This window comes from Pantoea sp. ICBG 985 (assembly GCF_002928365.1).
In the GTDB taxonomy this organism is placed as follows: Bacteria; Pseudomonadota; Gammaproteobacteria; order Enterobacterales; family Enterobacteriaceae; genus Pantoea; species Pantoea dispersa.
On the sequence record NZ_POWM01000003.1, the window covers coordinates 57672 to 285331 of the forward strand.

At 57.3% G+C, this 227660-nt stretch carries 219 protein-coding genes and 7 pseudogenes (2 of these 226 cut by a window edge); 94 read left to right on the forward strand and 132 right to left on the reverse strand.

All coding sequences use genetic code 11. The features are described from left to right. A protein-coding gene (locus tag C1Y42_RS09620; protein WP_058781498.1) for a TIM barrel protein crosses the window boundary here: on the reverse strand, positions 1-582 show its 5' portion. 240 nt of this gene lie to the left of the window's left edge; the window shows 582 of its 822 coding nt (coding positions 1-582); its start codon is at positions 580-582; the stop codon falls past the left edge of the window. A 136-nt stretch (positions 583-718) separates the two neighbouring features. Continuing rightward, on the reverse strand, positions 719-2164 hold the full coding sequence (locus C1Y42_RS09625; protein ID WP_104093295.1) for a sugar porter family MFS transporter: 1446 nt from the start codon (positions 2162-2164) through the stop codon (positions 719-721). 317 nt (positions 2165-2481) lie between these two features. Between C1Y42_RS09625 and C1Y42_RS09630 the strand changes: the two genes are divergently transcribed. Continuing rightward, the gene (locus C1Y42_RS09630; protein WP_104093296.1) at positions 2482-3825 is read left to right on the forward strand and encodes an MFS transporter; all 1344 of its coding nucleotides are present in this window, start codon (positions 2482-2484) and stop codon (positions 3823-3825) included. A gap of 3 nt (positions 3826-3828) precedes the next feature. On the opposite strand, the gene arnF is transcribed toward C1Y42_RS09630, so the two are convergent. The 7 genes from arnF to arnB are packed head-to-tail and all read right to left on the reverse strand — an operon-like array spanning position 3829 to position 11173. Continuing rightward, positions 3829-4191, reverse strand: coding sequence for a 4-amino-4-deoxy-L-arabinose-phosphoundecaprenol flippase subunit ArnF (gene arnF, locus C1Y42_RS09635; protein WP_104093297.1), 363 nt, complete (start codon positions 4189-4191; stop codon positions 3829-3831). Beyond that, positions 4188-4508 carry a 4-amino-4-deoxy-L-arabinose-phosphoundecaprenol flippase subunit ArnE gene (gene arnE, locus C1Y42_RS09640; RefSeq protein WP_088517260.1) on the reverse strand — a complete coding sequence of 107 codons (321 nt, stop codon included), beginning with the start codon at positions 4506-4508 and terminating at the stop codon, positions 4188-4190. The genes arnF and arnE overlap by 4 nt, the downstream gene beginning before the upstream one ends. Continuing rightward, positions 4505-6160 carry a lipid IV(A) 4-amino-4-deoxy-L-arabinosyltransferase gene (gene arnT, locus C1Y42_RS09645; RefSeq protein ID WP_058776390.1) on the reverse strand — a complete coding sequence of 552 codons (1656 nt, stop codon included), beginning with the start codon at positions 6158-6160 and terminating at the stop codon, positions 4505-4507. Before arnT ends, arnE begins: the two co-directional genes overlap by 4 nt. A 31-nt stretch (positions 6161-6191) precedes the next feature. Continuing rightward, positions 6192-7076 carry a 4-deoxy-4-formamido-L-arabinose-phosphoundecaprenol deformylase gene (gene arnD, locus C1Y42_RS09650; RefSeq protein ID WP_058781503.1) on the reverse strand — a complete coding sequence of 295 codons (885 nt, stop codon included), beginning with the start codon at positions 7074-7076 and terminating at the stop codon, positions 6192-6194. After that, positions 7073-9052: a bifunctional UDP-4-amino-4-deoxy-L-arabinose formyltransferase/UDP-glucuronic acid oxidase ArnA gene (gene arnA, locus C1Y42_RS09655; protein WP_104093298.1), complete on the reverse strand. Its 1980-nt coding sequence runs from the start codon at positions 9050-9052 to the stop codon at positions 7073-7075. Before arnA ends, arnD begins: the two co-directional genes overlap by 4 nt. After that, complete coding sequence (gene arnC, locus C1Y42_RS09660; RefSeq protein WP_104093299.1) at positions 9049-10035, reverse strand: undecaprenyl-phosphate 4-deoxy-4-formamido-L-arabinose transferase; 987 nt, start codon at positions 10033-10035, stop codon at positions 9049-9051. Before arnC ends, arnA begins: the two co-directional genes overlap by 4 nt. A 1-nt stretch (position 10036) precedes the next feature. Further along, the gene (gene arnB, locus C1Y42_RS09665; RefSeq protein ID WP_104093300.1) at positions 10037-11173 is read right to left on the reverse strand and encodes a UDP-4-amino-4-deoxy-L-arabinose aminotransferase; all 1137 of its coding nucleotides are present in this window, start codon (positions 11171-11173) and stop codon (positions 10037-10039) included. Positions 11174-11630: 457 nt separating this feature from the next. Between arnB and C1Y42_RS09670 the strand changes: the two genes are divergently transcribed. The 4 genes from C1Y42_RS09670 to C1Y42_RS09685 all read left to right on the forward strand — a co-directional run bounded on the left by C1Y42_RS09670 (position 11631) and on the right by C1Y42_RS09685 (position 16313). Continuing rightward, positions 11631-11846: a hypothetical protein gene (locus C1Y42_RS09670; protein WP_227746467.1), complete on the forward strand. Its 216-nt coding sequence runs from the start codon at positions 11631-11633 to the stop codon at positions 11844-11846. A gap of 625 nt (positions 11847-12471) precedes the next feature. After that, positions 12472-13236, forward strand: a complete 765-nt coding sequence (locus tag C1Y42_RS09675; RefSeq protein ID WP_104093301.1) for an A24 family peptidase — start codon at positions 12472-12474, stop codon at positions 13234-13236. Between the two features lie 215 nt (positions 13237-13451). Continuing rightward, positions 13452-14834 (forward strand): diaminobutyrate--2-oxoglutarate transaminase, encoded by a 1383-nt coding sequence (locus C1Y42_RS09680; RefSeq protein WP_021509096.1) that lies wholly within the window; start codon positions 13452-13454, stop codon positions 14832-14834. 12 nt (positions 14835-14846) lie between these two features. Next, positions 14847-16313 (forward strand): aspartate aminotransferase family protein, encoded by a 1467-nt coding sequence (locus tag C1Y42_RS09685; protein ID WP_058770207.1) that lies wholly within the window; start codon positions 14847-14849, stop codon positions 16311-16313. A gap of 83 nt (positions 16314-16396) precedes the next feature. Here C1Y42_RS09685 and C1Y42_RS09690 read toward each other — a convergent pair whose 3' ends face one another. Continuing rightward, positions 16397-16747 (reverse strand): RidA family protein, encoded by a 351-nt coding sequence (locus tag C1Y42_RS09690; protein ID WP_233210697.1) that lies wholly within the window; start codon positions 16745-16747, stop codon positions 16397-16399. A 171-nt stretch (positions 16748-16918) separates the two neighbouring features. Between C1Y42_RS09690 and C1Y42_RS09695 the strand changes: the two genes are divergently transcribed. Further along, positions 16919-17521, forward strand: a complete 603-nt coding sequence (locus tag C1Y42_RS09695; protein ID WP_021509093.1) for a TetR/AcrR family transcriptional regulator — start codon at positions 16919-16921, stop codon at positions 17519-17521. On the opposite strand, the gene C1Y42_RS09700 is transcribed toward C1Y42_RS09695, so the two are convergent. After that, positions 17502-18413, reverse strand: a complete 912-nt coding sequence (locus tag C1Y42_RS09700; RefSeq protein ID WP_104093302.1) for a LysR substrate-binding domain-containing protein — start codon at positions 18411-18413, stop codon at positions 17502-17504. The two genes, C1Y42_RS09695 and C1Y42_RS09700, sit on opposite strands and share 20 nt — an antisense overlap. Positions 18414-18510: 97 nt before the next feature. On the opposite strand from C1Y42_RS09700, the gene C1Y42_RS09705 reads away from it, so the two are divergent. Then, positions 18511-19374 carry an aldo/keto reductase family oxidoreductase gene (locus C1Y42_RS09705; RefSeq protein ID WP_058759127.1) on the forward strand — a complete coding sequence of 288 codons (864 nt, stop codon included), beginning with the start codon at positions 18511-18513 and terminating at the stop codon, positions 19372-19374. Positions 19375-19388: 14 nt separating this feature from the next. Here the strand turns inward: C1Y42_RS09705 and C1Y42_RS09710 are convergent, their stop codons facing one another. After that, entirely contained in the window at positions 19389-20882 is a 1494-nt protein-coding gene (locus C1Y42_RS09710; protein WP_193751880.1) for a PLP-dependent aminotransferase family protein, read from the reverse strand. A gap of 109 nt (positions 20883-20991) precedes the next feature. Here C1Y42_RS09710 and gabT point away from each other — a divergent pair, with 109 nt between their 5' ends. Together gabT and gabP are read left to right on the forward strand one after the other, a co-directional pair. Continuing rightward, entirely contained in the window at positions 20992-22245 is a 1254-nt protein-coding gene (gabT, locus tag C1Y42_RS09715) for a 4-aminobutyrate--2-oxoglutarate transaminase (protein WP_104093303.1), read from the forward strand. Between the two features lie 104 nt (positions 22246-22349). Further along, complete coding sequence (gabP, locus tag C1Y42_RS09720; RefSeq protein WP_104093304.1) at positions 22350-23747, forward strand: GABA permease; 1398 nt, start codon at positions 22350-22352, stop codon at positions 23745-23747. A 31-nt stretch (positions 23748-23778) separates the two neighbouring features. On the opposite strand, the gene C1Y42_RS09725 is transcribed toward gabP, so the two are convergent. Next, entirely contained in the window at positions 23779-24099 is a 321-nt protein-coding gene (locus tag C1Y42_RS09725) for a hypothetical protein (RefSeq protein WP_058759124.1), read from the reverse strand. A gap of 172 nt (positions 24100-24271) precedes the next feature. Here C1Y42_RS09725 and C1Y42_RS09730 point away from each other — a divergent pair, with 172 nt between their 5' ends. Continuing rightward, positions 24272-25564: a glycoside hydrolase family 10 protein gene (locus C1Y42_RS09730; protein ID WP_058770213.1), complete on the forward strand. Its 1293-nt coding sequence runs from the start codon at positions 24272-24274 to the stop codon at positions 25562-25564. Between the two features lie 40 nt (positions 25565-25604). Here C1Y42_RS09730 and C1Y42_RS09735 read toward each other — a convergent pair whose 3' ends face one another. The 5 genes from C1Y42_RS09735 to C1Y42_RS23720 all read right to left on the reverse strand — a co-directional run bounded on the left by C1Y42_RS09735 (position 25605) and on the right by C1Y42_RS23720 (position 31719). Next, entirely contained in the window at positions 25605-27464 is a 1860-nt protein-coding gene (locus C1Y42_RS09735; RefSeq protein WP_104093305.1) for a hypothetical protein, read from the reverse strand. Positions 27465-27805: 341 nt separating this feature from the next. Next, positions 27806-29788, reverse strand: coding sequence for an autotransporter outer membrane beta-barrel domain-containing protein (locus tag C1Y42_RS09740; protein ID WP_370445686.1), 1983 nt, complete (start codon positions 29786-29788; stop codon positions 27806-27808). A 752-nt stretch (positions 29789-30540) separates the two neighbouring features. Then, positions 30541-30789, reverse strand: coding sequence for a hypothetical protein (locus C1Y42_RS09745; protein ID WP_104093306.1), 249 nt, complete (start codon positions 30787-30789; stop codon positions 30541-30543). A 78-nt stretch (positions 30790-30867) separates the two neighbouring features. Further along, positions 30868-31128, reverse strand: coding sequence for a hypothetical protein (locus C1Y42_RS09750; protein ID WP_072208598.1), 261 nt, complete (start codon positions 31126-31128; stop codon positions 30868-30870). Positions 31129-31209: 81 nt separating this feature from the next. Continuing rightward, the gene (locus tag C1Y42_RS23720) at positions 31210-31719 is read right to left on the reverse strand and encodes an adhesin (protein WP_233210698.1); all 510 of its coding nucleotides are present in this window, start codon (positions 31717-31719) and stop codon (positions 31210-31212) included. Between the two features lie 428 nt (positions 31720-32147). Here C1Y42_RS23720 and C1Y42_RS09760 point away from each other — a divergent pair, with 428 nt between their 5' ends. The 3 genes from C1Y42_RS09760 to C1Y42_RS09770 all read left to right on the forward strand — a co-directional run bounded on the left by C1Y42_RS09760 (position 32148) and on the right by C1Y42_RS09770 (position 33555). Then, positions 32148-32537: a helix-turn-helix domain-containing protein gene (locus tag C1Y42_RS09760; RefSeq protein WP_104093307.1), complete on the forward strand. Its 390-nt coding sequence runs from the start codon at positions 32148-32150 to the stop codon at positions 32535-32537. Between the two features lie 79 nt (positions 32538-32616). After that, positions 32617-32955, forward strand: a complete 339-nt coding sequence (locus tag C1Y42_RS09765; protein WP_058776373.1) for a SymE family type I addiction module toxin — start codon at positions 32617-32619, stop codon at positions 32953-32955. Positions 32956-33012: 57 nt separating this feature from the next. After that, positions 33013-33555, forward strand: coding sequence for an RNA 2'-phosphotransferase (locus C1Y42_RS09770; protein ID WP_104093308.1), 543 nt, complete (start codon positions 33013-33015; stop codon positions 33553-33555). A gap of 4 nt (positions 33556-33559) precedes the next feature. On the opposite strand, the gene C1Y42_RS09775 is transcribed toward C1Y42_RS09770, so the two are convergent. From C1Y42_RS09775 to C1Y42_RS09780, 3 genes are read right to left on the reverse strand one after another with little or no spacing between them, the layout of a single operon-like run. Continuing rightward, positions 33560-33955 (reverse strand): hypothetical protein, encoded by a 396-nt coding sequence (locus C1Y42_RS09775; RefSeq protein ID WP_104093309.1) that lies wholly within the window; start codon positions 33953-33955, stop codon positions 33560-33562. A gap of 3 nt (positions 33956-33958) precedes the next feature. Next, positions 33959-34204 carry a hypothetical protein gene (locus tag C1Y42_RS23415; protein ID WP_146068793.1) on the reverse strand — a complete coding sequence of 82 codons (246 nt, stop codon included), beginning with the start codon at positions 34202-34204 and terminating at the stop codon, positions 33959-33961. A 59-nt stretch (positions 34205-34263) separates the two neighbouring features. Beyond that, the gene (locus tag C1Y42_RS09780; protein WP_104093310.1) at positions 34264-35145 is read right to left on the reverse strand and encodes a VENN motif pre-toxin domain-containing protein; all 882 of its coding nucleotides are present in this window, start codon (positions 35143-35145) and stop codon (positions 34264-34266) included. 190 nt (positions 35146-35335) lie between these two features. Here C1Y42_RS09780 and C1Y42_RS09785 point away from each other — a divergent pair, with 190 nt between their 5' ends. Then, the gene (locus tag C1Y42_RS09785) at positions 35336-35575 is read left to right on the forward strand and encodes a SymE family type I addiction module toxin (protein WP_058776377.1); all 240 of its coding nucleotides are present in this window, start codon (positions 35336-35338) and stop codon (positions 35573-35575) included. A 39-nt stretch (positions 35576-35614) separates the two neighbouring features. Here the strand turns inward: C1Y42_RS09785 and imm45 are convergent, their stop codons facing one another. Beyond that, on the reverse strand, positions 35615-35926 hold the full coding sequence (gene imm45, locus C1Y42_RS09790) for an Imm45 family immunity protein (protein WP_072208605.1): 312 nt from the start codon (positions 35924-35926) through the stop codon (positions 35615-35617). Positions 35927-36179: 253 nt separating this feature from the next. On the opposite strand from imm45, the gene C1Y42_RS09795 reads away from it, so the two are divergent. Together C1Y42_RS09795 and C1Y42_RS24040 are read left to right on the forward strand one after the other, a co-directional pair. Next, positions 36180-36479, forward strand: a complete 300-nt coding sequence (locus C1Y42_RS09795; RefSeq protein ID WP_058776378.1) for a helix-turn-helix transcriptional regulator — start codon at positions 36180-36182, stop codon at positions 36477-36479. A gap of 185 nt (positions 36480-36664) precedes the next feature. Beyond that, positions 36665-36715: pseudogene (locus tag C1Y42_RS24040) on the forward strand (hypothetical protein); the annotation flags it as partial. Between the two features lie 257 nt (positions 36716-36972). Here C1Y42_RS24040 and C1Y42_RS09805 read toward each other — a convergent pair. The 3 genes from C1Y42_RS09805 to C1Y42_RS23845 form a co-directional block, all read right to left on the reverse strand. Next, a complete protein-coding gene (locus tag C1Y42_RS09805) occupies positions 36973-37245 on the reverse strand; it encodes a hypothetical protein (RefSeq protein WP_058776379.1) in 273 nt (90 codons plus the stop codon). 200 nt (positions 37246-37445) lie between these two features. Continuing rightward, positions 37446-37886, reverse strand: a complete 441-nt coding sequence (locus tag C1Y42_RS23840; RefSeq protein WP_255418422.1) for a VENN motif pre-toxin domain-containing protein — start codon at positions 37884-37886, stop codon at positions 37446-37448. Further along, entirely contained in the window at positions 37838-38029 is a 192-nt protein-coding gene (locus tag C1Y42_RS23845) for a VENN motif pre-toxin domain-containing protein (protein WP_233210701.1), read from the reverse strand. The genes C1Y42_RS23840 and C1Y42_RS23845 overlap by 49 nt, the downstream gene beginning before the upstream one ends. Between C1Y42_RS23845 and C1Y42_RS23850 the strand changes: the two genes are divergently transcribed. Together C1Y42_RS23850 and C1Y42_RS09820 are read left to right on the forward strand one after the other, a co-directional pair. Next, on the forward strand, positions 38009-38221 hold the full coding sequence (locus C1Y42_RS23850; RefSeq protein ID WP_170264732.1) for a hypothetical protein: 213 nt from the start codon (positions 38009-38011) through the stop codon (positions 38219-38221). The genes C1Y42_RS23845 and C1Y42_RS23850 overlap by 21 nt on opposite strands. A gap of 68 nt (positions 38222-38289) precedes the next feature. Continuing rightward, positions 38290-38514: a SymE family type I addiction module toxin gene (locus C1Y42_RS09820; RefSeq protein ID WP_310736059.1), complete on the forward strand. Its 225-nt coding sequence runs from the start codon at positions 38290-38292 to the stop codon at positions 38512-38514. A 32-nt stretch (positions 38515-38546) separates the two neighbouring features. On the opposite strand, the gene C1Y42_RS09825 is transcribed toward C1Y42_RS09820, so the two are convergent. The 5 genes and pseudogenes from C1Y42_RS09825 to C1Y42_RS09840 all read right to left on the reverse strand — a co-directional run bounded on the left by C1Y42_RS09825 (position 38547) and on the right by C1Y42_RS09840 (position 41016). Then, positions 38547-38825 carry a hypothetical protein gene (locus C1Y42_RS09825; protein ID WP_233210702.1) on the reverse strand — a complete coding sequence of 93 codons (279 nt, stop codon included), beginning with the start codon at positions 38823-38825 and terminating at the stop codon, positions 38547-38549. 14 nt (positions 38826-38839) lie between these two features. Then, positions 38840-39630 (reverse strand): annotated as a pseudogene (locus C1Y42_RS23855) (hypothetical protein); the annotation flags it as partial. A gap of 84 nt (positions 39631-39714) precedes the next feature. Further along, positions 39715-40071: an immunity 8 family protein gene (locus C1Y42_RS09835; protein ID WP_104093311.1), complete on the reverse strand. Its 357-nt coding sequence runs from the start codon at positions 40069-40071 to the stop codon at positions 39715-39717. Continuing rightward, entirely contained in the window at positions 40068-40361 is a 294-nt protein-coding gene (locus C1Y42_RS23420; protein WP_146068794.1) for a filamentous hemagglutinin, read from the reverse strand. The genes C1Y42_RS09835 and C1Y42_RS23420 overlap by 4 nt, the downstream gene beginning before the upstream one ends. Further along, positions 40348-41016, reverse strand: a complete 669-nt coding sequence (locus C1Y42_RS09840; RefSeq protein WP_081317499.1) for a VENN motif pre-toxin domain-containing protein — start codon at positions 41014-41016, stop codon at positions 40348-40350. The genes C1Y42_RS23420 and C1Y42_RS09840 overlap by 14 nt, the downstream gene beginning before the upstream one ends. 405 nt (positions 41017-41421) lie before the next feature. On the opposite strand from C1Y42_RS09840, the pseudogene C1Y42_RS09845 reads away from it, so the two are divergent. Continuing rightward, a pseudogene (locus tag C1Y42_RS09845) lies at positions 41422-41631 on the forward strand (SymE family type I addiction module toxin); the annotation flags it as partial. A gap of 2 nt (positions 41632-41633) precedes the next feature. Here the strand turns inward: C1Y42_RS09845 and C1Y42_RS09850 are convergent. Together C1Y42_RS09850 and C1Y42_RS09855 are read right to left on the reverse strand one after the other, a co-directional pair. Then, the gene (locus tag C1Y42_RS09850) at positions 41634-41891 is read right to left on the reverse strand and encodes a hypothetical protein (RefSeq protein ID WP_072208602.1); all 258 of its coding nucleotides are present in this window, start codon (positions 41889-41891) and stop codon (positions 41634-41636) included. Beyond that, positions 41878-42948 (reverse strand): annotated as a pseudogene (locus C1Y42_RS09855) (VENN motif pre-toxin domain-containing protein); the annotation flags it as partial. The pseudogene C1Y42_RS09855 and the gene C1Y42_RS09850, both read right to left, overlap by 14 nt. A 264-nt stretch (positions 42949-43212) precedes the next feature. On the opposite strand from C1Y42_RS09855, the gene C1Y42_RS09860 reads away from it, so the two are divergent. Next, positions 43213-43365 carry a SymE family type I addiction module toxin gene (locus C1Y42_RS09860; RefSeq protein ID WP_072208603.1) on the forward strand — a complete coding sequence of 51 codons (153 nt, stop codon included), beginning with the start codon at positions 43213-43215 and terminating at the stop codon, positions 43363-43365. Between the two features lie 41 nt (positions 43366-43406). On the opposite strand, the gene C1Y42_RS09865 is transcribed toward C1Y42_RS09860, so the two are convergent. After that, on the reverse strand, positions 43407-43646 hold the full coding sequence (locus tag C1Y42_RS09865; RefSeq protein ID WP_058776382.1) for a hypothetical protein: 240 nt from the start codon (positions 43644-43646) through the stop codon (positions 43407-43409). A 4-nt stretch (positions 43647-43650) separates the two neighbouring features. After that, positions 43651-44568 (reverse strand): annotated as a pseudogene (locus tag C1Y42_RS23860) (VENN motif pre-toxin domain-containing protein); the annotation flags it as partial. Positions 44569-44936: 368 nt separating this feature from the next. Here C1Y42_RS23860 and C1Y42_RS09880 point away from each other — a divergent pair. After that, positions 44937-45170, forward strand: coding sequence for a SymE family type I addiction module toxin (locus C1Y42_RS09880; protein WP_058776385.1), 234 nt, complete (start codon positions 44937-44939; stop codon positions 45168-45170). Positions 45171-45227: 57 nt separating this feature from the next. Here C1Y42_RS09880 and C1Y42_RS09885 read toward each other — a convergent pair whose 3' ends face one another. The 3 genes and pseudogenes from C1Y42_RS09885 to C1Y42_RS09895 form a co-directional block, all read right to left on the reverse strand. Further along, complete coding sequence (locus C1Y42_RS09885; RefSeq protein ID WP_072208604.1) at positions 45228-45644, reverse strand: Imm63 family immunity protein; 417 nt, start codon at positions 45642-45644, stop codon at positions 45228-45230. A gap of 1 nt (position 45645) precedes the next feature. After that, a pseudogene (locus C1Y42_RS24045) lies at positions 45646-45912 on the reverse strand (TNT domain-containing protein); the annotation flags it as partial. Positions 45913-45950: 38 nt separating this feature from the next. Further along, positions 45951-46745 (reverse strand): VENN motif pre-toxin domain-containing protein, encoded by a 795-nt coding sequence (locus C1Y42_RS09895; protein WP_104093313.1) that lies wholly within the window; start codon positions 46743-46745, stop codon positions 45951-45953. Here C1Y42_RS09895 and C1Y42_RS23735 point away from each other — a divergent pair. Both C1Y42_RS23735 and C1Y42_RS09905 read left to right on the forward strand, forming a co-directional pair. Next, positions 46740-46952: a hypothetical protein gene (locus C1Y42_RS23735; RefSeq protein ID WP_058776387.1), complete on the forward strand. Its 213-nt coding sequence runs from the start codon at positions 46740-46742 to the stop codon at positions 46950-46952. The two genes, C1Y42_RS09895 and C1Y42_RS23735, sit on opposite strands and share 6 nt — an antisense overlap. An 81-nt stretch (positions 46953-47033) precedes the next feature. Beyond that, positions 47034-47252 (forward strand): SymE family type I addiction module toxin, encoded by a 219-nt coding sequence (locus C1Y42_RS09905; RefSeq protein ID WP_058776388.1) that lies wholly within the window; start codon positions 47034-47036, stop codon positions 47250-47252. 39 nt (positions 47253-47291) lie between these two features. On the opposite strand, the gene C1Y42_RS09910 is transcribed toward C1Y42_RS09905, so the two are convergent. The 5 genes and pseudogenes from C1Y42_RS09910 to C1Y42_RS24050 all read right to left on the reverse strand — a co-directional run. Then, positions 47292-47492, reverse strand: coding sequence for a hypothetical protein (locus C1Y42_RS09910; protein ID WP_058777973.1), 201 nt, complete (start codon positions 47490-47492; stop codon positions 47292-47294). Positions 47493-47794: 302 nt separating this feature from the next. Next, complete coding sequence (locus C1Y42_RS23865; protein WP_233210703.1) at positions 47795-48085, reverse strand: hypothetical protein; 291 nt, start codon at positions 48083-48085, stop codon at positions 47795-47797. Between the two features lie 276 nt (positions 48086-48361). Continuing rightward, a complete protein-coding gene (locus C1Y42_RS09920; RefSeq protein WP_104093314.1) occupies positions 48362-48613 on the reverse strand; it encodes a MafI family immunity protein in 252 nt (83 codons plus the stop codon). A 10-nt stretch (positions 48614-48623) separates the two neighbouring features. Next, complete coding sequence (locus C1Y42_RS09925; RefSeq protein WP_338131965.1) at positions 48624-48842, reverse strand: hypothetical protein; 219 nt, start codon at positions 48840-48842, stop codon at positions 48624-48626. Between the two features lie 506 nt (positions 48843-49348). Beyond that, positions 49349-49609, reverse strand: a pseudogene (locus C1Y42_RS24050) (VENN motif pre-toxin domain-containing protein); the annotation flags it as partial. A gap of 182 nt (positions 49610-49791) precedes the next feature. Between C1Y42_RS24050 and C1Y42_RS09940 the strand changes: the two are divergent. Next, positions 49792-50004 carry a SymE family type I addiction module toxin gene (locus C1Y42_RS09940; RefSeq protein ID WP_058775899.1) on the forward strand — a complete coding sequence of 71 codons (213 nt, stop codon included), beginning with the start codon at positions 49792-49794 and terminating at the stop codon, positions 50002-50004. Between the two features lie 303 nt (positions 50005-50307). Here C1Y42_RS09940 and C1Y42_RS09950 read toward each other — a convergent pair whose 3' ends face one another. Continuing rightward, positions 50308-51141 (reverse strand): VENN motif pre-toxin domain-containing protein, encoded by an 834-nt coding sequence (locus tag C1Y42_RS09950; protein WP_104093315.1) that lies wholly within the window; start codon positions 51139-51141, stop codon positions 50308-50310. Positions 51142-51278: 137 nt separating this feature from the next. Between C1Y42_RS09950 and C1Y42_RS09960 the strand changes: the two genes are divergently transcribed. Then, entirely contained in the window at positions 51279-51497 is a 219-nt protein-coding gene (locus C1Y42_RS09960; RefSeq protein WP_058775900.1) for a SymE family type I addiction module toxin, read from the forward strand. 38 nt (positions 51498-51535) lie between these two features. On the opposite strand, the gene C1Y42_RS09965 is transcribed toward C1Y42_RS09960, so the two are convergent. The 5 genes from C1Y42_RS09965 to C1Y42_RS09985 form a co-directional block, all read right to left on the reverse strand. Beyond that, on the reverse strand, positions 51536-51838 hold the full coding sequence (locus C1Y42_RS09965) for a colicin immunity domain-containing protein (RefSeq protein ID WP_310736060.1): 303 nt from the start codon (positions 51836-51838) through the stop codon (positions 51536-51538). Between the two features lie 325 nt (positions 51839-52163). After that, positions 52164-52496: a hypothetical protein gene (locus C1Y42_RS09970; RefSeq protein WP_058775901.1), complete on the reverse strand. Its 333-nt coding sequence runs from the start codon at positions 52494-52496 to the stop codon at positions 52164-52166. After that, positions 52496-63205, reverse strand: a complete 10710-nt coding sequence (locus C1Y42_RS09975; protein WP_158251400.1) for a hemagglutinin repeat-containing protein — start codon at positions 63203-63205, stop codon at positions 52496-52498. The genes C1Y42_RS09970 and C1Y42_RS09975 overlap by 1 nt, the downstream gene beginning before the upstream one ends. Before the next feature lie 12 nt (positions 63206-63217). Then, positions 63218-64882, reverse strand: coding sequence for a ShlB/FhaC/HecB family hemolysin secretion/activation protein (locus C1Y42_RS09980; RefSeq protein WP_104093317.1), 1665 nt, complete (start codon positions 64880-64882; stop codon positions 63218-63220). Positions 64883-65313: 431 nt separating this feature from the next. Beyond that, the gene (locus tag C1Y42_RS09985) at positions 65314-66522 is read right to left on the reverse strand and encodes a pyridoxal phosphate-dependent aminotransferase (RefSeq protein WP_104093318.1); all 1209 of its coding nucleotides are present in this window, start codon (positions 66520-66522) and stop codon (positions 65314-65316) included. A gap of 68 nt (positions 66523-66590) precedes the next feature. Between C1Y42_RS09985 and C1Y42_RS09990 the strand changes: the two genes are divergently transcribed. After that, positions 66591-67652, forward strand: a complete 1062-nt coding sequence (locus C1Y42_RS09990; protein WP_104093319.1) for a gamma-glutamyl-gamma-aminobutyrate hydrolase family protein — start codon at positions 66591-66593, stop codon at positions 67650-67652. Here the strand turns inward: C1Y42_RS09990 and C1Y42_RS09995 are convergent. From C1Y42_RS09995 to C1Y42_RS10025, 7 genes are read right to left on the reverse strand one after another with little or no spacing between them, the layout of a single operon-like run. Beyond that, on the reverse strand, positions 67615-68559 hold the full coding sequence (locus C1Y42_RS09995; protein ID WP_104093320.1) for a dihydrodipicolinate synthase family protein: 945 nt from the start codon (positions 68557-68559) through the stop codon (positions 67615-67617). The two genes, C1Y42_RS09990 and C1Y42_RS09995, sit on opposite strands and share 38 nt — an antisense overlap. A 9-nt stretch (positions 68560-68568) precedes the next feature. Continuing rightward, on the reverse strand, positions 68569-69738 hold the full coding sequence (locus C1Y42_RS10000) for a Xaa-Pro peptidase family protein (protein WP_058775907.1): 1170 nt from the start codon (positions 69736-69738) through the stop codon (positions 68569-68571). Beyond that, positions 69722-70825: a mandelate racemase/muconate lactonizing enzyme family protein gene (locus C1Y42_RS10005; RefSeq protein WP_058775908.1), complete on the reverse strand. Its 1104-nt coding sequence runs from the start codon at positions 70823-70825 to the stop codon at positions 69722-69724. The genes C1Y42_RS10000 and C1Y42_RS10005 overlap by 17 nt, the downstream gene beginning before the upstream one ends. Beyond that, on the reverse strand, positions 70822-71997 hold the full coding sequence (locus C1Y42_RS10010; protein WP_104093321.1) for a M20 family metallopeptidase: 1176 nt from the start codon (positions 71995-71997) through the stop codon (positions 70822-70824). Before C1Y42_RS10010 ends, C1Y42_RS10005 begins: the two co-directional genes overlap by 4 nt. A 13-nt stretch (positions 71998-72010) precedes the next feature. Further along, positions 72011-72757 carry an amino acid ABC transporter ATP-binding protein gene (locus tag C1Y42_RS10015; RefSeq protein WP_058775910.1) on the reverse strand — a complete coding sequence of 249 codons (747 nt, stop codon included), beginning with the start codon at positions 72755-72757 and terminating at the stop codon, positions 72011-72013. After that, on the reverse strand, positions 72754-73488 hold the full coding sequence (locus tag C1Y42_RS10020) for an amino acid ABC transporter permease (RefSeq protein WP_058775911.1): 735 nt from the start codon (positions 73486-73488) through the stop codon (positions 72754-72756). The genes C1Y42_RS10015 and C1Y42_RS10020 overlap by 4 nt, the downstream gene beginning before the upstream one ends. A gap of 20 nt (positions 73489-73508) precedes the next feature. Next, entirely contained in the window at positions 73509-74261 is a 753-nt protein-coding gene (locus tag C1Y42_RS10025; protein ID WP_369974301.1) for an ABC transporter substrate-binding protein, read from the reverse strand. Between the two features lie 250 nt (positions 74262-74511). On the opposite strand from C1Y42_RS10025, the gene C1Y42_RS10030 reads away from it, so the two are divergent. From C1Y42_RS10030 to C1Y42_RS10065, 8 genes are all read left to right on the forward strand, one after another. Continuing rightward, complete coding sequence (locus C1Y42_RS10030) at positions 74512-75408, forward strand: GntR family transcriptional regulator (protein WP_058775913.1); 897 nt, start codon at positions 74512-74514, stop codon at positions 75406-75408. 52 nt (positions 75409-75460) lie between these two features. After that, a complete protein-coding gene (locus C1Y42_RS10035) occupies positions 75461-76246 on the forward strand; it encodes an SDR family oxidoreductase (protein ID WP_058775914.1) in 786 nt (261 codons plus the stop codon). Positions 76247-76580: 334 nt separating this feature from the next. Then, on the forward strand, positions 76581-77291 hold the full coding sequence (locus tag C1Y42_RS10040; RefSeq protein ID WP_021509083.1) for a FadR/GntR family transcriptional regulator: 711 nt from the start codon (positions 76581-76583) through the stop codon (positions 77289-77291). Continuing rightward, on the forward strand, positions 77278-78444 hold the full coding sequence (locus C1Y42_RS10045) for a PLP-dependent transferase (protein WP_104093322.1): 1167 nt from the start codon (positions 77278-77280) through the stop codon (positions 78442-78444). Before C1Y42_RS10040 ends, C1Y42_RS10045 begins: the two co-directional genes overlap by 14 nt. Before the next feature lie 21 nt (positions 78445-78465). Next, entirely contained in the window at positions 78466-79737 is a 1272-nt protein-coding gene (locus C1Y42_RS10050; RefSeq protein WP_104093323.1) for a sugar ABC transporter substrate-binding protein, read from the forward strand. Positions 79738-79761: 24 nt separating this feature from the next. Next, entirely contained in the window at positions 79762-80682 is a 921-nt protein-coding gene (locus C1Y42_RS10055) for a carbohydrate ABC transporter permease (protein WP_104093324.1), read from the forward strand. A 9-nt stretch (positions 80683-80691) separates the two neighbouring features. After that, positions 80692-81516 (forward strand): carbohydrate ABC transporter permease, encoded by an 825-nt coding sequence (locus tag C1Y42_RS10060; protein WP_021509079.1) that lies wholly within the window; start codon positions 80692-80694, stop codon positions 81514-81516. A gap of 3 nt (positions 81517-81519) precedes the next feature. Continuing rightward, positions 81520-82587 carry an ABC transporter ATP-binding protein gene (locus tag C1Y42_RS10065; RefSeq protein WP_104093325.1) on the forward strand — a complete coding sequence of 356 codons (1068 nt, stop codon included), beginning with the start codon at positions 81520-81522 and terminating at the stop codon, positions 82585-82587. Positions 82588-82603: 16 nt separating this feature from the next. Here C1Y42_RS10065 and C1Y42_RS10070 read toward each other — a convergent pair whose 3' ends face one another. Next, complete coding sequence (locus tag C1Y42_RS10070) at positions 82604-88582, reverse strand: autotransporter outer membrane beta-barrel domain-containing protein (RefSeq protein ID WP_104093326.1); 5979 nt, start codon at positions 88580-88582, stop codon at positions 82604-82606. Between the two features lie 301 nt (positions 88583-88883). Then, entirely contained in the window at positions 88884-90011 is a 1128-nt protein-coding gene (locus C1Y42_RS10075; RefSeq protein ID WP_104093327.1) for an acyltransferase family protein, read from the reverse strand. A gap of 569 nt (positions 90012-90580) precedes the next feature. Here C1Y42_RS10075 and C1Y42_RS10080 point away from each other — a divergent pair. Beyond that, positions 90581-91381: an SGNH/GDSL hydrolase family protein gene (locus C1Y42_RS10080; protein ID WP_104093328.1), complete on the forward strand. Its 801-nt coding sequence runs from the start codon at positions 90581-90583 to the stop codon at positions 91379-91381. Between the two features lie 357 nt (positions 91382-91738). Here the strand turns inward: C1Y42_RS10080 and C1Y42_RS10085 are convergent, their stop codons facing one another. After that, entirely contained in the window at positions 91739-92683 is a 945-nt protein-coding gene (locus C1Y42_RS10085) for an AraC family transcriptional regulator (protein WP_104093329.1), read from the reverse strand. Positions 92684-92782: 99 nt separating this feature from the next. Between C1Y42_RS10085 and C1Y42_RS10090 the strand changes: the two genes are divergently transcribed. Next, positions 92783-93529 carry an SDR family oxidoreductase gene (locus C1Y42_RS10090; RefSeq protein WP_021509071.1) on the forward strand — a complete coding sequence of 249 codons (747 nt, stop codon included), beginning with the start codon at positions 92783-92785 and terminating at the stop codon, positions 93527-93529. Here the strand turns inward: C1Y42_RS10090 and C1Y42_RS10095 are convergent. Further along, positions 93526-93954, reverse strand: a complete 429-nt coding sequence (locus C1Y42_RS10095) for an NUDIX hydrolase (RefSeq protein ID WP_199188985.1) — start codon at positions 93952-93954, stop codon at positions 93526-93528. The genes C1Y42_RS10090 and C1Y42_RS10095 overlap by 4 nt on opposite strands. A gap of 80 nt (positions 93955-94034) precedes the next feature. After that, positions 94035-95183 carry a CynX/NimT family MFS transporter gene (locus C1Y42_RS10100; RefSeq protein WP_233210705.1) on the reverse strand — a complete coding sequence of 383 codons (1149 nt, stop codon included), beginning with the start codon at positions 95181-95183 and terminating at the stop codon, positions 94035-94037. 110 nt (positions 95184-95293) lie between these two features. On the opposite strand from C1Y42_RS10100, the gene C1Y42_RS10105 reads away from it, so the two are divergent. Both C1Y42_RS10105 and cybB read left to right on the forward strand, forming a co-directional pair. Continuing rightward, on the forward strand, positions 95294-95782 hold the full coding sequence (locus C1Y42_RS10105) for a MarR family winged helix-turn-helix transcriptional regulator (RefSeq protein WP_104093331.1): 489 nt from the start codon (positions 95294-95296) through the stop codon (positions 95780-95782). A gap of 87 nt (positions 95783-95869) precedes the next feature. After that, positions 95870-96409, forward strand: a complete 540-nt coding sequence (cybB, locus tag C1Y42_RS10110) for a cytochrome b561 (RefSeq protein WP_031280003.1) — start codon at positions 95870-95872, stop codon at positions 96407-96409. Positions 96410-96481: 72 nt separating this feature from the next. On the opposite strand, the gene C1Y42_RS10115 is transcribed toward cybB, so the two are convergent. The 4 genes from C1Y42_RS10115 to C1Y42_RS10130 form a co-directional block, all read right to left on the reverse strand. Continuing rightward, on the reverse strand, positions 96482-98422 hold the full coding sequence (locus C1Y42_RS10115) for a methyl-accepting chemotaxis protein (RefSeq protein WP_021509066.1): 1941 nt from the start codon (positions 98420-98422) through the stop codon (positions 96482-96484). Between the two features lie 463 nt (positions 98423-98885). Next, positions 98886-99215, reverse strand: coding sequence for a YebG family protein (locus tag C1Y42_RS10120; protein WP_021509064.1), 330 nt, complete (start codon positions 99213-99215; stop codon positions 98886-98888). Between the two features lie 76 nt (positions 99216-99291). After that, positions 99292-100086 carry an SIR2 family protein gene (locus C1Y42_RS10125; RefSeq protein WP_010618046.1) on the reverse strand — a complete coding sequence of 265 codons (795 nt, stop codon included), beginning with the start codon at positions 100084-100086 and terminating at the stop codon, positions 99292-99294. Beyond that, a complete protein-coding gene (locus C1Y42_RS10130) occupies positions 100083-100643 on the reverse strand; it encodes a non-canonical purine NTP pyrophosphatase (protein WP_010618047.1) in 561 nt (186 codons plus the stop codon). Before C1Y42_RS10130 ends, C1Y42_RS10125 begins: the two co-directional genes overlap by 4 nt. Positions 100644-101015: 372 nt before the next feature. Here C1Y42_RS10130 and C1Y42_RS10135 point away from each other — a divergent pair, with 372 nt between their 5' ends. Then, complete coding sequence (locus C1Y42_RS10135) at positions 101016-102374, forward strand: bifunctional diguanylate cyclase/phosphodiesterase (protein WP_104093332.1); 1359 nt, start codon at positions 101016-101018, stop codon at positions 102372-102374. A 117-nt stretch (positions 102375-102491) separates the two neighbouring features. On the opposite strand, the gene C1Y42_RS10140 is transcribed toward C1Y42_RS10135, so the two are convergent. The 8 genes from C1Y42_RS10140 to C1Y42_RS10175 form a co-directional block, all read right to left on the reverse strand. Continuing rightward, complete coding sequence (locus C1Y42_RS10140) at positions 102492-103403, reverse strand: ABC transporter substrate-binding protein (protein WP_058770230.1); 912 nt, start codon at positions 103401-103403, stop codon at positions 102492-102494. After that, positions 103403-104197 carry an amino acid ABC transporter ATP-binding protein gene (locus C1Y42_RS10145; RefSeq protein ID WP_058770231.1) on the reverse strand — a complete coding sequence of 265 codons (795 nt, stop codon included), beginning with the start codon at positions 104195-104197 and terminating at the stop codon, positions 103403-103405. Before C1Y42_RS10145 ends, C1Y42_RS10140 begins: the two co-directional genes overlap by 1 nt. Then, positions 104181-105107, reverse strand: a complete 927-nt coding sequence (locus C1Y42_RS10150; RefSeq protein WP_104093333.1) for an amino acid ABC transporter permease — start codon at positions 105105-105107, stop codon at positions 104181-104183. The genes C1Y42_RS10145 and C1Y42_RS10150 overlap by 17 nt, the downstream gene beginning before the upstream one ends. A gap of 11 nt (positions 105108-105118) precedes the next feature. Continuing rightward, on the reverse strand, positions 105119-105631 hold the full coding sequence (locus C1Y42_RS10155) for a GNAT family N-acetyltransferase (RefSeq protein WP_021509059.1): 513 nt from the start codon (positions 105629-105631) through the stop codon (positions 105119-105121). Positions 105632-105640: 9 nt separating this feature from the next. Beyond that, on the reverse strand, positions 105641-106573 hold the full coding sequence (locus tag C1Y42_RS10160; RefSeq protein ID WP_021509058.1) for an ABC transporter substrate-binding protein: 933 nt from the start codon (positions 106571-106573) through the stop codon (positions 105641-105643). A 17-nt stretch (positions 106574-106590) separates the two neighbouring features. Continuing rightward, complete coding sequence (locus C1Y42_RS10165) at positions 106591-107904, reverse strand: LLM class flavin-dependent oxidoreductase (RefSeq protein WP_058770232.1); 1314 nt, start codon at positions 107902-107904, stop codon at positions 106591-106593. A gap of 79 nt (positions 107905-107983) precedes the next feature. Further along, the gene (locus C1Y42_RS10170) at positions 107984-109114 is read right to left on the reverse strand and encodes an amidohydrolase (RefSeq protein ID WP_370445695.1); all 1131 of its coding nucleotides are present in this window, start codon (positions 109112-109114) and stop codon (positions 107984-107986) included. A gap of 18 nt (positions 109115-109132) precedes the next feature. Beyond that, the gene (locus tag C1Y42_RS10175; protein WP_058781525.1) at positions 109133-110128 is read right to left on the reverse strand and encodes an MsnO8 family LLM class oxidoreductase; all 996 of its coding nucleotides are present in this window, start codon (positions 110126-110128) and stop codon (positions 109133-109135) included. Between the two features lie 417 nt (positions 110129-110545). On the opposite strand from C1Y42_RS10175, the gene C1Y42_RS10180 reads away from it, so the two are divergent. Genes C1Y42_RS10180 through C1Y42_RS10215 form a run of 8 tightly spaced genes read left to right on the forward strand, consistent with a single transcriptional unit; the run spans position 110546 to position 118952 of the window. Further along, a complete protein-coding gene (locus tag C1Y42_RS10180; RefSeq protein ID WP_104093335.1) occupies positions 110546-112168 on the forward strand; it encodes a TIGR04028 family ABC transporter substrate-binding protein in 1623 nt (540 codons plus the stop codon). Between the two features lie 10 nt (positions 112169-112178). After that, complete coding sequence (locus tag C1Y42_RS10185; RefSeq protein ID WP_199188986.1) at positions 112179-113123, forward strand: ABC transporter permease; 945 nt, start codon at positions 112179-112181, stop codon at positions 113121-113123. Continuing rightward, on the forward strand, positions 113120-113977 hold the full coding sequence (locus tag C1Y42_RS10190) for an ABC transporter permease (RefSeq protein ID WP_058770236.1): 858 nt from the start codon (positions 113120-113122) through the stop codon (positions 113975-113977). The genes C1Y42_RS10185 and C1Y42_RS10190 overlap by 4 nt, the downstream gene beginning before the upstream one ends. Then, complete coding sequence (locus C1Y42_RS10195; protein WP_104093336.1) at positions 113974-115566, forward strand: ABC transporter ATP-binding protein; 1593 nt, start codon at positions 113974-113976, stop codon at positions 115564-115566. Before C1Y42_RS10190 ends, C1Y42_RS10195 begins: the two co-directional genes overlap by 4 nt. A gap of 13 nt (positions 115567-115579) precedes the next feature. Further along, the gene (locus C1Y42_RS10200) at positions 115580-116584 is read left to right on the forward strand and encodes a putative FMN-dependent luciferase-like monooxygenase (RefSeq protein WP_104093337.1); all 1005 of its coding nucleotides are present in this window, start codon (positions 115580-115582) and stop codon (positions 116582-116584) included. 12 nt (positions 116585-116596) lie between these two features. Continuing rightward, the gene (locus tag C1Y42_RS10205; RefSeq protein ID WP_104093338.1) at positions 116597-117700 is read left to right on the forward strand and encodes an alkylhydroperoxidase domain protein; all 1104 of its coding nucleotides are present in this window, start codon (positions 116597-116599) and stop codon (positions 117698-117700) included. Between the two features lie 2 nt (positions 117701-117702). After that, the gene (locus tag C1Y42_RS10210; RefSeq protein WP_158251401.1) at positions 117703-118080 is read left to right on the forward strand and encodes a peptidase dimerization domain-containing protein; all 378 of its coding nucleotides are present in this window, start codon (positions 117703-117705) and stop codon (positions 118078-118080) included. A 23-nt stretch (positions 118081-118103) separates the two neighbouring features. Next, entirely contained in the window at positions 118104-118952 is an 849-nt protein-coding gene (locus tag C1Y42_RS10215; RefSeq protein ID WP_104093340.1) for a VOC family protein, read from the forward strand. Between the two features lies 1 nt (position 118953). On the opposite strand, the gene fetB is transcribed toward C1Y42_RS10215, so the two are convergent. Both fetB and fetA read right to left on the reverse strand, forming a co-directional pair. Continuing rightward, the gene (gene fetB, locus C1Y42_RS10220; protein WP_104093341.1) at positions 118954-119715 is read right to left on the reverse strand and encodes an iron export ABC transporter permease subunit FetB; all 762 of its coding nucleotides are present in this window, start codon (positions 119713-119715) and stop codon (positions 118954-118956) included. Continuing rightward, on the reverse strand, positions 119702-120370 hold the full coding sequence (gene fetA, locus C1Y42_RS10225) for an iron ABC transporter ATP-binding protein FetA (RefSeq protein WP_104093342.1): 669 nt from the start codon (positions 120368-120370) through the stop codon (positions 119702-119704). Before fetA ends, fetB begins: the two co-directional genes overlap by 14 nt. A 124-nt stretch (positions 120371-120494) precedes the next feature. On the opposite strand from fetA, the gene C1Y42_RS10230 reads away from it, so the two are divergent. Beyond that, positions 120495-121433, forward strand: coding sequence for a nickel/cobalt transporter (locus C1Y42_RS10230; RefSeq protein WP_104093343.1), 939 nt, complete (start codon positions 120495-120497; stop codon positions 121431-121433). 134 nt (positions 121434-121567) lie between these two features. On the opposite strand, the gene fhuE is transcribed toward C1Y42_RS10230, so the two are convergent. After that, the gene (fhuE, locus tag C1Y42_RS10235) at positions 121568-123766 is read right to left on the reverse strand and encodes a ferric-rhodotorulic acid/ferric-coprogen receptor FhuE (RefSeq protein ID WP_104093344.1); all 2199 of its coding nucleotides are present in this window, start codon (positions 123764-123766) and stop codon (positions 121568-121570) included. A gap of 693 nt (positions 123767-124459) precedes the next feature. Between fhuE and C1Y42_RS10240 the strand changes: the two genes are divergently transcribed. Beyond that, positions 124460-124861, forward strand: coding sequence for an H-NS family nucleoid-associated regulatory protein (locus C1Y42_RS10240; protein ID WP_021509031.1), 402 nt, complete (start codon positions 124460-124462; stop codon positions 124859-124861). Positions 124862-125017: 156 nt separating this feature from the next. On the opposite strand, the gene C1Y42_RS10245 is transcribed toward C1Y42_RS10240, so the two are convergent. Genes C1Y42_RS10245 through C1Y42_RS10255 form a run of 3 tightly spaced genes read right to left on the reverse strand, consistent with a single transcriptional unit; the run spans position 125018 to position 128641 of the window. Then, the gene (locus C1Y42_RS10245; RefSeq protein WP_104093345.1) at positions 125018-126217 is read right to left on the reverse strand and encodes an aminotransferase class I/II-fold pyridoxal phosphate-dependent enzyme; all 1200 of its coding nucleotides are present in this window, start codon (positions 126215-126217) and stop codon (positions 125018-125020) included. Positions 126218-126237: 20 nt separating this feature from the next. Then, on the reverse strand, positions 126238-127536 hold the full coding sequence (locus tag C1Y42_RS10250; protein ID WP_058770255.1) for an LLM class flavin-dependent oxidoreductase: 1299 nt from the start codon (positions 127534-127536) through the stop codon (positions 126238-126240). 34 nt (positions 127537-127570) lie between these two features. Further along, positions 127571-128641 (reverse strand): iron-containing alcohol dehydrogenase family protein, encoded by a 1071-nt coding sequence (locus C1Y42_RS10255; RefSeq protein WP_058759090.1) that lies wholly within the window; start codon positions 128639-128641, stop codon positions 127571-127573. Positions 128642-128893: 252 nt separating this feature from the next. On the opposite strand from C1Y42_RS10255, the gene C1Y42_RS10260 reads away from it, so the two are divergent. From C1Y42_RS10260 to C1Y42_RS10290, 7 genes are all read left to right on the forward strand, one after another. After that, the gene (locus tag C1Y42_RS10260; protein ID WP_104093346.1) at positions 128894-129439 is read left to right on the forward strand and encodes a GNAT family N-acetyltransferase; all 546 of its coding nucleotides are present in this window, start codon (positions 128894-128896) and stop codon (positions 129437-129439) included. Beyond that, positions 129436-130587: an amidohydrolase gene (locus C1Y42_RS10265; RefSeq protein WP_104093347.1), complete on the forward strand. Its 1152-nt coding sequence runs from the start codon at positions 129436-129438 to the stop codon at positions 130585-130587. The genes C1Y42_RS10260 and C1Y42_RS10265 overlap by 4 nt, the downstream gene beginning before the upstream one ends. After that, on the forward strand, positions 130584-131900 hold the full coding sequence (locus C1Y42_RS10270) for an MmgE/PrpD family protein (RefSeq protein ID WP_104093348.1): 1317 nt from the start codon (positions 130584-130586) through the stop codon (positions 131898-131900). Before C1Y42_RS10265 ends, C1Y42_RS10270 begins: the two co-directional genes overlap by 4 nt. A gap of 40 nt (positions 131901-131940) precedes the next feature. Beyond that, positions 131941-132636, forward strand: a complete 696-nt coding sequence (locus C1Y42_RS10275; protein ID WP_104093349.1) for a YafY family protein — start codon at positions 131941-131943, stop codon at positions 132634-132636. 57 nt (positions 132637-132693) lie between these two features. After that, entirely contained in the window at positions 132694-133077 is a 384-nt protein-coding gene (locus C1Y42_RS10280) for a VOC family protein (RefSeq protein ID WP_104093350.1), read from the forward strand. Positions 133078-133576: 499 nt separating this feature from the next. Then, positions 133577-134731, forward strand: a complete 1155-nt coding sequence (locus C1Y42_RS10285; RefSeq protein WP_104093351.1) for an MFS transporter — start codon at positions 133577-133579, stop codon at positions 134729-134731. Between the two features lie 34 nt (positions 134732-134765). Further along, on the forward strand, positions 134766-135560 hold the full coding sequence (locus C1Y42_RS10290) for a hypothetical protein (RefSeq protein WP_104093352.1): 795 nt from the start codon (positions 134766-134768) through the stop codon (positions 135558-135560). 125 nt (positions 135561-135685) lie between these two features. On the opposite strand, the gene C1Y42_RS10295 is transcribed toward C1Y42_RS10290, so the two are convergent. The 4 genes from C1Y42_RS10295 to leuE all read right to left on the reverse strand — a co-directional run bounded on the left by C1Y42_RS10295 (position 135686) and on the right by leuE (position 140029). Continuing rightward, positions 135686-136393: a cysteine hydrolase family protein gene (locus C1Y42_RS10295; RefSeq protein WP_104093353.1), complete on the reverse strand. Its 708-nt coding sequence runs from the start codon at positions 136391-136393 to the stop codon at positions 135686-135688. Beyond that, positions 136386-137696: a cytosine permease gene (locus C1Y42_RS10300; RefSeq protein WP_104093354.1), complete on the reverse strand. Its 1311-nt coding sequence runs from the start codon at positions 137694-137696 to the stop codon at positions 136386-136388. The genes C1Y42_RS10295 and C1Y42_RS10300 overlap by 8 nt, the downstream gene beginning before the upstream one ends. Further along, positions 137689-139137 (reverse strand): amidase, encoded by a 1449-nt coding sequence (locus C1Y42_RS10305; protein WP_021509018.1) that lies wholly within the window; start codon positions 139135-139137, stop codon positions 137689-137691. Before C1Y42_RS10305 ends, C1Y42_RS10300 begins: the two co-directional genes overlap by 8 nt. A gap of 253 nt (positions 139138-139390) precedes the next feature. Beyond that, entirely contained in the window at positions 139391-140029 is a 639-nt protein-coding gene (leuE, locus tag C1Y42_RS10310; RefSeq protein ID WP_021509017.1) for a leucine efflux protein LeuE, read from the reverse strand. A gap of 38 nt (positions 140030-140067) precedes the next feature. Between leuE and C1Y42_RS23985 the strand changes: the two genes are divergently transcribed. Next, on the forward strand, positions 140068-140199 hold the full coding sequence (locus C1Y42_RS23985; RefSeq protein ID WP_255418419.1) for a hypothetical protein: 132 nt from the start codon (positions 140068-140070) through the stop codon (positions 140197-140199). Positions 140200-140230: 31 nt separating this feature from the next. Here the strand turns inward: C1Y42_RS23985 and C1Y42_RS10315 are convergent, their stop codons facing one another. Next, positions 140231-141112 (reverse strand): LysR family transcriptional regulator, encoded by an 882-nt coding sequence (locus C1Y42_RS10315; protein ID WP_104093355.1) that lies wholly within the window; start codon positions 141110-141112, stop codon positions 140231-140233. 123 nt (positions 141113-141235) lie between these two features. Here C1Y42_RS10315 and C1Y42_RS10320 point away from each other — a divergent pair, with 123 nt between their 5' ends. Then, on the forward strand, positions 141236-142090 hold the full coding sequence (locus tag C1Y42_RS10320) for a Vmh family MBL fold metallo-hydrolase (RefSeq protein WP_104093356.1): 855 nt from the start codon (positions 141236-141238) through the stop codon (positions 142088-142090). Positions 142091-142138: 48 nt separating this feature from the next. On the opposite strand, the gene C1Y42_RS10325 is transcribed toward C1Y42_RS10320, so the two are convergent. Further along, positions 142139-143119: an alpha/beta hydrolase gene (locus C1Y42_RS10325; protein ID WP_369974302.1), complete on the reverse strand. Its 981-nt coding sequence runs from the start codon at positions 143117-143119 to the stop codon at positions 142139-142141. Positions 143120-143462: 343 nt separating this feature from the next. Here C1Y42_RS10325 and yddG point away from each other — a divergent pair, with 343 nt between their 5' ends. After that, the gene (yddG, locus tag C1Y42_RS10330; protein WP_058781547.1) at positions 143463-144377 is read left to right on the forward strand and encodes an aromatic amino acid DMT transporter YddG; all 915 of its coding nucleotides are present in this window, start codon (positions 143463-143465) and stop codon (positions 144375-144377) included. Between the two features lie 47 nt (positions 144378-144424). Here the strand turns inward: yddG and C1Y42_RS10335 are convergent, their stop codons facing one another. Continuing rightward, positions 144425-145393 carry a GlxA family transcriptional regulator gene (locus C1Y42_RS10335; RefSeq protein ID WP_104093357.1) on the reverse strand — a complete coding sequence of 323 codons (969 nt, stop codon included), beginning with the start codon at positions 145391-145393 and terminating at the stop codon, positions 144425-144427. A 112-nt stretch (positions 145394-145505) separates the two neighbouring features. On the opposite strand from C1Y42_RS10335, the gene C1Y42_RS10340 reads away from it, so the two are divergent. Together C1Y42_RS10340 and C1Y42_RS10345 are read left to right on the forward strand one after the other, a co-directional pair. Next, on the forward strand, positions 145506-146147 hold the full coding sequence (locus C1Y42_RS10340; protein ID WP_104093358.1) for an HD domain-containing protein: 642 nt from the start codon (positions 145506-145508) through the stop codon (positions 146145-146147). A 556-nt stretch (positions 146148-146703) separates the two neighbouring features. After that, positions 146704-148380: a DUF4041 domain-containing protein gene (locus C1Y42_RS10345; protein ID WP_104093359.1), complete on the forward strand. Its 1677-nt coding sequence runs from the start codon at positions 146704-146706 to the stop codon at positions 148378-148380. A gap of 307 nt (positions 148381-148687) precedes the next feature. Here the strand turns inward: C1Y42_RS10345 and C1Y42_RS10355 are convergent, their stop codons facing one another. The 3 genes from C1Y42_RS10355 to C1Y42_RS10365 all read right to left on the reverse strand — a co-directional run bounded on the left by C1Y42_RS10355 (position 148688) and on the right by C1Y42_RS10365 (position 151410). Next, positions 148688-149755, reverse strand: a complete 1068-nt coding sequence (locus C1Y42_RS10355; RefSeq protein ID WP_104093360.1) for a mechanosensitive ion channel family protein — start codon at positions 149753-149755, stop codon at positions 148688-148690. Between the two features lie 417 nt (positions 149756-150172). Further along, positions 150173-150751 (reverse strand): YceI family protein, encoded by a 579-nt coding sequence (locus C1Y42_RS10360; protein ID WP_104093361.1) that lies wholly within the window; start codon positions 150749-150751, stop codon positions 150173-150175. Between the two features lie 281 nt (positions 150752-151032). Next, positions 151033-151410: a helix-turn-helix domain-containing protein gene (locus tag C1Y42_RS10365; protein ID WP_104093362.1), complete on the reverse strand. Its 378-nt coding sequence runs from the start codon at positions 151408-151410 to the stop codon at positions 151033-151035. Between the two features lie 101 nt (positions 151411-151511). Here C1Y42_RS10365 and C1Y42_RS10370 point away from each other — a divergent pair, with 101 nt between their 5' ends. Further along, positions 151512-152240, forward strand: coding sequence for an SDR family NAD(P)-dependent oxidoreductase (locus C1Y42_RS10370; protein WP_104093627.1), 729 nt, complete (start codon positions 151512-151514; stop codon positions 152238-152240). Positions 152241-152298: 58 nt separating this feature from the next. Here C1Y42_RS10370 and C1Y42_RS10375 read toward each other — a convergent pair whose 3' ends face one another. Beyond that, on the reverse strand, positions 152299-153078 hold the full coding sequence (locus tag C1Y42_RS10375) for a MipA/OmpV family protein (RefSeq protein WP_104093363.1): 780 nt from the start codon (positions 153076-153078) through the stop codon (positions 152299-152301). 125 nt (positions 153079-153203) lie between these two features. Here C1Y42_RS10375 and C1Y42_RS10380 point away from each other — a divergent pair, with 125 nt between their 5' ends. The 4 genes from C1Y42_RS10380 to C1Y42_RS10395 all read left to right on the forward strand — a co-directional run bounded on the left by C1Y42_RS10380 (position 153204) and on the right by C1Y42_RS10395 (position 159399). Further along, positions 153204-153899 (forward strand): response regulator transcription factor, encoded by a 696-nt coding sequence (locus C1Y42_RS10380; protein ID WP_104093364.1) that lies wholly within the window; start codon positions 153204-153206, stop codon positions 153897-153899. Further along, positions 153896-155068: an ATP-binding protein gene (locus tag C1Y42_RS10385; RefSeq protein ID WP_104093365.1), complete on the forward strand. Its 1173-nt coding sequence runs from the start codon at positions 153896-153898 to the stop codon at positions 155066-155068. Before C1Y42_RS10380 ends, C1Y42_RS10385 begins: the two co-directional genes overlap by 4 nt. 97 nt (positions 155069-155165) lie before the next feature. Continuing rightward, the gene (locus C1Y42_RS10390) at positions 155166-156335 is read left to right on the forward strand and encodes an efflux RND transporter periplasmic adaptor subunit (protein ID WP_104093366.1); all 1170 of its coding nucleotides are present in this window, start codon (positions 155166-155168) and stop codon (positions 156333-156335) included. Beyond that, complete coding sequence (locus C1Y42_RS10395; RefSeq protein WP_058775960.1) at positions 156319-159399, forward strand: efflux RND transporter permease subunit; 3081 nt, start codon at positions 156319-156321, stop codon at positions 159397-159399. Before C1Y42_RS10390 ends, C1Y42_RS10395 begins: the two co-directional genes overlap by 17 nt. 131 nt (positions 159400-159530) lie before the next feature. On the opposite strand, the gene C1Y42_RS10400 is transcribed toward C1Y42_RS10395, so the two are convergent. From C1Y42_RS10400 to C1Y42_RS10410, 3 genes are all read right to left on the reverse strand, one after another. Next, entirely contained in the window at positions 159531-160727 is a 1197-nt protein-coding gene (locus tag C1Y42_RS10400) for a cupin domain-containing protein (protein ID WP_058775975.1), read from the reverse strand. A 344-nt stretch (positions 160728-161071) separates the two neighbouring features. Continuing rightward, complete coding sequence (locus C1Y42_RS10405; RefSeq protein ID WP_104093367.1) at positions 161072-162271, reverse strand: FAD-dependent oxidoreductase; 1200 nt, start codon at positions 162269-162271, stop codon at positions 161072-161074. Positions 162272-162361: 90 nt separating this feature from the next. Then, complete coding sequence (locus C1Y42_RS10410) at positions 162362-163396, reverse strand: aldehyde reductase (RefSeq protein WP_021508996.1); 1035 nt, start codon at positions 163394-163396, stop codon at positions 162362-162364. A 108-nt stretch (positions 163397-163504) separates the two neighbouring features. On the opposite strand from C1Y42_RS10410, the gene C1Y42_RS10415 reads away from it, so the two are divergent. Then, on the forward strand, positions 163505-164437 hold the full coding sequence (locus tag C1Y42_RS10415) for an AraC family transcriptional regulator (protein WP_233210706.1): 933 nt from the start codon (positions 163505-163507) through the stop codon (positions 164435-164437). Between the two features lie 28 nt (positions 164438-164465). On the opposite strand, the gene mgrA is transcribed toward C1Y42_RS10415, so the two are convergent. Beyond that, positions 164466-165500 carry an L-glyceraldehyde 3-phosphate reductase gene (gene mgrA / locus C1Y42_RS10420; RefSeq protein WP_104093369.1) on the reverse strand — a complete coding sequence of 345 codons (1035 nt, stop codon included), beginning with the start codon at positions 165498-165500 and terminating at the stop codon, positions 164466-164468. 168 nt (positions 165501-165668) lie between these two features. Here mgrA and C1Y42_RS10425 point away from each other — a divergent pair, with 168 nt between their 5' ends. Beyond that, the gene (locus tag C1Y42_RS10425) at positions 165669-166568 is read left to right on the forward strand and encodes a LysR family transcriptional regulator (protein WP_104093370.1); all 900 of its coding nucleotides are present in this window, start codon (positions 165669-165671) and stop codon (positions 166566-166568) included. Between the two features lie 164 nt (positions 166569-166732). Here the strand turns inward: C1Y42_RS10425 and C1Y42_RS10430 are convergent, their stop codons facing one another. After that, positions 166733-167059, reverse strand: a complete 327-nt coding sequence (locus C1Y42_RS10430) for a DNA-binding transcriptional regulator (RefSeq protein ID WP_021508992.1) — start codon at positions 167057-167059, stop codon at positions 166733-166735. Continuing rightward, entirely contained in the window at positions 167052-167435 is a 384-nt protein-coding gene (locus tag C1Y42_RS10435; protein ID WP_021508991.1) for a type II toxin-antitoxin system RelE/ParE family toxin, read from the reverse strand. Before C1Y42_RS10435 ends, C1Y42_RS10430 begins: the two co-directional genes overlap by 8 nt. A gap of 305 nt (positions 167436-167740) precedes the next feature. Between C1Y42_RS10435 and C1Y42_RS10440 the strand changes: the two genes are divergently transcribed. Then, on the forward strand, positions 167741-168031 hold the full coding sequence (locus C1Y42_RS10440) for a hypothetical protein (protein WP_021508990.1): 291 nt from the start codon (positions 167741-167743) through the stop codon (positions 168029-168031). 24 nt (positions 168032-168055) lie between these two features. Here C1Y42_RS10440 and C1Y42_RS10445 read toward each other — a convergent pair whose 3' ends face one another. Together C1Y42_RS10445 and C1Y42_RS10450 are read right to left on the reverse strand one after the other, a co-directional pair. Further along, positions 168056-169483, reverse strand: a complete 1428-nt coding sequence (locus C1Y42_RS10445; protein WP_104093628.1) for a trehalose-6-phosphate synthase — start codon at positions 169481-169483, stop codon at positions 168056-168058. Positions 169484-169655: 172 nt separating this feature from the next. Beyond that, positions 169656-170519 carry a substrate-binding domain-containing protein gene (locus C1Y42_RS10450; RefSeq protein WP_104093371.1) on the reverse strand — a complete coding sequence of 288 codons (864 nt, stop codon included), beginning with the start codon at positions 170517-170519 and terminating at the stop codon, positions 169656-169658. 234 nt (positions 170520-170753) lie between these two features. Here C1Y42_RS10450 and C1Y42_RS10455 point away from each other — a divergent pair, with 234 nt between their 5' ends. From C1Y42_RS10455 to C1Y42_RS10465, 3 genes are all read left to right on the forward strand, one after another. After that, positions 170754-171449 carry a hypothetical protein gene (locus C1Y42_RS10455; protein WP_104093372.1) on the forward strand — a complete coding sequence of 232 codons (696 nt, stop codon included), beginning with the start codon at positions 170754-170756 and terminating at the stop codon, positions 171447-171449. A gap of 97 nt (positions 171450-171546) precedes the next feature. Further along, a complete protein-coding gene (gene blc, locus C1Y42_RS10460) occupies positions 171547-172077 on the forward strand; it encodes an outer membrane lipoprotein Blc (protein WP_021508986.1) in 531 nt (176 codons plus the stop codon). A gap of 231 nt (positions 172078-172308) precedes the next feature. Beyond that, on the forward strand, positions 172309-172605 hold the full coding sequence (locus C1Y42_RS10465) for a hypothetical protein (protein ID WP_104093373.1): 297 nt from the start codon (positions 172309-172311) through the stop codon (positions 172603-172605). 303 nt (positions 172606-172908) lie between these two features. Here the strand turns inward: C1Y42_RS10465 and C1Y42_RS10470 are convergent, their stop codons facing one another. Then, positions 172909-173529 (reverse strand): LysE family translocator, encoded by a 621-nt coding sequence (locus C1Y42_RS10470; protein WP_104093374.1) that lies wholly within the window; start codon positions 173527-173529, stop codon positions 172909-172911. A gap of 157 nt (positions 173530-173686) precedes the next feature. Continuing rightward, the gene (locus tag C1Y42_RS10475; RefSeq protein ID WP_104093375.1) at positions 173687-173905 is read right to left on the reverse strand and encodes a hypothetical protein; all 219 of its coding nucleotides are present in this window, start codon (positions 173903-173905) and stop codon (positions 173687-173689) included. A gap of 331 nt (positions 173906-174236) precedes the next feature. On the opposite strand from C1Y42_RS10475, the gene C1Y42_RS10480 reads away from it, so the two are divergent. From C1Y42_RS10480 to C1Y42_RS10495, 4 genes are all read left to right on the forward strand, one after another. After that, positions 174237-175949, forward strand: coding sequence for an ABC-F family ATP-binding cassette domain-containing protein (locus tag C1Y42_RS10480; protein WP_104093376.1), 1713 nt, complete (start codon positions 174237-174239; stop codon positions 175947-175949). Positions 175950-176092: 143 nt separating this feature from the next. Beyond that, positions 176093-177268, forward strand: coding sequence for an efflux RND transporter periplasmic adaptor subunit (locus C1Y42_RS10485; RefSeq protein ID WP_104093377.1), 1176 nt, complete (start codon positions 176093-176095; stop codon positions 177266-177268). Further along, a complete protein-coding gene (locus C1Y42_RS10490; protein ID WP_104093378.1) occupies positions 177265-179202 on the forward strand; it encodes a MacB family efflux pump subunit in 1938 nt (645 codons plus the stop codon). Before C1Y42_RS10485 ends, C1Y42_RS10490 begins: the two co-directional genes overlap by 4 nt. A gap of 176 nt (positions 179203-179378) precedes the next feature. Next, positions 179379-179657: a hypothetical protein gene (locus tag C1Y42_RS10495; RefSeq protein ID WP_104093379.1), complete on the forward strand. Its 279-nt coding sequence runs from the start codon at positions 179379-179381 to the stop codon at positions 179655-179657. Positions 179658-180008: 351 nt separating this feature from the next. Here C1Y42_RS10495 and C1Y42_RS10500 read toward each other — a convergent pair whose 3' ends face one another. From C1Y42_RS10500 to C1Y42_RS10515, 5 genes are all read right to left on the reverse strand, one after another. Continuing rightward, positions 180009-180224, reverse strand: coding sequence for a YdgH/BhsA/McbA-like domain containing protein (locus tag C1Y42_RS10500; RefSeq protein ID WP_058770290.1), 216 nt, complete (start codon positions 180222-180224; stop codon positions 180009-180011). A gap of 114 nt (positions 180225-180338) precedes the next feature. Then, positions 180339-180497 carry a hypothetical protein gene (locus C1Y42_RS23740; protein WP_193752260.1) on the reverse strand — a complete coding sequence of 53 codons (159 nt, stop codon included), beginning with the start codon at positions 180495-180497 and terminating at the stop codon, positions 180339-180341. A 141-nt stretch (positions 180498-180638) separates the two neighbouring features. Then, the gene (locus C1Y42_RS10505; RefSeq protein WP_059009207.1) at positions 180639-180854 is read right to left on the reverse strand and encodes a YdgH/BhsA/McbA-like domain containing protein; all 216 of its coding nucleotides are present in this window, start codon (positions 180852-180854) and stop codon (positions 180639-180641) included. Positions 180855-181174: 320 nt separating this feature from the next. Next, positions 181175-181726 carry a C40 family peptidase gene (locus tag C1Y42_RS10510; RefSeq protein WP_021508972.1) on the reverse strand — a complete coding sequence of 184 codons (552 nt, stop codon included), beginning with the start codon at positions 181724-181726 and terminating at the stop codon, positions 181175-181177. A gap of 259 nt (positions 181727-181985) precedes the next feature. Continuing rightward, positions 181986-183503: an MDR family MFS transporter gene (locus C1Y42_RS10515; protein ID WP_104093380.1), complete on the reverse strand. Its 1518-nt coding sequence runs from the start codon at positions 183501-183503 to the stop codon at positions 181986-181988. A gap of 78 nt (positions 183504-183581) precedes the next feature. Between C1Y42_RS10515 and C1Y42_RS10520 the strand changes: the two genes are divergently transcribed. Then, positions 183582-184244 carry a TetR/AcrR family transcriptional regulator gene (locus tag C1Y42_RS10520; RefSeq protein ID WP_104093381.1) on the forward strand — a complete coding sequence of 221 codons (663 nt, stop codon included), beginning with the start codon at positions 183582-183584 and terminating at the stop codon, positions 184242-184244. A gap of 1 nt (position 184245) precedes the next feature. Here C1Y42_RS10520 and C1Y42_RS23570 read toward each other — a convergent pair whose 3' ends face one another. After that, complete coding sequence (locus C1Y42_RS23570; RefSeq protein WP_021508969.1) at positions 184246-184401, reverse strand: hypothetical protein; 156 nt, start codon at positions 184399-184401, stop codon at positions 184246-184248. 182 nt (positions 184402-184583) lie between these two features. Between C1Y42_RS23570 and C1Y42_RS10525 the strand changes: the two genes are divergently transcribed. The 4 genes from C1Y42_RS10525 to C1Y42_RS10540 are packed head-to-tail and all read left to right on the forward strand — an operon-like array spanning position 184584 to position 187585. After that, complete coding sequence (locus C1Y42_RS10525) at positions 184584-185150, forward strand: peroxiredoxin (protein WP_104093382.1); 567 nt, start codon at positions 184584-184586, stop codon at positions 185148-185150. A gap of 14 nt (positions 185151-185164) precedes the next feature. Further along, entirely contained in the window at positions 185165-186394 is a 1230-nt protein-coding gene (locus C1Y42_RS10530) for a protein-disulfide reductase DsbD (RefSeq protein WP_104093383.1), read from the forward strand. A 17-nt stretch (positions 186395-186411) separates the two neighbouring features. Beyond that, positions 186412-186963, forward strand: coding sequence for a sigma-70 family RNA polymerase sigma factor (locus C1Y42_RS10535; RefSeq protein WP_104093384.1), 552 nt, complete (start codon positions 186412-186414; stop codon positions 186961-186963). Next, entirely contained in the window at positions 186956-187585 is a 630-nt protein-coding gene (locus C1Y42_RS10540) for an NrsF family protein (RefSeq protein WP_104093385.1), read from the forward strand. Before C1Y42_RS10535 ends, C1Y42_RS10540 begins: the two co-directional genes overlap by 8 nt. Positions 187586-187606: 21 nt before the next feature. Here the strand turns inward: C1Y42_RS10540 and C1Y42_RS10545 are convergent, their stop codons facing one another. Further along, positions 187607-188671 carry an SDR family oxidoreductase gene (locus C1Y42_RS10545; RefSeq protein WP_104093386.1) on the reverse strand — a complete coding sequence of 355 codons (1065 nt, stop codon included), beginning with the start codon at positions 188669-188671 and terminating at the stop codon, positions 187607-187609. 100 nt (positions 188672-188771) lie between these two features. Between C1Y42_RS10545 and C1Y42_RS10550 the strand changes: the two genes are divergently transcribed. Next, entirely contained in the window at positions 188772-189674 is a 903-nt protein-coding gene (locus C1Y42_RS10550) for a LysR family transcriptional regulator (RefSeq protein ID WP_104093387.1), read from the forward strand. Positions 189675-189681: 7 nt separating this feature from the next. On the opposite strand, the gene C1Y42_RS10555 is transcribed toward C1Y42_RS10550, so the two are convergent. The 7 genes from C1Y42_RS10555 to C1Y42_RS10585 form a co-directional block, all read right to left on the reverse strand. Continuing rightward, positions 189682-190332 carry a methionine ABC transporter permease gene (locus tag C1Y42_RS10555; protein WP_021508962.1) on the reverse strand — a complete coding sequence of 217 codons (651 nt, stop codon included), beginning with the start codon at positions 190330-190332 and terminating at the stop codon, positions 189682-189684. Beyond that, the gene (locus C1Y42_RS10560) at positions 190316-191413 is read right to left on the reverse strand and encodes a methionine ABC transporter ATP-binding protein (RefSeq protein WP_104093388.1); all 1098 of its coding nucleotides are present in this window, start codon (positions 191411-191413) and stop codon (positions 190316-190318) included. The genes C1Y42_RS10555 and C1Y42_RS10560 overlap by 17 nt, the downstream gene beginning before the upstream one ends. A gap of 2 nt (positions 191414-191415) precedes the next feature. Then, on the reverse strand, positions 191416-192216 hold the full coding sequence (locus tag C1Y42_RS10565) for a MetQ/NlpA family ABC transporter substrate-binding protein (protein WP_104093389.1): 801 nt from the start codon (positions 192214-192216) through the stop codon (positions 191416-191418). Positions 192217-192236: 20 nt separating this feature from the next. Beyond that, entirely contained in the window at positions 192237-193598 is a 1362-nt protein-coding gene (locus C1Y42_RS10570; protein ID WP_104093390.1) for an LLM class flavin-dependent oxidoreductase, read from the reverse strand. Further along, positions 193595-194797 (reverse strand): SfnB family sulfur acquisition oxidoreductase, encoded by a 1203-nt coding sequence (locus C1Y42_RS10575; protein WP_104093391.1) that lies wholly within the window; start codon positions 194795-194797, stop codon positions 193595-193597. The genes C1Y42_RS10570 and C1Y42_RS10575 overlap by 4 nt, the downstream gene beginning before the upstream one ends. A gap of 9 nt (positions 194798-194806) precedes the next feature. Next, positions 194807-196000 (reverse strand): SfnB family sulfur acquisition oxidoreductase, encoded by a 1194-nt coding sequence (locus C1Y42_RS10580; protein WP_370445687.1) that lies wholly within the window; start codon positions 195998-196000, stop codon positions 194807-194809. Between the two features lie 352 nt (positions 196001-196352). Further along, positions 196353-197777 carry a hypothetical protein gene (locus C1Y42_RS10585; protein WP_104093393.1) on the reverse strand — a complete coding sequence of 475 codons (1425 nt, stop codon included), beginning with the start codon at positions 197775-197777 and terminating at the stop codon, positions 196353-196355. Between the two features lie 184 nt (positions 197778-197961). Between C1Y42_RS10585 and C1Y42_RS10590 the strand changes: the two genes are divergently transcribed. Further along, positions 197962-198849: an alpha/beta hydrolase gene (locus C1Y42_RS10590; RefSeq protein ID WP_199188976.1), complete on the forward strand. Its 888-nt coding sequence runs from the start codon at positions 197962-197964 to the stop codon at positions 198847-198849. 8 nt (positions 198850-198857) lie between these two features. Here the strand turns inward: C1Y42_RS10590 and C1Y42_RS10595 are convergent, their stop codons facing one another. Then, positions 198858-199967, reverse strand: a complete 1110-nt coding sequence (locus C1Y42_RS10595; protein WP_104093394.1) for a lactonase family protein — start codon at positions 199965-199967, stop codon at positions 198858-198860. Positions 199968-200340: 373 nt separating this feature from the next. Here C1Y42_RS10595 and C1Y42_RS10600 point away from each other — a divergent pair, with 373 nt between their 5' ends. Then, positions 200341-200979 carry a LysE family translocator gene (locus C1Y42_RS10600; protein ID WP_058770305.1) on the forward strand — a complete coding sequence of 213 codons (639 nt, stop codon included), beginning with the start codon at positions 200341-200343 and terminating at the stop codon, positions 200977-200979. A 114-nt stretch (positions 200980-201093) separates the two neighbouring features. Here C1Y42_RS10600 and C1Y42_RS10605 read toward each other — a convergent pair whose 3' ends face one another. The 4 genes from C1Y42_RS10605 to C1Y42_RS10620 all read right to left on the reverse strand — a co-directional run bounded on the left by C1Y42_RS10605 (position 201094) and on the right by C1Y42_RS10620 (position 206307). Continuing rightward, positions 201094-201894, reverse strand: coding sequence for an inositol monophosphatase (locus C1Y42_RS10605; RefSeq protein ID WP_021508951.1), 801 nt, complete (start codon positions 201892-201894; stop codon positions 201094-201096). Positions 201895-201908: 14 nt separating this feature from the next. After that, positions 201909-202970, reverse strand: coding sequence for an ABC transporter ATP-binding protein (locus tag C1Y42_RS10610; protein WP_021508950.1), 1062 nt, complete (start codon positions 202968-202970; stop codon positions 201909-201911). Next, a complete protein-coding gene (locus C1Y42_RS10615; protein ID WP_058770306.1) occupies positions 202967-205189 on the reverse strand; it encodes an iron ABC transporter permease in 2223 nt (740 codons plus the stop codon). The genes C1Y42_RS10610 and C1Y42_RS10615 overlap by 4 nt, the downstream gene beginning before the upstream one ends. Before the next feature lie 89 nt (positions 205190-205278). Next, on the reverse strand, positions 205279-206307 hold the full coding sequence (locus C1Y42_RS10620; RefSeq protein WP_058759035.1) for an ABC transporter substrate-binding protein: 1029 nt from the start codon (positions 206305-206307) through the stop codon (positions 205279-205281). A gap of 216 nt (positions 206308-206523) precedes the next feature. Between C1Y42_RS10620 and C1Y42_RS10625 the strand changes: the two genes are divergently transcribed. Further along, the gene (locus tag C1Y42_RS10625; protein WP_058759034.1) at positions 206524-207558 is read left to right on the forward strand and encodes a LacI family DNA-binding transcriptional regulator; all 1035 of its coding nucleotides are present in this window, start codon (positions 206524-206526) and stop codon (positions 207556-207558) included. 1 nt (position 207559) lies between these two features. On the opposite strand, the gene C1Y42_RS10630 is transcribed toward C1Y42_RS10625, so the two are convergent. Then, complete coding sequence (locus C1Y42_RS10630) at positions 207560-208450, reverse strand: LysR family transcriptional regulator (RefSeq protein ID WP_104093395.1); 891 nt, start codon at positions 208448-208450, stop codon at positions 207560-207562. 131 nt (positions 208451-208581) lie between these two features. Between C1Y42_RS10630 and C1Y42_RS10635 the strand changes: the two genes are divergently transcribed. After that, positions 208582-209274: an SDR family NAD(P)-dependent oxidoreductase gene (locus tag C1Y42_RS10635; RefSeq protein ID WP_058770308.1), complete on the forward strand. Its 693-nt coding sequence runs from the start codon at positions 208582-208584 to the stop codon at positions 209272-209274. Between the two features lie 5 nt (positions 209275-209279). Here the strand turns inward: C1Y42_RS10635 and C1Y42_RS10640 are convergent, their stop codons facing one another. Next, a complete protein-coding gene (locus C1Y42_RS10640; RefSeq protein WP_104093396.1) occupies positions 209280-210209 on the reverse strand; it encodes a LysR family transcriptional regulator in 930 nt (309 codons plus the stop codon). A 79-nt stretch (positions 210210-210288) separates the two neighbouring features. Here C1Y42_RS10640 and C1Y42_RS10645 point away from each other — a divergent pair, with 79 nt between their 5' ends. Further along, entirely contained in the window at positions 210289-211110 is an 822-nt protein-coding gene (locus C1Y42_RS10645; RefSeq protein ID WP_104093397.1) for an MBL fold metallo-hydrolase, read from the forward strand. Positions 211111-211113: 3 nt separating this feature from the next. Beyond that, complete coding sequence (locus C1Y42_RS10650; protein ID WP_104093398.1) at positions 211114-212475, forward strand: amidase; 1362 nt, start codon at positions 211114-211116, stop codon at positions 212473-212475. Here C1Y42_RS10650 and C1Y42_RS10655 read toward each other — a convergent pair. The 4 genes from C1Y42_RS10655 to C1Y42_RS10670 form a co-directional block, all read right to left on the reverse strand. After that, entirely contained in the window at positions 212450-212857 is a 408-nt protein-coding gene (locus tag C1Y42_RS10655; RefSeq protein WP_104093399.1) for a DUF2000 family protein, read from the reverse strand. The genes C1Y42_RS10650 and C1Y42_RS10655 overlap by 26 nt on opposite strands. Before the next feature lie 35 nt (positions 212858-212892). Continuing rightward, entirely contained in the window at positions 212893-213750 is an 858-nt protein-coding gene (locus tag C1Y42_RS10660) for an AraC family transcriptional regulator (RefSeq protein WP_058781077.1), read from the reverse strand. 27 nt (positions 213751-213777) lie between these two features. Further along, positions 213778-215073 carry an SLC13 family permease gene (locus tag C1Y42_RS10665; protein WP_104093400.1) on the reverse strand — a complete coding sequence of 432 codons (1296 nt, stop codon included), beginning with the start codon at positions 215071-215073 and terminating at the stop codon, positions 213778-213780. Between the two features lie 92 nt (positions 215074-215165). Then, positions 215166-216065: a LysR substrate-binding domain-containing protein gene (locus tag C1Y42_RS10670; RefSeq protein WP_104093401.1), complete on the reverse strand. Its 900-nt coding sequence runs from the start codon at positions 216063-216065 to the stop codon at positions 215166-215168. Positions 216066-216162: 97 nt separating this feature from the next. Between C1Y42_RS10670 and C1Y42_RS10675 the strand changes: the two genes are divergently transcribed. Beyond that, the gene (locus tag C1Y42_RS10675; RefSeq protein WP_059009255.1) at positions 216163-216933 is read left to right on the forward strand and encodes a 2OG-Fe(II) oxygenase; all 771 of its coding nucleotides are present in this window, start codon (positions 216163-216165) and stop codon (positions 216931-216933) included. On the opposite strand, the gene C1Y42_RS10680 is transcribed toward C1Y42_RS10675, so the two are convergent. Both C1Y42_RS10680 and C1Y42_RS10685 read right to left on the reverse strand, forming a co-directional pair. Next, positions 216918-218000 (reverse strand): DUF2817 domain-containing protein, encoded by a 1083-nt coding sequence (locus C1Y42_RS10680; RefSeq protein ID WP_104093402.1) that lies wholly within the window; start codon positions 217998-218000, stop codon positions 216918-216920. The genes C1Y42_RS10675 and C1Y42_RS10680 overlap by 16 nt on opposite strands. A 38-nt stretch (positions 218001-218038) precedes the next feature. Further along, entirely contained in the window at positions 218039-218809 is a 771-nt protein-coding gene (locus C1Y42_RS10685; RefSeq protein ID WP_021508935.1) for a transporter substrate-binding domain-containing protein, read from the reverse strand. Between the two features lie 267 nt (positions 218810-219076). Between C1Y42_RS10685 and C1Y42_RS10690 the strand changes: the two genes are divergently transcribed. Together C1Y42_RS10690 and C1Y42_RS10695 are read left to right on the forward strand one after the other, a co-directional pair. Beyond that, complete coding sequence (locus tag C1Y42_RS10690; RefSeq protein ID WP_104093403.1) at positions 219077-219751, forward strand: heavy metal response regulator transcription factor; 675 nt, start codon at positions 219077-219079, stop codon at positions 219749-219751. Further along, a complete protein-coding gene (locus tag C1Y42_RS10695; protein ID WP_104093404.1) occupies positions 219748-221127 on the forward strand; it encodes a heavy metal sensor histidine kinase in 1380 nt (459 codons plus the stop codon). Before C1Y42_RS10690 ends, C1Y42_RS10695 begins: the two co-directional genes overlap by 4 nt. Positions 221128-221164: 37 nt before the next feature. On the opposite strand, the gene nfsB is transcribed toward C1Y42_RS10695, so the two are convergent. Both nfsB and C1Y42_RS10705 read right to left on the reverse strand, forming a co-directional pair. Next, entirely contained in the window at positions 221165-221818 is a 654-nt protein-coding gene (gene nfsB / locus C1Y42_RS10700) for an oxygen-insensitive NAD(P)H nitroreductase (protein WP_058776074.1), read from the reverse strand. 104 nt (positions 221819-221922) lie between these two features. After that, on the reverse strand, positions 221923-222924 hold the full coding sequence (locus tag C1Y42_RS10705) for a zinc-binding alcohol dehydrogenase family protein (RefSeq protein WP_104093405.1): 1002 nt from the start codon (positions 222922-222924) through the stop codon (positions 221923-221925). Positions 222925-223060: 136 nt separating this feature from the next. Here C1Y42_RS10705 and C1Y42_RS10710 point away from each other — a divergent pair, with 136 nt between their 5' ends. From C1Y42_RS10710 to C1Y42_RS10720, 3 genes are all read left to right on the forward strand, one after another. Continuing rightward, positions 223061-223978 (forward strand): LysR family transcriptional regulator, encoded by a 918-nt coding sequence (locus C1Y42_RS10710; protein WP_058759023.1) that lies wholly within the window; start codon positions 223061-223063, stop codon positions 223976-223978. 493 nt (positions 223979-224471) lie between these two features. Continuing rightward, the gene (locus C1Y42_RS10715; protein ID WP_058770321.1) at positions 224472-224843 is read left to right on the forward strand and encodes a type II toxin-antitoxin system RelE/ParE family toxin; all 372 of its coding nucleotides are present in this window, start codon (positions 224472-224474) and stop codon (positions 224841-224843) included. After that, entirely contained in the window at positions 224827-225126 is a 300-nt protein-coding gene (locus C1Y42_RS10720) for a helix-turn-helix domain-containing protein (RefSeq protein ID WP_021508926.1), read from the forward strand. Before C1Y42_RS10715 ends, C1Y42_RS10720 begins: the two co-directional genes overlap by 17 nt. A 77-nt stretch (positions 225127-225203) precedes the next feature. Here C1Y42_RS10720 and C1Y42_RS10725 read toward each other — a convergent pair whose 3' ends face one another. The 4 genes from C1Y42_RS10725 to C1Y42_RS10740 all read right to left on the reverse strand — a co-directional run. Continuing rightward, positions 225204-225671 carry a hypothetical protein gene (locus C1Y42_RS10725; protein WP_058759022.1) on the reverse strand — a complete coding sequence of 156 codons (468 nt, stop codon included), beginning with the start codon at positions 225669-225671 and terminating at the stop codon, positions 225204-225206. Between the two features lie 185 nt (positions 225672-225856). Further along, positions 225857-226786 (reverse strand): ABC transporter substrate-binding protein, encoded by a 930-nt coding sequence (locus tag C1Y42_RS10730; RefSeq protein ID WP_104093406.1) that lies wholly within the window; start codon positions 226784-226786, stop codon positions 225857-225859. 9 nt (positions 226787-226795) lie between these two features. Beyond that, positions 226796-227530 (reverse strand): ABC transporter permease, encoded by a 735-nt coding sequence (locus C1Y42_RS10735; RefSeq protein WP_058776076.1) that lies wholly within the window; start codon positions 227528-227530, stop codon positions 226796-226798. After that, positions 227514-227660, reverse strand: the 3' portion of a protein-coding gene (locus C1Y42_RS10740) for an ABC transporter ATP-binding protein (RefSeq protein ID WP_104093407.1). 570 nt of this gene lie beyond the right edge of the window; 147 of the gene's 717 nt are visible here — the last part of the coding sequence; the start codon falls outside the window, past its right edge; the stop codon is at positions 227514-227516. The genes C1Y42_RS10735 and C1Y42_RS10740 overlap by 17 nt, the downstream gene beginning before the upstream one ends.

Sequence of the window (227660 nt, forward strand, 5' to 3'; positions counted from 1 at the left end):
GATGTGATTCACGTCTACACCACCGGCGAAATCCTGTTCGGCGCCTTCGTACAGGTGATGATGGAAGGTATCCAGCACGATGTTAAACGGCACACCGGCCTGAGCAATAAGCTGCTGCGCCAGCGCGGCGGAGCGCAGTGAACTCTGCGGAAAACCGAGTGGTTCAACCAGCCCGGCAACACCATATTCGGCAAACAGCGGCGCCAGGGTTTGCAGTGCCTGTACGGTTTGCTCATTACTCACCGGCGTCCCATCATTGAGCGGACAGAGCACCAGCGCTTTCGCCCCGGTGGCGCGCGCATCGGCTAACAGCGCGCGCGTTTTTTCCAGCACCGCATCATCTAACTGGTTGAAGGGATACACCGCGTTGATGGTTTCGATCTCAAGCTGATGCTGCGCTGCCAGACGACGCACCTCCTCACCGCCTGCGCCGTCGGTCACGCTGCCGCTTTTCATATCGTTGCGTATTTCAACTTTATTTAATCCCAGCTGTTCCACCAGCGCGAAGAATTCCGCCATGCTGAGATGAGGGGCAATTTTACGGTTAACACAGAATCGGTCACTGCTTATTTTGTAGGTCATGATCTTTCCTGGATAATAATCACTGGGTAAAGTTCTGTTTGCTGCAAGGTACTGACATGCCCTGATAGTAAGTTATCTTTTTTGCCCGCTCTGCGGCTTCTTTGAGTGATTTACATCAGCCTGAGCGCCCTCACATTTAGCCTTTGCCGTCATATAGTTCATAGAAATAGTGTTCGACCTGTTCCAGGCTGCGCCCTTTGGTTTCAGGGATAGCACGCAGCACGAACAGGGCGCCGCCGATCCCGATCACGGCGAAGGTGAGAAACGCCCCGGCCAGGTCAAAGGCGGCCAGCAACAGCGGGAAGGCCATGGAAATGGCGAAGTTGGCAATCCACAAGGCGAAAACCGCACCGCCCATGCAAATGCCGCGCATGCGCGCCGGGAAGATTTCCGACAGCAGCAACCAGGTGACCGGTGACAGCGCGCCCTGCTGAAAACATAAAAACATCAGCATTCCGGCCAGTACCAGGTAGGCCCGCAGCAGATTAACCGCACCACCGGCGTGATACTCTGGCATTAGCAGGCACACCGTAGCGATAAAGAACAGGCAGGCGGTACAGCCCATCTGCCCTATCAGCACCAGCGGACGACGACCAACCTTACCGATTATCACGATCCCCACCAGCGTCATGATTACCGAGATCACGCCGTTGGCGATGGTGGCGAACAACGCCGCATCGTTGCTCAGGCCGGTGGCAGTAAGCATGGTTGGCGCGTAGTACATGATGGTATTCACACCGGTCAGCTGCTGGATGGCGGCAATGCCAATTCCCAGTAAAAACACTTTGCGCAACCATGGCGTGCGCAGGTCACGCAGGCGACCTTTGCCTTGCTGGCGATGCTCTTCGATGGTCTCTTCGATCTCCTCCAGTTCCCACTCTACGTCCTCCGCCGCCCGGGTTTTCTCCAGCACCCTGCGCGCGCCAGCGGTGTTGCCGCGCATGACATGCCAGCGTGGACTTTCCGGCATAAAGATCATCCCGATCCACAACAGCACGGCGGGTACGGTGGAGATGGCCAGCATCCAGCGCCAGGTGTGTTCGCCACCCCAGATTTCATTGAAGGTCGCATTGGAGACATAGGCCAGCAGCTGGCCAGAGACAATCATCAGCTCCTGTAGCGTCACCAGTTGACCGCGTTTATTCGCCGGGGCAATTTCCGCGATATACACCGGCACAGTGGCAGCCGCCCCGCCAACGGCAATACCAAGAAACAGGCGTGACGCAATCATCGTCACCACATCAGGTGCGAAGGCAGAGCCGACCGCGCCGAGGGCAAAAATAAAGGCCAGCGTGATGATGATTTTGCGGCGCCCGAGGACATCCGCGAAGTGCCCTGCCAGCAGCGCGCCAAAGGCAGCGCCAAACAACAGTGAACTGGTCACCAGCCCGGTAGTGAACGGCGTGAGATGCAAATCACTCCGCATGAACAGCAGCGCACCGGATACCACGCCGGTATCGTAACCGAACAGCAGCCCGCCGAGTGTCGCCACCAGCGCGATGATTTTTACGAAGGGTTCGGTTTTTGTTGTGCTGTTGGGGCCGGACGCGGGGTTGGTGGAGAGATAAAGTTCTTTTTCCATAATACCTCCTGGTAAAAAATGCGTTAGGAAAAGCATCAGAACAAAGCAGCGCGTCCAGGCTATCGGCATTTTTATTTCATGTTAATTTATATTTGAAACCTGCTTTTCAAATTGTGAGTTCAAGCCTTTTGACTGGTTTATTTTGATGGATTTACATCAGCCGAAAAAAGGAGAATGAAGATTGGGCGAGGTGGTTATGGAAGCACAGCAGATGGGCCCCTTTACGCCGGGAGTCGCCACGCTTTGTGATCAATCGCGCAACAACTGCACAAGCCTTCTTGTATGGTAGTCGCTCTTTAACCTCTTCGGGATTTGTCATGGCCTCTTCAACTGTTGCTCAATCTGATACCGCTGAAGCTCACCCTAAATCATTGATCCGCCGCGTCGCCAGCGCCTCAGCGATAGGCACGGCGGCAGAGTATTACGACTTTTTCGCTTACGGTACGGCAGCGGTACTGTTCTTTGGCCATCTGTTCTTTCCCAGCCACGATCCGCTGGTCAGCACACTCGCTGCCTTCGCCACTTATGCGGTTGGCTTCCTCGCACGTCCTTTTGGCGGCATGGTGTTTGGGCACATCGGCGACAAAGTGGGACGCAAAAAGGCGCTGGTGGCGACCATCCTGATCGTGGGCCTTGGCACGTTCTGCATTGGCCTGTTGCCAACTTACGAAAAAATTGGCGTCTGGGCCCCGGTATTACTGATTGCCATCCGCTTGCTGCAGGGGTTTGGCGTCGGCGGCGAACAGGCGGGCGCGGTATTAATGACGGCCGAATATGCGCAGCCTTCCCGGCGCGGTTTCTTTGCCAGCTGGGTGCAGATTGGCGCCCCGGTCGGGTTCCTGCTGCCGCTGGCGCTGTTCGCTGTGCTTAATGCCGCGCTGAGCGCGGAGCAGATGATGGACTGGGGCTGGCGCGTGCCTTTTCTGCTCAGCGCGCTGCTGGTGATTGTCGGCCTGTTTATTCGCCTGCGCATTGATGAATCGCCGGTCTTCGCCGCCATTCGTGAAACCAAAGCGGCAGAATCCAGGCCGTTAAAAGAGGTGCTGCGTGGTAATCCGCGGCTGGTGGTCAACGGCGTGGCAGCGAAACTGATCGAAGCCTGCGCCTTCGCCCTGTTTACCGTCATCATCCTTGCCTGGGGTAAGGCTAATCAGCTTGATGCCGGCATTTTGATGAACAGTATGATCGTCGCGGTGATCCTCGAAGTACTGGCGATCCCGCTGATGGGTGCCCTTTCCGACCGCATCGGTCGCAAGCCGGTTTACCTGATCGGCACGCTGCTGATCATGCTCTCGATCGTGCCATTTTTTCTCGCGCTGGCGCACAACAGCTACTGGCTCACGCAGCTGGCGATGATCGTGGCGCTGACGCTGGGTCACAGCATGTGTTATGCCCCACAGGCGTCATGGTTCCCCGAACTGTTTCCCACGCACATTCGCTGCAGCGGTATCGCGGTGATCTGGCAGATCGGTTCGCTGATCGGCAGCGGCGTACTCGGACTGGTGGCGGTGAAGATTCTGCAGGTGACCCACGGCCACTGGTATGGTCTGGCGCTGTATGTTGCAGTGCTGGGGGTGATTTCATTGTTCGGCCTGCTGCGTCTGCCGGAAACGGCGCCAGCCCGCCGCCAGGGTGAATATCACCCGTGGCAGCAGCATTAACGGTTAACGGCGCGGCAGCGCCACGCACAGCAGGCCGCAGACAATCAATACGACGCCAGCGAGACTGCTCCAGCGGAAGGTTTCATGCAAGGCCGGCAGAGAAATGGCGGCCAGCCACACCAGCACATAGCTCAGACTGAGCAGCGGATAGAGCCGGTTGAGCGGCAGCAGCCGCAGCGCCAGCAGCCAGCACAGCATTGAGCAGCCGTAGGCGGCCAGTCCGCCGATTAACGGTATCAGGCCGTGCTGCCACGGTAGCGCGGTCCATGTATCCAGCGGTGGCAGCACAAGCATCGCCGTGCGCAGCAGCAGCTGCGCCAGCGACACCAGCAGCACGCTGGCCAGCGCCAGCAGCCAGCCCTTCACAGATGGCTCCCCATCAGCGCAACCCCGGCAACGATCGCCAGCGTACCCAGCCACTGCCGCCGCGTGTAGGTCTCACGCCAGATGACGCGCGCCGCCACCGCCACCAGCACAAAATTCAGGCTCAGCATCGGGTAAGCCACGCTGACCGGCACGGTGCGCAGCACCACCAGCCACAGCAGCATCGCCGTGCCCAGCAGCAGCAGGCTGAGCCCCAGCCAGCCGAACAGGCGGTGCCCGCCGCAGTGGGCCGCCTGTTTCTGACACAGCTGGGCGGCACAACTGAGCAGGCTTACCAGCAGGATCAGCAGCAGATTCATGGTGTCGCGTTATAGCCGTAGTAGACCAGCCGTCCCTGCTGATACACATCATCCGGCACCGGCAGATGCGCATCCGCTTGCTTTTCGTCAGAATTCAGCAGCAGCACCAGCGCTACCGGACCCTGTCGGCGATGCAGGCGCAGCCAGTCGGCGAAGGCTTCCCCGTCGACGTAGCGCGTTTTTGCATCGGGATAACCCAGTCCGTACTCCAGCTCACCTTTTTCATCGAAGAAAGTGATATCGCTGCGGCGCAGTTCCCATGCGACCGCTGAAGCGATGCCGGAATTGTCCACCACCAGATAGCGGCTCTGCGCCAGCTGAGGCCGAACGGCGCTGACGAAGCTCTGCGGCTGTTTGCTATCACGCACCTTTTGCGGGATAGCCAACCCGACCAGCAGCGCCAATGCCAGCGGGCAAAGCGCAGCCAGTTGCCAGCGGCCTGTTTTCAGGCTTAACCAGCCCATCACCGCCCAGCCGGCAAATGCCAGCGCAGCGCACACTACCCGCAGCAACTCATCGCGCGCGTACACCGGATGGTGCGCCAGCCCCCATGGTGCCAGCACCACCACGACCAGCAGCGTGGCGCCCAGACCAAACAGCAGGTTGATCCAGCCATTTACCACCAACGCCTGCTTCAGGCGCGCGGTGTTACCGTGCGCATAATGCGCCATCAACAACGCCAGCGGCGCAAAGCACGGCAGGATATAAGTCGGCAGTTTGCCTTTGGCAATGCTAAAGAACAGCAGCGGCAGTACAACCCAGCTGAGCAAATAGATCGCAGCAGCGTGCGGTTGACGCTGTCGCCATGCGCCGCTCAGCGCGCCCGGCAACAGGCCGAGCCACGGTAAACAGCCCGCCACCAACACCGGCAGGTAATACCAGAACGGCGCTTTATGCTGCGCATCGCTCTCCGCGAAGCGCTGAATATGTTCGACCCAGAAGAAGTAGTGCCAGAAATCGCCTTCCTGATGCTGTATAGACAGCGCCCAGGGCGCGCTGATCGCGGCCGCCACCAGCACAGTAAGCGGGCCCCAGCGCAGCAGTTCGCCAAAACGTCGCTGCCAGAGCACCCAGGGCACAATCGCCAGCACCGGCACCGCCAGCGCCAGAAAGCCTTTGGTCATGAAGCCCATGGCACAGGCCGCGCCGAGCAGCACATACCCCGTCAGCCGCTGTGAGGTACTGTGCGCCTGCGCAGCAAACCAAAAGCTGCACATTGCCGCCACCAGCCACAACAGCAGAATCGGATCGAGCACAGCATAGGTGCCGATGCCGTAAACCAGCAGCGAGGTAAGAAAGATCACGCTGGCGGTGAGCGCTATTTTGCGGCTGGCGAACATCCGTTTGCCCAGCCAGTAGATCAGCAGCGCACTCAGCGTGGTACAGATAATCGCACCGGCGCGCACGCCAAAGTTATTATGCCCAAATATCAGCTGGCCAAAATTATTGATCCAGTAACCGGCAATCGGCTTCTCGAAGTAGCGCAAATCATAAAAATGCGGCACCACCCAGTTACCGCTCAGCAGCATCTCGCGGCTGATTTCGGCATAGCGGGTTTCATCCGGCTGCCAGAGATCACGGAATGGCACCGGGATCAGATAATAGAGAGCAAAAAGCGCTATCAGCAGCACTATGCGGGTGCGGCTGCGCATCGGTGTTTCCATACTTGGGTCCTGTAAAATGTTAACTCTGGCAACCCAGCCAGCCTTCCCGGCCGGCAATGTGCCCGCGCACCACATGGCCCTGCGGCAGCGTACTGAGATCGTCTGGCAGCAGCTCGCTCAGTGGACAAAACCGGATGCCCTGCTGCTGCGCGCGCGTCAGCAGATCGGCAAAAGCAGGCAAACCGACGATGCCTTCGACCTCTGCGTGAATGGTATAGACCGGCGTACCGCTGGCGGCATGCATCTGCGCGAGGATAAAGTCGTTAAACCCTTCCGCGCTGACCTGCTGGCCCACCACTTCATCCCACGTTGGCAGGGTTACCGGAATTTGCACCGTGCCGAGGCTGCCATCGTTAAGGCGCGGAATGAACGGCCCGCTGCCGCGACAGTCGCTGTTATAGCGAAAGCCAAACGGCTGCTTGGCATCCAGTACCCGGCTGTCGGCGCGCCAGCCTGCCACCGCGGAGCAGGTGACACTGTCACCCAAAATGGCTTCCAGCGCCGCTTTACCGCGCACAATCTGCGCATTCAGTTGCTGTGGCGACCAGACGCCAGCCCAGGTCTGCCAGGCAAAGTGATCCCAGGCATGTAACCCCACTTCATGATGATCTGCCGTGGCGCGAATAATCGAAGCCAGCCCTTTGCCTATTTCGCGGCCCGGCCAGGCGGTACCGGCCAGTAAAATATCCCAGCCGTACAGCGAGGCCGCGCGCGAACGCAGCATTTTCCACAGAAAGCGCGGCTTCATCAGGCGCCACAGGTGGCGCCCCATGTTGTCCGGCCCAACGCTGAAGAAGAAGCTGGCCTGCAGCTGATGCAGGCTGAACTGCTGCAGCAGCGCCGGTACGCCCAGTTGCGTGCCGCGCCAGGTATCGACATCAACACGCAAACCCACTCGCTTCATGGCTTTTCCTGTAGCTCAACGGTGCGCAGGAAGAAGTCCAGCGTGTTGTCGATGGTGGTATCCATCGCCACGGTAGGCGTCCAGTCGAGCAGGCGCCGGGCGTTTTTAATCGACGGCTTGCGGTGCTCCACGTCCTGATAGCCCTTGCCATAGTAGCTGCAGCTCTCTACCTCACGGAAACCGGCAAACGGCGGGAAGCGATCGCGCAGCGGGTGGCGCTCAAAGCTGGCCAGCAGGTGTTCCGCCAGCTCTTTAATACTGGCTTCGTTCTCCGGGTTACCAATGTTAACGATCTGGCCATCGCAGTTGTTGTGCTTGTTCTCGATAATGCGGAACAGCGCTTCGATGCCGTCGCGAATATCGGTGAAACAACGCTTCTGCGCGCCGCCGTCGATCAGCTTGATCGGTGAGCCTTCCACCAGATTAAGGATCAGCTGGGTGATGGCGCGAGAACTGCCGATACGCGCGGCGTTGAGGTTATCAAGACGCGGGCCCATCCAGTTAAACGGACGGAACAGCGTAAAGCGCAGCCCCTCTTTTTCGCCATAGGCCCACAGCACCCGGTCCAGCAGCTGTTTTGATACCGAATAGATCCAGCGCTGTTTATTGATCGGTCCGACCACCAGGTTGGAGTGATCCTCGTCGAAATGCTGATCGGTACACATACCGTACACTTCGGAGGTCGACGGGAAAATGATGCGCTTTTTATACTTCACGCAGTCACGAATAATTTTCAGGTTCTCTTCGAAATCCAGCTCGAATACGCGCAGCGGATTACGGGTATATTCGATCGGCGTGGCGATCGCCACCAGCGGCAGCACCACGTCACATTTCTTGATGTGATACTCAATCCATTCAGAGTGGATGCTGATATCCCCTTCAACGAAGTGGAAGCGCGGTTCATCCAGGAAGCGGCTGATGGCATCGGAACCGATATCCAGGCCATAAACCTCAAAATTATCATCCTGCAGCAGGCGTTCGGTGAGATGGTTGCCGATAAAACCGTTTACGCCGAGGATCAGCACCCGCGTGCGGCGTTTCACCGCTGCAACCGGCTGCGAATAGAGCAGCGCACCCGGCACCATGCCCAGACTCTGCGCCAGCTGGCTGCCGTTCATGTAAACACCGTTGTCGCTCTGCCCGGTGACCACTTCGAGCGCGCCCTCGCCGCAGGCAATCAGGAACGGCTCAACTGACAGCACCGTGCCCGGTTTGGCACTGGGCGCATCCTGGTGAACCCGCCCTTTCCACACCACGAATTTCACCGTGCCGGCATACGCAAACGCACCAGGCCAGGGATCGGTGACTGCACGCACCAGGTTATTCACTTTAGCCGCCGGCAGCTCCCAGTTGATGCGGCCGTCCTCCGGCGTGCGGCGACCGACCATGGTCGCTTCCGCATCGTTCTGCGGCGTGGCGGCAATCTCACCGCGCTTCATCGGCGGCAGCGCGCCTTCCAGCAGCTGGTCGGCGCAGGCCACCAGCTTACGGTGCAGCGTCAGCGCATTATCCTGCGGGTCAATCGCCACGCGCTGCTGCGCCACAATGTCGCCGGCATCGGCACGTTTCACCATGCGGTGCAGCGTTACGCCAGTTTCCGTCTCGCCGTTGACCAGCACCCAGTTAAGCGGCGCACGACCACGGTATTTCGGCAGCAGCGAACCGTGCAGGTTAAACGCGCCAACCCGCGCGCAGTTCAGAATGGTATCGCTCAGCAGTGCGCGATAGTAAAACGAGAAGATAAAGTCCGGCTGCATGGTGCGGATGCGATCCACCCACAGCGGATGGTTAGCATCTTCCGGCGCATAAACCGGAATGCCCTGCTCAGCCGCGAGGCGTGCCACCGAAGGAAACGCATGGCTCTCCGGCGAGGTGTCCGCATGGGTGAAGATGGCACTGATTTCATAGCCTGCGTTCAGCAGCGCAGTGATGCCTGCACAGCCCATTTCGGCATAGGCGAAGACGATAGTTTTCATTGCTTAATTTCCTGTACAGACGGGGCATCTTGTTGCGGATGGATAACACGTTGTATGAAGTAGCGCGGACGGGCGCGTACGTCGTTATAAATACGACCGATATATTCGCCCAGCAGGCCCATGCCGACAAACTGCGCGCCGACAAAAATAAACAGCACGGCAAACAGCATGAACACACCGTCACCGGCCCAGCTGGCACCGAGGAACAGGCGCAGCACAATCAGAATCAGAGAAAAGGCGAAACCGGCCAGCGCGATTAAGCTGCCGACAATACTCAGCAGACGCAGCGGCGTGGTGGTCAGGCAGGTTACCAGGTCATACATCAGGTTGATCAGCTTCATGAAGCTGTATTTGGAGTCGCCAAACTCACGCTCGGCATGCGTAACCGGCAGTTCAATGGTGCGGCGCGCGAAGGTGTTCGCCAGAATCGGGATAAAGGTGCTGCGTTCGTGGCAGTTGAGCATCGCATCGACAATGTGACGGCGATAGGCGCGCAGCATGCAGCCATAATCGCCCATGGCTTTGCCGGTCACGCGCTGAATCAGGTGGTTGATGGTGCGTGAAGCGCGGCGACGGAACCAGCTGTCCTGACGGTTCTGACGCACGGTGCCGACCACGTCGTAGCCCTGCTGCGCAGCTTTGACCAGATTAGGGATCTCTTCCGGCGGGTTTTGCAGATCGGCATCCAGCGTAATGATCACATCACCGGAAACATGGCTGAAACCGGCCATAATCGCCGAGTGTTGTCCGTAGTTGCGATTCAGCAGCACGCCGACCACGTGAGTGCCCGGCATATCCGCCGCATCGGCGATCATCTGCGCGGAGCGGTCGGCGCTGCCGTCATCCACCAGTAAGATTTCATAGTCAAGGCCGAGCGTGCGGCAGGCCGCGTCGGTGCGGCGCACCAGCTCCGGCAGGCTCTGTTCTTCGTTGTACACCGGGATCACCACGGAGACTTTGCGAATCGGTTTTTCTTCCAGCATCTCAGGCTCCCGCAAGGTGGCGTAAGGCAGCAATCACACGCGTTACATCGTCATCGAGCATGTCGGGGAACAGGGGCAGCGAGCAGATACGTTCACTGTTCCATTCGGTGGCCGGCAGCGAGAGCTGCGGATAGCGTTCACGGTAATACTTGTGGGTATGCGCGGCACGGAAATGCAGACCGGTGCCGATGTCATGGATTTTCAACTGCTCCATCAGCGCATCGCGACTGATACCGCAGCGCGCTTCGTCCACGCGAATGATAAACAGATGCCACGCATGCTGATGCGGCCACGCCGGCTGCACCAGCGGCAGCAACGGCGTATCTGCCAGCTCGCGCAAATAGCGCGCGGCGATGGCCTGGCGACGTGCATTGATGGCCGGCAACTTTTGCAGCTGCACCAGCGCAATCGCGGCGTTGATGTCTGGCAGGTTGTATTTAAAACCGGGCATGATCACTTCGGCCTGCGGTTTGCGGCCATGGGTATGACGATCGTAGGCATCGACGCCGAGGCCGTGGAATTTCAGGCTGCGCAGGCGGTCAGCCAGCTGCGCGTCATCGGTCACCACGATGCCGCCTTCGGCGCAGGTGATGTTTTTGATGGCGTGCAGCGAAAAGATTGCGGTGCCCTGCTGCCCGACGTGCCGGCCTTTGTAGTAGCAACCTACCGCGTGGGCCGCATCTTCAATGAGCGGGATATTGTGGCGCGCGCTGACGGCGCGAAGGGCGTCGATATCCGCCGGCGCACCGGCATAGTGAACCGGCACGATGGCGCGGGTGCGCGGCGTAATGGCCGCTTCGATCTGTTCTGCGCTCACCATCAGGTTATCGCGATCCACATCGATCATCACCGGCGTCGCGCCCAGCAGCGTAATAATATTGAGCGTGGAAACCCAGGTCAGCGACGGGGTGATCACCTCGTCGCCGGGCTGGATACCCAGCGCCATCAACGTAACGTGCATGCCTGCTGTGGCGGAGCTGACGGCAATAGCGTGCTGGTTGCCGGTGAGCTGGCAAAACGCCTGCTCCAGCGCAGCATTCTGCGGTCCGGTGGTAATCCAGCCCGATGCAAATACCGCCTGCACCGCGGCCAGTTCTTCCTCACCCAATGCCGGGCGCGAAAACGGAAGGAAACTCATAAGATAACCTTACTGTTGTGCCTGAAAACATGCTGAAAAATAAAACAAGCGTTATTGCCGCTCATGACAACCTGATGAAACACGCTGTAACCTTTTGTTTAAACGTTACTTAAACGAGTGTGTTCGCAGGGCGGCTGTCATCTGCGCGCAATAAAACTTAAGCAGGTCTGTTTTATCGCTATAAGAAACCAAAATACGGGGGAAAACTTAACTGAACATTAAATGGCAAAGCGGCACGCTGACTTTTTTACGTGATGTTGAAGATTGGTAGAAGATTGCGCGCCGGGGCCGGAAATCAGCATCGGGTCAGACATCATGGGTCGGCTTTACGATACAGGGCAATTAAAGTGGCTATTTTTCAATGCATTAACCAAGAGGCTACACTGTTCTTAAGGTTATCCTAAGGTTGGCTGCTTATTCTTCCCCGGGATAGTGACGCCAGAGGCTGGACAGGAGAATGATGATGAGAACCGCGACTGACAGACTTTCACAGGCAGCACTGCGCCGGCATCACATTGGTGTGAAAACAAAAGGATTACGTTTCCGCGGTGAGCTGTATGTGTTTCGCTATAACGCCGGCCATTACGACGTGTTTCGCAACAGCGAATGGGTGATGTCGCTCGCCACCAGCAATGTACTGGAAGCCATGCAGCAGTTTAAACAGAGCCAGTAAAATCGCTGGCGCATTGACTGGATTATTATCTGTCTCCGCTGGTGTATTGGTTAGATTGTTGCCAGCCTCAGCTAGCGCATCGATAGGATTTTTGCCTGTCTTCGCATCGATTTGGTCATTGCCAGCCGGTGAAATTCACGCATCCCCGCTTATATCTTCTCTGTTCTCTGGAACCCGCTCGTAAATCCTGCTGCAAATCGCTGCAACGCCGCTTTGCTGCTCGCCACGCCGTCTCCACCGGCGTATTGTGACTCTCGCACACCGGCCAGGGTTGTCGACAGATCGCGGTGCGCATCCATGCGCACCCTACAGGTTTTGTAGGGTCGCCATTCATGGCGACCTGCCATCAAACCGCACAAATCCGTAGCGGCGCGATTTCGCGGTGCGCATAAATGCGCGCCCGGCGAAACCTGTAGGGTCGCCATTTATGGTGACCTGCCGTCAAACCGCACAAATCCGTAGCGGCGCGATTTATCGCGCAAACAGGTTATGCGGCACCTTTATGGCAACCTGCTGTGCAATCGGGCAAAAAATCGCCCCCACTGTAACCGCGCCATGAACTGCACGGTCGCCATTGATGGCGACAGAAAAACCCAACGCTGCATGGACAGCAGGAGAAAACCTCATGGAAATCGTCTACTGGCTGATCGGTACACTGCTGGCGCTGTGCGTCGGCAGCTTTCTCAACGTGCTCATTTATCGCCTGCCGCAGCAGGTAATGAACCCGCACCCCGGCCTTACCCTGCTGCTGCCGCGCTCGCACTGTCCACGCTGCCAGACCACGCTGCGCGCGATCGATATGCTGCCGCTGCTGAGCTGGCTGCTATTACGCGGACGCTGTCGCTACTGCCACCACCCGGTGAGCCTGCGCTACCCGCTGACGGAACTGCTCACCGCCGCGATCAGCCTGGCGCTGGCCTGGCTGCTGCCGCCCGACAGCCGCCTGCCTGCCGCCCTGCTGCTCGCCTGGATTCTGCTGGCGCTAACCCTCATCGACATTGAGCATCTGCTGTTGCCGGACGCTCTCACCCTTTCACTGCTGTGGCTTGGCCTGCTGTTCAAAGCGCTGCACTGGCTGCCCGGTACGCTGAATGATGCCGTGTTCGGTGCGATAGCCGGCTACAGCGCGCTGTGGCTAATCGGTGGACTCTATCAGCTGATAAAAAAGCGCCCCGGCCTCGGTGGCGGAGACGCCAAACTGCTGGCTGCGCTGGGTGCCTGGCTCGGCTGGGCGCTTTTACCCTTTGTGCTGTTACTGGCTTGCACAGGCGCAATTTTGTTTGTTCTGCTGGCCCGATTAGGCTGGCAACGCGAGCTGTATCACGTGCTGCCCTTTGGTCCGTGGCTGGCACTGGCGGGCATAAGTCTTTTTATTCACACGATTATTTAATCGCCTGTTCATATCGCGGCGCTAAAATAAGTGGCCAGTTTCTGTCCAACGTCCTGATTCCTATATGAAAAGAATAAACAATTCTAAACAAAATTAATCATTGTGATGTGCGTCAAAAGGCTCTATATTGGCCGCGTTTTTTGAGCCACTGATACTTTTTTGTTCAACTAGTCAATCGGCCAGCCTGTTCGAGCCCCGGTTGAAGGAGAGATATGATGACGGATAAAGTCCGTATTGATACTTTTGGTGCCAACTCATTCAACGGAAACAACGACGCATTCTTAGCCCGTCAGGCTGAGTTTGAATCAAACGTCAGGAGTTACCCGCGCAAGTTGCCTTTAGCGATTGCCAAAGCCAATGGCGTGTGGATTACGGATGTTGAAAACAAACAATATCTTGACTGTCTGGCTGGCGCAGGGACGCTGGCACTTGGTCATAACCATCCTGATGTTCTGCAGAGCATCCAAAATGTCATTACCAGCGGCTTGCCGTTACATACTCTTGATCTGACGACGCCTCTGAAAGATCAGTTCTCCGAATCTCTGCTCTCGCTGCTGCCAGGTCAGGGTAAAGAGTACTGCCTGCAGTTCACCGGTCCATCCGGTGCTGATGCCGTTGAAGCGGCGCTGAAGCTGGCGAAAAAAGTCACCGGCCGCAGCGGCGTAATCAGCTTCTCTGGCGGTTACCACGGGATGACGCACGGCGCGCTGTCCGTGACCGGCAACCTGTCGCCGAAAGAAGCGGTTGACGGCATGATGCCAGAAGTGCAGTTCATGCCTTACCCGCACCTGTACCGTTGCCCGCTGGGCCTCGGCGGCGAAGCTGGCGTGAAAGCCCTGACCTACTACTTCGAAAACCTGATCAACGACGTTGAAAGCGGCGTGCGTAAGCCTGCGGCCGTGATCCTCGAAGCGGTACAGGGTGAAGGCGGCGTGAACCCGGCGCCGGCTGAGTGGCTGCAGCGCATCCGCAAAGTGACGCAGGAACACGGCATTCTGCTGATCCTTGACGAAGTCCAGGCTGGCTTTGCCCGTACCGGTAAGTTCTTTGCCTTCGAACACGCGGGCATTGAGCCAGACATCATCGTGATGTCTAAAGCGGTGGGCGGCGGTCTGCCTCTGGCCGTGCTGGGTATCAAAAAGCAGTTTGACGCCTGGTCACCTGGCCACCACACCGGTACCTTCCGCGGCAACCAGCTGGCGATGGCAACCGGTCTGGCGACGCTGAAGATCCTGACCGAGCAGAACATCGCCGGCAAAGTGGCAGAACAGGGTGAATGGCTGAAAGCCCAGCTGAACGCGATGGCGAAACGCTTCCCGGTTATTGGTCACGTACGCGGCCTCGGGATGATGATCGGTATCGAAATCGTTAAGCCACACGAGCCAGCTGACCACATGGGCAGCTTCCCGGCCGACGGCGAACTCTCTGCACTGCTGCAGAAAAAATGCTTCGAAGCCGGTTTGATTCTGGAGCGTGGCGGTCGTCATGGTGCGGTACTGCGCCTGCTGCCATCACTGCTGATCAGCAACGAAGAGCTGGCCGTGTTCCTGGATAAATTTGAGCAGGCGCTACTGGGCGCTGGCGTCAAACCTGTTTGACTGGAAGAGTAAATGTCTGAAGTAAACCCGATTCTGGCCGCCTCGGCCCCGAGCATTGAGGCGTACCAGCAGGCGATTGCCCAGAGCAGCGCCGCGGTTGTGCAGTGGCTGCAACAGCCTGAGATGTACCAGGGCAAAACGGTTGCCGAACTGCGCGAGCGTATCACGCTCGACTTCAATCCAAACGGCCTGGGCAACCAGGCCGCGATTGAACGTGCGATTGAATATTTCCTCAAAGACAGTCTGGCGGTGCACCATCCGCAGTGCGTTGCGCATCTGCACTGTCCGAGCCTGGTGGTAAGCCAGGCGGCTGAAGTGCTGATCAACGCCACTAACCAGAGCATGGATTCGTGGGATCAGAGCCCTTCTGCCACCATTATTGAAATCAAACTGATTGAGTGGCTGCGTGCGCAGGTTGGCTATCCGGCCGGTGATGCGGGCGTGTTCACCAGCGGCGGTACGCAGAGCAACCTGATGGGCCTGATGCTGGCACGTGACGCTTTCTATGCGCGTCAGGGCCATTCCGTGCAGCAGCACGGCATCACTGGCGATCTGCGCAAGATTAAAGTGCTGTGCTCAGAAAACGCCCACTTCTCCGTGCAGAAGAACATGGCGCTGCTGGGCCACGGCTATCAGTCTGTGGTGCAGGTGAAATCGGATCAGTTCGCCCGTATGGACGTGAATGACCTGAAAGCCAAACTGGCTCAGGCTGAAGCCAACGGCGAACAAATCCTGGCGATCGTCGCGACGGCAGGCACCACCGATGCCGGCGCCATCGATCCGCTGCGTGAAATCGCAGCCATCGCCGCTGAGCACAACATCTGGGTGCACGTGGATGCGGCCTGGGGCGGTGCGCTGCTGCTGTCTGAAAAGTATCGTCATTACCTGGATGGTCTGGAGCTGGTGGATTCCGTCACCCTCGACTTCCACAAACAATACTTCCAGACCATCAGCTGCGGCGCGTTCCTGCTGAAAGACGCGCGTCACTATGAGCTGATGCGTTATCAGGCAGCTTACCTGAACTCCGAGTTCGATGAAGAAGCCGGTGTGCCGAACCTGGTGTCCAAATCACTGCAGACCACGCGTCGTTTCGATGCGCTGAAACTGTGGATGGGTCTGGAAGCGCTGGGTCAGAAACAGTACGCCGCGATTATCGACCACGGCGTAAGCCTGGCACAGGACGTCGCGCAGTTCGTTGAATCTGAGCCGCGTCTGGAACTGGTAATGCAGCCACAGCTGGCCAGCGTGCTGTTCCGCTATCGTCCAGCCCAGCTGAGCGACAGCGCGCAGATCGCCCTGTTCAACCAGCGTATCGGCGATGCGCTGCTGGAGTCTGGCCGCGCTAACGTCGGTGTGACCGAGCATGCAGGCGTGACCTGCCTGAAGCTGACGCTGCTGAACCCGACCGTCACGCTGGAAGACATCAAGCTGCTGCTGGCGCTGGTAGAAAAAACTGCTGATCAATTGCTGAGCGCCTGATTAGGCGTGAAGTAAATAAGCCGCTAACCGGCAACGGTTAGCGGCTTTTTTTATAGCTTAAAAACAGATCGCCGCACGCTGGCTCACTGCGGAATGCGTGCAATTACCTTGATTTCAAAATCATAACCCGCCAGCCAGTTGACGCCCACCGCCGTCCAGTTGGGATAAGGCTCATCGCCGAAGAAGCGCAGCCGGACTTCGTTCACCGTGGCGAACTGCGCTTCCGGATCGGTATGAAACGTAGTGACATCAACCACGTCATCGAAACTGCAACCGGCGGCCTTCAGCACCGCCGCGAGATTGGTAAATGCCTGATTAACCTGACGCGTGAAATCCGGCTCGGCGGTGCCATCATCCCGGCTGCCTACCTGGCCGGAAACAAACAGCAGGTCGCCGGAGCGAATCGCCGCAGAGTATTTATTAATGTTGTACAACGCCTAACGGCCCGCTGGAAAAACAGCATCGCGTTTGTTCATAATCGTACTCCTGAAGATGAGAGAAGAAAGCGGGTTAGCTATGCCCGCTTTCGCTTTAACATACGCCGCGTATGTATTACTATGTTTTACATACGCGGCGTATGTCAATGCAAAATTTAAGGAACAGCGATGGCAGCCAGACGACGGGCAGACCAGGTGGAAGAGACGCGCGGCAAACTGATTGCCGCTGCACGACGCGCGTTTGCGCAGAAAGGTTACAGCGAAGCGTCAATGGATGACCTCACGGCAGCCGCCGGGCTGACGCGCGGTGCGCTGTATCATAATTTCGGCGACAAGAAAGGGTTATTGCAGGCGGTTATTGACCAGATTGACGGTGAGATTCTTGAGCAGATGCGCGCAGCCGGGCAGCAGTATCACACTCGCTGGCACGCGTTTCTGGCGGAAGCCATTACCTATATCGAGATGTCGCTGGAGCCAGAAGTCCAGCGCATCATGCTGCTGGATGGCCCGGCGGTGCTGGGCGATCCGTCGCGCTGGCCTAATCAGACCGCCTGTCTGCGCACCACCGCCGCCATGCTGGCGGAACTGATTGAGGAAGGTACGGTGAAACCGGTCGATACCGAAGCGGCGGCGCAACTGGTCAACGGCGCCGCGCTCAATGCCGCGCTGTGGATTGCCGCTGCCGATGAGCCGGTCGCGGCGCTGCCCCGTGCGGTGCAGGCCTTTCGGCTGCTGGTTTCCGGGCTGCTGGTCAACCCGGCGTCGCATTGAGTTCGCGTATCCAGCTGAGAAACGCCTGCAGCGGTGCCGGGATCAGCCGACGATCGTTGTAATACAGCCACAGGCCGGGAAAGCTGAGCCACCAGTCGGCAAGAATCGGTTGCAGACTGCCGTTGGCCAGCGCCGGCTTCAGCCAGTCCTCAAACAGGTAGACCACGCCGGCACCGGCGATGGCTGTCGACACCGTCAGCTCCATCGCCGCACCGATGCTGCAAATCAGCGGCCCCTGCGGCTGTAGCGTGATGCGTTCCGCGCCGCGGCTGAACTCCCATTCGGCCGTCACCCCGGTGGCATAACGACCATACAGACAGCGATGCTGCATCAGGTCGCACGGATGCTGCGGCGTACCGTGAGCCGCCAGATAGGCCGGCGCCGCGGCCGCGGCAAAGCGCTGCACGCGCGGACCAATCGGCAGCGCCACCATATCCTGTTCCAGATGATCGTCGTAACGGATACCGGCATCGCAGCTGTCGCGAAAAATGTCCTGCACATTACTTTCCGCCACGATCTCCAGCCGGATGTCGGGATAGCGCTGCAAAAATCCCGGCACAATCGCCGGTAATACCAGCCGCGCCGCGCTGACCGGCACGTTCAGCCGTAGCGTGCCGCCCGGCGTGTCACGGAACGTGTTCAGAGCATCCAGCGCCGCATCCACTTCGTTCATGGCGGGCAGCAGCCGTGACATCAGCGCCCGGCCCGCTTCGGTCAGCACCACCGTTCGCGTGGTGCGATTGAACAGCCGAACGCCCAGTTGCTGTTCGGCGCGCCGCACCGCATCACTCAAACGCGACGGATTGCTGCCGCTCATGCGCGCCGCCTCGCGAAATCCACCGGCTTTTGCCACCGCCACTACCGCATGCAGCAATGCCATATCCAGCGCCATTGTGCGTCACTCCGTACAGTCTGTCCTGATTTACACGGATAGTCGCACAGCACCGTTGTGATTACAATTTAAACACTATCCGATAAAGGAGGTTTACATGTCACAGGCTACAACTACTTATACGCTGGGCGACCGTCAGGTTGCCCGTCTCGGCTACGGTGCCATGCAGCTGGCCGGTCCCGGCGTATTTGGCCCGCCAAAAGATGAAGCCCGCGCGCTACAGGTGCTGCGCGATGCCGTGGCTGCCGGTGTGAATCACATCGACACCAGTGATTTTTACGGGCCGCACATCACCAATCAGCTGATCAAAAAAGCGCTCTATCCTTACCCCGACGATCTGGTGCTGGTGACCAAAGTGGGTGCCCGACGTGATGCCAAAGGCGGCTGGCTGCCCGCCAGCACGCCGGAGGAACTGACGCAGGCGGTTGAAGATAACCTGCGTAATCTGGGGCTCGACGTGCTGGAGGTAGTCAATTTACGCTCGATGCTGAGCGTTCATGGGCCAGCAGAAGGATCGCTGGAGCCGCAAATCGAGGCGATGATTAAGTTGCAACAACGTGGCCTGATTCGGCACATTGGCCTGAGCAACGTGACTGCCAGTCAGGTGGCGCAGGCACAGCAGATGACGCCGATTGCCTGCGTACAGAATCTGTATAACCTCGCCAATCGTCAGGATGAGGCGCTGATCGACCAGCTGGCCGCACAGGGCATTCCCTACGTGCCGTTCTTTCCGCTCGGCGGTTTTTCGCCACTGCAGTCGGAACAGCTCAGCGCGGTGGCCAGCACGCTCAACGCCAGTACGCTGCAGGTGGCGCTCGCCTGGCTGTTGCAGCGCTCAGATAATATTCTGCTGATTCCCGGCACCTCCTCGCCGCAGCATCTGCAGCAAAATCTGGCCAGCGCGGCGCTGACGCTGAGCCCGGAGGTGGTTGCGCAACTGGACAGCATTGGCCGGGCGTAAGGCACACGCCGGGGCTATCCCCGCCCGGCGATGCCCGCTTCCACCAGGCAGGCTTTGAGCACACCAAACGCATCCTGACACTGGCGCTCATCCACGCAGGCGTAACCGAGCAGCAGACCGCGTCGCTCCTGCGGATGCATATAGTATTGCGACAGCGGCCGCACCTTCACGCCGCGTCGCAGCGCCAGCGCGGCAATCGCCACATCATCACAGCCCGGGGGCAGATTCAGCACCAGATGCAGCCCGGCTTCATGATTGACCACCGGCATGAATGCCGCGCCCAGGTAGCGTTCAATCAGCGTCATCATAAAGCGCCGGCGCTGACTGTAGAGTTTGCGCATGCGGCGGATGTGCGTCATGTAGTGGCCTTTCTGGATGAATTCCGCCAGCGCGCGCTGCACCAGCAGATGGCCGCCGCGATAGAGTTCGGCCGCCGCCACGCGCAGCGGCTGCGCCAGCGCTTTCGGCACCACCAGATAGCCGAGACGCAGTGCGGGATAGAGCGTTTTACTGAAGGTGCCCATGTAGATCACTGGCGCATCTGGCTCAAAGCCCTGCAGCGACGGAAATGGCTGGCCGGCAAAGCGAAATTCGCTGTCATAGTCATCTTCCACCAGCCAGCTTTTGTGTTTGCGCGCCAGGTCGAGCAGCTGTCTGCGCCGCTCCAGACTGAGATGCACACCCAGCGGATACTGGTGTGACGGTGTCACAAAAATCATCTTCGGTGCTTTGCTGCGCGGTGCCAGCTCCGGGATAATGCCCTGTTCATCCACCGCTTTGGCCTGAATTTTTAGTCCGTTAATGCGTAACAGGTTGCGTGTGCCCCAGTAGCCTGGCTCCTCGATCCACACCGGATCGCCCGCGTCGCACAACACGCGCGTCACCAGATCCACCGCCTGATGAATGCCTTCAGTAATGATGATTTGATCGGCGTCGGCACGCACCGAGCGCGCTACGCTGAGATATTCAGCCAGCGCCTGGCGCAGCTGCGGGCAGCCGCCGTTGCTGCTGTAAATCAGCCGCTCAATGTCAGGTTCGCGATTCAGCCGCGACTGAATCTGGCTAAATAACTTATGCGGAAACTCACGCACATCCGGCGCGCCGGGCACAAACGCGCCCCACTGATAAGGCGAGGCATTGGCGTGACCGAGCAGCGTGGCGCCGCGTTTAGAGATCGCCGCCGGTTTACTCATCAGGGGTTCACTAAGCGGCAGCGCCGGCGCGCTGTTCAGGCACCCTTCCGGCAGGTTTTCTGCAATCCAGGTGCCGCTGCCGGTGCGCGCGCTGACATATCCCTGCGCGACCAGATTCTCATAGACGTTGAGCACCGTATTACGCGACACCGCCAGCTCGCGCGCTAAATCACGCGTCGCCGGCAGGCGTGAGCCGCGCGGGAAAATGCCCTCTACAATCGCCGCCTGCATGCAGTGCAGCAGGCGCTGCTGCAGCGTGCCTTCCGCGACAAACTGTAGTCGTTCCAATACATGATCGGCGTACAAACTCCGCAATTGGCTCCATCCTTCTCAGTGAAATTGGCTCTGGCAACCGCGCTCAGTGCAGGCATAAATAAGCGTGTTTGTCGTGATTTGTAAAGACGCTTATCGCTAAGGAAAGGTTATGGAAGGTAAAAACAGCCAGTTGCAACAACGCAAAGATGACGCGCTGCCGCGCGGCACCGGTAATCTTTGTCAGTGGTATGTCGATCAGGCCGAAAACGCCACGCTGCGTGATGTTGAGGGCAATAGCTGGATTGATTTCGCTGGCGGCATCGCGGTGCTCAACACCGGCCACCGTCATCCGCGCATCGTGCAGGCCATTGCCGATCAGTTAGCAAAATTCACCCATACCGCGTTCCAGGTCACGCCGTATGAGAGCTATGTGGCGCTGGCGGAACGCATCAATCAGCGGGTGCCAATTGCCGGTAAAGCCAAAACCGCTTTTTTCACCACCGGCGCTGAAGCGGTAGAGAATGCGGTTAAAGTGGCGCGCGCCGCCACCCGTCGTCACGGCATCATCACCTTCGGTAACGCCTTTCACGGCCGCACCTTCATGACCATGGCGATGACCGGCAAAGTGGCCCCTTACAAGCGCGATTTTGGCCCGATGCCGGCCTCGGTGTTTCACGCCCGCTACCCTAACGCGGTGACCGGCATCAGCGTTGAGGACGCTATCGCCAGCCTGCACGACCTGTTCAGCCACGACATCGCGCCGCAGGATGTGGCCGCTATCGTACTGGAACCGGTGCAGGGCGAAGGCGGTTTCCACATCGCGCCGGCAGAGTTTCTTACGCAGCTGCGCGCGCTGGCCGATGAGCACGGCATCCTGCTGATTGCCGATGAGGTACAGAGCGGATTTGCCCGCACCGGCAAGCTGTTTGCCATGGAGCACTACAGCGTGCAGCCCGATCTCATCACCATGGCGAAAAGCCTGGCGGGCGGTATGCCGCTGTCGGCGCTGAGCGGTCGTGCTGACATCATGGATGCGCCCGGTCCGGGTGGGCTGGGCGGTACTTACGCCGGCAATCCGCTGTCGATTGCCGCCGCGCATGCGGTGCTGGATGTCATCGAGGAAGAACAGCTGTGCCAGCGCGCCAGCGAACTGGGCGCGACGCTGAGTGAACTGCTGCACCGCGCGCGCCGCGCTAACGCGTCGATTACCGACGTGCGTGCGCTGGGCTCAATGGTAGCGGTGGAGTTTGCCAGTGCGCAGCAGGCGCAGGCGCTGCAGCAACAGGCGATGGCACGCGGTCTGCTGCTGCTGACCTGTGGCCCGCAGGGTAACGTGATCCGCTTCCTCTATCCGCTCACCATTCCGGATGCCCAGTTCCGTCAGGCGCTGGATATTCTCGACAGCCTGCTCAGCCAGCCTTAGCGTTCCACCCATTGTCCGATCGCTTGCCTGCCGCGTGCAGGCAAGTTTCACCTGCATAACAGGCGGGGTCTGCCCTGCCTGAGAGACGATCTGGAGAGATATTGATGACTGCTCAGAATGCCGATGTACTGGCTCAAAGCCTGAAACCCCGCCACGTGCGCATGCTGTCGATTGCCGGAGTGATTGGCGCCGGGCTGTTTGTCGGTTCCGGCCATGCGATTGCCGAAGCCGGACCGGCGGTGCTTCTGGCCTATATCGCCGCCGGCGCGCTGGTGGTGCTTATTATGCGCATGCTGGCGGAGATGGCGGTCGCCTCACCGGACTCCGGTTCCTTCTCCACTTACGCCGACAAGTCTCTTGGCCGCTGGGCCGGCTTTACCATCGGCTGGCTTTACTGGTGGTTCTGGGTACTGGTGATCCCGCTGGAGGCCAACGCCGCCGGCACCATTCTGCACGGCTGGTTCCCGCAGGTGGCGGTGTGGGAATACACGCTGGCGATCACCAGCTTCCTGACCATCAGCAACCTGTTCAGCGTGAAAAACTACGGTGAGTTTGAGTTCTGGTTCGCGCTGCTGAAAGTGGTGGCTATCGTCGCCTTTCTTTGTGCCGGCAGCCTGGCGCTGTTTGGCCTGCTGCCCGGCAGCAGCACGCAGGGTATTTCACATCTGTACGACACTAACGGCTTTATGCCTAACGGTATCAGTGCCGTGCTCGCCGCCATTCTCACCACCATGTTCTCTTTCATGGGCACGGAAATCGTCACTATTGCCGCCGCCGAATCTAACGAACCGCGCAAGCAAATTACCCACGCCACCAACTCGGTGATCTGGCGTATTGCGCTGTTTTATCTGCTGTCGATCTTTCTGGTGGTGGCGCTGGTGCCCTGGAACACGCCGTCGCTGATGAAAGCCGGGTCTTACCAGACGGCGATGGAGATGATGAACGTGCCGTATGCCCGGCAGATTGTCGATGTGGTGGTGCTGATCGCGGTATGCAGCTGTCTTAATTCTGCGCTTTATACCGCGTCGCGCATGCTCTATTCCCTGTCGCGTCGTCAGGATGCGCCAGCGGCGGCCTCGCGCACCACGCGCAGCGGCACGCCGTGGGTCGCAGTACTGATGTCTACCGCCGCAGCATTTCTGGCGGTGATCGCCAACTATCTGGCGCCAAGCGCGGTGTTTGAGTTCCTGCTGGCCAGTTCCGGTGCGATCGCGCTGCTGGTTTATCTGGTCATTGCCGCTTCGCATCTGGTGCTGCGGAAAAAACGCGAGGCGCGCGGCGAGCAGCTCAGCTATCGCATGTGGCTGTTCCCGGGTCTGACGTGGGCCACCATGGTGTTCATTGTCGGCGTACTGACGTCAATGCTGTTCAATGCGCAGCATCGTTCCGAAATTATCGCCACCGGGCTGTTAACGCTGCTGGTGCTGGTCGCCAGCCAGATTGTGCACCGCAAGCGCGCGGCGCGTAAAAACAGCGAGGAGATGGTAGCGCTGCGTTCGTAACGCTCGCCTTAACGGGCACGGAAGCCCGCCGTTACTGCACATCAATACTGATCGACTCATCCGCCACGTTAATCGTCACGGTGCAGTGCGTCCACACCGGCTGCCCTTCAGTCATCTCATGTTCGATAAAGTATTGCTGAAAGTCTTTCAGCGCGGCACTGAGATCGCCAATCGCGCGCGCATCCGGCTCGAACCAGTCCGGTTCGCCGTTTTCATCAAGGTAGTTAAACTGAAACTGCCCGCCCTCCTCATCGGCAAACAGCTCCGCCTGCACTACCAGCACCTGCGCGCCGTCGGGACCACAGCTGAAAATGATCTGGCCAATGCGGCGATAAAGGTCTTCGTATTGCATAGTGAGAACTCCTGTAAGATGCGGGACGCGTGACATCTCCGCGGCAGCATTCATCTCAGCCAATGTCTTGACATTATGTCTGAGGATCAGAGAATGAACGCCTGCGAATAACGGACTACAAGAAACGGAGTTTATCATAGCCTGTTCAGCGCGTTACCTCTCTGTTACCCACATTAAACGCGTCGCCCGTCTGCTGTCTGCCGTGCTGTTGCTGGCCAGCTGCGCCTCGGAGCCGCCAAAATCGCTGGTCACCCCGTTTCCGTCGCCGACTAAACCTCCTGTTCCGGCTAAACCCGCAGCGCAGACTGAACCAGTGCGCGGCGTCTGGCTCACTACGGTGTCGCGCCTCGACTGGCCGCCGATATCCTCCGTCACAGCCAGCCCGGCACTGCGTATCCGCCAGCAGCAGCAGGCACTGACGGCAAAACTGGATAAGCTGCACAGCCTGGGGATCAACACGGTGTTTTTCCAGGTGAAGCCCGATGGCACCGCGCTGTGGCGTTCGCGTATCCTGCCATGGTCCGATACCCTGACCGGCAATATCGGGCAGGATCCGGGTTACGATCCGCTGCAATTTATCCTCGACGAGGCGCACAAACGCGGTATGAAGGTGCATGCGTGGTTTAATCCTTATCGCGTGTCGACCAATACCAAACCTGCCACCGTGACGGCGTTAAACAACACGCTCCAGCTGCAGCCGGCCAGCGTGTTTGTGCTGCATCGCGACTGGATCCGCACCGCCAGCGACCGCTTCGTGCTCGATCCGGGCATTCCGGCGGCGCGCGACTGGATCACCAGCATCGTGGCGGAAGTGGTGTCCAACTACGCCATTGATGGCGTTCAGTTCGATGACTATTTCTACACCGAAACCGCGGCATCGCCGCTCAATGACAGCGCCACCTTCCGCCAGTACGGCGCGGGCTTTGCCAGCAAAGCCGACTGGCGGCGGCACAATACCCAGCTGCTGATCGAACAGGTTTCCCACACGATTAAACAGCTCAAGCCGGGCGTTGAGTTCGGCGTCAGCCCGGCGGGCGTATGGCGTAATCTGTCGCACGATGCGGCTGGCTCGGATACGCGCGGTGCGGCGGCTTATGATGAAGCCTATGCCGACACGCGCCGCTGGGTGCAGCTTGGGCTGCTGGATTACATCGCGCCGCAGCTCTACTGGCCGTTTGCCCGTCAGGCCGCGCGCTATGACGTCCTGGCGCGCTGGTGGGCCAATGTGGTACAGCCAACGCACACCCGGCTTTACATCGGCGTGGCGCTGTATAAGGTGGGTGAAGCTTCAAAAAGTGAGCCGGACTGGACGGTTCAGGGCGGCGTTCCCGAGCTGAAAAAACAGCTCGATCTGAATGAATCGCTGCCGCACATCGACGGCACCATTCTGTTTCGCGAAGATTACCTTAATCAGCCGCAGACGCAGCAGGCAGTCGATTATTTACGTCAGCGCTGGGGGAAATGAATTATTCAGGCCAGCAGAGGAATACTGCTGGCCTGAAGCGTTAGCGCGGGTTATCCGGATCAAGTAATTCAATACTGCGCGGCACGCCGTTTACGCGGACTTTCAGGAAACGGCGGGTGATCCACTTCCCCGCGGCATCCTGCTCCTGCCGTTCAAAAAACGGCCCACGCAGCAGCAGTTCCTTATTATTGTTGTAGCCAAAGCCGACATCTTTATTGCCCACCCAGTGCTGTTCAAAGGCGACGACCGGCTGGTTGTCCAGCGCCGTGGCTTCTTCCGCACTGCAGGCGGTAAAACTTTTGCGGAAAATAAAACACTGACCGGACTGATAGCGATCGCGCCCGTTGGTTTCCACCAGCGCAATCGAGAAGCCGGTATAGGCCGCAATTTTAACGTACAGTTTGGTGTGCGCGCCTTTGCCCTCAATATGCACCTTAATTACGGGTGAGGAGCCTTCGCTGTACCAGCTGCCAATGGTGTTATCGTCGTTGCGCGCCTGCAGATAAATATGCGCCACGCCCTCCGGTGTCCGGTAGCTGTAATCGGTTTGCGTTTCCGACTGGGAAACATACTGCGCGCTGCCGAGAATGCGCACATGAATTTGTGAGGTAGCGTCGGAAAAATTAAATTCGCCGACGTAAAACCATTTTGCGTCTTTGCCACGGTTATCCATGTGATGCTGCGAGGTGGTGAAGTCATAACTCAGCGATCCCTGAATGATCGCGCCGAGATCGGAAATCTCCATCACGCCACGATCGCCCTCGGCCAGCAGCGTCCATGGCTCAATACCCTCTTTGCTGAAATCAAAGCCCGCGCTATCGCGGTGCACGCTTTTCTGGATAATCATCGCGCGGCAATAGCCCATTTTCATCGGATTTTGCGTCGATTCAATCACCAGCCCTTCAATGGTCCACTGGCCATTGGTGAGATCGCCGGCAAATTCGGAGTGCTCGATCCAGCCATTACGAATAAACGATTGCGTACAGCGCGGCAGATCGAACACCGGCTGTCTGGTGCTGCGCTGCAAATTAAAGTTGGAGAGTTCAATCGCGGTAGAGTGATCCCAGGCGCCTTTTTCCCGATCGGACCAGCGCGCATAAACAATACTGCCCTGACAGCCACGTGAATAAAACTGATCGATTTTACAGTCCAGCGTATCAATCAGTTCCAGCGCCCGCCCGCCTAGGTAGCGAAACTCCATACTGCTGACGCGCAGAAACTGGCCACCGATAATACTGTTGGTAAAGAAGCCGACATTATTAAACGCCGTGCCGCCGTCTTCGCCGCTGTCAGAACTCATGCCTTTCACCACAAAGCCGGAGATCTCCACATAGCGTGCGCGCACGCTAAAGAAATGAGTTTTGCGCGGTTTCGGTCCCCAGTTAAATTTCAGCGTGGTGGTGGGGAAATAACCGAAGTTGACCGGCGCGCCGGAAATTTTAAAGCGGTTAATCTCTCTGTCGCTGCCCAGCACTTCCGCTAAATCAAAGCCGGACAGGCTGAACTCACCGGCAGTAAAGCGAATGCCCGCGGAGGGTAATACACGCTGCGACCATTTAAACATGCGGATCACCGCATCAATACAATCGGTGGTGCCATCAGCTATCGCGCCAAAATCCACCACCGTTACCGCGCTATAATCAAGGACCACTCTTTTCCAGCGCTTTTTGCCTGGCGTCACGAAATTCAGCCCGCCGTCATCGGGCGTACTGTTGTCGGTGGCATCGTAAACAAACACGCCGCCGCCCATCCGGCTGCCACGGCTGTATTCCAGCACCGACGCAATTTCGCCAATCGAAACAGGTTCCTGTTTACGTAAATCGTCAATGGTATGTAATTGAATCACCGTCCCGGTGGCAGATGGTGTGGTAGTGCTGGTGGTGCCAGATGTATTCGCCATGGTGTTCCCCATAAATTATTAACGTAATACGACAGAGCATCAGCAGTATAAGTGATTGAAAATTAATATATTGACCTGTGCCAGTTTATACGGGAGCTTTTCAGCGGCGTGATGTGGCGAGAGAGAATAACGATATGATTCCGGAAGGAAAGCGAAGCGACAAAAATACGTTTTACAGATTTATCGCAGAATAATTGTGGTAATCGCCGGTACGAACGTTCTGATTAATTTGACTTACGAAGAAGAATGGCTTGAATTATCAAAATATTTCCCGCGATCATCAGTTTAATTTTTTACGCGAGATAACGCGCCGATGAAAATTTTCGACTGGCGCGTTGCCGTCAAAATGTCGCGTTCAGGCCAATATTCCAGCTCAGCTGGTGATAGGCGCTGTTGCCGCCGATCGCTGAAACCCCGGCAAAGGCGTTGACCGTTTCACCCAGCGGCACGCTGGCCCCCAGCGACATATCCAGCCAGTTTTTATCACCGGCGCTGACGCTGCGTACAAACCCGGTCTGCGTTGACTTCAGCCCGGCGCGCACCGCGTTCTGCGTATCGCCAAACTGGTGGTTATAACTGAGCTGCGCCCACGGATTCACCGGCCACAGTTTGCTGTCGATACGCCAGCCAAGCGCGCCGATTTGCGAATGCAGGGTTTGATCGGAAAAGCGCATGGCGGTGCTGCTGTCGCCGTTTTCGCTGTAGCCCCCTGCCCGCACATAATCCAGTGCGTAGCTGGCGACCGGGCCGGTGGAAAGGTGTTCGCCTATCGGCAGATCCCAGCCGGTTTGCACCCGTAGCCCGAGCATTTTTCCGCTGCTACTGCCCTGTTCGGTGCGCGTTGCCGGGCCGATATTGATGCGACGTTCGATGCTGTCAAAATCGAGATCGGCATAGTGCACATCCGCATTGATCCAGCCCTGCTCCAGCAGCGTCAGCTGGCTATACAGCGCCAGCAAATTGCCGCGCAGCTTGTAATCATAGTGCGCCGAAGGATGCTGGTGCTGCGCGGTGCTCGACAACAGCAGACCTGCCTGCCAGTTATCCGTGAACTGATAGCCCAATCCCAGCGTCAGGCTGCCGGTATCAGCGTCGCCGTTAAGCAAGCTGTCGCCGCGATAATCAATATGCTGACCGGCATAGCCGCCGAACACGCTGACCTGACCGGCGCTGGCCGGTTGCTGACGCTGCTGCTGTAAATGGCCGTCGAGGGTGTTCTGCATATCCCGCGACAGCATTAGCGGTGCCAGTGCCAGTGCCGCCACCTGCGCGGGTGCGTCAAGGATCGATTGAATATAGTCGGCGATCATGGCATGTACCGCCGGGCTGGGATGCAGCCGGTCGGCAAACAGATAGGCCTGCGCGTTGCTGAAACCGGGCGTTGACGAGGTGCATTCGGCGGCGGAGGTGCCGACCGGACAGGTCATCCCCAGCGTATTGCTCAGGCCATAGCGTTGCGGATCGGCAATTACCTCGTTGAACAGGCCGGCGATGTCGGCACGCACAATGTTGCCATTCAGCGCCACCAGCCCGGCCTCTTCCTGCTGGTTATAGCCATCGGAGAGGGCCGTCGCCTGCTCGCTGAGCAACTGCCAGGCCGAAAACAGCTGCTGCGCCAGCGCGGCACGCAGCGCCGGGATGGTCGATACCTGTGCGGCGGCCTGATCGAATGCGTCGCGCACCGCCTGCTGGCGCGCAGCCACGTCGGGCGTGGCATGGCTGTCCAGCGAGGCAAACGCCGCGACCATCGCCGACTGCGCCGCCGGGCCCAGCACACTCAGCACCGCCTGCATCATGAAAGGCGTGGAGCCAAGCTGCGGCACGTTTGGCACGATTACCGCCCCCGCGCCGGCATCCAACAGCGTTTTGATTTGCGACACCGCCGCGCTGGCGCTGTTGCTGATAGTCTCGCGCGCGGTGAGCGGATTGGTCACCGCCGCCGCGATATCGTTAGCGCCCACCCAGTGAATGTACAGTCCGTTGCTATCCGCGCGGCCGCCGGTGGATTGCAGATAAGTAGCCAGCTGGTCTTGCGTATTGAGGCTGGCATCCAGCGCCGGCACGGTAACGCCGCCGCCCTGTGCATAGTTGCTGCCACCGCGCGACGACGGCTGCAGCGTTTGCCCGAACTGTGCAGCAAGGATCTCGTCATACAGTGGATGTTGCGCGCCATCATAAGTAAAACGCCCGACATTACCGCCGTCGCTCAGGCTATCGCCGAAAACCGTCAGGTTATCCCACGCCAGAGCGTTAAACGGCACACACAGGCAACTCACTGTGGCAAACGCGACCGCCGATCGCGCCAGGTTGCGACTCTTCATCATTCACTCCGAATCAGGCCAGAGGTCATGTCTGACCGCTAAAGGTGCCGGCGCCGCAGGATGCCGTCGCGCAGGCTGAAAACCGCTTAAACAGCGGAAAGGACAGTGATAACAAGGATGCTTAAGGTGTAGTCAGGCAGGCGCGCCTTTACCAGGCAGAGAGCAGAAATTTGCGGGGTGGATCGGCACGTCAGGGATTTCGGGCTGGTAACCGCAGCGTGAGGAACGGTGCTTTGAGTGACGAAGCGGCGGCGTTAACTGAAGCCGAAATAATTTCGATTGCTGCAGCCTGGTAATCCAGTGCCGACAGGGCTGCTGGAAAGGTTTCAATAGCACCCGAACCAGGAACAGAATTTATCCCGAACAACTGGATTGGTGTAGCTCCTGAGTAAGCTGTTTATACATCTTAGCTGAGCACGCATCTGTAAATATCCGCGATCGCCTGGAGCACAAACCTTCATCCATCATTACTCTATAAGGCCACTAGTTGATCGGATTGAGATTTCGACCGGACAGAAGATCGAGGTGATGACTACGCCAGGGCGGATGATTTGCGGTGATATTTTTGACGCTCACAAACAGTGTTGCCCGCGTATTTGTATGGCATTTTTTCGGGTGTCGGGGCTGCGCCCTGACAGGATCGCTTTTGGCGTGCCGATTATGGCGGTGCTCTAAAAACACATCTTGCCTGCTGTTGGAGGGATTCAAGGCAAAAAAAATCCCGCCAACTATGGGCGGGAATGATTACCATACAATTATATCAAGCCAAGTGATTCAGGAAGTTGTTTAATATAGACTGCACGATCTCCTTGATATACTTTTGATACCAGATAAAAAGTATTTGCTACTTTCTTTTTATCATCAAGGCTTATAAGTTGTAGTTCAGCCGCAATACTTTCCATCATTCCCACGGCAATATCAGGATCCAAAGACTCTTCATCAGAGAACTCCAGAAAAATAGCCATGTCAGCTATTATCTTTACCAGTCGAGCATAGCTATTCATGGGTAATTTTCACCTCTATGTTTTTTAAACCTAATTCATCAAACTGAAAAATCCCGGCTCGGTGGCCGTGATTCTTATTCAGGGTCTGGGGTCGGAAGGCGGTGATTTTCGGGTTTTATGTTCATCTATCCTGGCAAAGATCCATGAGCCAAAACCAGCGGCTACTCCAGCTATTCCACTGATGACTATAGTTTTATATATTGCATCTAAACCAATTTTAAAATTACCTATATATAAATAATTAACGATTAGCCGTAAAACAATTCCTAAGCAGAAAAAACAGACAACCCCATATAACATGCTTAAAATAAGAAGATAAAATGTAGGTTTTTTATTCATTTATTATTCCCCCACCCTAATAATTGCATCTTTAGTTGCGTTCCCCAAAATTTCTGATGTATTAGCACCACCTACTTCCGCTCAAAAACCAGACGAAGTCCCTAAAGCAGGTTTAAGTAAACTGGGCGCATATTCACCAAAGTATCCTCCGGCCACCGCACCTGCAACGGCTCCACCAACAGCCCCAGCATCTGGCCCGTCCGTAAACACAGCACTACCGGCCGCAATTCCCGTATTCGCCCAAATTCCCCGTCCCGGAGCCATAGCACCAGTAGCAGCGGCTGTCGCAGTACTCCAGTAATCATAAGTCTTACCTTCATTGCCTGGACTGCTCATATAAAGCAACTGATAACTACCATTCGCGATACCGGCAATAACAGCGCTCACTGCCACCTTACCTAAAGTTGCAGCAGATCCGAGATAAGCCGCCCCGGCAGCCAGGACGCCATCTTTATAAGCTTCAACGATTACTTTCGGGATATTGGCACCTTCCGGTAAATCACCTTTTGCCAGTTTATCCAGCCCAGCCTGATTCTGTTCCTGAGAGATATTATTATCCTGTACGTACTGCCCCCATGATCTCACCGCCATCCCGTAGTCTGTGATCCCTTCGGTAACTGGAATCCATCACTCAGCGCATTATTTTCCACAACAACGTTATCCGACGCGAAGCCTGACGGCGAACAACCTTTTTTCCTGTGCAGACAGTCGGTTACAGCTGTTTTTCCTGCTGCACTTTCGGGGCAGCAACTTTTTGCCCCGACGCACTTTTTTCGCCTGAACACGCTACCGCCCCGGTGAGCATCACCGCGCAGGTCACGCCCCTGCTTACGGAGCCTATGCCCCTGTGATCCAGCCAGCGTCGCTAACGACACGTTGCGCTTTAACTCGTCCAGTTCTCTCTGCGGGAGGCGGGGCATGTCACAACTCCTGTCAAAAACACGTCAAGGTCTTTATTAACCTATTCCATACAGGACATTATGATGCATTCAAGATGATTTTTTCAGGAAGGGATTAGTATGTGGCATAAACAACTTAACTGGCTTCGTTTATCCATGACTGACTTTGGTAAAAATCTCTCCAACATTCGTAAGCAACGCCAGCTTACACAGCTTGAACTTGGCAGCCTGCTGGAAGTTCAGCCCCGCATGGTTGGCCGCTGGGAACAGGGGAAGGTCAAACCACAGTTTGACTACGTGATTAAACTGGCTCAGGTTCTTGAGGTCTCTATAGACCGCCTTGTATTTGGTGAACAGGGACAGAAACAGCCTGCTTTTGACATTAAAAACAAGCGGTTAAAAGAGCTTTGTAAACAGGCTGATTCACTGAAGCCGAACGACCAGGAAGTTATCTGCCGCGTTATGGATATGGCGATTAAGCAGGACAGATTAAAACAGATTATCAGCTAACCGCTGATGAGTAGCGCGGCACCGAAGTGTTACAGCACCCCGGCACCGCTGACCACAACTAACTGATTGGGAGTTAATTATGGCTGAACATGATACTAAGCCAGAAGTTGTTACAACTGAAGCGACGAAGCTAAAAAACCGTCGCTATACCGTGGGGTATATCCGCGACTGGAAGACCCGTAACAAGGCAACGGCTATCACCCTGAAGGGCGGCTGGCTGAACGATGCGGGATTTGAGACCGGGGCGGCGCTGAAGGTGCGGGTGATGCCCGGCTGTCTGGTACTCACCACCCAGGAGCCAGAGCCGGCACTGATGCAGGCCCTGAAGAAGGTCTGTAAGCTCTCCGCCCGTAAGCAGTGCCAGGTCACGGATTTGATTGAGGTCATCAGTAAGCCGCAAAGACAGGGCGGTTACTGACTGGCAAATAAGTAAAATCCCAGCCGAAAGGGCTGGGACTTCTTTGAGATTGTTAATATGAGTAAAAAATACACTGATATAAGTAAATTTTTAAGCTATATATTGCGTCACCAGCCAGAGGCAGTTGGCCTGTCCCTGGATAAAGATGGATGGGCAGTTATAACTGATTTGATCCTGTGTGCAAAACAGGAAGGTTATATACTTGATCCTGATATTATTCAGGCGGTCATTACCAGTAGTGATAAAAAACGATTTATTCTTTCAGACGATGGATTACATATTCGGGCGGCCCAAGGGCATTCAACGCAACAAGTCGATATAGCCTATCAAGAGAAGACACCCCCTGATATTTTATATCATGGAACAGCCACCCGGTTTATATCTGAAATTCGGGAGCAAGGTCTGCTACCTATGTCACGTCAGTATGTACACCTTTCCACCGATGAAGTTACGGCAATACAAGTAGGGCAACGTCATGGAAAACCGCTAGTGCTAAAAATAAAAGCCCTGACTATGTATGAGCAGGGCTTTAAATTTTTTCAGGCTGAGAATGGTGTTTGGTTAACCAGTTCTGTTCCTTATCAGTTTATCCAGGAATAGCCTGCTATTCTTCGTCTTCTGCCCGCTCAGCTTTATAACGGGCAGACTCAAGACGTGTCATTTTTAGCCATTCATCAAAATCATCTGTGTATCCTCTGCCCTCCCAGCCTGCGGAAGCAAAGGCATGAACATAGTATACCTTCGGATTTCCAGATACGTCCCCGCCATCAAAACACGCTATATCGTCGGAATAATTTACTTTAGCAAACGGCACCAGTTTCCTATCAGGATATTTTTCCTTTATTTCTCGCATCCAAAAGGAAGATGACTCCTGAAATTCGCAAATAAATGACCAGGGTTCTAGATCAGGAATGACATCCATATTCATTATTTCAGTGTAAGCAATAGGATACTTAAAACCTTCCGAAAGCTCACTCTGTGTATATAAATAAACACCCATCTGTTATTTTCCTCGTCCTGTAATTCTGGGAGGCTCATTTGAACCATAAGGATTACTATTACTAAATCCGCCGGATTGTTTATTTATTCTTCCTGTTATCGCCTCTCCCCAAGTCTGAGGCACAAAACCACGTTTCCTGTCTGAAAAGCGCTCGATTTCGGAAGGCGTTAATTTTTCATCATAACTTCTAACATTCGCTTCAACCTTTATACCTGCTTCTCTGGCAGCACTGATTCTTGTATTATCCATACTGGTCATTTTCCATCAGGCATTTTAATAACATCTACTGGCTCACCTTTCCAGCCATCTTATTTCATGCCTGAAACAAGATCCTCATAAGTGTATTTCACACCTGTACCTCGATCTGTTTTATTATTAGAAACGGTATTTTGAGAAAAACAGATTTCGTTAGCATCAAATGAGGAAGCGTTCCCTGCCGGTTTAATCGCCGCCGGCTCTTTAATGCCTTTCATCCCATACACCGCCCCACCAATCGCCGCCGTCGTATGCACCACCGCCATGCCGTCATACAGATTAGCAGCAGTTTCCTTACTCACACTCCAGTTTTCAGCGATACGGTTAACGTTAGCATCACGTTCGGCTTTGACATCAGCGGTAGCGTACTGCCACAGCAGGGCGTCAACCTGGCCTTTACCTTCCTTATAAACGCTGCCCATCGTGCCGACGTACTGGCCGTCGAGCTTTTCATCATAGCTGCGGCCCATCGCCGCCAGCTCCTGACGCATCCCCTGACACTGAGCCGATGAGAGATTCTTACAGGCCGCGTCCAGATTCGCATCAAACGCTTCACTCTTCGCGTTCAGGTCACTGATGAGTTTCTCTGTCTGCTGTTTCTTTTCACCGGTCAGATACGGCAGTGACCATTTCGCCTCCTGCCGTTTTTTATCGTCCTCAGCGTGCAGCGCATTATTCTCAACCGCATTCTTCCCTGCCTGAGCGCCGGCCAGCGCACTGGCGCTGCCGCCGCCGGTCACGCCGCCTGCCAGACCCGCAGCCAAGGTACTCAGTGCACTGATGATCTGCTTATCCGACTCCTGCAGGTCACTGACCTGTTTACCCGGATACAACGAATGCATGATCAACTGACCCATCAGCTCTCCGCTGACCGCACCCGTCGCGCCTGCTACTGCGCTGTTTCCTGCTGCTCGCGATCTTATCACACGAACCATTGCACTGGTGCCACGGCTGGAAAGGCAGATCGATGCGATCCGGCAACTGCCAATGACGAAGCAGTAATTTGTGGCTGAGTGCTGGACGATGTGATTGGTTAAACAGAGTAGATATCCGGCGCGGAGCGGAGCTTAGGTGCGCCAACACCCCAGCCCGCTAACCACTACCAACTATATGAGGTAGTTAATCATGGCAGAGCACGAGACTAAGCCAGAAGTTAGCATTTCCAAAGCGTTACGGCAGCTTAAGGTCGGATATACCAGTATCCGCCATGAGTGCCGCCGTACCGGCAGAACCATCCGTTACAGCCGCTGCCCCAGCCTTAACCTGAAGCTTGACTGGCTCGAAGAGGTGGGGTTTATGACCGGTGAGCCGGTGACGGTCGCCGTGGAGCACGGGCAGCTGATAATACGGGCGCTGGCTGAGTGACAGGCCCAAAAATCCCGCCTGTTAAGGCGGGATTTTTGTTTATTTAATTGGAGTTGCTACATATTCACCAAGGATATAAACATCTTCAATATTACATTCTGGATATATCCATTTAGTCCAATTGGTAATAACCCATTCTGTACTTAATGCTCTACCTTCGATTGATGCGCTTTCTATTGGTAAAGATATTAAAATCAATCCAGCTTTGTGACCAGAAGATACAACTAAGCCGTGAGTTTCAAATAAATCTATGACCATAAAATCAACCCATTCTTCATATGGCCAAACAGCAGGCAGCCTAAAGACCGTTCCCCTCTTGATTGATTTGTTTTTATAATCAATAAGTTTCATCATTTCACCTTCAAGTCATGGCCGCCTGACTTATCGATGCTATTAGGGATTGTTTGTACCTGCAACCCTGCCATTACCGTTTTTATTAACCACCTTTCATTGCCCAACCGGGGTTTACCAATAACCCGTGAACGCTGCACAACTTGCTTGTGCGGCGGGCGCGGGTTGGACGGAGCGCGAACCGGCAGGGGTCGCATCCAGAGGGTTAAGCAGGGAGGCCCCCGGCGGGGGCAGCACGGGGCGGAGATGGCGAATGACTCAGGCCCGGCTGGCCGAGTTACTGGAGGTTGACCGCCGGGTTTACAACCGCTGGGAACGGGGGGCATCGGTTCCCCAGCTTGACGCCGTGGTCAGGATTGCGCAGGTATTACAGACCAGCTTTGATTCGCTGGTTGGACTGGAACCCATAACGCCGCCGCAGATACATAACCCGCGTTTACAGGCGCTGGTGACGCAGATGGATTCGTTATCGGATGAAGATCAGCAGGCGCTGATCGTTCTGATGGACAGCCTGCTTAAGCATTTGAAGATGACGCAGTTACTGACGTCGTAGAAGGGATTTACTACAGAATAGACGATTTTTATCAGCGCAGGGCTGTCGGGCTGGCACCCAATAACTCTGCTCACCACAACAACTAGTTAGGAGTAGTTATTATAGCTAAACGCGATTGTAAGTCAGAACCCCGCGCAACTGAAGCGCCGCAACCGACCACCCGCTGCGGGTATTACAGCCGGACCGTGCATAACGCAATATTTTTACGCGGCGAGTGGATACCGCTGGCGGGATTTACCGACGGGATGCCGGTTAAAATCCGGGTGATGCCCGACTGCAGTCATCACCACCCAGAACAGTCGCGAGCTGTGGGGCTGCGCCAAGAGGCTGAGCGTGACGTATGTCAACAGGCCAAAGATGCTCCAGTGGCTGGAAGGGTTTCCGGGGGCGCTGAACGACACCGGCGATCTGCCGGTAATCAAGCGCGGGGACGGCATTGCGGGTAAGTCTGACGGCTGATAAATAGATCCCGGCGCAAGAGCGGGATCTAAATTCAGGTTTTGGGATCTGATGGCGGGGATTTACGGGCTTTACGGTCGTCCAGTTTAGCAAAGAGCCACGTCCTGGAACCAGCAGCAAGACCAACAATTCCACTAATTACCAGTAAGTCAGTGACGTCTTTTTTAATAAAGACAATTTTCCCTTCATACCCTATCTTTATCAAACATTTAGCAGTGAACATAAAGATAAAAAACGCAATAAAATAATAAATAACACTTATTAAAAACATCTTTAAAGACGGCTTCCGCATTTTATTTACTATCATTTTTTCTTCCCGACATCTTTCACTTCATTGCTAATAAACTCACCACCGACAGAGCCAAAAATATCATTGATTTCACCAGAGAACGGACCATATTTCCCAAATGTACCACCAAATAATGCTCCCGCACCTGCACCTGTAAGAGCGGCTACATCAGGTCCATCGGTAAATACAGCACCTCCTATAGCTATTTCGGTATTAGCTCATATACCACGTCCCGGAGCTAACATTCCTGTCGTAAATGATGTAGCACTTCCTAAATAATCCCATGATTTATTCTCATTACCGGGCTTATTCAAATCGTTGTTTTGATAGCCGCCGTTCGCACTCCACGCTAACACCCCACCACCAATAACTTTACCGACTGATGCCGCAGGTCCCAGATACCACGCGCCCGCTACCAGCACACCATCCTGGTAACCTTCAACAATAGCTTTAGTAATATTGGCACCTTCCGGTAAATCCCCCTTCGCCATCTTCTCCAGCCCCGCCTGGTTTTGCTCCGGCGTCAGATTATTGTCCACCGCATACTGATTCCAGGACGCCATCGCCTGGCCATAATCCATCATGCCTTTCGGCAGATTTTCCCAGCCGCTCAGCGAGTTATTCTCAACCGCATTCTTCCCTGCCTGAGCGCCGGCCAGCCCACTGGCGCTGCCGCGCCGGTCACGCCGCCTGCCAGACCTGCAGCCAGGGTACTCAGTGCACTGATGATCTGCTTATCCGACTCCTGCAGGTCGCTGACCTGTTTACCCGGATACATCGAATGAATGATCAACTGACCCATCAGCTCTCCGCTGACCGCACCGGTCGCGCCTGCTGCCGCGCTGTTTCTGCCGCCCGCGATCTTATCATACAAACCATTGCACTGGTGCCTCGGCTGGAAAGGCAGATCGATGCAATCCGACAGATACCAATGACGAAGCAGAAGTTTATTTCTGAGATGCTGGATAACGTGATGGGTAAACGGATTAGCTAACAGGCGCGGAACTGAGGTGCTCGAATATCCCAGCCCGCTGACCGCAAGCAATTAACGAGGAGCTGCTTATGGCTGGTACCCATCATAAGTCAGAAACCGACACGCCCTCAACTAAATCAAGACGTTATACCGTGGGATATATCCACTATCACCTGAAGCCCCGGCCTTCACCGTCGATCACCCTGCACGGCCACTGGATGGCCGAGCTGGGATTTTGCGACCGGGCAGAAGGTCGAGGTGATCACCACGCCGGGGCAGATGATTATCCGGCTGGCGGCGGACTGATAATGTAAAAATCCCGGCTCGCTGGCCGGGATTGTATTAATTAGTAGTCAGAGTGATATGTGACTTTGTATGTGTTTCCTAATTCTCTTTTAAGATGCTCGGCTAATATATACCCATCATCAATAAATAACTTTTCTTCTTTTTCACTTTTAAAACTGGATGATGCAGGATCATCTACATTGAGAATATCATCATATCGTTTAGCCCATTCATTCAGGCTATTTTTCAGCTCCAGTGATATTGGTAATTCCTCGGGTGATATATCACTAAAATCGCCCGAACCACCTCCCCATAATGGATGACAATGATAGTCAGCCATTAATTTTATCTCTTTCATTTTACCGAGCCTCGCAAGTTAGCTCCTACGACGTAGGGGTTGTTCCCTTAGTGATAGCAATATTGTACTTCTTACCATTTATCATGGTTTCAAAGATGGGCCTGCCAATCCCAGGACCTTGATAACCAACAACTTTACCATCAGTGACAGCTTTCATTATTACATCAGGAATACATGCTTATGATACACCTATTTGAGCAAATTGGCTCCAATTCTGTTCCACAATATGTTGTAATCCTTTTTTTGAATTTCCTTTTCAAGAAAAATAATTTTCCCGCCATTGTCCTTTCCCGCACTAACAACATTTCCAGGTGTAAATTTAATTCCTTGTGTGGTCATCTCATTAAACAAAGATTTAGTTGTCAAACTATTCTTCGCAATTATGACGAGGTCTTTACCCAACATTCCCAAAGAAGTTACAGCAGCCTGATTTTCAGGATCGGATATAAACGCCGCAAAACTCGTCCAGCCAGGACTGTTTACATCTATATTTCTTAGATCCTGTCCATTCCATTGCTAAACATAGGCTTTGACTTCATCGCTTGTCATTACCTCAACACCATGAAGCTTTCCTACCCAGCCAGGACGCGCCGCCATATCAACGCCGCCCTGCGCCAGTTCTTTATCAACAACGACAGCTTCCAGCGGATTATCTTTCAGTTTCTGATCGGTGTCTGCGCTTTGCTTATCGCTGACCTGCTTCCATTTATCGATCACTGGCTGGCAGTCGCTGCCGGATTTCCGGCAGTCTGACAGACTCTTTATCAAAGCTGAGCGCCTGACTGGCATTCACCGCATAGTTGATCATCCGGCTGGCGGTGGAGTAAGCGGCAGGTAAAAATATCCCGGCTCGGTGGCCGGGATATTTTGGTTAATCATTCAAGGGCTGGTAATCTTCATATTCCCAGGAAAAGACGCGGGAGAGCTTTTGCGCTATATCCATCCAGTCTTCACCTTCACACTGATCGATGTAGTCTGTGATCGTCTTTTTGATTTCATCCAGATCGTATTTACGCACCAGAAGCGTGTGGCGCATTAACTCCGGCAGCCAATGATGTTTGCAGAGCCATTCGGGGGTGCAGACTTTTACATAAAAATAATTGCTACCAGTTTCATCGATAGGTCCAATTGTTAACGTTAATGACATAATGAAATTATCTGCTTCTTCTGGAAGATAAAGTTTCAGATCAAATAAATCATTTCCTAGCGTTTTCAATTCAGCTTTCATTTTTTAATACTCATATGCCCATTACCAATACGTATCCTTTCACCAGTTGATAGGTTTATTTGGTAGGTTTCGAAGTTGGCTTGCACTCCTGTTGGATTCAAATGCTCTGGAGCATTTGGCTTCGAATCAGGATAACGGTGTATCCTTAAACCATCAGCACTAACCAGACCTTTTCCGTCCGTTGTTGGTATAGCCCCATCTCCTACCCAGATTTTACCTAATCGATCTGCTTCGTCTCTGCTTCCAGAACCAACACCATAATTCAGTTTTCCATTATCACCCCCTGACAACGGCGTCCAACCTCGGATCCTGCTTAGCGATATTGTTCAGGTTCTGCTGCATCAGATCGTCTTTCAGCTTCGGATAGGCTGCTGCGTTATAAGCAGAGACCTCATCACTGGCCTTATTAATCAGCCGTGAAGCTTCAACCACATCCCCTTTCTTCAGCGCCGTTTCCGCAGCCTTAATCGCCTTACCTGCCACATCCCCTGCACCCGGTATTATCCCGATAACTGCTGCCAGATAATCCAGCGCCGTCTGCGCTTCCGCAAAACTCTTAATGTCACCGACAACCGGCACAAAATCCAGTCCGGCCAGACCCGCACCTCTCAGCAATTCATCACGATGCGCATCCATTTTAGCACCGCAGGCTTCGGCACTCATTCCGGCACAGTTTTGAGCCTTGAATTCCTCAGTAACCTTCACCAACGAATCCTGCGCTTTCTGATATTTCTCCTGCTGCGATATTCCTGAGGCTTTGTTTTCAGCAATATCACTCAGCGCATTATTCTCCACCGCATTCTTCCCGGCCTGAGCGCCGGCCAGCGCACTGGCGCTACTGCCGCCGGTCACGCCGCCTGCCAGACTTGCAGCCAGGGTAATCAGTGCACTGATGATCTGCTTATCCGACTCCTGCAGGTCGCTGACCTCTTTACCCGGATACATCGAATGCATGATCAATTTACCCATCAGCTCTCCGCTGACCACACCCGTCGCGCCTGTTACCGCGCTGTTTCCTGCCGCCCGCGGTCTTATCATACTAACCACTGCACGGTGCCACGGCTGGAAAGGCAGATCAATGCGATCCGGCAACTGCCAATGGCGAAGCAGTAGTTTGTGACTGAGATTCTGGACGATGTGATTGGTTAAACAGAGTAGATATCAGGAGCTGAGCTGTGGTGCGCCAACACCCCAACCCGCTAACCACAACCAACTATACGAGGTGGTTAATCATGGCAGAGCACGATACTAATTCAGAAGTGAGCATTTCCAAATGCGTTACGGCAGGCTGGATGCAATTCTAAAGCAGAACCCCGCGCAACTGAAGTAAACGAACCCCAACGGCATTACACCGTCTGCGACGCCCCCAATGGCATGAAGGGCAACCCGCTGTCGCAACTCATGCTGAAGGGCTGCTGGGTCGAAGATCTGGCCTTTAACACCGAACAGTCCGTTCTCGTCACCGTCGAGCGCGAGCGGCTGGTGATTGAGATTTTACTGCGGTTCGGACTGGCAGGCAAAAAATCCCGGCCTTTTTTAGGGCCAGGATTTTTGTTATAGAATTATTTGGCTGGCTTTTTTCGGTCCTTACGTTCTTCTAGCGTGACCTTTATCCATATTCCAACACCTAAAATAAGGCCTCCAACATATCCTGATTCACAAAAGGATGAAAAAACGTCCTGCCAACTGAATGAAAAAAAATCTTTTTTGAAATATACAATTAATGATGCAAGAAGTACTACTGCCGTATCAGCAACTAAAAACAAAGCCAAGCAGCATAATATCAACTTAGATAATGTAATAAGGTTATTTTTTAGCATTCGCATCATCCTTTTTATCGAGAAGATCTTTTACAGCATTTCCTGTTTTCTCACTGATGTAACCCCCGATAACTGTACCTGTTAAATCAGATATAGCATCTTTTCCTAGTTTTGAGGCGGCTCCTTTTATTACTTCACCTCCGAGACCACCAATAACAGTACCCGCTCCAGCACCTGCAACAGCGTTTGTTGGTTCTTCCCCCTTAATGCTACTGCCAATTGCTGTGCCGCCCATATTGATAGGTGTTGAAGCTATAATACCTTTACCCGTCGTTGCTGCCGCTGTTACCCCTGCCATAATCACATCCACATAACTGAACGGATCTTTTCCGGCAAGCTGAACGCCAGCATTAACTCCCACACCGATTGCTGTATTAGCAGCCATACCTTTCACCGTAAGCCCCAGCACACTGCTTCCAAACATAAACGGCGCATCGCCTATGCTGGCATTCGACTTGTGATAGCCCCAGGTATTCATAATACTCTGAGCTTTAGACATGGCTTCAGAATCAGGTGTACGTTTAACGTAATCCTGCCCGGACAGCAGACCTTTAACCAGTTCCTGTGAGACAGCGGGGCCGTATTCCTTCTCCATCTCAGATGCATAAACCCGCAGATAACCAGCCAGTTCAGCACGTTCAGTACCACTCATCTGAGAAGGGTCTTTGGTAAATTTAGAAACCAGCGCATCACTGCGTTTGTCAGCATTTTCCAGCTTAATAAGCTCATTAGCAGTAGCTAATGTTTTATCGCCGTTATTAATTTTCTCAATGGCTTTGTTGAGTTTGTCTGAAGATGTTGAACCGAGGAAATTATTCTCAACCGCATTCTTCCCTGCCTGAGCGCCGGCCAGCGCACTGGCGCTACTGCCGCCGGTCACGCCGCCTGCCAGACCCGCAGCCAGGGTACTCAGTGCACTGATGATCTGCTTATCCGACTCCTGCAGGTCACTGACCTGTTTACCCGGATATATCGAATGCATGATCAACTGACCCATCAGCTCTCCGCTGACCGCATCGGTCGCGCCTGCTGCCGCGCTGTTTCCTGCTGCCCGCGATCTTATCACACGAACCACTGAACGGGTGCCTCGGCTGGAAAGGCAGATCGATGAGATCCGACAGATGCCAATGACGAAGCAGAAGTTTATTTCCGAGATGCTGGATAACGTGATGGGTAAACGGAGCAGCTAACAGGCGCGGAACTGAGGTGCTCTAATACCCCAGCCCGCTGACCGCAAGCAATTAACGAGGAGTTGATTATGGCTGGCACGCATCACTAGCCAGAGGCCGACACGCCCACAACTAAATCAAGACGTTATACCGTGGGATTTATCCGCGATCACCTGAAGCACTGGCCTTCACCATCGATCACCCTGCGCGGCCACTGGATGGCCGAGCTGGGATTTGATATCGGGCAGAAGGTCGAGGTGATAACCACGCCGGAACAGATGATCATCCGCCCGGCGGTTGACTAATAATGTAAAAATCCCGGCTCGGTGGCCGGGATTTTATCTGATTAAGATATTTTCAGTTCTTCCGTTGCTTCCGCCAGGATTTGCAAAAAACTGCTTAGACTAAATTTCATTGCATTCTGTTCAGCAAGTATCCTGGCATCTGAGAAAAACTCTATTTCTATATTGTCAGGGCCTTTATCTTTGTTTAGTTGGCAAAGAATCTGATCTTTGTAAGAGATCTCCGCTGTAATTTCTTCATATTTAGAATCACTGAATAAAGTTAATTCAAAATCATTGTTCATATATTTATCTCGGCTTTTTAGGATCTAAGAAACCAGAAAATGAGCCATCTGAGTTATAACGCACACCTCTGCCATCAGGCAACCTATATTCCACGCCACCTCTGGAAAGTTCTGTTTTTATAGTACTTTTATTATTCAGCACTTCATTTACAAACTGATTCGCTGCTTCACTTTTCTGTGTTGGATTGCCTTTTAAAGGTTCAAAAACACCACCAGGTCTACCTGCGTATTTTTCCCATGCTCTGGCCGCAGCGGATAAACCTTGTTCGTTAATTGGCTCGTTCGCAGACGAAATAAGATCATCTTTCTTGAAACGGTCAAAATTATTATTTGAACCGTTTTCCTTATCTCGCGCATTTTCCTCATCCTGAGGCTCCCAACCGCCAGGCGTTCCGGACCCCGTTCCACCCAATTCGGCTTTATCAGCATCCGAAAAATCTTTGCCAATATTTGGTTGGTTCTGTTCTTCGCCATTTTCCGAAGAACAAGCTCGTCCGAAGGAGCACTGCGTTGCCTTGTCCAGCGCATCACCCAGATCTTTAATTGTACCTTCAAGACCTGAAGCTATTTTCTTATCTGCATCCTGTTTAACCTGGTCGCCGGGACCAACAGGCACACCCGGAACAGGAACTGGAGGCGCAGGGATAGTCAGCGCATTATTCTCCACCGCATTCTTCCCTGCCTGAGCGCCGGCCAGCGCACTGGCGCTGCTGCCGCCGGTCACGCCGCCTGCCAGACCTGCAGCCAGGGTACTCAGTGCACTGATGATCTGTTTATCCGACTCCTGCAGGTCACTGACCTGTTTACCCGGATACATCGAATGCACGATCAACTGACCCATCAGCTCTCCGCTGACCGCACCGGTCGCGCCTGCTGCCGCGCTGTTGCCTGCCGCCCGCGATCTTATCATTCTAACAACTGCACGGTGCCGCGGCTGGAAAGGCAGATCGATGCGATCAGGCAACTGCTAATGACGAGGCAGAAGTTTGTGGCTGAGATGCTGGACGATGTGATTGGTTAAACAGAGTAGATATCCGGCGCGGAGCTGAGGTGCGCCAACATCCCAACCCGCTAACCTGCTAACCCGCTAACCCGCTAACCCGCTAACCCGCTAACCACAACCAATTATACGAGAGGGTTAATCATGGCAGAGCACGATACTAATTCAGAAGTGAGCATTTCCAGAGCGTTACGGCAGCGATTGGTAAAACGGAGTAATTAACAGACGCGGCACTGAGGTGTTGGAGCACCCCAGCCCGCTGACCATGAGCAACTAAGAAGTAGTTGATCATGGCTGACACGCATCATGAGTCAGAGACCCGCACACCCACAACCGCTGCCTGCGGACTACAGGCGCATTATTACAGGGTCAGCTACCGGCCTAACCGGAGCCAGCCGAACCCGCTGCCGCAGCTCACCATTAAAGGCCGCTGGCTGGAGCAGCTGGGCTTCACGACCGGGCAGAAGATCGAGGTGATCACCGGGCCGGGGCAACTGCTCATCCGGCTGGCGAATGAAGGGTAATTAACTGTTCTGTAGATTAAAATCCCGGCACTAAGGCCGGGATTTATTGAGTTAAGATTATAAGTAGAGGCTATCATCGTAAGGACTGGCAGCAAGAATTTCTTCAAAATGTTTTCGAGATTTTATTCCCCAGTCGATGTTGATTTTGTTCATAAGCTCAATAATCTTTGGAAAATAAATACGCCGACTATCTTTACCGGGAATCCGATTATTTAATTCGTACTCGACTGCTACATCATATATAAAATCATACACAATCCAATAAAGTAACTCATCTGTTGAATCTGTAACCTTTCTAGAAAACTCATATCCTCTCTCGGTACAGATATAATTATACTTTCCATTTTCAAATGAAATATAAGGCGTTCCATCATCAATAGGTGCTGAGCAAAGGTTAACAGAGTGAACTGGAAAACCTAATATCAAAACCAGCGTATCTATTTTTTTTTGAAGATCATTAATACTCAACAGCATTTCAATTAACCCTCTCAATATATTTGTTGTCTAACAACCATTGTACATTTACTCGTTCCTGCATATTAGGCGGAATCTGAATACCTCCGCCATGTTCACCAAAAGCAGGGGCTATTTTCCCTTGAATAACAGGCAACGGTTTTATGACAACGTATTCATGGTACTTATCCGCTAAGGAGCCAGGGGCTAAAGCGCGCTGTTCCTGGGGCGTACCTTGTGGTGCCAGGAAAGAACCATTTGTCTTGCCATACCTATCTAAATGAGTGCCTACAGGAAGCGTTGTTTTAACTGGTTCTTCGGCAAAACCTAATTTTGCAGGCCAGTTCCAGTCTCCGCTTTCATTACGGTATTTATCGTACTGTGACCACCCTGAAGCTTCCTCATCAGCAGCAACTCTATTTGGCTCTGCCGTTCTTCCGGCTGAAGGTTGAGATAGTTTTTTTGCTGAACTCTTTTTGTCGGATCCTTAATTACACTCTTCAGCCCGTAAGCACCCGCCAGAGCGGCAGCCAGTTCCTGAGTCTGCATTGCTATATCATAACGGCCTGCTGCTGTTTCCCAGCTCATACCGGACGCCTGTGCTATTGCTGTTATGGCTTGGTCGCGGCTGATACTGCCTGCATCCAGTCCCTGCAAAACACTTTCCAGGTTTTTCACATCCTGTGGATATAAATCCCTGTACAACAATGAGTAGGTCGCATTTTCACCATATTTATTAAATGCTTCCTGAGCCGGGCCAATCAGCGCACCACAGGCTGAACCACCTTTATTACCATCCGTACAGACCGCTTTTATCGCTTCATCACGCGCTTTATCTGTCTGATTAATCGTCGCCAGCTCTTTCGCTTCAGCCGGTGTCAGTTCCTGTTTTAGATAGTCGCGCTTCGTCTCCAGCTGTTTCTTTCTGTCGGCTTCCTGCACCCTCAGCCAGTTATTCTCAACCGCATTCTTCCCTGCCTGAGCGCCGGCCAGCGCACTGGTGCTACTGCCGCCGGTCACGCCGCCTGCCAGACCTGCAGCCAGGGTACTCAGTGCACTGATGATCTGCTTATCCGACTCCTGCTGGTCGCTAACCTGTTTACCCGAATACATCGAATGCATGATCAGCTGCCCATCAGCTCTCCGCTGACCGCACAGGTCGCGCCTGCTGCCGCACTGGTTCCTGCCGCCCGCGAGCTTATCACACTAACCAATGAACGGGTGTCTCGGCCGGAAAGGCAGATCGATGCGATCCGACAGACGCTAATGGCGAAGCAGAAGTTTATTTCTGAGATGCTGGATAACGTGATGGGTAAACGGAGCCGCTAACAGGCGCGGAACCGTGGTGCTCGAACCCCCAGCCCGCTGACCGCTGACCGCTGACCGCAAGCAATTAACGAGGAGCTGGTTATGGCTGGCACGCATCATAAGTCAGAGGCCAACACGTCCAGGACTAAATCAAGACGTTATACCGTGGGATATATCCGCGATCACCTGAAGCAGCGGCCTTCACCGTCGATCACCCTGCGCGGCCACTGGATGGCTGAGCTGGGATTTACGACCGGGCAGAAGATCGAGGTGATCACTGAACCGGGACTGATGATTATCCGGCTGGCAGCAGCTGAGTGATAATGTAAAAATCCCGGCCTAATGGCCGGGATTTGGTCATTAAGAGACCATTTGATCTAATATGTTTCCAATCTTACTTAACAAGGCTACAACCTCATTTCTATCAGAGCCTATTCTTGTTTCAAACTCAGCAATATCAATACCATTACAGATTTCATTCAACGCTGAATTTAATATCAGCAACTCTTCTTCTGTTATATTAATTTCTGCAGTTTTCATTGTGACAGATAATAGTTCCATATTTACCTCAAGCTATCAAAGTAGGCTCTCCCGTTCACTGGTCTGAATGCAGTACCACCATCGCCAGGTTTGGGGTTTCGTATAACAACGGTGTTTGTCGATTGATCCCAATAAGCTGACCCTCCGCCACTTAGCTCTTTGACAGAAGTTGGATTTTACAACGTTCTCAATGAGTTGAGAAAACTGTTCTTTTGTCTTTATTCCCAGATTAGCGAATTCAATTTACTGAATAACATGTTTTTCGAAAGCATGTCCATCGGCAATTTCTTTTCCCGTTAACTCGGCATTAAGATTTTTACTATTTACAGCACTATGAGCCTCATTATTCCGTGCATTTTCCTCATCCTGTGGCTCCCAATCGCCAGGCGTTCCGGACCCCGTTCCACCCAATTCGGCTTATCAGCATCCGACAAATCTTTGCCAATATTTGCTTGATTCTGCTCTTGGCCATTTTCCGAAGAACAAGCTCGTCCGAAGGAGCATTGCGTTGCCTTGTCCAGCGCATCACCCAGATCTTTAATTGTACCTTCAAGACCTGAAGCTTTTTTCTTATCTACATCCTGTTTAACCTGGTCGCCGGGATCAGCAGGCACACCCGGAACAGGAACTGGAGGCGCAGGGATAGTCAGCGCATTATTCTCAACAACAACACTCTCTGGCGTGGAGTATGGTGACGAAGGCGATTTTTCCCTTTACTTTCTGTTAGTTAGAATCGTTTTTACCGGCGTACTTCCGGCGCGACAACTTGTAGCTCCGACGCGCCTTTTTCTTCTTCACATGCTACCGCTGGCCAAGAGCACCTGGCGCATTGTAAGGATTTTTAAAAATGCTCCAGACGTTGGGTTGGGAGCATTTGTACGTTTTAGCGGTTATTTTTCTGGATTTATATATGTATACCTACTATCAATTTCCAGACCAAGATCATTAACTATTTTAAGCACTTGCGTGTACTCACCTTTATTGATCACAACATCATGATCAGCAATATGATCACATAGCGTTTCGAATGCTATTACATTCTCTGAAAACCCAAGATACCCAAGGGCAAAGTCAACTAACGAAGGTTCCAGACGATCTTTTAATCCTTCACCAAATTCTCTAATTTCGTCATTAATATCCATTTCACCCACACTATTTTCTAATAGGCTTTAAAGTTGGAGGAGTCAGATTATTATCCGGGAACGCTGTTACAATTTTCCCACTAGCGGGCTCGTATACCACACGAACTCTGACACCATCTCGTTCTTCCCAGGCAACCCACCTTGCCGGCCTTCCTGCGTTTGTATATGCCCCACCAGTTCCGGTCTGAGCAAACCATTGAGTATCGGGGGAGGTAGCAATGCCTCCCACAGTATGGACAACCTTATCTGCTGACCAACTTTGAGGAAAGACTGTTTTTCCTGGATTTCCAGGATATAGATGTCCCCCTTGCGTAGGGCTATCCCCATATAAAATATGTTGTTTGGCTTCTGGTGAAAGGATATCAACGTATTTCTGGTTTGAAGGTGATAGTCCAAGATCTGAACTTTAGCAATAGACAAAAAGGTTTTAGCAACTACGTACTGCGCCAGCTTGGCTTCACTCGTAGGTACACCACTTGCCAAGATTTCTGCTGCCCGTTGTGGCGTCATTTCTCCGTCAGCCGCCAATGCACTGACCGGGACCCCAAAGAACTCTGCCCATGCTGTCAGCAATCCTTTAACGGCATCCTGCCCTTCAGGTATTTGACCCTGCGAGTTTTTAACCAGCGCCGCCGTAAGTTCATCCAGCGAAGCGCCATTATGGATCATGCTGGCCGCAAGGGACTGTTGAGATAAGCCAATATCATTCAGTTCCTTAGGCAGACTCAGCGAGTTATTATCAAACGCATTCTTCCCTGCCTGAGCGCCGGCCAGCGCACTGGCGCTACTGCCGCCGGTCACGCTGCCTGCCAGACCTGTAGCCAGGGTACTTAGTGCACTGATGATATGCTTATCCGACTCCTGCAGGTCGCTGACCTGTTTACCCGGATACATCGAATGAATGATCAACTGACCCATCAGCTCTCCGCTGACCGCACCGGTCGCGTCTGCTGCCGCACTGGTTCCTGCCGCCCGCGATCGTATCACACGAACCATTGAACGGATGTCTCGGCCGGAAAGGCAGATCGATGCGATCCGACAGACGCCAATGACTAAGCAGAAGTTTATTTCTGAGTTGCTGGATAACGTGATGGGTAAACGGAACAGCTAACAGGCGCGGAACCGTGGTGCTCGAAACCCCAGCCCGCTGACCGCAAGCAATTAACAAGGAGCTGGTTATGGCTGGCACGCATCATAAGCCAGAGACCGACACGCCCACAGCTCAATCAAGACGTTACACCGTGGGATATGTCCGGGATCAGAGGAAGTTCACGCTTTCACCGTCTATTATCCTGAAGGGCCACTGGATGGCGGCACTGGGATTTGAGACCGGGCAGAAGATCGAGGTGCTCACTGAGCCGGGACAGTTGATTATCCGCCTGGCTGCTTAAGGATAACTGACTGATAAAAATGGAATCCCGGCTCACTGGCCGGGATTTCTTGTTAAGATCAATTAGGATCTGATGGGGGAGATTTTCGCGTATTGAACTTGTCTGTCAGATTAAAAACTATTGTAGCTAATGTAATCGCTGTTCCTGCAATAGTTCCAAAAACAATAGCTCTCTTTAGCTGTCCATCGGGAATTAGAAAAAATCCATTTTTGATATATATAATCATCGATGATCCAGCCCCCAAAATAAAACAAATCAGTATACAAAAAACACAAGAGTAAATTAGTAATTTGATATATGCGATCATTTTTTCTCCTCCTTTTCTTTTTCAGAAGATTTTTGTGGAGTTAATGTATTTAAGAGATTTTGTGTATATCCACCTAAAAATTCTGTCCCGAGCGAGCCTATAGCATCAAATATGAAGCCAGGTGCATCCTTTCCTGTTAACGAATTAACAACCCCTGGTGCATATTCACCAAATCCCCATCCCAATCCAGCGCTACCTGCGGCGATACCAATCGCCCCAATATCAGCTCCATTGCTCAATGCCGCACCAGTCGTAGCTATTCCTACGTTCTGCAATAGTCCACGTCCCGGAGCCAGTGCGCCGGTTACAGCCGCAGAAGCACTGCCCCAGTAGTCCCAGGTTGTTTGCTGATTTTCAGGCAGGCTTTGATTCTTCTCACTGTTGATATCAAACCACTGATACGTACCATTAGCCATTGCCGCGATGACTGCACCACCGACTACTTTACCTACCGATGCAGCCGGACCTAAATAAGCTGCTCCTGCTATCAACACGCCGTCCTTATATCCATTCACGATAACCTTGGTTATATTCGCGCCGTCAGGCAAATCACCCTGCGTCAGTTTATCCAATCCTGCCTGTTTCTGCTCTGGTGTAAGGTTATGTTCCTCTGAATACTGATTCCATGACTGCGCAGCGGAGCCTGAACTGGTCATACCCGTACCCAAACTTAGCGCATTATTCTCAACCGCATTCTTCCCTGCCTGAGCGCCGGCCAGCGTACTGGCGCTACTGCCGCTACTGCCGCCGGTCACGCCGCCCGCGATCTTATCACACGAACCATTGCACTGGTGCCACGGCTGGAAAGGCAGATCGATGCGATCCGACAGACGCTAATGGCGAAGCAGAAGTTTATTTCTGAGATGCTCGATAACGTGATGGGTAAACGGATTAGCTAACAGGCGCGGAACTGAGGTGCTCGAATATCCCAGCCCGCTGACCGCAAGCAATTAACGAGGAGCTGCTTATGGCTGGCACCCAGCTTAAGTCAGAAACCGACACGCCCTCAACTAAATCAAGACGTTATACCGTGGGATATATTCGTGATCACCTGAAGCACCGGCCTTCACCGTCGATCACCCTGCGCGGGCACTGGATGGCAGAGCTGGGATTTGCGACCAGGCAGAAGATCGAGGGGATCACTGAACCGGGACAGATGATTATCCGGCTGGCAGCAGCTGAGTGATAATGTAAAAATCCCGGCTCAATGGCCAGGATTTCCTTTTAGTTATCTGTATAAGCGGCTATTAGCTTATTTATTTCACACCAAAGTTGACCTTCATTAAATTCACATTCTTGACGATCATTATCTGGGTTATACATATCAGCAATACAAAATACGCTGGAGAGTAACTCACTTAAATTATCATCATCCTGTGCAAGTAATTCATTATCACGTTCTGTTTTCCACTTAATCATATAAGTGTCCACAAAGCAGCCAGCGGTTATGTCCTTGGATATAAAACTGTCAATGTAGCTCTTAAGTGATTGACTCATCTTAAATCTCGTTATCCATAACGTTATCATACTTTTTCGTTTGAGGATCAAGCTTCCATCCACTGACAAAATTACCTGTTATATCAACCACAACTACATTATTTTTTGCGGGTTAAAAAATACTTTCAATTCTGGAACTAACAAGTATTTGCCATGTTCATAAGTACTTGTGTTATCTAAATGTGGCGTGGTCTCCGTCAACAGGCCGAAGATGAAGCAGTGACTTAAGGCGTTCCCTGGCGCGCTGAACTACACCGGCGATCTGCCGGTGATCAAGCGCGGGAACGGGCATTATGGGTGGATTTGACGGCTAAAAATAGGAAGATCCCGGCTTGAGAGCCGGGATCATTGATGGCTAATCGTCGTAGCGGAAGTCTATATTTAGTTTCATTTTTTCAACATCCAGAGTCACTTTACATCCATGCCACGCAGGGCGGCCATTGGTCAGATTGTTTTCAATATAGTAGTTGCGAAGCTCTACTAAATAATGAAGGATATCTGTATTCGCCCTTCCACCTGCCGTTAACCATTGAGTTTTATCATCATCATCAAGATAATCATATTCATACTCACAATGATCATTTTCCGGTGACAATTCTGCACGCATAATGATCTTCTTAGCTTTGTCGGGAGCGATACTATATAAAACAGTACCGATATCTTTATAAATCTCTTGATCATTTCTCATTATTTCCCTCCCGGTGCATTTATAAAGGTTTTTTCTATTGGGCGACCACCATTAATAGAGTAGATAACGTTGAAGCTTTCAGGGCGACCACCAGTTCCAGAATAAACGGGATCTATCTTAACATTCACCTGCTTACCCTCTTTCAGGGCAGAAGCCCACGTATTTTCCATTTGTTTCCAGGCACCCTTATTCAGATTACCACTCATTGGAACAATATTAAGCTTCTCACCCATACCACCAAAAATGCTGGCTATCAGGTGACCACCTTCATCCCCTGCAACCCCACATTTACCAGCTTTGCACTGTTGGTATGTATTACGGTCTTTTGTCAATAATGACAGATCTGCTTCAACAGACGCTACCCGGCCATTATTATCGGTCAAATAAGTTTTATTAGCATCAACTTTATACGTTTTATTTGGCAGGGGATTATTCAGTTCTTTACTCCAGTTTCCCTTACTACCTGATACTGCAACGATTTCATCGCTGGCCTTATTGATCAGCTTCGAGGCTTCAGCAAGTTCCCCTTTGTTCAGCGCTGTCTCAGCCGCTTTAATGGCCTTGCCCGCCACATCCCCTGCGCCCGGTATCAACCCTAACGCTGCGGCAAGATAATCCAGCGCACTCTGCGCTTCCGCAAAGCTCTTGATATCACCCACCACCGGCACAAAATCTGCACCGGCGGCAAGAGTTTCTTTCAGCGATTCACGCCGCTCGTCGTACATTTTCACCGAGCAGGCTTCCGCGCTTAATCCGGCACAGTTCTCCTTCTTATAGCGCTCGTTTTCCGCCTCAACATACTCACCGGCCTTCTGCTCAAGCGTTTTACCTTCAGACTGCGCCTGCGCTATATCACCCAGCGAGTTATTCTCAACCGCATTCTTCCCTGCCTGAGCGCCGGCCAGCGCACTGGCGCTACTGCCGCCGGTCACGCCGCCTGCCAGACCTGCAGCCAGTGTACTCAGTGCACTGATGATCTGCTTATCCGACTCCTGCAGGTCACTGACCTGTTTACCCGGATACATCGAATGCATGATCAACTGACCCATCAGCTCTCCGCTGACCGCACCGGTCGCGCCTGCTGCCGCGCTGTTGCCTGCCGCCCACGATGTTACCGCACCTACCACTGCATGAGCCATTGCTTTTGCGGCCTGATTGTCGGCGGTATATTTGTGTATCTGCTCGGCCAGATACGGTGCCGCTGCGCCGCTGGCTGCCTGCGCCAGATTGCCACCCGCCAAACCCTGAATCGCCGCAGTCGCCGCCTGAATCCCCTTCTGGATATCGCTGCCGGTGCCCCAGAGTGCCATGGCCTTCTTATAATCACTGCTGTTTTCCAGCGCTTCCTGATACGCTTTCTTTTCAGCCGCAGGAGCGTCGGCATCCGGCTGGTTTATGTTGTTTTTTGCCAGTTCCTTCTTACCTGCTTCCGTCGCCTCAATCTGCCCCTGCGTCCGGGCGATATCAGCAACCTGGCTGCCTATTTCACCGATCAGCTGAGCCGTCTGCAGGCGTTTCTGCTCCTTCTCTTTGTCGAAAATCGGGCTGATGCTGTCATTAGCGTGCTCGGTGTCGCGGCTAAGTGCAGCAACATCCTGCTGCTGATTTGCCTGGTCGCGCACCACTATCGATCCCTGGGCAACGGCTGACTGCGTTGTTCCCTCTGCGTGGCCACTGCTGCCTGCGCCCGCCAGCATACTGGCGGCCATGTTCCCTTTGAACTGGCCGCTGAAGTTCCCCGCCGAACTGAGGCCAATCCCCTGGTGCTGGGTTTTATAATCTGCCTGATTATGCAGGTCCGTGAAGCCCAGCGTGCCGGTATCAAGACGGTTTTTATCCGCGTCAGCCTGGCTGGCTATCACCGCACCATTGAGCTGGGTGTGACTGCCAACGTTAATATCAAACCCGCCCTGACCGGCATAAATGCCGCTTTGCTCCAGCACACTGTCGTAATTGCTGTGCATTTTATCCTGGCTGGCGTTGATATAACCGGAACCGGTCATTGAGCCAAAAGTGAAACTGCCGCCGGCTCCAAAACTGATCTGCTTCGAATCATAGTTATCGCTATCCTGCAGACTAGTAATAGACAGGTTGCGACCAATGTCAGCAGTCACGCTGTTACCGTTAACCAGCGCGCCAGTCAAAGTGGTGTCACGACCGCTACTGATGTCGACAACACCGCCGCTGTCGAGGGTGGTTTCGCTCCAGACGGTGCCATTCCCCTTTTCATGGCCTTTCGCCCCGTTAACGCTGGCGAAAATACTCAGTCCTGCGCTGCCACTGCCCACGCCGAAACTTAGCCCGATACCGCCACCGCTGCTGCTGTTTTTACCGCTGGTTTGTTGCGTACTTGCCGCGCCCGTCAGGTTGATGTCGTTCGCTGCGTGCAGTGACGTATCACCACCAGCCTTGAGCTGGCTACCGGCAATCAGCAAATCACCGCTGCTGGCACTAGTGCCTTTACCAGTGGCATCAATACTGAGGTTTCTCCCGGCATTCAGCGTAGAACCGCTGACGGCGTCGGACTCCTGATGCTGCTGAGATTTTGATTTTTGAGTGGTCAGCGAAATACTGATGCCAACGCCATTGTTAGGATCGCCATTGGCCTGCGCAAGCTGGCTGGCCTGGTTCGCCTGAACACCGGAAAGCACCGCTTTGGTTGCCTGTAATGCGGCCAGACGCCCATCGCTCTCTTTTTTGGCGGACTGTGCAGCAGAGACCGCACTGTTAACTGCCTCGGCTACTGCGCCTGAAAGCGCCAGCGTCAGTCCACTGGTGCGCTGCTCAAAACGTTCGTCGCGCGTACGTACATCGTGGCCGGGCGTGATTGCTACGCTGTCACCTTTCAGGGCCATGTTGCCGCCGGCAATCAAATCCGCCCCCTGCACCTGCAACTGCTGGCCTGCGGTGATTGAAACGTTCCCGCCGGTGCTGCCAACGGTACTGACACTCTGGCTTTGCGTCGTGCCTTTTTCCTTCAGATCGTGCAGCGACTTACTGCTGCCGATGCTGATACCCAGCCCACCGGTTCCCATCAGGCCACTTTTTTTCGTCTCGGAAAAACGCCAGCTCGACTCCGTGTTGGTAGCGGCAGAGATCCCGACATTGTTACCGGCGCTGAGCGCCACGTTATCATCACCCGCGACCTGCGATCCTTTTACCAGCAGATCGTGACCCGCGCTTACGGAGATATTGTTGCCACTGAGCAACGTGCCTTTTTCGTGCGTAGCGCTGTCTTCCTGAATGGTGTGGGTGGTCTTCTTGCTGAACAGACCTTTTTTGGTTTTCGTCTCTTCGCGATAGTTATAATCGCTTTCGGTGGCCGTGGTGAGGTTAATATCATGCCCGGCTCGCGCGGCGATATCCTGTTTTGCCGTAATCTCACTGGCTGCGCTGTTGATGTCATTCCCTGCGGCCAGCACGATATTACCGCCACTGCTGATTTCGCTGCCGGTTTGACGAACCTGCTCGTTGATCGTCACTTTTTTGCCGCCCCGGCTCTCGCTGTATACGCGACTCTGCTGGGCATTCAGGTTCAGATCGCGCCCTGCGCTCAGGGAGGCGTTTAAATCGGCCATCAGCTGCGCTGCCTGCGAGTTAATATCGCGACCGGCGCTCAACGCTAAATTTCCGCTGCTCTGGATGGTACTGCGCGTAGCGTTAATGCTGTCGTTTTTGCTATTGCCCTGCGTCTGATGGCTACTGTTATCCAGCGTATTCAGATTGATATCATTTGCAGCGGCCAGCGTCGTATCGCCTTTTGACTCCAGCGTGCTGCCGCTCAGATTCAGGTCGTGACCGGCACGCGCGGTGAGATCGCCACCCGCGCTTACGCTACCGTCCTGGCTGCTGGTCACCACCGCGCTGCCATTTTTATTAAGACGATCGGTATGCAGTGCATTGGCGGCGATATTGATATCGCCCCGCGCACCCAGCTGTAAATCACCGCCGGCAGCCAGCGTCGCGCCCGTGTTATTGATGTTGCCACCCGCGCTGAGGCTGGCATTTTTGCTGGCTGAGATACTGGCCACATCCCCTAACTGGGTATCACTGAAGCTTAACGCGGGCGCATTTTTGATGCCTTTAAGCGCCAGGCTGCTCCACTGCTGAGCCTGCGTAACGTTATTGATGTTTCCCGCCGCCGATGCGAGCGAAACGGTTTCGGCCGAAATCGATGCACCGATATTATTAATATCGCCAATCGCGTTCAGTTGCAGATCGCTGCCCGAAGCCAGTAAACCAGCATGCAGGTTATTCAGCGTGCTATTGCTGCTGGCTGACAGCAGCGTTTCGGCTTTGATAGTACTACCGTCGTTATTGATCTCCCCGGCATCCAGTTTCACCGCCTGACCAGCAATCACACTACCTGCCGCGATCTCACTGTCGCCTGGCGCCAGATAGAGTTTCGGAGCCAGCACGGTTTGACCATTAACCGTGGTTTTTTCCCACCACACAATACTCGTGGTCAGGGCCGCCACTTGTTCCGGCGAAAGGCTAACCCCCAGTTGCAGGCCCAGGCCCGCCTGTTGCCGGGCCGCGCTGTCCATCAGGTATTGCATCTGCTGCAGATCGGAGCCGGTACCACCCACATAGCGATGCCCGGTCTGGCTCAATATGGCGTTACTTACGTAGCGGGTATCGAACGCGGCATCACCGAGGAATTTATAATCCTTATCGGGTGTAAGCTGCAGACGATTCAGCAGATAGGCAGAACCGAGGAATTTATCTTTGTCGGTATAGATTGCCGCCGTTTCGACTCGTGGGCTGCTGCTCAGCGCCGGCTGCGTTACCGCCTGATCCGATTGTTGAACTGCTCCGGAAGTCGGGTTCCTGAGAAACGCATTGAGGCCATCAAACAGGCTGCCGTCGGTTTTACCGACCTCTGCCAGCTGTGGGTTCGTGGTAATCAGGTAGGGACTGGCAGGATCTTTACTGGCGACAAACAGGCCGTTGTTACCGGCAGGCAGTGGATAATCAGTTAACGCCGCGCCCTGATTACCTATCTGTTGTAGTGCGCCTGTCAGCGCATCCTTCCACTGCGGAGACCCGACGGCGATAGTTTGCCCGGCGGCAAGCTGCTGGTTCTGCACGCCACCCAAGGATTGCAGTGGCGCAGTTCCTGCAATACCCGGTTTGCTAATGGCATGCACCATGCTGCCAGCGTTAGCCACGGTATCCGTATTGCTCAGGTTATTCGTAAAACGGGCGCTGACGTTGCCGCCAGCCTGAATCACGGCACGCAGACCTTCTCCCGTCTGGCTGGTTTCATAAACGGGTGCGCCCTGCAGGGTATAAACCACCTCGGAGCCCAGGCCACTCTCGTATTTCACACCATGTGAATTCCCGTTACGTAAATCAGCAATGATCGAAGGTGCAGTATCTTCTTCGCCGTAAAGGTTAGTATCAATCCGTCCCGTATTAGGATTGCCATATTTGTAGACCAGATACTGGCTTTGAATACTGTTTTCCCAGGACTGATTATTCAGATTGTTGCCGGTGAGCACGATATCCTGACCGGCGAGTAAATTACTGGCTTGATTGTCGAGGGCATCGGCTGTCACTACCAGATTCCGGTTAGCAGCGATTCGACCTGCACCGCCAGTCGCGCTGGCCGTGACGGTGGTAGAACTTACGAGAAACTTGCGAACCGCCGTACTAAGTTTCGGTGCCAGCGTGGTGTAAGGCCGGTATTCGGTGTGGCCGTTTCCTTTACCATTACTTCCCCCCGTCTGATAACCATGCATGCCGTGATAAACGCCGATCTCATCGTCATCAAGCTGACCAAGCTTCACTTTCATGGTGGCTTGTCCCAATCCGGCGGGGGCATTCGTAGCGGACGCTGAAGTTACAGAGGTATTCATCCCCTCACGCTGATTCAGCAGATGCCCGGTACGGATGGTGATATCTCCGAGCGAGGTTTCAATATTGCCTGAGGTATTGATCACTTCATCGCTGGCGTTACCCGCCGCATCGCGCTGCAGCCACAGGCTATTATTCGCCAGGATATCGCCACGATTATTTTGAATACTGCTGGCCAGCAGTTGCATATTATTCCCGGCATACAGCAGCGCACGGTTTTCTATCCGGCTGCCTGCTGTCATCAGCAAATTCCCTGCTGTCCCGACGAAGCCATAATTCACTAACTGGCCGCGACTGGTGAGACGCATATCTCCGCCGGCCTGGACGCTTCCGCTATCATTAAGCGTCATGTTGCTGGCATCGACGTTCAACGCGCCGCTGCCGCTGCGTAGCTGACCATTATTGATGAAATTATTGCTGCTGAGTTGCAGGCTGTTGCCCTGCAGCGTCCCCAGAACGGTAAGATCGCCTTGCGTACTGAGATTCAGCGCTTTACCCGCTGCCAGCGTGCCGCTCTGCGTGAACCCCGATCCCAGTTGCAGGGTCATGTTGCCCAGCGCCAGCAGGCTGCCAGCCGCATTCAGCATCGGCGTATTGAGGGTCAGATCGCCTGCGCTATAGAGTTTGCCGGTTGCCTGGTTATCAGCATTCTGTAAGGTCAGGGCCAGCGCACGGCTGGCGAATACGCTACCGCTGTTGTGCAACACACCGCCGCGCACCTGTAAATTATCGCCCTGCAGCTGTCCCTGATTGGTCATCTGGCTGGCATTCACCTGGCTATCACCCAGACCGGTAAACGTCCCGCTGTTCACCAGGTTGTTACCACTGTAAGCCAGCCCCTGCGCCTGCACCAGGCCGCTATTCAGTACCGTCGGTGCCGACAGCGTCAATGGACCACCGGTAAGCAATCTGCCCGTGTTATTCAGGCTGTCACTTAGCGTTATTGTCGTAATGCCATCGCCCTGAATCTGTCCCTGGTTCAGTAAAGATTGCGCGTTGAGTTGCAGAGCACCCTGGCTGCGCAGAACCCCGCCCTGATTCGCAATCGCCTGTTCAACGTTGCCATTCAGGTTCTGCTGGGCATACAGCTGACCACGGTTAGTCAGGTTGCCGCTGTTTATCACCAGATTTTTGGCTTCGATATCACCGGCACTATCAATCGAGCCCGCTTTCAGGGTGCTGGTTCCCGCGCTCAGCAAAGCAGCGCCTTTTAGCTGCTGCAACTGTCCGCTGAGGTTAGCCGTCAGCTCGTCTGTTGCTGTAGCACTTCCCTGATTAAGCAGCGAATTGCCCTGCAGCTGCAGATTTTTTGCCGACCATTTGCCTTCATTGTTCAGGCTCGCCGCCTGAATGGCCGCCAGGCCACTGGAAACGATATTACCCTGCGCCAGCGTGTGCAGATTGCCGGTCGCCGTAAGGCTGGTGCGCGCTGCGGACTGGATGCTGCCATTGACATCAATCTGGCTGGCGCGGGCATCAATGCTGTTCGCCTGCCAGCTGCCCTGCTGGTTGATACGTTGCGCATTCACGTTCAACGCGCCCTGAGTCAGTAACCGGCCCGACTGGGCATCGGTCAGATCCTGCTGTAATTGCAACACCAGGGATTTTAAACCGATCAGATTGCCGCTGTTGCTTACACTGTCCGCCTGAATCGCCAGCGTATCGCCCTGCATCTGACCCTGATTACGCAACTGCGCGCCTGTCAGCGAAAGTTGTTCACCACTCAACAGCTTGCCACTGTTATTAAGCTCGCGGCTTTGCAGCGTAGCGGCGCTGTCCGACAACAGGCTACCTGCGTTGTCCAGCGTCTGCTGCAACGCAACATCAAGCCCTTTGCTGCCAAGGGCGATACCGCTGTTATTCAGCGTATTGCCGTGCAGTTGCAACGAGCTGCCCTGCAAACGTCCGGCATTTTGTGTGCTGTCAGCGTCCACTTTCAGCGCACCGCCTGACAGAATTTGCCCGGATTGCAGGATATTAAGCGCATTACTCCGCAGCGTGACCGATTGATTGCCCTGCATCAGCCCACTGTTAGTCAGTTGTTCGGTATCAAGTTCGAGGGTTTGTCCACTGAGGTTACCTGCGTTACTCAGCGCGGAAGTGTTCAGCGTCAACGCATCTGAGGCCAGCAGTGAGCCCGCAGGCGCGTTATCGAGCGTGTTTTTCACGCTGATATCCAGCGTTCGCGCAGAGGTTTGCCCCTGGTTGCGCCACGCATCACTGCGGATCGCCATCGCGCCCAGCGCGTTAAGAGTGCCCTGCTGCTGTAATGAGTCAGCGGTCAGATCCAGGCGATTATTGGCGCTCAGCGTGCCCGCATTATTGATAATGCCCGCGGCAATCGTCAGATCCTGCGCGCCGGTCTGCGCCCGGTTGTTGAGCGTACCCGCCTGCAAAGTCAGCTGCCCGGGTGTAAACCACTGGCCAGCCAGATCGGCCTGGTCGGCAACGTTGAGCGCGATGGCGCTTTTGGCCTGCGTGCGCGCATTGTCACCACTGCTTAACTGTTGCGAATTCAGTGTCAGCGCCTGGTCGGCGGAAAGCGTGCCGTTCAGCTCAATATTTTGCCCATTGAGCTGAATATTTTGCGCACTGGTCTGTAACGAACCTGCGCGGGTCGTCAGTTTTTCAGTCTGGAAATCGAGGTTGTGCTTCGCGCTCAGCGTTCCACCGAGGTAAGCCTGGCTGGAGTGCACCCGCAGAGCGCCGTCTGTCAGGGTGTTACTGTCATCGCCAGCGGTAAACTGATCTACATTCAGCGTTAAGTCGCCCTGCGCGCCCAGCAGACCGTTGTTATCCAGATGGCCGACATCCAGCCGCTGCCCGGCGCCAGATTGTGCCGTACCGTTATTTGTTAATACGCGGCCAGAAAGCGTTTGCTGGCCGAGCGATTGCAGCAGACCCGCGTTGGTCAGATGATCAAAACTAAAGTGCGTATTACCATTCGCCGCCAGCGTACCGCTATTGACGAAGTCAGTTGCACTGAAAGCCAGCTCGCGTCCGGCAATCAGCGTGCCAGCCCACTGGCTTTGATCATTAACCTGTAATGCAATGTCATTACCGGCGGATAGCTTGCCCTCACTGAGTGCGTTGAGGCGGTCTGCACGTAAAGTGACATTGCCACCCGCACGGCTTTGTCCATCCAGCTGCTGCTGTGCGCTGGTCAGGCTAAGGTCCTGCTGAGCCGTGAGCATTCCGGTTTTGCTCAGGTGCAAGGCACCGCCGCTCAGCTGAACATTATCTCCGTCCAGCTGACCACCGATCGTAGCCTGCTGGCTGGCCGTCAGTGAGACGTCACCGTCACCGTGCAGTCTGCCTGTGCTGCCAAGCGTGAGGGTATCGCCGTTCAACATCAGGCTACCCCCGCTGGCAATCTCGCCTTGCAGTATTTGCTGACGGGCGCTGAGATTGATGTTGCGCTGGCTGCTAAGCCGGGCGTCTGCTGCGGTTTGCAATGAGGTGCTGCTTAGCGTCAGGCCGTTTTTACCGCTTACAGAACCGTTCAGGGTGAAATCGCCACCCGCTAAATCCAGCTCGTCACCGGCGAGTAACGTCCCCGTTGCGCCATTCAGCGCCTGCTGCGTGGCACTGATATGCAGCGCACGCGAAGACCCGATCAATCCCTGATTGTCCAGCGATGCGGTGTTGAGCGTTTGCCCGCCTGCCGACTGTAAGCGTCCCTGGTTGCGTAAGGTATTTGCCGTAATAGTCTGGTTTTTCTGCGCCTGAATCAGGCCGCTATTCATCAGCGTCTGCGCCGTCACACTGATGTCACCGTTAGCTGCAACGGTGCTGTTTTGATCTGCCGTGAGGTCGCTTGCCGCCAGGCGCAGATTGCCGCCGCTGGTCAGTTTATTGTTACGGAGCTGCACATTGCCCTGGCTGTTCAGCGTTACGTCACCGGTCGCCTGTTGCGTCCCCTGCAGCTGCATATCGCGGGCATTCGCGAGCAGCTTGCCGCTGGTGCTGGCATTCCCCAGCGTCAGGGTGCCATTCGCGTTTAATGTGATATCACCCTGATTGGCTAGCAGGTTGCCGATGTTGACCCCGACGCCTTTGTCGCTCGACACCAGATGAATCCGGTTAGCGTACATGCCGCCAAGCGCACCGGTATCGACCGCCACTGACGGCACTGGCCCTTCTCCGGCGATTGGCGTAACCGAGCCGTCCTGCGCAACGCGGTTGGCACCCGCCGTGATAGCGAGATCGCTGGCATGAATATCCGCATTAATTTTAGTGGCGCGCGCAATGAGCGATACCGCATCAGCGCGGCTGCCATCCAGCCCTTTGCCCTCAACCGTCACGTCGCCTTTGGTGACTTCCAGCGCGGCGAGATTGCCGCTGGCATCCAGCTGCGGTTTTCCGGTGGTGAGCGTCACGTTGGGCGTATTAATGAAGCCACAGCCGTTACAGGTAATGCCGTAAGGGTTGGCCACGATCACATTCGCGGCTTTACCCGCGACTTCGGTATAGCCCTGCAACTGCGAACGATTAGCTCCCACCACTTCATTGATGATCGCCCGGGCTTCGTGCCCGGCCTGCAGGTTAGGGTTATTCTGGATCAGTCCGCCCAGTTGGGTCTGAGTAAGTTGCCCGCTGGCATTATTGAGAATCAGCCCCTGCTGCCCGACGTTGTACTGCTGGTACTGGTTATGGGAAACACCTGCCTGATTCGGCGTGGCGATATTGACCACCGGCACGCCGTTACCCGCGGCATCCATGCGCGTGCCCGGCGTAACCGGGGTAATTTCCGCGGCCACAACCGGCAGCAGTGGCTGTACCGCCACCAGATAACAAATGAAGTAGCTCAGCGCGCGACGAAACAGGGAAACCGGTTGACGATCATCCATAATCATTGCCTCTTAAAAAACCAGCCCGACCCGGGCATAAATGCTAACGTGATCCGGTTGCAGATAGCCGGGATAACTGAGCGGAAAACCGACCGTGTATTGGGTATAAAAGAAACGGCTGCGGGTGCTGATCCCCACGGCGCTGCCCCATATCGTGCCCACAGACTCGCTGTTCTGCGCATCGCTCTTCAGCCAGCCGCCGTCCACCGCCGCCAGGGCGCTGACGTCACCGACCAACGGCAAGGTGAACAGGGTGTAATCCAGTTCATTACGCAAATAGCCACCCGCGTCGCCTGACAGGTATTGTTCTTTGAAACCCCTGACTGAGCTTTCGCCGCCGAGCGTCAGGCGTTCGCTGCCGTATAACCGATCCGGTGACCACTGGCCGTATACGCTGCTGAGCAACCATAACCTGTCCGAAACCGGTCGCTGAAAGCTGCCGCTCAGGCTCCACTTGCGAAACTGCGCCCGCGGTAAGTCCCCGCTTTTGTCGGCATCACTCTCCGCATCAAACCACGGCATACCGCGGCTAAAGGTTGGGTTGAGCGTTGCCACGCCACCGAACACCTTTTGCGTATGGTTGAATCCGATCTGGGTACTGGTGATTTTGCGACTGCTACTCTGCAACAGGGTATTGTTGAGATAGTTGTGACTGGTGTAGTGGTTCAGGCCGAGCTGCAAACTGGTCTTGATTTCACCGTTGCGAAACAGCACCCATGAACCATTCAGGCGATGCGCAATATTGTCGCCGTTACTCAGCCAGGTGAAACCATTGTTATCAAAATGACTGTGATAACTGCTCCAGCTATAGCTGTAGTCGAGCAGGCCGTAGCCATACGGCACGCTGACACCCGCCTGCACATTCTGCGCGTCACGCCACTCGCTGAATGCGCTGCTGCGACCGCCGCTGATAAACCAGCGATCCGCCAGCCCTAACAGGTTGTTGCCGGTCAGCGATGCGGTTAACTGACCGACACCGGTGCTTTTTTGTCCGCTATTATCAAATCCCAGCGCGGCGCTGAGCGGAAATTCTGCCGCTGTCGTCAGGTTCACCACTGAATAACCGGGCTGCGGCGCAGGCTGAATTTCAATCTGTACCGGGGTGCGGCGCAGGCGATTAATTTGCTCCATACCCTGCTCAATATCGCGCAGGTTAAGTATTTTTCCTTCAATATGAGGAAAAACCATCTTTAACATCGCCGGCTGCGCCCCGTCGAGGCGAATAGCGAATAGTTTTCCTTCCAGCACCGGAATAATTAACTGCCCATGCGACAGATCCTGTTCGGCTAAAAACGCCCGGCTGGTAATGTAACCACGTTGCATATACCAGTCAGAGACCGCATGTACCAGCGCATTAATTTCACTCAAATTCAGACAGCGATTGATATAAGGTGCCGTCAGCGCCTGTTGCTGACGATCGGATATCAGCGTGACGTGCCGCAGACGGATATGCTGGATCGGAAAACAGGGGCCGGGGCCCGCCGGGGAGGCGTCCGGCGCATTCAGCGGTGCCACAGCATGCCATAGTGCATCGCGCTGCTGCTGATCCTGTTCCAGTCGCTGCTGTTGTTGGTTTTGCAGATAATCGCGGTCGCCAGGTGTCAAAGGGGCAGCGATAATCTGGCCTGACGCTATAATAATAGACAGCGCCAGCAATATCCTTATTTTTGCCATCATCAAAGACTTAAGTAAAATTAATTGTAAAGGTTTTGTAAGCTTCTGTGCGCAGAATATCACCTAAACAATCAGACAGTTCCGCTTAATAAGAAAAAACAATAAACATGACGCAGTTTTAATTAAGTGATAAAAACAACTTTACCTAACGCAAATAAACAACAGAAAATCAGCAACGGCCATTAAATCATTAATATCGCGCGATGGCGGCATGACGCCAGATTAAGCGGGCTGAATGAGATGAGGCCTGCCCGGTAAGGAAACGGTGCCATATTGATAAGCGCCACGGCAATCTGCGCTGACGCCGCAGTGTTGCGCCATGCGGACTTTTACTGTTGCTGAAACCACGCACCTGCCTCACCGGATCGCCATTGCTGGCGACCGGGCGGATGCATGCCTGCATCCGATCGCGTATCAATCCCTCATGGCGGACATCAGCGCAGTTTTGCCACCGCAGATTTCAGCCGCGCGCAGGCCTGCTCGAGCAACGCATCGTCAACCGCGTAGGCAATGCGTAAATAACCCGGCATGCCAAACGCCGATCCATGTAACACCGCAACCTGTGCGTCCTGCAACAGCCAGCTGGCTAGCGCGCTATCGTCCTCCAGTCGTTCTCCCTGTGGCGTCACGCATCCCAGTAACTTTTGGCAGTTGGCAAAAATATAGAATGCTCCCTGCGGCGCCCGGGCGCTGAGGCCGTTGCTGGTGGCGATCATTGTCAGCACCTGCTGACGTCGCCGATCAAGCGTAGCGAGCCAGCCTGCCAGAAATTCGGCCGGTTGCTGCAACGCGACAACCGCTGCTGCCTGCGAGATGCTGCTGGGATTAGAGGTACTCTGCGACTGCAGAATCTGCATCGCGTTAATCAACCGTGCCGGACCGGCAGCATAGCCGAGCCGCCAGCCGGTCATGGCATGGCTTTTTGAGACACCGTTGACTGTCAGCGTGCGGTCAGCCAGCTGCGGGGCCGCCGCGGCAAAAGTGCTGAATGGCGTGGCGTCGTAGCGTAACGGCTCGTAAATATCATCCGCCATGATTAACACCTGGGGGTGATCAGTCAGCACCTCAGCCAGCGCCTGTAACTCCTGCGTACTGTAAACCGCACCGGTCGGGTTACCCGGTGAGTTCAGAATCACCCAACGCGTTGCCGGCGTCAGCGCGGCAGCCAGTTGTTGCGGCTGCAGCTTCCAGTCGTGCTGTTCGTGACAGGCCACGATCACCGGTTCGCCTTCCGCCAGCGTCACCATATCCGGATAGGAAACCCAATAAGGGGCAGGAATGATCACCTGCTGGCCAGCATCCAGCGTAGCCAGCAGTGCGTTGAAAATCAGCTGCTTGGCGCCGCTGCCGGCAATGATCTGCTCAGCGCTAAAATGCAGTTGGTTATCACGGGCAAACTTGGCGGCAATCGCTGTTTTGAGTTCGCGCGTACCGGAAACGGCGGTGTATTTGGTTTGCTGCTGCACGATGGCGGCAATACCGGCATAGCTGATGCTGTCCGGCGTGGCAAAATCGAGTTCTCCCTCGCCGAGGTTGATTATCGCCTTGCCGGCGGCTTCCAGCGCACGCACCCGATCGGAAATCGCGGCGGTAGGAGATGGACGGACGCGCTGCATGCGACGAGCCAGTAGCTGACTATTCATAAATCCTCTTTTGTATATCCTGAATCAACTAATACAATTAATCACCCCATCCCAGCAGGAAGAGTGCCGTGTTACCTATTTTCATTGTTGATGATGCCCGCGTTCCGGCGCGCTTTGGGCTGCTTGCCAGCCTGTATGCCAATCAGCTGGCGTTACCGTTATGGAGCCTGCGCCCGGATTTCACCGGCGATTTCCCCGATAGCCATCAGCATGTCGCGGCGGCAGGTTACTGCGTCACCAGCGGACTGTATCGGAGCGATACACTGCAGCACGAAGTCAGCGATGTAGCCCTGCTGCCTGCGAACGAAGCCGTAATCGTCGTGGCGCAGGCGGATGTAGCGCGCATTGCGCATTTGCCAGGCAAGCGCCTCAAGGCGCTTTCCTGTGAGACGACAATGCGGCTGCAGGATGACAGCAACACCCTGCTGCAACATACCCTGACTTCACCGCCCCCCGGCCGCCACGCGCTGCGTATTGGTCTGATAGCGCGCGAGCACGATCAGCGTGACAGCTATCCGGCCACTCTCGATGCGCTTTACGCCGCAGCCCGGGCGCTGGCGCTCGATGTGGATATTCACTTTTTCGCTCCCGCCGCACTGTCAGATGAGCTGTCCGAACTCGACGAATTGCACGGCATTCTGCTACCGGGAGGTGCCTCGATGGCAGCGGTGCGCGGTCAAATCGCCGTGGCGCATGCCAGTCGGCAGCGCAACATTCCCACACTGGGCCTGTGCCTCGGCATGCAGAGCATGTGCACGGCTGCGTTACAACGTCACCCAGAGCTCAGCCAGGCCATGCTGGCAGAAGTGGCACCGCAGGCCGCGGTGCACAGCTTTATTCCTTTTGCCGATGGTCGCCATCGCTGTGGCCTGCTGCCATACCCGGCCGCAGAGCCGTTTAACCTGATGCATTACAACCATCGCTATCGCTTTAATCCGCAACTGCTGCCGCCGCTGCTGGCAAGCGGCGTGCAGGTTATCGCCCAGACTGATGACATCATCGAAGGCATTGCGCTGGCCGATCACCGTTTCTGGCAGGGGGTACAGGGGCATCCGGAGCTACAGTCGCGCCCGGATGCACCGCACCCGCTGTTTACGGCCTTTCTGCAGGCGCTGGTGACGCCAGCGTAACCCCGCTGCGTCCGTCGCTGGCCAGCCGTTGCATCACGCTGGTCAGCGCAACCAGCGCGTCTGGCGAGATCGGCTGCAGCGGTGCGCGCACCGTGCCGCCATTGAAACCGCGCAGCGCCATTGCCGCTTTCACCAGCTGCGGCTGGCCGTGCTGGCGTGCCAGCGTACGATAGTCAAACCACAGCTGATGCAGATCGCGCGCGGTGGCGGCATCGCCCTGTTCCAGCGCACGATAGCAGGCAAGGATGAGCTCCGGCAGCGCGCCGCTGTTGGTGGTACTGATGCCATCGAATCCGGCCATCATCGGGCCGGCAAAGGCCAGATCGGAGGCACAAAATAGACGCAGTTTGCCGCGCAGCCGGTTGGCAATCTGATCGATGGCGGTTGGATTCAGATCGCCCTGTTTGATGCCCACCACACCCGGTATCGCCGCCAGTTGCTCCAGCAGTGCCGGTGACAGGGTGATACCAATGCCTGGCGCGTTGTAAACCAGAATGCCGGTTTTCGACAGCGGTGCCATCTCAGCAAAATAGGCAAGAATTTGCGCGTCGGTAATTTCGCTGACAAAAGGCGCGGTGACCATCGGCAAACCGCCCAGATCACCGGCCAGCTGCGTCAGCTCGCGGGCATCACGCGGATCTGCGCTGGCGCTGCACAGCATCACCGCCACGCGATCCTGCACGCAGTCCATCACGGCGTGAAACAGTGCACGGCGTTCTGGCACTGACATCACCGGAAATTCGCCATAAGTGCCGCCAATTAACAGTCCGTCGTAGCCAAGGCCGATGACGCGTTCGATATTTTCGCGCAGGGCGCCGAAGTCAATGTCGCCGCTGGCGCTGAAAGGCGTCACGGTAATGTTAAAGATACCGCGCAGGCGTTCACGGCATTCACTGATGTCTTTCATCGGGTTTCCTTATAAGCAGGTTAATGGGCGAGCCAGCGAACCGAGCTGGCGATAGCCGGTTTCCGTCACCACCACGGTTTCGCTAACGCCAACCGTAAACTCGCCGTAGATGCGCAGCGCCGGGGGGATATGGAAGGTCATGCCTGGCTGCAGTTCGGTGTTGACGCCACTGTAGAGGCTGAGAATGCCGCCCTCGCCCCAGTCCGGCGCGAACGAGACACCGATGGAGTAGCCGGTGCGTTTTTTAAAGTTGTCGGTGAAGCCCGCGCGATCGATCACCTGCTGGCAGGCTATGTGCGGTGCGGCACAGGTTGCGCCCGGCCGAATGGCATCCAGTGCCGCCTGGAGCGCCTCCTGACACACTTTCTCCATTTCCAGCGCAATAGCAGGGGGCCGCCCCAGCCATGCCGAGCGCATCAGCGCGGCGTGATAGCGATCGTGCGCGGCGGCCATCTCCAGAAAGACCGGCTCATTATCCTGCAACACGCGACGACGCCAGGTTCCGTGAGGCACACCGCTGCGTGGGCCACTGGAAACCAGCGGCTCCATCCCGACATACTCGGATCCGGCCGCGATGGCGGCTCCCATCATGGCCGCGACCAGCGCATTTTCATCCGCCCCGGCGCGCACTGCAGTCATACCGGCCTGCATGCCGGCGTCAACATAGCGCGCCGCCTGGGCGATCTTTTCCACTTCCGCCGTTGACTTTACTGCGCGCAGCGGCTCAATCACCCCGGCGGTATCGGCGAGGCTGCCGATGCGACTTTGCAACGCCTCATACACGGCTACCGGCAAAAACCAGCCGCGTTTGTCCAGCCCGACACGCTTACTAAGCCAGCCGCGCTGCTGCAGCAGGGCAACGAGAAAATCAACCGGGTTATCGCCATCCTGATAGATGGCGGCATCTGAGATAAAGGTGTTGGCGATAAAGTTAAAGTATTCGAGCTGGCGGATAACAAACACCGGATCCCCTTCTGTTGGCAGCACCAGCGCCTGAAAGGTGTAATAGCCCGGTGTTTGCTGACCGGTTAACCAGAAAATATTTTCTGGTCCGGTCACAATCATCACATCAACGCCGGCCGCATTGAGACGTTCGCGGGTGCGCTGGATGCGTTGTGCGTACTCCTGTGCGCTAAAGGCGGATTCACTTCCCTGGATAACATTATTCAGCTGTTGCATAACCAGACTCCTGGAGAAAAGTGGCGCGCGCGGCATCAAAATGCACGCCCAGGCCGGGTAAATCATTGATGAATACAGTGCCCTGCTGATAATGCAGGCCGCTCACCGCATCGTTTATCAGGCCATCGGCACCGTACAGCTCTGCGAAACGCGGCTGCATGGCGCGACACACCTGCAGCGCCGCCGCTGTTGCCGCATGGCCTTCGTTCATCTGACCTATCATGAAAGGGATGCTGGCCGCCTGCAGGCGCCGTGCTGCCGCAAGCGTCGGCGCAATGCCGCCCAGCTTCACCAGCTTGAGATGGCCCCACAGCGCGCCATTCGCCGCTATCAGTTGGTCGATAGCTGCCGGGCTATTGAGGCTCTCGTCCAGCATGATCGGCACGCCATAACCGCTCAGTTGCGCCAGTGCGGCATCGTTAGCCGGTGCCAGCGGCTGTTCGACGTAGCTGAGATTCAGCGCCTGCAGCGCCGGAAAAGCGGCGTGCGCCTGCGCCAGTGACCACTGACCGTTGACATCAATCGCCAGCGTGATGGCCTCACTAAAGCGGGCGCGCAGGGCGCGCAACCGCGCCAGATCGGTCGCCACATCCGCCACGCCGGTACGCAGTTTGAGCTGGGTAAAGCCACGTGCAACGTACTGTTCAGCCTGCGTCAGCATTTGCGCTTCACTGCCCCAGAACAGCGTCTGGTTGGTCGGGTAACCGGGGCTGGCCGCAGCGGCACCGAGCCAGTGCGCAAGGCTCACGCCGGCCTGCTGCGCCAGTAAATCATGCAGCGCCATGTCGAACAGCATGCGCGCCGGCGCCAGCAGTCCCGCCCCATCCGCATGCACACGCTCCAGCATCGCCTGCGGCGCCAGTGCCCAGTTCCAGGCTGCCAGGGTGCGGGTGATGTTTTCCAGCACCCGATCGGCGCTGCAGCCGTGCAGGTACTGAATGTTGAGCCGCACCTCGCCCGTGCCGCAGCGCGTGCCATCGTCCAGCCGCAGCCACAACGTATCCAGCGCGCTGATTGCGCCCGAGGACGCGGTGTGCAGCATGACTGCGTCATAGCGCAGCTGACCGCGCCAAAGCGTTGCTTTCACGTTGCGGACTCCTGCGGCAGCATCGCCAGTGCCACGTCGAGGTAGATGGCTGCGGCAGCAATAAATTCTTCAACAGGCACGAACTCATCTGGCTTGTGAGCCACCGCCAAGCTGCCGGGACCGATCACCACGCCTTTCGCCCCGAGCGAACGAAAATGCACTAAATCGCATCCCCCCTGAAAACCAAACGGGCCCGGTTCCGCCTGCCCGTGGCGACGACAGGCGGCGAGGCTGTGCTGCACAATCGCTTCGTTACTGTCGGTCTCGGTGGCCCCGCCCGTGGTGGCCTGCCAGGCGATGATGTCCGCCTCCACGCCGGCAGTGGCTTTCGCGTGGTCAAGCAGCAGCTGCAGTTCGGCCTTCACCGCCTGCTCGTCCTCACCGGGCACCATGCGGCGGTCGAGGAGCAGCTCGCAGCTGTCCGGCACCACGTTATCAGCGTGCCCCCCGTGGATGCGCGTCACCGTCAGGCTGGCATTGCCCACCAGCGCGTGGCAGCGACAGCGCACCTGCTGCTGATGCGACTGCTCAATCAGGCCCAGTAACCTGGCGGACTGATAGATGGCGTTGATCCCCAGCTCGGGCGTGCCCGAGTGCGCCGTTACGCCCTTAACCCTGACGCGCGGTCGCAGGCTGCCCTTATGGGCAGAAAACGTGGCGTTGCCGGTGGGTTCGCCAATCACCGCAAAATCGATGGCCGGCGGTGCCTGCCGGACATAAAACTTCGCGCCCTCACTGGCGACCTCTTCATCGGCGGTGAATACCCCCATCAGCGTACCGGACCAGCGGTGGCGACTGGCAGCCAGCAGGCGCAGCGCTTCAACCATCGCCACCAGCGGTCCTTTGGCATCGCAGGCACCACGACCGTACAGGCGTCTCTCGCGCTCGGTAAGGGTAAAGGGATCGCTATGCCAGCCGCTGCCGGCAGGCACTGTATCCAGATGGGTATTAAAGGCGAAGCAGGGTCCGGCACCGTTGTGCAGAACCGCGATGACGTTGGTGCGCCCTGCCGCATATTCACTGAACGACAGGTCAAAACCGGCCTCGCGCAGCCAACCTGCCACGCACTCTGCCGCTTCGCGCTCCTGACCGGGTGGATTTTCTGTATTGATGGCAACCAGCGTGGCGAGGTCGCGCTTCATGCGCACGCTGTCGACCGTGTGAATAGTCATTATGGCTCCGCTGTTAATGTAGGATTTGATCGAGAAAACGCTGGGCACGTTCGCTAACCTGGCGGTTGAAGAAATCGCTGGCGCTGGCGCGCTCCAGGATTTCGCCCTCTTCCATGAACAGAATCTGACTGGCGGCACGGCGCGCGAATCCCATTTCATGGGTGACGACCATGCTGGTCATGCCTTCGGCGCTCAGTTCCGCCATCACATCAAGCACTTCACGGATCATCTCCGGATCGAGCGCTGACGTGGGTTCGTCGTACAGCATCAGTTCTGGCTTCATCGCCAGCGCCCGGGCAATGGCCACGCGCTGCTGCTGACCGCCAGACAATTCGTCGGGGAAATGATCGGCCCGGTCGTGAATACGCACCTTCGCCAGTAGCGCTTCTGCCTGTTTGCGTGCCGTGATGCGGTTGACGCCGAGTACCGTCATCGGTGCCAGCATGATGTTTTCCGCCGCCGTCAGATGGGAAAACAGCTCGTAGTTCTGAAACACCATGCCAATACGCTGGCGCAACTGGTGCGGCGGCACTTCTCCCCGGCTGATATTCTGGCGGGTGAAGAACACATCGCCGCTATCGGCGGGTGACAACAGATTGACGCAGCGCAGCAGCGTAGATTTGCCGGAACCGGAAGGCCCAATCAGGACTACCGTTTCCCCTCGCTGAACGCTAAGCGAACAGTTCTTCAATACCGGCTGACGGCCAAAGCTCTTGTCGATGCCAATCAACTCCAGCAGCGGTGGTTTTGTCTCGTTCATGACAGATCTCCTGCGGTATCCGCCGCTTTGGTTAACCGACGGTGGCGCGCCCGGGCCTTTTGCCATTTTCCACGCCGCAGTTTCGGGTCGAGCGTGCGCTCCAGCCACGACTGAAACAGCATGAACAGCGAGGTCAGCAGCAGGTAATAGAGCCCCGCCGCGCAAAGCGCCTCGAAATAGCGGAAGCTGGCGCTGGCGGTCTGGTTCGCCACCAGCAACAACTCCTGTACCGCAATCACCGACACCAGCGCGCTGGACTTCAGCATGCTGATCATCTGATTGCCCATCGGTGGCAGCACGATGCGCGCGGCCTGCGGCAAGACAATCTTGCGCATGATCTGGGCGTGGGTCATTCCCAGCGCCATACCGGCGGTGCGCTGGCCGCTTTTTACCGCCTGTAAGCCGGAACGTAATATCTCCGCCATGTAGGCGCCCTCATTCAGCGACAGCGCCAGCACGGCACAGGTAAACGCGGAGAAGCGCAGACCGAAACCAGGCAACACGTTGTAGACAAAGATGATCTGGAACAGCACCGGCGTACCGCGAAACAGCCAGAGATAAAAAAACGCCAGCCCTTTCGCAGCACGAAATGGCGCTTCCTGTAGTAGCGCCAGCACCAGTCCCAGCACTACGCCGCACAACAGCGAGCACAGAGTAATCAGCAGCGTCATCCACGCGCCCTGCAGAAATTCGCGGGAGAGGAAGTACTGCCACATTAAATCGATCGACATAGCTTTCTCCGGTCAGCGGATTAAAAAATGGCAACGGAGTCCGGGAAGTTCCATTTCTCAATCAGTTGCTTGTAAGTGCCGTCTTTCACCAGGTTTTGCAGTCCCTGCTCCAGTTGCGCTTTGGTGGCGCTGTCGCCTTTACGGACTGCAAAAGCGATGTGGGTATCGGCTTCAAACTCAGCGCCTGCCGCTTCAAACACGCCGGGCTTCTCGCTAAACAACGCAACGGTACCCGGCGTTGAAAGGAATTCCGCATCGGCGCGCCCCTGCGCAACAGCCACTGCCGAGTCCGTTGCCGCCGGGAACGTCATGACATTGATCGCGGCTTTTTTGGCGGCGAGGCAGTTCTGGTTATCCACGCGCGCCTGGCTCTCTTCGATACCGCCAAGGGTGACCGCCACGTTTTTGCCGCACAACGACAGATCGCGCCCGGTGATGCCGGCCGGATTGCCTTTACGCACCACAACGCGACTGCCGATTTTGAGGTAAGGAACAAAATCCACCTGCGCCGCACGCGCCGGGTTGACGTACATCGCTGAGTTAATGATGTCGAGACGTTTGCCCTGCAGTGCCGGGATCAGCCCTTTAAACTCCATCGGCATGGCTGCGGGTTGCAGATTGAGCGTCTTACTCAGCGCGGTTATCAGCTCGATATCAAAACCGGTGAGCTTGCCGTCTTTCACAAACTCGAACGGCATAAAGGTGGCTGCGGTGCCGTAGGTCAGTTTGCCTGGGGCAACGCGATCGCTTGCCGCCTGGCTGATGATGGGCATCAGGGCCAGCGTGGCAAGCGCAAGCAACCGACCGGTAGAGCGAAATGAATTGCTGATCATCTGTGTCTCCTGGTGAACGTTTAAATTGGTTTTTATGATTCATAAAATACAATCATGGTGATAAAAAAACGTCTTCTCCTGGTGCACTCTGCACGCTTATCGTGCATGTATTGCTTTATATCGCAGCATTTACCTCAACATGTTATTGTACCTTTAGTCGACAATAATACATTTCAGGAAATCCCGTTCTATGCAGCCTGACTCCTCCGCCAGCAGCCGTCGTATTGCACGTCAGCTACTTGACCTGATCTATGAAGCAAGATTCGATCCAGGTCAGCACTTACGTGAACAACCTCTGGCAGACGCGCTGGGCGTTTCCCGCACGCCGGTGCGGGCAGGACTTAAAGAACTGACCCGACTGGGCGCAGTGGAAGCGCGGCCCAATCAGGGATTTTTTCTGCTAAAAGGGGCAGACGAGTTACAGCAACTGGACATTGAACCCCCGCAGAGCAGCGACCAGACGTTGTACGAGTTACTGGTACGCGATCGTATAGCCGGTGCCCTGCCCGAATCGTTCACCCAGACAGAAATCAGCCAGCGCTATGACGTTGATCGCGGCATTCTGACACGCACGCTGGTCAAGCTGTCGGAAGACGGGTTAATCGCGCGCAATGCGGGACATGGCTGGCGTTTTCAGCAAACGCTTAACTCGGAAGTCGCGCTGCGCAACAGTTATGGATTTCGTCTGATGATTGAGCCAGCCGCCCTGCTCAGCCCGCAATTACGCGCGGACCGTGCGATGCTGAAGCGCCTGCGGGCACAGCATCTGCGATTGATTACCCATCCGGACCTCACGCAGGTACCGGCGCGCGACATTTTCGAGACGGATGCCGCTTTTCATGAATCGCTGGCCGAAGCCAGCGGCAATCTGTTTGTGCTGCAGGCGATTCAACAGCAAAACCGCCTGCGCCGCCTGCTGGAATTTGGCAGCTACCAAAACAAACGGCGGGTGAAAGAGTGGTGCGAAGAGCACGTGGCCATTATCGACGCGCTGCGTGAAAACCGACCGCAACAGGCGGCCGAATTGATGAAAACGCATCTGCAATTCGCCTTCGATCAGGTACAGATGCGTAAACCAGGCACATAACCGGCACTGTTTTTGCACATTACGATCCTGAAAATACAATCAGGAGGCAGTGATGGATTTGCAAATACAAGGGCGCGTGGCGCTGGTATGTGGTGCAGGCAGCGGTCTGGGTCAGGCGATAGCGCTGGCACTGGCGCAGGAGGGCGTGCGCGTGGCGGTCACCGGGCGCAATAGCAGCAAGTTGCAGACAACGGTGGAGCGCATTATCGCTGACGGCGGTGAGGCGCAGGCGTTCCAGCTGGATCTGGCGGCACCCGACACTTTTGACAGCGTGCTGGAGGCGATTCGCCAGCGCTGGGGCGCAGTGGATATTCTGGTGAATAATTCAGGTGGGCCGCCACCCGCGAAAGCCGCGGGTACCGGCAGTGAACTCTGGCGACAGCAGTTTGCGGTGATGGTGGACGCGCTGATTCAACTGAGCGACAAGGTGCTGCCGGCCATGCGCCAGCGCGGCTGGGGACGCATTATCACTTCCACCTCGTCCGGCGTGGTTACGCCTATCCCCAATCTGGCGCTGTCCAATGCGCTGCGCATGAGCCTGCTGGGCTGGTCGAAAACGCTGGCAAGCGAGGTAGCCGCGGATGGTGTAACGGTTAACGTCCTGGTACCGGGACGCATTGATACTGAGCGCGTCAGTCAGCTTGATGCGCTGAAGGCGCAGCGCGAAAACAGCACCGCCGCTGCCGTCGCGGCCCAAAGCCGGCGCAGCATACCGATGGGCCGCTACGGCGCGCCACACGAATATGGCGCCGCCGCCGCTTTTCTCGCCAGTGAGCCCGCCAGCTACATTACCGGCAGCGTGATCCGCGTCGACGGCGGCCTGATCGATGCCGTTTAGCCGCTGATTGCGGTTTTAAGAGATGGGCACGCAATGACGGCTGCCCATTTAACCGGTCACAACGCTCTTCTTTTACCTTAACGTCATCGCTAACGGTTTTGCTGGCTGAGCGTTGCCGCTATGCCACTGCATCTGCTGAATTCACACCCTGGTTAATCAAAAGACGACCACCGCACCGCCACACCACGGTGCACTCTGGCGGGTTTTGCACCAGCAGATCTCATAATCTGCGCTTATTACGGCATCAAATCTCCTGCTGAATCAAAGCTTCATGATTCTGGCATGCGGGTTGCTAAGCCTTTGGTAGAGATGTTGGACCAATTAAGGCAAAGCGATGCATGACCCGGCTGAACTCCATCCCATCATTCCGACGCGCAGCGATACGCTGATTCTTGATGCGCTCACGCGTTACATGGCGCATGCCGGCGCGCAGCCGGGCAGTCGCCTGCCGCCGGAGCGCGAGCTGGCGGAGAAACTGGGCGTCAGCCGTAATACGGTGCGCGAGGCGCTCAAGCGCTGGGAAGCTCTCGGCATCATTGTGCGCAAAAAAGGCAGCGGCACTTTTCTGCAGGCGGAAGTCGGTCTGCATGACAGCTTTCTCTCTCTGCGCTTTAAAAACGACTCCGCCAACATGCTTCATGCGCTGGAAGTGCGCCGCATCATTGAGTCCGAATCCTGCGTGCTGGCGGCGCAGCGCGCCAGCGCCGACGACCTGCTGGAAATCGAACGGCGGCTGGAAGAGATGGAGCGTGTGCACCTGGCTATCGGTTCCGCCGGGCCAGAGGATTGGGCTTTCCATACCAGCATCTACCGCGCCGCCGGCAATCCGCTGCTGTTGCAGATGCTTAACGGCGTCTACGACACGCTACACGCCTTTTTCGAATCCCCGCCGGAGCAGGCGCTGTTTTCAGACTCGTTTCCCCTGCACCGTGAACTGTTTAACGCCATCCGCGCCCGCGACAGCCAGGCCGCGCGCGCCCTTTGCCATCAGATTCTTGATATCACCGAACGCGACATGAAGGACGTGATCCATGCCAAACGCTAAACCTATTGCGCAACAGACACTGCTGACCCACGACCAGCGCCACGAACAGGGCGCCGTAACGCCACCGATTTATCAGTCCTCGCTGTTTACCTTCAGCGATTACGACAGCATGATCGCCCGCTTTCGCGGTGAGAGCGACCAGCCGCTCTATTCCCGCGTTGATAATCCGACGGTCAAAGCGCTACAGGATAAAGTTGCCGCGCTGGAAGGCGGCGACGCCTGCCTCGCCTTTGCCAGCGGCATGGCCGCCATCAGCAACGCGATTTTGAGTGTGGTTCAGCCAGGCGCGAAAGTGGTCTGCGTCAATCATGTCTATCCCGATACTTACCGCTTTTTGCGCGGCTTTTGTCAGCGTTTCGGTATCACGACGCAGTTTGTTGATGGCGACGATGAAGCGGCGATAGCCGCCGCGCTGCCCGGCGCCAGCCTGCTCTATCTGGAAAGTCCCTCCAGCTGGGTGATGAGTGAACAGAACCTGCGGCAGCTGGCCACGCTGGCGCGCGATGCAGGCGTCGTCACGTTGATTGATAACAGCTGGGCTTCGCCCATATTCCAGCAGCCGCTGCTGTGTGGTATCGACATCGTGGTGCACTCCGCCTCGAAGTACATCAGCGGCCACAGCGATGTGGTGGCCGGCCTGGTGATTGCCAGCCACCAGCACATCAACAACATTGCCCGTCACATTAGTCCGTTCCTTGGCGGCAAACTGTCTGCAAACGAAGCGTCTTTGCTGATGCGTGGCCTGCGCACGCTGCCGCTGCGTATGAAGCAGCATCAGCAAAGCGCCCTGCAGCTGGCGGAAAAGCTGCGTGATCATCCACAGGTCAGCGCGGTTTGCCACCCCGGGCTCAATCCCCCTGAATGGTCCACGCTGCGCGGTTACAGCGGGCTGTTTTCCTTTGCCGTGACCGAACAGGTCGACATACCGCAATTCTGCAACGCCCTGCAACTGTTCCATATGGGCGTCAGCTGGGGAGGTTTCGAGAGCCTGGTGATGCCGGCGATTTCGGTCATTAATCAGGCCAGTGAATTTAATTCAGCCCAGGATTTTGGTGTCTCGCCGCGCCTGATCCGTATCTCTGTTGGCCTCGAAGAGACCGACGATCTTTGGACCGATCTGAATCAGGCACTTGCTGCCGCCACTCACCATTAATCACGCTCCGGAGAACCAGCCATGACAACACGTTTCGCCCTGAAAGCCCTGGTACTCGCCGTGGGTTTAGGCAGCGCCTTTTGCAGCCTCGCCGCCAAACTCACCGTGGTGGAAGTTATTACCAGCCCGCCACGTACCGCGCTTCTGCAAAAAATGCTCGACGAATACAAGACGCAGCATCCTGGTACCGAGATTGAGCTGATTTCGCTGCCGTGGGGTCAGGCATTTGAAAAACTGGGCACCATGTTACAGAGCGGACAGGTACCGGATGTGGTGGAGATGCCCGATACCTGGCAAGGCTTATACGCCAGCAACAATATGCTGGAGGATCTTGAACCCCGCCTGAAAAGCTGGCCTGAAAGCGCCCAGCTGACGGACAAAACGCTGGCAATGGCGCGGGCCGCAAACGGTAAAGCCACCATGGTGCCGTACGGTTTTTACCTGCGGGCGCTGTTCTGGAATAAGAAGCTGTTTAAGCAGGCAGGACTGAGTGAGCCGCCGAAAACAATGGAAGAGTTTGCCAGCGACGCGAAGCGTATTAGTCAGTCAGGTAACGGTATCAGCGGCTACTGCATGCGCGGCGGCGTGGGGGGAACCAATGCGTGGATGATGTTTATGGCGGCGATGAACGGTTCGCCTGCCTTCTTTGATAAAGACGGCAACAGTACTTTAACCCAGCCGGGGGCGATAAAGGGAGCACAGCTGCTGGTCGATTTGTATCAGCAAGGTGGCGCGCCAAAAGACAGCGTGAACTGGGGCTTTAACGAGATTGTCTCGGGCTTCTATTCCGGCAAATGCGCCATGCTCGATCAGGATCCGGACGCGCTGATCGCAATTAAAAATAGCATGGCGGCTGAAGATTTTGCCGTGGCGCCCATGCCGGTCGGACCGTCCGGTAAAGCCTTCCCGACCATCGGCTATACCGGCTGGGCGATGTTCAAACAGGGTAAACAAAACGATATCGCCTGGCCGCTGATTACCTTCCTCAGTAATAAAACCAACAACCTGGCGTGGGCGAAGTTTGTCGGCACCCTACCCATCTATAAAGGTGCGGAACAGGACCCGTTCTATCAGACGCCGCAGTTTGCCGGCTGGTTTAAGGAGCTGAACGATCCAAATTATGTGCCGCTCACCATGCCGACCCACCTTAAAGGCTGGGGCTATTTCAATTCAGTGATCGTGAAAGAGAGCAGCCAGGAGACGTTACTGGGCGAAAACGACACCAAAGATATGGTGCAGGACTGGGCCAGCTATCTGAGTAAAGAGCAAAAAGCCTGGCTCGCCAGCCAGTAATCTCGTGTAAACCGGAGCCCTGAAATGATGCCTGAAATCTCTCTTCCTGCCAGCCCGGCGCGCCGCCGCTGGCGCTGGACCCGGCTTGCTGAGCCATGGTGGTATCTGTCACCGGGCCTGTTGCTGATCGCCCTGTTCATCTTCGTGCCGATGGCGATCGGCATTTCTTACGCTTTTCAGAGCATGAACCTGCTCAATCCGCTGGAGAGCGGCTGGGTTGGCTGGGCGAACTTTGCGCAGATGCTCGACGATCGCCGCTTCTTTCGCGCACTCGGCCATACCCTTAACTGGACGCTGAGTTCGCTGCTGCTGCAGTTCTTTTTCGGCCTCGCGCTGGCGCTGCTGCTTAACCGCGAGTTTCGCTTTCGCCGCTGGGTGCAGGCGCTGGTGTTTTTACCGTGGGCGGTGCCGGCGTTTCTTTCCGGCCTGACCTGGTCCTGGCTGTTCAACCCGGTTGTAGGTCCGCTGCCACAGTGGCTCAGCGACGTGGGCATTCTCAGCGAACCTTACAATATTCTTTCCGATCCGCAACTGGCGATGTGGGGGCCGGTGATTGCTAACGTCTGGTTCGGCATCCCGTTTTTTGCCATCACTCTACTGGCGGCACTGCAGTCGATTCCCAAAGATTTGTATGAAGCGGCAGCCATAGACGGTGCCAGCGGCTGGCAGCAGTTTCGCCGTGTCACCCTGCCGTTTCTCGCCCCGATGATCGCCATTACCGTGATGCTGCGTACCATCTGGATCGCTAACTTTGCCGATTTGATCGTGGTGATGACCGACGGCGGTCCGGCCGGTTCAACCTCGATTCTTTCCAGTTACATCTTCACCACCGCTTATCGCAAACTGGATTTTGGTTATGCCTCGGCGATGGCGGTGTGTCTGTTACTGCTGATGACCTGTTATGCGCTGGTATTGCTGCGCATCCGCCATCAGTTACTTAAGTAAGGAGTCCGCATGCGCCTGTTACCGTTGATCGGTCATCGTCTCAGCATCGCCGCCTATTTGCTGTTTGCGCTGTTTCCGTTGTACTGGATCATTAAAATTGCCGTCACGCCGGACAGGTTACTGTTCAGTCAGGGCGTGACGCTGTTACCTGGCGGTTTCACCCTGAGCCACTTTGCCAAGGTATTGACCGACAGTGATTTCCCCACGTTTTTTATTAACAGTCTCATTGTCTCCTGCAGCACTGCCGCGCTGACCACCTTGATTGCTGCGGCTGCCGGCTATGCCTTTTCCCGCTTTCAGTTTCGCGGCAAGATGGTGATGGCGGCCCTGCTGCTGTTTACCCAGATGTTTCCGCTGGTGATGATCATTGCGCCGATTTACCGGGTGATGGCCCCGCTGGGACTGACGAATAGTCTGCTGGGGCTGATTCTGATTTACAGCGCCTTTAATGTCCCGTTCGCCACCTTCCTGATGCAGTCATTTTTTGATGCCATCCCTAAAGATCTCGAAGAGTCCGCCATGCTGGAAGGCTGCACCCGCTTTCAGGCGCTGTACCGCGTGCTGATGCCGCTGACGCTGCCCGGCATGGCGGCGACGCTCGGCTTCGTTTTCACCGCCGCGTGGAGTGAGTTGCTGTTCTCACTGATGTTGATCAACAAAAACGAAGTCATGACCTTTCCGGTCGGGCTGCTCAGTTTCGTCTCCAAATTCGCCGTTTCGTGGGGCGAAATGATGGCTGCCGCCGTGCTGGCGTTAATTCCAGCCTGTCTGTTCTTCGCTTTCATTCAACGCTACCTGGTTCAGGGACTCACCGCCGGTGCGGTTAAGGGGTAAATAATGGCTGAAATTACGCTGGCGCAAATTGAAAAGCGCTATGGCAACGTTGAGGTTCTGCGCGACATCAATCTGACCATTAAAGATGGTGAGTTCGTGGTGCTGGTCGGCCCGTCCGGCTGTGGTAAATCCACCCTGCTGCGCACCATTGCCGGCCTGGAATTAGCAACGGGCGGCAATATCCATATCGGCAGTCAGCTGATGAACGAGGTGGCGCCGAAAGATCGCGATATCTCAATGGTGTTCCAGAGCTATGCGCTCTATCCGCATCTGACGGTCGCGCGCAACATGGGCTTCAGCCTTGAAATTCAGAAACGACCGCGTGCTGAGATTGAGGAGAAAGTCCGGCGAGCGGCGGAGATTCTCAGCCTGACGCACCTGCTTGATCGCCGGCCAAAAGAGCTGTCGGGTGGACAACGGCAGCGCGTGGCGATGGGCCGCGCCATTGTGCGTCAGCCGCAGGTGTTTCTGTTTGATGAACCGCTTTCCAACCTCGATGCGCAACTGCGCGGCCAGATGCGCGTGGAGATCAAAAAACTGCATCAGCAAATGCACAACACCATCGTTTATGTTACCCACGATCAGGTTGAGGCCATGACGCTGGCTGACCGCATCGTGGTGCTTAATCACGGCGTCATTCAGCAGGTGGGTACACCGCTGGAGCTGTACGACACACCGGCCAATAAATTTGTCGCCAGTTTTATCGGGTCACCGTCGATGAATTTTATCAACGGCGTGATGACCCCCAGCGGCGTGCGTATCAGCGACAGCGCTCAGTTGCCCCTGAATACGCACTGGGCAGCACAGGCCGCTGGCCGTGACGTCATTTACGGCATCCGGCCGGAAAACATCAGTCTGGCGCAGCCGGGTGAGCAGCATGCGCTGCCTCTTGAAGTGTCGCTGGTGGAGCCGACCGGCCTGTCCGAACTGATTCACGGTTCGCTGTTTGGCCACCCGCTGATGCTGTTTACCACCCAGCGTTCCGGCGCGCGCGTCGGTGACATCCTGCCGGTCACGCTGGACAGCGAACGTGCGATGCTGTTCGACGCCGCATCACAGCGCCGCCTGTAATTGCACGTTTAAGCGTTCAAAACGACCAGCGCACCCCGGCATTGTAGCGCCAGCCTTTGACGCCGTTGCCGGATATCTCTTTGCGGTAATCCGCCTCGGCATACAGCGCCACGTTGTTGATCAACGTCGCCGTGCCGCCGAGGCCGACGTCCCACATCTGGCCAAATTTGCCGCTGCTGAAGCTCTGGCTCAGGTCGCTGTCGCTGGCGCCGACCCTGGCCTGCGCCGTACCGCCCCAGCCGCGATAGTAGTTAGCGCGCAGATACGGCGTGTACTGGTTCTGACTGCTGTCCTGCCAGCTGCGCGCCACACGCGCGCCGAGCCGGCCAATGGTTTGATCGTAATCGTTATAAGAGACGCGCGCGCCGTCAGCATCGGTAAAACTGTCCATGTTCATACGCAGCCAGCTAACCTGTGCCTGCGGTTCCAGGCGCACATCACCCGCCAGCATCAGCGGATAGCCAGACTCGACTGACGCCGTCCAGCCGTGCCCTTTGGGTTTGGCGACCGCTTTCTGCCGCGCAATGTCGGTTTCGCCACGGTAGTCGCTCCAGCTCAGCGAACCATCTACATACCAGCCACTGCTGCGCAGCCAGGTGCCATAAAGTGACAACGTATCGCTATCAAAGCTGGTGGAGCTGTACCCGTCAGCGGCATGCGGGCGAATGCGCGTGTTGCCGCGCGTATAGGCGACGCCGCCACGTACGCTATCTTCAGCGCCATCGGCGCGCAGCAAATTGCCGCCCAGCTGTACGGCGCTGTAGTTGAGGTCGAAGTCATAACCCCAGGCGTCCAGGCCGCGATTGCTTCGATACTGCAAATCCGAACCGAGGTAGCGGATAAACATCTCTGCGTTGTCTGCCGGCTGCTGGCGCAGTTCGCCGAGACGCTTATGCAGATCGTCAGTGACTGCCAGCGAGTAGTACGCCAGCCCGACCGGTGCGGAGATCCAGGACGGTACCTGCGGCGTAACCGCCGGACGCACCGCCTTAACCGCACTGCCCGCCTGCGGCTGGCACAGCGAGCCATCGCTGCAGATGAAATTGTTTGCCAGACGATAGTCCCATACGTTGCCGCCTGCGCTGCTGCCCGGTGCAAAGCTGTACAGGCCATACTGCCACGGCCCGGCTGCCACATAGCCATTGCTCAGCCTGAAGCTGTCGGCGCTGGCGCTGCCGGTCACCTGCACCAGTGAGACGCCTTCGCTGCCCGCGATGACATTGTCGCGATTGCTGTCCAGCAGCCCGCCGCCCTGCAGCCGGTCATCCACCCAGGTGGTGCCGCTGGCGTTACCGTTAACACGCAGCACGTCGCTGTGGGTGGCTGTCGAATTGAGCTTCAGACGGCCCTGCGCAGAGGCCAGACTACCTTCGATGGTCAGGGTATTTGCCGCCACATTGCCACCGTTGGTCAGGTCGAGCGTGCCGGCATTATTCACCACCAGCGAATCATTGCTGGCCCCCTGCAGCCGCGCGTTGACGCCATCGCCGGCGAACAGCGTGGACCCTGCATCGATATTGATGGTGCTGTGCGCCAGTTTAATGTTGTCGCTCAGCGTCCACTGCGTATCGATGAAGTTCAGCGTGCTCCAGCCCGCGCCGAGGTTGGTGCCTTTGGTGAGATCGTCCTGCCGGAACGAACCGCCGCGCGCATTGAGCTGGGTGAGGTTCAGCGTGCTATCCGCGCCGCCGCTGGTGATATGACGGGTCTGGTTCAGGCTGATAGCCTGCACCGTCGCCTGGTTCGCACTGCCGTCACCCATACTCAGGCCGCCATCCAGCGTGCCGCCCGTAACCAGCAGCGTATCGCTGCCGTTGCCGGTATTCACTTCGCCCGTGACTTTGCCCGCCAGCAGTGCCACCACATCACGGGTCGCGCCGCCCGCCACCACCACCTGATCGGCGTACGGCGCATCCAGCGTGCCCTGGTTGATAAACACCGTCTCGCCGCCGCGCAGATCAATAAGCGGTGCGACGCGGCTTTGTGAACGGATGGTGCCCTGGTTAACCACCTGGCTGGCGCTGCGGGTGACAATCGCCGAACCGCCATCGGCATCGCGGATATCAATCAGGCCCTGAGCGATCACCCGTCCACGGGTGTTGGCACGCACGCCGGTGCCGCTGCCGTTGACTTCAATGCGGTAGTCGCGGCCAATCACTAAATCGTTGCCCGTGGTCGATCCATCCGCGTTTTCAAAGCGATAGCCGGTACCGCCTGCGCCGACGTGAATCTGCGCGCTACCCGCCGGATCGAATGAGGTGGCAGAGCGAATGCCGGTGCCACCATTGGCCTCGAAGCGCACATTACTCAGCGAAATATCACTGATGCCGGCGCGATTGTTCAGCGCAGTGCCGCTGCCGTAAGCGCCGATGATGATGTCGTTGGCTTCAAAGCGCTGCGCACCGCTGTCGAGCAGCAAACCATCGGCTTTGCCGTAAGCCGCCAGCGTGCTGGCCCCCTGCCCGTCGCCGTAAATTTTCATCGCGCCGCCGGAGCCCACGCGCAGCGCGGCGGTGCCGTCATTCACACGTAAGGTACTGTCGACCGGTACATACTGGCCATAACCGCTGCTGACATCCACGCCGGTGCCGCTGGCGACGCTAACCGTGCCGCGGTTGATAAAGTTACCGCCATCGTGCACCCGGGCCCCGGTACTGTTGCGGCCACGCAAATCCACTACGCCCTGCTGCTGATTAAACAGGCGCGCGTCGCCGCTGACATCAAACGCCGTGGCGTTGTGCCCGGTGCCGGTGATGAGCGAGGCGGCGTAGACCTCGGTGCCATCGCCCGACGCCTGCGCGCCGAGGGTGTTTTTGCCATTCAGCGCGATAAGGCTGGTAATGATCCCCTGCGCGCGATCGCTGGCGCGCAGCACGGTGGCACCCTTACCGGTGACCTGATAAACATCGGTGCTGGATACCAGCGCATCCGTCCCGCTGACCACGATGCCGGTGCTGTCCCTGCCGCTCAGCGTAACGTTGCCAAAGCCCTGGTTGTACAGCCACGCGCCGTTGCGGATTTCATACAGCGTCGAGTTACGACTGCTGACATCAACCGGGCTGCCGTTGACGATCAGGCGTGAGCCGGGATCAAAAGCCTGATAGCCGATCTGATGCGCGTCATGGAACACCACACGGCTGTTCGCGCCCAGCGTAATACGACCGCCGGCAAAGGCTTTCGCGCCGACCACGTTATCGCCGTACAGATTAATTGTGCCGTTCTGGTTAATCCGCCCCAGCTGGTGATACGAGACCGCACCGAAGGTGGTGGTTTGCTGGGTGCTCTGACCGCTGTAGAGATTAAGCGTGCCGCTATTGTTAATCTCCGTCAGGGTTTTGCCGTCGCCGGCGCCCGGATAGCCATCGGCGAACAGCGCCCGGCCATTACGCAAAATGTTGATATCGCCGCGGTTGTCGACCGTGGCGCCATACTGCGCGTAGATACCCGTTACGCCTTCACCCCGCAGGGAGACAGCGCCGCGATTCACCAGCCGCGCATGATTCATCACGGTAAACGGCTGCTGGTTATTGGCGCGGCCGTCTATCGCTGCCTGATTGATCAATAAAGTGTTCGGATCGAACTGCGTATTAGGGTTAACAACGTTACCCTGCAGCGTATAGCGATTACCGTCAGCGATGGCGACGCGGGCATCAGACCCGTTGAGGTGAATACGCGTTGCGGCATCAATGGTGGCGCGGGCGCCATCAGTGATAGTCAGCCCGCTGGCAAAGCTGGCGATGTTCAGCGTCGCGCCGTGGGTATTAATGTCGGTGCCGGCACCGCTGCCGTACACACCGGTCGCAAACGGGCTGTTCATCGACAAAGTCAGGCCGCGCCCGTCAAAATCCGCGCCCTGCTCAACGCGAAAAATCGTGCCGTTCCACACGGAGGCGCTGTAGCGGCCGTTGGCCGGCAGATTAATGCGCGCATCCGGGCCGATACGGTAGAAACTGATCTGTCCGCTATCCAGCATGCTGTCGCTGCCGCTGGAGGTGGGAATGGCGTGGGCGCTAACGTCGACCGTTGCCTGGCCTTCAGCGCGAATCCCAATGCCCGCTTTGCCGCTTAGCCGGATTGGGCCGGTGATATCGGCACTGGCGTGACCGCCCGGTTCGCCAGTTACCCACACCGCCGTATTGTTGGTGCCGCCAAAGCGGTCGGCGTCACCCGCCACGTTGATCGCGCCGCTGGAGAAGGCGTGCGCCTGGTTGCCCGCCGTGGCGATCACTTTCAGGCCGGTGCTGTTATAGCCATTCAGATTGAGGGTGCCGCGGTTGCCCACCTGACCGCCGCTGCCGGAATCCATCGCCAGCATGGCGATATTTTCGCGCGGCAGCGCCTGCGCCATACCATTGACGTCGATAACACCGTTATTCAGTGACACCGCGTTGGGCCCGGCCTCGATGCGCATGCCAACGGCGTTCTCGACTTTTGAGCCGATAACAATACGGCCATCATTGATGGCACGCGAGTCGAGCAGGCCGGAAATGGCGCTGATGCCACCGCCGAGGCTGACTGCGACATCCTGCGTGACATCGCCCTTGTGATTTTGCGGTGTGCGGCCGAGGTAAATCGTGCCATCGTGCGCGTTGACGAAGCTGCCCTCGCCGCTGAAACTCACCGCCGCTGCTGAGGAGCCGTTCGCCACATCGTGAATGCCGAGATTAATATTGCCGTGGTTGACCGCGCTGCTGCTGCCGAGAAATAAGCCGGCGGTGCCCCACGGCGCATCACCGATATGCACATTGAGCACGCCATTGTTACGGAACTCGCTGTCATAAATCGCCGACACCGCTGTGCCCGCATAGCCGAGAGAATCCTCCGCCACGCCCCGTCCATTGGCGGCGTTGAAAAAACCGCTGTTGATGACACCATTATTGATACCGCGCGCGCCGCTGATCAGCTCCAGTGCGCCCGCTTCGGATGAGGGCGCGTTACTGGTCGCCAGTTTTCCGGCGATAATCGCCGTTGCACCGTTGCTGGCGCGCATCACGGCGCTGGCGCTATTAGCCACTTCCAGCGTTTTGCCGCGATTGATTTTCACTCTGGCTTTCGCGCCATCGGCACTCAGCACCACCTGATCGCCGAGTGCGGCAGCCACTTCATCATCGTAATTACCGGTGCTCATGCGGTAAACCACACGACCGTCGCGCAGGCTGAACGCCTGGTTCAGCGCGGCGTTATAACTTTCCGGGCTCAGGTTGCCGCCGCTAATCTGGTCAATCAGCCAGTCGTTATAGTTCCGCAATTCATTGAGATTACTGACGTAGTACGCGTTGCTGCTGCCATCCTTGAGCGTGACATCAAACAGACCGGCGTAGGTCACCACGCCTCCGGCATCAAATGCCAGCCGATCGCCACCGTACGGCGGCGTGGCGGCGGTAAAGCGGATACGGTTATTGCTGTCCCAGTTAATCTGGCCGTTGTTACTGCTGGCAAATAACTGACTCTGTTTGGCCGCCATTGACCAGCGATTGGTGCTGGCGTTAGCGGCTGCGCCTTGCTGACCAATATTTATCTTTAACCGGCCATTAGTGACTGTCGCTACGCGCGCATCAATATATTGCTTATCGTTCACATCATAATAATCTGGCACTACCGTAGCGCCATTAATTTCCGCCGGCGCAATCATTTCCGCACTGTTATAAACCTGATAGACACGATAACTGCCTGTTTCTTCATCCGGAATACCAATAGCATAATTTTGTGCGCCGAGTTGCAGGCGGGGCTCGCCGATTAAATTGTCATTAATAATACGCCCAACCTTTTGTAGTTCACCCAGCGTGACGCTGCTCATGCCACTTTCTCCAACGGTAAAGCGCGGTATACCGCTTAGCGTCTGGGTTGAACCATTACATAAGCAATAAGCGCCGACTTTATTGTCGTTGCGTTCGGGGGTGAAAGGTTTTAATACCACCGCCGATACCGGTGAGGCAGGCAGCATTAAGCCCTGCGCAGCAAGCAGGCTCAGTAACAAGGGATTTAATTTAAACACACTATTTTCCTCACCAGAGAAAAGACAAATGCCGCACAGCGAATGCGCAGTGCGGGGGAAATAGCGAAGCGAAATATATTGTCGTAATAGCTTACGGCTGGAAATCCGTTGAAATGAGTATTACCGCGATCAGGTTAAAACGTCCAGTTTGACTTAAGGAATTGTGATGACGGCGATAAGCTTTAGGAATTGCGCTAACGGCCTGAGATAATTATCTGGAACTAAAAATGCAGAAAATGGCAAAAATCAGATGGCGGGAAATAATACCCGGCACGCCAGTGGCGGCCGGGCATGATGACAATTACAGTCGCGCTTCGACCGGCACCGCCACCTTTTTATCTTTCGGCTTGAGGCCAAACATGAATGAGGCGAAGCGTGAACGTTTGACGATAGCGTAACACACCGCGCTCAGCGCAATGCCGAGGGCAAAATCGATCAGGACATACAGGACTGACAGGTTATCCGGTAACCAGACATCCAGCAGCCATGAGAAAATGATCACCACCGGATAGTGCAGCAAATAGATAATCAGCGCGGAGTCCACAATTGCCGTCAGAATGCGACTCTCTTTCACGTTGATGCGTTCGAAGCTAAATACCAGCCAGTAGGACAGCATCACCGACAGCACGCTGCCCAGCATCACCGGCACATATTTCATCACCCCGGTGATGTGGTTGTGCGCGACAACATAGCAGGCGGCCCACACCGCCAGCACCAGCGCGGCCACCAGCCAGCCATTCATCAGTTTACTGCTGGCGTACCGGGCAATTTTCTCGCGGTTGACGTATAACGCAAAACCAGCGGTGTAGTAGACGAGGAAGCGTGCGGTCACCGGGATGAGCTCGACAAATTCACCGCGGCCTTTCACCAGGAACTTCAGCACGAAGCAGGCGTTACCCAGAATCACCAGTGTGGCGATCAGCAGTGGCAACGACATTTTGCCCAACTGACGGGCGCTCCACTGATAAAACGCGCCGGGTACCAGCAGCGACATCACCGACAGCGACACGAGGAACCACAGGTGGTGCATCATGGTATAGCTGATTAGCCAGCCTTCGAGGCTCAGCGGGGTGTTATTCATCTGTCCCGCGATAAAATACATCAGCGGCGGAATAAACAGATAGGCTGATATCAGCGGAATCAGGACGCGCTTACGGCGATTATCCGTAAAGAATTTCTGCCCTTTTCGCAAAATAATCAGTGCGGAGAACATGCCCGAAAGAAAGAAGAACACTTCCATCCTGAAGGTGTGCACCATGCTCAGCAGTGCCGTGAATATTTCCGAGGGATCGCGCTGCGCGACATAATACCAGCCATTCTCTCCCGGCAAACTCCGTGAGGCGTGTAATAACACCCCTTCCAGAATTAGGCCGGCACGCAGCAGATCCAGGCCAATATTACGGCTGGATAAAAAGGATTCTGTTTTCACATTGCACATCCTGAAATGAGTTGTAACGCAATCATAATGATTCAGTCAGAATGCTAACACCGGATTAATCTGTATACATTATGTTTAGAAACGTTTCGGAATTTCGCCATAGTGTAAAGAATGTCACTGTGCAATGGCCATAAAGCTTAAGCCAGAATGTTCTGATGGTAAAAGTTATCGTCAGGCAGTGCCTATTCGCAGCTAACTGCCGGAAAAACAGCGAAAACCCACTCTTTTACAACAGGTTGTGGATTAACGGTTCGACTCGCAGTGCGAAAATTCGCTAATCAAACCGCGTTATGTCCTGAAGCAACCGTGATGTTTTAAGCAGGCGTCAATGCGGGATTTTCTGGCTGAAGGGAGGCTATTAGGCAGGGCTGGTTTTTACCTGATTGAATTTAAATAACTTTTATTCAGCAAGCGGCTTTTTTCTCAGAGTTGACCTAATTTTCACCCCGCAACCGTGCTTTCGGATTGTTGACCCGCAATCTCCCCTGTTAAGGTAATTCGCTTACGGTTAACAACCGATTCTCCATGTAACCTTGAGTATCAAAAGGCGGAAATTTGTTATGCAACGAGCGCTATCTGGCATCGTCACTTTGCTGATTACCACAGCCTGTCTGTGCAATACCGCATTCGCCGAAAGCGGCAAGCCCGATAATAACTTTATTATTGAAGCCTATGGCGGTTCAAGCACGCGTGGCGCTATGGCGATAAAGGAAAATGGCAAATTGCGCGCAATCTATATTAAAGACAATGAGATTGCTCTGATTAACCAGTGGTTACAGCAGAAGTACGGCGATGGCATTCGCGTAGTGAATAAAGGCGCGTCCTCATCGCAGGCCATGGACCTGTTAAATGGCAAATATTTCTACAAGAATAATAAAAGCTGGCGCGAAGAGATGAAGAAATCGCCGGCAAAAATCATTTTGCTGAATTTTGCCACCAACGATGCACGCCATTTCCATTTCCGCGATATAGAAAAGGATTACCAGGTTAGCCCGGATAAATATACCCAGGTGATGACACAGCTGATTACTATTGCCCGTGAAGAGGGTAAGCAGGTGATATTACAGGAGCCGCACCCGATTTGTGGCCGCGCGGAGAAATGGCACGTCGCACCTTACGTCACCAAACTGGACGCGCTGGCTGAAGCGGAGTCGGTGCCGCTGGCGCGTCAGTATCAGCGCATCCTGCAGATGAAAGACTGGCAGTCGCTGATGTCACCCGATTGTATTCATCCGTCCGAACAGCTGTACCGCATGAAAGCAGAGGAAACGTTTTCGGTGCTGGTCTCCCACTTTAATACCGAGCTGGCTGCTGCCGGGCATGGCAAAAACCCGGATGGCGAGCAGGTGGCGAAACGCTAAGTCGGTCATTGGCTGACCGGTGAAAACGGCTTTACGATATTGTAGCGTTATGGCTGTCTTGTATGGTCGTCTGTGGCGCAGGCAAGTATTCCCTGGTCGCCATAAATGGCGACCCTACAAGGTAAGTGCGCAGTTTTATAATATGTTTTGGGTCACCATAAATGGCGACCCTACGGGTTAATTGCACGGTTTTATAATGTGTTTTGGCTCACCATAAATGGTGGCCCTGTCGGGTAACGGCACGGTTTGTAGGGTGCGCATTGATGCGCACCGGCATTAACAGGGTGATTTTTAAACTGAACGGCATTGCACGCTTTATGGCGACACGTCTTACGCTGGCCGCCATTCCGGGCGTGGTTAACTTACCCGGGCGATTGCTGGCTCAGCTTCTGCGGTGCCGCTGCGCCGTTCCGCGCCAGCGAAGCCGGTCGGCGTCTGGCCGGTGAAGCGGGTGAAAGCGATGCTGAAGGCGCTGGCAGAGCGGTAACCCACCCGTTCAGCCACGTCGGCCACTGACAGGCGGCTGCTGCGCAGCAGATTTTTCGCCAGCGCCATGCGCCACGTCAGCAGATACGCCATCGGCGCCATGCCCACTGCATCGCGAAAACGTACGAAAAACGCCGAGCGCGATAGCGCCGCGTGTTTCGCCAGCTGGGGCACCGTCCAGCCATGGGCTGGCCTGGCGTGGATGGCGCGAATCGCCCCGGCCAGCCGCTCATCGGCCAGTCCGCGCATCACGCCAGGCGATGCATTCGCCGCTGGCATTGCGCGCAGCGCTTCGATCAGCAGTAATTCCAGCAAACGTTCCAGCACGATCTGCCGTGCCGGACGCTGTGCACGGCACTCATCCCTGACCAGCTGCACCAGCATGGTCAGGCGCGATGCGCCACGCACATGAATAAACTGTGGCAGTAACGAGACAATCAATCCCGCGTCGGGTGCGGCAAACTGGCAGTAACCAATCAGCGTCTGTACCTCAGCTGGCTGCTGCCGATCGCCAAGCCACACTTCGCCCGGCGCAAGCATCTCCGGCATAGAATCAGGCGCATCTGCGGCCGGTGGCTGCTCGCTGGTCATGCAAAACTCCCACGCAGCCGGAATCAGGACAAAATCCCCCTGCTCAAGCGCAACCGGAGGATGACCTTTCATTTCCAGCCGGGTGCGCCCCTCCAGCACCACGCAGTAAAACGGCTGACCGGTCTCACTGCGCTGCACACGCCATAATCCATTGGCACGCGCGCGTTTGGAATAAGCCGCCCCGGGCTGTAACAGTGACACCATTTCGGCGAGCGGATCGATCATAATGGACTCCTGCAAATGAAACCAGGACTGTACGTTGTAGTGAGTCCGGTAGTGGCACTCTATAGTGAGCTCTTACCCAACGCAATGCAGGAGTGAACCATGAAAACCATTTTAATCACCGGCTGCTCTTCTGGTTTTGGTCATGCTACCGCGCTCTGGTTTCTGGAGCGCGGCTGGAAAGTCATCGCCACCATGCGCACCCCGCGCGCCGAACTGTTTCCTGAATCCGCCCATCTGCGCCTGCTGCCACTGGATGTCACCGATGCCGCCAGCATCAGGCAAACGCTGGCTGAAGCAGGAGAGATTGATGTGCTGGTCAACAATGCCGGCATCGGATTATTAACCTCGCTGGAAGGCGCGCCGATGTCCTCGGTGCGGGAAGTGTTCGAAACCAACACGCTGGGCACCATCGCCATGACGCAGGCGGTCATACCGCAGTTCCGTGCGAAAAACAGTGGCATGGTGATCAATGTGACTTCGACGGTGACGCTGAAATCCCTGCCGCTGCTGGCGGTTTATACCGGCAGCAAAGCGGCAGTCAACGCCTTTACCGAGTCGCTGGCGCTGGAACTGCAGCCCTTTAATGTTCAGGTGAGACTGGTATTACCCGGGCTGGCACCCACCACCGATTTTGGCAAAAATGCCCGGCCGCGCATGGAAAACACCTTGCTCGAGCCTTACCAGCCGATGTTTGATGGCATCATCGCCGGCATGCAGCAGCCCCAGCCAACCACTAAAGCACAGGACGTTGCCGCTGCCGTGTGGCGTGCCGCGACCGATCCCGCCGCACCGATGCGCATCCCGGCCGGAGAAGATGCCGAAGCCTCGATGAAGCAATACGGTTAGCGATCTTTACGCTGGGCCAGCGCCTGCAGTGCCGCCAGACCGTCGCGCGCCAGCCAGCTTTGCAATGGGGCAAACAACGGTTCAGGCAGCGCCTCAGGCGCGAACCAGTGCCAGCCTGTGCACTTATCCGGTTCCCGCAGCTGCGGCTCACCGCTGGCGTCCGGCGCTACCATCAGCAGCGTAATATAGTGGCGGTTGACCGCCGGAAACACATCGCTGACGAAGGCACCGTTGTGTACGCTGTGCAGCTGTAGACCGGTCTCCTCCAGCACTTCCCGCCGTGCACAGGCTTCCGGTGATTCACCAAACTCCAGATGGCCGCCCGGCGCCGACCAGTCACCGGCACCGTGGCTGCCTTTACGCTGGCCGAGCAACAGCTTGCCATCGCGGAAAATTAATATGCCAACACCGACCTGCGGGGACATCATTGCTCCTGATTTATCGATCCTCTCACTCTGCACGGTTTATAAAACAGCGTATTCCGTCTGACAATGGTTTCCTGCCGTTATCGCTGGGGTTTGAGTCGCAGCGCCATCAACATCAGTAGCAGCACGCCCGCCGCCATGATCTGCCACGCACTGTCGAGTGATGCCGCGCGGTCGCGCACAATGCCGGCCATCAGCGGCATCAGCGCGGCCAGTATATAGCCGCCGCCCTGCACGAACGACAGCAGCGCAGTGGCTTCTTCCGGCGTACGGGCATGATCAAGCGTGACGATCAGCGATAGCGGAAACAGCGCACCGATCCCCAATCCCAGCAGCAGCGTCGGCAACCAGGCGCGTTCGCCGCCCAGCCACAGCAGTGCGATTAGCCCCAGCAGAATGGAAGCCAGCACCACCAGCAACGGCCAGCGGCGATCGCGGCAGCGATGAATCAGCGCGGAGAGCATAAATCCGGCGGCGACTTCGGTCAGGGTTAATGCGCCCAGCACGTAGCCGCTCTGCGCCGGCAGCCAGCCGTGTTGCATGTAAAATGGCGGCAGCCACGCCAGCACCAGCGTGTAAGCACCGGTGCCGATGCCAAAAAACAGCATCAACAGCCAGGCGCGCCGCGTGCGGTGTACGCCGCCGGCCGGTGGCGTGTTTACTCTCGTGGTCACAGGCTGCAGGCGCAGCCACAGAATCAATGCGATCAGCGCCGGTAGCGACGGCAGCATCAGGGCAATCGTCAGTCCGGCATGGCTGGCGAGCGGCGCGGCGCTGGCTGCGGCCACTGCAGCTCCGGCCATAATACCGGTGGTGAACAGTGCCATTAGTGTACCGGCACGCGAGGCGAAGTGACGCTTGATGAGCGCGGGCATCAGCGCCTGAATCAGCCCGATGCCGCAGCCCGCCAGCAGCGCGCTGGCGGTTAGCATGGTGGCACTGTGATCAACGCCACGCGCGCCACCCGCGAGCACCAGCACTATCAGGCCAGCGGTAATGCCGCGCGCTTCACCCAGCCTGCGCAGCAGCAGCGGCCCGGCCAGCGCCGCCAGCCCCATCATAATGACCGGCAGCGTCGTCAGCAGGCTCAGCTGCGTGGCACTGAGCCCTGCATCGTGCTGCAGTTGCAGGAACAGCGGTCCGATGGCCGCCATCACCGGACGCAAATTCAGCGCCACCACAAAAACCAGTAAAGCAAACAAGCCAATAGCAGATAAGGTACGATTCACATTCTGTCTCCATACGTCAAAGTATCTTAACGTTAAGATACTTTGCGAAAGAACGATAGCGGGTGCGCACAAAGCGACACATTGCCCGCCGTGAACTGATGAGAATTAACATGACTGACCACGTAGATTTTGTCGTTGCGCAATGGGCCAGCGCCATGCCGGAGCTGGACGCCTCTTCCATGGCGATTTTTGGCCGCATGCTGCGCCTGATGAAGCATCTGGCGAAAAAGCGCGCTGAGGCGCTGGCGCCCTTTGGTTTTCGCGATGGCGAATTTGATGTGCTGGCGACACTGCGGCGTGCCGGCGCACCTTACCGCCTGTCGCCCACGCAGCTCTACAAATCGCTGCTGGTCACCTCCGGTGCCATGACCAACCGGCTTAACCGGCTGGAAGAAGAGGAATTGATTGCGCGTGTTGCCGATGCCGATGATAAGCGCAGCACGCTGGTGACGCTGACGCCGGCCGGGCTGGCGAAGATTGAGCAGGCGCTGCAGGTGCATACGCAAACGCAGAACGCGCTGCTGGCCACGCTGGACGATCGGCAGCAGCAGCAGCTTGCCGCCCTGCTGCGTCAGCTGTTGCAGACAGCCGAACAGTAAGCCGGACGGGATGTGGCAAAAAATGAATTAATTCAGCGCGTTTTTCGCTATGTTAAGCATCCCACACCGCTTATTTTCGGACTGGCTATGCGTAACAAATATGCCCCTGCGCAAATCTTTATTCACTGGCTGACGCTGGTACTGGTGGCCACCGCTTACTGCACCATGGAGTTTCGCGGCTTATTCACGCGCGGATCCTGGCAAGGTTACACCATGATCGTCGGACATTTCAGCGCCGGCAGTTGCGTGCTGTTGCTGATGCTGTCACGCATTGTGCTGCGTTTTCGCCATCGCAGCCCGAAAATCGAACCCCAGCCGCCGCACTGGCAAACCGGACTGGCGCATCTGATGCATCTGGCGATCTATCTGTTCTTTATCGTGCTGCCGATTCTCGGCATCCTTTCGCGCTTCTACATGGGCCGTAACTGGTGGATTTTCGCGATTCCGATGCCGGTCAGCGCCAGCCCGGATCCCGATTTTGCCGATATGCTGAGCGACTGGCACGAAACCCTCGCGCCCTACGGCTACTGGCTGATTGGTCTGCACGCGGCGGCCGCGCTGGTGCATCATTATCTGATTAAAGACAATACGTTGCTGCGCATGATGCCGTCACGGCGAAACGGATGAAAGGAATAAGACGGTCGCCTGATGTGGCGACCGTCCTGATTTACGCCGCGTGCTGGCGATCGGTCACCGACCTCAGCTGAGGTGAAAACGTCCCACGGTATGCGCCAGCTGTGCCGCCTGGTCTTCCAGCGAACTGGCGGCGGCTGACATCTGCTGGACCAGCGCGGCGTTCTGCTGGGTGGTGCCATCCATCTCGTTCACCGCGATCGTTACCTGGCTGATGCCGCGCGCCTGCTCGTCTGACGCGGTAACAATCTCGCCGATAATGGTGCGCACCGAGTTCACCGCCTGCGTCATCTCCTGCATGGTTTTACCGGCATCCTGCACCAGCTGCACACCGCTGCCGACGCGCTGCCCGGACTCTTCAATCAGCGCAGCGATGTCCTTCACCGCATTGGCGCTGCGCTGTGCCAGATTACGCACTTCCGATGCCACCACGGCAAAACCACGTCCCTGTTCCCCGGCGCGCGCCGCTTCAACCGCGGCGTTGAGCGCCAGAATGTTGGTCTGGAAGGCGATGCTGTTGATAATGGCAGTGATGTCGCCGATTTTCTTCGCGCTGTCGTCGATTTGCGCCATGGTCTGCACCACCTGGCCCACCAGTGACTCACCGCGGCTGGCGATGTGCGTCGCGTTATCGGTCAGCGTCGTCGCCTGATGCGCGTTAGCAGCGTTGTGTTTCACCGTCGCAGTAATCTGCTCCATGCTGGCGGCAGTTTGTTCCAGTGCGGCCGCCTGCTCTTCGGTACGTGACGCGAGGTTGAGGTTGCCGCTGGCGATTTCACCTGCGCCCTGGCGCACCGACGCGCTGGCATCCTGAATCTGCCCGACAATCTCACGCAGCTGGTTTTGCATAGTGTGCAAGGCGAAGAACAGACTGCTGCTGTCGCGCGCTTTCAGCGGGATAGCGTTATCCAGTTTGCCATCGGCCACCGCCAGCGCAATGGTGGCTGCGGTCAGTGGCTCACCGCCAATCGGCTTAAGTACTTTGCGACTAAATACCAGCCCAAGCAGTGCGCACACCACCAGGATACTGATCACCATTAAAATCACCGCGTTAATCAGCTGACGGTGCGCCGCTTCCATGACTTTGCTCACCGGGGCCACCACGCCGAGATACCATTTCTGATCGCTGTTACCGATCACCACCGGCCGCCAGGCCACCAGCGCATCCTCGCCCAGAATAGCGTCATGCTGTTCGGTGACCGTGCTGCTGAAATTATGTGTGTCGCCCTTCCAGGCTTTGCTGGTCTGGCTTTTGTCCGGATAAGACACCACATTGCCCGCGCTGGAGAGCAGCATGGCGTAACCGCTGCCTTCCCACGGTTTGATGCTGTTCACTTTTTCCTGCAGTGACGCCAGTGAGATATCGGACGTCACCACGCCCCACAGTTTGCCCTGGCTGATAATTGGCGCGGCCACCGAGGTCAGCAGCGTTGGCACACCGTTATAGGCATAGCTATAAGGTTCGATCAGCGTATCTTTCTGGCTTTTCTGCGGCAGCAAATAGTAATCGCCCTGGCCTGGCGTAAAGATTGAAGTCAGCGGATGCAGGGCAAAATTGCCACCCTGGTCGCGATCGACGAAATAGGCGTAACGTCCTTTAGGTGCCGCGCCAGCCTGAGAGGCAAACTCAGCATCGCGTCCGTCAAATGCGTTTTCTTCGAAGATGACCGAAATAGAGAGATAGTCCGGATTATCACGCAGTGCAGAGACCAGCAGCTTATCGGCCACTTTACGGTCCTGCACACCGGCAGCCGGCAGGGCAATCAGACTGTGGCCGAGGTTGTGTGCGACATCGCGTGCGTAACTCAGCTCCTGCTGGATTTGCAGCGCCTGACTCTGCGCAATCTGCTGTAAGTAACTCTCCGCCAGCGATTTTTGCTCATTGCTGGACTGCCAGCTGAGCACACCGATAGTCACGGCGAAGCCCAGGGTGATGGTTAAGGCGCCCGTCAGCAGCATTTGTGTGCGGGTGCTCATTTTTTTCTTATTAGATACGGTTGTGGCCATGTCGGCGCTCCTGGTGTTGACACTTTATTACTGAAAAAGAATCACGCCCTGTGCACCTGCATCCCTGTAATCACTCTATCGGCGCACAATCCGGGAACTTGATGGCCTGGCAGGTCCGATCAGAAAACCAACAACCGCTGTTGTGGCGTCGGGTCGCCATTAAAAACGCTAAGACGATGCAGTAAAAAAGAGGGAATTTGATCTGGCGCAAGATCGCCACTTCGTTGTGCTGTCAGGTTATTGCGTACGGGCGCAAGGCGCCGCATAACAAGAGGAATGCAGCATGGCAGGTAAATTGAGTCTGACAGGGTTAATGGTGGTCTGGCTGGTGTATGTGGCGTGGATGGTCAGTTACTACTCAGGCACCTTCTCTCTTTTCACGCACTGATCCTTAGCACGGTTCCCAGGCCAGCACAGAGGCTGGCCCGGATTCAGCAGCAGTACAAAGCGAACGCGCGGTTCCTCAGGCGGCTTTGACCGCACGCACCTTCTTCTCTTTTTCCGGCACAGCCGTATCGCTGTCGTCAGCAGCGGTTTCGCCGCTGTCTTTCACCGCGTCCGGCAGTTTGCTGGTGCGCAGAATGTGTTGCACCGCGTCTTTCTGTTCGGCCAGCAGCATACCCAGCGCTTCGGCCTGGGCCTCATCCATCGCTGGCTGATGTTGCTGCAGCCAGTCGGTGAACGCGTCGGCCATATCGAGCATCTTGTCCCATGCATCTGCGTCTTTTTTATTGGCAAACGTCATCTTCTCTTCACCCTTTCTGACCACAACATATTTGGTTTCGACTGCCATGATGCACCTCATTTACTGTGTTTATATACAGTATATTTCATTCAGCTTTTTTAGCCAACGATTTTCTGCTTGCCGTTTAAGCCAGCAGCTCTTCGAGGAAGGTTGCCAGCGCTTTGCGCGGATCGTCCTCTTCAGACACGATCATTTCAATGCCCCACTGCCCCAGTACCTCTTTCGCCACCGGATTATTACGGTTGGTGAACAGGTAGGATTTGGGTCGTGCGGTCGCCAGCCCGGTGCGGCCCCACATTTTGGTCAGGCGATAAAACAGCAGGCGGATATTGAAATCGCTGATGCTGTAGCCAACAAACAGCACGGAGTTACCCATGACATCATGGGTCAGTTTGATATCCAGCGGCGAGTCAAAATAGAGCCGCTCAAAGTAGCTGCTCTCATCCAGCACGATGGAGGTGTCATCGTCAAAATCGCCATGAAGTTTAATAATATGGCGCTTATCTTCAGTCAGCGACACCAGATCGGCGGCATTAGCGACCTTGCTATACGGCACATTGTGCGCTTCATGCGCCATCTCCAGCCAGCGGTCGTAATTGGTGGTATAGATGCGCGAGAAATTGCCCTGGGTGATCATGGTGTGGATTTCAGAGCTGCGCACGTCGATGTCCGGACGGTGCCACTCGCGATCCATCCAGCTGCGCAGCGGGCCGAGCGAGCCTTTGCGCTGTTTGTAATACTCCGCCAGCGACAAATGGGTGCCGTAGGTATTGAAGATTTTCGGATCGTAGCCCAGCTCATTAGCCAGATGTGCAATCAGCTCGTGCCACTCCGGCAGTCCGAGATTGCGTGAGATGCCCGCACCGGCGAACAGAATCAGTTTGCCGGCATCGTAAGCGCGTTTGAGTTCCGGTTTCATGCCAGTCCCCGCGAAGTTTTCAGAAAGGTGGCAAAGCGATCCAGCGCCAGGCGGCGCATCGAGATTTCGTTTTTCAGTTCGCCCATTTCAGCGAACGTCTGGGTGTGCCCTTCCGGGATAAAGACGCAGTCCCACTGAAATTCGCGCGGCCCCGCCGGCTCCCGTGCAATGGTGCCGCGCAGCTGGCCTTCAAACTGGTACATTTTGCGCCCGTCACAGTAGCCGAGGACGGTTTTCGCGGTCACGCCCGGGCTATCCAGCCCGTTCACCAGTTTGGTAAAGCGTTCCGCGTTCAGCCGGCTCCAGAAAATGCGCGTCAGTCCGGCGGGCAGGCCATTGAGCCCATCCAGATACAGACCGGTATGCTCGACAAACAGCGGGCGGCCAATGATTGAAAAGGCTTTAGTCAGTTTGTCACGAACCAGCTCCACCTCATTTTCGGTCTGAATCTCTTCAATACGGCGCGCAATGGGCACCACTTCGACACCCACCGGCTCAAGGATGGTACGCACCTCGGCCAGCTTGAGTTCATTAGCAGATAAGAAACGAATTTTCATTGCAATCAGTATGTTGAAAGTGGGTTAGTCCAACCTGGTGACGCGTATCCGGCTGCGGTTCCGGCTGTTATTGTCCGGCACGCTGTCGCCGCGCCGCGTGGTCATTCTACTCTGCGGCGACGTCACTGGCGAGGAACAATCGGGTCGCGCTGCGCGCGCCTTCTCCGTTATAGCGCATCGCTTATCGCTGGCGGCGTTAAATATTGCGCCTGAATGCGTTAATAGCGCTATTTGACGCCGCTTATGTCAAATATAAAAATCCGCGCTTAACGCGCAAATAATCTGAAAACAATTATGACAGTCGTCTCGCTTAAATATATTATGTGGCGTTTACACCTTCACGCGTCATGACAATAAAACCCGGAACCGTTTATGAACCCTTTGTTGAGTTCAGCCTGGTCGCGCATCCGTAATCTGCCCTTCATTCTGCAGGGTGATAGCCCGAAAAAAAAGCTCCGCCTGACGCTGCTGATTGCCGGCGTCGCCAGTATCGTGGCTGGTATCTTTATGGCAACACTGAATTTCAGTCGCGGTCATCATGACATTGGCTGTCTGTATATCGCCAGTATAGCGCTGGGGGGCTACATCATCATCGGCGCTTTCAGCGACCGGCTGGAGCGGCATCTGGCGATCATTACCCATGCGTTATTATTTACCATCATCGTGCTGTTGCTGGTGGATAATCACCACGCTGCCGGCAAGCGTTCAGAATATAACTATCTGGTGGCCCTGATCGTCGGTTCGGCACTGGTGTTGCGCCAGCAATCCTTTTATCTGAGTAAAATATTTCCGCTGCTGTGCCTGCTGTGTTATCTGTTTTTTGTCACCACCGGTCTGATCTGGGAAAATAATCGTTTTCATCTGAATATTCCGCAGGAAGCCGTTTTTACCGTTTTCAATTGTGCAGTGCCGGTGACGGCACTGCTGTCGACCGTGTTTACCTATGGCGGCAATTATTCCGCCACCGATCTTATCAAGCGCGAGCTCGCGTCCGCCATCGAGCGCCAGCAGCTGGAGCTCTATTATCAGCCGCAGGTCGATGGCGACAAAAATCTCATCGGTTTTGAAGCGCTGCTGCGCTGGAAGCACCCGGAGAAAGGCTTTATCTCGCCGGAGGTGTTTATCCCGGTAGCCGAAAAAAGCGGGCTGATCATTGATATTGGCAAGTGGGTGCTGGAGCGCATGCTGCAGCAAATCGTTGAGTGGGATCGCGTGCTGCGGCTGCCTCCGCTGGTGTTTTCCATCAATATCAGCCCGCTGCAGTTGATGCACCGCGACTTCACCCATGACACGCTGCTGACGCTGTCGCATTACAAAATCCGTCCCGAGCGGCTGAAGTTTGAAATTACCGAGACCACCTTTATTTACGATCAGCAGCGCATTGGGGATGTCATCAACCACTTCAGCCAGTTAGGGATCAAATGGGCGATCGACGATTTCGGCGTCGGTTACTCTTCGCTTAAGTCACTGAGTGATTTCGCTATTGATGATATTAAGATTGATAAATCCCTGATCATGCACATTTTTGAAAACGAATCGGCGGCGATTGTGGTGCAAAAGACCATTGAGCTGTCGCGCGCGATGGGGCTGAACGTGCTGGCGGAAGGGATTGAGAGCGAGGAGTATTTCGAGCACCTGCGCAATAAGGGCTGCCATTTATTCCAGGGTTACCATTTTGCCCGCCCGCTGCCCGCCGCCGAAGCATTGCAGTGGATAAAAAAAGCAGGATAAACCGGGCGAGCCTTCATTTTTTAAGCCAGTGCGCATCAATGCGCACCCTACGAAAGCCCGAGCGAGCTGTAGGGTCGCCATTTATGGTGACCACACCGTGCGCCTGACCACCCCGCCCTAATTATCCTGATAAACAATCCCGGGCGGATTAACCTGCGAAATCTCCACCGCCTCGCCCTCTTCACCCCATCTTGCCAGCACCTGGTGGTACTGGCCACCAGCGATAGCGCCGTTGATCGCCTGCTGCAGCGCGACGTCCAGGCCATTGCCCTTCTTCGTGGTGACCGCCACCCAGGCGCGAAACGGTCCGTGCCCGACAATTTTGGTTTGCCCGCGCGAAGCGACTTTCCACGCCGCCATGGCCTGCGGGCCAAATGACGCATCGGCCCGGCCAGAGAGCAGCGCCAGCGTGGCGGAGGCATCATCGTTAAGATAAATCGGCTGCACCGGGGCCAGGCCCTGCGCCCGATTCTTCTCATCCCAGCTCAGTAATATTCGCTCCTGATTGGTACCGGAGCCCACAATAATCCGTTTGCCGGCCACGTCTTCCCGGCGACGAATCGCGCTGATTTTACTGTCCGCTTTCACCGCAAAGGCATGGTTATCCGCGCGATAGGTGGCGAAATCAAACTTCTGCTTGCGCTCCTCGGTCACCGCGATATTAAACATCGCCACATCATAGCGCCCTGCCGTGATGCCCAGCGGCCAGTCCTCCCACGCCGCCGGCACCAGCCTGAGTTTCAGACCGAGGCTGTCGGCCAGCAGGCGCGCAATGTCCGGGTCGCTGCCGATCAGCGTTTTATTATCGGACGCCCAAAGACCAATCGGCGGTGAATTACTGGCTGAAGTGGCGACGGTTAAATAGCCGGGGTGAACAAAATGAAATCCGGCGGGGATCTTCGCGATCGCCTGCGGATTGGCCGCCATGGTGATCGGCGTTTCGTTATGACTGGCGTCCAGCTGTTGCGCGCCTGTCGCGGATGCCGCCAGCACCGCACCCGCCAGCGCGACTATAATCACCGGCTTCATTACAGCACCCTGGCGAGGAAACGTTTGGTGCGCTCATGACGCGGCTGATTCAGCACCTGCTGGCTGCTGCCCTGCTCAACCACGCGCCCGTCAACCATAAACACCACATTATCCGCCACTTCACGCGCAAAGCCGATCTCGTGCGTGACAATCACCAGCGTGGTGCCGGATCGCGCCAGTTTTTTAATCACATCCAGCACTTCGCCCACCAGTTCCGGGTCGAGCGCCGAAGTCGGCTCATCAAATAGCATCACGCGCGGGTTGAGCATCAGCGCACGCGCAATCGCAATGCGCTGCTGCTGACCGCCAGAGAGATGCCGCGGCCAGGCATCGGCTTTGTGCCGCAGGCCGACCACATCCAGCAGCTCACCGGCGCGATCGATCGCTGCCCGGCGCGACAGCTGACGATGGGCAATCGGCGCTTCAATCAGATTTTCCAGCACCGTCAGGTGCGGAAACAGATTGAAGTTCTGGAACACATAGCCGACGTTGATGCGCTGCCGCAAAATCGCCTTCTCTTTCAGCTCATAGAGTTTATCGCCGCGCCGCTGATAGCCGATGTAATCGCCATCGATCTGAATAAAGCCTTCATCCACGCGCTCCAGATGATTGATGGTGCGCAGCAGCGTCGATTTGCCAGAACCGGACGGCCCGAGGATCACCGTCACCGAACCGGGAGCCAGCTCAAGAGACACATCATCGAGCGCTTTATGCCGGCCAAACGTCTTGCTGACGCCGGTAATACTGATGGCGCCGGTGGTATGCAGATAGCGGTAATCAATGGCTTCGGACATGAGACAGCTCCTCGTTGACGGCGGGGTTCACGCTGCGGTTGCGCCACTGGCGCCAGCGCGAAGGTTGCGGTTCACGCGTGACGCTGCGTGCCAGCCAGCGCTCGACGCTGTGCTGCAGCAGCGACAGCACGGTGGTGATGATCAGATACCAGGCGGCCCCGACCATCAGCAGCGGGATCACCTGCTGGGTGCGGTTGTAGATCATCTGGATGGTGTAAAACAGCTCGGGCATCGCCAGCACATACACCATTGAGGTGCCCTTGGCGAGGCTGATGATCTCATTAAAGGTGGTGGGAATAATCGCGCGCAGCGCCTGCGGCAGAATGATGCGAAACGTGCGACGCGACGACGATAATCCCAGCGCCGAAGCGGCTTCAAACTGACCGTGATCGACGCCGAGAAACCCGCCGCGAATAATCTCCGCGCTATACGCGCTCTGCACCAGCGTCAGGCCAATCACCGCCGCCGGGAACTGGCCGAGCACGTTAATGGTCTGGAAGTGCCCCCACGACAGGGCGGTGAAAGGAATACCGAACGACAGCGTGTCGTACAGATACGAGAAGTTATACAGAATGATCAGCACCACAATCAGCGGCAGCGAGCGAAACAGCCAGATATAGCCAAACGCCAGCGTGCTCAGCAGCCACGATGACGAGAGCCGCGCCAGGGCCAGCAGGCCGCCGAATATCAGGCTCAGCAGCGTGCCGCACAGCGTAAGCAGCAGCGTTTGTCCCAGGCCATTGAGGATCACCGGATCGAAAAACCAGCGGGCAAACACGCTCCACTCCCAGCGCGGATTAAAGGCCACGGAATTGATCACCGCCGCAAGGATAAATAGCGCGATGATGGCACCGACGGTACGCGCCGGATAGCGTGCCGGCACCACGGTCAAAGGTTGTTGCTTACTCATGGTGGCTCTCCTTAGCTGGCCTGCGCCACGTTGTGCACATCAATTACTTTGAGAAAACGCAGCCGGCCATCGTGCGGCGGCTGGCCGTAAATCTCCATATCTTCGCGCAGCTCAAACTGCGGCTGATAGCCGTGGCCGATATACAGCTGTACCGCTTCCGGCTGACGGAAACCGGTGGTGAGAAACACGCGCTGATAGCCTGCGCGCAGCGCCCGGCGCTCCAGCTCCTGCAGGATCAGCAGTGCCAGTCCCTGACGGCGCAGGTCACGCCGCGTCCAGATGCGCTTCAGTTCGGCGGTGGTAGCATCCCACGGTTTGTAGGCGCCCATGGCGATGATCTCACCGTCGCGCTCCAGCACGATGAACAGCCCGCGCGGCGGCAGATACCACTCGGTCAGCTCAACTTCATTGTGTTTCCTGAAGAAATCGCCGTAGCGTGCTGCATATTCACCAAACAGACCGTCAAGAATCGGCTGCAGCTCCGGCGCTTCCGGTGACACTTCGCGGAAAAATTGCTGGCTCATGCCGCCTCCTTAATCGCCCAGTCCGGGCGGATTGATCTCGGAACGATCCAGACGCTCCACGCCTTCACCCCAGCGGTTCAGCACCTTGTCGTAGTCACCGTTTTTGATGACGCCGTTGAGTGCGGTGTTAATTGGCTGCACCAGCCCGTTGTCTTTCTTCACCGTCACCGCGATGTGCGCCGCCTTAGGCCAGCCGCCGTCCACGCTGCCCACCAGCCGGGTCTTTTTGGTCAGCGCCGCTTTCCATGCGCCAATCACGTTAGGGCCGAAGTAAGCGTCGGCGCGCCCGGCCTGTAGCGCCAGCGTCTGCGCAGCGTCATCTTTGGTATAAACCGGTGTGAAAGGCTTCAGTCCCTTAGCCTGATTCTCTTTATCCCAGGCCAGCAGGATGGCCTCCTGATTGGTGCCGGAGCCGACGATGATGCGCAGGCCGGCAATATCTTCTGCCTTGCTCAGCGAGGTAATCGGGCTGCTGGTTTTCACATAGAAGCCCAGCGAATCTTTGCGGTAGGTGGCAAAATCAAAACGCTGTTTACGATCTTTGGTCACCGTCACGTTGGTGATCGCCGCGTCATATTTGCCCGATGCCACGCCCAGCGGCCAGTCTTCCCACGAGGTGGGCACGATGTTGAGCTTCAGCCCGAGGCTGTCGGCCACCAGACGCGCGATATCCACCTCACTGCCCAGCAGCGTTTTATTGTCGTCGCTGAATACCGTGAGCGGCGGCGAGTTGAGTGCCGCCACCGCCACGGTGAACGATCCCGGCACAGCAAATTTGTGGCCCGCCGGAATTTGCGCCACGGCGGCAGGATTCTCTGGCGTGTTGATGGGCGTTTTATTGGCGGCAAGGCTCACCTGCTGACCATTGACGGCCACGTCCTCGGCCAGTGCAGCACTGCTCAGGCTCAGTAACAGCAGCGCAATCAGGGATTTTTTCTGCATAGCGTGTTTTCTCATCGTTATTGTGGTGTGAACTGGTTGAGCGGCTGTTTCAGACCAAAGCTGGCGCGCAGCGTGCTGCCCGGGTATTCACGACGCGTCAGGCCGCGTGCCTGGAGAACCGGAATCACCTGATCAACAAAACGCTCGAAGGTGTCCGGCGTGCCGCCCTGAATAATGAAACCGTCAGTGGCTTCGGTTTCGAACCACAGCTGCAGACCATCCGCCACCTGCTGTGGCGTGCCGTGAAACAGCGGACGCGGCGTCGCGGCTTCCAGCGCCGCCTGGCGCAGCGTATGGCCGTGTTCACGCGCTTTGCGTTTGATTTCGTCGGTGGTGCTACGGAAGCTGTTCTGGCCAATATCGCCAATGTCCGGGAACGGCTGGTCGAGCGGATACTGCGAGAAGTCGTGATGGTCAAAGAAGCGACCGAGATAGTTGAGTGCATCCTCAATCGAGACCAGCGCCGCGGTGGTCTGGTACTGGCGCTCGACGTCTGCGTCATCCTCCCCCACGATCACACTGACGCCCTGGAAAATGTGCAGATCGCCCGGTTCACGCCCGTTCGCCACCAGCTGCTGCTTCACATCCCGGTAGAACGCCTGCGCCTCTTCGCGCGTTGGCTGATGGGTGAAGATGGCGTCAGCATGACGCGCCGCCAGCTTGCGGCCATCTTCCGAGGCGCCCGCCTGAAAGATAATCGGCCGGCCCTGCGGCGTGCGCTCAATGTTCAGCGGCCCCTGTACCTGGAAAAAATCACCGTGATGATTCAGCGTGTGCAGTTTGTCAGGCGCATAGAACTGACCGCTGGCTTTGTTGCGCACAAACGCGCCCTCTTCCCAGGAATCCCACAACCCTTTCACCACCTGCAGGTATTCGTCGGCGATGCGGTAGCGCAGCGCATGCTCGGGATGCTGCTGACGCGAAAAGTTTTTTGCCGAGCCCTCCAGCGGCGATGTCACCACATTCCAGCCCGCGCGCCCGCCGCTGAGATGATCGAGACTGGCGAACTGGCGGGCGACGGTGAACGGCTCACTGTAGGAAGTGGACACCGTACCGACCAGACCGAGATGCTCGGTGACGCCGGCCAGCGCCGACAGCAGCGTCAGCGGTTCGAAGCGGTTAAGAAAGTGCGGGATCGATTTCTCATTAATGAACAGGCCATCGGCGACAAACAGGAAATCCAGTTTGCCAGCCTCGGCTTTACGGGCGATACGGCGGGCGTAATCAAAACTGATGCTGGCATCCGCCTGCGCCGCCGGATGACGCCAGGCGGACATGTTGCCGGATGCGCCGTGCAGAATGGTGCCGAGGCGCAGTTGTCTTGCAGTCATAATCGTCTCTCTTTGCTCATGGCGCAGCCTGCCGGCGATAGCCTTATCGCCGTACAGCGCTGCCAGAAATGGAAGGAAATCAGTTAAGGATGGCGTCGCGACATCGCGCGTTTAGCTGCTGCAATGCCTGTTGCGCCAGCTGACTGAAGTAGTGTGCCGCCGGGGCGATCAGCGCTTCATCGGGGTTGAAGCCACCGTGATGCAGGCCAAATTCACTGGCGCTGCCAATGCTGACAAACGCGCCGGGGAGCTGCTGCAGGTAATAAGCGAAATCTTCGCCGCCAAGGTGCAGCTCAGCCTGTTGCACCTGATAACCCACCTGCTGCGCCACCTGACTGGCAAACTGTGCCCAGTGGGCGTCGTTCTCCAGTACCGGCGGCCCCGGATGCCAGCTAAAGGTGGCCGTGGCACCGCTGGCGGCGGCGATATTGACCACCACCTCGCGCGCACGCTGCTCCAGCTGCGCGCGCACCTGTTTATCGTGCGTGCGCACCGTGCCGCCAAATTCCGCTTCAGCCGTCGGCTGACCGTCGTGCCTGTGTGCATCAATCCGCGTGACGCTCACCACCAGACTGTCCAGCGTATTAAAGCTGCGGCTGGTGAGGGATTGCAGCGCCTGAATAATCTGGCTGGCGACCAGGATGCTGTTCACGTCCGCGCGGGTGCTGTGCACGCGCACCACAAATTTATCGGCGTTGGCATAAAACGCACCGCTGCGCGTGGCAAAGGTGCCCGTGGGCAAACCCGGTTCGTTGTGCATGCCAAAAATCGCCTGTACCTGATCCAGCACACCCGCGTCGATGAACTGGCGCGCACCCTGGGCAATCTCTTCCGCCGGCTGGAACAGGATGCGCACCCGCCCCGGTAGCTGATCTTCCCGTGCTTTCAGCTGCAGCGTGGCACCCAGTATCACTGCACTGTGCACATCGTGACCGCAGGCGTGCATGACGCCGGCTTGCCGTGAACGAAAAGGCAGCCCGGTGGCTTCATGGATCGGTAATGCATCGATATCGGCACGCAGGGCGATCAGGGGCGCGCCCTGACCCACTTCCGCCACCACGCCGGTGTGCAGCGGATAATCCAGCAGGCGCACGTCAGCCTGCTGCAGCCAGCGGCGCAGCCGCGCGCTGGTTTCCACTTCATGACCGGAGAGTTCCGGCCAGCTGTGCAGCTCGCGCCGCCAGTCAATCAGCTGCTGTTCGTTTACTATCGTCACAGGACCTCCCGGTCAGGCGCTAACCAGACGATGCGTCGCCAGCAGTTCGAGGGATTTCACCCGCGCCTGCTCCTCCGCCACCGGCGTATCAATAACAAACTCTTCAATGCCGTAGCGCTGGTGCAGCGCATCAAGCTGCGCGTGCACCTGTGCCGCGGTCCCTTTCAGCAGCGACGGCGTGCGTGGCTCAATCACGTAGTCACTGAAGCCGCCCTGACGCACATAGCGCTCAGCCTGTTCAATGCTGCCGACGTTAACGCTCTGTCCGCCCGTCACGCTGACGTGATAAATACGCAGTGTGTCGACCAGCAGGTCGGCTTCTGCCGGCGAATCCGCCACCACCACCTGTACCGCCACCAGCGCACGCTGACCCTGACTGTGCTGGCGATAGCTGTTCAGCACCTGCGCCATCAGTTGCGGATCGCCGTTGTGGTGTGCGGCGAACACCAGCTGCCAGCCGAGCTCTGCCGCCAGTCGGGCGCTCGCTTCGCTGGCTCCGAGCAGAAAGCGATTGGCCGGACGCGGCGGCTGCGGCGTGGCGCGCAGGATCTCCTCATCCCCCACCGGCGGCACACTGAGCCAGCTATCCAGCAGCGCCAGCTGTTCGGCAAAGCTGCCTTTCTCCTGCTGGCGCACCCCCAGTTGCAGCGCGCGGGTAGAAAGCGGCAGTCCGCCGGGCGCTTTACCCACGCCCAGGTCGATACGTCCAGGTGCCAGCGCAGCCAGCAGGTTGAAGTTTTCCGCCACTTTATAAGGGCTGTAGTGCTGCAACATCACGCCGCCGGAACCCACGCGGATATGCCGGGTCTGGCCGATGATCCAGGCAATCAACAATTCCGGCGAAGGACTCGCCAGCTGGTCGCTGTTGTGGTGTTCCGCCAGCCAGAAGCGGTGATAACCCCAGGCTTCCGCGCGCTGAGCCAGCTGCAGTGTGCGATGCAGGGCCTGCGTGGCGCTCTCACCTGCTGCAATCGGTGATTTGTCGAGCAAACTCAGTCGGTATGACATGCGCCTGTTCCTTATTTCGATGAATAGGGTTGCGATGAATATGGCGCTTAGTGTGGCGGGGAGATTTATATTTCGTAAAACAACTAAATCGGCAAAGCGATTCAGGAAATGAGAAATAGTCATAATACTGGTGGATGAAAGCCTGATTTTTCGTAAAGCGGATTTCGCTTTCTGTCGGGTTAACATTACGCGCGGAGGTAATGATCCGCAGAAGCAATAACATCAGCGCAGGTTTTCAGGTTGAGAAAAAACAATTTTATCGGGCCAGGAAAACAACCCGGTAATTGCGGCATACAATTAATTCTCCGCTTTTGTTATTTTCGCAAAAGCTTAGTGCAATTCATTGGTTCAACTCACGGGTTGCACATTTGATGATGATTTCAGCCCACCGGGCACTTGATAACAAAGGAAATCATCATGAAGACGCATTTTCACTTGCGGGCGCTGAGCTTAGCCCTGCTGACAGGGATATTTAGCGCCCACGCGGCGGAGACGCCGGTCAAAGGCGGCACGCTGATTTATCTGGAACAGCAGGCACATACCAATCTTTATCCGCCGGCCGGGGGTTTTTATCCCAACGGCGGCATTCTCAATCAGATCACCGACAAACTGACGTGGCAAAATCCAAAAACGCTACAGGTGGAACCGTGGATTGCCGAAAGCTGGAGCAGCAACGCGGATAAAACGGAATACACCTTTAAAATTCGCCCTGGCGTCACTTTTTCCGATGGCACGCCGCTGGATGCGAATGCCGTGGCGAAAAACTTTGATACTTACGGACTCGGTAATAAAGCCCAGCGCCTGCCGGTGTCTGAAGTGATTAATAATTACGAACGCAGCGAAGTGATTGATCCGCAGACGGTGAAGTTTTATTTCAAACAGCCCTCACCTGGATTTTTACAGGGCACGGCCACCATTGGCTCCGGGCTGGTTTCGCTCAGCACGCTGCAACGTAGTTTCGATCAGCTCGGCGATGCGCGCCATATTATTGGCTCCGGGCCGTTTGTGGTCAGCGATGAAAAGCTCGGGCGGGAAGTGGATTTAACCGCGCGCAAAGATTACCAGTGGGGACCGAAAAACAGCACCCAGCAGGGACCGGCGAATCTGGCTGGCATCAAATTTATCGTCACACCGGAAGATAGCGTGCGCATCGGCGCACTGCTGGCCGGTCAGGCCGATTTTATTCGCCAGGTGCAGGCGTATGACGAAAAACAGGCACAGCAGCAGGCGTTCCCGGTTTACGCTGCGCCGACGCGTGGCGTCAACGACAGCATCAGCTTCCGCCCGGATAACCCGCTGGTCAGCGATCTGCGCGTACGTCAGGCGCTGTTGCACGCGACCAACGCGCAGCAGGTGGTGCAAACCCTGTTTTCACCTAACTATCCGCAGGCCACCTCGGTACTCGCCGCCTCGGCCGCCGGGTATGTCAACCTCGCGGACAAACTGAAATATGATCCCGCCCGCGCCAGGCAACTGCTTGATGAGGCTGGCTGGCAGCCCGGCAGCGACGGCATCCGCGCCAAAGCGGGGCAAAAGCTGGCCCTGACCGTGTATGAATCGCTGCCGCAGCCGCAGAACAAAGAAGTGCTGCAGCTGGTGGCCCAGCAGTGGCGTCAGGTTGGCGTCCAGCTCACGGTGAAAGCCGGTGACGCCGGCAGCCGCACGCTGGACAACCTCGATCCGCTAAAAACCCCGCTCACGGTCTCGGAAGTGGGCCGCGCCGACCCGGACGTGGTGAAGAGCATGTTTTATCCCGCCAACCGCGATGCGCTGCTGCAAAAAGGCGGCTCCAGCGACAAAGTCCGGCATTTCCGTGACGACCAACTCAACAAGCTTTTGGTGGCGATCTCGGCCGAAGTCGATCCGGCGAAACGTCTGGCGCTCACCGGAGACGCCCAGCGTTATCTGCTGGATCAGGCTTATGTGATCCCGATCTTTGAAGAGCCGCAGGTGTTTGCCGGCGCGCCGTGGCTGAAGGGCGTGAGCTTTGAAGCCGTAGGCCGACCGTCGTTCTACGGCGCATGGCTGGAAAAACATTGAGAGGATGATGATGCGACACGCACTGCTGCATAGAGCGGGACAAAGCCTGCTGGTGTTATGGGCGGCGTTTACCCTGTCGTTTCTGCTGCTGCAGGTGCTGCCGGGCGATGCGGTGCTGATCAAGTTCCAGAATCCGGATCTGGGTCTCAGCCCGCAGCAAATTGCAGAGATGCGGCAGGCCTACGGTGCCGATAGCCCGATCTGGCAGCAGTATCTGCATACGCTGCTGGCGATGCTGCGCGGTGACTTTGGCTACTCGGTGCAGGCAGGTGTGCCGGTCAGCGATCTGCTGCGCAGCAATCTGCCCGCCACGCTGCAGCTGGCGCTGGCCGGATTTGCCGTTGCCTGCGTGGTGGCCTTCGCACTGGCGGCGCTGGCGCGACTGCCTGCGCTGCGCCTGCTGCGTACGCTATTGCAGTCGCTGCCGGCACTGTTTATTTCGCTGCCGACGTTCTGGCTTGGCATCGCGCTGATTCAGCTGTTCTCCTTTCAACTGCGCTGGATCCCGGTGATCAACCCATCGCCCCTGCAGGGGCTGATTCTGCCGGTGCTGACCGTCGCCGTGCCCATCTCCGCCCCGCTGGCCCAGATTCTGCTGCGCAGCATCGATCAGGTTGCTACTCAGCCGTTTGTCGCCGTGGCCCGCGCCAAAGGTGCCAGCGCACAACACGTGCTGTGGCGCCATATCATGCGTAACGCGCTGCTACCGGTGCTCAATGTGGCCGGTTTGCTGCTGGGGGAACTGATCGCGGGCGCGCTGATTACTGAAACCGTGTTCGGCTTAAGCGGCATCGGCCAGCTGACCCAGCAGGCGGTCAACAATCAGGATATGGCGGTGTTACAGGCGGTAGTAATGATCTCCGCCCTGGCGTTTGTGCTGATCAACCTGCTGGTCGATCTGCTGATGCCGCTGTTCGACCCACGTCTGCAAACCGTAGCCGGAGGAAATTCATGAGTCTGGTCGATTACTCTACCGCGCGTCAGGGACAGCCGGCCTTGCGGCGCGATCGTGCCCGCCGCCTGCAGCCCGGCTTGTGGCTGGCATGGACGGTGCTGGCGCTGGCGTTTGTGGCGGCCGTGGCACCACAACTGTTTACCCACTATAGCCCGACCGAAGGCATTGCCGGCGCGCAGCGCTTAGCGCCGCACAGTGCGCACTGGCTCGGTACCGATCAACTCGGACGCGACCTGCTGGCGCGCATCGTTTATGGTGCCTCGCAGTCGCTCTCTGCGGCGGTCGCGGCGGTGGCGATGGGGCTCACTGGCGGAACCGCGCTGGGCGTCCTGGCCGGGGCCGTGGGCGGCCGCACTGAACAGGCGCTGATGCGACTGGTGGATGTGCTGCTTTCAATCCCGGCGCTGCTGCTGTCATTAAGCCTGCTGATCCTGCTGGGTTTTGGCACCGTGCACGCTGCGCTGGCGGTGGGCATCGCTTCGATTGCCAGTTTTGCCCGGCTGGCGCGCGGCGAAGTGGTGCGGGTACGCCGCAGTGAATATGTGGAAGCGGCTTTCGGCAGTGGCGGCCGTTTCTGGCAGGTACTGTGGCGCCACATTGTCCCGAACTCGCTGACCGCGGTGATTGCCTTCGCCGCACTGCAGTTTGGTCAGGCCATTCTGGCGCTCTCAACCCTCAGCTTTCTCGGCTATGGCACGCCGCCACCGACCCCCGAATGGGGTTTGCTGATCGCCGAAGGCCGCAACTATCTGGCTACCGCGTGGTGGCTGACTACCTTTCCCGGCGTGGTGGTGGTCGCCGTGGTGCTGGCGGCGAATCGCGTCAGCCGTCAGCTGGCAGGAGGTGACGCATGACAGCGCTATTAAGCGTGGAAAACCTCAGCCTCAGCTATCGCCAGCGCGGCGTGTGGCGTGAAGTGGTGCATAACGTGAGCTTTTCCCTGCAGCCGGGCGAAATGGTGGCGCTGGTCGGTGAATCCGGCTCAGGCAAAACCACCACGGCCCAGGCGATTATCGGTCTGCTGGCGGACAATGCCCGGCGCGATAGCGGTAAAATTTTGCTGAACGGCACCGATATCGCCGGCTGGTCATCCCGGCGCATGGACAGCGTGCGCGGCGTGCATATCAGCCTGGTGCCGCAGGATCCCGGTAATTCGCTTAATCCGGTGAAGACCATTGGCGATCAGGTTGGCGAGATCCTGCAGCTGCATCAGAAGCTTAGCCGGACCGCGCGCCAGCAGCGCGTACTGGAACTGCTGCAAAAAGTTGGGCTGAGCCATCCGGAGCAGCGCCTGCATCAATATCCGCATCAGCTCTCTGGCGGGATGAAGCAGCGCGTGCTGATTGCCATCGCGCTCGCCCTGCAACCACAGTTGATCATCGCCGATGAGCCAACCAGCGCGCTCGATGTCACGGTGCAAAAGCGCATTCTCGATCTGCTCGACCAGCTACGCCGTGAGTTCGCCACCGCCGTGCTGTTTGTCACCCACGACCTGGCGCTGGCCGCGGAACGCGCTGACCGTCTGCTGGTGTTTCGTCACGGCGAGATCCAGGAACAGGGAAGCGCAGCGACGCTGGTCAGCGCGCCACAGCATCCTTATACCCGCCAGCTATTACAGGACGCGGTGCCCGATGCTGCCGCTCTGCCTTATCCGTCCGCAGCCCGTTTTTCCACACCGGCGATTCAGCTCAACGCCATCGATAAACAGTTTGCGCTTGGCAGGCAGCAGACGCTGACGGTGGCGAAAGCGGTCAGCCTGACGGTGCCACGCGGCACGACGCACGCGCTGGTGGGTGAATCCGGTTCCGGCAAAACCACGCTGGCGCGCATTCTGCTTGGCTTTGAACGCGCCGATCGCGGCAAAGTGGTGATTGACGGCATTGATGCCAGCAGCCTGCGCGGCGAAGCGCTGCGCCAGCTACGGCGCAAAATACAGTTTGTTTACCAGAATCCGTTCGCCTCGCTCGATCCGCGCCAGACGCTGTTCAACATCATTGAAGAACCGCTGCGCAACTTTGGCTCGCTCAGCGCCGCCGCGCGCCAGCAGCGGGTGCACGAGGTGGCGCAGCGGGTGGCACTGCCGCTGGATCTGCTGACGCGCAAGCCGCGCGAGCTGTCCGGCGGCCAGCGTCAGCGCGTCGCCATCGCACGGGCGTTGATCCCGCAACCGGCGATCCTGGTGCTGGATGAGGCAACGTCGGCGCTGGACGTCACGGTGCAGGCGCAGATTCTGCAGCTGCTCCAACAGTTGCAGCGCGAGCTGGGCCTCACCTATCTGTTTATCACCCACGATTTGGCCACCGTACGACGACTGGCACACAGCGTTACCGTGCTGCGCGCTGGCGAAGTGGTTGAACAAGGTGACACCGTCACACTGTTCAATGCACCGCAGCATCCCTACACCCGCGCGTTAATTGACGCCATTCCGGTTTTCCGTCGCTGATTAAGGAGTCTGCATGACGCGCAAACGCATCGGTTTTTTTACCCGCCTGCTCGACGACACCACGGCGCAACAGCGCTACCGGCTGGCGACGGAACAGATTCAGCACGCTGAACGCTGCGGATTTGACAGTGCCTGGATCGCGCAGCACCACTTTCATGAAAAAGAAGGCGGGCTGCCCTCACCGCTGGTATTTCTTGCCCACATGGCCGCGCACACCCGTCATATCCGCCTCGGCACCGGCATCATCACCCTGCCGCTGGAAAATGCCCTGCGCGTGGCCGAAGACGCGGCGGTGCTGGACCTGCTGAGCGACGGACGACTGGAGGTGGGGCTCGGCTCCGGCGGCACGCCAACCTCATTTTTGCCGTTTGGCCTGACCAGCGAACAGCGCGCTGGCGTGTTTGCCGACCAGTTGCATACGCTGCTCAGCGCGTGGCGCGGCGACACGCTGGCCCATCCGGACAATCATCTCTATCCGCCGGCTCCCACGCTGGCGCAGCGTGTGTGGATCGCCACCTTTTCCGTTGCAGGCGCGACGCGTGCCGGCCAGGCCGGTCACGGGCTGATGTTATCGCGCACCCAGCCGCGGCCGGTGGGTCAGCCAGACCTGTCGCTGCAGCAGCTGCAAAACCCGATGATCGATGCTTATCTCGCGGCGCTGCCGTCGGGCGTGGCGCCCCGCATCCTGGCTTCACGCACCGCGTTTGTTGCCGACTCGAACGACTACGCGCGCCGCCTTGCCGCACCCGGCCTGCAGCGCCAGGCGGAGCAGTTTCGCAAGGCGGGCCACGACATCACCGGCAGCACGCTGGAGAGCCACGCGCGCCAGCTCGATGCACATATCGGCGATGCCGACGCGGTGCTGGCTTCGCTGCTGGCCGACAGTACGCTGACGCGCGCCACCGACATCACCTTCCAGGTGCACTCTATTGATCCGCCGCACGCCGATACGCTGCGTTCGGTGGCGTTAATTGCTGAACATATTGCCCCCACGCTGCGTGCGCTGGGTACCGCTTAACAGGAGAAAACCATGTCTCAGGCTACAGATTTACTGGCGGCGCTGGCCGATATCGACCCGGCGGCGCAACTGGCAGAGGCGCGCAACGTGCGTCAGGCCGCGACCCGACACGCTCAGGGCAGCTATGAGGTGCTGTTTGGCCAGGATGACGACGATTTCCCGCTGGCGCAGCGCTACGCGCTCGCCGGGCAGGTCGCCGGCTGGCACGGCGTCACGTCATTGCAGGCACACTATCAGCAGCAATCCAGCGAAAGCCCGGCAGATGCGCGCTTTGCCGCCGGTCGCGCCTTTGCTGAGCTGCTGAGCCTGCATCCGGTCGACGCCACACCGCAACAACTGACCACGCTGCGTCATGCCGGCTGGACGCTGCGCGGCATCGTCACGCTAGCGCAGCTGGTGGGATTTGTCAGCTTTCAGAGTCGCCTGCTGACCGGCCTGCTCCTGCTGAGCGGTGAAGCATCGCGCGCCCAGCCCCATGCGGTGGCCGGCAAATGGCATAGCGCCCCGCTCACGGCCAGCGGTCAGACTGCGCTCACCGCGTTTACCCAGCAGGAGCTGGGCTGGGAGCCGTGGCTGGCAGCCAAACCGCTCAGCGAGTTTACGGCGGAAGAACAGGCGACGCTGGCAAAAAACGGTCATAGCGAGTCCGACTATTTCCGTCTGCTGGCGCGCAATCTGCCGCTGCTGGAACAACGCACGCTGACGGATAAAGGCATTTTTTATACGCCGGGCGGTTTGCCTCGCGCCGAGCGTGAACTGGCGGCTACGGTAGTGAGTAAAGTCAACGGCTGCATTTACTGCGCGTCCGTGCATGCCCGCAAAGCCAGTCAGCTGTCAAAAGATGAGACTGCGGTGCAGAAACTCCTGAATGTCGCGCCGGGTGCCGAGCTGGCACACGGCCAGTCCGTGCGCTGGGCGGCGATTATCGATTTTGTCGCCACCTTATCGCTAACCCCGGTCGCCAGCAGCCAGACCCAGCTGCAGGCGCTGCGCGAGCAAGGACTGGATACGCTGCAGCTGCTGGACCTGATCCAGTCCGCCGCATTTTTTGCCTGGGCCAACCGCCTGATGCTAACGCTGGGCGAACCTTTCTTACCCGAACAGCCGCAGGGATGACCATGACACACACGTTATCTGCCACACCGGCAGCGTTTACTGACCATTTTCATATCACCATTCACGGCAAAGGCGCTCACGCTGCACGTCCGCATGAGGGCATCGACAGTATCGTTACCGGCAGCCACATCGTCAGCGCGCTGGCGGCCGCCGGCCTGAATGTCACACGCTTTCAGGGTGGCAACAGCTGGAACGTGCTGCCGCCAGAGGTCGTCGTGGAAGGCGTGCTGCACAGCGAGGATGCCAGCGCGCGCCAGCGATCATCGGCGCAGGCCGCGACGCTGGTCAGACATATTGCCCGGGCGTTCGGCGCCGAAGCGCAGCTCGCCTGGCAACCGCAACGCGAAGCCGAACGCAGCGCGACACCGCGGTCATCGTAATGATGCGAACCAGGAGGCAGATAATGGCGATACCGGTACCCGTTCCACAGCTCGATCATGCAGTGATCAATGTTGCCGATCGGCTGGATGACGCCAGCGCGCTGTATCGCCGGCTCGGTTTCCAGCTCACGCCACGCGGCCATCATTCGCTGGGCTCCAGTAATCATCTGGCGGTATTTGGTGATAATTATCTGGAACTGCTGGGCTATGAAGCCGGGCGTGCGCACCGGCGTCAGGATATCTGGCAGGCACCGACGGGCCTGAGCGGTCTGGTATGGAAAACCGGCGATGCCGATGCAGTGTGGCGCTATCTGGAAAGTCAGGATATTGATGGCGATCCCGCCGCCAGTTTTTACCGACCGGTGCAGTTGCCGGATGGCAGCGCACAGCAGGCGCGTTTTCGCACCGTTCGCCTGCGCCCCGCACTGGTGCCAAACGGACGCAGTTTTTTCTGCCAGCATGAGACACCGCAGGCGGTCTGGCAGCCAGTGTGGCAGCAGCATCCCAACGCGGTGACCGATATTATTGAGTTTGTGGTGGTGGCCCAGGATCCGGCAGCCGCCGCGCTGCCCTACAGTCGTTTATTTGGTGCCGATAAGCTCACCGCCTGCCAGCAGGGCGCGTTTGTGCTGAAAGCGGGCGTGGCCACCGTGCGCTTTGCCGCTGCGCACTATGTGAAGCAGCGCTTTACCGGCCTGCCGCCAGATTATGACGGCAGTGCGCGTATGGCCGCGCTGACGCTGCGCAGCAGCGACTTACGCAGGGTGAAAGCCAGCCTGCTGCTGGGCGATGTGCCTTTCCGCGAAGAGTCGGATGCCATCGTGGTCAGCGCGGAACAGGCCAGCGGCGTGGCGCTGCGGTTTCAGGCGTAATCTACGGTTTGAGCTGCCCCCGCGCGGTGTAAAAGCGACGGTAGGACAGATACGCCGCGATGATGGTCGACAGGCTGGCGGTGGCAATCAGCATAAACGTCACCATAATCTGGTACTTGATGGCCTTTACCGGATCGATCCCGGCAAAAATCAACCCGGACATCATGCCTGGCAGACTTACCAGCCCCACCGTTTTTGCGCCATCAACGGTGGGGATCATCGCGGCACGAATACTGTCACGCATCAGCCCGGCGGATGCGCGTTTGATCGGCGCGCCCAGGCTGAGCATCTCCATGATTTTCTGCTGGTTGTCGCTAAAGCGCTGATTGAGATTGGTGAAACACAGCCCGACCGCCACCATGGCGTTACCGGCAATCATGCCGGAAATGGGGATTACCTGCATGGGAACAAAGGCAATGGCGCCGCTCAGCAGCAGCACCGTTAGTGTCAGTGCCGTACCGCTGGTAATCGCCACCAGCGCGATGATAAAACCATGATCGATCCGCCGGCTGCGTTTGCGCGCATTCAGCGCTGCATTGATGCAGATAAACAGCACCATCAGTAGCGTCAGCCAGTCATTATTGACATCGAAAATTGACTTCAGCACGTAACCGACGATCACCAGCTGGATAATGGCGCGCGTGACACTCCACAGAATGTCTTTGCTCATCCCCAGCTTCTCTTTCTGGCTAATCAGCAGCGCTACCAGCACCAGCATGAGTGAAAGCAGCAGCGAGCTGTCGCTGATATTATGCTGATTCATACTGTTCTCCCGCTGCGGGTGGGGTCAGCCGCAGAATACGCTCAGCGGCATCAATCTCCTGTACGTCATGGCTGATACGGATCACCGCCAGCCCTTTTTCCGCCACCAGCGCGGCAATCAGCTGGTTAACCCGTTGTTTATTGGGCTCGTCCAGTGCGCTGGTCACTTCGTCCAGCAACAATACCTGTGGCAGAAACTGCAGATTGCGCAGCAAAGCCACCCGCTGCTTTTCACCACCAGAGAGTCCGGCAACGTTTTTGTCCAGCATGTCGGCGGATAAATGCAGACTGCGCAACGCCGCCACCAGCTGCTCGCGCGACGGTTGTTGCTGACGCAGCTGCCACGGCAGCGCCAGGTTATCGTAGACCGTGTCACCAAACAGTTGCGGTGTCTGGAAACAGTAGGAGACCTGCTGGCGATAGTGTTCGACTTTCAGCGAGTGAATATCCCGCTGCTGAAACAGGATCTCGCCGCTATCGGGCTCCAGCAGTGAGGCAATAATTTTCAGCAACGTGCTTTTGCCGCTGCCGGACGGGCCGGTGAGCAACAGCGTTTCACCGGCGTACAGCTGCAGTGATACCGGCGCCAGCAAGGTGCGCCCCTGCACGGCCAGCGTGACGTCTTGTACCGCCAGCAAAGGAGAATCAGCAGACATAAAAGGCATCCGTGAGAAATTGTCGGCAGATTATAGACAGCTGCACAAGGCAGGGGAATGCGTCACGATGCGGAGAGCGGCTGCCGTTTAACCGCCGTGGCTTTACAACGCGGCAGAAATCCGCATGCTGGTGACATTCAGGACCACTTTCTTCATTACTATGACCGCCACCAAAACCGGATTTCTCTGCGCGAGCGTGCTGCTGCTGAGCGCGCTGACGCTGCTGTCGTTGCACTGGAGCGCGTTTCAGGCATGGGCGCTGCAAAGTCAGATTCAGCTGCACCGGCTGCTGGTTACCCATTTACTGCAAATCAATAGCGGCCAGTACAGTGCCGGACTGTGGCTGCTGGCTGTGACCTTTATTTACGGCATTCTGCACGCGGTGGGTCCCGGGCACGGTAAATTTATCGTTACCACCTGGCTGACCACCCATCAGCCCCCGCGCGGCGTGGCGCTGAGCGTGCCGCTGCTGGGCAGCCTGGTGCAGGGCCTGAGCGCGATTGCCTTTGTCTTTATTCTGGCGGTTGGTTTTAACCTGACCACCGGCGATCTCAGCCTGAGCCGCTGGTATCTGGAGAAAGCCAGTGCTGTGTTCATTGCCGGGCTGGGCGTGATGCTGCTGCTGCAAGCCTGGCGCAGGCCGCCAGCGGAGCATCATCATCATGATCATTGCGGCCACGCGCATGGCGTCGCGGCTGGGCACGGCAGCGACTGGAAAAGCTGGGCGGGTATTATCATTGCCACCGGCGTGCGGCCGTGCAGCGGTGCGCTGACGGTGCTGCTGTTCGCCAGCGTCATCGGCATTACGCGCTGGGGCATGCTGGCGGTGATGAGTATGGCGCTCGGTACCGGCATGGCGCTGGTGGCGCTGGCACTGTTTGTGCAGCATTATCGTCAGCGCGCCGGGCAGCTATGGCTGGCAGAGCGCTCGCCGCAGGCGGCATCGCTGCTGAGAGCGGTACGGATCGCCGGTGGGATATTGCTGGTGATGTTTGCGCTGGTGCTGTTTTTTACCGTGGTGCCGGTGAGTGCCAACGGGGATTATATTGCGGCGGGATGTTGAGGTGCATGGTTTGGGGAGGGTGCGGTTTTCCCCTCACCCTAACCCTCTCCCGCACGCGGGAGAGGGAATGTCAGGTGCGGCCTGTTCCTCGGGAGAGGGGATGTCAGGTGCTGCTTTTGATACCAGCTTAATGATCAGAAACGGTATTTCGCGGACAGCATAAAGTTGCGCGGTTCGCCGTAGACGATGCCGGTGCTGTCGACGTTTTCGTCGTATTCTTTGTCGAACAGGTTATTCAGGTTGGCTTGCAGGCTGAGGTTTTTGGTCACGTCGTAGCGCGCGAACAGATCCACCAGCGCATAGCTGCCCTGACGGGTGCGCCAGGTGCCATTGCCATCCGGGCCACTGATATCCGCGTAAGTTCTCGCCTGCCAGTTCACCCCGCCGCCCAGCGTCAGCTGGTCCAGCATCGGCAGGCGATAGCTGGTGAACAGGTTAAACGACGTGCGCGGCAGCTGTGAATTGTAGCGATCGCCGTTGGCGTCTTCCGCCACATACGAAGTCCCGCCAAAGGTCATCTGCCAGTTATCGGTCAGCGCCCCATTCACCTCAAACTCGACGCCACGACTTACCACACCCTTCTTCGCCACGTAAATGGTATTACCGGTCTGCGCATTGGTCTGTCCGGTGCTCTGACCGACGTTATCCAGTTCGGTGCGGAAGATCGATACCGAGGTGGTCAGACGGCTGTTGAACCAGTCAGACTTCACGCCGGCTTCGTAGTTTTTGCCAATCACCGGCGAGAGATAAGCGCCTGACGCATCCTGATAATCCTGCGGCTGGAACACCGAAGTGTAGCTGGCGTAGGCAGACCAGTTATCGTAGAAGTCCCAAATCACCCCACCGTAAGGCGTGATATTGTTTTTCTCCATTTCCGCCGTCAGCGTCTGGCGGTTCCAGTTGGTGTAGCGTGCTCCGACAATCAGGTGCAGCGGATCGGCCAGATTGATGCGCGTCGCGAGGTAGGCGGATTTCTGCCGCACCAGTTGGGTGTCGGTCGCAGGTTCGCGCGGGTTCCAGTCAGTTTCAGGGAAGTCACCGTTGAACTGGTTGAAGTTACCCAGATCGGCTGACGAAATGTTGGCCCATGCGCTGTAGTATTTGTTATCCTGACGGCTGTAGTTCACCCCGACCATCAGCTCATGCTGGCGGCCCAGCAGTTCATAAGGACCGCTGGCGAAGGCGTCTACCGCATCCACCTTTCGTTTGCCGGTGTTGTAACCGGTTCCGCCCACCACCGGATAGCCGGCATAACCAGAGACGCCTGCGCCCGTGGTTTTATCGAAGTAGCCGTCGAGATACAGCTGTTTGCTGTCGAGGAACATCTCGTTGTGCGTGCCGTTAAGGGTGATGTTCCAGCCGTTATCAAAGTTCTGCTGCAGGTTAACAAAGACCTTTTTATTTTCTTTGTTGTTGTAAGCCCATTCTGGCGCGGTGTTATAGCCACGACGGGAGTGGATCTGCGTGCCGTCGGTGTACCAGCGCGGCGCACCACCCCACATCGGTGAATCGGTATTCACCTGGCTGAACTCATAACCGACAGACAGTCTGGTGGCGTCCGTGAGATCCGCGTCGATCACACCGTAGATAAATTTCTTATCCGCGCCGTAGCGTTCAATAAAACTGTTTTTGTCTTCATAGCCGGCCACCAGGCGACCGCGCACGTTGCCTTCCGGTGACAGCGGTGCTGAGAGATCGGCGACGTAACGCTGCTTATTCCAGCTGCCATAGCCCGCTTCAAGGCTACCGGTAAACTCTTTACTGTCGGCATGTTTACGCACCATGTTGATGGCGGCGGAAGGATTGCCCGGTCCGGTCAGCAGGCCCGTTGCACCGCGCACCACTTCGACGCGTTCATACAGCGCGGTATCGGTCTGCGCATCACCCAGATTCCAGCGCTGGGCAAACGCGGTTGGAATCCCGTCGGTCATGTAATTATCAATCAGGAAACCGCGTGAATAGTAATTGATGCGGTCCATATCGGCGGCTACACCGTGGATGCCGGTGGTGTTGCTCAGTACGTCGTTCAGCGACTGCAGCTGTTGATCCTGCATGCGCTGCTTGCTGACGATGGTGACCGACTGGGGAATATCACGTGCGGTCAGCGCCATTTTGGTGCCGGCCCGCGTCACCGGTACGCTGTAATCCGCTGCGGCCTGCGCCTGCTGCGCTTCTGCGCTGGCGCTGGCATCAACGGTCAGGGTGGCCTCACTGTTTTGCGTATCGGACGCCTGCGCGACACCCGAGGCAACCAGCACTGCCAGCAGTGACAGGCGCAGCGCGCGCTGCGGCGCAAGACCTGCGTTCCGGACGCGCATCTCTTTGCAAGACATAATATTCCTCAATCGGCTTATCGTTATTTTGTGGTGAGCATGTGGTTAAGAAAGCAAATGAGAAATATACGCATTAAGATTAACATTGCAAGAAATTGTTACTGCCTTTCTGACGCCTTTACACTGAGAAAAAATCTTATGCTTCAGGGAGTAACGGCCCTGAGGCTGCTTTACAGGAAACTATCACGCCTGAAATCATCCTTAATCTCAGTCAACCGGTGCGTGAACGGTTGTGCCTGCATCCTGCTATGGCATCTGAACACCACGCATGTACCAGCTTCGTACCCGGTCACCGCCATTGATTTATAATTACGCTGCCAATAGGAAAGGTGTTTATAAAGTTTCCTTTTCTGCGCTAAGGTGGACCAGTTACGCTTTTAATCCCTGCAGCAATCGCTGCGTTGTTTACATGACGCCATTTATTAAGCTGTAAATCGCCGTGACGTATATTGTGTGAGATGCTGTGATGTTAAATGAACGGCTTAACGTAGGTGGCTGGCAATATTAAATCAGTCGCTAACATGTTTATGCGTAATCAATGAATAGACAAAAATCTTTACGCCCAATCAAAAACTGTACAGGTCGGGGCATATTTCCGGACAAATCTGTCGGCGGGTGAATATTTCCATTTAAATAAAATTGCCGTAGAATGCACGCTTTCAAATCAGTGATATCAGTAATAAGGGTTTATACATGAGCGATGCACTCAAGGCATTGAACAATCTTCGTACGCTGCGTGCTGAAGCACGTAATATTGAGGTTGCGGTATTAAACGAAATGCTGGAGAAGTTTGCCGTGGTGGTCGCCGAACGCCGCGAAGAGACGGCTGCAGAGAGTGCTGCACAGCGCGAAAAAGAAGAGAAGCTGGCGTTATATAAAGAGATGCTGCGCAAAGACGGCATTACAATTAATGAACTGGCGCAATTAAACCAGGGTGAAACGAAGAGCAAAGCAAAACGTGCACCGCGTCCGGCGAAGTATAAATTTACCGACGAACAGGGTAATGAGAAATTCTGGACCGGTCAGGGTCGTACTCCCTCGCCGATAAAGTCAGCGATTGACGCTGGCGGTTCGCTGGATGATTTTCTGATTTAATCCAGTCGCCGGAAATCGGGGCGGAACCGGCTAATTGCCGCATCACCGCCCCTGTATCGCGGCACCCGAAATGCTTTCATGCAATCCTTTCATGCAATCCTTTCATGAAGTGTGCCGCGAGGTGATCAGGCTATTACGCCTTCCCACACCCGCCCGTCAGATTAACGCTGCACAGGCGCGCGCAATGCGTTTACCCGCCTCCTCAACGCTATCGATATCCGTGGCGATCGACAAACGGAAATACGGCGACAGGCCGTAAGCACTGCCCGCCACGCCGGACACACCGCTCTCCAGCAGATAATTCAGCACATCCTGTTCATCATGCAGTACGGCGCCGTCAGGCCGGGTTTTTCCCAACAGACCAGCACAGCGACAAAAGACAAAAAATGCGCCCTGAGGTTGCAGCACTTCAATGCCGGCCACCTGCTGCAACTGCTGCACAATGACATCGCGTCGCGCCTGATACGCGGCGCGCTGCGGTGGCAGGAAATCGAGCCCACCGTTAAAGGCTGCAACCGCCGCCGCCTGGCTGATGGCGCTGGCACCAGAACTGTTCTGCGACTGCACCACCACCATGGCATCAATCAGCGGCTGCGGTCCGGCAGCAAAGCCAATGCGCCAGCCGGTCATGGCATAGGTTTTCGACACGCCTCCCACCAGCAAAACGCGTTCAGCCAGATCCGGCGCCACCTGCAGCAGGCTAACGTGCTGACGATCGTCAAACAGGATATGTTCGTACAGCTCATCCAGCATAATCAGCACATTGGGATGATCGCGCAGCACCGTCGCCAGGGCCTGCAACTCCTGTGCGCTGTACACCATGCCAGAGGGATTGCCGGGATTGTTCAGCACCAGCCAGCGGGTTTTCTCAGTGATCGCCTGCGCCAGCTGCGCCGGCTGCAGCTTGTACTGCTGCTCAAGCGGACAAGGCAGCAGCACCGCCTCGCCACCGTTGAAACGCACACTGTCCGGGAAAGTTGGCCAGTATGGCGTGGGCACAATCACCTCGTCGCCGTCGTTTAGCGTCGCGGCAAACGCGTTGAAGATAATCTGCTTTGCGCCGTTGGCGATACAGATTTGCTCCAGCGCGAACTGCAGCTGGTTCTCGCACGCCAGCTTGGCCTGCACCGCTTTACGCAGCGCGGTGGTGCCATTGGTCGGCGTATAACGGGTTTCACCGCCATCCATCGCGGCGCTGGCGGCGGCACGGATGTGCGCGGGCGTATCAAAATCCGGCTCACCGGTGGTGAGGTCAAGAATATCCACGCCCTGCTCTTTTAGCTGGCGCGTCAGCTGGCGTGCCGCCGCGTTAGCCGAGAGCGACACAGACTGTACGCGCTTCGATAGGGTGATCATGTTTCGCTCCTGTCTGTCTCTCACACCACCGGCAGGCCGAGGTTTTCACGCAGCGTGGCGAACTCGTACTCTTCCCGGAACAGACCGCGACGGCGCAGTTCCGGAATCACCAGCTCCACAAACAAATCCAGCTGCTCGGACATGATCGCCGGCATGATGTTGAAACCATCGGCGCCGCCCTCGTTGAGCCACAGCTCAAAGTCATCGGCAATATCCTGCGCGGTACCGACGATTACCCGGTGACCACGCGATCCGGCGGCTACCGCGGCCAGTTCGCGCAGCGTCAGATTTTCACGTTTCGCCATGTCGGTCATCAGTTTCACGCGGCTCTGGTTACCTTCACCCAGCGGCACTTCCGGCACCGGACCGTCGAGCGGATACTGGCTCAGATCCATATTGAAGCGCAGCGAGAGCTGACGCAGACCGTTGTCGATATCAACCAGCGTGTTGAGCTCTTTCCACAGCGCTTTGGCCTCTTCGCGCGTGCGGCCCACAATCGGCATCACGCCAGGCATGATCACCACGTGATCCGGATTGCGTCCGGCGGCAATCACCTGATCTTTCTGCGAACGGTAGAAGCTTTGTGCTTCTTCCAGGCTGGCCGAGGCGGTGAAAATCACCTCGGCGGTCTCTGCCGCCAGCTTCTGCCCATCGCTGGAAGAACCGGCTTCGATAATCACCGGACGCCCCTGCGGTGAGCGGGTAATGTTCAGCGGGCCCTGCACCTGGAAGTGCTCGCCGACGTGGTTAATCGGCTGAATTTTGTCATCAATGAAGTACTGACCGGTCTCTTTGTTGGGCTGCACCGCCCCCGCCTGCCAGCCGTCCCACAGCTTATAGGTGACATCAAGGAATTCACGCGCGCGAGCGTAGCGCTCCGCATGATTAGGCATATCGCTGCGGCTGAAGTTACGCGCCACATCGGTAGAGAACGACGTCACCACGTTCCAGGCGGCGCGGCCGCGGCTAATGTGGTCCAGCGACGAGAAGCTGCGTGCCATGGTGAACGGGTCGCTGAAGGTGGTCGAGGCGGTCGCCGCCAGGCCAATGCGTTTGGTGTTGACCGCCAGCGCCGACAGCAGCGTTAACGGCTCCAGACGCGCCATGGTGGAAGGCAGACGATACATGCTGGTCGCCAGTGCATCACCCACGAAGAACAGATCAAACTTACCGGCTTCGGCTTTTTTCGCGATGGTGATCAGCCAGTCAATATCCGTCGGATCGCCCAGATTTTCCGTCAGCCGCCAGCCGCTCACATGCTGTCCAACCGGTTGTACAAACAGCCCTAAACGGATGCGGCGTGAAGATGAAGTAGCCATATTTTTTCCTGGTCAATAAAAGGGTCAATAACAATTAAAAGGCGTTCTCGGTCGCCAGCAGCGCCTGCTCTAAGGCATCCGCGCTGATGCGGAACGGCAGACGTTCGGCGCTGGCCGCCGGGAATTTGATCTGTTCAGCAATGCTTCTGATGGCTGCGCGACGATCGCCGTGCAGCGGCGCTAAGGTCAGCGGCATATCATACTGTCGCAGCAGCGCCAGCAGCGCGGCGTCCGGCTCACCGTCGTGCTCAATCAGCGACTGCACCAGCAGGCTGTAACCGACTTTTTCACCGTGCAGCCAGTGGTGCAGCTCCGGCTGATGGGTCAGACGGTTATGAATGGCATGGGCAAAGCCTGGCGTTGGCAGCACGTCACGCACGCTGTTGGCCAGGCCGGCCAGCACAATACTGGCATCGATCACCTTCACCAGTTCCGGCGTTACCTGCTGTTGCTGGTTGGCCAGCACGGCAGCGGCACCGTGCTGGCGATAGACATCCAGCGCGCGCTGCGCGGTCATCACTTTAAGATCGAGGGCGAGATCGTGGGGGTTGTGCCGCAGATAAGGAGAGAACTCGTAGTATTTAGCCAGCGCGTCGACAATGCCCGCTTTGAGGTAACGCACATCACTTTGCGCAATCACTTCGCTGTCTACCAGTACAAGTTCAGGCATTTTGCCCAGCGGCTGGCTGCGCACGTGGCCGCCCTGCGCGTCATAAATAATCGCCACGGGCGACCAGGCGGCACAGGTCGCCGCGACGGTGGCGAAATTGACGACGGTGATTTCCGGTAACTGGCTGCCGACCGCTTTAGCCGCATCCAGTACGCGCCCGCCGCCAATTGCCAGCAACAGTTCAGCCTGCTGCTGTTGCAGATTGCTTTTCAGCGTATCAATGGCCGCGTCGGTGCATTCGCCGTGCAAATACTCGATTTCCCAGCGAATACCACAGGTTTCCAGACTTTGCGTTAATTGCGGATTAACCGCCTGCCAGGCGCGCGGAGAGGTGAAAATACGGATATGCGTAGCATAAGGTTTAATGAATTCACCGGTGCGCGCACGCAGTCCCGGTTCGTGTGCGTAGGCACGCGGAGATTTAATCGCTAACACGTTGTCACCCTGATTAGGAAAAACGCCATAACAAAATTGTTATATTTCAGAGGATTAATGCGAAATAGTTATAGCGCTATGTATTTTATGCATACTACGGTAAATGGCGATTTGTGCAATGAAAAAGCCGCCATTTCATTTTCACAAATTTGCATTAGCTTATCCGGATTTCACATATAGCCCGTCAGCGCTTTACTGCTACTCTGAGCCTTCTTTCTTTATCGCCCGCCGGGCGGTTTTCCGGGGATAGCTATGACACTTGAGTTTCGTCAGGTCACAGAAGACGAAGTGGACACTTATCAGGCGCTGATGCATGCCGCCTATGCGCCCACGCTGGCGCTGGGGATCAAATTTGATGCGGCCACCGCTGACCGCGAGAAAACGCGGCGGCATCTGCAAAGCCACGGCGTGTATGCGCTGTATGCCCAGGGCGTGATGGTCTCCTCGGTCACCGTGCGTTATCCATGGGGCCCGTTGCCGGGTCCGTTCGGCCTGCCGCACATCGGCTGGTTTGGCGCCCACCCGGACTATGCGGGGCAGCAGTTTGGCCGCCAGGTTCAGGATCGCCTGGAGCAGGAAATTTTACGCGGCCAGTTACGCGCACCGGCGGTTTCGCTCGGTACCGCCATCAGCCATCCGTGGCTGATTGATATGTATCGCAAGCGCGGATTTGTGCTCATGCACACCACCGATCTCGGCAAAGGCCACATCACGCAATATATGAAAAAAGTGCTGGATGAAACCGCGCACGATGCCTGGCTGACGCGCCAGGCGGCATCACAAGGAAGCCAGGCATGAGCCAACTGAATGAAACAGCGCTGGGCGAGCAGCTGATCGCCTTTCGCCACGAACTGCACCGTTTTCCGGAACTCTCTAATCAGGAGTTTGAAACCACCGCCCGCCTGCGCCAGCAGCTGGAACAGCACCAGATTCGCATCGTTGATTTGCCACTGAAAACAGGTCTGGTGGCGGAGGTCGGCCCGGTACAGGGACCGCTGATTGTGCTGCGTTCGGATATTGATGCGTTGCCGATTGAAGAGCAGTCGGACGTTGCTTTTCGCTCGGAGCGTCCCGGCGTGATGCACGCCTGCGGCCACGATTTTCACGCTTCCGCTGCACTCGGCGCGGCGATTCTGCTTAAGCAGCAGGAGGCAACGCTGCCCGGCCGCGTGCGGATTCTGTTCCAGGCCGCCGAAGAGACCGGCCAGGGCGCGCCGGATGTCATCGCCACCGGCGCGCTGCAGGAGGCGGTGGCGATTTTCGGCATTCATAACGATCCGTCGCTGCCGCCTGGCGTGGTGGGTAGCAAAGCCGGTGCGCTGACCGCGGCGGTGGATCGCTTCGATATCCGCATCACCGGCACCGGCAGCCATGCTGCCAAACCGCATCAGGGCAACGATCCGATCGTTATCGCGGCACAGATTGTCTCCGCGGCGCAAACGCTGATTAGCCGTAACGCCCCCTCCGCTGACAACGCGGTGGTTTCGATCACCCAGCTGCACAGCGGCAGCACCTGGAACGTCATTCCGGACAGCGCCTGGCTGGAAGGCACGGTGCGCACCTTCTCTCAGTCCACGCGTGAGCGACTGGAGCAGCGCTTCCGCGAAATCGTGCTCGGCCTTGGTGCGGCCTTTGCCGCAGAGGTTGAGTTTAACTGGCACGCCGGTCCGCCTGCGGTGGTGAATGATGCGCACTGGGCGGATTTTGCTCTGCAGCAGGCCACCGCCAGCGGACTTGAGGCGCGCGTGGTGGAAGCCAGCCCGATCGGCGAAGATTTTGCTTTTTATCAGCAACAGCTGCCCGGCGCCTTTGTGATGATCGGCACTGGCGAACCTTATGCGCTGCACCATCCGGCTTTTCGCATCAATGATGCGGTGTTACTGCCCACGTCACGCTACCTCGCGCAGCTCGCTGTGGCGGCGCTGCGCAGTCTGGAGCAGGCATGAACCTGAGCGTCGCGCTGGCTGAGCGCATCCTGCAAAGCCAGCCGGATACGGCGGCACGTGATGCCGCGCGCACTGGCATACAGGATTTTCTGGCTGTGAGCTGGCCGGTGTTACAGCAGCAGGTACCGGATAGCGGCTTACCGGCGCTGCGACAGGTTTATGGCGACGGCAGCGTACGCTCACAGGCGTTACTGCTGGGCTATGCCGGGCATGCGCTGGATTACGATGATTTCCATGCCGATTTTCGCGGCCATCCCAGCGTGGCGATTCTGCCTGCGCTGTTTGCCTGGCAGCAACAGCAGCCCGCCACTGCCGAAGCGTTCCTTGATGCTTATGTCATCGGCGTGGAAGTGGCTGGCCGGCTGGGACTGGCCGCCAGCCAGCAACACTATGCGCTGGGTTATCACAACACGGCCACGCTGGGCACGCTTGCGGCGGCGGCCGCGCTGGCACGTCTGCTGCAGCTTAATGCAACCGACTGCGCCACGCTGATCGGCATCGCAGCGACCCAGGCCAGCGGACTGCGCGCTCAGTTTGGTTCAGCGGTGAAGCCGCTGCACGCCGGACTGGCGGCAGAGCGTGCGGTGATGGCGGCGCAGCTGACGCTGGCGAAATTCGATGGCCGGCATGAAGGCGTGCTCGACGCGTTTCTCGCCGCCAGCAGTAATGGCGAGGCGCAACCGCAACGACTGGTGGAAAACTGGGGCGCGCCGTGGCGCATCAGTACCCCCGGTCTGGAGTTCAAACCCTTCCCCACCTGCGCCGGAACTCACAGCGCTGCCGAAGCGGCACGTCTGCTGCGGCGCGCCTGGCTGGCGGAAGGCCACTCGCTGAACTCGCTGCTGGAAAATATTGATGACATCACGGTCGCCTTCCCGCCGGGTGGTGACATCGCGGCGGCAGTTCGCGTGCCGGCTAACGGCATCGAAGCACGCTTTAGCCTGGAGTACGTGATTGCCGCCATGCTGATGTATGACGATTTGCGGCTGGAAGATTTTGCCGAAGGTGCGCTTAATCCGGCGGTGATGCCGCTGGCGGCCAAAGTGCGTCGCACACCGGATGCGTCCGCGCCGCCCGATGCGCTCAACCCGGCGCGGCGTTTTCATCTCGTCACGCTGACGCTGAAAGAGGGTCGTCAGCTGCAGCAGCGCCGCACGCGGCAGCAGTCGCTGGCGGATGGCGTAGATGTGGCGGCCAAACTGCGTCAGGCGCTGCGCCATGAAGTGCCGGCGCGCCAGCAGCAGTTACTGGCTATCAGCGAGCTGCAAAGCACGGCGGATTTGGCTACATTAAGCCAACTGTTGCGCGCCTGAATCCTGGCGGCGCGCGTTCTTCGCTTAAGGCTGGCGTATCATGTCTAAAACTCAGCGGCTTCCTGAACTGCTGCAATTGCTGCGCTGTCATCGCTATCCGCTGACCGCGCAGCGTATCGCCGAGCAGCTGCATATCAGCGTGCGCACCGTCTATCGTGACATTCTTAGTTTGCAGCTGCAGGGCGTAGAGATTGAGGGCAGCGCGGGCGTTGGTTATTTACTGAAATCCGACGGCCATTTGCCGCCGCTGATGTTTTCCCGTCAGGAGATTGATGCGCTGGTGCTTGGGCTCAACTGGGTCACCCGACACACCGACGATGAGCTTAAGTCCGCCGCGCGCCATGCGCTGGCTAAAGTCCAGGCTGTGATTCCGCCGCATCTCACGCAGAGTATCGATCACCAGTCGCTGCTGATCGCCTCCCAGGGCGAAGCGTTGTTCGAAACCCATCTGCCGCAGATTCGCCAGGCGATCCATCAGCGCAGCAAGATCAACCTGCGCTACAAAGATCTGCAGGATAACCTCTCCACGCGCACCATCTGGCCGGTGGTGATTGGCTACTTTGAACGCGTGCGCCTGCTGTGCGGCTGGTGCGAACTGCGCCAGGAGTTCCGCAATTTCCGCGTCGACCGCATTGAAGCGATCAGCGTCAGCAGCGAACTCTATCCCGGCACGCGTCATCAGTTGCTGAAACGCTGGCGGGATTATCAGAATCTGCGGTACCCGGTAGACTCCTGACAAAATCTGTCACAGCCTCCCCCTACTATGCAGCGGTAAACACACAAGGAGATCACCATGCTTACCGCTAATATGACCATTATTTATGTGCCCAACGTCGTGAAAAGTGCTGACTTTTATGCCGCGCTGTTCGACATCAAACCCGCAGAACTCAGCCCGACCTTTGCCATGTTTGTGTTTGAGAGCGGCTTTAAACTGGGTATCTGGTCGCAGTATATCGTTGAACCCGCACTCTCCCTGCCTGCCAGTGCAGCGCGTAGCGAAATTGTGTTTAAAACCGCGCGCAAAGACGATGTCGATTTTCTTTATCACGAATGGGGCGTGCTGCGTGAAATCACCATTATTCAGTCGCCGGTGCGCATGGACTTTGGCTACACCTTTACCGCGCTGGACCCGGACGGGCACCGCCTGCGTGTCTGCTATTTACAGCTGGATGAGTAAGTGAAGAGGCCTGGCGCTTACGGTTGCAGGTTGTTAAATGCACTGAGTAATCATTAATTATATTTATATTCTTAATTGCCGATTAATGACATCAACGCTGCTGTTCAGTTAAGCAACGTGCAGGTAATTCAACCTGGTGGATAGCGGTGCGATTTATCGCGCAATAAGTTGCACCGCTACACAGTGCGCGAGATGTTTGTATCACCACAGGTTAATTACCATGCATTTCAGTTAATTATAATATTTTTTGTCATTATCGACTTTATCCGTCATAACGTTCCCATCCCACATCGCGCTTTTTTAAAATGCCTTCCGTGTATGCCATAAATAAAATCTACTGAATACAGCCACCTGAACACGCTACGTCATTTCCAGGACAAGTCTTGTTACTGTTAAATATTAATTACGTTTTTATGGGCCTCTGCACAGGCTGCAGTGTACCTGTAGCCCGACCATGGATAAGGCCAGGCGATTAAACGCCGTACTACACCGGGATGTGATGATGAACAGTAATCTGCTTAACCTGCGCCAGCAGCGCGCGACGCGCACGCTATTTTTTATCGCCGGACTGGGCATGGCCGCCTGGGCGCCGCTTATTCCCTTCGCCAAAGCGCAACTAGCGATCAATGACGGCATGCTGGGGCTGCTGCTGTTCTGTATCGCCGCAGGCTCCATGTCAGTTATGCCTTTTACCGGCGCGCTGATAGCCCATTTTGGCTGTCGCACGCTGCTGCTGCTGTGCGGTGCCGGACTGGCCCTGGATCTGCCGCTGCTGATGCTGCTGTCCTCACCACTGCCGATGGCGGGCGCGCTGTTGCTCTTCGGCGCGATCAACGGACTGATGGATGTCAGCATGAATTATCAGGCGGTGATCGTGGAGCGCGAGGCCGGGGTCAGCAAGATGTCGGGCTTTCACGGCTTTTACAGTCTTGGCAGCATTGCTGGTGCCGGCGCGGTGAGTCTGCTGCTGTGGCTACAGGTTGCGCCTCTGCTGGCGCTGCTGCCGCTGTGTGTGTTGATTTTATTGCTGCTGCTGATGAGCCATAGCGCCCTGTTGCCCCGTCGTTGCACGGATGCAAAACCAACGCGCGGTACGCTGCGCGCCCTGACGCACCGTAACGTGGTGCTGATTGCCCTGCTGTGTTTCCTGCTGTTCCTCACCGAAGGCGCCATGCTCGACTGGTCAGCGGTGTTTATGAACAGTGAACGCGCCATGTCGATGCAGCTGGCCGGTTTCAGCTTCACGCTGTACGCCACGGCTGTCGCCACGCTGCGCCTGTTTGGCGATCGGCTGATTAATCACTACGGCAGTCGCCGCGTTCTCACCTGGGGCGGTCTCGTCGCCAGCGGAGGGCTGGCTTTAGCGATTTTCTCCGTCTGGCTGTGGAGCGCCCTGCTCGGCTTTGTGCTGGTGGGTATCGGTCTGGCCAATATCGTGCCGATTCTGTTCAACGCGGCGGGTAACCAGCGCAACGTCGCCGCGCATTACGCCATACCGGCCGTCACGCTGTGCGGTTACTCCGGACTACTGCTGGGCCCGGCGCTGATTGGCTTTAGCGCCCAGCTCACGTCCCTGACCACCACGCTCAGCGCCGGCATCGTGATGTTGCTGCTGGTGACTTTCGCGGCGCGTTTCGCTCTGACAGCGAAGTAGCGCCTCTGCCCTGTCATATTCACAAGGAGTTTCTATGACAACCTCAACGCAACCGGTGTTCAGCCTGCACTACGTCGGGCTCAATCTGAAGAAAGGCGTTAATGCCGCGACCTTCGAAGCCTTTCTCAAGGCGCGCGGCACGCAGATTCCTGCTTATCCGGGCTGGCAATGGTCGCTGTTAAAAGGCCTGCGCGGCGAACGCCAGGAACAATACCTGATGCTGTATCAGGCTCCCAGCCAGGCAGACTATGACCGCTATATCACACCGGCTGGCGAACTCACGGCTGAGGCCACCGCCTTCTGGCAACAACGGCCCGAGGCGTGCGCGCTGCTTGAGGAGTGGAAAAACTTTGCCACCTATGGGGAGTTACCAACGCTGTTCTCCACCTTCTCGCTGCTGGCAGAAAACCGCCACAGTTCACTGCCGCCCGGCCCGAACTTTCAGCCCGATGCTCAACCTGCGGTGGCACGCGTGGTCGGTTTTCATCATCTGGCACTACGCGCTGGCGTGACGGCTGCCGACTTTGATCGCTTTATGATTGAGAACGTCGCGCGCATTGATGACTATCCCGGCTGGAAGTTTCACATGCTGAAGGGCACCGGCGGCAATCGAAGTGAGCAATATGCAGTGATGCTGGTGATCGAAAGTCTCGACTCGCTCAACAGCTTCCATCCGGCGATGGACGTCTCAACCGAAAAATCGCTGACGTTTGTGAAAAACCATCAGGAGAGCGAGCGTATGTATGATGAATGGCGCACCATGGCCTCGTTCTCCGGCGCACCGCAAATGTATACCGACTATCTGACGATTGCCGGCAACGTCGGCTGAGGTTGGCCATGACCGGCGGAGGCCGGTCAGACTGCATCATCACGCCCGTTCAGGGTTGGTGTTCGGTTGTGGCTGGCCCGGCACCTCAACGCCTGGCCAGCCCGCCGTTCGCGTCCGTTGCCGGATTAGCTCACCCGCGCCACTGCCGGGCTGTTCAGCGCGGCCAGCAGCGTTGCCGAGTCCGCCACTGCGCCAAAAATACCGCCCTGCATATGAATCATGCTGAGCGCCGCCTCGTGATGTTTCAACTCCGTCGCCGCGCAGCAGTCGCTCAGCACCAGACATTCAAAGCCGCGATCGTTGGCTTCGCGCAGTGTGGTATGCACGCAAACGTCGGTAGTGATGCCGCTGATGATTAAGTTGCGGATACCGCGACTGTGCAGAATCAGCTCAAGGTCGGTGGCGTAAAAAGAGCCTTTGCCGGGTTTATCAATAATCACTTCATCCGGTAGCGGTGCCAGCTCGGGGATGATTTCCCAGCCTGGCTCACCGCGTACCAGAATGCGACCACAGGGCCCGGGAGCACCGATCTCCGCCTGCATCCGCCGCGATCGCCAGCGCTTGTTGGCCGGCAGATCGCTCAGGTCCGGACGATGGCCTTCACGGGTATGGATGATCGGGAAGCCGCATGCGCGCATGCGCGCCAGCACCTGCTGCAGCGGTTTGATGGGTGCACGCGTAAGAGAGATGTCGTAACCCATGGTGTCAACATAGCCGCCCTTACCGCAGAAGTCGGTTTGCATATCTATCACCAGCAGCGCGGTGTTTTGCACCGTGCAGTTGCCGTCAAACGGCCACGGATAGGGGGTTGAATCAACGATATAATCAGGCATTGCTTTTCTCCATTACCGCCGTGCTACTTTCCGGTTTCCATTTCACGATCAGCGTATAGCTCAGTGCTGCGGTGACCAGGCCGATAACCGCTTCACCAAACTGCGGGAATTCGAGGTGGGCCATCACCGCACACAGGCTGCCGATGGCCCAGGCGGCGAACGCGCTGCCGCGCAGGCGCCGGGTTTGACGCTGTTCGCTGATTTTTGCCATAAAGATCAGATCAACAATCATCACTGCGCCAAACGGCGGCACCACCATGCCAAGCAGGCTGAGCCATTCGAGGAACAAGGACCACACGCCGGCCAGCGCCAGCACGCCACCGATGGCCCCGAGGATCAGCGTCCACAGGCGCATATTGCTGCTGAACAGATGGCTGAAACCGACCGCGCCGTTATACAGGCAGTGCGTGCACACCGAACCGAGGTTGATAAACACAAACAGAAAGGCAATGACGGAGAGCAGCATGCCGTGCCCCATCAGCAGCGGCAGGAAGTTACCGCCGTTGCTGAGCGGATCGACCGCCGCGCCGACGGCGACAATCACCACACCAAACAGATAGGAAATCACATTCGCCAGCGGGAACGCGGAAAACGCGGCGATCACCGCTGATTTGCCGTCCTTCGACCAGCGGGTAAAATCCGCTGTCATGGTGCCGGAATCCGCAAAGCCGGCAATCACCATGGTGACCGCCGTGCCCATGCTCATGGCGCCAGCGGCTGCCGGACTGCCCTGCCACTGGGTCAGCGTGGTGAAATCATGATCCTTGCTCACCAGCCACAGCGCCACCAGCCCCAGCACCACAAACAGCGGAGCGGCAATCATTCCCAGCACCGACAGCGCCCGCACCCCGAGAAAGGTGACGCCGGTATACAGCACCATGGCAAACGCGGTGACCGCCAGCGCATTCCAGCCAAAAGTCTGGTTGATCACCGTCCCGGTCAGGCCGGTCTGGAAGGCGTACCAGCCTATCACCACGGTAGAAAGAAAGCCGGACACCAGAATATAGCCTTTGGTGCCGAAGGTCCGCTTCGCCTGCAGCGCGAAGTTCATACCGGTATGTCCGGCGAACCAGCTAAGTGCGCCGACATAGGCAAACAGCACCAGGTTACCCAGCAAAATCGCCAGCAGTGCCGGCCAGAAGCCAAGATGCCAGGTGATAATGCCGCCGAACAGCGCATTGGTGAGGATCATCGGAAAGCCAAACCACACCGCCGACACCGAACCCGTCGAGTGGCGATGGCTAAGCGGCACCGGCTCATGCTCGAACTCCTGCTCCAGCGCAGGGGAAGATTTGTTACTCATGGAGAACTCCAATAGCAGCAGGATAGTGATGATTCCATGGTTGGATGCGCTCAAAAGCGGCACTGGCCGCCAGCACCAGGCCATCGTCCAGATGACGACCCACAATTTGCATACCGATCGGCAGACCACTGGCCGTGAAGCCGGCAGGCACCGAGGCGGCAGGCTGACCGGTAAAATTGAACGGGAAGCAGAACGACAGCCAGTGATCGCTGCGCACCATGCGGCCATCAATGATTTCCGGGCCCTGCATGTGCAGCGCAAACGGCGGCACCGCCAGCGTCGGTGACAGCAGCAGGTCGTAGCGCTGCATAAAGCGCCACAGCTGGTTGCAGAGCTTTTTGCGCGTGGTATTGGCGTCGGTGAAATGCTCCGCGCGCCAGTCGCGCTGCAGCATGGCACTCAGGTGCGGTGACATCGCTGTTCCCAGCTGGTTCTGCATCTGGCGCATGCCGCTCAGATCGCTTTCGAACGCCACCAGCGCAGCAAAGCTGGCGCTTTCGTCAGCGATGCCGGGATCCACCTCCTCCAGCTCTGCGCCCAGCGCTGCAGCGAAACGACGCGCGGCCGCGGTGACCACGGCGCGCACTTCCGCATCGACGGCGATATAGCCAAAGTCGGCGCTGAAAGCGATGCGCAACCCCTGCAGTGGCCGATCCAGACTGGCGAGCCAGTCAACATCGCTGCATGGGATGGAGTGCCGATCGCGCATGTCCGGACCGGCCATCACCGACATCATCAGCGCGCTGTCGCGCACGCTACGCGTCATCGGACCGATATGTTCAAGCGATTCCCAGCTGGAAACGCCAGGATAACGCTCATCGCGGCAGCCCGGCCACAGCGGCACCCGCCCCATCGAGGCCTTGAGTCCATAGACACCGCAATGGGCCGCCGGAATTCGTACCGATCCTCCGCCATCACTGCCGAGCGCAATCGGACACAGCCGCGCCGCCAGCGCCGCGCCGGATCCCGCACTCGATCCGCCCGGCGTTTTGCTCACATCCCAGGGATTACGCGGTGAGGGAAACAGGGGATTATGGCCGACACCGCTGTAGCCAAACTCCGGCGCGGTGGTCTTGCCCAGCAGGATGGCATCCGCCGCCAGCAGGCGCTCAACGGTGATGTCATCTTCTTCGGGAATAAAATCGGCGTAGGCGGCCGATCCTGATGTGGTTCGCACACCGGCGGTACAGATCAAATCTTTTACCGCCAGCGGCACCCCCGCCAGTGCGCCCAGCGGCTCGCCGCGCGCACGACGGCGGTCGATCTGCTCTGCCTGTGCCAGCGCCCGCTCCGGCGTTAGCGTACAAAACGCCTGAATCAGCGGCTCCCGCTGTTCCAGGCGATCCAGCGTCGCCTGGGTTAACTCGCGCGCGGAAACCTCGCCGTCGCGCACCCGCGCCGCCAGCTGGGTGGCATCTTCATCCAGCAGTGCATCAAACATGATCGTTCTCCCGGGTTAATTGGCTACCGGGAGGAGTGCAGTTTGCGTGCCAGAATAGTGTGGTGTGCGCGGCCGTTATGCGCCGGACCAGATGGGATACGGTCTGGGATACAAGATGGAATACTTATGGATGCGGCAGCCATACCGATGCAGGCAATGCGCACAAACTGTGCGCACCGCTGCATCATCGCGTTGCCATTTTAGGGTGCAGCCGGCGGAGGCGACGTTGCTGCCGTGGCGTGCTTCAGAAGGGTTAGCTTTGCGCGCTGACTAACCGCACGGCGAAGCCAAAAAACAGCATGCCGGTCAGCATGTTCGCCAGCTTAACCAGGCGGGTGCGGCTGCGCAGATAGCGCACCATCACCGCGCCAGCCACCAGCAACAGGGAATAGTAGCTGAAACTGATCACCTGAATCAGCGCACCCAGGGTGGCAAACGCCGGCGCGGTATGGGTTACGCGCGGATCGATAAACTGAATGAAGAACGAAACGTAAAACAGAATCGCCTTGGGATTAGTTACGCCAAGCAGCAGCGCACGCAGGAAATAGTTTTCCTCTTTTACCGCTTCAGCCGGTTGATCGCCGCTGCGTTTGCGCAGCGCGCCGATGATAATCTTCACGCCGAGATACAGCAGGAACATGGCACCAAGATAACGCACCACCATAAAAATATGCGGACTGGTACGGATCAGCGTCGCGACGCCCGCCCAGGCGAGGAAAATCAAAATCAAATCGCCCGCCATCACCCCGGCTATCGCCTGACAGGCCGGCTTTGCCCCACGACTCATCCCGGTGCGCAGCACATACAGGCTGTTGGGTCCGGGTAATAGAATGATCACCAGCGCGCCCGCCAGGAAAGTCCAGAGATTGATAATGCCTAAATCGTGAAACATTACGGTGCTACCCCATGCCGTTAAGCAGGTAAAAATGAGTGAAAGTGGAACCCGGCGCGCTGCTCAACTGCCGCGGCGCGGCGCATAGTAGCAGTTGTGCGGTGGATTTGTCGCTTAACGCCACGGTTCAGGTGGTCGAAACGGTGTTACGTAACACATACAGCGCGTGACAGGCACCAGTGACGTTGTCACAGTGATGATTCAGAGGTTTTGCAACTGCTGCGTCACCGCATCCAGAAATACCCGTAATACCGCAGGCTGGCGTTCGCGCGACATATACAGGCCATAAATGCCTAAGGTGCGCGGTTGAAAGCCGGGCAGTACGCAACGTAACTGACCGCTGGCGAGCGCAGCCTGTGCCTCCATTGCCGGCACCATGGCAACACCACAGCCGGCGATAGCAGCATCACATAACACGGATGAAATACCGGCGCTGAAATTGCCGCTCACCACCACGGAAACCGCCTCGCCTTGCGCATCGTGAAACTGCCAGCGCTGCCCGGCAAAGCGGCTGTAGTGCAGGCAATTATGTTGTGCCAGATCCGCTGGCGTCTGCGGTTCGCCCCGCTGCGTTAAATAGGCCGGCGCGGCGCAGACTACCGAGGCACATTCACCCAGCCTGCGGGCAATCGCGCCGGGCTCCGGATCGTCGGTAATACGAATAGCCACATCGATGCGCTCACCCACCAGGCTAACCGGCTGATTATTGATCTCCAGCTCAATACGCACCGCCGGGTAACGCGCAAGGAACGCCGGAATCATCGGTCCAAGAATGTGTGTGGCGGTTGAATGTGCACAGGCCACGCGCAACGTGCCCTGCGGTTTGCCCTCATCGCCCTGCTGTTCAATCTCGTCGGCCAGCCGGGCCAGCGCGCGTGTCTTATGCAAAATCTGCTCACCCGCCGGGGTAATGGTCAGCCGCCGTGAAGAACGGTGCAGCAGGCGTGCGCCCGCCCACTTCTCCATTTCATCAAGATAGCGACTGACCATCGGGCGCGATATATCCAGCGCGCGCGCCGCCGCGCTCAGGCTTCCCAACTCACAAATCCGGTTAAACACCCGCGCTGCCGTCACTCTGTCCATGCAGGCTCCATCTGATCGTTTTATGCAACTGATCATATCTGATTGCGGGAATTCTGCCAGCTGGCGATTTGCTTACAATAGCGTCTTTCAGTGACGGCACGTTGCCGTAAAAAGGAAGATGCCATGAAGATGAAATCACTCGCGCTGCTGGTCACCTTAGCCGCCGCGCCGGCTTTTGCCACCCCGTTGCAGTTAGACGTGTATAACCCACAGGAACAGGGAATTTTTCCGGTCTCGTCGACGCTGGTCTCCGGTCCGCATGAAGCGATTCTGTTTGATGCGCAGTTCAGCCCCAAAGATGGCGAGAAGCTGGTGGAACTGATTAAATCGCGCGGCAAGCAGCTGACCCACATCGTGATCACCTCGGGCGATCCGGATTTCTACTTCGGTCTTGAGCCGCTGGTGCGGGCGTTCCCGCAGGCCAAAATTGTCGCCTCGCCGCTGGTAGTGGAACATATCGAAGCGACCAAAGATGCCAAGCTGCAGTACTGGGGACCGCAGATGAACGGCGCTGCGCCGCACCAGCTGTATGTGCCGCAGATTACCCACCAGACGCGGTTTAGCGTCGATGGTGAGCGCATCGAGCTGCGCCACGCGGCAGAAAAATCAGCCTACGTGTGGATTCCCTCCAGTAAGGCAATACTCGGTGGCACAGTGGTGGATTCCGGCATTCACGTCTGGACCGCGGACACCCAGACCGCAGCCAGCCGCGCAGAGTGGCGTCAGGTATTGCGAGAAATGCAGCAGTTGAAGCCGCAGGTGGTGATCCCCGGCCACTATCTGGGTGCGCGTCCGGCGGGCGATAAGGCGGTCACCTTTACCCTGGATTATCTGCAAAGTTTTGAGCGGGCGCTGCAACAGCACAAAGGCTCCGCGGCGGTGATTCAGGCGATGAAACAGGCGTGGCCAACCTTAGCGGATGTCAGCTCGCTGGAGCTGAGCGCGAAGGTGAATACCGGTGAGATGAAGTGGAAGTGACGCGAGGATAAATGAACGGGCCAGACGCCGCCGCGCCTGGCCTGAAGCTTACTGCAGATGGGTTTTCAGCTCTTCCGCCGCCTGGCGAATCGCAGTGCGAACCGCCGGCACCTCGCTCAGCGGATTGAGCAGGCCGTAGTCATGAATCAGGCCGTTATAGCGCGTCACGGTGACATCCACTCCAGCAGCATCCAGTTTGCGACCAAAGGCTTCACCCTCATCACGCAGCACATCCAGTTCTGCCGTCTGAATCAACGTTGGCGGTAGGCCCTGCAGCTGCTCTTTCGTGGCGCGCAGCGGCGAAGCGAGAATATTGTCGCGCTCGCTCTGTTTGGTGGTGTAGGCGTCCCAGAACCATTTCATCATGTTACGCGACAGGAAATATCCGTTGGCAAACTGGTGATACGAAGCGGTATCAAAGCGCGCATCGGTTACCGGCCACAGCATGATGTCATAACGAATCGCTGGCGTTTGCTGCTGTTTAGCCTGCAGCGCGACCGCCGCCACCATATTGCCGCCGACGCTGTTACCGACCAGCGCCAGGCGCTTACCATCGACACCAATTTCACTACCGTGTTCCGCCACCCAGCGTGTCGCCGCATAAGCCTGATTGATGGCCAGCGGATAATGCGCTTCGGGTGACGGCGTATAGTTCACAAACACAGCCGCTGCGCCAGATTCCACCACCAGATCGCGCACCAGACGTTCGTGGGTCGGGAAATCACCGAGGATCCAGCCGCCGCCGTGGAAGAACATAAATACCGGCAGCGTACCCTGTGCGCCCTGCGGTTTTACGATATTCAGCTTAATGGGCTGGCCGTTTACCTGAATGGTTTTTTCAGTGACGTCGGCCGGCGGCAGCGTTACGCCCTTCTGCGCATCAATCAGCACCTGGCGCGCCGCCTGCGGTGACAGTTGCTCAATCGGTTTGCCGCCGCTGCTGTTCAGCGCCTGTAAAAACTGCTGCACGTGACGTTCAGGTTGTGGTGCGTCAGCAAAGCTATTTACAGATGCAGTAGCCATCGCCATGGCAAGCAGAGAGTGTTGTAATTTCATGGTGTTACTCCTTTAATATTTTTTGCGATTATATCGCACACTATTTAAATGATAATGACTCGATGGTCGTGTTCTGAACTGAGACTGAATTTATATAGCGCGCTATTTAATAGCAAGATATTTTTTTAGCGAAGATTTACATCACTACTCTATTGCACTGATTTTAATCAGGATATTTTTTTAACTTTTTGTCTGCAGACGGGTTCGTTTTCCGGCCAGTCACATTGGCAACCTGCAGATTCATCTTGTCTGCGTCCCCGCCAGCCGCCACACTGGCGAGCAAGCCGCGATTTTTCACACATTGAGGTAACGGGTAATGCCACAGAGTAAAGCTACCCTGACTGGTCTGCTGGCCATTCTGCTGTGGAGCACGATTGTAGGATTAATAAAAAGCGTCAGTGAAAGTTTTGGTCCGGTAACCGGTGCCGCGCTGATTTACAGCGCCAGCGCCCTGCTGTTGCTGCTCACCGTGGGTTTTCCTGACCTGCGCCAGTTTCCCCGACGCTATTTGCTGATCGGCAGCCTGCTGTTTGTCTGCTATGAGCTCTGCCTGTCGCTGTCGCTGGGTTTTACTCATAGCGGCCATCAGGCGATTGAAGTCGGCATGGTTAATTACCTGTGGCCGGCGATGACCATCGTTTTAACGGTGATGGTTAACCGGCAAAAGACCAGCCCGTTGATTATTCCCGGCCTCCTGCTGGCCGTCGCCGGTATTTGTCGGGTACTGAGCGGCGATCGGGGACTTTCACTGGGCGAAATGATCGACAACGTGATGGATAATCCGCTCAGTTATGGTCTGGCATTTGGCGGTGCGATGATTTGGGCGGTTTATTGTGTAGTGACAAAAAATAGCGCTAAAGGCAGTAACGGCATCACGCTGTTTTTCATATTAACTGCGCTGACGCTGTGGCTGAAATCGCTGCTATCACCGCAGCCGCCCGTGGTGTTCTCCCTGCAGGCGTGCATCAGCCTGGCGCTGGCAGCAATGGCGATGGGGCTCGGCTATGCGGCGTGGAACGTCGGCATTCTGCACGGCAATGTCACGCTGTTAGCCGCAGCCTCCTACTTTATCCCTATCATTTCATCGCTGATAGCCGCTTTTATCCTTAACTCCAGCCTGACTTTCTCCTTCTGGCAAGGCACGGCCATGGTTTGCCTCGGTTCGCTGCTCTGCTGGTGGTCAACGCGCGGGACTGCAACGCGTAAGCTGGAAAGCAACACGCTGGAATAACCGGCTGGATGGCGCAGCCGGACGAGAATGCAGACAGTGGTGCACACTCAGCGCGGCGGCGGGAACATTTTGCGATACAGCGACGGCGTCATGCCGGTCACTTTGACAAACGCGCGGCGCATCACATCGGCACTGTGATAACCGCAGGCCGCCGGGATCGCTTTGAGCGGCAGCTCACCGGCATCCAGCAAAGTCCGCGCGTGGCTGATGCGTGCCTGCTCCAGCCATGCGCCAGGCTGGATCTGCATCTCCTGCTGAAACAGACGCGCTAAATGCCGCGTACTGAGGTGCATGTGCGCCGCCAGGTCTTCCAGCCCGCGAATCTGTGCCAGATGCGCGATTGCCCAGCGCTGCATCTCCTGAAAGGCGCTGCGTCCGGCCAGGGACATCTGTTGTTTACGCACGAAATGTCCCTGTGTGACCGGGCGCTGGAAGAACATCACCAGGCTGGCGGCCACCTCCTGCGCCAGCTCGCACCCGAGATCCTCTTCCACCAGCCGCAGCGCCAGATCCAGTCCGGACGTCACCCCCGCTGCCGTGCGTAATGCACCATCCGCCACATATAGCGCATCGGCTTCGACCTGCGCGTCGGGTAGCAGTAATGCCAGCCGTTCCGCACACGCCCAGTGAGTAGTGACTTTCCTGCCGTTCAGCAAACCCGTTTGCGCCAGCAGCAGCGCCCCGGTACACACCGAGCCGTAACGCTGGCTGCGCTGACAGAGCGCGATAATCTGCTGGCGCTCACTGGCGGAAAGCTGCATGTGGCTGGCGTCAGGTGCTCCGGCGACCAGAAAGGTATCGGCGCGATGCTGTGTCGCCGCAGTTAGCGCAACGTCGGCTTCCAGCCGGACACCAGACGAGCAGCGGATGCTGGTGTGCTGCAGCGACATCACGCTGAGCTGATACACCTGACGATGCAGCAGCCGATTTGCCTCGGCAAACACATCCAGCGGCCCGGAAATATCCAGCAACTGGGCGCCGGGAACGGCCAAAAGGGTAATGTGATGGTGAGTCATTGTCTGGCTGTCCGCTTAAATCGCAATGTCTGGAATCATCGTTAAACAGAGATTCATGACATTGTCGCGCGGCTTTATGCTGAACGCAACTTCACTAAGCGGAGACATCACCATGAGTTTTACGATTAACGGCATTCGTATTCCAGACAGCAAAATGGCGCGCGATGCTACCGCGCTGGTACGTGACATCGAATCGGATCTGTTATTTCATCACTCCAGCCGCGTTTTTTACTGGGGCGCTTTGGCAGGTCAGCGACTGGGCGTCAAAGTGGATGCCGAGCTGCTTTACGTTGGCTGCATGTTTCATGATGTGGGCCTGACGCAACAGCATTGCAGCTGCGATAAGCGCTTTGAAGTCGATGGCGCCAATGCGGCGCGCGATTTTCTGCAACATCACGGGGTTGCCCAGGCGGATATTGATAAAGTGTGGACGGCGATTGCCCTGCACACGACGCCCGGCATTCCGCAATTTATGGCCGGGGAAATCGCCCTGGTGACGGCCGGCGTTGAGATGGATGTGCTGGGTATTGACTATGACCACTTCAGCGATGAGCAACGTGAAGCCGTGGTGCAGCAGCATCCCCGTCCGGCACAGTTTAAAGAAGAAATTATCCAGGCATTTTATGAAGGCATTCAACACAAACCGGCGACGACTTTCGGCAACGTGAAAGCTGATGTCATCGCTGATAAGCAACCGGCATTTCGCCCGATGAATTTTTGCCGGATTATCCGCCAGTCGCGCTGGGCGGGTTAACATGGACAGCGGAGATAGCTCATCGCGAACGGGAGAAATGGCGACAGAAGCGTGCGCTGTGAATCCCGGCAACAAAATTAACTCATCGAACATTGTCAGCAGGAGAGAATTTTCGTTGCTACTATAGTGACGCAACACACAGCTCAAGCGTTGCGACGAGAATTTTTCCTGTAGTTTTTTGTTATGCCCGCTCTGCGGGCATTTTTTTCCGAAAAATGCACCATCGCGCTGCTGCCAAACCTCTTACGCCGCAGGTTTCAAACGGCTTGATTCCCCTGCTTCCAGCAATACCTTTGCGGTCGTCCTTGTACGTTCAGCTAACAGAGGGTCATGCACGGACACGGTGTTAACCAAAGCAATCAATTCATAACAATTCGACCATGCTATAGGTATTTCTTGATTACAATTTCATGAGACTTATCACCCGGGCGCCCAGAGGCAGGTTCAAACTTTCCACTGTAAATGATATTTTTGAATGTGCTTTTTCAGATATAGAAGTGATAACATAGTTAGGAAGCACAGCTGTTACAAATTGATAGAGTAAAAGGACTTTGAAATGGAATTATTTTTAGTAGTAGTACTCTTATTAGCACTTCTGGCTCCGGTTTTATCTGTCGTACTTTTCAAAAAAAGCAAAAAATACCGAGAGGAAATAGCTCTTTTAATCTCCGGCAAAAATACGCTTGGCGAAGAATTAGGTGAAACGCAGAAAAAATTAGCTCAGGCTGTACGTGACCACGCAGAACTTGAAGGAAAAGCCACTCCTTTGTGGCAGTATCAGGAATTACACGATGCAGTATTAGATGCGGAAAAAAAGATTAAAACCGCTGACGCTATTGCCAGAGAAAAGCTGGATGACGCGCAAAAACAAGCGGCAAGAGCGGTAAGCGAAGCTCACGATCAGGCTGCATTGACAATAAGCAACGCCAATAGCGAAGCTGTCGCTATCACCCAGGATGCGCGTGATGCACGCCTGAAAGCCAAAGAACGACTCGATAACGCGAATAGTAAAGCGGATGAGCTGATCTCCAACGCAAATGATAATGCGATGAAAATAATCGCGGATGCAGAGATACGTGCAATGGAAATAGCTGGCTCCGCATATGAAGCGAAAGAGTTTGCAGAGACCTATCAGGCTGTCGCCAGGTCAATGAAAAATAAAATTGAAGGGTACGGCGATGAATGGATAGTGCCAAACCGAAGCGTTTTGGACGAACTGGCAGAGAATTATGAATTTACGGATGCAGGAAAAGAACTGCAAAAAGCCAGAGAGTTAACTAAGTCTCTTATCAAAACGAACAAAGCGGCAAGCTGTGATTACGTCGAACCAAACAGAAGAAACACCGCCATCAAATTTGTACTGGATGCTTTCAATGGAAAAGTCGACAGTACCCTCTCAAAAATTAAACACAACAATTACGGCAAATTATCCCAGGAAATAAAAGATGCCTTTGAGCTTGTTAATTTTAACGGTTCAGCCTTTAGGTCAGCCAGGATCACTGATATCTGCTTGCAGGCCCGACTCAACGAGCTTAAATGGGGAGTAGCTGTAAATGAAATTATGCTCGAAGAAAGAGAAGAACAAAGACGAATCAAAGAACAGTTGCGTGAAGAAGAAAAGGCGCGTCGCGAGTATGAAAAAGCGATAAAAGAAGCTGAAAAAGAAGAAAAAACAATTCAGCAGGCGATTGATAAAGCGACTAAAGAACTGATGCTCGCAGGCGAAGAACAACGTATAGCCCTCGAACAAAGACTGGCTGAGCTACAAATTAAATACGAAGAAGCTGAAGCCAAAAACCAACGAGCCATTTCGTTGGCACAGCAAACACGTTCAGGTCATGTGTATGTGATCAGTAATATCGGCTCGTTTGGAGAAAACGTGTATAAAATTGGGATGACACGCAGGCTCGAACCGCTCGACCGGGTTCGTGAACTTGGCGATGCCAGCGTCCCGTTTTCATTCGATGTACATGCAATGATCTACAGTGATGATGCTCCTTCGCTTGAAAATCACCTTCACAAGGTGTTTAACGATAAACAGGTAAACAAAGTTAACTCCCGCAAAGAGTTCTTTAATGTAGGTATTAAAGAAATCAAATCCACGATTCAGGAAATGAGCATTGATGTGCATTGGACAATTTCTGCAGAAGCTAAAGAGTACAGAGAGTCTTTAGCCATCGAAAATGAACGCAACACAGCGTTAAAAGAAAGCGAAGAGTTGATTGTTGCATAATGTTTTGTAGCCATGATATGACCTGATGATGATACGTCAGGTTATTGTGAATGTAAGAATAAGTGGCGGATCTGGTGACATTCATTCGTAACGGCTGGGGCAATCAGGCACCTGCGGTAACCGCGGATCAGGTGGCAAAACTGCGTAAAGATCTGCCAAAGGCAGCGGAGGCGGATAAGGAAAAGAGTCAGTAAAAACGGACGGAGAAAACGCCCTGTTCAGGGCCCCGACAAGGGCCCTGATAATGACGCCGGATAGCAATGGCAACCTGAGCAATTACCGTGCAATACCCCATCGCCAGCCTGAACTATGCTTTGTCGGCTTCGGTCAGGGTGGCTCTCACCTGCGGCAAACTCTGCGGGTAATTCTGCTGAATGAATTCAATCATTTTCTCGCGTACATAGCAGCGCAGATCCCATGCCGTCGGTGAGTTCTGCGCGGTCATCAGTAAACGGATGGTCATGGTTTTTTCCGTGGTATCGGTCACCTGCAGTACCTGAGTTTCACGATCCCAGAGCCGGGTCTCATTGAGGATTTTTTCAAAATGCTCGCGCAGCGGCGCCAGCGGCATCGAGTAATCAACATACAGAAACACAGACCCCAATATTTGCGCATTATTTCGCGTCCAGTTCTGAAATGCATTCTCGGTAAAATAGGTGATGGGCAGCACCAGACGGCGTAAATCCCAGATGCGCACCACAACATAAGTCAGATTGATTTCCTCAATCCAGCCCCACTCCTTTTCGACCACCACCGCATCGTCAATTTTTATCGGTTGGGTGAAAGCAATCTGAATGCCGGCAAACAGATTCACCAGCGACTTTTGCAAAGCGAAACCAATAATGATACCGGCGACACCGGCACCCGCGAGGATGGTGGTGCCGAATTTACGTACACCAGGGAAGTTGAGCAGAATTAAACTCAGGCAAAACAGTACCAGAATGACGATAGCCACTTTTTTAACATAGATTAATTGCGTACGAATTTTACGCGCACGCAGGTTGTTCGACAGGTTGATATCGTAGCGAATAAACAACATATCCTGCGCTACGTTAATCAGACGAATCAAAATGGAACAGAACGATAAGATGATAAAGATATTAAGCGTGGTGGCGATAAAGCTCAGTGAGCCAGGATCGAGATGCACATAATTCATCCCCATATTGATCAGCAGTAATGGAATGAATAAAAATAACGATCCCCGCAGATGCTTTTCCAGCGATTTAAACAGCTTGCGATCGCGGCTTTGCCAGTAGCGGATAAACCTGAGAAGAAGAAAGCGGGCCAGAAAACCCAGCAGTAGCGAGAGTGTGACGAGCAATACAGCAGGCACCCATGTCGGCGCACCAGATAACTCACCAGGAAGTAATGGCATGATATTCCCTTCTGTTCAGCTAACAACCGTGGTTGTCAGATAAGTCACCAAAATCAGTAACCGTTATCGTGCCGGTTATCTGCTAAACCCATGATTTCGCACTTCAGTGGGTAAAAATATAGTTCACTGGCCGCTGTTAGCAGGGTAAAAACCCATCAGGTAATCAGGTGCAGTGCTGGCGGTCATCGCAAGGGTATGAATTGGTGGTTTTTTTCGGCTTTATTGCTAAAGGTCTGAAATTGCAGGCAGGTGATGAGGCAAAGCTTCAGAGGGTGCTGACGAGAAATGCGCTGGCAGGCAGTGATGCTGCACCCAGGGAAGAAGTACAGACAACCTGTTGCGCCAGCTCGCGCTGAACACGCGCATAGCGCCGCAGGTTGATGCAGAGAAAAGGCGCGCGATTAAGCGCGCAATGCATTATTTGGCATACGCCTCGGTAGAGAGCGTAATCGTCACTTCGTCGCCCACGGCTGGAACATATTTATCGATTTTAAAATCCGAGCGTTTGATGACGCCGGTGGCATCAAAACCGATCGCCTGCTTTTTAACCATAGGGTGCATATCCTGCTTGTTCAGCGTGGCATGCAGCACAACCGGCTTAGTGATACCTTTGATGGTTAAATTACCCTGCACATCATATTTATTATCGCCTTTGCTTTCCACATGGGTGCTGTGGAAGGTGGCCTGAGGATATTTTTTAACGTCAAAATACTCATTACCCAGAAACTCTTTGGTCAGCGCTGGCACATGCGTGTCAATCGTTTTTAACGGCAGGGTCACATTAACCTGTGACTTTTCCGGGTTTTCTTTGTCAAAAGCCAGCTGACCGGAAACATCAGAAATATCAGCAGTCGGATGAGAGAAACCAAAGTGATTCCATGCGATCACCACGGAAGTATGTTGCGGGTCAAGGTTATATTCCGTCGCCGCGGCATGTGACAGGGGAACATATAATGCCACCAGAGAAAGCAGCGCCGTTTTTTTCAATAATTTCATGGAAACATCCTCAAATAATCAAGTGATAATACTGTAGCGCAAACCTGCAGAGGTGTTATTGAAATCATTTGCTTTACCCATTCAAAATTTTTAACCGTTTTTTCCCGCACGCAAATAATAACGCAACGTGAAATTTACTGAAATGACGCAATTAAATTCCGGCGAGTCGAGTTTAATAATTCCTTTTTTATGTGGGCTAATTTAGCGGCGAGGAGAAGAACGGCAAACCATGTTGAGCATGCGATTAACAGACCGCCTGAATAGCCGGCGGCCGCCACGCTTTATTCTTCGCTGGCACGACGTTGATCATAGACAACCTGTGCCTTTTCAATCGCGTCGCCCTGCTCTCTGGCCCACTTCACCAGCGCAACAAACGGATCCTGCAACGTCTGGCCCAGCGGCGTAATGGCATATTCCACCGCCACCGGGGACGAGGCGATCACGCGACGGCTAATCAGGCCGTTACGCTCCAGCCGGCGCAACGCCTCCGTCAGTGCCTTGTGGGTAATCGGATCAAGACGGCGCTTGATCGCGTTAAAGCGCGCGGGTTCAGTGCACAGCACGGTCAGAATTAATACCGACCACTTATTGGCGACCTGTTCCAGGATTGGACGGGTGCTGTTGATCTCTGCCAGCAGCACCGCGATATCAGTCGGCATGGGGTTTCCTTATGTATATCTAATGTAAATAAGGTGCGTAATTGACACTAAATATACGAAATGTATCATCAGCTGTCCACCCCTCTCATTCTGGAGCAGCCATCATGAAACTCGAAGGAAAAGTCGCGCTGGTGACCGGCGGCGGCAGTGGTATCGGCCTCGCCATCGCGCGCCGTTTTGTGCAGGAAGGTGCCCACGTTTTAATCACCGGGCGACGCGAAGCGCTGCTGGCCGAAGCCGTCACGCTGACTGGCGGCCGCATTGAGGCAATAGCGAGCGACCTCACCAGCGCAGACGATGTTGCCCGTCTGTTTGACACCGTGCAGGCCCGCGCCGGACGACTCGATATTCTGGTGAACTCCTCTGGCGTGGCTGAACCCGCCAGCCTGGAAGAGACCAGCGCAGAGCACTTTGACCGCACGTTCGGCCTCAACGTGCGTGCCATGGTATTCACCGTACAGCATGCGGTGAAGCACATGACGGAAGGCGGTGCCATCGTGCTGGTGGGATCGATTGCGGGCAGCATGGCCAATCCCGGCTATGGCGCTTACTCGGCCAGCAAAGCCGCGGTGCGCGCCTATGCCCGCACCTGGAGCAACGAACTGGCACCGCGCGGCATTCGCGTCAATACGCTCAGTCCTGGCCCGACGGACACGCCGATGTTTGACCAGGTCAGCGACGAGGTACGACAGACATTCAGCGCGCAGATACCGGCCAAACGCCTCGGCCATCCTGACGAAGTTGCGGCGGCCGCCCTGTTCCTCGCATCGGACGAAAGTGTTTATATTACCGGCAGCGAACTGGTGATTGATGGCGGCATGTCCGCGTAGTGGTTGTCGTGCTGCACAGCGCGCCTGCCGGGCGTTGTGCAGCCACCGATAACGTTTCTCAGAAGGTATAGCTAAAGCCGACCGTGCCGGTGACCTGATCGCGCCGGGACACGATCGGGCTGTCCGCCGCGCGATCGCCCAGCCAGCTGTAACCGGCACTGACCAGCGTGCCCCAGTGGGCATCAAACTGGTGGCTCCAGGTGAGCGTAGTCGCAACACCATAGAAGCCGCCGCCGGCATCGTAGCGTGAAAACCGGCTGCGCCTGCTCTGGACATCGCTCACGCCATACCAGGTATTCATATAACGCGCATCGCCAAACAGCGCCGCCGTCTGCAGTGCAACGGTATCGCTGTCGCGCTGGAGGGGCACCAGCGTAACGGATGCCTGATAGTTCACGCCCTGATCATCGCTGAGCGGCAGCACCGCTTTGCCCTCTGCGCTCAGCCACGGTGTGAGCTGCCAGCCCAGCGCCAGTGCAGTGTTCACCGTCGCACTGATGTTTCCCATGCCTTGCAGCCGGCTGGCGCCGTCCCGCCACGTCGAATCTTTATCGCTTCGGCCCAGGCCATAACCCAGCGTGTGTTCCAGATAAACCCCGCTGTCGCTCTGCAGGTCATAACCAATGCCTTTCTGGGCATCAGCAAAAAATGCGCCGTCTCTGGCCTGGAAAATCGGTACCGGCTGCACCCGTGTTTTATTCGATCCGCTGTAGCGTGGCGCGAATTGCGCCCCCGCGCCGAGCGTCAGGCTGGTCTGTGCGTCGCCATCCGCCCTGGCGGCAGCGGAAATCATGAGTAGTAGATGGGTCATGTACATCAGCGTTTTTCTGGTTATCATCGTGTCACCTCTTTATCGGTCCGTTTACCGCCCCTTGCCCGGGCAGCCGCAGCGCGAAGCCGAAGTATCCCGGGGCTGTGTCAACAAACAGCCAGGGATTTATGAAGAAACTGTCAAGGTGAGTTATGCAGACCAAAAATATCCTGATTATTGAGGACGATGCTGACGCGGCTGAGGTGCTGGAGGCCTATCTGCTACGGGAAAATTATGCGGTGCGTGTTGCCGCTGATGGCCTGAACGGACTTGAGCTGGCCCTGCGCTGGCAGCCCGATCTGATTTTGCTTGATGTAATGCTGCCCGGCCTGAACGGCACCGAGGTGCTGGCAAAACTCCGGCGCAGCAGCGAGGTGCCGGTGATTATGGTCACGGCCATGGGCGATACGCCCGATCGCATCGGTGCGCTACGCTACGGCGCGGATGATTATGTGGTCAAGCCTTATCATCCCGGCGAAGTGGTGGCACGCGTGCAGGCAGTGCTGCGGCGCAGCGCGGTAAAAACGCCGCAGGAAGAGATCCTGCGCTGGCAGGGGCTGGAGGTGAACAGCGGCGCGATGACGGTTACCGTCACGCAGGCCTCGGGTAACGTGCTTTGCGTTGATACCACGCCAACCGAATTCACGCTGCTGGTCACGCTGATGCGCGCACCGGTGCGTGCGCTGAGCCGCCCGTTTTTGCTGGAGCAATGTATGCCGGACAGCGACGCGCTGGAGCGGGTGATTGATACCCACGTATATAACCTGCGCAAAAAGCTGGAAGCGGCCGGTATGGCGGGCGTGCTGCTCAACGTGCGCGGCGTAGGCTACCGGTTCCGCCAGCCATGACAGAAAAATCCCCACAAACGCTCTGGCGCTGGCTTTGTCTGCGCATTCTGACGCTGGCTATCGGTACCGTGGTACTGATTGCTTTGTGCATGTGGCTGCGCTTCACGTTGCAGTACCTGTGGATCACGCACCATATGCCGCCGGCGGTTCTGCATGAATTTCTCGCCCTGCGTGCACATCCGGAACGCGATCCCGCGCGCTTTCACCAGATCATCGATAGCTGGTGGGGCATACGCTACTCCGATCCGTCCATTGCTTCCTCGGACTGGATCACCGTCGGCATCCTGGTGCTGGTGACCATTCCGTTTATTGCCTATTTCGGGCTGCGTCACGCGCGCCCGCTTTCTGCACAGTTCAGCCAGCTCAGACGAGCGGCAGACCAGGTGACCGCAGGCGACTTCGGTGCGCAGGCGGCGTTAACACCGGCAGCGCCCGCCGAACTGGTGCAGTTCGCGCACAACTTCAACGCGATGACGCGCCAGCTGGCGCGTTACGACAAAGAGCTGCGTACGTCGCATGTCGCCATGGCGCATGAGCTGCGGTCGCCGCTCAACGCCGCCATGGTGCGTCTGCAGGCGCTGCTTGATGGCGTATTCAGCGCTGACTCACGTCAGCTCGCCCTGATCATGGCGCAGCTCAGTTGTCTGCACCGGCTGATCGATGAGCTGCATCTGCTGTCACTGGCGGATGCCGGCCAGCTCACGCTGGAGAAAGTCCGCTGCAACCCGGCCGATATCCTGCGCGAGCGCCTGCAGTGGATCAAACCGCAGCTGGATGAAGCGCGCATCAGCACCGGGGTAGCGCTGGCTGAAGAGACATTGCTGCCGGTCGATCCGTTCCGTCTCGGGCAGGTTTTCACCATCCTGCTGGAAAACGCCCTGCGCTACGCCGGAAGCGGCAGCCAGCTGCAGCTGCGCACGCGCAACACCGTTGATCATTACGAAATCATCGTGCAGGACAGCGGCCCGGGCGTTCCTGCGGCGTTTCTGGCGTTGATGTTCGAGCGCTTTGCGCGCGGTGAGGCGTCACGCGCCCGACACTCGGGCGGCAGCGGGCTGGGTCTGTCGATTGCGCGGGCGATTTGCCAGGCGCACGGCGGCACGATTAATGCCACGCTGCCCGCAGCGGGAGGTTTGCAGATACAGATTTTGTTGCCGCGCAACGCCTGACGTTGTTGCCTTTCTTGACACGCTCTTGATGGAACATCGCCGGATTCTTGATAATCGCACGGTGTAATGGCGCAAATACCGATAAAGGAATTGCGCCATGACCGACGAGCTTCCCTGCCTGATCAAACAGGGTGTGCGCCACCTGCTTAACTCGCGCCACCTGGTTTCCCTGCTGCCGCTGCTGCCCTGTCTACTGCTGACGGCCCTGCTGCTGACCGGCTGTGACCGCAAGCGTTCACCCACGCCGCCGCCACCGCGTCCGGTAAAGTTCATCACGGTTGGCCCGCCCACGCCCGCCGGGCAGCAAACCCTGACCGGCGAGATCCGCGCGCACGATGAAACCTCGCTCAGTTTCAGGCTGGAGGGGCGGATTCTGACGCGCAGCGCCGATGTCGGCAGCCGCTTCAGGCAGGGAGAGACGCTCGCCGTGCTCGACAGCCCCGGCGCGCTGAATCAGCTGGCGAGCGCACAGGCGGGGCTGAACAGCAGCCGCGCGGCCGAAAAGGTGGCGGCCCTCAATCTGCACCGCATGCGCCTGCTGATGCCGTCCGGGGCAATTGCCCGTGCTCAGCTCGATAGCGCCAGCGCCGACTGGCAGGCTGCGCTGGCGCGGCGGCAGAGCAGTGAAGCGGCATTGAAAAATGCGCAGGATAGCCTGCGCTGGACCCACCTTGCCGCGCCTGAGGATGGCGTGGTGACGGGCGTCAGCGCCGCAGCCGGTCAGGTGGTCAGCGCTGGTCAGACGGTGTTTACCGTTGCGACCGGCACAGGCCGTGACGTGGTATTTGACGTTGCCACACCTGAAACCCTCGATCGCCGGGCCAGTGCCCGCTTCCGCGTTGCGCTATTGCAGAATCCGTCCGTGATGGCCGAAGCGCACCTGCGTGACGTCAGTCCACAAGCCGACGCCCAGACACGCAGTTGGCGGGTGCGCATCACACTGGACAATCCTCCCGCGGAGATGGTGCTGGGTGCCAGCGTCGCCGTCACCCTGCCGCTGGCCGACACGACGGCGGATGCGGTGATGGCGATTCCGGCCACCGCGCTCACCCGCCAGGCAGGCCAGCCGGCGGTGTTTATTCTCGACCCGGTGAAAAACTGCGTTATCCGGCGCACGGTTGCGATTGCCGGCTACACGGCAGATGCGGTATGGATTCGCGCCGGCATCATGCCAGGCGATCGGGTGATCACGGCGGGCGTCAGAAGCCTGCGTGACGGTGAACGCGTTGCCGGCAGCCAGGAGGATCAGCATGAAACCGGCGTTTAATCTTTCTGCCTGGGCGCTGAAGCAGCAGCAGCTGATGGCCTTTCTCATGCTGCTAATCATGGCCGCCGGGCTCGTCAGCTATGAAAAACTCTCGCGCAACGAAGATCCGGCGTTCACCATCAAAACTGCGGTGGTGTCTGCGCAGTGGCCAGGTGCCGACATCAACGATACGGTCAGACTGGTCACCGATCCGCTGGAGAAAAAGCTGCAGGAAATTCCCTGGCTGGATTATGTGCAGAGTGAAACGCACGCTGGCCGCACGGTCATTTTCGTCAATCTGCGTGACGACACCCCACCCGCGCAGGTGGCCGGCATCTGGTATCAGGTGCGTAAAAAAATGCAGGATGTGACCCCGGCTTTGCCGCAGGGCGTGCAGGGCCCGGCGGTCAACGATGAGTTTGACGATACCTTTGGCACGATTTACGGCTTCACCGCTGACGGTTTTTCCCCGCGCGAGCTGCGGGACCGGGTGGACAACATCCGCCGCGATCTGATGAGTCTGCCGGATGTGGGTAAGATCCAGCTACTGGGTGAGCAGGAAGAGCAGCTGGTAGTGGCCTTTTCCCCGCGCCAGCTATCCGCCATGGGGCTGGATTTGCAGCAGGTAGCAGAGGCGCTACGGGCGCAGAATGTCGTGGAGCCGGCGGGCAGCGTGCGCACCGCCACCGATAACATCGCCCTGCGCGTGAGCGGCGCGTTCAACAGCGAGGCGAGCCTGCGGGCGGTTACGCTGCACGTTAACGATCGCTATGTTCCGCTGACGGCGATCGCCACCATCACGCGCCGCCCCGCCGAGCCGCCTGCTCCGCTTTTTCGCGTTAACGGCCAGCCGGCCATCGGACTGGCCGTGTCGATGGCCGCCACCGGCAACATGCTGGAGTTTGGCCAGGCACTGCGGACGCGCATGGAGAGCGAAGCCAGCCAGCTGCCGCACGGCATTGAGATGACGCGCATCGCCGATCAGTCAGCGGTAGTACAACAGGCCGTCAGCGGATTTGTCGATGTGCTGGGCGAGGCAGTGATCATCGTGCTGGCAGTTTCGTTTGTCTCGCTGGGACTGCGCGCCGGCCTGGTGGTCGCGGCGGCGATCCCGCTGGTACTCGCCATGACGTTTATCGGCATGCATCTGGCCGGTATCGGCCTGCAGCGCATCTCGCTGGGCGCACTGATCGTAGCGCTGGGCCTGCTGGTAGACGATGCGATGATCACGGTGGAAACCATGGTGGCGCGGCTGGAGGCCGGCGATTCCCGCACTGGCGCAGCGACCTGGGCGTTCAGTACCACCGCCTTCCCGATGCTGACCGGTACGCTGGTGATGATTGCCGGTTTTATTCCGGTCGGCTTTGCCGCATCCAGCGCGGGCGAATATTGCTATACCCTGTTTGCGGTGGTGCTGATGGCGCTCATCAGCTCATGGCTGGTAGCGGTGCTGTTTTCACCGCTGACCGGCAGCTGGCTGTTGCCGGCCACGCTAAAGCAGCACCGCGCCGGAAACGGGCGCCTCAGCCAGTTCTATCGCCGCCTGCTGAGCAGCGTGCTGCGCCACCGGATGCTGACACTGGCGATGGCGATGCTGGCGCTGTTGCTGGCCGGCGTCGGCACCACGTATATGCAGGGCGAGTTTTTCCCGGCCTCCGATCGGCCTGAGCTGCTAGTGAGCCTGGCGCTGCCAGCCAGTGCGTCGCAGCAGGCCACCCTGCGTCAGGTGCAACGCCTTGAGCAGATTGTCTCCGCCAGCCGGGATGTTGACCACTATTCGTCTTACGTCGGCACCGGTGCGATACGCTTTTACCTGCCCATGGATGTGCTGCTGGACGATGAAAACAGCGCTCAGCTGGTAGTGGTGGCCAAAAGCCTGGCCGCCCGTGAACGATTGCAGCGCTCGCTGGATGCGGTGCTTGCCCGGGATTTCAGCGACATCACCACGCGCGTCGCGCCGCTCGAGCTCGGTCCGCCGGTAGGCTGGCCGATTCGTTATCGCATCAGCGGTCCGGATTATCGCCAGGTGCAGCAGCTGGCAGAGCGGCTGGCCGCCGCGCTCGGCAGCTCAGCGCTGACGCGTGACGTCAATCAAACCGCCGGTGAGCCCGAACGCGTTATCACCTTACAGGTGAATCAGACGGCAGCGCGCGCAGCCGGCCTCTCTTCTGACCTGATTGCTCAGTATCTGCATACGCTCTGGTCAGGAACGCTGATCACCACGGTACGCGATCGCAACCGGCTGATTGATGTGGTGCTACAGGGCAACGCTGCGGCGCGCCATGACCTGAGCAGCCTGTCCGGATTGCTGCTAACCGCGCCGTCGGGCGCAAAAATTCCGCTGACGCAGGTCGCAACACCGCAGTGGGGGCTGGAGGATCCCGTTATCTGGCGACGCCAGCGCCTGCCGTTTATCACCGTCCAGACCGATACGGCGCCGGGTTTGCGCGCGGAAGCCGTCTCCGCCGCCCTCACGCCGCTGATTGCCACCTTCAGGGCCAGCTTGCCGGCCGGTTACCGCCTGAGCGAGGACGGGGCGGTAGCAGAGTCTGACAAGGGCAACCAGTCGGTGATCGCTATCCTGCCGGTCACGCTGCTCTGCATGCTGGTATTGCTGATGTTACAACTGCGGCGGATTTCCCGCATGCTGCTGGCCCTGCTGATGGCGCCCTTTGGTCTGCCGGGCATTGTGCTGGCCATGCTGCCGACCGGCACACCGATGGGCTTTGTGGCGCTGCTGGGCGTTATTGCTCTGGCTGGCATGATCATCCGCAACGCGGTGATCCTGATCAGCGAGGCGGATAACAACGTTGATGCAGGTATGCCGCCGGACGCTGCCATTGCGGCTGCCGCCGAACACCGCGCACGGCCGATCGTGCTCACCGCCAGCGCCGCGATTCTCGGTATGATCCCCATCTCGCGTCAGGTTTTCTGGGGACCGATGGCGCTGGCGATTATCGGTGGGCTGTTAGTGGCGACGCTGGTGACGCTCACGGTTTTACCCGCGGCGATGAGTCTGGTGATGCAGGCAGCAGCCCGTCGTGACAAACTGAAATCGCTGCGCTGGCGGCCGTTCAGAAAATAACCGCCTGCTGGTCAGCCCTGCTGGCACGGGGCAACGAAAGGTTTATCCACAGGGTTCCGGGCGGGATATGCACGCCAGATGTGGACAGTATCAGGAGAGAACGCGCAGCACCGGCTGCGCGTGGTCACGGGCTATTTCACTACCGGATGCTTCTCCTGCTGCAGCGCATTCATAAAGGTGTCGCTGAGATGCAGATGCTGACGCACCAGCGCCGGCGGCGTGCTGGCCAGCCACTGGTTGAGCGAAATATCCGCGTAATAATCGCTTTTAAACAGTTCCAGAAAGCGCAGCGGTTTATCACCCGTGTTTTCGATATAGTGACCCATGGCAAAGGGCACATAGCCGACATCACCGGCGCGGAAGTCAAACGTACGCGCCTGACCCGACGAGGCAAACACGCCCATCCGCCCCTGACCTTCCAGATAGTATTGCCATTCGTCGTTATTGGGATGCCAGTGCAGTTCGCGCATCGCGCCGGGAGCCAGTTCCACCAGCGCGGCGGCGATGGTTTTCGATACCGTAAAATTACTGGAATCAGTAATGCGTACCGTGCCGCCCGGCAGCGTCAACGGCTTCTGCGCCAGCATTTTATGCGAGAAGACCTGTTTCGATTTCACCCCGCCGTTCACCGCCGAAGCCGGCGCGCCGTCCGGTGCCTGCCCGGCAAAGATGTACTCCTCTTCCGGCGAGGGCAGCGCGTTAAACACCTCAGCCGGCACGCCAAAGTTTTTTGCCAGCACTTCGGGCGGGATATGTTTGAACCAGTCGCTGAGCAGAAAGGTACTGTCTTCATCGAAATTGCCATTGTCGAAGGCCAGCAGGAATTCGCAGCCGTCCGGCCCAAGGCCCTGAATTGAGTGCGGCACGCCCGGCGGGAAATACCATAAATCGCCCACGCCGACGTCATCGACAAACCAGCCACCTGCGGTATCCAGCGCGGTGATGCGCGCATTGCCGTACAGCATGTAGGCCCACTCGCCCTCTTTGTGCCAGTGCAGTTCGCGGATACCCCCCTTATCCAGCCGCATATCGACGCCAGCAATGGTGGTGGAAATGCCCAGTTCGCGCTGCGTCACCTGGCGCGTCCAGCCGCCGCTGCCCTTGCGCACGTGCGCATCGCTAAACGAAAAACGCAGGTTGGGTAATGTGCCGCTGTCGGTTGCTGGCGGATCGACCAGATCCGGATTCAGCGCTTCGCGCACCGGATCGTGCGGGCCAGGATCGCGCGGATGGTTGGGATCATTCGCCGGATAAGTCGCCACCTTGCCGTCGTGGGCATGGACCTTGCCGGCTGCCAGCGCCACGGTGCCACCAGCCGCGAAGGCCATAAAGCTTCTGCGAGATAAGTTTTCCAGTTTCATACCTGCTGTTTTCCTCAGTTTCTTATGGTTTGTGTCATGCCCCTTAACCATAATCAAACTGTGGCTTCCGCCAACCTTGTGTCACCGCTGAAATCAATAGAAAACCTTTATCATCGCGTAATCCCGCTCTTCACCCGCCTCACGCCATTTACGCTTCGTTGAGATCGCGTTGACGTTCAGGTTATATCAGCCGACAAATAAGGCACAAAGTGATTAAACCCCCTCCCTGATTAAGCAATTTTTTTAATGATAGCTCGCCGCAAAAGTTAATTTAATGTTACAAAAGCATCGCAATTGCAATAATTACCCGGCTACGTTTTTTCTCCGGCGAGACTTGGCCGTTCCGGGCGGAAACCCATGCCAATCAATCGGCCAAACAGATGGCGTAAAAACGGATAGCGGCTGATGAGCTGCGGAACCTTACTGGGCGTGGTGCGCGGGCGCTTGCCGCTGCTCATCTTGATCTGCAGGAATTGCGTCGCCACCGTCGGAAACTGCCGCCGCCGCTGCACGTTCTCCAAATCGCGCAGCGTGAGCGTGCCGTTTTGCAACGGCCGCGTCAGATAATTGGCGCTGGCCACCGCGTCCTGAATCGCCAGGTTCACGCCCACGCCGCCAATCGGTGACATCGCATGTGCGGCATCGCCAATGCACAGCACGCCGGGCTTCATCCATTTGTCCAGCCGATCGATACGGATGGATAACAGACTCAGCTGCTGCCACTCCTGCAGCTGCGCCATGCGCGCCACGCTGAACGGCGCAACCTCTGCCATGCGGTTTTTCAGCGCGTCGAGCCCGGCCTGCTTCAGCGCCTCGAATTCGCCTTTCTGAATGGTGAATCCACACTGCCAGTATTCGCCGCGGTCAATGACAATGAAGTTTTGCTTCGGCCCCTTGTGGCCCATCCCCAGCACGGGGTCGTCCGGCTGTTTATCCAGCCGGAACCACACCACATCGCGTGGAGCACCGAAGCTTTTACCCACCAGCCCGGCTTTCTGCCGCACCGCCGAGCGACGGCCATCAGCGCCTATCACCAGCGGCGCGTGAATTTCGTGACCTTGTAACGTTTTCACGCCTGCGATTACGCCATCCTGATAAAGAAAATCGTCAAAACCGGTGGATTGCAGCAGCGTGAAACCGGGATAGTGCGCCGCCTGGGCGGCGAGGAAAGTGAGGAAATCCCACTGCGGCATGAAGGCGATAAAACGGCAGCGCAAAGGCAGACGGGAGAAATCGGCCATGGTGATCTCCTGCCCGCCCACTTCCGCCTGTAACTTTTCCGCGCGCTGATGCGGCAGCGCCAGCAGCGCGTCGAGCAGACCCAGCTGGTGCATGATCTCCAGGGTTGAGGGATGAATGGTGTCGCCGCGAAAATCGCGCAGAAAATCGGCGTGCTTCTCAATCACGACCGCGCTCAGGCCGGCGCGCGTCAGTAAATAGGCCAGCATTAAGCCGGCCGGACCGCCGCCGACGATACAGCAGTCGGCGTTTATCACCTGTGGAGACGGCATGATATCCTCATCAATCGCTATATATGATAATTGTTATCATTTATATAGCATCTGCGCGTCACCAGGGTGATGATAAATGCCGCAGTCAGACTAGTGGTTTGCTACCAGCCCCAGCGCAATCAGGCTGCGCGCGGTGGCAAGAATGGCCTCCTGCGGACTGCGCGGGTGCCAGTTCAGCAGCCAGCCAGCTTTAGCGGCGCTGACGTTCATATCAACGCCCAGCAGTTTTACCATTCCCGTCATCAGCGGATTTTGCGCTGCCGCCGCTCGCACCATGGCGTCACTCATTGGCTGCAGCGAAACCTTCTCTGCTTCTGCTGCCAGATGGGTTTTGAGCGTGCGCGCCACCTCAATAAGCGGCAGGCTGTGCCCCGAACTGGCGAGGAAGCGCTGCCCCTGCGCGGCGGCGTGGGTCATCGCCAGCACGTGCAGACTGGCCACGTCACGCACGTCAACAAAACATGAGTTGATGTCAGGACAGCCTGGCTGCCCCTCCAGTAGCTCCTTCACAATGCGAATCGAATGTGAATAGTCGGCACCCAGCACCGGTCCCAGCACCGACACCGGGTTCACCGTGGCCAGTTCCAGACCGTTACCCTGCTCAGCGATAAACTGCCAGGCAGCGCGTTCCGCCAGGGTTTTCGATTTCTGATACGGCCACACATCGCCGCTGACATCACTCCAGTCGCGCTCGGTAAAGGGGCGCGGATAGTCCGCTGGATGTCCGATACCGACCGCGCCGAACGCCGAGGTCAGCACCACACGTTTAACGCCTGCATCGCGCGCGGCGCGCAATACGCGCAGATTTCCTTCAATCGCCGGATTCACCCAGTCAGCTTCGCTTACCTGGCTGCCGGTTGGGGTGGGTGAAGCGCCATGCAGCACGAAGCGACAGCCTGCCACCGCGTCTTCCCAGCCCGCGTCTGCCGTTAAATCGGCAACGACAAATTGCAGCGCCTCGTCTGCGGCCACCCCGGCCTGCAACAGATGCGCCCTGACTTCAGCTTCACGTTCGGCATCACGTAAGGTGGTTCGCACCTGATAGCCCTGCTGCAGCAGCGCAATAATGCAGTACTGGGCGATAAACCCGCTGCCGCCGGTAACCAGAACCTTTTCATTACTCATTTTTCTTCCTCATCACAATCATCGTTCATTCGACGCGCTCTACGTTAAGCGGCGGAGGGTGGATTTTGAATGCTTGTAAATGCAGTTTACTTGCGTGATAGTACAGAAATGAGCCTTGATCCCTTTTCCGACATTCTGCGATTCGTTCGCGCTGAATCATTGCTGACCGGCGGTTTTACCGCGGGCGGACGCTGGGCGCTGCGTTTCCCTGCGCCAGATAAAATTAAATTCTTGGCCATTATCAAAGGCAGTTGCTGGGTCATACTGGAAGGCGAACCTGAACCGTTCCACTTTGCCACCGGCGACGTCGGCTTGCTGAGCGCTAAACGCGCCTTCGTGCTGGCCAGCCATCCGGACGAACCGCCGGTTGACGCCATGAGCGTGTTTTATGGCGCAGGAAAAGGCCATGCGCCGATTGGCAGCGGTGATGATTTTGTCCATATCGGTGGCCATGTACTGCTTGATCCTGCCAGTGGTCGTTTACTGACCCACGTATTACCTCCCTGGATTCAGGTACCGGCGGCGTCACCGCAGGCGGCGTCATTCCGCTGGGTGCTGGATCAACTGGTGCAGGAAGGCCAGCATGTCCAGCCGGGATCGCAGCTGGCAACGGCCCAGCTGGCACAACTGCTGTTCATCCAGATTCTGCGGGCGCATTTGCAAACCAGCAGCGCACTGCCCGCCAGCTGGCTGCGGGCGCTGAACGATGCGCGATTGGCACCGGCGTTACAGCGGCTGCATGGCGATCCTGCGCGCAACTGGCATCTGGACGAACTGGCGCGTGCCTGTGCCATGTCGCGCACCCGTTTTGCCCAGTATTTTCGCCAGGTGGTCGGCATCACGCCGATAGCCTATCTGACGGCGTGGCGCATGCGGCTGGCAGAGCGTGCGTTGCAGGAGGAAAATGAGGCGGTGGCCGTGGTAGCGCAGACGCTGGGTTACGCCTCAGAGAGCGCCTTCAGCCATGCTTTTAAGCGTGAAACGGGTCAGTCACCCAATGCATTTCGCCGCGCCGTGCGGTTACAGCAGGCGCAGCGATAAAACGCGCCGCGTTGCGCGGCGCCGGGCATTATTTAAGTTGAGAAGAGACGCGCCACATATCCACTCCGCCTTCGGTGGCGTAGCGATCAATGTCCGCCAGCTCCTGTGCCGTAAAGGTCAGGTTGTCCAGCGCGCGCAGGGAATCGCTTAACTGATCAACCGTGCGGGCACCAATCAGCGCAGAAGTGACCCGCTCATCACGCAGCGCCCAGGCGATCGCCATCTGCGCCAGCGTCTGACCGCGCGCTTCAGCAATCGCGTTAAGCGCACGAATTTTTGCCAGGTTCTCTTCGCTGAGCATGGCAGAAAGGCGCGGATCGCTGCCGCCGGCGCGTGCGCCCTGCGGTACGCCGTTGAGGTATTTACTGGTCAGCATGCCCTGTGCCAGCGGTGAAAAAGCAATGCAACCGCTGCCGAGCTCCGCCAGCGTATCGAGCAGCCCGTGCTCAATAGTGCGGTTTAGCATCGAGTAATTGGGCTGATGAATAAACAGCGGCACTTTCTCATCGGCCAGAATCGCAGCGGCCTGACGCGTCAGCTCTGGCGAATGGGAAGAGATGCCGACGTACAGCGCCTTGCCCTGACGATGCAGCTGTACCAGCGCGCCCATGGTTTCTTCCAGTGGTGTATTCGGATCAACGCGATGGCTGTAGAAGATATCGACATAATCCAGCCCCATGCGGCGCAGGCTGTTATCACAGCTGGCAATCAGATGCTTGCGAGTGCCGGTCGGGCCACCATACGGACCCGGCCACATGTCCCAGCCGGCTTTGCTGGAGATAATCAGTTCATCACGATACGGGGAAAAATCCTGCGCCAGCCAGCGACCAAAATTCTCTTCAGCCGATCCCGCTGGCGGACCGTAGTTATTCGCCAGGTCGAAATGGGTAATGCCGTTATCAAACGCGTGGCGCAGGATCGCTCTGCCGGTCTCAAACACGTCAACGCCGCCAAAATTCTGCCATAGCCCCAGCGAGATCAGCGGCAGCACCAGGCCACTTTTGCCGGTTTTACGGTACTGCATGTTGGTCTGATAACGCGCTGGCGATGCAACATAACTCATAACAGATTCCTCTCATTAAATGCCGCCGTGCTGGTGGGCAGAAGACGTACCCTGCCTTCCTGCAAAACCGCGCGGCGAACAGGCGATTGCCGGACAAATTTTTACCGCGTATGGTTAATCTGTAAAATTCATTATTGTGATTGAATTCATCTTTTATGGAGATAACTGATGGAATTGCGCCAGATGCGGCACTTCATCGCCGTGGCGGAACATGAAAATTTCACCCGCGCCGCACAGAGTATGCATATTGTGCAATCGGCCTTGTCCACCTCGATCAAACAGCTGGAGGAGGAACTGGGCACGCCGCTTTTTATCCGCTCCACTCGCCAGGTGCGCCTGACCATGGCCGGGAAAGTGTTTCTTGATTACGCCAGAACCATCGGCGCCTTTGTCGAAAAAGCGTCGCAGGAAGTGGCGGCGATCGTGGCGCTTAAGACCGGAACCCTGTCGATTGGCACGGTGCAAAGCGTGCCGCCATTTATCGATCTGCCGCAATTACTGGAAACCTTTATTCGTCGCTTTCCGGATTTTGACGTCAAGCTGTGCCAGGGATCATCGGCGAAGCTCAATGCAAAAGTGCACGATCAGCAGATCGATCTGGCGATTATGCCGGTGGAGGAAGTCTCCGACCGGCTGTCGTCGCGCATCATCGCCTGCGATGAAATCGTGGTAGCGTTCGCCGCGGATTATGCCGGATTCACCGCGATGCAGCCGGACGTCACCATGGCACAACTGGCGCAGCAGTCGTTTATCGATTTCGAAGCCGGCCAGGGCACGCGCAAGGTGAATGACAACAGTTTTGCCCTGCAGGGGCTGAGCCGCAAGGTGACGTTTGAAGTGAGCGATCTGGAAACCCTGCTGAGTCTGGTTGAGCGCAATATGGGGATTGCCCTGCTGCCCGAACAGGTAGTGAAAGCGCGCAGCACGACGCTGCATTATTGCCGCATCAGCGACGTTGATATGTGCTGGGAATTGGCTGTGGCCTGGCTCAGCGATCGTCCCGGCAGTATGAACGTCTACGACCGGCCAGTGCAGGAGTTTATGGATATTCTGGGCAGCAGCGATTAGCGCCGGGGCGGGTAACGGCGGGATAGATACTAACAGGCAAAGATCTATGCCTGTTTTTCATCACTTCAGCCCGGCGTCACAGCGTGATTTTGGCTGCGGCGTCACGACAAATTCGTTGTGTCACGCAATGTCAGGCCACGTTATGCTGTGGCCGCAAAAAATGATTAACGCAATACCTCAAGACCCTTTCTATCAATGAGGTTAAGCAGGCGCAGCGCAGCGCCATTTGGCTTTTTCTCCTCGCGCTCCCATTTCACCACGGTGGCCGGAGACAGGCCAATATAGGCGGCTAACATGGCCTGACTCAGACCATGACGCTCACGTAACTGACGGATAGCCTCGCCTGACATCAGTTGTAAAACCGGCAGAGAAGTACGCAGCTCACGTAATCTGACACGTGAATCGATTTTTTCGGTAAGCTCATCGCTAATCACCCCCAGCGGGTTAAAATCATGCGCGATTTCCTGCAGATCTTTTAGATGATCAACCATCGCATATTACCTCTCGCATTTTTCTCGCCTTTATCGCTGCTCTTTCCTGCTCAGTCGTCATGGCAAACAGTTGACTGGCTACCTGCCTGTAGAGATTAAGCTCATCCTCTTTAATCTCACGAATGCCACTCTTCGTGGTCGATTTAGCGTAACCGTTCACAAAAAACAGGTGTTTTTGCGATTTGAACGCGACAATGGCTCTGGCTCCGCCGCTTTTGCCGGCGCCGAGCGGAATACGTTTTTTATAAACACCACCCCCCAGGCTGGCCTCATACTGTCCGGCAATCAATTCGCGGGCAGCCAGACAGAGCTTGATGTCCGCAATCATGTCACCTTTGAAATTTCGGTCGAAGGGCTTCAATACATAAATGGCCATGCTGTTTCCCTGCTTTATGAAGAAGAGGACTGTCCTTGTCCTTGCCTGAACCACCTATGCTACTAAGTACAATAGCAACCTGCAACGCCAGCGCGCATTAAAGCGCTAAATAGTGAAAGGGATGACACTCCCGCCTGTACAGAAGCGCTTTTGTTGTATAAGTTTAAGGGTGCTGTCGGGGAAAAATTTCGCTCAGCAGGTCACACATTTCCGACAGAGGAAGAGCGACACTATCAGTCGTTGATTAGGCTTTGGTTTACCTGCACCAGGCAATGCTAAACGCAACGCGGATACTGAGAGCTTTTATGTATAGAAGTGAAGATGAAAAACTGGCCGACATTGTCATGGGCGATGCCGTGCTGCAATTGTTAAAACAAGCCGGACCGGTAACCACCCTCGCACTGCTGGAAAAACTGCGCGCGATGGCGGCCTCAGAAACTGATCCGGCACGCCAGCGGGCGTTTCGCTATGCGATTGCTGAAGTGCAGAACAGCAAAAGTGCGCCTCAGGGCGAAGCGGTGGCGTTAAAAGGTAGCGATAACGTGACCCATATTTTTCGCAACCGTGATAATACGGGCAAAAACACCCGACATTAGCCCCGCTCTGCCCCAGTCTGCTTATCAATAACGTAACCGCCCGCTTATGCCTGCGCCCGACAGGTGACGGCTAGACAGCTGCACACTCTCCGGCTGCGGCTCATCCATTAACAGGGCGAGGAAGCTGTCGGCCCACCAGTGACAATCATAGCGGTGCAGATTATTCAGCAAGCGCGCATGACGGTTCTGACGGTCGCTGAGCGGCAGCCGCAACGCCGTATGGATGGCATCCGCCATTGCATCCGGATCGTAAGGATTAACGATCAGCGCGCCATCCATCTGTTCGGCCGCACCCGCGAACTGCGACAGAATCAGCACGCCGGGATTCGCCGGATCCTGCAGCGCAGCATACATTTTCGCCATCAGGCTCATGCCCGCCATCAGTGGCGTCACCAGCGCCACCCGCGACGCGCGATACAGCCCGGCCAGCTCCTCACGGCGATAATCGTGGTTGAGATAGCTGACCGGATACCAGTTGAGCATACCGTGCACGCCATTAACCTCACCGCACAGATTTTCCAGATTGTGGCTGATTGCCTGCTGCCGGTGCGGGTGACCGCTGGCAGCAGAAGCCAGCTGCAATAACATCATGTTGCCCGCATAGTCGGGGTGATGGCGTAGCAGCACTTCCAGCGCGCTGATGCGATACGGCAGACCTGCGCTGTCGTCGAGATGACCGCCGCTCAGCACCGTGTTGGCCGGCAAATGTTCGCGGCTCTGCTGCTCCATATACTGGCAGCTGTTACTCTCGAGTAATGCCTGAACCTCAGCCAGATCGATCCCGACCGGAAACACGCCAGTGGTGATAATGTGACCGTGCACGCGCAGACGGTTCCTGCCTAAGCGTTCAGCGCGAAACTCGCTCTCCAGCCACAGCAGAAAGTTATTCATATCCTGCGCGGTCTGGAAGCCAATCAGGTCACAGCACAGCAGCGATTCTGCCAGGCTGCGCCAGTCAGGGATCGCTTCGAACAGCTGACCGGACGGAAACGGCTGATGTAAAAACAAACCGATGCGGTTAGTTAAGCCGGTATCACGCAGCATTTTCACCGTTGGGATGAAGTGATAATCCTGCAGCCAGATCACATCGTCCGGCATGGCATATTCAGCGATGGCGTGAGCATAAGCCGCATTCAGCTGGCGATAGGTCTGGAAGCTGGCGCTGGTGAAACGTGCCAGGTCCGGACGCTGGTGAAACACCGGCCACAACCCCTGATGGACGTAGCCGTGATAGCCCTCTTCGTATTCTGCGCGCGTCAGCGCAAACTGCAGCCTGTCGTATTCATTACCCTGCTGAAAGCTAAGCGTGCGCGCCGCTTCCTGCGCAGCGACGGTACGTTGTCCATCCCAGCAGACCCAGAGGCCACCGCGTCGCGCCATCAGGCGATCGTAAATGGCTGCCAGCGTGGAAGACTGATGCTGATTATGTGTGACCAGAATAGTGCCGGGCATGATATTTCCCTTTGAGGTTAAGGCGCGCCACAGTGCCGCCTGCTGCGCTGATTTAACCGCCGGCAATATAAAAAAGGCGTAAAGAAAACCTGCGCGGATATAAAAATCCGGCAAAGATCAGCGCCAGTGTGTGGAAATCAGCCCGGCGCCCAGGGGGAAAGGCATGCAGCGATCAGTGACGGATGGCGCAGCCGCACTGCGACATTTCGCCAGGCACATATTTGCCGTGATGCGAATGGCGCACCTGCAGCTCACCCTGCTGCCAGGCGCGGCTGTGGTCCGGACGCTGATCCAGCAGCCGGTTGAGGGCTTCCGTCACCAGTAAATCACGGCGCGGTGCCCAGCTGCTCAGGTGCCATGTGGAGCCGCGCGCCTCGTCAGCATCATCAAAGCCCACTACGGCGATATGCGCGCCCTGACCGAAGTCGCGCACGGCCTGCAGTGCGCCAAAGGCCAGCTCGTCGTATTCGCACATCAATGCATTAATGCGTTCTGCCGCACGGGTTTTCTTCAGATAAGCCATCATCGCCTGATAAGCCTGCTCACGGTGAAGGGCGCCGGCGTGCAGTGCTGCGTGCAGCGTCTTGTCCTCCGCCTGCAGGCTGGCAATAAACCCCTGCACCTGGCGCGGCGGCGTGTCACTTGCCTGCACCTGCATAGCGCCCAAACGCTGATGGCCCTGCGACAGCAGTAGTGCGCCAAGCTGCTGCCCGGCGTGATACGCATCGGCAACCACCACATCAGCGCCCGCGCTGTCGTTCGGGCACAGATGCACCGCGCGCAGCGACGGCAGCAGGTGCGCGGCGATCTCCTGCGCATCCCGACACGGCGAGCTCACGAACAGCAGTCCACCCAGCGGCAGCGACGCCGCGTTCCGCAGCGCGGCCTGAAGATCCTCGCGCGTGGTGGCGCACAGCAGTACCGGCAGCCGATCACGCGCACTGAGCTGACGCGTGACTTCTTTGAGCATGTGCATACTGTGCGGATGACTGACATCGTCGCTGACGATGCCGATGAGCGGCGAATGGGCGGACATAACTGACCTCTCCTGCTACGTAGGGTACGGGAAAAATTTTGACGTATTAGTATGAAATTCCACGTTACCCGAATAATCAGATATCGCCAATCGGTGGATGCGAAGGATTGCTGCGCTCCCCCTTCACCCGGTGCGTGTTGACGGCGGCAAAATGCGCAGCCGCTGCACCGGACGCCCGGTGAGCTTCGTTTTACGTTACACTGACGCCACGAATATTTTGCTAGCGGAAAATTTATGCGCATCACCCTCGATCAGGCCGATCAGCCTTTTATTCACCGCTTACTGGGCGAAGAGATCGCCAGTATCGATTCCCCGTCTGACGAACAACTGCGCCTGCGACAGGCGTTGCAGGATGCGCGGTTACAGAGAAATCATGAAGCAGAGCTCGACTGGAAACGCAACGCGCTCTATCTGCTGCTGTTTGTGTTCCTGTATGGCGCACTGGGCTGCTCGCTGACGCTGGATTTGAGCGCGGTCGCACAAGCATCGAGCCATAAAAGCATTGCCTATGCGCTGGAAGCGGTACCGGTCCTGATCGCCTTCTCTGGTCTGTTCCTGTCGCTGCTGTTTCTGTTCGCCGCGCGCGGCAGCGCACGCCGCCTGCACAACTGGGATCACACTATCGTGCTGCTGGAAAAATACAGCGGCTGCAACCTGAGTCTGCAGATTAATGAAATGGGGGCGCGCACCACGCATTACTCGCAGTCGGCGATTACCGTGGCGCTGGCGATGTTTATCTGCCTCACCTGGGTGGTGATGTACAACTACTTCACCTTTACCACCAGCGGCGTGATTGGCAGTGTCATCTCGCTGTTTATTACCACTATGACCTACGTGATTCTGGATATTCAGCTGCTGAAATCCGGCAAATCGATCGCTATCGATGAGCCGGTGATTCCGCCAGAAGATGAGGTTGAGAAACGCCGTTAATCGACAGACCGGCGCGGCGTAAGGTTTTCCGCCGCGCCGGTTTCGCTATCCTTATCTATACTTCAGACAGGATTTTGAGAGATATAAAGGAGTTGCGATGAAAATCTGGCCGTTAGTCGCCATCACGGCACTGTCTGTTACCCTGGTCGCCTGTAAATCCCCGACGCCACCTAAAGGGGTGCAGCCCATCACCCACTTCAATGCCGATCGCTATCTCGGTACCTGGTATGAAATTGCCCGCCTCGATCACCGTTTCGAACGCGGTAAAGATCATGTGACCGCCACCTACGGCAAACGCAGCGACGGCGGTATCAGCGTGCTGAATCGCGGTTACGATCCGGAGAAAAAAGCGTGGAGCGAGAGCGAAGGCAAAGCTTACTTCACAGGTAAACCTGACGTCGCCGCGCTAAAGGTCTCGTTCTTCGGACCTTTTTACGGCGGTTATAACGTGATCGCGCTGGATGAAGATTATCAGTATGCACTGGTCGCCGGGCCGAACCGGGGGTATCTGTGGATTCTGTCGCGTCAGCCCACCATTCCGGCTGAAGTCAAACAGCGCTATCTCGCCTATGCCCAGCGACTGGGCTTCGCAACCGATCAACTGATTTGGGTTAATCAGTCACGATAAGAGGGTGCAGCGCCGGTGACGCCTGCGCGGGCGTCAGTGATTACCCTGGCACTAATAAGAGTAAGGTCAGTAGCAGGCACTGCGTAAATTGACGGCCTTACTTTTTATTGAAAAACAGGTGTTGATGATCTGTTAAGTCAGCAGAGATAAAACGGATGGTAGTGTATCTCTTCGTGAGTATAACCCGCCGCGGCAGCCTGAGCTGCCCGTTACGAATCGAGAGGCTAACCAATGAGTAAGTATTTTCTGGCCTGCTTTTTGGCACTGTTCGCCTGCTCTGTCAGCGCTGGACAGGGAGGAGCCGGAGGTCAGGAAGGAAATGGCGGCTATGCGGGAGAATCCGGCGCTGACGGTGGAAACGGTTCAGATGGAGGTAGCACTGATGGATCTGCCGGCAGGCCGGGATGTCCCGGCGGCACCGATCCTGATGCGGACGGAGAATTTTATCTCCCTGGTACCACTCAGGAGTGCAATCCAGGCAAGCATGATTCGATGAAAGTTCATCAGCCGACGGTAACCGGCGCTTAATTCGCTAGCCTGTTGCCGGGGTAAGTGCATGTTCGGGCCAGGGTGTCAGTTATTTCCCCGTCATGTACGGTTTCAGTCACTCTCCAGGCATAAGCAGCAGGCCGCCGCCGTCAAAGGCCCGTAGCCGCCCTATTATTTATTGCACAGCCGCCGGTAAGCATGCTCAACCTAAGCATTCCAATACATGGCACACAATGCACTGGCTGCATACTGCTTGTCAGTGTCAAATGCCTCTGGACAGCTGGAATTGCTGTGAACGTCCGCTTTGTGCCAGGAGCGGACGTTTTCAGCCAGTCCAGCGGGCTATCTTGTGCTCATAGCAAGTTTAGCCGCGAAGCATAAAAATAAGCCCCCTGTTGCTCTGTCCATCATCTGGACAACGCGATTTTTCTTCAAAATGGCTGACGCAAAATGCGTGCATAAAATGAGTGTGACTGACCATATAGTCCCAATCGCCACGTGGATGCTGACCAGGATAAAAGTCCATATCAAAGGAGAGTGACCGGCAGGTATAAACTGCGGCAAAAAGGAGACATAGAAAATGCCCATTTTTGGGTTTAGCACATTCCCCAACATTCCTCTGATAAACCAGTTCCCCTGAGAACCATTGTCATCATCGCCATCACTGAAAGATGATCGGGGACGTATCAGCAGTTGTAAACCCAGCCAGCTCAGGTAGACCGCGCCACAAACTTTAAGCACCGTATAAGCCATTTCTGAAACCGCCAGAAGAGCACCAAGGCCTAATGCGACCAACGCCCCCCATAAAAAACAGCCAGCATCAATGCCAAGCGCAGCGTGAAAAGCCTTTTTGCCGCCCTCTGCACAAGCAGTGCGCAAAATAAGTGCCGTATCAAGGCCGGGGGTCAGGGTAAGTAACAATGCTGCGAGAGAGAATGCGAAGAGAGAATCGTTAACAGTCATTTTCTTTGTCCGAAAGAGCAGATGCTAATCATTTAGTTCCCTGTAATCAATCTAACAAAGATCAGTTTTTAAATGTCTGCTCCTCGCTCATAACGGACATGGACTTGTGCACCGTCCGCTTTATGCCAAAGGCAAACAACCCAACACAATCAGGTTTTTATTCGATGCGTTTCACATCAGGATGATGCTCAGTTGCAGCTTCATGAAAGATATCACCCAGCCAGCCTGCAATTTCGTCTTCTGGCATATCATCTGGAATAGCGATATCAACCATTCGTGAGAATTTTCTTTCTGTCACGTCGGCGCGAAATACCTGCAAGCCATCCTCCTTACGCAGAACGCCAATGTGCCGGCCAAAAACGTCATAAATCAGCATATTCACTCTCCTGTGATATCAATCAGGCTTTGACGCCATACTATACCAGCGCCGATACAAATCGCTGGAAAAAGCCGCACACCGCCACTATTATCGGCTGACTTATTCACCTGCTGATAACTAAGGAGGATCCCTATGCCGTCGTGTGAACTGTTTGTTTACTCACACTTCTATGGTGACTGGACCCGCTCAGGTTTTACCGCACTCGTGCTGCGATAATCCGCCTGAGCGAAGTTCTGACAATTTAATCCCTTCTCTCCGGCTTACCGGGTTGTCGTCAGCGAAATTCTGACGTCAGGCTTTTTTGCGCCTGCAACTTAAGAGTAAGTAGATGAGCACACTCCTTTCCGCACATGCCGTCGGCTTCGACAATGCCTTTGGCCCGCTTTTTCATTCCCTGGATTTCAGCCTGAAAAAAGGCGACCGCATCGGCCTGATTGGCGACAACGGCAGCGGTAAAAGTACCCTGCTGAAAATTCTCAGCGGTGAACTGGCCGCCAGTCACGGCAGCGTCACACCCGCCAGCCACTGTCTGCTGGCGCGCATCGAACAACACCTGCCGGAAACGTTATTCGGGGCCTCATTGCTGGATGGCGTGATCGCCCGGCTGCCCGCAGCACAGCGCAATAGCGAGCGCTGGCGTGCTGAGGCGCTGCTGCATACGCTAGGTTTCAGCACAGCGCAGCAGTCACAAACTGCGGCGACGCTGAGCGGCGGACAGCATATGCGGCTGTTGCTGGCGCGCGCGCTGATTCTGCAGCCCGATTTACTGTTGCTGGACGAACCGGGTAACCATCTCGACCTGCCGACCCTGCTGTGGCTGGAGAATTTTCTGATCGGCTGGCAGGGCAGCTTTGTGCTGGTGTCCCACGACAGCGCGCTGCTGGACCGCGTCACCAACTGCAGCGCAATCCTGCGCGATCGCACGCTGCATGTTTTCCGTCTGCCCTGCACGGCCGCCCGCGAGGCGCTGGCGCAGCAGGATGAAGCCGATGCGCAGCGCCACCAGGCACAGCAGCAGGAGATTGCCCGGGTTGAGAACAGCGCAAAACGGCTGGCGATCTGGGGTCGGACCTATGACAACGAAGGTCTGGCGCGTAAAGCGAAACAGATGGAGAAGCGCATCGACTGGCTGAAAGCCGCGCAGACCACGCTCAGCGCCGGCAGTCCGTGGCAGCTGCAGTTACAGGGCGAAGCGCTGCAGGCGGATCGCGTGCTGGCGCTGCCGCCGATGTCGATTCAGCCTGCTGCCGGGGCGCCGACCCTTTTTTCCCTGCCCGCGCTGCAGGTGAAAAGTGGCGATCGCATCGCGATTGTCGGCCACAACGGCTGCGGCAAATCCTCACTGCTGCGCCAGCTGTGGCACAGCTGGCAGCAAGGCGACAACCCGCTGTTTCATCCGCGCGCCCGCGTCGGCTATTACGACCAGAGCCTGCAACAGTTGCGTGACGACCAGACGTTAAGCGCGGCGCTACACGGTTTCGCTGCGCTGAGCGATGAGCAGTGCAAAATGGCGCTGATTAGCGCAGGCTTTCCCTGGCTGCGCCATCAGCAGAAGGTTGCCTCACTCAGCGGTGGTGAGCGCTCGCGCCTGCTGTTTGTTGGCCTGACGCTGGCGCGCTACTCGCTACTACTGCTGGATGAACCGACCAACCATCTGGATATGGCAGGCAAAGAGGAGCTGGCGCAGGCGCTGCAGCAGTTCGCCGGCGCGGTGCTGCTGGTGTCTCATGACCGCAGCCTGATCGCCAGTAGCTGCAATCGCTTCTGGCTGATTGAACAGCAGCAGCTGAGCGAGTGGCACGACTGGCCGCAGGTGACCGCCAGGCTGGCCACCGCCCATGTGCCAGTCGATCACCCGCTTGCCGCTGCCGCCGTCGATGACCGCCCGGGCGATGAAGATGCGCTGTTGCAGGCGCTGCTGGTGCTGGAAGAAAAGCTGCAGCAGGACGAAGCGCGTAAGGCAAAGCATCAGAAACCGGCGCAACAGCAGCAGTGGCGCAGGGAGATTGCGCAGCTGAAGCAACAGCTGAATCTGCTCTGAACGGATTGACTGACGGGGTATCGCTAACCCACAACCTGCGCCAGGGATGGCGCACTCCTCTGCGGCTGACAAAATTCCGCAGAATTGTTCTCCAGTTTGTCCCGCTTAGTGATTATTATTCTCGCTAAATTTAAGGGACGATGATGCACACAATGACGAAAAAATGGCTGTTTGCCGCGCTGACCGCGCTGGTGATGATTCTGGTTCTCTGGGCATATTCGGCGTCACGCAGTAAACCCAATCCGCTGATGACCGCCGCGGTGCGCCAGGGCGACATCGAAAACGTGATTGCCGCTACCGGCAAAATGGACGCGATTGAGCGCGTTAACGTCGGTGCGCAGGTCTCCGGTCAGGTGAAAAAGCTGTATATCAAAGCTGGCGACAACGTGCGCAAGGGCCAGTTGATCGCGGAGATCGATGATCAGCCGCAGCGCAGCGATCTGCGTAATGCGCAGGCGGCGCTGAGCGTAGCGCAGGCGGATTTACAGACCCGTCAGGCTACGCTGGTACGCCAGCAGGCGCAGTTTCAGCGCCTGCAGCAGATGATTAAAACCAACGCCGTTTCCCGCCAGGATTTTGATACCGCCGCCGAAGCGTGGCGCATCGCCCAGGCAGAGCTGACGGCGCAGCAGGCGCGGGTGATTCAGGCGCAGATCGAAGTGGATAAAAAGCAACTCGATCTCGGCTACACGCGCATCATGGCACCGATTGACGGCACGGTGGTGGCGATCGTCACGAAGCAGGGCCAGACCGTAAACGCCGTGCAGAGCGCCCCGACCATCGCCAAACTGGCGCAGCTCGGCACCATGACCATCAAAGTGCAAATCTCCGAGGCGGACATTACCAATATTCAGCCCGGCCAGCAGGCGTGGTTTACCACTTTCGCCAATCCGGATAAACGTTACAACGCCACGCTGCGCAGCATCGAACTGGCCCCTGAGTCGGTGATGAAAGATGATGCGCTGATGGGCAACAGCGAAAGCAATACCGTGAGCAGCACGAACGCGGCGGTGTATTACAACGCCCTGCTTGATGTGCCGAACCCGGATAATGCACTGCGCATCTCCATGACGGCGCAGGTTAATCTGCTGCGTGACCAGGCGAAAAACGCGCTGCTGGTGCCGGTGCAGGCCACGAAAAAGGCCAGCGATGGTCGTACTTACGTCGAAATCGCGGATCAAAATAATCAGCCTGAGAAGCGCTACATCACCACCGGCATCAGCGACAGCGTTGACATCCAGGTGCTGAGCGGGCTGCACTTAGGGGAAAAAGTGATCCTTGCCACGCAGCAGCCGGGCGCGGACAAGGTGGTGATGTGAATATCATCGAACTGCACAACATTCAGCGCAGCTACGTCAATGGTTCGCAATCCCTGCAGGTGCTGAAAAACATTAATCTGCAGATTGCCAGCGGCGAAATGGTGGCGATCATCGGCCCCTCGGGCTCAGGCAAATCCACGCTGCTGAACATTCTTGGCTGCCTTGATGCGCCGGACAGCGGTGATTACCTGATTGGCGGCAAGAATACCGCCACGCTCTCGCCTGATGCGCTGGCGCAAGTGCGGCGCGAGCACATCGGCTTCATCTTTCAGCGCTATCACCTGATGCCGGATCTCAGCGCGCTGAGCAACGTTGAAATACCGGCGATTTACGCCAACTTATCCGGCAACGCACGCCGTCAGCGCGCCGCACAACTGCTGGCACGGCTCGGATTACAGGGGCGCGAACAGCATAAGCCGGGCGAGCTGTCAGGCGGCCAGCAGCAGCGTGTCAGTATTGCGCGTGCACTGATCAACGGTGCCGAAATTATCCTCGCCGATGAGCCCACCGGCGCGCTCGATTCGCACTCCGGTGAAGAAGTGCTGCGCATCCTCAGCGAACTGAACCGCGAAGGTCACACGGTGATTATCGTTACCCACGATATGAAAGTGGCGCAGCACGCGGAACGCATCATCGAAATTCAGGACGGCGAGATTTTTGCCGACAGCGGCAGCGCTGCCACGGCCGCAAAAACGCGCTTTACGCCAGCGCCACGCAAGCGGCAAAGCAGATTCCGCGGTCTGCTTGACCGGCTGCGCGAATCATTGCGCATGGCGCTGAATGCCATGAACGCCCACCGCCTGCGCACCGCACTGACTATGACCGGCATTATCTTTGGCATTGCCGCCGTTGTCACCGTGGTGGCGCTGGGCCAGGGCGCGCGGGAAAAAACGCTGGAGAGCATTTCCGGACTGGGTACCAATGTGGTTTCTATTTATGCCGGGGGCGATTATGTCGAGGACGATGCGCATCCGGTACAAACCCTGGTGATGGCCGATGCCGATGTGATTGCGCGCCAGCAGTTTGTCGCCGCCGTCAGTCCGGAGATCATCGCCACGCAGCCCATTCGCTACCTGGCCAACGCCTCCAAAACTTCAGTTTCCGGCGTGGGCGTCGACTATTTTCGCATTCAGGGCATTAAGCTGGTGGAAGGCAGCAACTTCAGCGATGAGCGGCACGCACTCCAGGAAATCATTATTGATATCAACACGCGCAATAAGTTGTTTGGCGAACAGGGCCCGAGCCCGATTGGCAAAATGATTGTGCTGGGATCGGTGCCGGTGCGGGTTATTGGCGTGGCCAATAATGAAGATGGTCTGTCGCCCAACCGCCTCAGCGTCTGGCTGCCGTGGAGCACGGTGATGTATCGCATCAGCGGTCAGACCGCGCTGACCAGCATCAGCATCAAACTTAAAGACGATGTGGTGAGCGGCGCGGCGGTGGAATCGCTCACCCAGCTGCTGACGGCGCGCCACGGCACCAAAGATTTCCTGATGTTCAACCGGGACAAGTATCGTAAAGCGATAGAAGGTGCGGCGGCCACGCTAACGCTGCTGATTTTACTGGTGGCTTCGATTGCGCTCATGATCGGCAGTATTGGCGTAATGAACATCATGCTGGTGTCGGTGACCGAACGCACCCACGAGATTGGTGTGCGCATGGCGGTGGGTGCGCGACGCGGCGACATTATGCAGCAATTTATGATTGAAGCCGTGCTGGTGTGCCTGGTGGGCGGATCGCTCGGCGTGGCGCTGTCTCTGGTGATAGGTCCGGTCATTTCACTGCTGGCTGGCGGCGTGCTGACCGCCATCTACTCGTGGCAATCGGCTGGTGCAGCGTTTGCCTGCTCAACCATTATCGGCATGATATTTGGTTATCTGCCCGCGCGCAAAGCCGCACGAATGGATCCGGTCGCCGCGCTCGCCAGCGAATAAAATCAGCAACCGGACCGGCACATTATTCATGCTGGTCCGGCCATTTCAGGTCTAATCCGAAAGTCATTAAATCAATTAGCCCCGCAGGTCATCATCGGCGTAGACTGAATGCGTCTCTAATTTAGACACATCACCGATTATCTATTCGATGGTTATCACTCGCCCGAGAGTAAGTTATGTTAGAACCGCACTATTTTTATTTATGTCACGATCCGGACGCCGGCTGGGTATTGCATAAAAAAGGCTGTTACGTACTGGAATTTGAGGAAGAGAAGCGCTTTATCGGCTCTTTGTATACCGTGCATCAGGCGCTGACGGTAGCGCGTATCCACCATCCGCAAATAGCCTGTTGCCGCGACTGCCTGCTGGACAAAGGCCGGTCGAAAAGAACGCCGGTTAATAAAGAGAATAATCTGATTCCCTCTCGCCATTTTGACGACGACCAGAAAAAATAACGGTGCAGATTACGCAAACGTAATGTGTTTTGAAATGGTGAAATAAACTCACCCGCTTCGCGTTTATTTAGCCGCAACCGGATTCATTTCTGACAAAATAACCGACGTGTAAGTCGGGAAATCCACTCAGCGTTTGTCGCCTGACGGTTTGATATTAAAGCAGTTATCCACAACTGACGTGCAAAGAGGCTGGCTTATCCTGTGGATAAACGCCTGGGCTCCGCCTGTTGCGCCCGCTGAGCAGGATTGGTCAAATTTCGAACGCCAGCCTGCTGCTTTTGTTCGTTTCAAGCCTTCCGGAAACAGCAAAGCCGCCCGAAGGCGGCCTTAACGCAGTGAACCAGTCTGAACTTAGTTATACAGTTCAGCCGTCATGTGCACGCGGTTGTTGGTGTTGGCTTCAGTAATTTTATACTGAGCGCCCTGCTCTTGCGCCTGCGCGGCGATTTTAGCTTCTGCACCGTCCAGTGTAGAGGAAGTCACGGTTACGCTCTGGGCAAAGCTGGCAGCTGACATCAGTGAAAGAGCGGCAACAGCGGCGATTGACATAGCTTTAATGGTTTTCATGGTCTTATTCCTTAATGGTTGTGTCTGAAGGCTGTGTGCCTTCGATGGAACTAATAATAACCCAGGTTACTATACTACAATTGATAATTAGCGCGGTTATCGTGATCGTGCTAATTATTTATGATCGCCCGGTTGCGCCAGCTCAGCGCGCACCGTCGCGATAAATTGCGGCCAGTGGGCAAAACGAATCACCGGAACGTGAGCATGGCGTTGCGTGCGTAATGCATCTGCAAAAGCCAGCGCCTGCCGGTTGATATCCACGTTGTTCAGCATATTGCGTTCTCCTGCCAGACAGTCTGCGCTGCAAATTCAGCAATATCGCCAGAATGATTGATACGCTGCGAGCCTGACTGCACGACAAAAAAGGCCGCCCGTCAGGCGACCCGTTCTGGCACATCCCTGTGCAACCATCCGTTATTTGTAAAGTTCGGCGGTCATATGCACCAGGTTGTTGGTGCTGGCTTCCAGAATTTTATATTGCGCACCCTGCTGCTGAGCCTGAGCGGCAATTTTCGCTTCGGCACCATCCAGTGTGGTGGAGGTGGCTGAAACGGTTTGCGCGAAGCTGGCAGCAGACATCAGGGAAAGCGCGGCGGCGGCGGCAATGGTCAGTGTTTTGATAGCTTTCATGGTCATATTCCTTAGCGTTTGATGAGAAGGCGCTGCGCCTTCGATGGAGATAATAATAACCATGATTACTATTACAAAATTGATAATTAGTGCGAATACTATGATCGCACTAATTGTTAACGCGTGATATTTAAATTATTTATTTATAATCAACAGGTTGAATGTATTTCGATGCCCATAAAGCGGCACAGAGCGTTAAAGCAGCCATCATGTTGAAGGCGAATTATCACTGAAACAGGAGACGATTGATTGACGGTGGGATGGGTCTGAGCACGGGCGCGAAAACCTCGCGCCGCGGCTTTGTGGAGGGATGTCTGACTTCAGACTTTATTTTTATAATTGAAACTGATCTGCGAATTTTGCTCGCGCGGGAGTCTTCTGGCTTCTAAATATACCGATTTCCAGTACGGATTATTCAGTGACGAGCGCATCACGCCCTGGCTGACTGATGCGTGCAGGAACTGGCGATCGGTGTCGTAAAAGCCGACGTGCAGTTCATGCTTAATGCGGAAGAACACTAGGTCGCCAGGCTGTAAATGCGCCTGATCGACCGGCTTACCCATGGCGATCAATTCACGCGTTGTGACGCGATCCATGGGAATATTGAAACGATCTTTTAAGGTGCGCCAGACAAATCCGGAACAGTCAACGCCGGATAATTGCGTTCCGCCCCACTGATATTTGGTGCCTTCCCACGAATGCATTTGATCGTGCAAAGCGGCTATTACCGGAATTAAATCGGGCTGTTTACCACCGTCCTGCGAGGTATCAACACTTTCCTGCTCCGGTGCTGGCGAGGAGTGAGACGAGCAGCCAGCCAGGGTTAATAACATCAGGCAGGCAATCAGGTTGCGGGCCGCAGTAGCAATCATAGGGTGACGTTTCACAGTGGATAACAGGGATAGCAGATTTATACCGTAAAGAAGTTGCAGAAATAAAGCGTCTCCGCCCGAATTCTCGCTGTCTTCACTATTTTTACCTAAGTTTACAGAAAGGTAACGCTATGTATTTAGGATAAAAATCTATATCTTTTGCTGCTTTGCGCCGACAGCGCATATTTATCCGGCAAATTGCGTTTAAATTTTATTCCGCAGCCTGACCGACGGACCTGCTGCGAAATAACCGGAAAGCTTATTTGCGCACGTTATCGCGCAGCGGCGACTCCGGCAGCAGCAGCGACAGTATAAACGCCAGCAGCATAACGCCGGCGGCCATCTGAAATGCGGCATGCACTGCATCGCTGAACACCAGCAAATAAGCCTGACGCAGCGCTGCAGGCAAATGGTTCACGGCGACCGGATCCAGCGAAGGCGGCAGCACATTACCCTGCTCTATCAGTCGGGTCGCTCCGGATTTCAGCACGTGACTGAACACAGCGCCAAACAGCGCAACGCCGATCGAACCGCCCACCGAGCGAAACAGCGTAACCGATGAGGTCGCTACGCCGATGCGATCGGGCGTCACCGCATTTTGCACCGCCAGCACCAGCACCTGCATAGTCATGCCCATTCCCATGCCGAGCACGCTGGAGAACAGATAAATGTGCCAGAGCGGCGCATCCAGCGTCAGCGTGGTCATCAGCGCCATCCCGGTTGTGGCCAGTAGCGTCCCGGCGATGGGGAACAAACGGTATTTCCCGCTGCGGCTAATCATGCGACCACTAATGATCGAGGTGACCAGCAGCCCGCCCATCAGCGGTAACAGCTGTAGTCCGGCCTCGGTGGGCGTGGCGTTTTTTACCACCTGCAGATAAAGCGGCAAAAACGTCACGCTGCCAAACAGCGCCATGCCGATAATAAACGCCATCAGACTGGCGAGGGAAAAACTGCGATTGCGGAACAGATCGAGTGGAATGATCGGTTCCCATGCGCGTCGCTCCTCATAAATAAACCCCAACACGCCAACCAGCCCCATGGCCAGAATGCACCATAGCTGGGGATCTGACCATTCGCGCAGCGTGCCGCCTTCACTGGTAAACAGCGTCACGCCCACCAGCGCCAGGCTGAGAAACACCGCACCCGGATAATCGATTTCATGGGGTTTGCGTCGGCTATCCGCTTTAAACACCGCATTAATGATCAGCAGAGCCAGCAGGCCGAGCGGCAGATTAATGTAGAAAATCCAGCGCCAGGACATGTGCTGCACGATAAAACCGCCCAGCAGCGGCCCAATCACCGTCGCCAGACCAAACACGCCACCAAACAGGCCCTGGTACCGGCCGCGATCGGCGGGCGGAATGACATCCGCGACCGCCGCCATGCTCACCACCATTAATCCGCCGCCGCCCAGTCCCTGCAGCGCACGGGTAAAGATCAGCTGCGGCATGTTTTGCGCCAGCCCGCACAGCGCCGAGCCCAGTAAAAACAGCACCACCGAGATTTGCAGCACCGTTCGGCGGCCAAACAGATCGCCAAATTTGCCGTATAGCGGCACAACCAGGGTTGAAGCCAGCATGTAAGCAGTGACGATCCACGACAGGCGATCCAGCCCGCCCAGTTCGCCGACGATAGTCGGCAGCGCGGTTGAGACAATGGTCTGATCAAGCGCGGACAGCAGCATCACCAGCATCAGCGCGCCCATCAGCAGGCGAATGGAAGGCGGGCGGGTTGCCCCGCTGTCGCGCTGCGATGTGATAGATTGAGGTTTCATAACGACACCGTTTGAAATTAATTAAATACACAATTAATATTAACCGAAGTCTGACACGAAACCCGTGAGTACGTAAAGATGACCGCACAAAAAGTGATGGAGAGCGAGACAGCGCCTTCTGATAAACCCCGCCGGCCGGGCCGTCCACGCGGCGGCGCAATCAATGCCCAGCAGCGCGAGCATCTGCTGGACATCACGCTCGCGCTGTATGCGCAAAACGGCATCGCGGAAACCTCGCTCAACGCCATAGCCCGTAAAGCCGGCGTCAGCCCGGCCATGCTGAATTACTATTTTCAGTCGCGCGAGTCACTGCTGGATACCGTGGTCGCGGAACGCTTTGTGCCGTTACGGCAACGGCTGGAAGCGCATTTTGTCGAAGAGAGTAGTGAACCTGTCGCTGCGATCACCGGATTTATTAAAGAGTTCGCGGATATCGTGCTGAGTCATGACTGGTTCGCACCGCTGTGGCTGCAGGAAGTCGCCAGTGGTCAGGGGCTGGGCGGCACGCTGAAACAGCGTCACGGTCATGCCGGACGCGAACGGATTCGCGCGCTGCTGATTCAGTGGCAGCAGCAGGGATTACTGAATAACCAGCTGAATGTCGATGTGCTGATGACCTCAATTCTCAGCATGGTGCTGGTGCCCTTTACGCGCTTTGCCCACGAGCCGGGCTTTGATACCGAAATGATTCTGCAGCACACCCTCAGCATGGTGTGCCACGGTATACAGCCGCGCAACTGAGTCAGGCGTCGTCGCCGTGGGTCAGCGTCTCCAGTTGCTGCCAGAAATCTTCCGGCACCGGCTGCACCCGGGGTGGCGGCTCGGCAATGTGCTGTTCAAGGGAGGCCAGCAGCTGCTGGGTTTCACTGTTCTGTTTATCGCAAGACGTTGAAGACATATCCAAAACCTAAAAAACATCAGGCGATCATTGTAAGGATTTCACGCAAAGAATAAATAAACGAGACGGGAAAAAGGGATCTGCCCTGCTTTTTTTTGCCCGCCGCGCAACTTTTTACCGACTGCGGCGAACTGTCTGACTGAACACCCCTAACCGGACCTCTTTCACCGCAGGAGCAGATCATGACAACTATCAGGCATCTCATCGCTACCCTCACCCTCGGCACCACGCTGAGCCTCGCCGCCTTTGCTGCCAGCGCGGCGCTGCCCGTCGGGGCCAAAGCACCTGACTTTGAACTTCAGGGCGCGCTGGCCGGTAAGCCGCTCACTTTCTCGCTGCAGCAGGCGCTGCAAAAAGGGCCGGTGGTGCTCTACTTCTTCCCGGCGGCCTTCAGCGCGGGTTGTACCATTGAGGCGCACGACTTCGCCGAAGCCACGGATGATTTCAAAAAAATGGGCGCCACGGTGATTGGCGTCACTGCCGGTAACACCGAGCAGATCAGCGATTTTTCTAAGCTGGAGTGCCGTGACAAATTCGCCGTGGCTGCCGATCCGGGCGCCAAAGTGGCCGCCGATTATAAAACGCTGATGCAGATAAAAGGCAAAACGCTGTCTGACCGCACCTCTTATGTGATTGCCCCCAACGGCAATATTCTGCTGAGCTATACCGACAGAAACCCGGATACCCACATCGAAAAAGCGCTGGCGGCGGTGAAAGAGTATGACGCTGCGCATCCGCAAGCGCAGTAAGTGAGAGGCCAGCCATGTTAACCGCGATGCTGGCCGCCTTTTTGGGCGGCATCATCCTCAACCTCATGCCGTGCGTCTTTCCGGTGATTTCGCTGAAAGCGCTTGGCCTTCTGCGCCATCAAAGCCAGGCTGCCAGCGCGCGCCGTGAAGGCCTGGGATTCCTGCTCGGCGTGCTGGTGACCATGATGGCGCTGGCAGGCATTCTGCTGGCCGCACGCGCGGGTGGCGCCGCGGTCGGCTGGGGCTTTCAGCTGCAGTCACCGCTGGTGATCGCCCTGCTGTCGCTGGTGATTCTCGCTGCCGCGCTTAACCTGCTTGGCGTCTTTGAGGTGGGGCTGACGGTGCAGCGCGTCGGGGCCATCGACATCCAGCGCGGCGCTTTTTTGCGTTCCGCGCTGACCGGGGCACTGGCGATCATCGTAGCCACGCCCTGTGCCGCGCCCTTTATGGCCAGCGCCATCGGCTACGCGCTGGTGCAGCCCCCTGCGGTTGCGCTGGTCATTTTCTTTGCGCTGGCGCTCGGCTTTGCCGCGCCGTTTACCCTGCTGTCGCTGTTCCCACCGCTGGCGCGATTTTTACCGCGTCCTGGCGTCTGGATGGATATCCTTAAGCGCGGGCTGGCCTTTCCCATGCTCGGTGCCTGGGCCTGGCTGGTGTGGATTCTGGCCCAGCAGGCGGGCAGCAGCGCGCTGGCTGTTGTGCTGGCCGCCTCGGTGGTGCTGGCGTTTGCCGGCTGGCTGTATGGCATGGCGCAGCAGCGCCGCTTTGCCGGAAAAGGGCACAAAGCGCTGTTCAGCGTCACGGCGATATTGCTGATTGCGGTGATCGCGCCGCTGCCGGGGCTGATCAAGCCAGGCGCGGCGCTGCAAGGCGATATACAGGCGCAGGTCAGCAAACAGACGTGGACGCCGCAGGCGGTGGCCGCTCAGCGCGGGCATGGCAAACCGATTTTTGTCGATTTTACCGCATCATGGTGCATCACCTGTCAGGTGAACGAGAAGACCTCGCTGTCGACCCAGGCGGTGAAAACCGCACTGGCGAAAACCGGTACGCTGTACATGGTGGCAGACTCGACTAAATTTAACCCGGACGTTGATGACGTGATGAGTGAGTTCGGTCAGGGCGGTTTACCGATGTACCTGGTGTATCCGGCTGATGGCGGACCACCGAAAGTGCTGCCGCAGGTGCTGACACCCGGCATCGTAGTGGATGCGTTAAACCAGGCGGCAGCGAAAAAGACGTAACGGCAACAAGGCAGCGTATGCACACAGGCGATAGCGCACGTGAAAACTGGCCCGAACTTATGGAACGCGCGCAGGCCGGGGATCAGTGTGCCTATACCCGGCTGCTGCGGGCGCTGGTGCCGGTGATACGCGCGCAGGTGCGGCGCAGGCTGAGCGATGAAGCCTTAACGGAAGATGTGATTCAGGATGTGCTGCTCACGCTGCATCGCGTGCGCCATACCTACGATCCCGCTTACCCTTTTCTGCCCTGGCTGACGGCGATAGTCTCGGCGCGCGCCGTTGATGCCCTGCGCCGCCGCAGCCGCCAGCAGCACTGCGCGCTTGACGACGCTCAGGCCGCCGATCCCGCCAGCACAGCAGAACAGCAGCAGCTGGACACCCGGCAGGAGCTGGCGGGCTATCTCAGCCAGCTGCCGCTGCGTCAGCGTGAGATCGTTGAGCATGTTCATTTGCATGAAATGAGCCTGAACGAGGCGGCGGCACACCATAATCTGAGCGTGTCGGCGGTGAAATCGCTGTTGCACCGCGCGCTCACCAATCTGCGCCGCTTTGGAGCAAACCATGACTGATCATCATTTGCTGATTGAAAAACTGGGGCGCGATCTGCGCCCGGTGAAACGCCCGCCGGCGACCGGAAAACGCGTGCTGGGCTGGCTGGCGCTGGCGCTACCGGCCGGCATCGCGACCAGTTTGCTGGTGCCGCGCACTCTGACCGACTGGTCGCAGGCCGGCGCGATGCAGGCCGCGCTGCAACTGATGCTTGCGTTTATCCTCGGGCTGCTGGCGATGCGCAGCGCCTTTGAACTCAGCATTGCAGGGCGGCGCGGCATCAGCGCAAAGCTGCTGTTGCCGCCGGGCCTGCTGTGGCTGGGATTGAGCGCCAGCAGTCTGCTGCAAACGGCCACGCCGCTGCAGCAGCACGACACGCTGCCGTGCTTTGTTTTCCTGCTGGTGGTGAGTCTGCCGATGCTGCTGCTGACCATCATCAGTCTGCGCCGGACGCGGGCGCTCTATCCGGCCCGCAGTCTGGCCATGGCGGGCCTGGGCGTCGCCTGCATGGCGGTGAGCCTGCTGGCGTTCTGTCATCCGGTGCACCTGCATGCACTGGATTTGCTGCAGCACCTGGCGGCCATTGTGAGCATCATCGTGCTGACCGTATTGCTTGGCCGGCGCTGGGTGCAGATCGCCTGACGACGCCGGCCAGTAATGTTATCAGGGAATGATGCGCTCCGCACGCAGCCGGTCGAACAGCTGGGTGAAGGAATCCAGCGTGGCGCGATAGCCGGTAAAGCCGGCTTTACGGCTCTTGCTCATATCGGTAAACGCCTCCATCGGCCGGCCCAAATCCGCATCGGTGTGCCACCACGACGCCAGTTTATCGATGTCCGCTTCACGCAGTTGATAGCGCGCAGCGATCTCACGCCAGGCCGCTGCGGCTTCCTGCATGCGTCCTTCCAGCGGCATCATCTGCGCCGGATAGTCTGCAGCTTCAATACCGAAATAGTCTGCCAGACGCGGCCACAGCCAGTTCCAGCGGAAGACATCGCCGTTCACCGCGTTGAAATCCTGATTGGCAGCCCCTTCAGCACGGGTCGCCCACAGCAGCTGTTCCGCCAGTAAACCGGCTTCGGTGACATCGGCCAGACCGTTCCACTGCTGCGGCGAGCCGGGAAAGATGAACGGCCAGCCTTTTTCACGGCACAGCGTGGCGTAAACGGCCAGCGTCTGCCCCATGTTCATGGCGTTACCCAATGCATAACCGATGATGGTGTGCGGACGGTGCACGCTCCAGCTGTAGCCATATTGCTCTGCGCCGGCAAACACTTCGTCTTCCTGCGCATAGTAAAAGTTATCGACTGGCTGACGTCCCTGCTCTTCGCGGAACGGCGTCACCGGCACCGCACCTTTGCCATACGCTTCGAACGGACCGAGGTAGTGCTTCAGCCCGGTCACCAGTGCCACATGTGCGCCGTTCAGCCGCTCGCCGAGCGCGGCAATGACGTTATGCACCATGCCGCCGTTAACGCGGATGTTTTCTTTTTCATTCGCCTGGCGTGACCAGACGCTAAAGAAAAGCGCATCCGGTTTTTCCTGCGCCAGCGCATTACGCACCGCATCTGCATCGGTCAGATCGGCCGTCAGACTGCGGCAGCCCTCGGGAATAGCACCGCGTCCGCGCGACAAACCGGTTACCTGCCAGCCCTCGCTTTGCAGCCTTTCCGCCAGCGCACGACCGATAACCCCGCTGATCCCCACGATTAACGCCTGTTTTTGCATGTCGAATCTCCTCTGTTGCAGTTATCCTTAGCGTAATAGAGAAATAAATTCTTAGCCGTGGCATTAATTCACATCATTCCTGAACTGGATTCACTAATAAATGCACGATCAGCGTCTGAAAGACATCGTTCCTTTTGTCGCCAGTGTCGAAAGCGGCAGTTTTGCCGCTGCCGCTGAGCGTCTGCACCTGACCGGTTCCGCCATCAGCAAAAGCGTGACGCGGCTGGAAGCGCGGCTCGGCTCACGCCTGCTGGAGCGTACCACCCGCAGCCTGACGCTCACCGACGCCGGCAGCGCCTATTACCAGACCTGCCTGCGCATTATGGAGGAGCTGGCGGAAGCCGAAGCGGTACTGGCGGCGCAGCGCACCATTCCTTCCGGGCGATTGCGGCTGGCAGTGCCGAATACCTATGGCCGGCTCGGCGTGATGCCGCTGCTGATTCCGTTCTGTCAGCAGCATCCGGATGTGGAACTCAGCCTGACCTTTTCCGACCGCTTTATTGATCTGTTTGATGAGGGCATTGATGTCGCGGTGCGCATCGGCGGTTCGCCGGATCTGCCCGCCTCGCTCGGCTGCCGGCCGATGGGCCGCGAGCGTATGGTGTTTTGCGCCGCGCCGGACTACCTGGCGCGCGCAGGCAGACCGACCAGCGAGAGCGAGTTGCTGCAGCATCGGGCGATTCTGTACGAGCGCGTTGACGGCAGCACCAAGCCGTGGCTGTTCACCACGGAGGATGGACATCCGCACTGGCGTCAGGTGCCGTCTCGCATGGCGCTGGGCGACGTGGATGCACAAATGCAGGCGCTATGCGCTGGACTCGGGGTGGCGCAGATGCCTTCATGGCTGGTGCGTGACGCGCTGGCGAGCGGCGCGCTGGAAGTGATTGTGCCGCAGCAGCAGCCGGACGGTCTGCCGCTGTCGGTGATTTGGCCACGGCGCAAACAGCTACTGCCGAAGGTCGACGCGCTGCTGGCGGCACTTGACGGCCTGCAGATCAGGTGAAACGTTTTTAGCGATGGTTCAGCCGGCGCGACAGCCGGTCGCCACACAGCTGCAGCAGCGTGACCAGTGCCACCAGCACCACGATCACCGTGAGCATGACCTGCATATCAAAACGCTGGTAGCCGTAACGATAAGCCAGATCGCCCAGCCCGCCGGCGCCAATCGCACCGGCCATCGCCGAGGCATTAATCATCGTCACCAGCGTAATGGTAAAACCGCTGACGATGCCAGGCCGCGCTTCCGGCAGCAGCACGTGCCAGACAATATGCCAGCGCTGAAAGCCCATCGCCTGCGCCGCTTCCGTCAGCCCTTTATCCACTTCGCGCAGACTCACCTCCGCGATGCGGGCAAAAAACGGCGTCGCCGCCAGCGTCAGCGGCACCACGGCCGCCCAGACGCCGTAGGTGGTGCCGACAATCCAGCGGGTAAACGGGATCAGCGCCACCATCAGAATCAAAAATGGAATCGAGCGGAACAGGTTCACCAGCCAGCCCAGCAGCCGGTTGAGCAGCGGATTGGGGAACAGATCGCCGCGCCCGGTCACCACCAGAATCACCGCCATCGGTAAACCGATCAGCAGTGCCAGCAACGACGACACGCCGACCATCAGCAGCGTATCCAGCAACCCCTGCCATAAACGATCAATAGCCAGTGACATAACCTGCAACCTCCAGTTGGTCCGCCAGCGGATGAAGCGCGGTAAGGGCTGCCGGCGCGTCGTGCCGGGCATCCAGCAGCAGCAACAGCTGGCCGGTGGGTTTGCGATCGACCCATTCAACCGCGCTATACAGTAGCGTCAGCTCGCCGCTGACCTGTGCGCTGATCGCCGCCAGATCCGGCTGCGCGCCCTGCCCGCTGTAGCGCAGCCGCAGCAGCAAACGCGAGTCCACGTCCTGACGTTGCGGCGTCAGCAGCGGCTGGATGGCCTCCGGCAGCGCGCCGAATTGCGGATTAAGCAACTGCCGCGTCGTCTCATGCTGCGGATCGCTGTACACCTGCCACACCGGACCGCGCTCAATGATTTCACCCTGATCGATCACCGCCACCTGGTGACACAGATCGTGCACCACGTCCATCTCATGGGTGATCAGCACAATAGTGATATAACGCTGCTGATTGATTTTTTTCAGCAGCGCGAGGATGGCGCGCGTGGTTTCCGGATCCAGCGCCGAGGTTGCCTCGTCGCACAGCAGCAGTTCCGGATCGTGCACCAGCGCGCGCGCAATGCCGACGCGCTGCTTCTGCCCGCCGGAGAGTTGCGCCGGCCAGGCATGCTGGCGCGCCTCCAGCCCAACCAGCGCCAGCAGCTCATCCACTTTTTGCCGCCGTTGCGCCGCCGGTATGCCGGCCACCTTCATCGGCAGCTCAATGTTTTGCCGCACCGTTTTAGCGGACAGTAAATTGAAGTGCTGGAAAATCATGCCGGTGCGACGCCGCCACTGCACCAGCTGGCTGGCGCTCAGTGAACTGAGATCGATACCATCAATCACCACCGCACCCTGCGTCGGATTTTCCAGCCGGTTCAGACAGCGGATCAGCGTCGATTTGCCCGCGCCGCTGCGGCCAATGATGCCAAAAATCTCGCCGCGTTTAACCTGCAGGTCGATGTGCTTCAGCGCATCCTGCGACTGGCCGTCATAGCGTTTGCTCAGCCCGCGGATCTGCACATGCGCACGGCCCGCGACCGGCGTCGTGGTGTGCAGCGCCGCCTGCTCGCCAGGAAGAGTCAGGCTGACCATAATTACTGGCTCCAGCCCGGCTGATACAGCTTGCCGTAGAACTCATCCAGCTTCGCGCGCACCACCGGCGAGTGCTGATAGATATCTACAAACTTTTTGAGACGCGGATCGTCCTGATGTCCGTCACGAATCACGAACTGAATCACATATTCCGGATGCTCAAGGCCATCAAATAACAGGGCCTTGTTGGGGTCGATGGTCTTCGACAAACGCAGATAGTGCGGATATCCCTGCGCCAGGTCGACCTCATCCAGCGAGCGCGACAGCTGCACCGCCTCCACTTCGATGATTTTCAGGTGTTTGGGATTGCTGGCGATATCATCCACGGTGGATTTCAGCCCGCTGCCCGGTTTTAACGTAATCAGCTGCGCTTTTTGCAACAGCAGCAATCCGCGCGCACCGTTAATCGGGTCATTGGCAATCGCCACCGTGCCGCCGTCCGGAATCTGATCGATTGCCGTATGCTTCTTCGAATAGAGCCCGATGTTATTGATGATGGCGGGCGCATACGGCACCAGATGGAAACCGCCCTCGCGGTTGGCATTGTCAAGAAACGGCTTGTGCTGGAACAGGTTGACGTCAATGTCGCCATTTTCCACGCTCACGTTCGGCGCAGTCCAGTCGGTGAACTCCACCAGCTCCACCTGCAGTCCCTGCTTTTTCGCTTCAGCCACGGCGGTTTCCAGCGGCGGCGAGAAAGCCGCCGTGGTACCGACTTTGAGGGCGCCGCTGTAGTCACCGGCGGCAAACGCGCTGGCGGTTAATATTGCGGCGCTCAGCACCACTAATGAGGCAAATTTCATCCTGACTCCCTGAGGTTAAATTAACGAACGTCAGCCGCAGGCCGCCAGCGCGCGGCCGGGTGGCGCGAGGGCAGACGATCCTGCTGCTGAAAAATTTTTTGCCGGAGCGATCCCGGCTGATAAGCGGTTTTAAAGCGGCCGCGCTGCTGAAGTTCCGGCACCACCAGTTCAATAAAATCGCGGTAGCTTTGCGGATTCAGGATGCGCGTCAGATTGAAGCCGTCGATGTCGCCTTCATCAATCCAGCGGATCAACTGGTCGGCGACCTGAGACGGGTTGCCGACAATCACCGGATAGCGGCTGCCGAGCGCGTGCTGCTCCAGCAGCTGGCGACGCGTCCAGCCGTTATAGGCTTTGCTCACCGATTCAATGGCGCGCGTGTCGCCGCTGTGAATCGGTTCATCGAGGCCAAACGCAGCGAGATCGACGCCAATTGAGCTGGAGAAGTGCGCAATGCCGGCTTCAGCACTGGCGAATTCCAGATAGCTGCGGTGCTTCTCCTGCGCTTCGCGTTCGCTGGCAGCGACGATCACGCTGACGCCCATAAAGATGCGTAAGTCGTCCGCCTGACGACCCGCCGCCACCGCCGCGTGGCGCAGACGCTGCGCCTGCTCGCGCAGCGCCGCCGGCGAGCTGGCATTCACGAAACTGCATTCGGCGTGCCGCGCAGCAAACGCCACGCCGCGTGCGGATGAGCCTGCCTGGAACAGCAGCGGCGTGCGCTGCGGCGAAGGGCTGCTCAGGTGATAGCCCTGCACCTGATAAAATTCACCCTGATGATTGATCGCGTGAATCTTCTGCGCGTCGGCATACAGCCGGCGCTGTTTGTCGACCAGCAACGCATCGTCCTGCCAGCTGCCTTCCCACAGCTGATAAGTGACATCGAGAAATTCATCGGCCTGGTCGTAGCGCCGATCGTGCGCCAGCAGTTGCTGCTGCCCCATGGCGCGCGCCGCGCTGTCGAGATAGCCGGTCACGATGTTCCAGCCGATGCGGCCGTTGGTCAGATGGTCGAGCGTCGACAGGCGGCGGGCAAAAGGATAAGGGGCTTCGTAGCTCAGATTGGCGGTCACGCCAAAGCCCAGGTGCTGCGTCACGCTGGCCATGCCGGAAATCAGCATCAGCGGATCGTTCACCGGCAGCTGAATGGACTCGCGCGCCGTCAGGCCGATACCCTGCTGATACACATCGTAAACGCCGAGAATATCGGCAATGAACAGTCCGTCGAACAGGCCGCGCTCCAGCAGACGCGCTAAATCCAGCCAGTACGCCAGCGAATTGAACTCCACTGAGCGGTCCTGCGGATGGGTCCACATGCCATGGTGAATATGCCCCACGCAGTTCATGTTAAAAGCATTGAGCAGAATCTGTTTGCGGCTCATAGCGTTCCCCGTCGCGGCGGCAGCACGCCGTTAAGCAGATAGTTGCCGATGACCGGATATTTCCAGCGTACCGGGTCATGCAGCGTGTGGGTACGCGCGTTGCGCCAGTGGCGATCGAGGTTGTGCTCGCGCAGGCTGGCGCGCGATCCGCCCAGCTCAAACAGCAGGTTGCCGGCTTCCAGCGCCACCTCAGTGGTCCAGGCACGCGCTTTCGCCACTTCAACCGATGCCAGCGCGACGTGTTCAGCGCTCGGGTTGCGTTGGGCGACATCGACCGCCTCTCCGGCGACATCCAGCAACGCATCACCGGCGCTGAGTCGTGCGGCGAGCCGCCCGGTGCGATCCAGCGTCAGCGGATCGTCACAGGCTCGCTCGACGCCGCTGTCCGGCCACGGCCGCGCACGTTGCTGCACAAAAGCCAGCATGTCGTTGAAGGCCGCGCGGGCAATGCCCTGGTCGATAGCCGCATGCATAATCTGGGCAAACGGTCCGACGGTGGTCGGCCGCTCAAACGCGCTGTGAAACGGCACCACATCGTCCGGCGCGATCGCCACATCACGAAACTGCACGCTGCCGCTGCCGGTGGTGCGCTGGCCGAAACCGCTCCAGTCATCAATCACCGTCACACCCGGCTGATGGCGCGGTACAAACACCAGCTGTTCTTTGCCGTCATCGGCGATGGCCAGCGTCGGGATGCGGTCGGCAAACAGCGCCCCGGTGCAGTAAAATTTGTCGCCGTTGAGGCGCAGCCCGCTGGCGGTCTGGCTAAAGGCGGTGGTGCGCTGATGCGCCGCCGCAGAGCCGAACTCCGCCAGCGCGTTGCCATAGTGAACGCCCGCCAGCACTTCGTTGTACAGCCGCTGCTGCTGGGCGTCGCTGCCGTTAACGCGCAGCACTTCCAGCGCGTAGAAGTGGTTTTGTGGCACCTGACCGATTGATGCATCGGCAGCGCTGAGAATGACAAAAATCTGCGCCAGTTCTGCGCTGGAAATCTCAATGCCGCCCCACGCACGCGGCACGGTAATGGTGCCTAAGCCGGACTGGAAATAGTGCTGAATTTCAGCATGTGGCAGCTCACGCTGCCGATCGCGCTGCGCTGCGCCGCTGCGAAAGCGTTCAGCCAGCTCCTCTGCCACCTGCAGGGCCTGCTGCGCACTGCGGATACGTGCTGCCGGCTGTTTAGCGAAAACCTGCGTCATCATCGCTCCTTAAATCCACGCATGACGCGCGGGCAGAACATCATTGAGGTAATAGTTGCCGATGGCGTGCGTTTTCCAGCGCACCGGATCGTGCAGCGTATGGGTGCGCGCGTTGCGCCAGTGGCGGTCCAGCCCGTGTTTCAGCAATGTGCCGCGGCTGCCGCTCCACTCCAGCAGCTTTTCACTGGCTTTCAGCGCAATTTCGGTGGTCAGCACTTTGGCTTCTGCAACCGCGATGGAGGCGCGTGCGCAGTGCGCAGCGGTAAGCGCGTGCGGGTCAATGCTGTCCAGTACGCGCGCCGCACGCACCAGCAGCGCGTTGGCGGCGCTCAGTTCGGTGCTGATACGCCCGACATCGGCAAGAATGTAAGGATCGTCTGCGTTGCGGCTCACGCCTGCGTCCACCCACGGACGCGAGCTGCTGTGAATAAACGCCAGCGCCTCATCCAGCGCGCCCTGGGCGATCCCAGCGTCAATCGCGGCCTGGATCAGCTGCGATACGGCACCGCGCAGCGTTGGCTTATCGGGGGACGATAGCGCGATGGTCAAACCGGCATCGACCGCCACCTGCTGGAGCTTCACCGTGCCGCTGGCGGTGGTGCGCTGACCGATACCCGACCAGTCATCGATAATCTCCACCCCTGCCGCCGGCAGCGGAATGAACGCCATCACCGGCTGGCCCTCCTGCTGCGCGGTGGTCACCAGAATGTCGGCAAACAGTGCACCGGTTGAATAGAACTTTTCACCGCTGAGCCGTAAACCCTCCGGGCCTGACACCAGCTGCGCCTGCACATCACGCGTGTGTTTGCTGTTCTTTTCCGGACCGCCGTTGCCGAGCCGCTGGCCCTCTGCCACCGCGCTGAGCAGGCGCTGCTGCTGTTGCGCGCTGCCTTCACCGAGAATGAACTGAATCAGCCCGAAATGGTTTTGCGGAATCTGGCCAAGCGACGGATCGCTGGCGGAGATCAGGCGGAATACCTCCGCCACGGTAGCAAAAGACAAACCGCCGCCGCCAAACTGGCGCGGCACGCTGATACTGCCCAGCCCCAGCTGGGTGAACTGATCGAGCAGTTCACGCGGATAGATACGCTGTTGGTCGCGTTCGGCTGCCCCGGCTTTCGCCTGTTCCGCCAGGTGGCGGGCGGCGTCGATTGCCGCCGCGTCAGACGTAATCACCGCCGCGCGCTGAAGTTGTTGAGCCATGATTTGCGTCATCGCTGGATTCACTTTTTATTTTGCTGTGATTCACAGGCTCATTCTGCCAGGGCAGAGAGCCGTAATTTAATAACAGATTGAGCGCGATGATAATCAGCGGGAATAACAGCGGTAAAGAGCACGGTTATGCTATATCCGGCAAACGGCATGCAGAAAGAGAATAAAGAATTTATCAGGGATAAGAAGGCGTTAGCGGGCGCGGAGATGCAGGGTTATTACGCTGAGTGACACGGGCGAATTATCTTAAGTATTAATTCCGCTATCGATAGTGATAAATGACATTATTGTTTTATTGCGCCATGTGCTGGCGCAATAGAGTGGGCATTACGTTATCCCGGTATTACGCCTGCGCCAGATACATCGCCGGGGAATAGTGGCGCGTCGATTCACTCTTCTCACTGTGCGGTGTGCTGGTACTGTCGATCAGCTTCGCCAGCTGATAAGTCTTCACCGTTTCCTGCTGCGTCAGCTGCTGGGCGAAACGGGCGGTGAGGTTACCCTGCGCATCCTGCGTCACCTCAGTGGTGCTGCGCGTTTCATCGTGAATCTGGTGGTAGTGATAGTTTTGTGACTCTTTGGTTTCATTGAGCGCCAGCGGCGAACTGGCGCTTAGCGCGGTATGAAAACTGGCGTTTAGCTTAAACAGGGTTTCCTGCGTCATGCGCTGCGTATCGCCGTTCTTCTGCTGGCTGCTGCGCTGCGCCACATCCAGAGCGAAAGTATCTTCTTCTTCCGGCTTCAGCGGATTGCTGGAGCGCGCCGTCTGGTGATAGCTGGCCGAGAAATCCGCCAGGCCGCTGATGGCACCGGCCTGCGCCGCATGCGCGCCTACGGTGATCGCCTGCGGGGTGCGCATCGCCACGCCGGCCGCCGCGCTGGTGCTGTTTAAGGTCTCGAAACCCTGCTTAAACAGTGCCAGCGCCGCGCGATCGCCGTGACCGCGCGAAGCGGCCTGATCAAATTTCGCGCTCCACTGCGCCAGGGCGCTCTGCTGCTGACCGGCGTTGCTGGCCTGCGCCAGGCTGCGCATGTCCGTCGTCAGTTTGAAACTGGCGTCGGCATTATGGAAACCCAGCCAGCGTGAACCCGGGTCGGCATGCAGATTCAGCGACTGCATCACTTCGCCGCTGCGACGCAGGTCGGTTTTCAGATCAACGCTGGCCAGCTGGTTACTGTCAAAACTGAGCAGGTCACCGACATCCAGTTTACCGTTGCCGTTATCCAGCCCGCTCAGGGTTTTCTCCAGCGCGCCAGAAAGTTTGGCAATTGCCGCAGCTTCGTCATCGCTCAGCTTACCGTGAGTGGTTTTCAGTGCCACCGCTACACCATCCTGCTGCCGCGTCATCTGCAGAGTCAGGCTCACGCCGGACTGAGTGGTAATCTCCAGTGCCACCGCGCTCTGCGTGTCAGTTTGCGCGCCGCCGCTGGCCGGTACGCTGATGGTGACATCGTCACGCTGCTGCGTCAGTGCGCTCAGCAGCGCGCTGCCAATACCGTTCATGCTGACGCCCGAGCTGCGCAGCGCACCCATCGCCTGCGTCTGCATATCAGGCGAAAGAGGCGTGCTGGCGGTGACGCGCGCCGGCGTCATTTGGTACACCGCAGAGATGGCGTCGGTGGCTTCGCTAAAGGTGACTTTCGCTGAGGCGTCTGCCGTCAGACTATTTTGCCGGGTCGCATTGCTTGCCGTGCTGCTGGTCACGCGTGCGCTGGCGCTGCTGAGATGGAGCGGTGAGAAACTACCCGGTCCGATACCGTTAATCATCCTGACTATCCTCGCTGGTATTATACCGCTACGTTATCGGCGATCCTGACGAAATCTTTACACTTCCGCACGGCGCATGACGGTGCAAAATGGTTGTTGAAATTAATAATCATTATCACTAATCTGTCTGGCGCTTTCGCTGTGACACGGAAGTAATTGACTCGCCAGCTAGTAAGGAAGCGCCATGATTTATCGCTTTATCATTCCGCTGTTCACCCTGCTGAACCTGCTGCTCAGCCCCGCTGTCGGTTTCGCCCGGCCTGATATGACGCCGCTCGGACCCAATATTGCCGACAAAGGCTCTGCCTGGTATCGCTTCACTGTTAACACGTTTGATTCCGCTGACGGCCAGCGCCACTACAAGGTGTGGACGGCGGTGCCACGTAAACCGGCACCGGCCAACGGTTACGCGGCGCTGTATATGCTGGATGGCAACGCGGTGATGAACCATCTCAGCGAAGCACTGTTGCAGAAGCTGGCGGCTGGCAACCCGCCGGTGCTGGTGGCGGTAGGCTATCAGACCCCGCTGCCGTTCGATCTCGCTGCGCGCACGCTGGATTACACCCCGCCGCAGCAGGTGCAGGATCGTCGCGGCCGGCCAGCCGGCGGCAGTGCCGCATTCCGCCAGCTGCTGGAACAGACTATCGCGCCGCGTGCCGAACAGCATCTGCCGATCAATGCGCAGCAGCGTGCGCTGTGGGGCCACTCTTACGGCGGGCTGTTTGTGCTGGACAGCTACTTGACCTCCGGATTTTTCCAGCGCTATTTTGCCGCCAGTCCTTCCCTGCGCGGCGACGCAACGCTGTTGCAGCAAATGGCGGCGGTGACGCCCGCATCGTTTAAGCAGAAGCAGCTGGTGCTGATGGAAGGCAACGGCGAATCACGTCCCGGCGTCAGCGATGTGCTGAGCCGGATTCGCACCACTCTCGACGGCATGCATGAAAAAGGCCTGGCGGCTCGCTTCCAGCTGTTTCCCGGGCTCAGTCACGGCCAGATGTTTCCGGCTTCGCTGGAAAGCGCGCTGTCGGCTATGGCGGAAGACGGTGCGCCGTCACGCGCACCGGATGAGTGAAAGGGCAGCTAGTTAAAGAATTTGATGTCGGTTGGCGTTGCCAGCTTCGCCGCCACACCGCGCGCGCTCAGCTTGCCGCTGTGCGCATCAAAATCAAACAGCGTAATGGTGTTGGTAAACACGTTGGTGACATAGAGGTGTTTACCGCTGTTATCAAACGCCAGCGCGCGCGGCTCAATACCGTCGGCGGCATAGCGCTGTGGATCTGTCAGGCTGCCATCGGCGGCAATCTTAAACACCAGCAGATGATTGTCAGATCCGCGGTTAGCGGCAATCAGGAATTTACCCTGCGGGCTGAGAATGATGCCTCCGCCGCTTTTGTAGGCGGCGCTGCTGTTTTGCGTATTCAGCGCCACCTGTGCCTGCCGTTCCAGCCGGTCGTCAGTGACGCGGAACACCACGATTTCGCCCGCCATTTCAGTAATCACGTAAGCGTGTTTACCGTCGGTAGAGAACACCATATGGCGCGGACCCGCACCTGGCGCAAAGCTCACATCACGGCTGGAATCCGCCTGCAGCGGCTCCCGCCGATCCGCGTGATAGCGATAGGCATGCAGTTTATCGTCACCGAGATCGGCCGCATACAGATAGCGGCCATCATGGGTAAAGGTGGTGGAGTGCGCATGGCCGCCATCCTGCCGATCTTTTACCACGCCGCTGCCTTCGCTGAACGCGAAATGCTGGACCTGTTCGCCCAGCTTGCCGTCCGACGCAATCGGGAACACCGTTACCCCTGCTCCGCCTTTCGCCACCGAATAGTTGGCGACAAACAGGAATTTGCCGTCCGGGCTGAGAGTGGCGTGCGTCGGCTGCTCGCCGTGGCTGTCGACCTGATTCAGCACCTGCACTGCGCCCTGTTTATCGATCGCCAGCGCGGTAACGGCACCGGCATTTTCCTCATTGGTGGTATAAGCAAACCGCCCGTCGCGTGATTTAACGATCCACGACGGGCTTTTCATCCTGATCACCTCCAGCGGCTTGAGCGTCCCGTCGCTGTTGACCTGCATGCGATACAAACCTTCACTGGGTCGATCCGGCTTTTGTACCGCAGGGGCATCCGGAATACTGGTCCAGGTGCCGACTAATGCTGTTTGATGATGTTCCGTGTTCTGCGCCATAGCACTCCCCGCCAGCGTCAATAGAGCCAGTGATATTGCCACGGTTAAGTTTGTTGCTAAACCGCCAGTTGCCGGTTTTGGGTATCCACTCATTGTCTTTCCACCATAATCGGAATTTTCACGGGCCTGCGCCCAAACCAGGTTGATTTTTTTGTATTGAAACGGACGTTGTTAACGTCTCGTTAACGACTATAGTGGCATTCCCTGCGCGCAAAGCTGCGCAGGCCGATCGGCTTCACAAATCGGTTTATTTAATTGTGCCTTTGCTAATAGGTCATAGCGTTTGGTTATGGATGGCAGGAAGCAGTGTAAAAAGCCCCGGCACGCATGCTTTAATCTTTCCTTTACCGAACTCAGGGATGGTCACGACGTTATGCTGCCGTTTTCTAATGGTTTTTTATTGAGTTTATCGCTGTGTCTTGATATCGGACTCGCCAACATCGCCATGCTGACGCTGGCGATGCAGCGCGGTTATCTGCACGGTTTCTGGCTGGGCATGGGCACCTGCGTGGGCGATTTAATTTACGCCTTGCTGGCGATGGCTGGCATGGCGGTGGTACTGCAGTTTACGCCGGTGCGCTGGTTGCTATGGATTGGCGGCGGCATCTTGCTGCTGTGGTTTGCCGCTAAAATGCTTTACGCCGCGCTGGCCAAAAAAATCGACATTCCCACGGCTGAAACCCAGCCTTATCGTTCACTGCTGCGCGAATTTCGGCGCGGCATCGTGCTGGCGATGTCGTCACCGACGGCGATTCTGTGGTTCGCCAGCGTGGGCGGCGCGCTGATAGCCCGCATCGGCCACAGCGATGCCGGTGCAACCTCATGGTTTCTCAGCGGTTTTTTCCTCGCCGGGGTGGTGTGGACCTGTGTGATCTGCCTGATCGGCAGCATGGGCGGAAAGCTATTAGGCGAGCGCCTGCTGAAATATTCCTATCTCGCCTCAGCGCTGATTTTCTGTTATTTCGCGGTGTATGTGATTTGGTCGGGATACCGCGAGTTCGTGGCGGTTTAAGTCACCACGTAATCGTTTGAAATCATGTGATTATCCAGTTACGACAGCGCAAGCGTAGTAAGGTCGCCATGGATGGCGACCTGGAAAACGCCGCGCGGCCGTGAAATGCACCATTTAAACGCCGGCAATCCGCCTTAGCTCCGCCTGTGCACCCGGCGCCACCGCCAGCACCTGCGCGCCTTTCAACAGCCGATCGCCCTCGGTGTTAAATGGGTGATACCAGCCGCCGGCCTCTTTCACCAGACAGTAACCGGCCAGGCAATCCCACGCGTGCATGTAGGGTTCGAAATAGCCCACCACGCGTCCGGCTGCCACCCACGCCAGCATCAGCGCACCAGATCCGATACGGATAAAGTTGCCCCCCGCTGCCAGCAGCGACGCCAGCAGGCGGCCCACCTCTTCCGGGCTGACATAGCTATTAGCGCCAAAGCCGGTCACGTGATTTTGCAGCGTACGTGACGGATCTACCTGTAAACGGCGGCCATTCAGCGTTGCGCCCTGGCCGAGCGCGGCGACGTAGCACTCCTGATAGGTCGGCGCAAAGATCACGCCAATCACCGGTACGCCGTCATGCAGCACCGCAACGGAAACACACCAGTTTGGCATACCGTTGAGGAACGGGCTGGTGCCGTCAATCGGGTCAACCACCCAGGTATAGCCTGACGTGCCCGGCTGCAGGCCGTACTCCTCGCCAAGAAAACCGTCGTCCGGGAAGCTGGCGCGAATCTGCTGGTCGATCATCTGTTCCACCTCGCGGTCAGCGCGTGATACCACATCCTGCAGGTCGTGCTTGGTTTCGACCACCAGCGTGTCACGCTGATTGAAGTAGGCCAGCGCCTTCTCCCCGCCCGCCCGCGCGACGCGTTCGGCCAGCAGCAGACGCGATTGCAGCGCGTCATTTTTCGTATCACTCATGCGTTATCCTTAAATTAACCGGCAATCAGGGCCAGACCCTGAGGTTTAAAATCAATCGCCACCCGGGCGGCCAGCGGCAGCTGCTGCTCCATCTGCGCATCGACGATAAACAGCGAGCCCAGTTCCGTGTTGACCTCGTATTCGATGTGATCGCCCAGCCAGGTGGCATGCGTCACCTCACCGCGCAGTGCGCCTTCAGCACCGCTGTGCAGGGTAATGAACTGCGGTCTGACCGACAGCTGCGCGGAGCCGGTCGCGACGCCGTTACCGCGCACGCGATAGCGCTGCCTGCCGAGTCGCACCAGCGCTTCGCTGCCTTCTACCTGTTCGACTTCGCACGGCAGAATATTGGCTTCGCCCATAAAGTCAGCGATGAACACCGAATTGGGCGCGTGATACAGGCTTTCCGGCGCGCCCTGCTGAGCAATATCGCCCTCTTTCATGACAATAATTTTATCCGACACCGCCAGCGCCTCTTCCTGGTCGTGCGTGACATACACCGCCGTGAAGCCCAGCCGCTGCTGCAAATCACGAATATCCGTGCGCACCCGGCGACGCAGGCGCTCGTCGAGATTAGAGAGCGGCTCATCCAGCAGCAGTACCTGCGGCTCCAGCACCAGCGCGCGCGCCACCGCAATGCGCTGCTGCTGCCCGCCGGAGAGTTCGGACGGCAGCCGCTGCCCCTGACTCTCCAGCCCGACCAGTTTCAGCCCTTCGCGCGCACGATCCTGCGCTTCCTTTTTGCTCATGCCGGACGATTGCAGGCCGTACATAATGTTGTCGAGCGCACTCATGTGCGGAAACAGCGCGTAGGATTGAAACACCATCGCCACGTCGCGCTCGTTGGCTGGCAGATGCGTCACGTCTTTACCACCAATCAAAATGCGCCCCGAAGTCGGATGCTCCAGGCCGGCCAGCAGGCGCAGCGTGGTGGTTTTGCCGCAGCCGGAAGGCCCCAGTAGCGTCACCAGCGTACCCGGCTCCACCGTCAGCGATAAATCCGGCAGCGCGGTAAAACCGGCAAAGCGTTTTTCGACGTGTTCAAACACCACGGAACCAGCAGTAATCGCGGTCATACGGCACTCTCCTGAGTTAACGAAGGGGAAGCAGGTGGTGCGGCGACGTCCACCGGGCGCGCCACGCGGCGCAGGCGACGTTCGCCCACCAGCCACTGGAACACGCCAATGATCAGCAGCATCACCACAATCAGTACTGTCGAATAAGCAATGGCGACGCCGTATTCGCCATTCTCTACCAGCCCGACGATGTAGGACGTCGCCATGTTGTACTGGGCGCTGACAAGGAAGATCACCGCGCTGATCGAGGTAATGGCGCGGACAAAGGCATAAACCAGCGCCGCGCTGATCGCCGGTTTCAGCAGTGGCAGCACCACTTTGCGCAGCGTGCGGAAACTGCTGGCGCCCAGCGTCAGTGAGGCTTCATCAAGGCTCTTATCCAGCTGGCTCATCGCCGCGATACCGCCGCGCACGCCGACTGGCATATTGCGGAACACAAAGCAGGCAATCAGGATCATCGCCGTGCCGGTAATCTCCAGCGGCGGCAGGTTATAGGCCATCACATAACTGACGCCGATCACCGTGCCGGGAATGGCAAAGCTCAGCATCAGCAGGAACTCAAACGTCTGACGACCGGCAAATTTCTGCCGCACGATGAGCCAGGCGGTCAGCAGGCCCACCACGGCGGTGAGTGGTGCGGCAATCAGGGCTATTTCCAGCGTGGTCCAGAACGAGTTCCACGCCACACCGCTCCACAGCAGATGACCGTCACTGACGCTGACGCGGAAAGCGCGCACGTAGTGCTCGATGGTCAGCGCATCGTTCAGGCCCCACGACTGCACAAAGCCGCCGACCACAATCATGCCGTAGATCACCAGGGTAAACAGACCCCACGGAATCACCATGCCGTACACGCCGTAGCGCAGCAGACGCGGCAGCTGACCATGTTTGCCGCCGTCGCCCTTGCCGGTCACCGTGGCGAAGTTTTTGCCACCCAGCCACAGCCGCTGCAGCACAAAGGCGGCCAGCGTGAAGCACAGCAGGATCATCGCCAGCACCGCGGCGCGACTCGGATCGTTTTGCGCGCCTACCACCGAGAAGAAAATTTCGGTCGAAAGTACGCCGTGACTGCCGCCCAGCACCATCGGATTACCAAAATCGGCCATGCTTTCGATGAAGCTGATCAAAAAGGCATTAGCCAGACCCGGCGCCATCAGCGGCAGCGAAACGCGGCTGAAGGTGCGCCAGCGGTTAGCGCGCAGCGTTTGCGACGCCTCTTCCAGCGACGGACTGACGCCCTCCACCACGCCAATCAGCACCAGAAAGGCAATCGGCGTAAACGACAGCACCTGGGCAATCCAGATACCGGTCAGGCCATACAGCCAGCGGCCGGGCTCGATGCCAAACAGCGCCGCCAGATGCTCCGTCACCACGCCCGAGCGACCGAACAGCAAAATCAGCGCCAGACCAATCACGAACGGTGGCGTGATGATTGGCAGAATGGTCAGCATGCGCAGCGCTTTCTTGCAGGGCAGCGGCGTGCGCGTGGCCGCCAGGGCAAAGGCCAGACCCAGCAGCGTCGAACCACTGGCGGTCATCAGCGCCAGCCACAGCGTGCGCCACGCGGTGCCGCAGGTGCCGCCTTTCAGACAGGCAAGGCTCCAGATTGACGGATCCTGCAGATTGCTGATCAAACCGTCCGGTTTGAAACTGCCGTCAACGTCCTGCACCGACACCACAAACATGCTGAGCACCGGATAGAGTACGAAGATGCTGACCAGCGCAGTCAGCAGCACCAGCGACGCCACCACAAAGGCATCGCCTTTCAGCACGCCGCGTTCGGCCAGCGCAAACGAGAACAGCAGCAAAAACACGGTCAGCAGCAGGAGCGCGCCAGCGCCCATCGCTGGCTGTCCCTGCGGCAGCGCGCCGTAGCGATTTTCCAGCCACAGCCAGCTCCAGCCGCTGTAACCAATCGCGTGCCCTTCCACAATCAGGAAGATCACGCCCAGCGCGCTGAACAGCAGCAGCAACCGGCTGCGTGCGCTGCCGGGCAGTAAACCGCAGGCGGCGCACAGCGCCAGCAGCGCCACGGCGAGCGCCAGCCATGGATGGCTGCCGATCTGCCACAATGCCGGCGCGCTGGCTTCATCACGCCACAGGTTAAGCAGCCAGCCGCTATCGAAAAAGCCTGCTTCCAGGCTGTACCACGGCAGCAGCAACAGCGCGACGGCGCCCAGCAACAGCGCGCCTGTCAGACGGCGATTATTTGCGTTCATGTGTTACCTCAATGCGGGATCATCGCGCCATCCTTAGCGCTGTCGGAACCGGCAAGCCGCCGTCAGCGGCAGCGTCCGGCGATGCGGCATTACTGCGCGCTGGCGCCGATCTCTTTATCCCAGCGGCTCAGCAGCGCTTTACGTTTGGCGGAATCGCCGTAGGTTTTGAAGTCATAATCGATCAGCTTGATGTTCTCGAAGCGCGGCGCGTATTCGGAGATCTCTGCACTGCGGTTTGACGGCAGCTGGAAGGATTTGGCCTCTTTCATGTGCGACTGCGCTTCGGCGCTAAGCGCCCAGTCGTACCACACTTTGGCATTGGCCAGATTGCGTGCCCCTTTGACGATCGACATTGAGCCAATCTCATAGCCAGTGCCTTCACAGGGCGCGACGGTTTTGATCGGGAAGCCGTCGACTTCCATCGCCACCGCGTCGTGCATAAATACGATGCCCACGGTGGTTTCGCCGCGCGCCGCTGCCTTCACCGGCGCCGAGCCGGATTTGGTGTACTGGGAAATGTTGGCGTTGAGCTTTTTCAGGTAATCGAACGCTTTGTCCTCGCCCATGATCTGCACCAGCGTCGCCAGGGTGTTATAGGCGGTGCCGGACGAGTTCGGATTGGCAATCTGAATTTCGCCTTTGAAGGCCGGATCGAGCAAGTCAGCCCAGCAGGCTGGCGCTTTGAGCTTTTTATCCGCCAGCAGTTTGGTGTTGTAGCCCCAGCCGAGCGCACCGGCATAAATCCCGACCGTGCGGTAACCTGAGTTTTCCGCCTGCTTTTGCGCCCAGTCCTGCTGCTGGTCGAGCAGCGGCGATTTATACGGCTGCGTCAGCCCCTCTTCCGCCGCCTGCATATGCGGATCGCCGGTACCGGCCCACCAGATGTCGGTGCGCGGGTTACGCGCTTCGCTGCGCAGGCGGGCATAGGCTTCACCCGCTGACAGGCGCACCATGCTGACTTTAATATCCGGATGTGCCTGGCTGAAAATGCGCGTCATATGTTCGCACACCACCACGTCCGCCGAGCAGACCATATTGAGATTGCCAGCGGCCGTCGCAGCAAACGGCAGCGCGGTGCAACTGAGGGACAGCGCGATGGCCAGTGAGGTGTAGCGCATGATGTTCTCCTTGGTTGGCAGGGTTCCGTGCTTAACAGAGGTTTTATTTGCACGTGTGTGCAAATTAGTAATGAACAGAAAATAGCCTGTCAAATAGCGCAATCTGCAATTGACAGACTGTGTCACAAAAATGCAACAAATGTGATCGCAGACAAATTGCACAGCTTTGCAATTTACGGCAGACTGCTTTTCAGCCGTAATTGTGAGGAGTTGAAGATGCAGAATGACAAAGCCGGGGTGAGCGCACAGGATGTGGCCGATCGCGCGGGCGTGTCGCGTTCGGCGGTGTCGCGCGCCTTTACGCCCGGTGCCAGCGTTTCTGCAGCCACGCGTGCCCGGGTGATGAAAGCGGCGCAGGAGCTGGGCTATCACGTTAACCACCTGGCGCGCGGGCTGGTGCGCAACCGCAGCGGCATCGTCTGCCTGATTGTCTCTGAAATCGCCACGCCTTACCGCGCCACGCTGGTGCGCTGGCTGACGCAGTTTTTACAGGAAGCGGGTAAAGTGGCGATGCTGATTAATACCGATCGTTCCGACAACAGCGTCTCCGCCGCGCTGCTGCAGGCGATCAATTTTCGCGCCGATGCCTCCATCATCCTTTCCGGCATGCCGGATCGCACCATCACCCGCCAGTGCTATCAGCACGGTCAGCGCATCATCCTGATCAACCGCGACGAAGCGCTGCCGGGCTCGCTCAGCATCAACCTCGACGCGCAGGCGGCGGCCGAAACGGCGGTGATGGCGTTTCAGCGCGCCGGCTGCCGTCAGCTGGCGTTCGCCAATTCGCTGGCCGGTACGCCGAGCCTGATCAAACGCGAAGCGGCGTTTATCGCCGTGGCGGAGCGCGCCGGACTGACGGTCAGCGTGGAGCGGTTCGGCACCACCTCGTATGAGAGCGGTCAGATTCTGGCGCATCGCCTGCTGACACGCCATCAGCGCCCGGACGCGGTGTTCTGCGTCACCGACCTGATGGCCTGCGGTTTCATGGATGAAGCGCGCCACCGTTTCCAGTTGCGCGTACCGGAGGATTTGTGCCTGATCGGCTACGACAACATCGCGCAGGCTGGCTGGTCCTCTTACAATCTCACCACCTTCGCCCAGCCGGTGGAGCGCTTTGCCCGCGACGCCATCGCGTGGTTGACGCAGACGGAACAGGCGGAAAGTGGTTTTACGCCGCAGAGTGAGCAGCAGCACGATACGCTACTGTATCAGGCTGATGTGGTATGGCGCGGATCGGTGCGCGGCGGCTGATCTAAGCGCGGCACACCTGCCGCACCGTGTCACGCAACCAGCGGTGTGCGGCATCCTGCTCCAGCCGCGGATGCCATAGCTGTGACACCGTCACCTCTGGCGTGGCAAACGGTAATTCAAACATCGCAAACGCCGGATTATCTTTGATTAGCGGATGGTGCAGACACAGCGTATGCGGCACCAGCGCCAGCCAGTCGCTGTGCAGCGTGAGCGCGACGGCAGTGGAAAAAGCGGGTACCACGGCGGCCACCTGGCGGGTAAAACCGGCGGCGAGCAGCGCCTCATGCACCGGCCCGCCCAGCTCACCACGCCTTGATGCCACGATGTGACCATATGCGGCCAGCTGCGCCAACGTCACGTCCGCGAGTAACGGATGCCCGGCGCGCACCACGCCGACGAAGCGATCGCGAAACAGCGCCTGCAGCCGAATCTCCGGTCCCATATTGCCCAGAACACCAATCTCCAGATCGACGTCGCCGCTGCGCAGCGGTCGATCATTTTTCTCTGCTTTAGGCATGAAGCGCAGCTGCACGCCGGGCGCCTGTGCGCGGACTGCGGCGATCAGCGCGCTGCCAAACGCTTCGACAAAACCTTCGTTGGTACGCAGCGTGAAGTGGCGCTGCAGCTCAGCGGCGGCAAAGCGTTGCGCGGGTGGACTCAGCAGCGCCTGCGTGTCCTGCACCTGGCTGCGCAGCGCTTCGGCGTGTGGCGTCAGCACCATCGCGCGCCCGGCGCGCACCAGTAGCGCATCGCCGGTGGCAGCACGCAGTCGCCCCAGCGTGCGGCTCATCGCTGACTCGCTCAGCCCCAGGCGACGCGCAGCGCCCACTACGCTGCCTTCACTGAGCAGCGCGTCCAGCGCAGGGAGTAAATTCAAATCGACGGTATTCATCGCATCATCCTTATTGATTGAGCGCCATCTGGCAAGGCGTTTGCTGCAGGTTATCTATGCAGATGCTGCGCGTTCCGCCTGTTGTTATGCAAGGGTAGACTTTTCACTCACCCCAAAACCAGGAGAGGGTCATGAACAAAGCTTCCCGTGCTTTATTAATTGGTGCTTCGCGCGGCCTCGGCTTCGCGCTGGCGGAGAATATGCTGCAGCGCGGCTATCAGGTGGTGGCGACCGGCCGCCAGCACTCCCTTCACGCGCTGCAACAGCTGGCGCAGCGCTACCCGCAGCAGCTAACGGTGGAGAGCGTGGACATCACCGTGCCAGCAGAGGTCAACGCCCTGCATCTGCGGCTAAGCGGCCAGCAGTTCGATCTGCTGCTGGTCAACGCGGGCGTGAAAAATGACGACCGCGAAACCCTTGCCGATGTGTCGACGGAAGAGTTTATTCGCGTAATGGTCACCAACGCGCTGAGCCCGCTGCGCGTGCTGGAAACCTTCAGAAACAACGTCAGCGCGCATGGCACGCTGGCGGTGATGTCCTCCGGCCAGGGCAGTCTCACCAACAACACCCATGGCAACTACGAGGTGTATCGCGGCAGTAAAGCGGCGCTGAATATGTTTATGCGCAGCTTCGCCGCGCGTCACGACGATGCGCGCACGCTACTGCTGCTGGCCCCAGGCTGGGTGCGCACCGACATGGGCGGCGCCGGGGCGCGACTGAGCATTGAGGAGAGCATCCCGAATCTGCTCAACACGGTGGAAAGCCAGACCGGACGCGGCGGCCTGCACTATCTCGATTACCTCGGCCGCGTAGTGCCGTGGTAAACGTTTCACGCCAGCTTGCGTTCGATCAGCTGACGCAGCGTGGCGCGCAGCCAGCGGTGCGCCGGGTCTTCCGCCCGGGCGTTATGCCACAGCAGCGAAAGCGCATAATCCGGCATGCCGATCGGCACCGCCGCCGTACTCAGCGCATAGCGCTGTTGCCATGCCTGCACCAGTCCCTGCGGAACGGTCGCGAACAGCGGCAGACGCTGCAACATTAGCGGTAACACCGAGAAGTGCGGCGTGACATAACGCACGCGGCGCGTCAGCCCCTCGCGGGCTAACGCGGCGTCCAGCGCACTTTCACTCACGCCGCGATAGGAGACCAGCGCATGCTGATACTGCACGAACTGCGCCAGCGTCAGCGGTGGCGCAAGGTCAATTTGTCCGCGATGCCATACCGTGCGGAAGCCGGCGCGCGCAATGTGCTCCCGCGTAAGATCGCGGCTGGTTTCCTCTCCGACGGTCACCACCACGTCAGCCTGCTGCGACTCCATCAGCGGAATGGCCTGCCACGGATCGGCAGCCACCACCCGGATATCAATATTCGGAGCCGAGTCGGCCAGCTGCAGCAGTAAATCGGGCATCAGCCAGTGCTCGAGCCAGTCGCTCATGCCGAGCGTAAAACTGCGGCTATCGTGCGCGGCATCAAAGCGATCGGCAGTGTAAATAACGCGATGGACGCTCTGCAGTAGCGGTGCGATCTGCCGCACCAGCTGCTCTGCGCGCGGCGTGGGCATCATGCCTTGCGAGGAACGCACGAACAGCGCATCGTCAAACATTGCCCGCAGTCTTTTTAATGCCGCGCTGACCGCCGGCTGCCCCAGATAAAGCCGGTTTGCCGCCTGAGTTACGCTGCGCACGTCATACATGACCAGCAGCACAATCAATAAGTTAAGGTCGATTTTGCTGAAATCATTTTCATTGATGCTTTTCATGATTTTAATCGATTTAAATAATGAAACAGCCCTCAGTATAGTGACCTGCAGTAACAGGCACCACGCTTTAGGAGGCAATATGACCCTGCACATAGGTGAATGCAGCATTGATAAAGTGATCGAGCAGACCAGCTCACTCCCCTTCGCTGCGCTGTTTCCGGCACACCGCGAGACGATGAGCGACACGCTGGCACAGCAGCTGGCAGAGCTATCCATCCATAGCTGGGTGGTGCGCACCGCTCGCGACACCATCGTGATTGATACCGCAACGGGCAATGGCCGTAACCGCGATAACAAGCCGCTGTTTCACCAGCTGCAAACCGCGTGGCCGCAACGTCTGGCCGAAGCGGGCGTCGACCCTGATAAAGTGACGCTGGTGCTGATGACGCATATCCACACCGATCACGTCGGCTGGAATACCTGCTGGCGCCCTGGCCGCTGGCAGCCGATGTTTCGTCATGCGCGTTACATCTGTTCAGCGCGTGAACTGGCACAGTGCCGCAGCACGCCGTCGATGCAGGCTCTGTATCACGATAGCCTTGCGCCGCTGCTGGCGAGCGGCCAGCTGGAAACTATTGATGTGCAGCACTCCCCGCTGTTTGCCGGTGTGCTGCGCTATATGCCGACGCAGGGCCACAGCGTCGACCACGCTTCAATTGTGCTGCAAAGCGCCGGTGCCCACGCGGTATTTAGCGGTGATGTGATGCATCATCCAGTTCAGTTTGCACATCCGCAATGGAACTCAGTTTTTTGTGAGGATTTACCACGCGCCGTAACGTCACGTCAGTTACTGATAGACTGGTGCATCAGCCATCAGGCACTCTGGTGCAGCTCACACTTTGCCGGCAGTTCGTGCGGCCGGGTTTCGCCAGAGCGGCAATGGATTCCTGTGGAGGCCTGAACCATGCAATACGCTGATTACCTCACCGCATCGCTGGGAGATATGCAACAGGCGCTGGCCCAGCGCCGGGTGAGCGCACGCCAGCTCACCATGTTTGCGCTGCAGCGCATTGCTGACGTGGATCAGCCGCGCTACAACGCCATCAACTGGCTGTTTGCCGATGACGCGCTGGCTGCGGCCGCTGCCAGCGATGCCGCACGGCAGCAGAATGCGCCGGTTGGCCCACTGGCCGGTATTCCGCTGCTGATTAAAGACAACATTGAAGTCAAAGGCTGGCCGACCAGTGCCGGTTCGGCGCTGCTGCGCGATGTGATTGCCAGCGAGGATGCACCGCTGGTTACTGCTCTGCGTCAGGCCGGCGCAATCCTCATCGGCAAAACCACCATGCATGAACTGGCGGCAGGCATCACCGGCGCCTCGTCGCTGAGCGGCTTTACCCATAATGCCTGGCAGCATGGCCGTTCTCCAGGAGGTTCAAGCAGCGGTTCAGCCGTGGCGGTGGCCGCAGGCTTCGTGCCGCTGGCGATAGGCAGTGATACCGCCGGTTCGGTGCGCATTCCGGCCGCGTTTAATGGCCTGTTCGGCTTACGTATGACGCGCGGTGCACTGAGCAGCGCTGGCATCGTGCCGCTGTCGCCTACCCAGGATATCCCCGGACCGCTGGTGCGCTACGCGGCTGATTTGCGGCTGATCAGTGAAATACTCACGGGCCAGCGTTTTTCCCGTCCCGACCGGGCGTTGCGCATCGGTATCTGGCAGGAAGGATTTGCCGCAGAGGAAACGGAGATCAACCAGGCGGTGCAGGATGCTGTGGCACCGTTTCAGCCGCGCATGCTGAGCTGGCCGCAGCTGGAGACGCTGGCGACGGAAGCCAATATTATTGCCTATGAATTTGCCGACGCGCTGGCCGCCTGGCTGGCGGATAAACCGCAGGCACCGCTGCGCACGCTGGCGGCGATTGCCGCGTCAGGGCGCTATCATCCCCAGTTGGAGGCCACTTTTAAAACCCGGGCGCAGCATCCCGGCATGAAGAGTGACGGCTATCGCGAGGTGCAGCTGCGCCAGCAGAGGCTGTATCAGCAGCTGGCACAGTTTTTTCAGCAGCAGCAGATCGACCTGCTCGCTTATCCGGTAGTCCGCCATCCGCCAGTGAAGCATGGCGAGTTGCAGCCTGGCAGCAACGCGCTGATCTCAGCCGTCACCGGCGCACCGGCAATCAGCATTCCGGTCGGCCTGAGTACGGAAGGGTTACCCATCGGCCTGGAGCTTCTGGCGCTGCGCGACCGGGAAGATGTGCTGTTAATGGCGGCAGAACAGATTGAACAGGCGCACCCGCCGTTCAACCATGCAGCGCCAGCCCTTTGATGGCTTTATCCACCGCCTTTTTCGGGCCGCGCAGCGCGATGCCCACCAGGTTGAGATTATCGGCGTCTTCGGCCAGAAACACCGCGCGGTTGGCGGCATCGTGGCCGGTGGAAAACATCGCTTCGACGTAAGGAATCAGCGTTAATTCGCGCTCCACGCCCTGGCGATGCGCCCGTTGCAGGCCAGCTAAATCGGCGGCAAACACCAGCATCGGCTGGCCGGCTATGTTGCCGTACTGACGGCCGAGCGCGTCGACGTAGGGTTCACCCATCATCTCCGGCGCGGCTGCCGCAATGCCGGTCGCCAGAAAAGCCACCACATTCAGGCGCTGCCAGGTGGCTAAATCATCGCGTACGATCAGGGCAATTTTGGTATCAAACATCTGTCAGAACTCTCCGGTGAGGATTAAAAATCCCATCATCGGATAGCCGGCAGAGAGCGGTATAGAACGTTTGTGCACTGGCGCTGATACGCAGCGGGTGTCAGACGATAAGCGCGCTGGAACCAGCGGCCAAGGTGGCTTTGGTCGGCAAAGCCCACCTGCGCTGCGACCTGCACTGGCTCAACGCCCTGTGCCAGCAGCGCACGCGCGCTACGCAGCCGCAGCCGTACCAGATAAGCGTGCGGCGACTGGCCAAACGTCTGCTTAAACTGGCGCGTCAGGCGGAAACGATCGATGCCGGACAGGCGCGACAGATCATCCAGCCCGATATCCTGCGCCATAAAATCGTGCAGATAGTCACGCAGCAGATGCATCTGCCGCTGAGCGTCACTGAGCTGCACGCCGGGTTTATTTTCCAGATGCCGGGAAAGCAGTGTGAGCAGATGATCCAGGCTCTGATCGCGCGCCAGTCGCCCTTCCCGCTGATGCACCGCAAACCATGCCTGCTGAATCGCACTGGCCAGCTGCGCATCATCGGTGAGCGTGGAGCGAAACGCCCCCTGAATATTCGCCACATCGCCCAGCCCGCGGCGCTGCATCATCTCCGCCACCCAGGGTTGTGGCAGATAAAGCATCACATAGGTAAAACCGGCGGCATCGGGCGCGTGACCATCGTGTACCGCGCCCGGCTCAATCAGAATAGCGCGGCCCGGCGTGCTGGTGTGCAGCGCGCGGTGACAGTTAAAGCGCTGCAGCCCCTGCTGCGTCACGCCGACCAGCAATTCGTCGTGGTCATGCGGATCGTAAGCGTGGCCGCAGAAGTGCGCGTTAACACTTTCGATGCCCGTCTCCTCATCGCGACGGAAATCAACCCAATCGTTAGTAGCTGACATAGCGAATTCGTGACCTCTGACGGCGTATCAGGCATAGCCTAGCAGCCGGAACCACAGATAATCCAGCGGTAACAGCAGCAGCGCGCTCAGCACGAACACCAGCAGACACAGCTGCAGACCGGCTCTGGCAGGCACATTCCCCAGCCCCATTGCCACCACGATGGGCGACGCCTGATATGGCAGCAGCGGTGTGGCGTAGGCAAAAACCTGCAACATCACCACGCTCAGTAGCGGAAAGCCCGAAGCGGCAGCCAGCTCCTGCGCCATCGGCGTGACCATCGCCGGCACGCCGTTGGCGGTGAGCACAAAATTCAGCAGCGTCACCAGCGCATTGAGCACGGCAAAATTACTGAATGACGGCGAGTCATGCAGCGGCAGCAGGTGAAGCAGTGCATTGGCGATGAGCCGCCCCAGGCCAGAGTCCACCACCACCGTGGCGACGCCGAGAATGCCGGCGATATAGATGCAGGTGCGGAAATTGACGCCGCTGGCAAAATCGTCGCCCGAAAGAAAGCCCACACGCGGTAACAAACACAGACACGCCGCGGCCAGCCCGACCCACGCAGCGGATAAGCCGTGCAGGCTGTCGGTCATCCACAACAGTAACGTGACGGCCAGTAGGGCAATCAGCCGCCATTCGCGCCCGCTTAGCGCCGGCAATGCTTCCCGCGTTGCCACCGGCTGCGGCTGAGCGCGGAACAGCAGCGTAATGCAGGCAACCAGCAGAATACCTTTGCCCAGCCCCACCACCGGCATGTGCAGCAGCCACCACGGCAGCCATTGCAAATGCAGCTGATACGCATTTTCCGCCGCGCCGCTCAGCACCAGGTTTGGCACGTTGGCGGGCAGAATACTGGCAGAGAGTTGAAAGGTGCCGAAGCCCACCGCCAGCGCCAGCCCAATGCTGCCGCGACTGCCCGGCCGGATACCGGCCCGCTCGCCCAGCGCCAGCATCACCGGCATCAGCAGCGCGATGCGTCCCATGTTCGACGGCATCACCAGCGCCAGCAGATAACTCAGCAGCACCGTGCCCGCCACCATCCGCGGCCAGCTCTGGCTGAACGGCACCACCAGCCAGTTGGCCCAGCGCTGGGCAAGGCCCACTTTGCGGATCGCCGCGCCCAGCACAAAACCGCTCAGCACCAGCCAGAACGCTGAGGAGGCAAAACCGCTGAACACGCTGCTGGCTGGCGCTATCGACAGCAGCATCGCCGCCGCAAAAAACAGCAGCGCGGTAAGGTATTCCGGCAACCGCGCCAGCGCCCACAGCAAAATTGTGATGCTGACCACCAGCGTGGTCAGCCAGAATGAGGACTCGATCATCGTGCCTGAACTCCCTTTCTTCGCAACTGCGCACAAAGCGCATCAGCATAGGGCAATCCCTGTCGCAGAACGCTGCGGCAGTTAACAGTTTGTTAACTCGCCAGCTGCGTCAGCCACTGAATCAGCGCCTCGCTGCCGGGCTGACTGCGGGAGCGCTGTGGCCAGGCGAGGAAATAGGGTTTGCTCAGCGGCAGGCTGAGCGGATCCACCACCTGTAGCGCGCCGCGCGCCAGTTCGCCGGCAATCAGGCGACGCTGCCCCAGCAGCACACCGGCCCCGGCTACCGCCGCGTCGATGGCCAGGGAGGTGAGATTAAAACTGAATGCCGGCTGGGCCGCCGGCTCCATGCTGCCTTTGGCCTGAAACCAGCTGCGCCAGTCGGGCAGAAAGCGTCCTTCATTGCCCCAGTCCAGATGGATCAACGGCGCCTGGCTGAGCAACGATTCGCCCGGGTAACGCTGTATCAGCGCCGGACTGGCGACCGGCAGCACCTCGTCACAGAACAGCCGTTGCTTGTCGAGTTGCGGGTAGCGATCCTCACCAAAGCAGATGACAAAATCTGCCGGTGTGGCGCTGAAATCCACCGGCGCATGAGTGCCGTGCAGGCTGAGTTCGCAGTCCGGGCAGTGAGCCCGCCAGGCGGTGATATTCGGCAGCAGCCATTTCGACGCCAGCGCCGGCAGTGAATAGAGCGTCAGCTTCGGCATGCTGGCCGCATGGCGCAAATTTTGCTGCCCCAGATGCAGAATATCGAACGCCTCACTGACGTAGCGCAGATACTCTTTACCGGTTTCCGTCAGCATTACCCCGCTCTGGGTGCGCACAAACAGCGCGCTGCCCAGCTGCGCTTCCAGCTGACGAATCTGCTGGCTGACGGCAGCCGGCGTCAGCGCCAGCTGTGCGGCGGCTTTCGCAAGGCTACCAAGTTCCGCCGCCACTTTGAACGACTGAATCACGCTGATTTTCGGCAAACGCGACGCGGGTGCAGGCATTAAGGTTTCCTTAGCAAGGCGTTAAATATTTATCGTTAGGCATCAACATATCAGGCCGTTACAGTCTCTACACCTGCCAACTCAGAGAACCACCGCGATGTCTGCTTTGATTCGATTTGATTTGCACCCACTGGCCGACGCCGACTGGCGTCGGCACTGTCGCCAGCAGCTGGAGCAACACGGCGCGCTGGTGCTGCGTCAGTTTTTGCAACCGGCTGCGCTGCAGGCGATCGTGGCTGACGGGCTGGCCCAGCGCCATCTGGCTTACCACACCGTCAGCAAGCACAACGTCTATCTGCTGAAGCCGGACGAGGCGTACCGTGCCGATCATCCGCGCAATCGTGACGTGATCAGCACCAAAGGCTGCATTACCGACGATGTGATTGCGGCGGAATCGCCGCTGCGTCAGCTGTACAATGACGAACTGTTTAAACGCTTTCTGTGTGATGTGCTGGACGAGGAGGCGCTGTATCCGTACGCCGACCCGCTATCGTCGATTAATCTGCATTACGCACCTGATGGCCAGGAGCTGGGCTGGCACTTTGATAACTCCTCTTTCGCCATCACGCTGCTGGTGCAGAAACCGCACGCTGGCGGTGTGTTTCAGTACGTGAAAGATCTGCGCGATGCGGACGCCGGCGAGATGAACTACGACGGCGTCGCCGCCGTGCTCGATCAGCGCCAGCCGGTTGAGGCGCTGGAGATCGATGCCGGCGATCTGGTGCTGTTTCGCGGCCGCAATTCGCTGCACCGCGTGACACCCACCGAAGGTGATGTTACGCGCATGCTGGCGGTGCTGGCCTACAACACCCAGCCCGGTATCGCACTGTCCGAAACCGCGCGCATGACCTTTTACGGCCGGTTGTAAGCCACCAGCCCGCGCCAGCCGCGCAGGAAAATTTGTTGGGTACGAAACGCAGTTAAGGCGCGCCAGTCCTCATCGGCGGGCCAGAACCCCTCCACCAGCTGCTGCTTCAGCGCGCGTCCGGCGTGGCTTGCCGGATCGCCCTGCAGATGCAGCCAGTGATCGTCGCGCACCCGGCGGTGCATCTCTTCGCCCGGATAAGTGCCACACTCCACCACCAATGGCAGCAGCTGCGTGTCAGGCAGCGAGGTCAGCAGAAACTGCGAGACATAGCCGGTGGCGGTCGCCGTGACGCCAGTGTCGCTGTCGCGCCCGCTGCCGGTGAACAGCAGCGTCAGCCACTCATCGTATAAGCTTTTGCCCCAGTGATGCGCCGGATAGCGCTGCTCCGCAATCGCCAGCAGCATCGGATGGCCCCACGCGCCGGCACCGGTGTGCAGGTCGAAACTCAGGATGACCTGCGCCTGACGCAGGTGCTGTTCGACGATGGCGTGCAGCGTGCGGTGCGACCAGGCCGGCTGCTGCCCGCCATAAAACAGGCCATCTGCTGCCTGATATTGGCCCGCTTCCACCACCCGTTTTAGCGCCGGCCAGCCTGACTGCTGCAGTGTCTCCGCCAGCAGCCGATCGGCATGTGCGCGGTCGCCCTGATACAGATCGTGCCATAGCGCATAGTGCGGATTAGCGGGTGCGGGCTGGCTGAAATCGATGAAATTCCGGTTGAGATCGATATTGTCTTCATTGACGCGCCGCAGATGCGCAGCGCCCCATGGATTCAGCAGATGGACCAGCACAAGGGCGCAGTCGGGCGGTAACGCGGCGACATCGAAGCTATCAAGCCAGGCGATCTGGCTGTCTGAACCGTAATAGCCCTCCACACCGTGTGTGCCGGAGAGAATCAGCATGCGTTTGGGAGCCGCAGGATCGCCGATCACCGCAACGTCGGTGTACAGCGCGGCCCCGTCGGGCGCGGTCAGCGGATGGCGATAGGCAGTCAGCGCGCCGTGCTGGCGCGTGACGGCGGCCAGGAATCGCGCCCGCTGATGGGTATAATCAGGGAGTAAAGACATGATTTTCCTGTGCGTAATGAAGGCAAATCGCCCTGCGATTAGGGATAAACCTTAACTTTAAAGTACTTCTGCGCCAGCCGGTCGTAAGTGCCGTTGCTGTGCAGCGCAGCCAGCGCATTGTTGATTAAAGTAAGATTGGCCGTATCGCCTTTACGCAGCCCGATACCTACGCCGTTCCCCAATAATGCTTTATCCACCAGCGTGGCTTTATTGACATAACCCTTGCCTTCCGGCGTGTTGAGAAAGCCCTGCTCGGCCGAAACCGCATTCGCCAGGCTGGCATCGAGTCGACCCGCTACCAGATCCGGATAGATCTCCATCTGATTCGGATACGAGACCACGTTGACGCCCTGCGGTGCCCACTTCGTTTTGGCGTAGGTTTCCTGGATGGTGCCCTGCGCGACGCCGATATTCTTCCCGCGCAGCGTGCTGATATCCGCCGTCAGCGTGCTGTTGGCAGGCGTCAGCAGCGCGCTGGGCGTGATGTATAGCATATCGCTGAACGCCACCTGCTCGCGGCGCTTCTCCGTCATCGACATCGCCGACAGAATGGCGTCAAATTTCTTCGCCTGCAGCGCCGGAATGCTGCCGTCAAAGCCAATCTGCACCCACTGACATTTCACTTTGGCCTGCGCACAGATGGCATTGCCCAGATCAATATCAAAACCCTGCAGCGAGCCATCGCTGGCTTTGGATTCGAACGGTGGAAAAGTGGGATCGACGCCAAAACGCAGCGTCTGCTGCGCCGCAGCCAGTTGGCTGAGGGCGCTGAGTGACAACAGTAAGGCAAAAGACCAACGCTTTTTCATGATGCTCTCCGGCAGGCTATCTCACAGGTTTTAACCTTGTAATAACACGATGCCGCTGACGCCACCATCAAAAGCGCGCAAAAATGCAGAGCAAATTCTTATATATGTTAATGAGTTAGCGAAATTTGTCGCGCCATTAAGTTTTACTTAACGCTCTGTCATGATTTTGTCATCAGGGGCTCATGCCGCTGTCAGCCTCGGTTTTCTATGCTAACCCGCGTTATACTGCCCGCCATCAGCAAGCGGCCGCCACTGCCGGGAGATCGCATGAAAATATTGGTGATAGAAGATGAAGCCGGGGCGCGTGATTACATGCGCAAAGGATTGACCGAGGCCGGTTTTATCGTCGACGTGGCGGAAAACGGTCAGGATGGCCTGTTTTATGCGCAGGAGCACCATTACGATCTGATTCTGCTGGATGTGATGATGCCCGGCATCAATGGCTGGGAGGTGATGGCGCAGCTGGATAAGCAATTACAAACGCCGGTGATTTTCCTGACTGCCAAAGGCACGGTGGAAGATCGCATCAAAGGGCTGGAACTGGGTGCCGATGACTATCTGGTCAAGCCCTTCTCCTTCGCCGAACTGCTGGCGCGCGTGCGCACTCAATTGCGTCGCGGTAGCCAGCAGAAGCTACCCGACATCCTGACGCTGGCCGATCTGCAGCTGGATATTGCCCGTCGCCGGGTCGAGCGCGCCGGACAGCGCATCGACCTGACCAACAAAGAGTTCAATCTGCTGCATCTGTTTCTGCTGCATCCCGGCGAGGTACTGACACGCACGGTGATTGCGTCGCGCGTCTGGGATATGAATTTTGACAGCGACACCAACGTGGTGGATGTGGCGGTAAAACGGCTGCGGCAGAAAATTGACGGCCCTTTTAACCGACCATTAATTCATACCGTGCACGGTGTCGGTTATCGCTGCGAAGCTGAAACATGAAACTCCGCTCGCTCGCCGTCCGCCTTTCGCTACTGCTCAGTGCTACGGTGGTGGTCATTTTTACACTCAGCGGCATGGCGCTGTATCACGCACTGGCGAAGCAGATCGGCGTGCGCGATGACGCAGCCCTGCTGACGCGCATCGATCAAATGCGCACACTGCTGCGCGATGAAGATGCGCTGACGCTGATTCAGCAGAAGCCGCGGCTGTTCGCCAACATGCTGGGTAATACCGAATCGTTGCTGGTGCTGCGCTTTCCCGGCCAGCCGCCGCTGATCGTGATCAATCCTGGCGGGCGTCCGGTGCCAGCCATTACGCCGGTCGCCGCCGATCAGCCGTTAACCCTGCAATCGGTCCACCATCAGCAGGCGGCGGACGGCACGCCGTTTATTGCCGCCGCCGCGTTAACGCCAACGCGCGATGGCAGTGGCCAGATCGAAATCATTACCGGTCGCCTGATGAGCGACCGCACGCAGACCCTCACCGGCTATCGCCACCAGATTATCCTGTGCACCGCGCTGGCGACGCTGCTGGTCGCCGCGATCAGTGTGCTGCTGGTGCGCCGCGGCCTGACGCCGCTGCGCCGGCTGGCAGCGGAAGCCGGGGTGATCGACGTGCGGCGACTGTCGCATCGCATTGAACTGACCAGCGCGCCAGGCGAGCTGCAACCGCTGCTGGCAGCGCTCAACCAGATGCTGAGCCGGCTGGAGCAAGGTTATCAGCAACTTAGCCAGGTCTCAGCGGACATGGCACACGATCTGCGCACGCCGATTGGCACGTTGCTTGGTCAGACGGAAGTGGCGCTGAACCAGCCGCGCAGCGTCAGCGACTATCAAACGCTGCTGGGTTCCCAGTATGCCGAGCTGGAGCGGCTGGCGAAGATGATTGATAACATGCTGTTTCTCGCCAAAGCCGAAGATGTCAGCCAGGCGCTGGACAGGCAACGCATCGATCTGGCCCCGCTGGGTGAGCGGTTACACGACTATTTTGAGGGCATGGCGGAAGAACAGCAGATGCAGCTGGCCATCGCGCTGCACGGCGAGTTGCACGCCGATCCGCAGTTGTTGCAGCGCGCGCTGGCAAATCTGATCGCCAACGCGCTGCATTACGGCACGCGCGACGGCACCATTCACGTCGCCAGCATTACGCAGCCAGACGCCGTGCTTTTGGTGGTGGAGAATCCGGGGCCGACGCTGAGTCAGGATCAGCAGGCACGCCTGTTTGACCGCTTCTGGCGCGCCGATGCGTCGCGTCAGCAGGGCGGCAGTGGGCTGGGTTTGTCGATCGTGCGCGGGATCATGCAACTGCATCAGGGCAGTTGCACGGTGAGCAGCGAACACGGCATTACCCGTTTTTGCCTGCGGTTCCCACGTTAAGCGCGCTGGTGCGCAGACACGCACCTGGTTAGCCCCTTTAGATAAAGGTAAAGGTTTCGTCCTGCGGCAGACGTGATTTCGGCAGCGTGGCGTTGAAATCTTCCTCACTGCGATAGCCAAGCGAAACCAGAACCACGCTGGTAAAGCCCTGTTCGCGCAGGCCCAGCGCCTGGTCGAGCGCGCGCGCATCGAAACCTTCCATCGGCGTGGCATCAATGCCGAGCATCGCGGCGCCCAGTAACAGTCCGCCCAGCGCCAGATAGACCTGTTTCTCCATCCACTGCGGCACGTCGCGCAGCTCATAACGGTGCATATCCACATAGCTGCGGCGGCTCTTATCCTGACCGGCTTTGGCTTCAGGTTTGGCAAAACGCCCGTCCTTCTCTTCCTGCGCCAGCACATTTTGCAGGTGCGCTTCATCCAGATCGGTGCGCATGCACAGCGCAATCACGTGTGAGGCGTTTAGCACTTTAGGGTTGTTGTAAATGAACGCGCCGCTGGTGGATTGCGCCATCTTTTCCCGCCCTTCCGCAGTCGACGCGACAACAAAGTGCCACGGCTGCGAGTTAACCGATGACGGGCTGTTGCGCAGCAGGTTAAGCAGCGTGTCGATCTCCTGCTGCGGCAGCGTTTTGCCCGCAGAGAAAGCTTTTACGGTGTGACGGCGGGCAACCGCATCATTAAGGGTCATGAGAGTCTCCTGATTGAAGATTGCGCCAGAGCGCAGATAAATAGCAAAGTCGCTACCATAACCGTCCGGGCTGACGGACGGTTAACCTTACGTGTTTTAATGACTTAAAAGCCGCTGAGGACGATCTTGCCGCGTGCGCGACCGCTCTCAATCAACGCATGCGCTTTACGCAGGTTGGCCGCGCTGATGCTGCCGTGATGCTCGCCAGCGGTGGTCTGCAGGGTTTGATCGTCAATCAGCTGACTCACCTGCTGCAGAATCTGATGCTGGCGCTGCATATCGGCGGTATGGAACAGCGAGCGGGTAAACATCAGTTCCCAGTGCAGCGAGATGGCTTTGCGCTTCAGCGGCACCGCATCCAGTGTTTCCGGATCGTCAATCAGCGCCAGTTTGCCCTGCGGAGCCAGCACATCGATCAACTGCAGATAGTAGCTGTCGGTATGGGTCAGTGAGGCCACGTAGCGCACCTCTTTATGGCCAATCGCTGCCAGCTGCTCACCCAGCGGACGCTGATGATCGATAACATGATGGGCACCCAGCGAGCGCACCCAGTCGGCGGTTTCCGGGCGAGAGGCGGTACCAATGACCGTCAGTCGGGTCAGTTTGCGCGCCAGCTGCGTCAGCATCGAACCCACGCCGCCGCCCGCGCCGATGATCAGCAATGTGCCTTCGTCGGCAGCATCAATTTCCAGGCGGTCGAACAGCAGTTCCCACGCGGTGAGCGACGTCAGCGGCAGCGCGGCGGCATCGGCGTCGCTCAGCGTGCGCGGCTTGAGTCCGGCGATGCGTTCATCCACCAGTCCGTACTCGGCATAGCTGCCAGCGCGCGTGATGTCGCCGGCGTAGTAAACTTCATCGCCGGGCTGAAACAGCGTGACATCGCTGCCCACCGCCTCGACCACGCCCACCGCATCCCAGCCGAGAATGCGCGGCGTGTCTGTCGGGGCGCCCGCGCGCACTTTGGTATCAACCGGGTTAACCGCAATCGCACTGATTTTTACCAGCAGATCGCGTGCGCCTGGCTGCGGTTTCGCCACGTCCAGTTCATACAACGCATTTTCATCTGAAATCGGTAAACCGTTTTGGCTATAAACAATCGCTTTCATGCAACAGGCTCCAGGTGAGTGAATATTTTCAGGGTGTTGACAGCAGCATAGCCAGACATCGCGCCGGGAAAAATGCCTGTTGCAGGACAACACTTTCACTCGTAGAGTGAAAATCCCGATAATGGCGAGAACGTCGATGATTCGTTTAGAAGATGTCACCCTGTTTGTGCGCTCTGCCGCGCTGGGCAGCTTTTCCCGCGCAGCGCGCGAAGCCAACCTGCTGCCCGGTCAGGTCAGCGCCGCCATTCAGCGGCTGGAGCGCGATCTCGATCGCCGCCTGTTTGCGCGATCGACGCGCAGCCTGCGTTTAACGGCGGAAGGCGAAAAGTATCTGCCGTTCGCGCAGGAGATGCTGGCGCTAATGCACGCCGGTGCAGAAAGCCTGCAAAGCCACGACGATGCCCTGAGCGGCGAGCTGAAAATCGCTCTGCCGTCTGACATCGGCCGTCATATTATTCTGCCGCTGCTGACAGAGTTTTGCCGGGCGCATCCGGCGCTCGGGCTGCGTCTCTCGTTTTCCGATCAGGTGAGTGACGTGTTCCGCGATCCGGTGGATATCGCCATTCGCTACGGTAAGCTGGAGGACAGCAGCTATGTCGCGCTACCGCTGGCGGAAGAAAACCGCCGTGTGATGGTCGCCGCACCCGATTATCTCGATCGACATGGCCGTCCGGAAAAACTCGAGGATCTGGCACAGCATCACTGTCTGCCGTTTGTCATGGGCGGCCACGTGTATGATAAATGGACCTTTCCGCAGGAAGGGATGCGGCGACAGATTACGGTGAAAAGCCGGCTGCTGTGCGACGACGCTGAAGTGGCGCGCCGCTGGGCGATTGCCGGAATGGGGATTGCTTATAAATCCTGGCTTGATGTCTGCGATGATATCAGACACGGCCGGCTGGAACGGGTGCTGCCGCAGCTGCCAGGTGAAAGCACGCCGCTGCATTTAATCTGCCCGCATCGCAAACAATTCTCGCCGGCGATTCGCGCTTTACATCAATTACTGCGTGAACATTTACGCACTCTGACGGCGCAAATCTTACCGGCGATTTAATCTCACCGCTGCGCCTCGACGCCATTAGCCATGCAATCCGGGCCAGCCATCAGGCGAATCCCTCTGCGATTTATCTTTAAAATTAAGGACGCGCGGCCGCAAGCAAATGAAATGCTGTGCCTTCTGAACCCGCGCATGAAACGCAGCCGTCCGGCACCTCTGATAACCGTGGCACAGCATAGTAATCTTATTCTTAACAGGTAATATTTAACGTTACTTCACTGTATTCACGTTAATTATTCAGGACTGATGATGTCTCAACCCAAAGCGATGTCCGTTAATGCCCTCACCCACATTATCCTGTTCTTCCTGGTCATCAACGCGATTGATGTCGTGTATGCGTTGATGCACTGATGGCTTATTGCGCTTTACCGCTGTTTTTGCGAGCCAGATTCGAAAGATGAGATAAATTCCCTGTCACGGATTTTTTAATCCGCGAGCCTTGATAGACTGCAGACAATAAAATAGACTACAGACTATCAAGGATGGCATCGTGTGGCAGGTTGAAGCAACAGATCGGTTTTGGAAATGGTTGCAGGCTCAGGATGAAGCGTTGCGTCTCGACGTGCTTGCCGCCCTGAAGCTTCTGGCGCAGGACGGTCCGCATCTTGGCCGCCCTTTCGTTGATACCCTGATGTTATCGCGGGTGCCCAATATGAAAGAGCTTCGCGTGCAAAGTAAAGGTCGTCCCATCCGCAGCTTTTTTGTTTTCGATCCGCGCCGCCATGCGATTGTGCTGTGTGCCGGCAACAAACAGGGTAAAAATCAAAAGCGTTTCTATCAGCAGATGCTTCGCATTGCCGAAACCGAATACCATCATCATCTGAACGCAATCGGGGAAACACATAATGAAAACCTTGGATGAGATGCTGGCGGCGCTGACGCCCGAACAGCAACATCAGGTCGATGAACGCGTCAGCCAGATGCGTCTTGAATACCAGCTTTACCAATTACGTGAGCAGATGCAGCGGACTCAGCGTCAGCAAGCGCAGGCCATGCACATTGCCCAGTCATCTGTGGCGGCAATGGAAGCGCGTGGCGCAGAGTTAAAGATTTCCACGCTGAAGCGCTACATTGAGGCGCTGGGTGGAGAGCTGACGCTGGGTGTAAAGATGCCGGGTGGCCAGCATGTCGACTTAATTATCTGACCGTTCAGGCAGAGCGCATTACGCCCTGCCCCAGTCTGAGGTCAACGGTGCCGACATCTGGCCCACACCACAGTCAATCAGGAGTTGTTTGGCGTGGCAGCGCTTTCGCTGAACTGCGGTTTTTGCCGCGTAACGGAATAGACCACGTTTTTCGGGCCATTGGTGTCTGTGGTGACATCGACCGCAGGAATTGTCACTTTGCCAAAACCAAACAGTGTTTGCACGTAGCCGCCGATCTGGTGTTTACCGGCCGGGACGCGGAGCTCTTTACTCTCGCCCTTTTGCAGCAGTCCGGCTTCCTGCCCATCCACCGTCACGTACACGGATGAGCCATCGTCGGTGCGCGTCACCAGATGGGAGACATTGATGACGGTCGGTCCGCTGGCAAACGGCGAAGCGCTGTCGTTGTTTTCGACCGGAGCGGAAGCGGTAGCCGGGGCTTCTGCGGCGGCAGCATCAGCGCTGCTGTCGCTGGCAGCATGACGCGCGCAGCCGGTGAGCAGGAGTGTGGCCGTTAACGTGGCCAGTGTGAAACGCGAAAACATCGTGACGAAAAACCTTCTGCTAAATGAGAAGTATTTATTTTAGCGTTACCCGCGCAGTGATAACAGTCACAGAAATCCAGTATTTTCCGAAAACCGGGGATGCGGGTCTCCGTTTGTCCCCCGGCCGCACGCAATGTCAACGCGCGCCGTTCTCCCGGCCTGGGAAAACGGCGCAAGCGGACGGATTACAGTGAATAGCGCGCCAGCGGCGCCACGGTGGTGATCAGCCCGTTGGCTTTCATATATTCACCAAATGCCTGATAACGCGCCTGATTGAATTCCGCACTGTGCGTTGCAAAATAAGGCAGCGTCGCATGCCAGGCCTGATGATTGAGCGGCGTATCCAGTTCAGGGTAACGCTTAATGAACGCCTGCCACGCCTGTTGCGGATGAGCGCGCAGCCAGGCGATGCCCGCATCCAGCCCACGCAGAAATGCCGGGATGCGAGGATCGTTTGCCGCTGTGTTGCTGTTGGCCAGAATGATCAACTCATCGTAGGCCGGCACGCCGTAATCTTCCGGTTTAAACGACACCGGCTTTGCGCCTTTGTCCTGCAAATCCAGCAGCTCGTAGTTACGGAAGATGGTCAGCGCGCCGTCAATTTTATGCGTCAGCAGCGCGGAGACGGCGTCCATATTCAGATTTACCAGCTTCACGCTGTTAACGTCGACGCCCTGCGATTTCAGCATGTTGCGGATAGCCACATCTTCCGCGCCGGGAATCGCATAGCCAATCGATTTACCGGCGAAGTCTTTAATACTGTGGATATCGCCCGATACGGCTGTCAGGGTGTTCAGCGGCTGGTTAATAAGCGTGCCAACCCGGATTACCGGCACCTGCTTGTCCACCAGCGTATAGAGCTGTGGCTGATAGCTAATCGCCAGATCCGCCTTGCCTGCCGCCAGCAACAGCGGTACCGACGCGGAATCCGCCGGTGCGATCATCTCGACATCCAGCCCCTGCTGTTTAAACGCCCCGCTGTACTGAGCGGCAAAGATCGCCGCGTGGTTTGGGTTAATGAACCAGTCGAGCAGCAGCCGCACCTTTTCGGCTGCCTGCGCGTTGATGGTGGCCAGCAGCAGTAACGAAGCGATGGCACGAAGAAGTCTGTTCACTCAAGTTCCTTAGTATGATTGCCAGAGAAATTTTTTACGCACCAGCGCCACGGCCGCTGAGAGCAGCAGCGCCAGGCTCATTAACAGCAGCAGTGCGGCAAAACTGGTGGCCGTTTCCAGCCGCGCGTTGGATTGCATCATCAGGTAGCCCAACCCTTCGCTGGCACCGACCCACTCGCCGATCACCACCCCAATGGGTGCCAGCACCACCGCCATTTGCAGGCCGGCGAAAAACTGCGGCAGCGCAGCCGGCCAGCGCACGCGCCAGAAAATTCGCCAGCGCGAGGGATACAGCGTTTGCGCCAGCTCCAGCCAGCCGGCAGGCGTACGGCATAAACCGTCGAACAGCGACAGGCACAGCGGGAAAAACAAAATCAGCGCCGCCACCACGACTTTTGACGCGATGCCAAAACCCAGCCACAGCACCAGCAGCGGGGCCAGCGCAAATACCGGGATGGTCTGGCTGGCCGTCACCAGCGGAAACAGCACCCGACGCAGTAGCGGGCTGGAAGCCATCAGCACCGCCAGCACCACGCCACCGCCGACGCCCAGCAGCAGCGCCAGCACAATTTCCGCCAGCGTAAACATTGCGTGATGCGCGAGCAGCTGCCGCTTTTGCCACAGAGCCTCCAGCACCGCCTGCGGTGCCGGCAGCAGAAATGCCGGTACGCCGTTATGCCGCGCCAGCAGCCACACGCCCAGCACCACCGCGATCAGGTAGATACCACTACTCAGCTTTTTCATAGGAATTTAGTCGGGAAAAGAGTTCGGCCTGCGCCTGCAGCAGTCCGGCATCATCGAGCGCGCGCGGCACCGTACCTGCCGGCACAGCCCAGTGCGTCACCTGCAGCGGCTGGCCATGCAACAGCAGGAT

Coding starts and splice junctions, on each gene's coding strand:
- C1Y42_RS09835 (WP_104093311.1), bottom strand. CDS start 40,071: ATGAAAGCTGAATTGAAAACGCTAGGAAATGATTTATTTGATCTGAAA.
- C1Y42_RS10340 (WP_104093358.1), top strand. CDS start 145,506: ATGAGTTTTACGATTAACGGCATTCGTATTCCAGACAGCAAAATGGCG.
- C1Y42_RS10280 (WP_104093350.1), top strand. CDS start 132,694: ATGCTTACCGCTAATATGACCATTATTTATGTGCCCAACGTCGTGAAA.
- C1Y42_RS09695 (WP_021509093.1), top strand. CDS start 16,919: ATGGCAGCCAGACGACGGGCAGACCAGGTGGAAGAGACGCGCGGCAAA.
- C1Y42_RS10185 (WP_199188986.1), top strand. CDS start 112,179: ATGCGACACGCACTGCTGCATAGAGCGGGACAAAGCCTGCTGGTGTTA.
- C1Y42_RS10455 (WP_104093372.1), top strand. CDS start 170,754: ATGCGCATCACCCTCGATCAGGCCGATCAGCCTTTTATTCACCGCTTA.
- C1Y42_RS09895 (WP_104093313.1), bottom strand. CDS start 46,745: ATGCATTCGATGTATTCGGGTAAACAGGTTAGCGACCAGCAGGAGTCG.
- C1Y42_RS10105 (WP_104093331.1), top strand. CDS start 95,294: ATGACTGACCACGTAGATTTTGTCGTTGCGCAATGGGCCAGCGCCATG.
- C1Y42_RS10360 (WP_104093361.1), bottom strand. CDS start 150,751: ATGAAATTATTGAAAAAAACGGCGCTGCTTTCTCTGGTGGCATTATAT.
- C1Y42_RS10135 (WP_104093332.1), top strand. CDS start 101,016: ATGAACCCTTTGTTGAGTTCAGCCTGGTCGCGCATCCGTAATCTGCCC.
- C1Y42_RS09865 (WP_058776382.1), bottom strand. CDS start 43,646: ATGAACAATGATTTTGAATTAACTTTATTCAGTGATTCTAAATATGAA.
- C1Y42_RS10295 (WP_104093353.1), bottom strand. CDS start 136,393: ATGCCTGATTATATCGTTGATTCAACCCCCTATCCGTGGCCGTTTGAC.
- C1Y42_RS10000 (WP_058775907.1), bottom strand. CDS start 69,738: ATGCAACAGCTGAATAATGTTATCCAGGGAAGTGAATCCGCCTTTAGC.
- C1Y42_RS10035 (WP_058775914.1), top strand. CDS start 75,461: ATGGATTTGCAAATACAAGGGCGCGTGGCGCTGGTATGTGGTGCAGGC.
- C1Y42_RS10645 (WP_104093397.1), top strand. CDS start 210,289: ATGACCCTGCACATAGGTGAATGCAGCATTGATAAAGTGATCGAGCAG.
- C1Y42_RS10120 (WP_021509064.1), bottom strand. CDS start 99,215: ATGGCAGTCGAAACCAAATATGTTGTGGTCAGAAAGGGTGAAGAGAAG.
- C1Y42_RS10630 (WP_104093395.1), bottom strand. CDS start 208,450: ATGAATACCGTCGATTTGAATTTACTCCCTGCGCTGGACGCGCTGCTC.
- nfsB (WP_058776074.1), bottom strand. CDS start 221,818: ATGACCCTTAATGATGCGGTTGCCCGCCGTCACACCGTAAAAGCTTTC.
- C1Y42_RS10660 (WP_058781077.1), bottom strand. CDS start 213,750: ATGTCAGCTACTAACGATTGGGTTGATTTCCGTCGCGATGAGGAGACG.
- C1Y42_RS10610 (WP_021508950.1), bottom strand. CDS start 202,970: ATGACCGCGATTACTGCTGGTTCCGTGGTGTTTGAACACGTCGAAAAA.
- C1Y42_RS09785 (WP_058776377.1), top strand. CDS start 35,336: ATGGCAGAGCACGAGACTAAGCCAGAAGTTAGCATTTCCAAAGCGTTA.
- C1Y42_RS10260 (WP_104093346.1), top strand. CDS start 128,894: ATGACACTTGAGTTTCGTCAGGTCACAGAAGACGAAGTGGACACTTAT.
- C1Y42_RS10090 (WP_021509071.1), top strand. CDS start 92,783: ATGAAAACCATTTTAATCACCGGCTGCTCTTCTGGTTTTGGTCATGCT.
- C1Y42_RS09765 (WP_058776373.1), top strand. CDS start 32,617: ATGGCTGAACATGATACTAAGCCAGAAGTTGTTACAACTGAAGCGACG.
- C1Y42_RS10395 (WP_058775960.1), top strand. CDS start 156,319: ATGAAACCGGCGTTTAATCTTTCTGCCTGGGCGCTGAAGCAGCAGCAG.
- C1Y42_RS10215 (WP_104093340.1), top strand. CDS start 118,104: ATGGCGATACCGGTACCCGTTCCACAGCTCGATCATGCAGTGATCAAT.
- C1Y42_RS10450 (WP_104093371.1), bottom strand. CDS start 170,519: ATGTCCGCCCATTCGCCGCTCATCGGCATCGTCAGCGACGATGTCAGT.
- C1Y42_RS10045 (WP_104093322.1), top strand. CDS start 77,278: ATGCCAAACGCTAAACCTATTGCGCAACAGACACTGCTGACCCACGAC.
- C1Y42_RS09995 (WP_104093320.1), bottom strand. CDS start 68,559: ATGAAAGACATCAGTGAATGCCGTGAACGCCTGCGCGGTATCTTTAAC.
- C1Y42_RS10380 (WP_104093364.1), top strand. CDS start 153,204: ATGCAGACCAAAAATATCCTGATTATTGAGGACGATGCTGACGCGGCT.
- C1Y42_RS10625 (WP_058759034.1), top strand. CDS start 206,524: ATGCAGAATGACAAAGCCGGGGTGAGCGCACAGGATGTGGCCGATCGC.
- leuE (WP_021509017.1), bottom strand. CDS start 140,029: ATGTTTCACGATTTAGGCATTATCAATCTCTGGACTTTCCTGGCGGGC.
- C1Y42_RS10430 (WP_021508992.1), bottom strand. CDS start 167,059: ATGGTTGATCATCTAAAAGATCTGCAGGAAATCGCGCATGATTTTAAC.
- C1Y42_RS23415 (WP_146068793.1), bottom strand. CDS start 34,204: ATGGATAATACAAGAATCAGTGCTGCCAGAGAAGCAGGTATAAAGGTT.
- C1Y42_RS10315 (WP_104093355.1), bottom strand. CDS start 141,112: ATGGACAGAGTGACGGCAGCGCGGGTGTTTAACCGGATTTGTGAGTTG.
- C1Y42_RS10305 (WP_021509018.1), bottom strand. CDS start 139,137: ATGTTTGATGCACTGCTGGATGAAGATGCCACCCAGCTGGCGGCGCGG.
- C1Y42_RS09680 (WP_021509096.1), top strand. CDS start 13,452: ATGACGGATAAAGTCCGTATTGATACTTTTGGTGCCAACTCATTCAAC.
- C1Y42_RS09920 (WP_104093314.1), bottom strand. CDS start 48,613: ATGGATATTAATGACGAAATTAGAGAATTTGGTGAAGGATTAAAAGAT.
- C1Y42_RS09805 (WP_058776379.1), bottom strand. CDS start 37,245: ATGATAGTAAATAAAATGCGGAAGCCGTCTTTAAAGATGTTTTTAATA.
- C1Y42_RS10175 (WP_058781525.1), bottom strand. CDS start 110,128: ATGTCATACCGACTGAGTTTGCTCGACAAATCACCGATTGCAGCAGGT.
- C1Y42_RS09630 (WP_104093296.1), top strand. CDS start 2,482: ATGGCCTCTTCAACTGTTGCTCAATCTGATACCGCTGAAGCTCACCCT.
- C1Y42_RS10300 (WP_104093354.1), bottom strand. CDS start 137,696: ATGAGTAACAAATCTTCCCCTGCGCTGGAGCAGGAGTTCGAGCATGAG.
- C1Y42_RS10505 (WP_059009207.1), bottom strand. CDS start 180,854: ATGAAAGCTATCAAAACACTGACCATTGCCGCCGCCGCCGCGCTTTCC.
- C1Y42_RS10055 (WP_104093324.1), top strand. CDS start 79,762: ATGATGCCTGAAATCTCTCTTCCTGCCAGCCCGGCGCGCCGCCGCTGG.
- arnD (WP_058781503.1), bottom strand. CDS start 7,076: ATGAAGCGAGTGGGTTTGCGTGTTGATGTCGATACCTGGCGCGGCACG.
- C1Y42_RS09705 (WP_058759127.1), top strand. CDS start 18,511: ATGTCACAGGCTACAACTACTTATACGCTGGGCGACCGTCAGGTTGCC.
- C1Y42_RS10165 (WP_058770232.1), bottom strand. CDS start 107,904: ATGACTGCAAGACAACTGCGCCTCGGCACCATTCTGCACGGCGCATCC.
- C1Y42_RS23735 (WP_058776387.1), top strand. CDS start 46,740: ATGCATGATCAGCTGCCCATCAGCTCTCCGCTGACCGCACAGGTCGCG.
- C1Y42_RS09970 (WP_058775901.1), bottom strand. CDS start 52,496: ATGAGAAATGATCAAGAGATTTATAAAGATATCGGTACTGTTTTATAT.
- mgrA (WP_104093369.1), bottom strand. CDS start 165,500: ATGAGTTATGTTGCATCGCCAGCGCGTTATCAGACCAACATGCAGTAC.
- C1Y42_RS10465 (WP_104093373.1), top strand. CDS start 172,309: ATGAGTAAGTATTTTCTGGCCTGCTTTTTGGCACTGTTCGCCTGCTCT.
- C1Y42_RS10125 (WP_010618046.1), bottom strand. CDS start 100,086: ATGAAACCGGAACTCAAACGCGCTTACGATGCCGGCAAACTGATTCTG.
- C1Y42_RS09700 (WP_104093302.1), bottom strand. CDS start 18,413: ATGGCGCTGGATATGGCATTGCTGCATGCGGTAGTGGCGGTGGCAAAA.
- C1Y42_RS10555 (WP_021508962.1), bottom strand. CDS start 190,332: ATGTCACTGGCTATTGATCGTTTATGGCAGGGGTTGCTGGATACGCTG.
- C1Y42_RS09775 (WP_104093309.1), bottom strand. CDS start 33,955: ATGGGTGTTTATTTATATACACAGAGTGAGCTTTCGGAAGGTTTTAAG.
- C1Y42_RS09840 (WP_081317499.1), bottom strand. CDS start 41,016: ATGTATCCGGGTAAAGAGGTCAGCGACCTGCAGGAGTCGGATAAGCAG.
- C1Y42_RS10345 (WP_104093359.1), top strand. CDS start 146,704: ATGGAATTATTTTTAGTAGTAGTACTCTTATTAGCACTTCTGGCTCCG.
- C1Y42_RS09885 (WP_072208604.1), bottom strand. CDS start 45,644: ATGCTGTTGAGTATTAATGATCTTCAAAAAAAAATAGATACGCTGGTT.
- fetA (WP_104093342.1), bottom strand. CDS start 120,370: ATGTCTGCTGATTCTCCTTTGCTGGCGGTACAAGACGTCACGCTGGCC.
- C1Y42_RS10655 (WP_104093399.1), bottom strand. CDS start 212,857: ATGTTTGATACCAAAATTGCCCTGATCGTACGCGATGATTTAGCCACC.
- C1Y42_RS10025 (WP_369974301.1), bottom strand. CDS start 74,261: ATGCCCATCATCAGCCAGGCGGCAAGCGATCGCGTTGCCCCAGGCAAA.
- C1Y42_RS10285 (WP_104093351.1), top strand. CDS start 133,577: ATGATGAACAGTAATCTGCTTAACCTGCGCCAGCAGCGCGCGACGCGC.
- C1Y42_RS09850 (WP_072208602.1), bottom strand. CDS start 41,891: ATGCTAAAAAATAACCTTATTACATTATCTAAGTTGATATTATGCTGC.
- C1Y42_RS09985 (WP_104093318.1), bottom strand. CDS start 66,522: ATGAATAGTCAGCTACTGGCTCGTCGCATGCAGCGCGTCCGTCCATCT.
- C1Y42_RS10665 (WP_104093400.1), bottom strand. CDS start 215,073: ATGATCGAGTCCTCATTCTGGCTGACCACGCTGGTGGTCAGCATCACA.
- arnB (WP_104093300.1), bottom strand. CDS start 11,173: ATGAGTTTCCTTCCGTTTTCGCGCCCGGCATTGGGTGAGGAAGAACTG.
- C1Y42_RS10680 (WP_104093402.1), bottom strand. CDS start 218,000: ATGTCTTTACTCCCTGATTATACCCATCAGCGGGCGCGATTCCTGGCC.
- C1Y42_RS10435 (WP_021508991.1), bottom strand. CDS start 167,435: ATGGCCATTTATGTATTGAAGCCCTTCGACCGAAATTTCAAAGGTGAC.
- C1Y42_RS23850 (WP_170264732.1), top strand. CDS start 38,009: ATGAATGATCAACTGACCCATCAGCTCTCCGCTGACCGCACCGGTCGC.
- C1Y42_RS10410 (WP_021508996.1), bottom strand. CDS start 163,396: ATGAGTAATGAAAAGGTTCTGGTTACCGGCGGCAGCGGGTTTATCGCC.
- C1Y42_RS10335 (WP_104093357.1), bottom strand. CDS start 145,393: ATGACTCACCATCACATTACCCTTTTGGCCGTTCCCGGCGCCCAGTTG.
- C1Y42_RS09880 (WP_058776385.1), top strand. CDS start 44,937: ATGGCTGACACGCATCATGAGTCAGAGACCCGCACACCCACAACCGCT.
- C1Y42_RS10525 (WP_104093382.1), top strand. CDS start 184,584: ATGACAACTATCAGGCATCTCATCGCTACCCTCACCCTCGGCACCACG.
- C1Y42_RS10250 (WP_058770255.1), bottom strand. CDS start 127,536: ATGGCTACTTCATCTTCACGCCGCATCCGTTTAGGGCTGTTTGTACAA.
- C1Y42_RS10195 (WP_104093336.1), top strand. CDS start 113,974: ATGACAGCGCTATTAAGCGTGGAAAACCTCAGCCTCAGCTATCGCCAG.
- C1Y42_RS09770 (WP_104093308.1), top strand. CDS start 33,013: ATGAGTAAAAAATACACTGATATAAGTAAATTTTTAAGCTATATATTG.
- C1Y42_RS10275 (WP_104093349.1), top strand. CDS start 131,941: ATGTCTAAAACTCAGCGGCTTCCTGAACTGCTGCAATTGCTGCGCTGT.
- C1Y42_RS10145 (WP_058770231.1), bottom strand. CDS start 104,197: ATGTCCGAAGCCATTGATTACCGCTATCTGCATACCACCGGCGCCATC.
- yddG (WP_058781547.1), top strand. CDS start 143,463: ATGCCACAGAGTAAAGCTACCCTGACTGGTCTGCTGGCCATTCTGCTG.
- C1Y42_RS09735 (WP_104093305.1), bottom strand. CDS start 27,464: ATGGCGAATACATCTGGCACCACCAGCACTACCACACCATCTGCCACC.
- C1Y42_RS10065 (WP_104093325.1), top strand. CDS start 81,520: ATGGCTGAAATTACGCTGGCGCAAATTGAAAAGCGCTATGGCAACGTT.
- C1Y42_RS10030 (WP_058775913.1), top strand. CDS start 74,512: ATGCAGCCTGACTCCTCCGCCAGCAGCCGTCGTATTGCACGTCAGCTA.
- C1Y42_RS10240 (WP_021509031.1), top strand. CDS start 124,460: ATGAGCGATGCACTCAAGGCATTGAACAATCTTCGTACGCTGCGTGCT.
- C1Y42_RS10515 (WP_104093380.1), bottom strand. CDS start 183,503: ATGAAACCTCAATCTATCACATCGCAGCGCGACAGCGGGGCAACCCGC.
- C1Y42_RS09965 (WP_310736060.1), bottom strand. CDS start 51,838: ATGATAACGTTATGGATAACGAGATTTAAGATGAGTCAATCACTTAAG.
- C1Y42_RS10530 (WP_104093383.1), top strand. CDS start 185,165: ATGTTAACCGCGATGCTGGCCGCCTTTTTGGGCGGCATCATCCTCAAC.
- C1Y42_RS10015 (WP_058775910.1), bottom strand. CDS start 72,757: ATGAACGAGACAAAACCACCGCTGCTGGAGTTGATTGGCATCGACAAG.
- C1Y42_RS09760 (WP_104093307.1), top strand. CDS start 32,148: ATGTGGCATAAACAACTTAACTGGCTTCGTTTATCCATGACTGACTTT.
- C1Y42_RS10485 (WP_104093377.1), top strand. CDS start 176,093: ATGCACACAATGACGAAAAAATGGCTGTTTGCCGCGCTGACCGCGCTG.
- imm45 (WP_072208605.1), bottom strand. CDS start 35,926: ATGAAACTTATTGATTATAAAAACAAATCAATCAAGAGGGGAACGGTC.
- C1Y42_RS09750 (WP_072208598.1), bottom strand. CDS start 31,128: ATGAATAAAAAACCTACATTTTATCTTCTTATTTTAAGCATGTTATAT.
- C1Y42_RS10130 (WP_010618047.1), bottom strand. CDS start 100,643: ATGAAAATTCGTTTCTTATCTGCTAATGAACTCAAGCTGGCCGAGGTG.
- C1Y42_RS10155 (WP_021509059.1), bottom strand. CDS start 105,631: ATGAGCCAGCAATTTTTCCGCGAAGTGTCACCGGAAGCGCCGGAGCTG.
- C1Y42_RS10595 (WP_104093394.1), bottom strand. CDS start 199,967: ATGGCGCAGAACACGGAACATCATCAAACAGCATTAGTCGGCACCTGG.
- C1Y42_RS10650 (WP_104093398.1), top strand. CDS start 211,114: ATGCAATACGCTGATTACCTCACCGCATCGCTGGGAGATATGCAACAG.
- C1Y42_RS10615 (WP_058770306.1), bottom strand. CDS start 205,189: ATGAACGCAAATAATCGCCGTCTGACAGGCGCGCTGTTGCTGGGCGCC.
- C1Y42_RS10570 (WP_104093390.1), bottom strand. CDS start 193,598: ATGAGCCGCAAACAGATTCTGCTCAATGCTTTTAACATGAACTGCGTG.
- C1Y42_RS10320 (WP_104093356.1), top strand. CDS start 141,236: ATGAAGATGAAATCACTCGCGCTGCTGGTCACCTTAGCCGCCGCGCCG.
- C1Y42_RS10720 (WP_021508926.1), top strand. CDS start 224,827: ATGAAAACCTTGGATGAGATGCTGGCGGCGCTGACGCCCGAACAGCAA.
- C1Y42_RS09940 (WP_058775899.1), top strand. CDS start 49,792: ATGGCTGGCACGCATCATAAGCCAGAGACCGACACGCCCACAGCTCAA.
- C1Y42_RS10470 (WP_104093374.1), bottom strand. CDS start 173,529: ATGACTGTTAACGATTCTCTCTTCGCATTCTCTCTCGCAGCATTGTTA.
- C1Y42_RS10475 (WP_104093375.1), bottom strand. CDS start 173,905: ATGCTGATTTATGACGTTTTTGGCCGGCACATTGGCGTTCTGCGTAAG.
- C1Y42_RS10425 (WP_104093370.1), top strand. CDS start 165,669: ATGGAATTGCGCCAGATGCGGCACTTCATCGCCGTGGCGGAACATGAA.
- C1Y42_RS09675 (WP_104093301.1), top strand. CDS start 12,472: ATGGAAATCGTCTACTGGCTGATCGGTACACTGCTGGCGCTGTGCGTC.
- C1Y42_RS10540 (WP_104093385.1), top strand. CDS start 186,956: ATGACTGATCATCATTTGCTGATTGAAAAACTGGGGCGCGATCTGCGC.
- C1Y42_RS09980 (WP_104093317.1), bottom strand. CDS start 64,882: ATGATGGCAAAAATAAGGATATTGCTGGCGCTGTCTATTATTATAGCG.
- C1Y42_RS10415 (WP_233210706.1), top strand. CDS start 163,505: ATGAGCCTTGATCCCTTTTCCGACATTCTGCGATTCGTTCGCGCTGAA.
- C1Y42_RS09910 (WP_058777973.1), bottom strand. CDS start 47,492: ATGGAACTATTATCTGTCACAATGAAAACTGCAGAAATTAATATAACA.
- C1Y42_RS10445 (WP_104093628.1), bottom strand. CDS start 169,483: ATGCCCGGCACTATTCTGGTCACACATAATCAGCATCAGTCTTCCACG.
- C1Y42_RS09825 (WP_233210702.1), bottom strand. CDS start 38,825: ATGGCTGACTATCATTGTCATCCATTATGGGGAGGTGGTTCGGGCGAT.
- C1Y42_RS10060 (WP_021509079.1), top strand. CDS start 80,692: ATGCGCCTGTTACCGTTGATCGGTCATCGTCTCAGCATCGCCGCCTAT.
- C1Y42_RS10600 (WP_058770305.1), top strand. CDS start 200,341: ATGCTGCCGTTTTCTAATGGTTTTTTATTGAGTTTATCGCTGTGTCTT.
- C1Y42_RS23720 (WP_233210698.1), bottom strand. CDS start 31,719: ATGGCGGTGAGATCATGGGGGCAGTACGTACAGGATAATAATATCTCT.
- C1Y42_RS10565 (WP_104093389.1), bottom strand. CDS start 192,216: ATGAAATTTGCCTCATTAGTGGTGCTGAGCGCCGCAATATTAACCGCC.
- C1Y42_RS10545 (WP_104093386.1), bottom strand. CDS start 188,671: ATGCAAAAACAGGCGTTAATCGTGGGGATCAGCGGGGTTATCGGTCGT.
- C1Y42_RS10550 (WP_104093387.1), top strand. CDS start 188,772: ATGCACGATCAGCGTCTGAAAGACATCGTTCCTTTTGTCGCCAGTGTC.
- C1Y42_RS10150 (WP_104093333.1), bottom strand. CDS start 105,107: ATGAGTAAGCAACAACCTTTGACCGTGGTGCCGGCACGCTATCCGGCG.
- C1Y42_RS09740 (WP_370445686.1), bottom strand. CDS start 29,788: ATGATGAAGAGTCGCAACCTGGCGCGATCGGCGGTCGCGTTTGCCACA.
- C1Y42_RS10535 (WP_104093384.1), top strand. CDS start 186,412: ATGCACACAGGCGATAGCGCACGTGAAAACTGGCCCGAACTTATGGAA.
- C1Y42_RS10440 (WP_021508990.1), top strand. CDS start 167,741: ATGTATAGAAGTGAAGATGAAAAACTGGCCGACATTGTCATGGGCGAT.
- C1Y42_RS09905 (WP_058776388.1), top strand. CDS start 47,034: ATGGCTGGCACGCATCATAAGTCAGAGGCCAACACGTCCAGGACTAAA.
- C1Y42_RS10640 (WP_104093396.1), bottom strand. CDS start 210,209: ATGAAAAGCATCAATGAAAATGATTTCAGCAAAATCGACCTTAACTTA.
- C1Y42_RS10385 (WP_104093365.1), top strand. CDS start 153,896: ATGACAGAAAAATCCCCACAAACGCTCTGGCGCTGGCTTTGTCTGCGC.
- C1Y42_RS09795 (WP_058776378.1), top strand. CDS start 36,180: ATGACTCAGGCCCGGCTGGCCGAGTTACTGGAGGTTGACCGCCGGGTT.
- C1Y42_RS10085 (WP_104093329.1), bottom strand. CDS start 92,683: ATGATCGATCCGCTCGCCGAAATGGTGTCACTGTTACAGCCCGGGGCG.
- C1Y42_RS10500 (WP_058770290.1), bottom strand. CDS start 180,224: ATGAAAACCATTAAAGCTATGTCAATCGCCGCTGTTGCCGCTCTTTCA.
- C1Y42_RS10365 (WP_104093362.1), bottom strand. CDS start 151,410: ATGCCGACTGATATCGCGGTGCTGCTGGCAGAGATCAACAGCACCCGT.
- C1Y42_RS10200 (WP_104093337.1), top strand. CDS start 115,580: ATGACGCGCAAACGCATCGGTTTTTTTACCCGCCTGCTCGACGACACC.
- C1Y42_RS10020 (WP_058775911.1), bottom strand. CDS start 73,488: ATGTCGATCGATTTAATGTGGCAGTACTTCCTCTCCCGCGAATTTCTG.
- arnC (WP_104093299.1), bottom strand. CDS start 10,035: ATGCTGGAAGAAAAACCGATTCGCAAAGTCTCCGTGGTGATCCCGGTG.
- gabP (WP_104093304.1), top strand. CDS start 22,350: ATGACTGCTCAGAATGCCGATGTACTGGCTCAAAGCCTGAAACCCCGC.
- C1Y42_RS10495 (WP_104093379.1), top strand. CDS start 179,379: ATGTTAGAACCGCACTATTTTTATTTATGTCACGATCCGGACGCCGGC.
- C1Y42_RS10355 (WP_104093360.1), bottom strand. CDS start 149,755: ATGCCATTACTTCCTGGTGAGTTATCTGGTGCGCCGACATGGGTGCCT.
- C1Y42_RS09685 (WP_058770207.1), top strand. CDS start 14,847: ATGTCTGAAGTAAACCCGATTCTGGCCGCCTCGGCCCCGAGCATTGAG.
- C1Y42_RS10115 (WP_021509066.1), bottom strand. CDS start 98,422: ATGGCCACAACCGTATCTAATAAGAAAAAAATGAGCACCCGCACACAA.
- C1Y42_RS10735 (WP_058776076.1), bottom strand. CDS start 227,530: ATGAAAAAGCTGAGTAGTGGTATCTACCTGATCGCGGTGGTGCTGGGC.
- C1Y42_RS09725 (WP_058759124.1), bottom strand. CDS start 24,099: ATGCAATACGAAGACCTTTATCGCCGCATTGGCCAGATCATTTTCAGC.
- C1Y42_RS09625 (WP_104093295.1), bottom strand. CDS start 2,164: ATGGAAAAAGAACTTTATCTCTCCACCAACCCCGCGTCCGGCCCCAAC.
- C1Y42_RS10080 (WP_104093328.1), top strand. CDS start 90,581: ATGCAACGAGCGCTATCTGGCATCGTCACTTTGCTGATTACCACAGCC.
- C1Y42_RS10400 (WP_058775975.1), bottom strand. CDS start 160,727: ATGGCCTTCGCGGCTGGTGGCACCGTGGCGCTGGCAGCCGGCAAGGTC.
- C1Y42_RS10095 (WP_199188985.1), bottom strand. CDS start 93,954: ATGTCCCCGCAGGTCGGTGTTGGCATATTAATTTTCCGCGATGGCAAG.
- C1Y42_RS10190 (WP_058770236.1), top strand. CDS start 113,120: ATGAGTCTGGTCGATTACTCTACCGCGCGTCAGGGACAGCCGGCCTTG.
- C1Y42_RS10375 (WP_104093363.1), bottom strand. CDS start 153,078: ATGATAACCAGAAAAACGCTGATGTACATGACCCATCTACTACTCATG.
- C1Y42_RS23740 (WP_193752260.1), bottom strand. CDS start 180,497: ATGCTGAACAACGTGGATATCAACCGGCAGGCGCTGGCTTTTGCAGAT.
- C1Y42_RS10405 (WP_104093367.1), bottom strand. CDS start 162,271: ATGCCGTCTCCACAGGTGATAAACGCCGACTGCTGTATCGTCGGCGGC.
- C1Y42_RS10290 (WP_104093352.1), top strand. CDS start 134,766: ATGACAACCTCAACGCAACCGGTGTTCAGCCTGCACTACGTCGGGCTC.
- C1Y42_RS23845 (WP_233210701.1), bottom strand. CDS start 38,029: ATGGGTCAGTTGATCATTCATTCGATGTATCCGGGTAAACAGGTCAGC.
- C1Y42_RS10160 (WP_021509058.1), bottom strand. CDS start 106,573: ATGCAGAAAAAATCCCTGATTGCGCTGCTGTTACTGAGCCTGAGCAGT.
- fhuE (WP_104093344.1), bottom strand. CDS start 123,766: ATGTCTTGCAAAGAGATGCGCGTCCGGAACGCAGGTCTTGCGCCGCAG.
- arnT (WP_058776390.1), bottom strand. CDS start 6,160: ATGCGCAGCCGCACCCGCATAGTGCTGCTGATAGCGCTTTTTGCTCTC.
- blc (WP_021508986.1), top strand. CDS start 171,547: ATGAAAATCTGGCCGTTAGTCGCCATCACGGCACTGTCTGTTACCCTG.
- gabT (WP_104093303.1), top strand. CDS start 20,992: ATGGAAGGTAAAAACAGCCAGTTGCAACAACGCAAAGATGACGCGCTG.
- C1Y42_RS10205 (WP_104093338.1), top strand. CDS start 116,597: ATGTCTCAGGCTACAGATTTACTGGCGGCGCTGGCCGATATCGACCCG.
- arnA (WP_104093298.1), bottom strand. CDS start 9,052: ATGAAAACTATCGTCTTCGCCTATGCCGAAATGGGCTGTGCAGGCATC.
- C1Y42_RS10210 (WP_158251401.1), top strand. CDS start 117,703: ATGACACACACGTTATCTGCCACACCGGCAGCGTTTACTGACCATTTT.
- C1Y42_RS10245 (WP_104093345.1), bottom strand. CDS start 126,217: ATGATCACCCTATCGAAGCGCGTACAGTCTGTGTCGCTCTCGGCTAAC.
- C1Y42_RS10590 (WP_199188976.1), top strand. CDS start 197,962: ATGATTTATCGCTTTATCATTCCGCTGTTCACCCTGCTGAACCTGCTG.
- C1Y42_RS10325 (WP_369974302.1), bottom strand. CDS start 143,119: ATGGCGATGGCTACTGCATCTGTAAATAGCTTTGCTGACGCACCACAA.
- C1Y42_RS23570 (WP_021508969.1), bottom strand. CDS start 184,401: ATGTCTTCAACGTCTTGCGATAAACAGAACAGTGAAACCCAGCAGCTG.
- C1Y42_RS10705 (WP_104093405.1), bottom strand. CDS start 222,924: ATGAAAGCGATTGTTTATAGCCAAAACGGTTTACCGATTTCAGATGAA.
- C1Y42_RS09975 (WP_158251400.1), bottom strand. CDS start 63,205: ATGGATGATCGTCAACCGGTTTCCCTGTTTCGTCGCGCGCTGAGCTAC.
- cybB (WP_031280003.1), top strand. CDS start 95,870: ATGCGTAACAAATATGCCCCTGCGCAAATCTTTATTCACTGGCTGACG.
- C1Y42_RS10635 (WP_058770308.1), top strand. CDS start 208,582: ATGAACAAAGCTTCCCGTGCTTTATTAATTGGTGCTTCGCGCGGCCTC.
- C1Y42_RS10675 (WP_059009255.1), top strand. CDS start 216,163: ATGTCTGCTTTGATTCGATTTGATTTGCACCCACTGGCCGACGCCGAC.
- C1Y42_RS10585 (WP_104093393.1), bottom strand. CDS start 197,777: ATGATTAACGGTATCGGACCGGGTAGTTTCTCACCGCTCCATCTCAGC.
- C1Y42_RS09670 (WP_227746467.1), top strand. CDS start 11,631: ATGATGATGAGAACCGCGACTGACAGACTTTCACAGGCAGCACTGCGC.
- C1Y42_RS09960 (WP_058775900.1), top strand. CDS start 51,279: ATGGCTGGCACCCAGCTTAAGTCAGAAACCGACACGCCCTCAACTAAA.
- C1Y42_RS09745 (WP_104093306.1), bottom strand. CDS start 30,789: ATGAATAGCTATGCTCGACTGGTAAAGATAATAGCTGACATGGCTATT.
- arnE (WP_088517260.1), bottom strand. CDS start 4,508: ATGAATCTGCTGCTGATCCTGCTGGTAAGCCTGCTCAGTTGTGCCGCC.
- C1Y42_RS10510 (WP_021508972.1), bottom strand. CDS start 181,726: ATGATTGCTACTGCGGCCCGCAACCTGATTGCCTGCCTGATGTTATTA.
- C1Y42_RS10040 (WP_021509083.1), top strand. CDS start 76,581: ATGCATGACCCGGCTGAACTCCATCCCATCATTCCGACGCGCAGCGAT.
- C1Y42_RS10390 (WP_104093366.1), top strand. CDS start 155,166: ATGACCGACGAGCTTCCCTGCCTGATCAAACAGGGTGTGCGCCACCTG.
- C1Y42_RS10180 (WP_104093335.1), top strand. CDS start 110,546: ATGAAGACGCATTTTCACTTGCGGGCGCTGAGCTTAGCCCTGCTGACA.
- C1Y42_RS10140 (WP_058770230.1), bottom strand. CDS start 103,403: ATGAAGCCGGTGATTATAGTCGCGCTGGCGGGTGCGGTGCTGGCGGCA.
- C1Y42_RS10230 (WP_104093343.1), top strand. CDS start 120,495: ATGCTGGTGACATTCAGGACCACTTTCTTCATTACTATGACCGCCACC.
- C1Y42_RS09820 (WP_310736059.1), top strand. CDS start 38,290: ATGGCTGGTACCCATCATAAGTCAGAAACCGACACGCCCTCAACTAAA.
- C1Y42_RS10710 (WP_058759023.1), top strand. CDS start 223,061: ATGATTCGTTTAGAAGATGTCACCCTGTTTGTGCGCTCTGCCGCGCTG.
- C1Y42_RS09780 (WP_104093310.1), bottom strand. CDS start 35,145: ATGGTTCGTGTGATAAGATCGCGAGCAGCAGGAAACAGCGCAGTAGCA.
- fetB (WP_104093341.1), bottom strand. CDS start 119,715: ATGAATCAGCATAATATCAGCGACAGCTCGCTGCTGCTTTCACTCATG.
- C1Y42_RS10620 (WP_058759035.1), bottom strand. CDS start 206,307: ATGCGCTACACCTCACTGGCCATCGCGCTGTCCCTCAGTTGCACCGCG.
- C1Y42_RS10605 (WP_021508951.1), bottom strand. CDS start 201,894: ATGAGTGATACGAAAAATGACGCGCTGCAATCGCGTCTGCTGCTGGCC.
- C1Y42_RS10580 (WP_370445687.1), bottom strand. CDS start 196,000: ATGGCTCAACAACTTCAGCGCGCGGCGGTGATTACGTCTGACGCGGCG.
- C1Y42_RS10685 (WP_021508935.1), bottom strand. CDS start 218,809: ATGAAAAAGCGTTGGTCTTTTGCCTTACTGTTGTCACTCAGCGCCCTC.
- C1Y42_RS10725 (WP_058759022.1), bottom strand. CDS start 225,671: ATGTTTTCGCGTTTCACACTGGCCACGTTAACGGCCACACTCCTGCTC.
- C1Y42_RS10050 (WP_104093323.1), top strand. CDS start 78,466: ATGACAACACGTTTCGCCCTGAAAGCCCTGGTACTCGCCGTGGGTTTA.
- C1Y42_RS10560 (WP_104093388.1), bottom strand. CDS start 191,413: ATGGTCAGCCTGACTCTTCCTGGCGAGCAGGCGGCGCTGCACACCACG.
- C1Y42_RS10265 (WP_104093347.1), top strand. CDS start 129,436: ATGAGCCAACTGAATGAAACAGCGCTGGGCGAGCAGCTGATCGCCTTT.
- C1Y42_RS10690 (WP_104093403.1), top strand. CDS start 219,077: ATGAAAATATTGGTGATAGAAGATGAAGCCGGGGCGCGTGATTACATG.
- C1Y42_RS10480 (WP_104093376.1), top strand. CDS start 174,237: ATGAGCACACTCCTTTCCGCACATGCCGTCGGCTTCGACAATGCCTTT.
- C1Y42_RS10010 (WP_104093321.1), bottom strand. CDS start 71,997: ATGACTATTCACACGGTCGACAGCGTGCGCATGAAGCGCGACCTCGCC.
- C1Y42_RS10695 (WP_104093404.1), top strand. CDS start 219,748: ATGAAACTCCGCTCGCTCGCCGTCCGCCTTTCGCTACTGCTCAGTGCT.
- C1Y42_RS10520 (WP_104093381.1), top strand. CDS start 183,582: ATGACCGCACAAAAAGTGATGGAGAGCGAGACAGCGCCTTCTGATAAA.
- C1Y42_RS10670 (WP_104093401.1), bottom strand. CDS start 216,065: ATGCCTGCACCCGCGTCGCGTTTGCCGAAAATCAGCGTGATTCAGTCG.
- C1Y42_RS10575 (WP_104093391.1), bottom strand. CDS start 194,797: ATGACGCAGGTTTTCGCTAAACAGCCGGCAGCACGTATCCGCAGTGCG.
- C1Y42_RS10270 (WP_104093348.1), top strand. CDS start 130,584: ATGAACCTGAGCGTCGCGCTGGCTGAGCGCATCCTGCAAAGCCAGCCG.